217 protein-coding genes, 1 other RNA gene and 3 pseudogenes (1 of these 221 cut by a window edge) are annotated in these 228599 nt (G+C 61.4%); 76 read left to right on the top strand and 145 right to left on the bottom strand.

Annotation, left to right across the window (positions count from 1 at the left end):
- Positions 1-514: the 5' end (the start) of a 3-(methylthio)propionyl-CoA ligase gene (locus V7Z56_RS02145; protein ID WP_443023726.1), read on the bottom strand. It extends 1127 nt beyond the left edge of the window; only the first 514 of its 1641 coding nucleotides appear in the window; its start codon is at positions 512-514; its stop codon lies off the left edge, out of view.
- A 201-nt stretch (positions 515-715) separates the two neighbouring features.
- On the opposite strand from V7Z56_RS02145, the gene V7Z56_RS02140 reads away from it, so the two are divergent.
- Positions 716-2143, top strand: a complete 1428-nt coding sequence (locus tag V7Z56_RS02140; protein WP_334127696.1) for an NAD-dependent succinate-semialdehyde dehydrogenase — start codon at positions 716-718, stop codon at positions 2141-2143.
- Positions 2144-2189: 46 nt separating this feature from the next.
- On the opposite strand, the gene V7Z56_RS02135 is transcribed toward V7Z56_RS02140, so the two are convergent.
- Positions 2190-3122 (bottom strand): alpha/beta hydrolase, encoded by a 933-nt coding sequence (locus tag V7Z56_RS02135; protein WP_334127695.1) that lies wholly within the window; start codon positions 3120-3122, stop codon positions 2190-2192.
- A gap of 148 nt (positions 3123-3270) precedes the next feature.
- Here V7Z56_RS02135 and V7Z56_RS02130 point away from each other — a divergent pair, with 148 nt between their 5' ends.
- Positions 3271-4668, top strand: coding sequence for an aspartate aminotransferase family protein (locus tag V7Z56_RS02130; protein WP_334127694.1), 1398 nt, complete (start codon positions 3271-3273; stop codon positions 4666-4668).
- A gap of 30 nt (positions 4669-4698) precedes the next feature.
- Here the strand turns inward: V7Z56_RS02130 and V7Z56_RS02125 are convergent, their stop codons facing one another.
- A complete protein-coding gene (locus V7Z56_RS02125; protein ID WP_334127693.1) occupies positions 4699-5436 on the bottom strand; it encodes an SDR family NAD(P)-dependent oxidoreductase in 738 nt (245 codons plus the stop codon).
- 175 nt (positions 5437-5611) lie between these two features.
- Between V7Z56_RS02125 and V7Z56_RS02120 the strand changes: the two genes are divergently transcribed.
- Genes V7Z56_RS02120 through V7Z56_RS02095 form a run of 6 tightly spaced genes read left to right on the top strand, consistent with a single transcriptional unit; the run spans position 5612 to position 11698 of the window.
- The gene (locus V7Z56_RS02120) at positions 5612-6541 is read left to right on the top strand and encodes a histone deacetylase family protein (RefSeq protein ID WP_334127692.1); all 930 of its coding nucleotides are present in this window, start codon (positions 5612-5614) and stop codon (positions 6539-6541) included.
- Between the two features lie 31 nt (positions 6542-6572).
- Positions 6573-6830: an exodeoxyribonuclease VII small subunit gene (locus tag V7Z56_RS02115; RefSeq protein ID WP_334127691.1), complete on the top strand. Its 258-nt coding sequence runs from the start codon at positions 6573-6575 to the stop codon at positions 6828-6830.
- 30 nt (positions 6831-6860) lie between these two features.
- Positions 6861-7751: a polyprenyl synthetase family protein gene (locus V7Z56_RS02110; protein WP_334127690.1), complete on the top strand. Its 891-nt coding sequence runs from the start codon at positions 6861-6863 to the stop codon at positions 7749-7751.
- Positions 7752-7765: 14 nt separating this feature from the next.
- The gene (gene dxs, locus V7Z56_RS02105; RefSeq protein ID WP_334127689.1) at positions 7766-9694 is read left to right on the top strand and encodes a 1-deoxy-D-xylulose-5-phosphate synthase; all 1929 of its coding nucleotides are present in this window, start codon (positions 7766-7768) and stop codon (positions 9692-9694) included.
- A 5-nt stretch (positions 9695-9699) separates the two neighbouring features.
- Positions 9700-10449, top strand: coding sequence for a TlyA family RNA methyltransferase (locus V7Z56_RS02100; RefSeq protein ID WP_334127688.1), 750 nt, complete (start codon positions 9700-9702; stop codon positions 10447-10449).
- Positions 10436-11698 carry a class I SAM-dependent RNA methyltransferase gene (locus tag V7Z56_RS02095; protein WP_334127687.1) on the top strand — a complete coding sequence of 421 codons (1263 nt, stop codon included), beginning with the start codon at positions 10436-10438 and terminating at the stop codon, positions 11696-11698. Before V7Z56_RS02100 ends, V7Z56_RS02095 begins: the two co-directional genes overlap by 14 nt.
- On the opposite strand, the gene V7Z56_RS02090 is transcribed toward V7Z56_RS02095, so the two are convergent.
- Positions 11644-13014 carry a hypothetical protein gene (locus V7Z56_RS02090; RefSeq protein ID WP_334127686.1) on the bottom strand — a complete coding sequence of 457 codons (1371 nt, stop codon included), beginning with the start codon at positions 13012-13014 and terminating at the stop codon, positions 11644-11646. The two genes, V7Z56_RS02095 and V7Z56_RS02090, sit on opposite strands and share 55 nt — an antisense overlap.
- Before the next feature lie 188 nt (positions 13015-13202).
- On the opposite strand from V7Z56_RS02090, the gene V7Z56_RS02085 reads away from it, so the two are divergent.
- A complete protein-coding gene (locus V7Z56_RS02085) occupies positions 13203-13433 on the top strand; it encodes a sulfurtransferase TusA family protein (protein WP_334127685.1) in 231 nt (76 codons plus the stop codon).
- A gap of 7 nt (positions 13434-13440) precedes the next feature.
- Here the strand turns inward: V7Z56_RS02085 and V7Z56_RS02080 are convergent, their stop codons facing one another.
- From V7Z56_RS02080 to V7Z56_RS02070, 3 genes are all read right to left on the bottom strand, one after another.
- Positions 13441-14628 carry a mechanosensitive ion channel family protein gene (locus V7Z56_RS02080; RefSeq protein ID WP_334127684.1) on the bottom strand — a complete coding sequence of 396 codons (1188 nt, stop codon included), beginning with the start codon at positions 14626-14628 and terminating at the stop codon, positions 13441-13443.
- Positions 14629-14746: 118 nt separating this feature from the next.
- On the bottom strand, positions 14747-15787 hold the full coding sequence (locus V7Z56_RS02075) for a threonine aldolase family protein (RefSeq protein WP_334127683.1): 1041 nt from the start codon (positions 15785-15787) through the stop codon (positions 14747-14749).
- 31 nt (positions 15788-15818) lie between these two features.
- The gene (locus V7Z56_RS02070) at positions 15819-16238 is read right to left on the bottom strand and encodes a hypothetical protein (protein ID WP_334127682.1); all 420 of its coding nucleotides are present in this window, start codon (positions 16236-16238) and stop codon (positions 15819-15821) included.
- A 41-nt stretch (positions 16239-16279) separates the two neighbouring features.
- Between V7Z56_RS02070 and V7Z56_RS02065 the strand changes: the two genes are divergently transcribed.
- Positions 16280-17263, top strand: coding sequence for an RluA family pseudouridine synthase (locus tag V7Z56_RS02065; protein ID WP_334127681.1), 984 nt, complete (start codon positions 16280-16282; stop codon positions 17261-17263).
- Positions 17264-17364: 101 nt separating this feature from the next.
- On the top strand, positions 17365-18240 hold the full coding sequence (gene rpoH / locus V7Z56_RS02060) for an RNA polymerase sigma factor RpoH (RefSeq protein ID WP_334127680.1): 876 nt from the start codon (positions 17365-17367) through the stop codon (positions 18238-18240).
- Positions 18241-18310: 70 nt separating this feature from the next.
- Here the strand turns inward: rpoH and V7Z56_RS02055 are convergent, their stop codons facing one another.
- The 8 genes from V7Z56_RS02055 to V7Z56_RS02020 form a co-directional block, all read right to left on the bottom strand.
- Positions 18311-18670: a putative quinol monooxygenase gene (locus V7Z56_RS02055; RefSeq protein ID WP_334127679.1), complete on the bottom strand. Its 360-nt coding sequence runs from the start codon at positions 18668-18670 to the stop codon at positions 18311-18313.
- Positions 18671-18783: 113 nt separating this feature from the next.
- Positions 18784-19311 carry a hypothetical protein gene (locus tag V7Z56_RS02050; RefSeq protein WP_334127678.1) on the bottom strand — a complete coding sequence of 176 codons (528 nt, stop codon included), beginning with the start codon at positions 19309-19311 and terminating at the stop codon, positions 18784-18786.
- Positions 19312-19314: 3 nt separating this feature from the next.
- A complete protein-coding gene (locus V7Z56_RS02045) occupies positions 19315-21363 on the bottom strand; it encodes a hypothetical protein (RefSeq protein ID WP_334127677.1) in 2049 nt (682 codons plus the stop codon).
- A gap of 80 nt (positions 21364-21443) precedes the next feature.
- The gene (locus V7Z56_RS02040) at positions 21444-22598 is read right to left on the bottom strand and encodes a YbfB/YjiJ family MFS transporter (protein WP_334127676.1); all 1155 of its coding nucleotides are present in this window, start codon (positions 22596-22598) and stop codon (positions 21444-21446) included.
- 63 nt (positions 22599-22661) lie between these two features.
- The gene (locus tag V7Z56_RS02035; RefSeq protein ID WP_334127675.1) at positions 22662-23954 is read right to left on the bottom strand and encodes an adenylosuccinate synthase; all 1293 of its coding nucleotides are present in this window, start codon (positions 23952-23954) and stop codon (positions 22662-22664) included.
- Positions 23955-23983: 29 nt separating this feature from the next.
- Positions 23984-25123, bottom strand: a complete 1140-nt coding sequence (locus tag V7Z56_RS02030) for an ATP phosphoribosyltransferase regulatory subunit (protein WP_334127674.1) — start codon at positions 25121-25123, stop codon at positions 23984-23986.
- Between the two features lie 104 nt (positions 25124-25227).
- Positions 25228-26820, bottom strand: coding sequence for a phosphoglycerate dehydrogenase (gene serA, locus V7Z56_RS02025; protein ID WP_334127673.1), 1593 nt, complete (start codon positions 26818-26820; stop codon positions 25228-25230).
- A 21-nt stretch (positions 26821-26841) separates the two neighbouring features.
- On the bottom strand, positions 26842-28011 hold the full coding sequence (locus tag V7Z56_RS02020; RefSeq protein ID WP_334127672.1) for a phosphoserine transaminase: 1170 nt from the start codon (positions 28009-28011) through the stop codon (positions 26842-26844).
- 217 nt (positions 28012-28228) lie between these two features.
- On the opposite strand from V7Z56_RS02020, the pseudogene V7Z56_RS02015 reads away from it, so the two are divergent.
- The 4 genes and pseudogenes from V7Z56_RS02015 to V7Z56_RS02005 form a co-directional block, all read left to right on the top strand.
- Positions 28229-28528: pseudogene (locus V7Z56_RS02015) on the top strand (DUF1203 domain-containing protein); the annotation flags it as partial.
- A gap of 13 nt (positions 28529-28541) precedes the next feature.
- Positions 28542-28703: a DUF1203 domain-containing protein gene (locus V7Z56_RS15650; protein WP_443023725.1), complete on the top strand. Its 162-nt coding sequence runs from the start codon at positions 28542-28544 to the stop codon at positions 28701-28703.
- 106 nt (positions 28704-28809) lie between these two features.
- Positions 28810-29949: an aminotransferase class V-fold PLP-dependent enzyme gene (locus tag V7Z56_RS02010; RefSeq protein WP_334127670.1), complete on the top strand. Its 1140-nt coding sequence runs from the start codon at positions 28810-28812 to the stop codon at positions 29947-29949.
- Positions 29950-29953: 4 nt separating this feature from the next.
- Positions 29954-30937 carry an aldo/keto reductase gene (locus tag V7Z56_RS02005; protein ID WP_334127669.1) on the top strand — a complete coding sequence of 328 codons (984 nt, stop codon included), beginning with the start codon at positions 29954-29956 and terminating at the stop codon, positions 30935-30937.
- Here the strand turns inward: V7Z56_RS02005 and thiD are convergent.
- The 20 genes from thiD to V7Z56_RS01905 form a co-directional block, all read right to left on the bottom strand.
- The gene (gene thiD, locus V7Z56_RS02000) at positions 30934-31749 is read right to left on the bottom strand and encodes a bifunctional hydroxymethylpyrimidine kinase/phosphomethylpyrimidine kinase (RefSeq protein WP_334127668.1); all 816 of its coding nucleotides are present in this window, start codon (positions 31747-31749) and stop codon (positions 30934-30936) included. The two genes, V7Z56_RS02005 and thiD, sit on opposite strands and share 4 nt — an antisense overlap.
- Before the next feature lie 20 nt (positions 31750-31769).
- Complete coding sequence (gene glmM / locus V7Z56_RS01995; RefSeq protein WP_334127667.1) at positions 31770-33119, bottom strand: phosphoglucosamine mutase; 1350 nt, start codon at positions 33117-33119, stop codon at positions 31770-31772.
- A gap of 59 nt (positions 33120-33178) precedes the next feature.
- On the bottom strand, positions 33179-33991 hold the full coding sequence (gene folP / locus V7Z56_RS01990; protein ID WP_334127666.1) for a dihydropteroate synthase: 813 nt from the start codon (positions 33989-33991) through the stop codon (positions 33179-33181).
- An 82-nt stretch (positions 33992-34073) separates the two neighbouring features.
- Positions 34074-36002: an ATP-dependent zinc metalloprotease FtsH gene (gene ftsH / locus V7Z56_RS01985; RefSeq protein ID WP_334127665.1), complete on the bottom strand. Its 1929-nt coding sequence runs from the start codon at positions 36000-36002 to the stop codon at positions 34074-34076.
- A 128-nt stretch (positions 36003-36130) separates the two neighbouring features.
- Positions 36131-37483: a tRNA lysidine(34) synthetase TilS gene (gene tilS / locus V7Z56_RS01980; protein WP_334127664.1), complete on the bottom strand. Its 1353-nt coding sequence runs from the start codon at positions 37481-37483 to the stop codon at positions 36131-36133.
- Positions 37484-37493: 10 nt separating this feature from the next.
- Positions 37494-38543, bottom strand: a complete 1050-nt coding sequence (gene ybgF, locus V7Z56_RS01975; RefSeq protein ID WP_334127663.1) for a tol-pal system protein YbgF — start codon at positions 38541-38543, stop codon at positions 37494-37496.
- A 189-nt stretch (positions 38544-38732) separates the two neighbouring features.
- Positions 38733-39266, bottom strand: coding sequence for a peptidoglycan-associated lipoprotein Pal (gene pal, locus V7Z56_RS01970; RefSeq protein ID WP_334127662.1), 534 nt, complete (start codon positions 39264-39266; stop codon positions 38733-38735).
- A 136-nt stretch (positions 39267-39402) separates the two neighbouring features.
- Complete coding sequence (gene tolB, locus V7Z56_RS01965; RefSeq protein ID WP_334127661.1) at positions 39403-40761, bottom strand: Tol-Pal system beta propeller repeat protein TolB; 1359 nt, start codon at positions 40759-40761, stop codon at positions 39403-39405.
- Positions 40758-41747: a hypothetical protein gene (locus V7Z56_RS01960; RefSeq protein WP_334127660.1), complete on the bottom strand. Its 990-nt coding sequence runs from the start codon at positions 41745-41747 to the stop codon at positions 40758-40760. The genes tolB and V7Z56_RS01960 overlap by 4 nt, the downstream gene beginning before the upstream one ends.
- Positions 41748-41765: 18 nt before the next feature.
- Entirely contained in the window at positions 41766-42239 is a 474-nt protein-coding gene (tolR, locus tag V7Z56_RS01955) for a protein TolR (RefSeq protein WP_334127659.1), read from the bottom strand.
- 1 nt (position 42240) lies between these two features.
- A complete protein-coding gene (gene tolQ / locus V7Z56_RS01950) occupies positions 42241-42954 on the bottom strand; it encodes a protein TolQ (protein ID WP_334127658.1) in 714 nt (237 codons plus the stop codon).
- Entirely contained in the window at positions 42955-43449 is a 495-nt protein-coding gene (gene ybgC, locus V7Z56_RS01945; RefSeq protein WP_334127657.1) for a tol-pal system-associated acyl-CoA thioesterase, read from the bottom strand.
- The gene (ruvB, locus tag V7Z56_RS01940; RefSeq protein WP_334127656.1) at positions 43442-44488 is read right to left on the bottom strand and encodes a Holliday junction branch migration DNA helicase RuvB; all 1047 of its coding nucleotides are present in this window, start codon (positions 44486-44488) and stop codon (positions 43442-43444) included. Before ruvB ends, ybgC begins: the two co-directional genes overlap by 8 nt.
- Positions 44485-45111, bottom strand: a complete 627-nt coding sequence (gene ruvA / locus V7Z56_RS01935) for a Holliday junction branch migration protein RuvA (RefSeq protein ID WP_334127655.1) — start codon at positions 45109-45111, stop codon at positions 44485-44487. Before ruvA ends, ruvB begins: the two co-directional genes overlap by 4 nt.
- Entirely contained in the window at positions 45108-45623 is a 516-nt protein-coding gene (gene ruvC, locus V7Z56_RS01930; protein ID WP_334127654.1) for a crossover junction endodeoxyribonuclease RuvC, read from the bottom strand. The genes ruvA and ruvC overlap by 4 nt, the downstream gene beginning before the upstream one ends.
- Positions 45624-45651: 28 nt before the next feature.
- Positions 45652-46404, bottom strand: a complete 753-nt coding sequence (locus V7Z56_RS01925) for a YebC/PmpR family DNA-binding transcriptional regulator (RefSeq protein WP_334127653.1) — start codon at positions 46402-46404, stop codon at positions 45652-45654.
- A gap of 91 nt (positions 46405-46495) precedes the next feature.
- Positions 46496-47314, bottom strand: a complete 819-nt coding sequence (locus tag V7Z56_RS01920; RefSeq protein ID WP_334127652.1) for a TIGR00282 family metallophosphoesterase — start codon at positions 47312-47314, stop codon at positions 46496-46498.
- 169 nt (positions 47315-47483) lie between these two features.
- Positions 47484-47642: non-coding RNA, 6S RNA (gene ssrS / locus V7Z56_RS01915), on the bottom strand.
- Between the two features lie 9 nt (positions 47643-47651).
- Positions 47652-47966, bottom strand: coding sequence for a cell division protein ZapA (locus V7Z56_RS01910; protein ID WP_334127651.1), 315 nt, complete (start codon positions 47964-47966; stop codon positions 47652-47654).
- Between the two features lies 1 nt (position 47967).
- Complete coding sequence (locus V7Z56_RS01905; protein WP_334127650.1) at positions 47968-48231, bottom strand: hypothetical protein; 264 nt, start codon at positions 48229-48231, stop codon at positions 47968-47970.
- 412 nt (positions 48232-48643) lie between these two features.
- Between V7Z56_RS01905 and tkt the strand changes: the two genes are divergently transcribed.
- From tkt to V7Z56_RS01840, 13 genes and pseudogenes are all read left to right on the top strand, one after another.
- Positions 48644-50647, top strand: a complete 2004-nt coding sequence (gene tkt / locus V7Z56_RS01900) for a transketolase (protein ID WP_334127649.1) — start codon at positions 48644-48646, stop codon at positions 50645-50647.
- 65 nt (positions 50648-50712) lie between these two features.
- Entirely contained in the window at positions 50713-51720 is a 1008-nt protein-coding gene (gene gap, locus V7Z56_RS01895; protein ID WP_334127648.1) for a type I glyceraldehyde-3-phosphate dehydrogenase, read from the top strand.
- Between the two features lie 22 nt (positions 51721-51742).
- Positions 51743-52936 (top strand): phosphoglycerate kinase, encoded by a 1194-nt coding sequence (locus V7Z56_RS01890; RefSeq protein ID WP_334127647.1) that lies wholly within the window; start codon positions 51743-51745, stop codon positions 52934-52936.
- Positions 52937-52962: 26 nt separating this feature from the next.
- On the top strand, positions 52963-53973 hold the full coding sequence (locus tag V7Z56_RS01885) for a class I fructose-bisphosphate aldolase (RefSeq protein WP_334127646.1): 1011 nt from the start codon (positions 52963-52965) through the stop codon (positions 53971-53973).
- Between the two features lie 5 nt (positions 53974-53978).
- The gene (thiE, locus tag V7Z56_RS01880) at positions 53979-54641 is read left to right on the top strand and encodes a thiamine phosphate synthase (protein WP_334127645.1); all 663 of its coding nucleotides are present in this window, start codon (positions 53979-53981) and stop codon (positions 54639-54641) included.
- Positions 54642-54679: 38 nt separating this feature from the next.
- Positions 54680-55245 (top strand): annotated as a pseudogene (efp, locus tag V7Z56_RS01875) (elongation factor P).
- Positions 55246-55291: 46 nt separating this feature from the next.
- Positions 55292-56095: an inositol monophosphatase family protein gene (locus V7Z56_RS01870; RefSeq protein WP_334127644.1), complete on the top strand. Its 804-nt coding sequence runs from the start codon at positions 55292-55294 to the stop codon at positions 56093-56095.
- A 96-nt stretch (positions 56096-56191) separates the two neighbouring features.
- Positions 56192-57208, top strand: a complete 1017-nt coding sequence (locus V7Z56_RS01865; RefSeq protein ID WP_334127643.1) for an NADPH:quinone oxidoreductase family protein — start codon at positions 56192-56194, stop codon at positions 57206-57208.
- A gap of 223 nt (positions 57209-57431) precedes the next feature.
- Positions 57432-58376: an OmpA family protein gene (locus V7Z56_RS01860; protein ID WP_334127642.1), complete on the top strand. Its 945-nt coding sequence runs from the start codon at positions 57432-57434 to the stop codon at positions 58374-58376.
- Between the two features lie 2 nt (positions 58377-58378).
- Positions 58379-59581 (top strand): flagellar motor protein MotA, encoded by a 1203-nt coding sequence (locus V7Z56_RS01855; protein ID WP_443023733.1) that lies wholly within the window; start codon positions 58379-58381, stop codon positions 59579-59581.
- Between the two features lie 29 nt (positions 59582-59610).
- Positions 59611-60972, top strand: coding sequence for a peptidoglycan -binding protein (locus V7Z56_RS01850; protein ID WP_334127640.1), 1362 nt, complete (start codon positions 59611-59613; stop codon positions 60970-60972).
- A gap of 1 nt (position 60973) precedes the next feature.
- Positions 60974-61909, top strand: a complete 936-nt coding sequence (locus V7Z56_RS01845; protein ID WP_334127639.1) for a glycosyltransferase family 9 protein — start codon at positions 60974-60976, stop codon at positions 61907-61909.
- Positions 61906-62970: a glycosyltransferase gene (locus V7Z56_RS01840; RefSeq protein WP_334127638.1), complete on the top strand. Its 1065-nt coding sequence runs from the start codon at positions 61906-61908 to the stop codon at positions 62968-62970. The genes V7Z56_RS01845 and V7Z56_RS01840 overlap by 4 nt, the downstream gene beginning before the upstream one ends.
- Here V7Z56_RS01840 and V7Z56_RS01835 read toward each other — a convergent pair.
- Entirely contained in the window at positions 62962-64770 is a 1809-nt protein-coding gene (locus V7Z56_RS01835; protein ID WP_334127637.1) for an ABC transporter transmembrane domain-containing protein, read from the bottom strand. The two genes, V7Z56_RS01840 and V7Z56_RS01835, sit on opposite strands and share 9 nt — an antisense overlap.
- Before the next feature lie 167 nt (positions 64771-64937).
- Here V7Z56_RS01835 and rpmE point away from each other — a divergent pair, with 167 nt between their 5' ends.
- A complete protein-coding gene (gene rpmE / locus V7Z56_RS01830) occupies positions 64938-65159 on the top strand; it encodes a 50S ribosomal protein L31 (RefSeq protein ID WP_334127636.1) in 222 nt (73 codons plus the stop codon).
- A gap of 54 nt (positions 65160-65213) precedes the next feature.
- On the opposite strand, the gene V7Z56_RS01825 is transcribed toward rpmE, so the two are convergent.
- Positions 65214-65669 (bottom strand): DUF1465 family protein, encoded by a 456-nt coding sequence (locus tag V7Z56_RS01825; protein ID WP_334127635.1) that lies wholly within the window; start codon positions 65667-65669, stop codon positions 65214-65216.
- A gap of 217 nt (positions 65670-65886) precedes the next feature.
- Between V7Z56_RS01825 and V7Z56_RS01820 the strand changes: the two genes are divergently transcribed.
- A complete protein-coding gene (locus V7Z56_RS01820; RefSeq protein WP_334127634.1) occupies positions 65887-66339 on the top strand; it encodes an Hsp20 family protein in 453 nt (150 codons plus the stop codon).
- Positions 66340-66463: 124 nt separating this feature from the next.
- Positions 66464-67456 (top strand): succinylglutamate desuccinylase/aspartoacylase family protein, encoded by a 993-nt coding sequence (locus V7Z56_RS01815; RefSeq protein WP_334127633.1) that lies wholly within the window; start codon positions 66464-66466, stop codon positions 67454-67456.
- A 17-nt stretch (positions 67457-67473) separates the two neighbouring features.
- On the opposite strand, the gene V7Z56_RS01810 is transcribed toward V7Z56_RS01815, so the two are convergent.
- The 4 genes from V7Z56_RS01810 to rfbC are packed head-to-tail and all read right to left on the bottom strand — an operon-like array spanning position 67474 to position 70378.
- Complete coding sequence (locus tag V7Z56_RS01810; RefSeq protein ID WP_334127632.1) at positions 67474-67893, bottom strand: acyl-CoA thioesterase; 420 nt, start codon at positions 67891-67893, stop codon at positions 67474-67476.
- Positions 67894-67908: 15 nt separating this feature from the next.
- Positions 67909-68760: a dTDP-4-dehydrorhamnose reductase gene (gene rfbD, locus V7Z56_RS01805; RefSeq protein ID WP_334127930.1), complete on the bottom strand. Its 852-nt coding sequence runs from the start codon at positions 68758-68760 to the stop codon at positions 67909-67911.
- Positions 68760-69812, bottom strand: coding sequence for a dTDP-glucose 4,6-dehydratase (rfbB, locus tag V7Z56_RS01800; RefSeq protein ID WP_334127631.1), 1053 nt, complete (start codon positions 69810-69812; stop codon positions 68760-68762). Before rfbB ends, rfbD begins: the two co-directional genes overlap by 1 nt.
- The gene (rfbC, locus tag V7Z56_RS01795; protein ID WP_334127929.1) at positions 69809-70378 is read right to left on the bottom strand and encodes a dTDP-4-dehydrorhamnose 3,5-epimerase; all 570 of its coding nucleotides are present in this window, start codon (positions 70376-70378) and stop codon (positions 69809-69811) included. The genes rfbB and rfbC overlap by 4 nt, the downstream gene beginning before the upstream one ends.
- Before the next feature lie 339 nt (positions 70379-70717).
- On the opposite strand from rfbC, the gene V7Z56_RS01790 reads away from it, so the two are divergent.
- Positions 70718-71353: a glutathione S-transferase family protein gene (locus V7Z56_RS01790; RefSeq protein ID WP_334127630.1), complete on the top strand. Its 636-nt coding sequence runs from the start codon at positions 70718-70720 to the stop codon at positions 71351-71353.
- Here V7Z56_RS01790 and V7Z56_RS01785 read toward each other — a convergent pair.
- From V7Z56_RS01785 to V7Z56_RS01755, 7 genes are all read right to left on the bottom strand, one after another.
- Positions 71350-72021, bottom strand: a complete 672-nt coding sequence (locus V7Z56_RS01785) for a DUF4824 family protein (RefSeq protein ID WP_334127629.1) — start codon at positions 72019-72021, stop codon at positions 71350-71352. The genes V7Z56_RS01790 and V7Z56_RS01785 overlap by 4 nt on opposite strands.
- On the bottom strand, positions 72008-73066 hold the full coding sequence (locus V7Z56_RS01780) for a DUF2157 domain-containing protein (protein ID WP_334127628.1): 1059 nt from the start codon (positions 73064-73066) through the stop codon (positions 72008-72010). The genes V7Z56_RS01785 and V7Z56_RS01780 overlap by 14 nt, the downstream gene beginning before the upstream one ends.
- A gap of 98 nt (positions 73067-73164) precedes the next feature.
- Complete coding sequence (gene ettA / locus V7Z56_RS01775; protein ID WP_334127627.1) at positions 73165-74844, bottom strand: energy-dependent translational throttle protein EttA; 1680 nt, start codon at positions 74842-74844, stop codon at positions 73165-73167.
- A 187-nt stretch (positions 74845-75031) separates the two neighbouring features.
- Complete coding sequence (locus tag V7Z56_RS01770; RefSeq protein ID WP_334127626.1) at positions 75032-75442, bottom strand: type II toxin-antitoxin system death-on-curing family toxin; 411 nt, start codon at positions 75440-75442, stop codon at positions 75032-75034.
- On the bottom strand, positions 75439-75699 hold the full coding sequence (locus V7Z56_RS01765; protein ID WP_334127625.1) for an AbrB/MazE/SpoVT family DNA-binding domain-containing protein: 261 nt from the start codon (positions 75697-75699) through the stop codon (positions 75439-75441). Before V7Z56_RS01765 ends, V7Z56_RS01770 begins: the two co-directional genes overlap by 4 nt.
- Positions 75700-75769: 70 nt before the next feature.
- Positions 75770-76735, bottom strand: coding sequence for an AEC family transporter (locus V7Z56_RS01760; RefSeq protein ID WP_334127624.1), 966 nt, complete (start codon positions 76733-76735; stop codon positions 75770-75772).
- A gap of 41 nt (positions 76736-76776) precedes the next feature.
- Entirely contained in the window at positions 76777-80265 is a 3489-nt protein-coding gene (locus V7Z56_RS01755; protein ID WP_334127623.1) for an indolepyruvate ferredoxin oxidoreductase family protein, read from the bottom strand.
- Between the two features lie 276 nt (positions 80266-80541).
- On the opposite strand from V7Z56_RS01755, the gene V7Z56_RS01750 reads away from it, so the two are divergent.
- Positions 80542-80934 (top strand): YbaN family protein, encoded by a 393-nt coding sequence (locus V7Z56_RS01750; RefSeq protein ID WP_334127622.1) that lies wholly within the window; start codon positions 80542-80544, stop codon positions 80932-80934.
- Here V7Z56_RS01750 and V7Z56_RS01745 read toward each other — a convergent pair whose 3' ends face one another.
- Positions 80935-82320 carry an aminotransferase-like domain-containing protein gene (locus V7Z56_RS01745; RefSeq protein WP_334127621.1) on the bottom strand — a complete coding sequence of 462 codons (1386 nt, stop codon included), beginning with the start codon at positions 82318-82320 and terminating at the stop codon, positions 80935-80937.
- A 131-nt stretch (positions 82321-82451) separates the two neighbouring features.
- Here V7Z56_RS01745 and V7Z56_RS01740 point away from each other — a divergent pair, with 131 nt between their 5' ends.
- Positions 82452-83084, top strand: a complete 633-nt coding sequence (locus V7Z56_RS01740) for a LysE family translocator (protein ID WP_334127620.1) — start codon at positions 82452-82454, stop codon at positions 83082-83084.
- Position 83085: 1 nt separating this feature from the next.
- Here the strand turns inward: V7Z56_RS01740 and V7Z56_RS01735 are convergent, their stop codons facing one another.
- The 5 genes from V7Z56_RS01735 to V7Z56_RS01715 form a co-directional block, all read right to left on the bottom strand.
- Positions 83086-84900, bottom strand: a complete 1815-nt coding sequence (locus V7Z56_RS01735) for a sensor histidine kinase (protein WP_334127619.1) — start codon at positions 84898-84900, stop codon at positions 83086-83088.
- A 20-nt stretch (positions 84901-84920) separates the two neighbouring features.
- Positions 84921-85946, bottom strand: coding sequence for a TAXI family TRAP transporter solute-binding subunit (locus V7Z56_RS01730; protein WP_334127618.1), 1026 nt, complete (start codon positions 85944-85946; stop codon positions 84921-84923).
- A gap of 174 nt (positions 85947-86120) precedes the next feature.
- Positions 86121-86723: a DUF2238 domain-containing protein gene (locus V7Z56_RS01725; protein ID WP_334127617.1), complete on the bottom strand. Its 603-nt coding sequence runs from the start codon at positions 86721-86723 to the stop codon at positions 86121-86123.
- Between the two features lie 7 nt (positions 86724-86730).
- On the bottom strand, positions 86731-87225 hold the full coding sequence (locus V7Z56_RS01720) for a hypothetical protein (RefSeq protein WP_334127616.1): 495 nt from the start codon (positions 87223-87225) through the stop codon (positions 86731-86733).
- A gap of 10 nt (positions 87226-87235) precedes the next feature.
- Complete coding sequence (locus V7Z56_RS01715; RefSeq protein ID WP_334127615.1) at positions 87236-87646, bottom strand: VOC family protein; 411 nt, start codon at positions 87644-87646, stop codon at positions 87236-87238.
- Positions 87647-87751: 105 nt separating this feature from the next.
- On the opposite strand from V7Z56_RS01715, the gene V7Z56_RS01710 reads away from it, so the two are divergent.
- Positions 87752-88162 (top strand): lipocalin-like domain-containing protein, encoded by a 411-nt coding sequence (locus tag V7Z56_RS01710; RefSeq protein WP_334127614.1) that lies wholly within the window; start codon positions 87752-87754, stop codon positions 88160-88162.
- Between the two features lie 28 nt (positions 88163-88190).
- Here V7Z56_RS01710 and V7Z56_RS01705 read toward each other — a convergent pair whose 3' ends face one another.
- From V7Z56_RS01705 to V7Z56_RS01690, 4 genes are all read right to left on the bottom strand, one after another.
- A complete protein-coding gene (locus V7Z56_RS01705) occupies positions 88191-88982 on the bottom strand; it encodes an enoyl-CoA hydratase-related protein (protein WP_334127613.1) in 792 nt (263 codons plus the stop codon).
- Positions 88983-89062: 80 nt separating this feature from the next.
- Complete coding sequence (locus V7Z56_RS01700) at positions 89063-89680, bottom strand: RT0821/Lpp0805 family surface protein (protein ID WP_334127612.1); 618 nt, start codon at positions 89678-89680, stop codon at positions 89063-89065.
- Positions 89681-89772: 92 nt separating this feature from the next.
- Positions 89773-94125: a translocation/assembly module TamB domain-containing protein gene (locus tag V7Z56_RS01695; RefSeq protein WP_334127611.1), complete on the bottom strand. Its 4353-nt coding sequence runs from the start codon at positions 94123-94125 to the stop codon at positions 89773-89775.
- Positions 94125-95975: an autotransporter assembly complex protein TamA gene (locus V7Z56_RS01690; protein ID WP_334127610.1), complete on the bottom strand. Its 1851-nt coding sequence runs from the start codon at positions 95973-95975 to the stop codon at positions 94125-94127. Before V7Z56_RS01690 ends, V7Z56_RS01695 begins: the two co-directional genes overlap by 1 nt.
- Before the next feature lie 347 nt (positions 95976-96322).
- On the opposite strand from V7Z56_RS01690, the gene V7Z56_RS01685 reads away from it, so the two are divergent.
- Positions 96323-96688 (top strand): PilZ domain-containing protein, encoded by a 366-nt coding sequence (locus V7Z56_RS01685; RefSeq protein WP_334127609.1) that lies wholly within the window; start codon positions 96323-96325, stop codon positions 96686-96688.
- Between the two features lies 1 nt (position 96689).
- Here the strand turns inward: V7Z56_RS01685 and V7Z56_RS01680 are convergent, their stop codons facing one another.
- The 18 genes from V7Z56_RS01680 to V7Z56_RS01595 are packed head-to-tail and all read right to left on the bottom strand — an operon-like array spanning position 96690 to position 111794.
- Complete coding sequence (locus V7Z56_RS01680; protein WP_334127608.1) at positions 96690-97925, bottom strand: beta-ketoacyl-ACP synthase; 1236 nt, start codon at positions 97923-97925, stop codon at positions 96690-96692.
- Positions 97922-98647 carry a 3-oxoacyl-ACP reductase FabG gene (gene fabG, locus V7Z56_RS01675; RefSeq protein ID WP_334127607.1) on the bottom strand — a complete coding sequence of 242 codons (726 nt, stop codon included), beginning with the start codon at positions 98645-98647 and terminating at the stop codon, positions 97922-97924. The genes V7Z56_RS01680 and fabG overlap by 4 nt, the downstream gene beginning before the upstream one ends.
- 17 nt (positions 98648-98664) lie before the next feature.
- Positions 98665-99084 carry an ApeP family dehydratase gene (locus V7Z56_RS01670; protein ID WP_334127606.1) on the bottom strand — a complete coding sequence of 140 codons (420 nt, stop codon included), beginning with the start codon at positions 99082-99084 and terminating at the stop codon, positions 98665-98667.
- Between the two features lie 4 nt (positions 99085-99088).
- The gene (locus V7Z56_RS01665; RefSeq protein ID WP_334127605.1) at positions 99089-100264 is read right to left on the bottom strand and encodes a beta-ketoacyl-[acyl-carrier-protein] synthase family protein; all 1176 of its coding nucleotides are present in this window, start codon (positions 100262-100264) and stop codon (positions 99089-99091) included.
- Complete coding sequence (locus V7Z56_RS01660; RefSeq protein WP_334127604.1) at positions 100261-100776, bottom strand: DUF3261 domain-containing protein; 516 nt, start codon at positions 100774-100776, stop codon at positions 100261-100263. The genes V7Z56_RS01665 and V7Z56_RS01660 overlap by 4 nt, the downstream gene beginning before the upstream one ends.
- Positions 100767-101999, bottom strand: coding sequence for an NAD(P)/FAD-dependent oxidoreductase (locus V7Z56_RS01655; protein WP_334127603.1), 1233 nt, complete (start codon positions 101997-101999; stop codon positions 100767-100769). The genes V7Z56_RS01660 and V7Z56_RS01655 overlap by 10 nt, the downstream gene beginning before the upstream one ends.
- A 1-nt stretch (position 102000) precedes the next feature.
- Positions 102001-104331, bottom strand: coding sequence for an MMPL family transporter (locus V7Z56_RS01650; protein ID WP_334127602.1), 2331 nt, complete (start codon positions 104329-104331; stop codon positions 102001-102003).
- Positions 104328-104936 carry a LolA family protein gene (locus V7Z56_RS01645; protein ID WP_334127601.1) on the bottom strand — a complete coding sequence of 203 codons (609 nt, stop codon included), beginning with the start codon at positions 104934-104936 and terminating at the stop codon, positions 104328-104330. Before V7Z56_RS01645 ends, V7Z56_RS01650 begins: the two co-directional genes overlap by 4 nt.
- Positions 104933-105340, bottom strand: coding sequence for an acyl-CoA thioesterase (locus tag V7Z56_RS01640; protein WP_334127600.1), 408 nt, complete (start codon positions 105338-105340; stop codon positions 104933-104935). Before V7Z56_RS01640 ends, V7Z56_RS01645 begins: the two co-directional genes overlap by 4 nt.
- A complete protein-coding gene (locus tag V7Z56_RS01635) occupies positions 105337-107037 on the bottom strand; it encodes a glycosyltransferase family 2 protein (protein WP_334127599.1) in 1701 nt (566 codons plus the stop codon). The genes V7Z56_RS01640 and V7Z56_RS01635 overlap by 4 nt, the downstream gene beginning before the upstream one ends.
- On the bottom strand, positions 107034-107429 hold the full coding sequence (locus tag V7Z56_RS01630) for an ApeI family dehydratase (RefSeq protein ID WP_334127598.1): 396 nt from the start codon (positions 107427-107429) through the stop codon (positions 107034-107036). Before V7Z56_RS01630 ends, V7Z56_RS01635 begins: the two co-directional genes overlap by 4 nt.
- An 11-nt stretch (positions 107430-107440) precedes the next feature.
- Positions 107441-108808, bottom strand: a complete 1368-nt coding sequence (locus V7Z56_RS01625; RefSeq protein WP_334127597.1) for an AMP-binding protein — start codon at positions 108806-108808, stop codon at positions 107441-107443.
- Between the two features lies 1 nt (position 108809).
- Entirely contained in the window at positions 108810-109391 is a 582-nt protein-coding gene (locus tag V7Z56_RS01620) for a hypothetical protein (protein ID WP_334127596.1), read from the bottom strand.
- Positions 109372-109617 (bottom strand): acyl carrier protein, encoded by a 246-nt coding sequence (locus V7Z56_RS01615; protein ID WP_334127595.1) that lies wholly within the window; start codon positions 109615-109617, stop codon positions 109372-109374. The genes V7Z56_RS01620 and V7Z56_RS01615 overlap by 20 nt, the downstream gene beginning before the upstream one ends.
- Positions 109614-109883 carry a phosphopantetheine-binding protein gene (locus tag V7Z56_RS01610; RefSeq protein ID WP_334127594.1) on the bottom strand — a complete coding sequence of 90 codons (270 nt, stop codon included), beginning with the start codon at positions 109881-109883 and terminating at the stop codon, positions 109614-109616. Before V7Z56_RS01610 ends, V7Z56_RS01615 begins: the two co-directional genes overlap by 4 nt.
- A complete protein-coding gene (locus V7Z56_RS01605; protein ID WP_334127593.1) occupies positions 109876-110649 on the bottom strand; it encodes a lysophospholipid acyltransferase family protein in 774 nt (257 codons plus the stop codon). Before V7Z56_RS01605 ends, V7Z56_RS01610 begins: the two co-directional genes overlap by 8 nt.
- On the bottom strand, positions 110642-111382 hold the full coding sequence (locus V7Z56_RS01600) for a beta-ketoacyl synthase chain length factor (protein WP_334127592.1): 741 nt from the start codon (positions 111380-111382) through the stop codon (positions 110642-110644). Before V7Z56_RS01600 ends, V7Z56_RS01605 begins: the two co-directional genes overlap by 8 nt.
- Before the next feature lie 4 nt (positions 111383-111386).
- Positions 111387-111794 (bottom strand): hypothetical protein, encoded by a 408-nt coding sequence (locus V7Z56_RS01595; protein WP_334127591.1) that lies wholly within the window; start codon positions 111792-111794, stop codon positions 111387-111389.
- Positions 111795-112033: 239 nt separating this feature from the next.
- On the opposite strand from V7Z56_RS01595, the gene V7Z56_RS01590 reads away from it, so the two are divergent.
- From V7Z56_RS01590 to V7Z56_RS01540, 11 genes are all read left to right on the top strand, one after another.
- A complete protein-coding gene (locus V7Z56_RS01590) occupies positions 112034-113641 on the top strand; it encodes an AMP-binding protein (protein ID WP_334127590.1) in 1608 nt (535 codons plus the stop codon).
- A 3-nt stretch (positions 113642-113644) separates the two neighbouring features.
- A complete protein-coding gene (locus tag V7Z56_RS01585) occupies positions 113645-114640 on the top strand; it encodes a 2-dehydropantoate 2-reductase (RefSeq protein ID WP_334127589.1) in 996 nt (331 codons plus the stop codon).
- Between the two features lie 129 nt (positions 114641-114769).
- Positions 114770-115978: an acetyl-CoA C-acetyltransferase gene (locus V7Z56_RS01580; RefSeq protein ID WP_334127588.1), complete on the top strand. Its 1209-nt coding sequence runs from the start codon at positions 114770-114772 to the stop codon at positions 115976-115978.
- A gap of 11 nt (positions 115979-115989) precedes the next feature.
- Entirely contained in the window at positions 115990-118134 is a 2145-nt protein-coding gene (locus V7Z56_RS01575; RefSeq protein WP_334127587.1) for a 3-hydroxyacyl-CoA dehydrogenase NAD-binding domain-containing protein, read from the top strand.
- A 166-nt stretch (positions 118135-118300) separates the two neighbouring features.
- Complete coding sequence (locus V7Z56_RS01570) at positions 118301-118804, top strand: MarR family winged helix-turn-helix transcriptional regulator (RefSeq protein ID WP_334127586.1); 504 nt, start codon at positions 118301-118303, stop codon at positions 118802-118804.
- Between the two features lie 4 nt (positions 118805-118808).
- Entirely contained in the window at positions 118809-119987 is a 1179-nt protein-coding gene (locus V7Z56_RS01565) for an HlyD family secretion protein (protein WP_334127585.1), read from the top strand.
- Positions 119984-121537 (top strand): DHA2 family efflux MFS transporter permease subunit, encoded by a 1554-nt coding sequence (locus tag V7Z56_RS01560; RefSeq protein ID WP_334127584.1) that lies wholly within the window; start codon positions 119984-119986, stop codon positions 121535-121537. The genes V7Z56_RS01565 and V7Z56_RS01560 overlap by 4 nt, the downstream gene beginning before the upstream one ends.
- A gap of 98 nt (positions 121538-121635) precedes the next feature.
- Positions 121636-122787, top strand: a complete 1152-nt coding sequence (locus V7Z56_RS01555; protein ID WP_334127583.1) for an acyl-CoA dehydrogenase family protein — start codon at positions 121636-121638, stop codon at positions 122785-122787.
- Positions 122784-123839, top strand: coding sequence for an acyl-CoA dehydrogenase family protein (locus tag V7Z56_RS01550; protein ID WP_334127582.1), 1056 nt, complete (start codon positions 122784-122786; stop codon positions 123837-123839). The genes V7Z56_RS01555 and V7Z56_RS01550 overlap by 4 nt, the downstream gene beginning before the upstream one ends.
- Before the next feature lie 86 nt (positions 123840-123925).
- Positions 123926-125614, top strand: a complete 1689-nt coding sequence (locus V7Z56_RS01545; RefSeq protein ID WP_334127581.1) for an N-acyl-D-amino-acid deacylase family protein — start codon at positions 123926-123928, stop codon at positions 125612-125614.
- Positions 125615-125844: 230 nt separating this feature from the next.
- Positions 125845-126363: a class I SAM-dependent methyltransferase gene (locus V7Z56_RS01540; protein WP_334127580.1), complete on the top strand. Its 519-nt coding sequence runs from the start codon at positions 125845-125847 to the stop codon at positions 126361-126363.
- On the opposite strand, the gene V7Z56_RS01535 is transcribed toward V7Z56_RS01540, so the two are convergent.
- Both V7Z56_RS01535 and V7Z56_RS01530 read right to left on the bottom strand, forming a co-directional pair.
- On the bottom strand, positions 126360-127730 hold the full coding sequence (locus V7Z56_RS01535) for a TetR family transcriptional regulator (protein ID WP_334127579.1): 1371 nt from the start codon (positions 127728-127730) through the stop codon (positions 126360-126362). The two genes, V7Z56_RS01540 and V7Z56_RS01535, sit on opposite strands and share 4 nt — an antisense overlap.
- A gap of 218 nt (positions 127731-127948) precedes the next feature.
- The gene (locus V7Z56_RS01530; protein WP_334127578.1) at positions 127949-128650 is read right to left on the bottom strand and encodes a transglutaminase family protein; all 702 of its coding nucleotides are present in this window, start codon (positions 128648-128650) and stop codon (positions 127949-127951) included.
- A 204-nt stretch (positions 128651-128854) separates the two neighbouring features.
- Here V7Z56_RS01530 and V7Z56_RS01525 point away from each other — a divergent pair, with 204 nt between their 5' ends.
- Positions 128855-130519: a flavin-containing monooxygenase gene (locus V7Z56_RS01525; RefSeq protein ID WP_334127577.1), complete on the top strand. Its 1665-nt coding sequence runs from the start codon at positions 128855-128857 to the stop codon at positions 130517-130519.
- Positions 130520-130541: 22 nt separating this feature from the next.
- Here the strand turns inward: V7Z56_RS01525 and V7Z56_RS01520 are convergent, their stop codons facing one another.
- Positions 130542-131354, bottom strand: a complete 813-nt coding sequence (locus tag V7Z56_RS01520) for an enoyl-CoA hydratase/isomerase family protein (RefSeq protein WP_334127576.1) — start codon at positions 131352-131354, stop codon at positions 130542-130544.
- 197 nt (positions 131355-131551) lie between these two features.
- Between V7Z56_RS01520 and V7Z56_RS01515 the strand changes: the two genes are divergently transcribed.
- The 3 genes from V7Z56_RS01515 to V7Z56_RS01505 all read left to right on the top strand — a co-directional run bounded on the left by V7Z56_RS01515 (position 131552) and on the right by V7Z56_RS01505 (position 134906).
- On the top strand, positions 131552-132562 hold the full coding sequence (locus V7Z56_RS01515) for a lipid A deacylase LpxR family protein (protein ID WP_334127575.1): 1011 nt from the start codon (positions 131552-131554) through the stop codon (positions 132560-132562).
- A 113-nt stretch (positions 132563-132675) separates the two neighbouring features.
- The gene (locus tag V7Z56_RS01510; protein WP_334127574.1) at positions 132676-133752 is read left to right on the top strand and encodes a saccharopine dehydrogenase; all 1077 of its coding nucleotides are present in this window, start codon (positions 132676-132678) and stop codon (positions 133750-133752) included.
- A 341-nt stretch (positions 133753-134093) separates the two neighbouring features.
- A complete protein-coding gene (locus V7Z56_RS01505) occupies positions 134094-134906 on the top strand; it encodes a DODA-type extradiol aromatic ring-opening family dioxygenase (RefSeq protein WP_334127573.1) in 813 nt (270 codons plus the stop codon).
- A gap of 3 nt (positions 134907-134909) precedes the next feature.
- Here V7Z56_RS01505 and V7Z56_RS01500 read toward each other — a convergent pair whose 3' ends face one another.
- The 14 genes from V7Z56_RS01500 to V7Z56_RS01435 form a co-directional block, all read right to left on the bottom strand.
- On the bottom strand, positions 134910-135578 hold the full coding sequence (locus V7Z56_RS01500) for a transglutaminase-like domain-containing protein (RefSeq protein WP_334127572.1): 669 nt from the start codon (positions 135576-135578) through the stop codon (positions 134910-134912).
- A gap of 5 nt (positions 135579-135583) precedes the next feature.
- Positions 135584-136480, bottom strand: a complete 897-nt coding sequence (locus tag V7Z56_RS01495; RefSeq protein WP_334127571.1) for an alpha/beta fold hydrolase — start codon at positions 136478-136480, stop codon at positions 135584-135586.
- Positions 136481-136618: 138 nt separating this feature from the next.
- Positions 136619-137887 carry an NAD(P)/FAD-dependent oxidoreductase gene (locus tag V7Z56_RS01490; RefSeq protein WP_334127570.1) on the bottom strand — a complete coding sequence of 423 codons (1269 nt, stop codon included), beginning with the start codon at positions 137885-137887 and terminating at the stop codon, positions 136619-136621.
- Positions 137888-137999: 112 nt separating this feature from the next.
- Positions 138000-138764, bottom strand: a complete 765-nt coding sequence (locus V7Z56_RS01485) for a heme ABC transporter ATP-binding protein (RefSeq protein WP_334127569.1) — start codon at positions 138762-138764, stop codon at positions 138000-138002.
- Positions 138761-139804 (bottom strand): FecCD family ABC transporter permease, encoded by a 1044-nt coding sequence (locus tag V7Z56_RS01480; protein WP_334127568.1) that lies wholly within the window; start codon positions 139802-139804, stop codon positions 138761-138763. The genes V7Z56_RS01485 and V7Z56_RS01480 overlap by 4 nt, the downstream gene beginning before the upstream one ends.
- Positions 139801-140637, bottom strand: coding sequence for a heme/hemin ABC transporter substrate-binding protein (locus V7Z56_RS01475; protein WP_334127567.1), 837 nt, complete (start codon positions 140635-140637; stop codon positions 139801-139803). The genes V7Z56_RS01480 and V7Z56_RS01475 overlap by 4 nt, the downstream gene beginning before the upstream one ends.
- Positions 140634-141065, bottom strand: a complete 432-nt coding sequence (locus tag V7Z56_RS01470; RefSeq protein WP_334127566.1) for an ExbD/TolR family protein — start codon at positions 141063-141065, stop codon at positions 140634-140636. Before V7Z56_RS01470 ends, V7Z56_RS01475 begins: the two co-directional genes overlap by 4 nt.
- A complete protein-coding gene (locus V7Z56_RS01465; protein WP_334127565.1) occupies positions 141062-141670 on the bottom strand; it encodes a MotA/TolQ/ExbB proton channel family protein in 609 nt (202 codons plus the stop codon). Before V7Z56_RS01465 ends, V7Z56_RS01470 begins: the two co-directional genes overlap by 4 nt.
- Positions 141660-142751: a hemin-degrading factor gene (locus V7Z56_RS01460; protein WP_334127564.1), complete on the bottom strand. Its 1092-nt coding sequence runs from the start codon at positions 142749-142751 to the stop codon at positions 141660-141662. Before V7Z56_RS01460 ends, V7Z56_RS01465 begins: the two co-directional genes overlap by 11 nt.
- 30 nt (positions 142752-142781) lie before the next feature.
- Entirely contained in the window at positions 142782-143525 is a 744-nt protein-coding gene (locus V7Z56_RS01455) for an energy transducer TonB (protein WP_334127563.1), read from the bottom strand.
- A gap of 44 nt (positions 143526-143569) precedes the next feature.
- Positions 143570-145603 carry a TonB-dependent hemoglobin/transferrin/lactoferrin family receptor gene (locus V7Z56_RS01450; RefSeq protein WP_334127562.1) on the bottom strand — a complete coding sequence of 678 codons (2034 nt, stop codon included), beginning with the start codon at positions 145601-145603 and terminating at the stop codon, positions 143570-143572.
- An 83-nt stretch (positions 145604-145686) separates the two neighbouring features.
- A complete protein-coding gene (gene hemP / locus V7Z56_RS01445; protein ID WP_443023732.1) occupies positions 145687-145821 on the bottom strand; it encodes a hemin uptake protein HemP in 135 nt (44 codons plus the stop codon).
- Between the two features lie 177 nt (positions 145822-145998).
- A complete protein-coding gene (locus tag V7Z56_RS01440) occupies positions 145999-147438 on the bottom strand; it encodes a phosphotransferase family protein (RefSeq protein WP_334127561.1) in 1440 nt (479 codons plus the stop codon).
- 24 nt (positions 147439-147462) lie between these two features.
- Positions 147463-148746, bottom strand: coding sequence for an acyl-CoA dehydrogenase family protein (locus V7Z56_RS01435; RefSeq protein WP_334127560.1), 1284 nt, complete (start codon positions 148744-148746; stop codon positions 147463-147465).
- A gap of 306 nt (positions 148747-149052) precedes the next feature.
- On the opposite strand from V7Z56_RS01435, the gene V7Z56_RS01430 reads away from it, so the two are divergent.
- Both V7Z56_RS01430 and V7Z56_RS01425 read left to right on the top strand, forming a co-directional pair.
- Positions 149053-149829, top strand: a complete 777-nt coding sequence (locus V7Z56_RS01430) for an SDR family NAD(P)-dependent oxidoreductase (RefSeq protein WP_334127559.1) — start codon at positions 149053-149055, stop codon at positions 149827-149829.
- A gap of 21 nt (positions 149830-149850) precedes the next feature.
- A complete protein-coding gene (locus V7Z56_RS01425; RefSeq protein WP_334127558.1) occupies positions 149851-151101 on the top strand; it encodes an acetyl-CoA C-acetyltransferase in 1251 nt (416 codons plus the stop codon).
- A 139-nt stretch (positions 151102-151240) separates the two neighbouring features.
- On the opposite strand, the gene V7Z56_RS01420 is transcribed toward V7Z56_RS01425, so the two are convergent.
- The 7 genes from V7Z56_RS01420 to V7Z56_RS01390 form a co-directional block, all read right to left on the bottom strand.
- Positions 151241-152356, bottom strand: coding sequence for a nitronate monooxygenase (locus tag V7Z56_RS01420; protein WP_334127557.1), 1116 nt, complete (start codon positions 152354-152356; stop codon positions 151241-151243).
- A gap of 61 nt (positions 152357-152417) precedes the next feature.
- The gene (locus tag V7Z56_RS01415; RefSeq protein ID WP_334127556.1) at positions 152418-153701 is read right to left on the bottom strand and encodes a TRAP transporter large permease; all 1284 of its coding nucleotides are present in this window, start codon (positions 153699-153701) and stop codon (positions 152418-152420) included.
- Between the two features lie 12 nt (positions 153702-153713).
- Positions 153714-154241, bottom strand: coding sequence for a TRAP transporter small permease (locus tag V7Z56_RS01410; RefSeq protein WP_334127555.1), 528 nt, complete (start codon positions 154239-154241; stop codon positions 153714-153716).
- A 32-nt stretch (positions 154242-154273) separates the two neighbouring features.
- Positions 154274-155038, bottom strand: a complete 765-nt coding sequence (locus V7Z56_RS01405) for an enoyl-CoA hydratase/isomerase family protein (RefSeq protein WP_334127554.1) — start codon at positions 155036-155038, stop codon at positions 154274-154276.
- Between the two features lie 172 nt (positions 155039-155210).
- Positions 155211-156482: an acetyl-CoA hydrolase/transferase family protein gene (locus V7Z56_RS01400; RefSeq protein ID WP_334127553.1), complete on the bottom strand. Its 1272-nt coding sequence runs from the start codon at positions 156480-156482 to the stop codon at positions 155211-155213.
- Entirely contained in the window at positions 156482-157363 is an 882-nt protein-coding gene (locus tag V7Z56_RS01395; protein WP_334127552.1) for an HpcH/HpaI aldolase/citrate lyase family protein, read from the bottom strand. Before V7Z56_RS01395 ends, V7Z56_RS01400 begins: the two co-directional genes overlap by 1 nt.
- A gap of 333 nt (positions 157364-157696) precedes the next feature.
- Positions 157697-158536: an IclR family transcriptional regulator gene (locus tag V7Z56_RS01390; RefSeq protein ID WP_334127551.1), complete on the bottom strand. Its 840-nt coding sequence runs from the start codon at positions 158534-158536 to the stop codon at positions 157697-157699.
- 151 nt (positions 158537-158687) lie between these two features.
- Between V7Z56_RS01390 and V7Z56_RS01385 the strand changes: the two genes are divergently transcribed.
- Positions 158688-159722 (top strand): TRAP transporter substrate-binding protein, encoded by a 1035-nt coding sequence (locus tag V7Z56_RS01385; protein ID WP_334127550.1) that lies wholly within the window; start codon positions 158688-158690, stop codon positions 159720-159722.
- A 125-nt stretch (positions 159723-159847) separates the two neighbouring features.
- Here the strand turns inward: V7Z56_RS01385 and V7Z56_RS01380 are convergent, their stop codons facing one another.
- The 7 genes from V7Z56_RS01380 to V7Z56_RS01350 all read right to left on the bottom strand — a co-directional run bounded on the left by V7Z56_RS01380 (position 159848) and on the right by V7Z56_RS01350 (position 167009).
- The gene (locus V7Z56_RS01380; protein ID WP_334127549.1) at positions 159848-160099 is read right to left on the bottom strand and encodes a GlsB/YeaQ/YmgE family stress response membrane protein; all 252 of its coding nucleotides are present in this window, start codon (positions 160097-160099) and stop codon (positions 159848-159850) included.
- A 178-nt stretch (positions 160100-160277) separates the two neighbouring features.
- Positions 160278-161768 carry an AMP-binding protein gene (locus V7Z56_RS01375; protein ID WP_334127548.1) on the bottom strand — a complete coding sequence of 497 codons (1491 nt, stop codon included), beginning with the start codon at positions 161766-161768 and terminating at the stop codon, positions 160278-160280.
- Between the two features lie 33 nt (positions 161769-161801).
- A complete protein-coding gene (locus tag V7Z56_RS01370; RefSeq protein ID WP_334127547.1) occupies positions 161802-162974 on the bottom strand; it encodes an acyl-CoA dehydrogenase family protein in 1173 nt (390 codons plus the stop codon).
- A gap of 15 nt (positions 162975-162989) precedes the next feature.
- Positions 162990-164237, bottom strand: a complete 1248-nt coding sequence (locus tag V7Z56_RS01365; protein WP_334127546.1) for a dihydrolipoamide acetyltransferase family protein — start codon at positions 164235-164237, stop codon at positions 162990-162992.
- A 2-nt stretch (positions 164238-164239) separates the two neighbouring features.
- Positions 164240-165025 (bottom strand): enoyl-CoA hydratase/isomerase family protein, encoded by a 786-nt coding sequence (locus V7Z56_RS01360; RefSeq protein WP_334127545.1) that lies wholly within the window; start codon positions 165023-165025, stop codon positions 164240-164242.
- A gap of 17 nt (positions 165026-165042) precedes the next feature.
- Entirely contained in the window at positions 165043-166017 is a 975-nt protein-coding gene (locus tag V7Z56_RS01355; protein WP_334127544.1) for an alpha-ketoacid dehydrogenase subunit beta, read from the bottom strand.
- Between the two features lie 2 nt (positions 166018-166019).
- On the bottom strand, positions 166020-167009 hold the full coding sequence (locus tag V7Z56_RS01350) for a thiamine pyrophosphate-dependent dehydrogenase E1 component subunit alpha (RefSeq protein WP_334127543.1): 990 nt from the start codon (positions 167007-167009) through the stop codon (positions 166020-166022).
- Between the two features lie 378 nt (positions 167010-167387).
- Between V7Z56_RS01350 and V7Z56_RS01345 the strand changes: the two genes are divergently transcribed.
- Positions 167388-168170, top strand: a complete 783-nt coding sequence (locus V7Z56_RS01345; protein WP_334127542.1) for an IclR family transcriptional regulator — start codon at positions 167388-167390, stop codon at positions 168168-168170.
- A gap of 107 nt (positions 168171-168277) precedes the next feature.
- Here V7Z56_RS01345 and V7Z56_RS01340 read toward each other — a convergent pair whose 3' ends face one another.
- From V7Z56_RS01340 to V7Z56_RS01330, 3 genes are all read right to left on the bottom strand, one after another.
- Positions 168278-169417 (bottom strand): C4-dicarboxylate TRAP transporter substrate-binding protein, encoded by a 1140-nt coding sequence (locus V7Z56_RS01340; RefSeq protein ID WP_334127541.1) that lies wholly within the window; start codon positions 169415-169417, stop codon positions 168278-168280.
- A 136-nt stretch (positions 169418-169553) separates the two neighbouring features.
- Complete coding sequence (locus tag V7Z56_RS01335) at positions 169554-170861, bottom strand: TRAP transporter large permease (protein ID WP_334127540.1); 1308 nt, start codon at positions 170859-170861, stop codon at positions 169554-169556.
- A complete protein-coding gene (locus tag V7Z56_RS01330; protein WP_334127539.1) occupies positions 170854-171387 on the bottom strand; it encodes a TRAP transporter small permease in 534 nt (177 codons plus the stop codon). The genes V7Z56_RS01335 and V7Z56_RS01330 overlap by 8 nt, the downstream gene beginning before the upstream one ends.
- Positions 171388-171566: 179 nt before the next feature.
- On the opposite strand from V7Z56_RS01330, the gene V7Z56_RS01325 reads away from it, so the two are divergent.
- From V7Z56_RS01325 to V7Z56_RS01285, 9 genes are read left to right on the top strand one after another with little or no spacing between them, the layout of a single operon-like run.
- Complete coding sequence (locus tag V7Z56_RS01325; RefSeq protein ID WP_443023731.1) at positions 171567-172709, top strand: acyl-CoA dehydrogenase family protein; 1143 nt, start codon at positions 171567-171569, stop codon at positions 172707-172709.
- Between the two features lie 33 nt (positions 172710-172742).
- Positions 172743-173555: an enoyl-CoA hydratase/isomerase family protein gene (locus tag V7Z56_RS01320; RefSeq protein ID WP_334127537.1), complete on the top strand. Its 813-nt coding sequence runs from the start codon at positions 172743-172745 to the stop codon at positions 173553-173555.
- A 13-nt stretch (positions 173556-173568) separates the two neighbouring features.
- Complete coding sequence (locus V7Z56_RS01315; RefSeq protein ID WP_334127536.1) at positions 173569-174720, top strand: thiolase family protein; 1152 nt, start codon at positions 173569-173571, stop codon at positions 174718-174720.
- Position 174721: 1 nt separating this feature from the next.
- A complete protein-coding gene (locus tag V7Z56_RS01310; protein ID WP_334127535.1) occupies positions 174722-175126 on the top strand; it encodes a Zn-ribbon domain-containing OB-fold protein in 405 nt (134 codons plus the stop codon).
- 5 nt (positions 175127-175131) lie between these two features.
- Positions 175132-175518 carry a hypothetical protein gene (locus tag V7Z56_RS01305; protein ID WP_334127534.1) on the top strand — a complete coding sequence of 129 codons (387 nt, stop codon included), beginning with the start codon at positions 175132-175134 and terminating at the stop codon, positions 175516-175518.
- 2 nt (positions 175519-175520) lie between these two features.
- A complete protein-coding gene (locus V7Z56_RS01300; protein WP_334127533.1) occupies positions 175521-175883 on the top strand; it encodes a MaoC family dehydratase in 363 nt (120 codons plus the stop codon).
- 44 nt (positions 175884-175927) lie between these two features.
- Positions 175928-177085 (top strand): acyl-CoA dehydrogenase family protein, encoded by a 1158-nt coding sequence (locus tag V7Z56_RS01295; RefSeq protein WP_334127532.1) that lies wholly within the window; start codon positions 175928-175930, stop codon positions 177083-177085.
- Between the two features lie 19 nt (positions 177086-177104).
- Positions 177105-177410, top strand: a complete 306-nt coding sequence (locus V7Z56_RS01290; RefSeq protein ID WP_334127531.1) for a hypothetical protein — start codon at positions 177105-177107, stop codon at positions 177408-177410.
- Positions 177411-177431: 21 nt separating this feature from the next.
- On the top strand, positions 177432-178631 hold the full coding sequence (locus V7Z56_RS01285) for a CaiB/BaiF CoA transferase family protein (RefSeq protein ID WP_334127530.1): 1200 nt from the start codon (positions 177432-177434) through the stop codon (positions 178629-178631).
- Between the two features lie 77 nt (positions 178632-178708).
- Here V7Z56_RS01285 and V7Z56_RS01280 read toward each other — a convergent pair whose 3' ends face one another.
- The 3 genes from V7Z56_RS01280 to V7Z56_RS01270 form a co-directional block, all read right to left on the bottom strand.
- Positions 178709-180262, bottom strand: a complete 1554-nt coding sequence (locus tag V7Z56_RS01280) for an acyl-CoA synthetase (protein WP_334127529.1) — start codon at positions 180260-180262, stop codon at positions 178709-178711.
- A gap of 136 nt (positions 180263-180398) precedes the next feature.
- Complete coding sequence (locus V7Z56_RS01275; RefSeq protein ID WP_334127528.1) at positions 180399-181217, bottom strand: polysaccharide deacetylase family protein; 819 nt, start codon at positions 181215-181217, stop codon at positions 180399-180401.
- Positions 181218-181247: 30 nt separating this feature from the next.
- Positions 181248-182162, bottom strand: a complete 915-nt coding sequence (locus V7Z56_RS01270) for a fumarylacetoacetate hydrolase family protein (protein ID WP_334127527.1) — start codon at positions 182160-182162, stop codon at positions 181248-181250.
- Positions 182163-182360: 198 nt separating this feature from the next.
- Between V7Z56_RS01270 and V7Z56_RS01265 the strand changes: the two genes are divergently transcribed.
- The 11 genes from V7Z56_RS01265 to V7Z56_RS01215 all read left to right on the top strand — a co-directional run bounded on the left by V7Z56_RS01265 (position 182361) and on the right by V7Z56_RS01215 (position 193341).
- Positions 182361-183470 carry a C4-dicarboxylate TRAP transporter substrate-binding protein gene (locus tag V7Z56_RS01265; RefSeq protein ID WP_334127526.1) on the top strand — a complete coding sequence of 370 codons (1110 nt, stop codon included), beginning with the start codon at positions 182361-182363 and terminating at the stop codon, positions 183468-183470.
- Positions 183470-184030, top strand: a complete 561-nt coding sequence (locus tag V7Z56_RS01260) for a TRAP transporter small permease (RefSeq protein WP_334127525.1) — start codon at positions 183470-183472, stop codon at positions 184028-184030. Before V7Z56_RS01265 ends, V7Z56_RS01260 begins: the two co-directional genes overlap by 1 nt.
- Before the next feature lie 34 nt (positions 184031-184064).
- Complete coding sequence (locus tag V7Z56_RS01255; protein WP_334127524.1) at positions 184065-185408, top strand: TRAP transporter large permease; 1344 nt, start codon at positions 184065-184067, stop codon at positions 185406-185408.
- A 21-nt stretch (positions 185409-185429) separates the two neighbouring features.
- Complete coding sequence (locus V7Z56_RS01250; RefSeq protein WP_334127928.1) at positions 185430-186422, top strand: phosphotransferase family protein; 993 nt, start codon at positions 185430-185432, stop codon at positions 186420-186422.
- On the top strand, positions 186415-187734 hold the full coding sequence (eno, locus tag V7Z56_RS01245; protein WP_334127523.1) for a phosphopyruvate hydratase: 1320 nt from the start codon (positions 186415-186417) through the stop codon (positions 187732-187734). The genes V7Z56_RS01250 and eno overlap by 8 nt, the downstream gene beginning before the upstream one ends.
- Entirely contained in the window at positions 187731-188669 is a 939-nt protein-coding gene (locus V7Z56_RS01240) for a 2-hydroxyacid dehydrogenase (protein ID WP_334127522.1), read from the top strand. The genes eno and V7Z56_RS01240 overlap by 4 nt, the downstream gene beginning before the upstream one ends.
- Before the next feature lie 22 nt (positions 188670-188691).
- Positions 188692-189717: a LacI family DNA-binding transcriptional regulator gene (locus V7Z56_RS01235; protein ID WP_334127521.1), complete on the top strand. Its 1026-nt coding sequence runs from the start codon at positions 188692-188694 to the stop codon at positions 189715-189717.
- 175 nt (positions 189718-189892) lie between these two features.
- Positions 189893-190645: a sulfite exporter TauE/SafE family protein gene (locus V7Z56_RS01230; protein WP_334127520.1), complete on the top strand. Its 753-nt coding sequence runs from the start codon at positions 189893-189895 to the stop codon at positions 190643-190645.
- A 190-nt stretch (positions 190646-190835) separates the two neighbouring features.
- On the top strand, positions 190836-191339 hold the full coding sequence (locus tag V7Z56_RS01225; protein ID WP_334127519.1) for a hypothetical protein: 504 nt from the start codon (positions 190836-190838) through the stop codon (positions 191337-191339).
- Entirely contained in the window at positions 191336-191758 is a 423-nt protein-coding gene (locus V7Z56_RS01220) for a hypothetical protein (RefSeq protein ID WP_334127518.1), read from the top strand. Before V7Z56_RS01225 ends, V7Z56_RS01220 begins: the two co-directional genes overlap by 4 nt.
- 8 nt (positions 191759-191766) lie before the next feature.
- Positions 191767-193341, top strand: a complete 1575-nt coding sequence (locus V7Z56_RS01215) for a class I adenylate-forming enzyme family protein (protein ID WP_334127517.1) — start codon at positions 191767-191769, stop codon at positions 193339-193341.
- Here V7Z56_RS01215 and V7Z56_RS01210 read toward each other — a convergent pair.
- The 10 genes from V7Z56_RS01210 to V7Z56_RS01165 form a co-directional block, all read right to left on the bottom strand.
- Positions 193338-193982 carry a TetR/AcrR family transcriptional regulator gene (locus V7Z56_RS01210; protein WP_334127516.1) on the bottom strand — a complete coding sequence of 215 codons (645 nt, stop codon included), beginning with the start codon at positions 193980-193982 and terminating at the stop codon, positions 193338-193340. The genes V7Z56_RS01215 and V7Z56_RS01210 overlap by 4 nt on opposite strands.
- 100 nt (positions 193983-194082) lie before the next feature.
- On the bottom strand, positions 194083-196419 hold the full coding sequence (locus tag V7Z56_RS01205) for a transketolase (RefSeq protein WP_443023730.1): 2337 nt from the start codon (positions 196417-196419) through the stop codon (positions 194083-194085).
- Positions 196420-196562: 143 nt separating this feature from the next.
- Positions 196563-197858 (bottom strand): TRAP transporter large permease, encoded by a 1296-nt coding sequence (locus tag V7Z56_RS01200; RefSeq protein ID WP_334127514.1) that lies wholly within the window; start codon positions 197856-197858, stop codon positions 196563-196565.
- Positions 197858-198364, bottom strand: coding sequence for a TRAP transporter small permease (locus V7Z56_RS01195; protein ID WP_334127513.1), 507 nt, complete (start codon positions 198362-198364; stop codon positions 197858-197860). Before V7Z56_RS01195 ends, V7Z56_RS01200 begins: the two co-directional genes overlap by 1 nt.
- Positions 198365-198424: 60 nt before the next feature.
- Positions 198425-199450 (bottom strand): TRAP transporter substrate-binding protein, encoded by a 1026-nt coding sequence (locus tag V7Z56_RS01190; protein WP_334127512.1) that lies wholly within the window; start codon positions 199448-199450, stop codon positions 198425-198427.
- A 50-nt stretch (positions 199451-199500) separates the two neighbouring features.
- Complete coding sequence (locus tag V7Z56_RS01185; RefSeq protein ID WP_334127511.1) at positions 199501-200070, bottom strand: hypothetical protein; 570 nt, start codon at positions 200068-200070, stop codon at positions 199501-199503.
- Positions 200070-200570 carry an alanine racemase gene (locus V7Z56_RS01180; protein WP_334127510.1) on the bottom strand — a complete coding sequence of 167 codons (501 nt, stop codon included), beginning with the start codon at positions 200568-200570 and terminating at the stop codon, positions 200070-200072. The genes V7Z56_RS01185 and V7Z56_RS01180 overlap by 1 nt, the downstream gene beginning before the upstream one ends.
- Positions 200567-202330 carry a hydantoinase B/oxoprolinase family protein gene (locus V7Z56_RS01175; RefSeq protein WP_334127509.1) on the bottom strand — a complete coding sequence of 588 codons (1764 nt, stop codon included), beginning with the start codon at positions 202328-202330 and terminating at the stop codon, positions 200567-200569. The genes V7Z56_RS01180 and V7Z56_RS01175 overlap by 4 nt, the downstream gene beginning before the upstream one ends.
- Entirely contained in the window at positions 202327-204435 is a 2109-nt protein-coding gene (locus tag V7Z56_RS01170) for a hydantoinase/oxoprolinase family protein (RefSeq protein ID WP_334127508.1), read from the bottom strand. The genes V7Z56_RS01175 and V7Z56_RS01170 overlap by 4 nt, the downstream gene beginning before the upstream one ends.
- A gap of 24 nt (positions 204436-204459) precedes the next feature.
- Positions 204460-205473, bottom strand: a complete 1014-nt coding sequence (locus V7Z56_RS01165) for a LacI family DNA-binding transcriptional regulator (RefSeq protein ID WP_334127507.1) — start codon at positions 205471-205473, stop codon at positions 204460-204462.
- 435 nt (positions 205474-205908) lie between these two features.
- On the opposite strand from V7Z56_RS01165, the gene V7Z56_RS01160 reads away from it, so the two are divergent.
- Positions 205909-206586 (top strand): GntR family transcriptional regulator, encoded by a 678-nt coding sequence (locus V7Z56_RS01160; RefSeq protein WP_334127506.1) that lies wholly within the window; start codon positions 205909-205911, stop codon positions 206584-206586.
- Between the two features lie 29 nt (positions 206587-206615).
- On the opposite strand, the gene V7Z56_RS01155 is transcribed toward V7Z56_RS01160, so the two are convergent.
- From V7Z56_RS01155 to V7Z56_RS01050, 22 genes and pseudogenes are all read right to left on the bottom strand, one after another.
- On the bottom strand, positions 206616-207278 hold the full coding sequence (locus V7Z56_RS01155; RefSeq protein WP_334127505.1) for a hypothetical protein: 663 nt from the start codon (positions 207276-207278) through the stop codon (positions 206616-206618).
- An 11-nt stretch (positions 207279-207289) separates the two neighbouring features.
- Positions 207290-208243 (bottom strand): PDR/VanB family oxidoreductase, encoded by a 954-nt coding sequence (locus V7Z56_RS01150; protein WP_334127504.1) that lies wholly within the window; start codon positions 208241-208243, stop codon positions 207290-207292.
- Positions 208244-208258: 15 nt separating this feature from the next.
- A complete protein-coding gene (locus V7Z56_RS01145; protein WP_334127503.1) occupies positions 208259-209578 on the bottom strand; it encodes a TRAP transporter large permease in 1320 nt (439 codons plus the stop codon).
- A 2-nt stretch (positions 209579-209580) separates the two neighbouring features.
- Positions 209581-210105 carry a TRAP transporter small permease gene (locus V7Z56_RS01140; RefSeq protein WP_334127502.1) on the bottom strand — a complete coding sequence of 175 codons (525 nt, stop codon included), beginning with the start codon at positions 210103-210105 and terminating at the stop codon, positions 209581-209583.
- A gap of 159 nt (positions 210106-210264) precedes the next feature.
- Positions 210265-211329 (bottom strand): TRAP transporter substrate-binding protein DctP, encoded by a 1065-nt coding sequence (gene dctP, locus V7Z56_RS01135; protein ID WP_334127501.1) that lies wholly within the window; start codon positions 211327-211329, stop codon positions 210265-210267.
- Positions 211330-211461: 132 nt separating this feature from the next.
- Positions 211462-212550, bottom strand: coding sequence for an aromatic ring-hydroxylating dioxygenase subunit alpha (locus V7Z56_RS01130; RefSeq protein WP_334127500.1), 1089 nt, complete (start codon positions 212548-212550; stop codon positions 211462-211464).
- 37 nt (positions 212551-212587) lie between these two features.
- Positions 212588-213292 carry an enoyl-CoA hydratase/isomerase family protein gene (locus V7Z56_RS01125; RefSeq protein ID WP_334127499.1) on the bottom strand — a complete coding sequence of 235 codons (705 nt, stop codon included), beginning with the start codon at positions 213290-213292 and terminating at the stop codon, positions 212588-212590.
- 2 nt (positions 213293-213294) lie between these two features.
- A complete protein-coding gene (locus V7Z56_RS01120; RefSeq protein ID WP_334127498.1) occupies positions 213295-214509 on the bottom strand; it encodes a CaiB/BaiF CoA transferase family protein in 1215 nt (404 codons plus the stop codon).
- Between the two features lie 272 nt (positions 214510-214781).
- A complete protein-coding gene (locus V7Z56_RS01115; protein ID WP_334127497.1) occupies positions 214782-216137 on the bottom strand; it encodes an acetyl-CoA carboxylase biotin carboxylase subunit in 1356 nt (451 codons plus the stop codon).
- A 79-nt stretch (positions 216138-216216) separates the two neighbouring features.
- Positions 216217-216438: an acetyl-CoA carboxylase biotin carboxyl carrier protein subunit gene (locus tag V7Z56_RS01110; protein ID WP_334127496.1), complete on the bottom strand. Its 222-nt coding sequence runs from the start codon at positions 216436-216438 to the stop codon at positions 216217-216219.
- Between the two features lie 86 nt (positions 216439-216524).
- Positions 216525-217478 (bottom strand): hypothetical protein, encoded by a 954-nt coding sequence (locus V7Z56_RS01105; protein WP_334127495.1) that lies wholly within the window; start codon positions 217476-217478, stop codon positions 216525-216527.
- Positions 217475-218545 carry a vWA domain-containing protein gene (locus V7Z56_RS01100; protein ID WP_334127494.1) on the bottom strand — a complete coding sequence of 357 codons (1071 nt, stop codon included), beginning with the start codon at positions 218543-218545 and terminating at the stop codon, positions 217475-217477. The genes V7Z56_RS01105 and V7Z56_RS01100 overlap by 4 nt, the downstream gene beginning before the upstream one ends.
- 7 nt (positions 218546-218552) lie before the next feature.
- Positions 218553-219326 carry a MotA/TolQ/ExbB proton channel family protein gene (locus V7Z56_RS01095; RefSeq protein WP_334127493.1) on the bottom strand — a complete coding sequence of 258 codons (774 nt, stop codon included), beginning with the start codon at positions 219324-219326 and terminating at the stop codon, positions 218553-218555.
- A complete protein-coding gene (locus tag V7Z56_RS01090) occupies positions 219327-219467 on the bottom strand; it encodes a hypothetical protein (protein WP_334127492.1) in 141 nt (46 codons plus the stop codon).
- Positions 219464-221470 carry an SUMF1/EgtB/PvdO family nonheme iron enzyme gene (locus tag V7Z56_RS01085; protein WP_334127491.1) on the bottom strand — a complete coding sequence of 669 codons (2007 nt, stop codon included), beginning with the start codon at positions 221468-221470 and terminating at the stop codon, positions 219464-219466. The genes V7Z56_RS01090 and V7Z56_RS01085 overlap by 4 nt, the downstream gene beginning before the upstream one ends.
- Positions 221457-222953 carry a hypothetical protein gene (locus V7Z56_RS01080; RefSeq protein WP_334127490.1) on the bottom strand — a complete coding sequence of 499 codons (1497 nt, stop codon included), beginning with the start codon at positions 222951-222953 and terminating at the stop codon, positions 221457-221459. Before V7Z56_RS01080 ends, V7Z56_RS01085 begins: the two co-directional genes overlap by 14 nt.
- A 9-nt stretch (positions 222954-222962) precedes the next feature.
- Positions 222963-224183, bottom strand: coding sequence for a hypothetical protein (locus V7Z56_RS01075; RefSeq protein WP_334127489.1), 1221 nt, complete (start codon positions 224181-224183; stop codon positions 222963-222965).
- 28 nt (positions 224184-224211) lie between these two features.
- Positions 224212-224919: a hypothetical protein gene (locus V7Z56_RS01070; RefSeq protein ID WP_334127488.1), complete on the bottom strand. Its 708-nt coding sequence runs from the start codon at positions 224917-224919 to the stop codon at positions 224212-224214.
- A 472-nt stretch (positions 224920-225391) separates the two neighbouring features.
- Entirely contained in the window at positions 225392-226081 is a 690-nt protein-coding gene (locus V7Z56_RS01065; protein WP_334127487.1) for a nitroreductase, read from the bottom strand.
- A gap of 9 nt (positions 226082-226090) precedes the next feature.
- Positions 226091-227416 (bottom strand): TRAP transporter large permease, encoded by a 1326-nt coding sequence (locus V7Z56_RS01060; protein ID WP_334127486.1) that lies wholly within the window; start codon positions 227414-227416, stop codon positions 226091-226093.
- The gene (locus tag V7Z56_RS01055; RefSeq protein WP_334127485.1) at positions 227413-227916 is read right to left on the bottom strand and encodes a TRAP transporter small permease; all 504 of its coding nucleotides are present in this window, start codon (positions 227914-227916) and stop codon (positions 227413-227415) included. Before V7Z56_RS01055 ends, V7Z56_RS01060 begins: the two co-directional genes overlap by 4 nt.
- 56 nt (positions 227917-227972) lie before the next feature.
- Positions 227973-228599, bottom strand: a pseudogene (locus V7Z56_RS01050) (TRAP transporter substrate-binding protein DctP); the annotation flags it as partial.

Raw genomic sequence — 228599 nt, 5'->3', positions numbered from 1 at the left:
CGCCATTCTCCGCCTCGACCAGCGTCTCATAGCAGATGACATTCGGAAGCGACGTCTGCGGCATATGCGCCGGATCGGTCATGATAACAATGCCCTTGACCGCCTTCAGATGATCCTTCAGCGCTTCGAGCAGCGGCACGAACGTCAGATCGACGAAGATATATTTGTCCTCTGCGTGATTGATGATGTAGGCGATCTGCTCAGGGAAGAGTCGCGGGTTGATGGTGTGGCAGACCGCCCCCATGCCGGAGACACCGAAGTATATCTCCATATGCCGATAGCCGTTCCAGGCCAGCGTGCCGATCCGGTCGCCGAGCTTGACGCCGAGCCTTTCCAGCGCCTGCGCCAGCTTTTTTGCCCGCAGGTTGATGTTCCGATAATTCGTGCGGTGAATTGGCCCCTCGACACTCCGCGAAACGATTTCGACGTCCCCGTGATACATACCGGAATATTCGATAAGTGATGAAATCAGCAACGGCCGATCCTGAATTAGACCCAGCATATCAGTTCCCATGTTAGTTGAAGTATTAGACTTTCCTGCCAGCATAAAACTGCCGCCGCTTCAGGTAAAGTTTATTTGAGCGCTCGCGCGATATCGGCGCATCAGTGGCACGCGGGCCCGGAAGAATCTTTGACCCGTTTCAGGATTTCATTAGACTGGGCGGCAAAATTTCCGGGCAGACCGCCGCCCCTCGTGAAAGGCTTGAGAGAGACTATGTTTATAAACGGAAAATGGATCGCCGCCGCAAATGGCAAAAGCTTCGATGTCGAAAACCCCGCGACGGGGGACGTGATCCGGCAGGTGCCGGACGGCGGCGCGGCCGAGGCCGAGCAGGCGATTGAAGCGGCCGCCACCGCGTTCGAGAGCTGGTCGCAGACGACCGCCTACCAGCGCTCGGCCTATCTCTACAAGGCCTATCAGATCATGATCGAGCGCAAAGAGGATCTCGCCCGCATCATGACCGAGGAACAGGGCAAGCCGATCAAGGCGGCGCGCAATGAAGTGCAGTATGGCGCCGATTTCCTGCTCTGGTATTCGGAAGAGGCGAAGCGCATCAACGGTGAAATCCTCCCCTCCTCGCGCAGCGACCAGCGCTTCATGGTGCTGAAGCAGCCGGTCGGCGTGGTGGCCGCGGTCACGCCCTGGAACTATCCCATCTCCATGATCACGCGCAAAGTCGCGCCGGCGCTTGCCGCGGGCTGCACCGTGGTGTTGAAGCCCGCCGAAGCGACGCCGCTTTGTGCTATTGCGATGTTCGAAATTTTCGAGGCCGCGGGCATTCCGGCGGGCGTCGTCAATCTCGTGACCGCGCTTGACCCCAAACCCGTCGGGAAGGTCTTCACCAGCCATCCGTCGGTTGCCAAGCTCACCTTCACCGGCTCCACCAAAGTCGGCAAGATGCTGGCGGGGGAAGCGGGCGCCAATATGAAGCGCGTCTCGGCAGAGCTCGGCGGCCACGCGCCCTTCGTCGTCTTCGAGGATGTCGACCCCGCCCATGCCGCGAAAGGCGGCTCACTGGTTAAATTCCTGAACACCGGCCAGGCCTGCATCAGCCCGAACCGCTTCTTCGTGCAGGAAGGATCCTATGACGCGTTCGTCGAGACGTTCGCCGCCCGCGTTGCCGGAATGAAAGCGGGGAGCGGGTTCGAGGATGGCGTCTCGATCGGCCCGCTGGTTAACCAGGCCGCCGTCGACAAGGTTGCACGGCAGGTGGACGACGCCGTCTCAAAAGGCGCGCGGCTTGTCGCGGGCGGCTTTCCTCTGAAATCGAACAATCTCGACAAGGGCTATTTCTTTGCGCCGACCGTCCTTGCCGACGTGACGGAGGATATGCTGATCTACCGCGAGGAGACCTTCGGGCCGGTCGCACCGATCATCCGGTTTGAGGGTGAAGCGGAAGTCCTCCGCCGCGCCAATGACACCGAATATGGCCTTGCGGCCTATGTCTACACCCGCGACCTCTCCCGCGCCATGCGCATGTTCGAGGGCCTGCGCTTCGGTATCATCGGCATCAACGACATCAACCCGACCAGCGCCGCCGCCCCCTTCGGCGGGATGAAAGACAGCGGTCTTGGCCGCGAAGGCGCGAAGGAAGGCATCTTCGAATATCTCGAGACCAAGCTCGGCGGCTTTTCGATCTAGGGAAATCGAAGCGGGCGGCGGACGGCGAATGCGTCCCGCCGCCCCCTCACCCGATTACGCCGTTGATCCAGACGACGATGTCCGCCATCACCTCGTCGCGGTTGGTCTCGTTCAGCATTTCGTGCCGCCCGCCCGGATAGAATTTATGACTGACGCGGGTGAAGCCGTGCGCTGCATAGGCATCAAGCAGACGGCGAACGCCGCGCGCCGCCTCGCCGACCGGATCCTCGCTGCCGCTGAAAACATGGATCGGGAGATCCGACTTCATCGCGCGGAGCGCGGCCGGCGCGGCAATACGGAGCAGCGCGTCCATCACCCCCTCCCATGTGGCGAGCGAACAGTCGAACCCGCAAAGCGGATCGGCGATATATTTATCGACCTCTCCTTCATCGCGGGAGAGCCAGTCAAAATCCGTCCGGTTTGGCGCGAACGGCCGGTTGAAGCCTTTGAAAATGCCGCGAAGCTGCGGGTGATGCGCACGGGGGCCAAATTTCTTCACAGCGCGCCGCACGAAGGCGAGCCCCATCCGCGCCTTCAGCTTTTGCAGCCCCGCCTGCGGCCCGTTGCTGCCCGACAGTATAACGCCCTCTATGCTGTCGCCGTGGCGGGCGATATAGTCCTGCGCCATGAAGGAACCCATGGAGTGGCCGAAGAGAAAGATCGGCACGCCCGCATGCCGCGCCGCGATCTCCCGGTTGAGGCAATAAAGATCGCCGACGGCGGCGCGCCAGCCCGCCTCATCGCCAAGATGCCCGGCCGGCGTGCTGTCTGAGATATTCAGCCCGTGCCCGCGATGATCCGCGGCATAGACAATATAGCCAAAGGCGTTCAGCACCTCGGCGAAGCGCGCATATCGCCCGCCATGTTCGGCCATGCCGTGGGCGATCTGCACGGCCGCCTTTGGTCGCTCTACCTCGAGCCAGCGCCGGGCCTGCAACCGGGTGCCGCCCTCGCCTTCAAAACTGAACAGCTCGCTCATCCCGACGCTCCTCTCGCTGCTTCTTATTAGCCACAACCATTATAACCGGAACAAGAATATTAGGAGACGCGAAAGCTCTTTGACAGCCCGTCCGCATTGGGCCTACAACTAAAGTAAAGAAATCCACAGAGAACAAGAGGAATTTGCAATGTCCAGCCCGAGCCTACTACAGGGAAACTCCCTCGCCGCCCGTGATGTGCGGAGCATGATTCACCCCTACACCAACCTCTCGACCCACCTCACCGAGGGGCCGCTCATCATCCAGCGCGGTAAGGGCGTGCATGTCTATGACGAGGAGGGTCGCGAGTATATCGAGGGGCTGGCGGGCCTCTGGTGCGCCTCCTTCGGCTTCGGCGAGGAAGAGCTGATCAAGGCCGCGACCGAACAGATGCGCAAGCTCCCCTTCTATCACTCCTTCGCCAGCAAATCGACGGAACCCAGCATCCTGCTCGCCGAGAAGCTGCTGGAAGTTGCGCCGATGCCCTTCTCAAAAGTGTTTTTCGCGAACTCCGGCTCGGAAGCGAACGATACCGTCATCAAGCTCGTCTGGTACTATAACAACAGCCGCGGGCAGCCCGCGAAGAAGAAAATCATCTCCCGCCAGAAAGCCTATCACGGCGTCACCGTCGCGGCCGCGAGCCTGACCGGCCTGCCGCCGCTCCATAATGATTTCGACCTGCCGATCAAGAATATCCTCCACACCTCCTGCCCGCATTACTACCGCTACGGCAAGGACGGCGAGACGGAGGAGGAATTCGCCGCCCGCTGCGCCGCCGAGCTTGAGCAGTTGATCCTTGCCGAAGGCCCCGAGACCGTCGCTGCCTTTATCGCCGAGCCGATCATGGGCGCAGGCGGCGTCATCATCCCGCCCGCCACCTATTTCGGGAAGATGCAGGCGGTACTGAAAAAATACGACGTGCTGATGGTCGCCGATGAAGTGATCTGCGGCTTCGGCCGGACGGGCGAGATGTGGGGATCCGAGGCGCTCGGCATCCGCCCGGATATCGTCACCTGCGCAAAGGCGCTCTCGTCGGCTTATCTCCCGATCTCCGCCGTCATGATTACGGAGGAAATTTTCCAGGGTATGGTCAAGCAGAGCGAGAAGCACGGCGCCCTCGCCCACGGCTTCACCTATTCCGGCCATCCGGTCCCGGCCGCGGTCGGACTTCGCACCCTTCAGCTGATGGAGGAGCGCGATCTCCTCGCGCATGTGAGGAAAGTCTCAGTGCGCTTTAACGAGCGTTTCCAGGCGCTCGGCGATCATCCGCTGGTCGGCGAAGTGCGCTCCATGGGGCTGATCGGCGCGGTTGAACTGGTCGCCGATAAAAAGACGAAGCGCCCCTTCGATGCGTCCCGGAAAGCCGCGCCGAAGGCTTCCGCCGCGATGCAAGAGGCCGGCGTCATCAGCCGCGCGGTCGCCGGCGACAACCTCGCCCTCTGCCCGCCGCTGATTATTACGGAAGCGGAAATCGACACCATGTTCGATCGCTTCACGCAAGGACTTGATGTCGTCGCCGCGGCCGCGAAAGCCGAGAACTGGGACTGAGTTTAAGGGGAGTTGCGCGGCCGGCAGCGTTCAGACGTGCTGGCCGCCGTTGATATGCACTTCCGCCCCCGTCACATAGGATGAGGGCGCATCGCAGAGGAAATAGATGGTGGAGGCAACCTCCTCCGGCCGGCCGAGACGGCGGAGCGGGATATCCTTCACCAGCTCTTCTGTCCCCGGTGAGAGGATCGAGGTATCAATCTCACCCGGCGCGATCGCATTGACCCGGACGCCGTAGGGGCCGAAATCCGCCGCCATCTCCCGCGTCAGCGCGGCAAGTGCCGCTTTCGAGCTGCCGTAAGCCGAGCCCGCAAAACGATGCACCCGCCCGCCGGCAATCGAGGTCACATTGACGATCGCCCCCTTCGCCGCCACCAGTTCGTCAAACAACCCCTGCGCCAGCATCAGCGGCGCAAAGAGATTGACGTTATAAACATGCAGCCAGTCATCATATGACGAGTTGAGCGTGTTGAAGCGCGCACCCTCCGGCCCTTTGGGGGAAATGCCGGCATTATTCACCAGCGCATGCAGCAGGCCGCCGTCCAGCCGTTCGCGGATCTGATCGAGCGCGGCGGGCAGCGCCGTGATATCGGCAAGGTCTATCTGCAGATGATTCTTCTCTCCCCCCTCCCAGGGGCAGTATTCCGAGAAAGCCTGACGCGAGACTGTCAGCACCCGCCAGCCCGCGGCGCTGAAGCGCTTGACGGTGGCATGGCCAATTCCCCGGCTCGCCCCGGTAAGCAACAAGACTTTCTGCGTGTTCGTCATTCACCCATCCCTTTCGTGAAACCGAAGTCACGTTATGCACCGTATCATAGTCATCACCGCGCCGGGAGGGAAGCGATTGCATCGGCGCATGTAAAATCCTAGCGGTAAACTTGAAAAACGCGCTAGAATTCAGCACATATTGAAGTTCACTTTAACCAAACCCTGCCAGGTGCCCATGACAACACATCTTTTCAGCCATCGCGACTGTCTGTTCCATGACACCGGCCCGCACCATCCCGAGCGCGCGGATCGCCTGCGCGCCGTGCTGCACCAGCTCGATGCGGACAACTTTCCGGACCTCATCCGGCATGACGCGCCGCTCGGCACCGAGGATCAGATCGCCCTCGCCCATTCCGCCGCGCATATCCGTCATGTGACCGCCGCGATCCCGGCGTCGGGCACCGCGCATCTTGATCCCGACACGGTGATTTCGCCCGGCTCCCAGACGGCGGCGCTCCGCGCTGTCGGCGCAACCATCGCCGCAATCGATGTGGTGATGGCGGAAGACGGGGCCAATGCCTTCTGCGCCATTCGCCCGCCCGGGCACCATGCGGAAGCCGAGCGCGCCATGGGCTTTTGCCTTTACAATAATATCGCCATTGGCGCGCGTTACGTGCAGCAGAAATATGGCCTCAGCCGCGTCGCCATCATCGATTTCGACGTTCATCACGGCAACGGCACGCAGGAGATTTTTGAGAAGGATCCGGGCGTCTTTTACGCCTCCACCCATCAGGCGCCGCCCTTTTACCCCGGCACCGGGGAGGCCGGCGAGCGCGGCGTTGGCAATATCGTCAATGTGCCGCTTGCCGCCGGGGCGGGCGGGCGGGAGTTTCGCGAAGCCTATGACGCGGCCATCCTGCCGGCGCTCCATGCATTCCGCCCGGAGTTTCTCTTCATCTCCGCCGGATTCGATGCACATATCAAGGACCCGCTCGCCAATCTCATGCTGACCGGCGAGGACTACCGCTGGGTCTCCCGCCACCTGATGGCGGTGGCCGATCTGCATGCGAGGGGGCGCGTCGTGTCGCTGCTCGAAGGCGGCTATGATCTGGAGGGGCTGGCCGAAGGCGTCGATGCGCATGTGAAAGCGTTGCTCCGGGCCTGAGAGAAGGTTATAAGACGGCAAAGGAGAAATTATGTCTGATCCCATTAGCCAGAAGATACCCGACGACATCGCCGCGATGAGCTTTGAAACGGCGCTGCGCGAGCTTGAACAGATCGTTGAAAAGCTCGACTCAGGTCAGGTGGATCTTGACCAGTCGATCGATATCTATACGCGCGGCTCGCTTCTGAAAGCCCATTGTGAGGCGCGTCTTCGAAACGCCCAGGAACGGGTCGATAAAATCGTCGGGCGCGGCGACAATCTGTCGGTTGAACCGGCAAATGTTGAGTAAAGATGCCTCATACGGGGTTGCAACATTTTAATGGATGATGATTTCAACATTGCTCTTCGCCAGACCGCAGAGTTGATGGATCGGGAGCTTCGCGCCCTGCTGCCGCAAACCGAGGCACTCGAGAAGCCGTTGTTCGAGGCCATGCGCTACGCCGTGCTGTCGCCCGGCAAACGGATGCGGGCCTTTCTCGCGATCCAGTCGGCCGATCTCTTTGCCGTGCCGCGGCTGCATTCGGTGCGCGTCGCCGCCGCGCTCGAGATGGTGCACAGCTATTCGCTGATCCATGACGATCTGCCCTGCATGGACGATGATGATCTGCGCCGCGGCCTTCCCACAGTGCACAGAAAATTCGATGAGGCGACGGCGGTTCTCGCCGGCGACGCACTGCAGTCGCTCGCCTTTGAAACCATCGGCGACATGAAGACCCATCCCTCGGCCGAGATCCGGCTTCAGCTCGTCAACCGCCTCGCCCGGGCGATCGGCGCGCAAGGCATGGTCGGCGGCCAGATGATGGATATCCACGCCGAGACGACGCCGATCGATATCGCCACGATCACGCGGCTGCAACGGCTTAAAACCGGCGCGCTGATCAGCTTCGCCTGCGAGGCGGGCGGCATCCTCGGCCATGCCTCGCCGCCGCTGGCGCAGGCGCTCAAGGCCTATTCGCACGATCTTGGGCTGGCCTTTCAGATTGCGGACGACATATTGGATAAAGAGGGCAGCCCCGAGGAAATGGGCAAGGCGACAGGCAAGGATGCCGAAGCCGGCAAGGCGACCTTCGTCTCGCTCATGGGGCTGGAAGAGGCGCGGGCTCACGCCGCCATTCTGGTTGATCAGGCGATCGATCACCTGGAACCTTTCGGGCCGAAAGCCGATCTGTTACGACATGCGGCGCGTTTCAGCATTCATCGCCGCAACTGAGGACGGGTATTATTATGACGCAAAGACCGGACACTCCCCTGCTCGATACGATCAAGCTGCCGAAAGACCTGCGCGGGCTCAGTATCGCAGAGCTTACCCAGGTTGCGGATGAGTTGCGCCAGGAGGTGATCAGCGCGGTCTCGGTCACGGGCGGGCATCTCGGCGCCGGGCTTGGCGTCGTGGAGCTTACCGTCGCGCTGCATCATGTCTTCAACACGCCTGAGGATCGGCTGATCTGGGATGTCGGGCATCAGTGCTACCCGCACAAGATCCTGACCGGGCGGCGCGACCGGATCCGCACGCTCCGCCAGCCGGGCGGGCTTTCCGGCTTCACCAAGCGCTCCGAAAGCGAATATGACCCGTTCGGCGCGGCGCATTCCTCGACCTCGATTTCCGCCGGGCTCGGAATGGCGGTCGGGCGTGATCTGAAGGGGCGAAAGAACAACGTCATCTCGGTGATCGGCGACGGGGCGCTCAGCGCCGGCATGGCCTATGAAGCCATGAATAACGCGGGCGCCATGGATGCGCGCCAGATCGTCATTCTCAATGACAACGATATGTCCATCGCCCGGCCGGTCGGCGCGATGAACGCCTATCTCTCGCGCCTCCTCTCGGGCAAGCCCTATCGCAACCTGCGCGAAATGGCGAAACAGCTTGCCTCCCACCTCCCCGATCCGCTGGAGCGGACGGCGCGCCGCGCCGAAGGTTTCGCCCGCGGCATGGTGACCGGCGGCACGTTGTTTGAAGAACTCGGCTTCTATTATGTCGGGCCGATCGACGGGCATAATCTCGAACATCTGATCCCGGTGCTGAAAAACGCGCGCGATTCCCGGCAGGGACCGATCCTGATCCATTGCATCACGCAAAAGGGCAAGGGCTACCCGCCCGCGGAAGCCGCCGCCGACAAATATCACGGCGTCTCGAAATTCGACGTCATCACCGGCGCGCAGGCTAAAGCAACCCCGAATGCGCCAACCTACACCAAGGTGTTCGCCCAAAGCCTCATCCAGGAAGCGGAGCAGGACGAGAATATCGTCGCGATCACCGCCGCCATGCCGGACGGGACGGGTCTCGATCTGTTCGCGAAAGCCTTCCCCAAGCGCTGCTTCGATGTCGGTATCGCCGAGCAGCATGCGGTCACCTTTGGCGCAGGCCTCGCGACCGAGGGGCTGAAACCCTTCGTTGCGATCTATTCGACCTTCATGCAGCGCGCCTATGACCAGGTGGTGCATGACGTCGCGCTGCAGAACCTCCCCGTCCGCTTCGCGCTCGACCGGGCCGGGCTGGTCGGTGCGGACGGCGCGACGCATGCGGGCTCGTTCGATATCACCTATATGGCGACGCTGCCGAATATGATGGTCATGGCCCCCGCCGATGAGGCGGAGCTCCGGCATATGGTCGCGACCGCCGCGGCCTATGATGCGGGCCCTTGCGCCTTCCGCTATCCGCGCGGCGAAGGCGTCGGCGTCGATATGCCCGAGCGCGGCGAGGTGCTGGAGATCGGCAAGGGCCGCATGATCCGCGAAGGCGACCGCGTCGCCATCCTCTCCTTCGGCACACGGCTGCAGGAGGCGCTCCATGCCGCCGACGAGCTGGAATCGAAAGGCATTTCCACCTCCGTTGCCGATGCGCGTTTCTGCAAACCGCTCGATGAAGCCCTGATCCGCGATCTTGCCGCCCGCCACGAGGTGCTGATCACCGTTGAAGAGGGTGCGGTCGGCGGCTTTGGCAGCCACGTCGTGCAGTTTCTCGCCATGAACGGCCTCCTCGATGACGGGCTCAAAATCCGCCCGCTCTGCATGAAGGATATCTTCATCGACCAGTTGAAAATCGAGGATATGTATGAGATGGCCGGGCTCAACCGTCGGCAGATCATTGCGGCCGCCCTTGATGCGCTCGGCGCCGGCAAGGCAAGCTCGCGCGGTAATCTGAGCGCCCTCTGAAGCAAATGACGGCCTCTTCCGAACGGCTCGATCTCGCCCTTGTTGCGCGCGATCTGGTTAAAAGCCGGGCGCGGGCGCAAAGCCTGATCGCGGAGGGGCGCGTTTTTGTCGACGGCGAGATTGTGCGAAAGGCCAACCGCCGGGTGAGCGCGGCAATGGATATCACCGTCAACGCCCCCGAAATCGAATGGGTCGGCCGCGGTGCGCAAAAGCTCCTGAAAGCGCTCGATCATTTCAGGGTACCGGTTACGGGACGTATTGCCGCCGATATCGGCGCCTCGACGGGCGGCTTTTCCGAGGTTCTGCTCTCGCGCGGGGTCGCCCGGATTTACGCGGTGGATGTCGGCCATGGCCAGCTCGATGCGAAGGTCGCCGCAGATTCGCGCGTTATCAATCTCGAAAAAACCAACTGCCGCGATCTTGACGCGCGCCTGATCCCCGATCCGCTGAGTCTCATCGTTGCCGATCTCAGCTTTATCTCGCTCACCAAGGCGCTGCCGGCCGTCCTTGCCCTTGCCGCGCCCGGCGCGCATCTCCTCGCGCTCGTCAAACCGCAGTTCGAGGTCGGTAAAGGCAATGTCGGCAAAGGCGGGATCGTCCGCGATCAGGCGCTCGCCGAACAGGTTCCGCGCATAATCGAAGACTGGATCAATGCCGTTCCCGGCTGGGCGTCCATGGGCACGACGCCAAGCCCGATCCTCGGCAGCGACGGCAACCGGGAATTTCTGCTGGGGGCACGTTATGACGGAACTTGATCTCACAATCCTTGAGATCGGCTCCGGCGGCGACGGGATCGCGCAATCAGGCGGTCGGACGCATTATGTCCCCTTCACAGCGCCCAGCGAGCAGGTCCGCGCCCGCGTGGTGGAGGAGAAAAGCGGCGGCGTTTATACCGAACTTCTGGAAATCAAAGCGCCCGGCCCTGATCGCGTCAAAGCGCTCTGCCGGCATTTCACCCTCTGCGGCGGCTGCGCGATGCAGCACCTCACGCCTGCCTTCACCGCCGAGTGGAAGCGCCAGCGGATCATCGACTGTCTCCGCCGCGAAGGAATTCGGGATACCGAGGTGCTGGAAACACTCACCAGCCCGCCCCATAGCCGCCGGCGGGTCGAGTTTATCGCCTCCCGCCGCAAGAAAAGCGCCATGCTCGGCTTTCATCTTCGCCGCAGCCACCAGATATTCGATATCGGCGATTGTCCGGTCATCACCCCCTCCCTGCTCGCGCTCGTAAAGCCGCTTCGTGCGCTGATGAGCGAACTTCTCCCCCGCAAGAGCGATGCGCGCCTTCTGATCACGGAGACGGAACAGGGGCCGGACCTTCTCATAACGGCGGATATCGAGATGAATCTCGCCGCTCGCGAGAAGCTCGCGGGCTTTGCCGCGGAGCAGTCCCTCGCCCGCATCGCCTGGCGCGCCAGCATGAAAGATCTCCCCGAAGTGATCGCGGCGCGCCTTGCCGCCGAAGTCTCGCTCGGCGGCGTGCCCGTCCTGCTGCCGCCCGGCAGTTTCCTGCAGGCGACACAATTTGGCGAAGCCGCGCTTGGCGAGGTGGCCATTCCAGCGCTGCGGGACGCAAAGCGTATCGTCGATCTCTTTGCGGGGGCCGGCAGCTTCACCCTGCCGCTCGCCGTCCTTGCGCCGGTGCATGGGGTTGAGGGGGATGCGGCGCTCACGGGTGCGCTTCAGGCCGCCGCCAACCGGGCGCAGCGCCCCGTCAGCACCGAATGCCGCGACCTTTTCCAGCGGCCGCTGCTTGCGGCGGAGCTTGACCGCTATGACGGGCTGCTGTTCGATCCGCCCCGCGCCGGGGCAAAGGCGCAAAGCGAGGAGATCGCGAAATCAGAGGTGCCGACCGTCGTTGCGATTTCCTGTAATCCGGTGACTTTTGCGCGCGACGTGGCGATCTTGCAGGCCGGCGGCTATGCGCTTGGCTCCGTGCAGCCGGTCGATCAGTTTCTCTTCTCCCCGCATGTAGAGATGGCGGCGGTGCTGACGCGCCGCTGATCTTTGTTCCCGGGCAGCGAAAAGGGGCGCGCCGGCGCGCTCTGCGGCGAGCCAAAGATGGGGCCGCTGACATAATCAATCTGCATCCGGAACGCCGCGCGGGCAAGCTCGTCATTATCGAGCGCGCGCCAGATACATTTTAGCCCCTGTTCCCGCGCCCGGGTGAAAAGCGCGGCAATATCGGCAAGATCAAGGCTCTTGTGACCGGCGAGCGAAATGGCGAGAACCGGCAGGTCGGAGATGGCCGCAAAGTCGCGCCAGTGCAGATCCACCTCGAACACAAAGCCGCGCACGAGCGGGCGGAGCGAGGTGAAAATCTGCCGGTAGCGACTGTTGGGAACGCCGGTCGGAATATCGCGCACATTCAGGATCAGCCGTTGCGCGCTGTAATGCGGAAAAGCCGCGAGAAGGCGGGCATAGCGGCTTCGGAAATAGCTGTTGGCCAACGTCTCGAACTGGACGGAGAGAAACAGCGCAGGCTTTCGCGCCGGCCCGCCGAGCCTATTGACGGCCGTCGTCAGTTCCGTGAGCATGAGGCAATCAAGCTCGGCGCGGATACGGTGCGATCCGTCGCGCCAGAGATCCTCCGTCCCCGGCGCCTCGGTCACCTCCTCATCTGCCTCCCGGTCGATCACTTCGTAAAGGCCGACAAAGCTTTTCCGGTGGTTGATCAGCGGCCGGAAGCGCACGTCAAGCTCCGCCTCCCGCACTTCGAGATGCGCGCTCTCGCGCTGCTGCGCCTGACGGATCGCCTTCTGGAAGCAGCTCACCAGCTCCTCGAGGGAATGGATCGTCTCGAGGCCATCGAAATCCTCGACGGTAAGAATGGCAGCCTCGACCGAGATCAGCTCGCCGCCCGGCATTTCGCCAAACAGCTTGTTGACAAGATCATTGGCAATGACGCGGGCGCGCGCGATCGCATCGCGGCGGCTGGCATCGGCGAAGAGAAGCGCGAAATGACCGTCATCGAGGGGGACAAATATATCGTGCCGGCCAAGCTTGCGGCTGATATAGGCGGCGGCGATCTCCATAATATTGTCGCGGATGCAGCCCCACTGCGCACTGTAGCGCGCCTTGACCTCATCGAGACCGATAATCTGGATACTGCCGGTGACGAGGTTTTCGAGCGCCTCGCGATAGGTCTTGCCGAACGGGCGCAGAAAGGCGGTCGCCTCGCCGATCTCGTAATGCTCGACCTTGCGCGCCGCCGGATAGGGCTTCATATCGCCCATCCGCCGCCCCTGATTGTAGAAATCCGGGCTGACCGTCACGGCGTCTTCGGCCCCAATACCCGCCCGCTTTCTGTCCCGCGTCACCACCATCTCCACCCATCGCAAAGAAGATGCGATCCCTTCCGCCATGATCGCAGGCCGGAGTGTATAAATCGTTAATTTCAGACGGACGCAAGAGGAGGAAACAGCGGAAAATACGCAGTTGCGAAGAGGGAAAGGGGCGGCTATCTTGCCCGGACTTCCCGAAATGACGGCATCTGGAAAAAGGCGCAATGACGGACAAGCTGCATTTTCTCGACACTTCCGGCCTGCAATGTCCGCTGCCGGTCCTGCGCGCGAAAAAGACCATGGTCGCGCTTGGCAGGGGCGAGCGGCTGCATGTTGTCGCGACCGACCCCGCCTCCGTCATCGACTTCCGGCATTTCTGCCACGTCAGCGGCTATCGTCTCGAGAAGATGACCGAGGGCGACGGCACCTTCGAATATATCATCGAGAAGCCTTGAAGCGCGCTCAGCCGCGCTCCGTCACCGGCTCGGCGGCGCTACGGTCATTCCCCGAAGCCCGATCGCCCGCAGGCGGCATGAAGGGATCAGGCTCCGCCCCGCCGAAGCCGCGATAAACGGTGACCGAGGGAAGCGCAAACCCGGTCCCCGCCTCTTCCACGATCCGCTTGATTTCATAGGCGAGTTCCTGCTTGCTCTGCAGCCAGTCGCCCCAGACGATGCTGCGCGTGAAGCAGTAGACCATGATATCGATGCTGCTTTCGTTGAAGCTGTCGGTATAGACAAACAGCAGCGCCTCGCCGGGCTGCGCGAAATCCTCATGCCCGATCAGATAATTGCGGATGCCGTCGGTAATCTCCTGAAGCTGGCGGGTTGTCGTCGTGTAGCGAAGGCCGATTTTCCAGTAGATCCGGCGGAACGTCATTTCCGCGAAATTCGTCACCGCCCGGTCGGCGAAGGTGGCGTTTGGCACGATCGTCAGCGCCTTGTCGAAGCGGCGGATGGCGGTCGATCGAAAGCCGATCTTCTCGACGACCCCTTCGACGACCCCCTCAACCAGCACCCAGTCGCCAACCTTGAAGCGCTTTTCCGCGAGGATGAGGAAGCCACTGATCAGGTTCTTGAAAAGATCCTGCGCGCCGAGCGCGACGGCGACGCCGACGATGCCGAAGCCCGCAATAATCGGGCCGATCTGGATCCCCCAGAGCTGCAGGATCGTCGCAACGCCAAGACCAATGACAATCCCCTTCATCAGCTTGAGGAGGAAGCTGACCATCTCGGCAGAGAAAATTCTCTCCAGCTTGCCAAGCAAAAAGGCGAGCGGTGTGATGATACAGTAGAGCGCCCAGAAGATGTTGAAGACGATCAGCGAGCGGATGACGCGCCCGACAAAATCGGCGAAGTCGGGACTGTCGGAAAAATCGGGCAGCGACAGGGCAAAATAGACGCCGATCACAACCGGAATGAAGCGGATCGGATCCTTCATCGACATGATCAGTTCGTCATCGATCCGGCTGTTAGAGCGCGCCGAATAGGCGAGCGCGCGGTTGATGACGAAGCGGGTAAAAACGCCACGCACCAGCAGGGTGACGATAATAATGCCGAGGGCGATAATCAGGGAACTGAAGTCGAAGCCGCCGTAGCCTTCATGCCAGACTTCTTTAAAAACGTCCCATAAGTCTCTAACACTATTCAATTTATGCCTGCCTTCCGTCGCCTCTTGGATGGTTTGTAGAGGAAAAAATCTCCCCTTCAATACCGTCTGGCAGCCATAAAATCAAATGATGGGGCCAGAAATCCGGCCCCCCGCGCGCTCAGGCGATCACATTGACGAGAGCCTCGACCTCCGCTTCCGTTGTATTCCAGGAGGTGACGAGACGGATCACGCCGTCTCTGTCGTTGGCGCGGCGGTGATAGAGGATGTTCGAGGCCGCAAGGCGCGCAAGCACGGCTTCGGGCAGCTTCACGAAGATCATATTCGCTTCGACGGGGTAGAGAATTTCCGCCCCCGAAACCTGCGTGAGGCGCTCGGCAAGGCGCGCGGCCTGCCGATTGGCGCCCGCCGCAAGCTCGCGCCAGTAATCCCCGTCGAGCGAGGCATCAATCTGCGCGCCGAGATAGCGCATTTTTGAAAAGAGGTGCCCGCCGCGCTTGCGGCGGAACTCAAATTCCCGCGCCTTCTCCATGTTGAAGAAGACAACCGCCTCCGCCCCCATCGCGCCGTTCTTGGTCGCCCCGAACGAGAGCACATCGACGCCCGCCCGCCAGGTGAGGTCGGCCGGATGGCTGCCGAGAAACTCCAGCGCATTGCCAAAGCGCGCGCCGTCCATATGCAGGATAAGGCCGTGCCGCCGCGCAAGGCGGGCGATATCCTCGATTTCACCCGGCCGGTAGACGGTGCCGCATTCGCTCGCCTGCGTGATCGAGATGACGGACGGAACGACATGATGGACGGAGCCGCCATCCTGCAAAATCGCCTCTTCCAGCGCGTCGGGCGAGAGCTTTCCGTCCGGCCCGTCCAGCACGACGAGCTTCGCGCCGCCAGTGTAAAATTCCGGCGCACCGCATTCGTCATTTTCAATATGCGCGCTCCGGTGACAGAAAATGGCGCCATAAGGGGGCGTGAAGCTACTAATGCCGAGAACATTGGCCGCCGTCCCCGTCGCCACGGGAAAGACTTTCAGATCGCACTCAAAAAGCGCGCGAAACCTGTCCTCAAGACCCTGTGTGAGGGCGTCATTTCCGTAACTCAGCGCCGCGCCCTCGTTGGCGCGCTGCAGCGCGGCCATGATTTTCGGCGCAACCGGCGCCGCGTTATCGCTTATGAAGTTAATCGCCGCTTCGCTTCCCTGCATTTTTCCCCCTCGATCGTTCTGCCGGTTTCGCTCACTCACCCGTTCGGGTGACCGTCCTGTCGAGCGAGAAGCTGCCGAGCTGATGCCCATCCGCGAGCGAAAAGACAAGAATGCGCCGCGCTGCCCCCTCGGTCCCGAGCGTCAGGAACATCCGCGCCCCGTCGGAGGTCAGGCTGATGACATCCATATCCTCCGGAATCGCGACCGCGATATTGCCAAAATCCCGCAATCCGATCGCGGCAGCACCCGCGCCGGCAGTGGCCCCTTGCGGTGCGGGCTGCGGTATCTCGCTTGCAGCCGGCGGATTAACGCTTTTCGGCGCCGTCATCCGGTTATATAACGTAACGCCTATGATGCCGATGAAGAGGATAATCAGAAACCCGAGAATCCCGACGATCCATTTCAGCAGGGTAATATTCGGACCGGGTTCGACATCCGGATCATTTTTCATGACGGCACCTTGAGCATTTCAAACAAGACTGGTTTCTGTGTATGCCATTCAATGCGGGGTTACATCAAGTTGAAGTTTCAGAAGGCGATCACGGCGCGCGGCTCGATCGCGTGCTGGCCGACGCCCTCCCCGAGATTTCACGAAGCCGGATCAAGCCGCTGATCAAGGATGGTCAGGTAACGCTGAACGGCGCCGCCGTCACCGATCCTTCCCGCCGCGTCCAGCGCGGCGAGAGATATGCGATCACCCTCCCCCGCGTTGAGAGCGAGGCGCTCGCGGGCGAGGATATCCCGCTCGATATCCTCTATGAGGATGCGCATCTGATCGTTATCAACAAGCCGGCCGGCATGGTCGTGCATCCGGCCGCCGGCAACCGGTCAGGAACCCTCGTCAACGCGCTCCTCCATCACTGCGGCGGGACGCTTTCCGGCATCGACGGCGAGCGCCCCGGCATCGTTCACCGCATCGACAAGGATACGAGCGGCCTGCTTGTCGCCGCAAAGACCGACACCGCCCACACAGGGCTTGCCGCGCTGTTCGCCGCGCATACGATCGAGCGGCGCTACAAGGCGGTGGTGTGGGGCCGCCTCTATCCGACAAGCGGCGAGATTTCCGGCAGCATCGGGCGTGATCCGCGCAACCGCAAGCGCATGGCGATGGTCAGCGACGGCGGCAAGCTGGCGCTCACCCGCTACCGGCTCCTTGAGAATTTTTCCGATATCGCGGCGCTTGTCGAATGTGAGCTCAAAACCGGGCGAACGCACCAGATCCGCGTCCATATGACCCACCTCGGCCACCCGCTGGTCGGCGATCCGCTTTACAGCCGGAACAAGAAAAGCCGCCTGCGCACGTTGGACGAGGCGCGGCAAAATGCGATCCTCTCCTTCCCGCGCCAGGCGCTGCATGCCGAAACCCTTGGTTTTGTGCATCCCGTCACAGACAAACCCTTGAAATTTGAGGTAGATTTACCACGTGATCTCAGGGAGCTCATCGCGGCATTCAGAGGGGGAGCCCCCAACCATTAAAATGCCACGATCTTCCTGTAGATAAAGGATTTATCGGGTCTGTTGTTCGGGTGTCTTAAGGCAACGAAGAGCAGGCGCCATAGAAAGAGAGGGTCCTGAATATGAGCACTACATCCTTACCCGTCCTGACGCCGGAAGGCGGTCTGTCGCGCTATTTGCAGGAAATCCGCAAGTTCCCCATGCTGGAGGCGGACGAAGAATATATGCTCGCGAAAGCATGGAAAGATCACGGCGATACGGAAGCGGCGCACAAGATGGTGACCAGCCATCTCCGCCTCGTCGCCAAGATCGCCATGGGCTATCGCGGCTATGGCCTGCCGATCGCCGAGCTGATCTCCGAAGGCAACGTCGGCATGATGCAGGCCGTCAAACGGTTCGAACCCGATAAGGGCTTCCGCCTTTCGACCTACGCCATGTGGTGGATCCGGGCTGCCATTCAGGAATATATCCTGCGCACCTGGTCACTGGTAAAGATGGGGACGACGGCGGCGCAGAAGAAGCTGTTCTTTAATCTGCGCAAGATCAAGGGCCAGATCGAAGCCATTGACGACGGCGATATGTCGCCCGACCAGGTGAAGCTGATCTCGAAGAAGCTCGGCGTGACCGAGGACGACGTCATCAGCATGAACCGGCGAATGAGCGCCCCCGATCACAGCCTGAACGCGCCGATGCGCGCCGAAAGCGAAGGCGAGTGGATGGACTGGCTCGAAGATGATGCGCCGGATCAGGAAACCGTCTATGCGGAAAATCAGGAGCTGGATCGCCGCCGCAGCATGCTGCAAAAGGCGATGGGCGTTCTGAACGAGCGCGAGCGGCACATTCTTACCGAACGCCGCCTGCGCGATGAGCCGCAGACGCTCGAAGAGCTGAGCCAGCAGTATGACATCAGCCGCGAGCGGGTGCGCCAGATCGAAGTGCGCGCGTTCGAGAAGCTGCAACGCGCGATGAAATCAAAGATGGTTGAAGAAAGGGTCTGATCCTTCCGCTTCACCAATGAACAAGGCGCCTGAAACATCAGGCGCCTTTTTTCTGTCCTGCCGGTGAAGGTCAGCGCGAAAAACCGCCAATGGGCGGCATCCGGACCGCGCCGACCCGCGCGAGCGTGTTCATAACCGCATCGGAAGGATGACCATAGAGCCGCATCGCCTTCGGCGTCAGCACTTCAAGGAAGCGGCCGGCGAATTTCTTGCCGAAATTCCCCATATGGGCAAGCGCCGCCTCGGAGTTCTCAAACCGCTCGAGCACATGGCAAATTGTCCTGTCCTCGCTGACCGACCATTCATAGTTGAGTGTGCCGGGCTCATCCGCCTTGGTCGCCGCGATCATTTCATCTTTAAGCGCCGCGAATTTGTCATACGCGCCCGCTTTGATCTCAAGCTCATAGATCCAGTAGACATGACCTGTCATGCATTTATCCCTGTTGGTTATTGTTGTCCGAAGCAGGCACTATGGCGAATAGAAGCGGCGGGCGCCAGCCGTTATAGAAAGATCGAATGGCGTCCGCACATTCAGAATAGCCGCTAGCGATCGCTGCCCGCGACTTCGCGAATGTCGGCGATGAACTGCCCGCCCCACTCCTCCACCAGCTTGGCGCGGCGCTTCTGCAGGCGGGAAATGGCGGCTTTCGCCCGGAGCTCATAGATCGAGAAGACGACGATCGGCAGGGCCCATGAGAGGAACATGCCAATGCCGGCGCCGCCGAACATCGCAAGCCACATATAGACATCGCTGAGCAGGCGGAAGGCTTCGCTGAAAGTCTGTCCCCGCTCCCACAAGATGCCGACGACGGGAAGGATCCCCGCGATATTGAAGGCGAGCATGGTCGCGACGCTGCCAATGCGGCCGGTATTGAGGAGAATTGCGACGAGGCTCGGGATCAGCCCGGCAAACACGACCAGCATGGTCGGCGGAATGAAAACGATGCCAAGCCCGGTGAACACCATCGCCCAGAAAATTGCGATCCCCGTTCCCGGGGTTGCGCTCGCGGCCTTCGCCTTCGTCTTCGGTTTCGCCTTCAACGGCTTGCCTCTTATTTGCTGCGCTTTCATGACTTATCCCAGAAAATAGAGCGCCGAGAAGGCCGCGCTTGTGAGGAGAGCGGTCACGGACAGCACCGATGTGATCCACGCACCGTAGCGCTCGGCAAGCGCCCGGCGCATCTCCGTGCCGTTCATCAGGTAAATAACCATGCGATCCGCTTCGCTGACCGCGGCGATGGCGGCCTGATACTCGCGGCTGTCGAGCTGAAGCTGCCGCTCAAGGTCGGTGGTTTCCAAAATTGTCGTGAGATCACCGCTTTTGCGCGCCTCACGAAAGCGTTGCAGCACGAGATCCCGCCGCAGGCGCGAGCGGATCTTCAGGAACACCGGCTTCAGAAGCTCTTCCGCCCAGGCGGCAAAGCCCGGCAGCGGACCCGGGTGACTGAGCGCCTGCAAGGCGGCAAACAGCCGAAGCTGGATCAGCGTATGCTCGACACTGCCGACGGAATAGAGCGAGAGCAGCTTCATATATTTGTCAAGGCCGCGCGATTTCGTCGCAATAAAGGCAGCCGCATGACGATCGAACGGATTGCCGTGGCCGTTCGATGCCTGCAGCTTTTTCTCTGCTATTTCAATAAATTCCGCAATGTTCCTGACATGTGATCCAAGCACGAGCGTGCTGAGGCAGGGCGTGTCGGGGCAAAGCTCATAAAGGCAGCGCTCGAGCCCGTAGCCGAGATCGCCGCTGTTTTTCATAAAGTCCTGGCAGCCGGTGATGACGCCCTCGGGAAGCCAGTCGGTGCGCCGCGCCCGGTTCTCGCGAAACTCGGAGACCGCCATGCTGAGCAGCAGCCCGTTGCCGAACAGCTCGGCGATGGATTTCTTGAGCTCGATACTATCATCGCGATACGCGTCGAGCAGCAGCGGGCCGATGGCATTGCGGGCAAAGGACACATTGCGATACCAGAGCGGGGCTTTGGGATCAAGCAGGCGCGCGGCCTGCGCGGTGATGGTCGCCTCATCGCGCGTCCGGCTCCGCCCGACGCCGGCGCCCTCGCTGTAAAGCTCGGCAATCTCCTCCGCCCGCACTTCGTCGCGCAGGCTGTTTTTCACCCATTTCGCAAGCCGCCCCGTCTTCAGGAATGCCGTTGCCGCCTTTGGCTTGCGGATCATGTTCCGCGCAAGGACGCGGGGAGAATTATACTCCTTTTCCTCGAACAGGATCTTGTCGGTGGTGCGCGGATCACCGCCGCCCCGGCGCGGCGTCTCCTTGATCGTCTCGCGCCAGTTGGCGAGCGTTTCCGCCGTCCACCGCCGCGACGGATCGTCATGGAGCAGCCCGGCCAGCACATCATACATGCGCGGCGAGAGACGCATCTTCTCGACCAGCAGGGCGTAGCTGCCGCGCGCCAGCTTGCCGCGATAGAGCTCCTCATCGCTCATCCCCGCCCCCGGCAGCGCGCCGCCGAGAAGATGCACGAAAAGAATGCCGACCGCATAGAGATCATGGGCGGGAAGACCATCGCCGCGGCCTGCCGGATGCGCCATCATGCTTTCCAGCGGCTCGTAAACCGTCGGCTGCAGCATTCCTGGCGCCTGGCTGATCGCCTCGCCGAGAACGACATGCTGACGGTCGCTGTCGGTATAGAACAGGTTGCACGCGCGTATGGCGCGGTGGGTCACGCCCGCGCGGTGCAGATCGAGCAGCGAGCCGGCGATCGCGGGGAGGATTTTCTCCAGAATCACGCTTTCCGAAACGGGTCCCTGCCCGTCCTGATAAACGAGGCCGCCGCGCGGGCGCTCAAAAACAAGGGCAGCGCGAATATCGAGGGCGGAGAAGCGCACGATCCCCTCCGCCAAGAGGTCCAGCATGCCGCCGTGACGGCTGCCCCGGAGGGCCTCGGCGACAGACTTGCGATAGAAGCTGTAAGGGCCCGCAATGACGGCAAAAAGCTCACTCGTCGGGTCCTGGATATCGACCGTCTCGACGGCGAGGCTGCTGCCCTGCTGGAGGAAGTCGACAGGCCGCGACAGATCGACCCGGTAGCGGCCGTCAAGCAGCGCCCCGCGCGCTGCGGGCGCGGGCTCGGTTGGCATCTCCACTTCTTCTGCGAGACTCATCGTGGGCGACTCTGTCAGTTACCTCAAAATTAGGTCTAACAGTCGCAAAATGACGTTAAGATGTCGTTAAACTCTTCGGACTATCGCTCGGAACTTTGAAGCGGTGCGACGTTGACGCGCCCGGTCAGCAGCGCGGCAACAACAAGCCCCACCGCGGCGATCAGCGACGCCGCAACAAAATTCCCGAAATAGTCATAGGCATAGCCCGCAAAGACGGGGCCGATCGTCTGGCCAAGCCCGAAGGCCAGCGTCATAACGGCTAGGATCTGGCGCGCATTGTCCGGCAGGATTTCGCGCGAATGCACGAGGCCGACGGCCGACATACCCATAAAGGTGCCGCCGAGCAGCAGCGCACTCAAAAAGACGGCGCCCTCGCTCGCGGCAAAGACGCTGCCGGCGACGCCCACCGCAAGACAGAGGCTCGCGATGGCGTAGCTGTTATGATTGCCAAGCCGCCGCCCGACCCACGACCAAATGGGAACTGACGGGATCCCGGCAAGCCCGACGACCAGCCAGACCGGCGTCTGCATCCACTGCAGGCCGGGAATATGCCGCACGAGGGCGGAAATAAAGGTCGCGGTGATGATATAGCCGAAGCCGAGCAGGAAATAGGAGAGGATCAGCGCCTTCAGGCGCGGGCTGAAGATTAGCCGCGGCGGCGTGATCGCGGCATCCGCCGATTTCCCGTCACGCGGCACCAGCCAGAAAACCGGCAGCAGCAGCAGACCAGAGAGCGCTCCGCCCCAGATCCACATCTCCCGCCAGCCCGCGCCATAGGAGATGAGCGCCATGATGAGCAGCGAGGAGAGGGAAATGCCCACGCCCACCCCGGCGAAGTAAAGCGATGTCAGCGACGAGCGCCCCTCCGCCGCGAACCGGCTGAGGATCAGGGTGGTGCCAAAGATCATGACGATGGCGGAGGCAACCCCGCCGACAAAGCGGAGGACGAGAAAAACCGGCAAAGAGTCGGTCAGCCCCATCAGCCCCGTCGTCAGGGCGCAGATCATCAGCGCGGAGAGAAACCAGAAACGCAGCGAGCCCGGCAGCGATTGACGGATCGCAAGCAGGGCGCCGATCAGGTAGCCAAGAAAATTCGCCGACGCGATCAGCCCGGCGTCCGACTTGCCAAGGCCCAGCCCCTCCTCCATGAAGGGCAGGATCGGCGTGAAGACGAACCGGCTGATGCCAAGACCGATGGCAAGCGCGAGCAGTCCGCCAAAGGCGAGCTCGGTCATTCTGGGGGCGGACGGCTTTGTCATTTCGCCAAACTAGCACGCCCGCCCGAAAATGATAACTATCTAATCTTCAAAAGGGTCCCGCACGAGGATGGTATCGTCGCGCTCGGGGCTGGTTGAGAGAAGCGCGACAGGCGCCTCGATCAGCTCCTCCACATGGCGGATATATTTGACGGCCGCGGCCGGCAGATCGGCCCAGCTTCGCGCCCCATAGGTGCTCTCGCTCCAGCCTTCCATCGTCTCATAAATCGGTGTCACCGCCGCCTGATCGGCGGTGCCGGCAGGGAAATAGTCGAGCTTCTTGCCGTTGAGCTCATAGCCGACGCAGATTTTAAGCTCCTTCATGCCATCCAGTACGTCAAGCTTGGTGAGGGCGATCCCGGTGATCCCGCCGGTCTTGACGGCCTGGCGCACCATCACCGCATCGAACCAGCCGCAGCGACGCTTGCGCCCCGTGACGACGCCAAATTCCTTCCCGCGCGCGCCCAGCCCCTCGCCGATCTCATCGAAAAGCTCGGTCGGGAACGGCCCTTCGCCGACGCGCGTCGTATAGGCCTTGGTGATGCCGAGCACAAAGGTGATCGCGCCGGGGCCGATACCGCTGCCGACGGTCGCCTGACCTGCGAGGGTGTTGGAGGACGTAACATACGGATAGGTGCCGTGATCGTTATCCAGCATCGCCCCTTGCGCGCCTTCAAAAAGAATGCGGCGGCGGTCCTTCTTCGCCTCATCAAGGCGGCGCCAGACGATATCGGAAAACTCCAGCACATTCGGCGCGATTTCCATAAGCTGGGCGTGCAGCGCATCGCCGTCCACTTCCGCGGCGCCGAGGCCGCGACGAAGCGCGTTGTGATGATCGAGCAGCGTTTCGATCTTGCGCTTCAACTGGACCGGATCACGCAGATCGCAGACACGCACCGCGCGGCGGGCGATCTTGTCCTCATAGGCCGGGCCGATGCCGCGGCGCGTCGTGCCGATCTTGACGGCGGTGCTGGCATCCTCGCGCAGGCTATCGAGCTCGCTGTGCAGCGGCAGGATCAGCGTCGCATTCTCGGCAATCTTCAGCGTTTCATGATCGACGGTGACGCCCTGCCCGCGCACCGTTTCAATCTCCTTCAGCAGCGCCCACGGGTCGATAACGACCCCGTTGCCAATGATCGACATCTTGCCGCCGCGCACGATACCCGAGGGCAGCAGGCTGAGCTTGTAGACCTTGCCGTCGACGACGAGCGTATGGCCCGCGTTATGGCCGCCCTGAAAGCGCACGACCACATCGGCGCGCTCGGACAGCCAGTCAACAATCTTGCCCTTGCCCTCGTCACCCCACTGGGAACCAACCACCGCCACGTTAGCCATAATAATCTGTCCTTGAAAATAGTCGTGAATCAGGAAAGTTTCGTCACGCCTTCGGGCGTCAGATACTGTCCGCACTGGAGCCGCCGCGCTTCCGCGGCGATATCCGTCTCGGCCGCCAGACCGGCAACCGTTTTCCACCCCTCCTGCCGGAGCTTGAGCGCCGCCTTGCGATCGAAGCCAAACGGCACATAGAGCCGGTCTTCGCTTTTCTGCCGTGGCACGGCGCGCATGAGGCTGTCGAGAAAGAGGGTGAAGCCGGAGGCCGGCTCGCCGTCCACAAGCTGGTAGCGGCCGCCGCGTCCAAGCTCGCCGCGCACGCCGCGGGCAAATACCGTAAAGCTGAGCCCGGTCTGATATTCAAAACCGCGATATTCACCGGGATCAATGGTGAGCTGCAGATCGGGGGCTGCGGCTTTAAGCTCCGCCACCACGTCTTTCAGCGCCTCAACCTGCGCTGCGGCGGCGGCCGGCAGCGCGAGGCGATCGAGCGCGGCAAGCGCGCTCTCGGCCGGGCCGGCGGCTTTCAGCAGGCCGATCAGCAGATCGGCAAGCGGCGCATCATAGCCCTCAAGCGAGGCGGCATCCTTGTGATCGAGCGCTTCGCGCGCGTTTGCCGCAACGACAGGGTCGATGCCGAGGCCTTCGGCGAGCGAGGGCACCAGCGTCGGCAATGTCAGATCGATGGAATAGCGGGTGACGCCAAGCGCATCGAGCGCTTCCTTGGCAAGCAGGATCAGCTCGACATCAGCAGCCGTCGCTTTTGAGCCGATCAGCTCGACCCCGGCCTGCGCAAACTGCCGCTCGGGGCGGAGCTGCGTGCCGTGAACGCGCAACACCTGCCCCGAATAGGAAAGGCGCAGCGGGCGCGGATCGCGCTTCATGCGGGTGGTGGCGACGCGGGCGATCTGCAGCGTCATGTCGGTGCGGATGCCCATCATGCGATGCGAGACCGGATCCATCACGCGGAACATTTTGGAAGCAAGCGCGGCGCCCGCCCCTTCCAGCAGATGTTCCTCAAATTCGATGAGCGGAGGTTTGACCTGCTGATAGCCGTTGGCCGCGAAAACATCCATCAGGGTACGGTTGATGCGTGCCTCACGCGCCGCGGCGGGCGGCAGCATGTCGGCGAGACCGGCGGGCAACAGGCCTTTTTCAGAATAGTCGTTCATCACATGCGCCTATAAAGCATATTTCCCCCGCGACGCCAACTACAACAACGCAAAAGCGGCCGAATTTACCGGCCGCTTTCACGAAGACGCCGAAAGGCGCGATATTAACGGGCGACGCTCTGGAATTGAAGCGCTTTTACCTTCTCGACATTGGGCAGATTGCGGACCGCGTCGAGCGTTTCGGGCGCGAGTTCCGAATCTATCTCGATCAGGGCAATCGCCTCGCCGAGGGCGCGGTGACGGCCAAGATGGAAGGTCGCGATATTGACGCCCGCGTTGCCCAGCACCGAACCCAGCGCACCGATGAAGCCCGGCTTGTCCTTGTTGGTGACATAGAGCATATGCGGGCCAAGCTCGGCCTCCATGCTGATCCCCTTGATATTGACGATGCGCGGGCGGTTGTCGCCATAGAGCGTGCCAGCAATATCGCGGGTCTGGTTTTCGGTCGTGATGCTGAGACGGATGAGGGTCTGGTAATCCTCTTCGCGGTCATTGACGGCTTCGGTAACGTCAATCCCCCGCTCCTTCGCAACAACCGGCGCGTTGACCATGTTGATGCTGTCCATCAGCGGCGACAGCAGCCCCTGCAGGATGATCGATGTCAGCGGCTTGATGTTGAGGCTCGCGGCATGACCTTCATAATCGATGCGCACGCTCTTGATGCCGCTTTCGGTGACCTGCCCGGCGAAGCTGCCAAGCTGCGTTGCAAGCTGCATGTAGGGCTTCAGTTTCGGCGCTTCCTCGGCCGAGACGGAGGCCATGTTGAGGGCGTTGGTGACCGAGCCGATCAGCAGGTAGTCGGCCATCTGTTCGGCGACCTGGATCGCGACATTGACCTGCGCTTCATCGGTGGAGGCGCCAAGATGCGGCGTCGCCACCACATTCGGCAGACCAAAGAGAATATTCTCCTTCGCCGGCTCGACCGCGAAAACGTCGAGCGCCGCGCCTGCCACATGGCCGGACTCGAGCGCCGCTTTCAGGTCCGCCTCGACAACCAGCCCGCCGCGTGCACAGTTGATCAGTCGCACGCCCGGCTTCATCTTGGCGATATTCGCCGCGTTGATGATGTTGCGGGTGCTGTCGGTGATCGGCGTGTGCAGCGTGATGAAATCGGCGCGCGCGAACAGCTCGTCGAGATCCAGCTTTTCAACACCGAGTTCCAGCGCCCGCTCCGGCGAGAGGAACGGATCATAGGCGACGACCTTCATCTTGAGGCCGACGCCGCGGTCGGCGACGATGGAGCCGATGTTGCCGCAGCCGATGACGCCGAGCGTCTTGCCGTAAAGCTCGACGCCCATGAAAGCGGACTTTTCCCATTTGCCAGCGTGGGTGGAGGCGTTGGCCGCCGGGATGTGGCGGGCCAGCGCGAACATCATCGCGATGGCATGTTCGGCCGTCGTGATAGCGTTGCCGAACGGCGTGTTCATGACGCAGATACCGGCTGCGGTCGCGGCCGGGATATCCACATTGTCAACGCCGATGCCGGCGCGGCCGATCACCTTGAGATTGGTCGCGGCGGCGATGATTTCGGCCGTCGCCTTGGTCGCGGAGCGAACGGCAAGGCCGTCATACTGATGGATGCAGGCTTTCAGCTCGGCCGGCGTCATGCCGGTGATTTCGTCCACCTCAACACCGCGTTCGCGGAAGATTTCGGCGGCGCGCGGGCTCATCTCATCGGAGATAAGAACTTTAACCATGTCTTTGATCCTTCTTCAGGATTATTTCTGGAACGTATTTTTGAGTGTCGCGTATGCCCAGTCGAGCCAGGGCATCAGCGCTTCAAGATCGGCTGTCTCGACGGTCGCGCCGGCCCAGATCCGAAGACCTGCCGGAGCATCGCGGTAATGGCCGATGTCGAACGCGGCGCCCTCTTTCTCGAGCAGCGCGACGAGCTCTTTTGCGGCCTTCGGCTGATCTTCGGCTTTAAGCGACGTGAACCAGTCATCGGTGATTTTGAGACAGACGGACGTGGTCGAGCGAATGGCCGGATCATTTGCGAGATAGGCCGCCCAGTCGGACGCCGCCACCCAGTCGGAGATGACCTTGGCGTTTGCATTGGTGCGGGCGATCATCGCCTTGAGGCCGCCAATGCTTTCGGCCCAATCGAGGGCATCCAGAACATCTTCGACCGCCAGCATAGAGGGGGTGTTGATCGTCTCCCCCTTGAAGATCCCGTCAATCAGCTTGCCGCCCTTGGTCATGCGGAAAACTTTCGGGAGCGGCCAGGCCGGCGTATAGCTTTCGAGCCGCTCAACAGCGCGCGGGCTGAGGACGAGCATGCCATGCGCAGCTTCCCCGCCGAGCGCCTTCTGCCACGACCAGGTGACAACATCGAGCTTGTCCCACGGCAGATCCATGGCGAAGACGGCAGAGGTCGCATCGCAGATCGCAAGGCCTTCACGGTCCGCCGCGATCCAGTCCCCGTTCGGTACGCAAACGCCGGAGGTGGTGCCGTTCCAGGTGAAAACGACGTCATTCTTCCAGTTGACAGTGGCAAGGTCGGGGATATCGCCGTAGTCGGCGGTTTTCACCTCAGCGTCTTTCAGCTTTAGCTGCTTCACAACGTCGGTCGCCCAGCCGGAGCCGAAGCTTTCCCACGCGAGCATGGTGACGGGACGCGCACCCAGCAGCGACCAGAGCGCCATTTCAACGGCGCCGGTATCCGAGCCCGGCACGATGCCGATCCGGTAGTCGTCGGGAATGCCGAGGAGCGCGCGCTGCTTCTCAATTACGGCTTTCAGCTTGGCCTTGCCGCCGCCCGCGCGGTGGGACCGGCCAAGAAATGCATTTTCAAGGGTTTGGAGGGACCATCCGGGGCGCTTTGCGCAGGGGCCGGACGAGAAAAAGGGAGAATTAGGGCGTCTCTCCGGACGCGTAGCTACTGTCATGATATACTAAACCTTCCAGTCTAGAGCATCCCGGTGGGGGGATGTGGCCCGCCGTCCATAAACAGGATTTATATCCGATTGTCAACGGCATTTTTTGCATTGCAATATTATGTCGGACCCCTCCCCCGCAGGTGAAAAATTCACCCGCGGCATCCGGATATTGCGCCGGCAAAAGCCACCCTATTCTCCGCTTTTTGCGAAATGAAAAGGCCTTCCCATGTCTCAACTTGCCTATCTTCCCCTGCCCACAGACGCGATCCGTGCCCTGCAAAAGGGCGCCCCGGACGCGCATGGACTGCCCGCCGAGCAGGCGATTTCAGACGGATCGGGGCTGCCCTGTCGGCATTGCCTGCGCGAAATCGCCGCGGGGGAACGCTATCTGATTCTCTCCTACCGCCCCTTCCCGGCGGCGCAGCCCTATGCCGAACAGGGACCGATCTTTCTCCACGCGAAGGCATGCGAGGCGTATCCGTCAGTCCGCCGCCTTCCCGATATGGTGAGAAACTGGGAGGCGGTGTTGCTGCGCGGATATGACCGCCGCGATCGCATTGTCTATGGCACCGGCCAGACGGTGCCATCGGCGGGGGGTGAGCGCAACGGCGGCGGCGCTTCTCGCCCGGGGCGACGTCGCCTATCTCCATGCCCGCTCCGCAACCAATAACTGCTATCAGTTCCGCATCGAGCGGGTTTAACAGGCAAATCCGGGGGCGGATCGCCTGGCTGAAATAAAGGGCTGGCCAAAGCCGCCGTTGATCGGGAGAATACGGAGCATCTAATATAGTATCCGAGGACGTTCCGATGATTCCCTCCCAGCGTCACCTGTTCGATATCCCCCGCGAGATCGCCTATTTCAACTGCGCCTATATGGGGCCGTTCCTGAAGACGGCGCGTGCCGCCGGGCATCTCGGGATTGATCGCAAGGCCCTGCCCTGGACGGTGACGCCGGCGGATTTCTTCAGCGAATCGGAGCGGGCAAGGTCGCTTTTTGCGGAGCTGATCGGTGCGAATCCAGACGACGTCGCCCTTATTCCGAGCGCGTCCTACGGTCTTGCGACGGCAGCGCGCAACCTGCCGCTCCGGCGGGGCCAGAAGATCCTGCTGCTGGAAGACCAGTTCCCCTCCAACGTCTATTGCTGGAAGGCGCTCGCGGCGAAAAGCGGCGGGGAGATCGTCACGGTCCGGACGCCTGCCGATTATGACTGGACCGCCGCCATCCTTGCCGCCATCGATGCGGATATCGCTATCGCCGCCCTGCCCCACAATCACTGGACGGACGGCGCGCTCCTCGATCTGGCCTCGATCAGCGCGGCGCTTCGCGCCGTGGGCGCAAAGCTCGTGATTGATGCGACGCAATCGCTTGGCGCGCTGCCGCTCGATCTCGAGGCGGTGAAGCCGGATTTCCTCATCGCCGCCTCCTACAAATGGCTGCTCGGCCCCTACAGCACCGGTTTTCTCTATGTCGCGCCCGAACATCACGGCGGCGAGCCGCTCGAATACAACTGGCTTAACCGAAAGGATTCGGAGGATTTCGCAGGCCTTGTTGCCTATGAAGAGAATTATCAGCCGGCCGCCCGCCGCTTCGACATGGGGGAGCGGGCAAATTTCGCCCTGATGCCGGCCACGATCGCGGCGCTCGAGCAGCTTCTTGCGTGGGGCGTTCCGAATATCCAGCAGACGCTCGCCGCCCTGAACCGTGATATCGCGGCGCAGGCCGAAGCGCTCGGCCTCATTCCCCTGCCCGAAGAGAAACGCGCCGGCCATTTTCTCGGCCTTCGCCGCAAAGAGGGCCTGCCGCCCGGCCTTGCCGAAACATTGCGGCGCGAAAATATTCATATCTCGGTGCGCGGCTCCAGCATGCGCATCACGCCACATCTTTATAACGACAGCGCCGATATCGAGAAACTCATCTCGGCGCTCAAAAAACATCTGGGGGAGTAAAGGGATGAACCTGAAACGTTTTGGCAAGACCGGCCTGAAAGTGAGTGAGCTCTGCCTCGGCACCATGACCTATGGCGATCCCCGCTGGCGCGACTGGGTCCTGCCCGAGGAGGAAAGCCGCCCCTTCATCCGCCGTGCGCTTGAACATGGCATCAATTTTTTTGATACCGCCGACATGTATTCCGTGGGCGCCTCCGAAGTCATCCTCGGCCGCGCGCTCAAAGACTATGCGCGGCGCGAAGAGGTGGTGATCGCGACCAAGGTATTTAACCGCATGGGCGACAGCCCGCTCACCGGCGGGCTGTCACGCAAGCATATCCTGCATTCGATCGATGATTCGCTCCGCCGTCTCGGTACCGATTACGTCGATCTCTACCAGATCCACCGCTGGGACTATGAGACGCCGATCGAGGAGACGCTGGAGGCCCTGAATGACGTGGTGCGGGCGGGCAAGGCGCGCTATATCGGCGCTTCCTCCATGTTCGCATGGCAGTTCATGAAAGCCCTTGCCATTTCGGAGCGCAATGGCTGGGCGCGGTTCGTCTCCATGCAGAATGTCTATAATCTTGTCTATCGCGAGGAAGAGCGCGAGATGCTGCCGCTCTGCGAGGATCAGGGCATCGCCGTCATCCCCTGGTCGCCGCTCGCGCGTGGCTTTCTCGCGGGCACGATGAAGAAAGGCGAAGAAGGCGGCACGGTCCGCTCCCGCTCTGACGCCATGATCAGATCCATGCGCATCGGGCAGGAGGCCGATTATGCCGTGCTGAAGGTAGTGGAAGACATCGCCCGGGCGCGCGGCGTCTCGCCGGCGCAGGTCGCGCTTGCCTGGGTGCATCACAGCCCCGCCGTCACCTGCCCGATCATCGGCGCAAGCAAGATGTATCAGCTCGACGAGGCGATCGCCGCCCTCGATATCTCGCTTGAGATGGAAGAACTCGCCCGGCTGAAGGATGCCTACATCCCCCACGCCGTCGCCGGGCATCGCTAGGAGGCGCGAGGGTTGAAGGGCGCGACGGTGTGCGCGTGATCGAGCGGGCCGTGACCGGCGCCAAAGCCCGGCGCCTCGCGGATCGCGATCTCGACATAGCGGATGGCGCGGCCAACAGCGTCGGAGGCGGAGAGCCCTTGCGCGAGACCCGTCGCAATCGCCGAGGAGAGCGTGCAGCCGGTGCCGTGGGTATGGCGGCTGTGGATCCGCGGATGGGTGAACACCTCCACCCCTTGCGGCGAGATCAGCAGGTCGGTCACCTCCTCGCCCTCCGCATGTCCGCCTTTCATCAGCACGGCAACCGGCCCGTAATCGAGCAGGCGGCGGCCGGCCTTCTCCATATCCTGCCGCGTCGCGATGGTTAGCCCTGTGAGCTGCTCGGCCTCGGGAATATTGGGGGTAAGCAGATGCGTATGCGGCCCGATAAGGCGGTTTTTGATCGCCTCGCTCGCATCATTCGCAATCAAACTGGTGCCGCCTTTCGCGATCATTACCGGATCGAGCACGACCGGCGGCAGATCCTCTATCGCATCGAAATAACCGGCGACCGCGTCGACGACTTCGCGCCGGTGCAGCATCCCGATCTTGATGGCATCGGCGCCGATATCCGTCAGCACCATATCGATCTGCTTGACAATGAACTCCGGCGCCACCTCGGCGATGCCGTCGACGCCGAGCGTATTTTGCGCCGTCAGCGCCGTGATCGCGGTCATGGCGAAGCCACCGAGCGCCGTCACCGTCTTGATGTCGGCCTGGATCCCGGCGCCGCCGCCCGAATCCGACCCAGCAATGATCAATACGCGACCCTGCATACTTCTCTCCCGTTTCCCCCTCAGCCGACCGAGGCGGTTACCTCTTCAACGATTTGATCGACGATCTCACTGACGAGGGCGTCATTTATCCCCTCGCCCATGATGCGGATCAGCGGCTCGGTTCCCGATTTCCGGATCAGCAGCCGGCCTTCCGCGCCAAGGCGCTTTTCGCCCTCCGAGATCACCCGCTTCACCTTCTCCGACAGCAGCGGATCGGTGCTCTTGAAGCGGACGTTTTTCAGGATCTGCGGGAATGGATCGAAATTGTGGCAGACCTCGCTGACCGGCCTTCCCTTCTCGACAATCACCGAGAGGATCTGCAGCGCCGCGATCAGCCCATCGCCCGTGGTGCTGTAATCGGACAGGACAATATGCCCCGACTGCTCGCCGCCGACATTGAAGCCATATTCCCGCATATGCTCAACCACATAGCGATCGCCGACGGCGGTGCGGGCAAGGGTGAGGCCGTGGCCGGCGAGATATTTCTCAAGCCCCATGTTGGACATGACCGTCGACACAATGCCGCCGCCCTGCAGCTTCTCGCGCTCCTGCCAGGTGCGGGCGATCAGCGCCATCAGCTGGTCGCCGTCGATCAGCCGCCCCTTCTCATCGCAGATCAGCAACCGGTCCGCATCGCCATCGAGCGCGATGCCGAGATCGGCGCCCTCGGCCACCACCCGCGCACACATCGCCTCCGGAGAGGTGGAGCCGCAGCCGTCATTGATGTTGAAGCCGTTGGGCGCGACGCCCATGGCGATAACCTCCGCCTCCAGCTCCCAGAGCACCGTCGGCGCCACCTTGTAGGCCGCGCCGTGGGCGCAATCGACAACGATTTTAAGCCCCTTCAGAAGCTGGTTGCGCGGAAAGCTGCTTTTCGCAAATTCGATATAGCGCCCGCGCGCGTCATCAAGCCTTTGCGCGCGGCCGAGCAGCGCGGGCTCGGCGAGGCGGATATTGCTGTCATCGATAATATCGGCCTCGATGCTCTTCTCCACCTCGTCAGAGAGCTTGTAGCCATCGGGGCCGAAGAGCTTGATGCCATTGTCCTGAAAGGAGTTGTGCGAGGCCGAGATCATCACCCCGAGATCAGCGCGAAGCGAGCGGGTGAGCAGCGCAATTGCCGGCGTCGGCAGCGGTCCAACCAGAATCACATCCATGCCGACCGAGGTGAAACCGGCGGTCAGCGCAGGCTCCACCATATAGCCCGAGAGGCGCGTATCCTTGCCGATCACGACGCGGTGGCGGGAGTCGCCGCGGCCGGCGAATTTCCGCCCGGCGGATTTTCCGACTTTCAGGGCAATTTCAGCGGTCATCGGCTCCTGATTTGCGGTGCCGCGAATACCGTCTGTTCCAAAATACTTGCGTGTCATGATCCACTCGTCACTTGAGAGTTGAGGCCGAACTCTAACAGATAAATTTTAAAAGTTGGCTAAAAAGAGGCGGCTTCAATCGCCTGCCAGACATCGATCGCGGCGCGCGTCTCCCGCACGTCATGGACGCGGAGAATGTCCGCCCCCGCCGCCGCGCCGTAAAGCGCCGCGGCGACGGAGCCCGCGGTGCGGTTTGCGGCAATCGGCTCGTTCGTAATTGTGCCGATAAAGCGTTTGCGGGAGGCGCCAAGCAGAACGCGGCAGCCGAGACGGCGGATCTCCGCCAATCCCCGGAGCAGCGTGAGATTGTGATCCACCGTCTTGCCAAATCCGATCCCGGGATCGATGAGGATCAGATCGCGGCTGATTCCGGCGGCTTCGCAAACTTCGATCCGCGCCTCAAGATAGGCGATGACCTCTTTCAGCACATCGTCATAGACGGGATTGTCCTGCATGGTTTTCGGATCGCGGATGTGATGCATCAGGCAGACGGGAAGGCCGCTGCCGGCGACAAACGCAAGACTATCCGGATCATATTCGAGGGCGCTCACATCGTTGATAAACGTCGCGCCGGCCGCGACCGCCGCCGCCATCACCGCCGTCTTGCGCGTGTCGATCGAGAGGGTGACGCCGAGATCGCGGCAGCCTTCGATCACCGGAATGACGCGCGCGCATTCCTCGTCGATGCTGATCGGATCGGCGCCGGGGCGCGTGCTTTCCCCGCCGATATCGAGAATATCTGCGCCCTCCTCGACGAGGCGCCGGGCATGGGCGAGCGCCATTGCCGTATCAAAATGAACGCCGCCATCGGAAAAGCTGTCGGGGGTCACATTGACAATCCCCATCAGTTGCGGCCGCTGGAACTCCTGCACACGATCCTCCCTTTCAGACGTGCCGGGGAATGACAAAAGGCCCCGCTCGGCGGCGGGGCCTTTCATTTGCTGTCAGGGACCCTTACGCGCCCGGCTGCGGTTCCGGCTCGAAGCCGCCGGATCCCGTCGGCTTCTTGTGCCCGTCGGTTTCCGGAACGGCAGAGCTCGGCCCCTTGTCGACCGGCCGATCGACATCTTCAGGGCGATGGATCTCGCCGCCGTCCATCAGGATCCTGATTTCCTCACCGCTCAGGGTTTCATATTCCAAAAGCCCCTTGGCGATGCGATGCAGCTGATCGACATTCTCCGTCAGGATCTTGCGCGCGGTCGCCTCGGCTTCCTCAACGAAGCGGCGGATCTCATGATCGATAAGCTGCGCGGTCGAATCCGACATGTTCTTCTGCTGCGCCACGGAGTGGCCGAGGAACACCTCTTCCTGGTTCGCGCCATACATCAGCGGACCCAGCTTGTCGGAGAGACCCCATTCAGTCACCATCCGTCGCGCCATATCGGTCGCCATCTTGATATCGCCCGAGGCACCGGTCGTTACCGCGTCGTGACCGAAGATCATTTCCTCGGCGACACGGCCGCCCATGGCCACTGCAAGATGCGCAAGGCACTGGTCGCGGCGAAGCGAATAGCTGTCCTTTTCCGGCAGGCGCATCACCATACCAAGCGCCCGGCCGCGCGGAATGATCGTCGCCTTATGCACCGGATCGGACGCTTTCATATGCATGCCGACCAGCGCATGGCCGCCTTCATGGTAGGCGGTTAGTTTCTTTTCGTCTTCCGACATGACCATGGAACGGCGCTCTGCCCCCATCATCACCTTGTCTTTGGCCTCTTCGAACTCCTGCTGCGTCACGAGACGGCGGGATTTACGAGCGGCGAGCAGCGCCGCCTCGTTGACGAGGTTGGCGAGATCGGCGCCGGAAAAGCCGGGCGTGCCGCGAGCAATCGTGCGCGCATCGACGTCCTGCGCCAGCGGAACTTTGCGCATATGCACCTTCAGTATCTTCTCGCGGCCGATGATATCGGGGTTCGGCACGACAACCTGACGGTCGAAACGACCGGGGCGCAGCAGCGCCGGGTCGAGAACGTCCGGCCGGTTGGTCGCGGCAAGCAGGATCACGCCTTCGTTGGTCTCGAAACCGTCCATCTCGACCAACATCTGGTTGAGGGTCTGCTCGCGCTCGTCATTGCCGCCGCCGAGACCGGCGCCGCGATGACGACCGACCGCGTCGATTTCGTCGATGAAGATGATGCAGGGCGCATTTTTCTTACCCTGTTCGAACATATCGCGGACGCGGCTTGCGCCGACACCGACGAACATCTCGACGAAGTCGGAGCCGGAAATCGTGAAGAACGGCACGTTGGCTTCACCGGCGACCGAGCGGGCGAGCAGCGTCTTACCCGTGCCCGGAGGGCCAACGAGCAGCACGCCTTTCGGGATCTTGCCGCCAAGACGCTGATATTTCTGCGGATTTTTCAGGAAGTCGACGATTTCCTCAAGCTCTTCCTTGGCTTCCTCGATGCCGGCAACATCTTCAAAGGTCACGCGCCCGTGTTTTTCGGTCAGCAGTTTCGCCTTCGATTTGCCAAAGCCCATGGCCTTGCCGCCGCCGCCCTGCATCTGGCGCATGAAGAAAATCCAGACGCCGATCAGAAGCAGCATCGGGAACCAGGAGAGCAGCGTCGCCATCAGCATGCTGCCCTCTTCCTGCGGGGCGGCGTTGATGACCACGCCGTGGCTGCTCAGCTTGCCAACCAGCGCGCTGTCCTCAGGCGCATAGGTTGCGAAGGGGCGGCCGTCGTCGGTGATACCCTTGATGTTCGGCCCCTGAATGGTCACACTTTTGACCCGGCCGCTCTCAACCTCTTCAAGGAAGGTCGAATAGGGCACCTGCGAGGCGCTACTCCTCGGGGATGGATCATTGAAAATGTTGAAAAGCGCCACAACGAGCAATGCAATGATCACCCAAAGGACAATGTTTTTGCCGAAAAGATTCACGAATTATTTCCTCATATAGCAGGCTCGTGCGAGCCCGATCGCCCCATATTGGCAAGCCGGACTGGATAGAGTTACATATAATCTGTTAACATCAAGTTCCAATAGGCGAATTCCTCATTCGCCGTTTCTTAGCATGAATCGGACGGCGGTATCCAGTGAAATGCCCGGAAATGTAAGCGAAAGCGCGGCTTTTCCGACGCCGTCCGGCCACCCGCAGCATCCGGAACCGGCACCGCAACCAGCGCATCGCCCTGCCAGATCCCGGGCAGGTTGTTGCGCTCCCGCGCTGTCATGACCGCGCCCTGCGGCAGCAGGCCCTGCGCGCGCGCAAGCCGCCCGCCCGCGGCGCCGAGCGCGCGCAGCCGGAGATTACCGCCCCGATCCTTCGCGGGCTCAGAATCGCGGATGATAAAGCGCTGATCCCAGGTCCAGACGGTCTCCCCCTCCCGCATCTCCGTTTCGGGAAGGCCGCGCCGGCCCGCTTCGCGAAAGAACTGCCACCCGGCGCTACTTCGCCGCACCTCCGCACCGCCGAGCGTCGCGCATCTCGGCGCTTTTGGCGGATCTCCCGGCATCAGCCGCGCATAGATATCCTCGATCGCCTGCAGCCGGAGGGGCGCGCCGCCACCTACCGCACGCATCGAGGCCGCAAGAACGCGAAGCGCCACCTCTTGCGGCGCGGCGCGCAAAATATCATCATCAACAGAGAGGCTACCGAACGGGCTGATCCGCACCTCGGTGGTCAGGATACGCCGGGCATATTCGTCAAGACCGTCGTTCGCCCGCTGCAACCGGCGCAGCGCGAGCGCAAGGCAGTCCTGACTGCTGCCGGGCAGGCGCTCCAACTCGCGGCGCACTGCGCCGACGCGGGTCCGGGTATAGCGCGGATTTTCGTTGCTTGGATCCTCGATCCACGGCTGGCCGCGTGCGACCAGATACTGCCGCAGCGCATCCCGTGAGACGCCAAGAAGCGGACGGAGCAGCGTCAGCCCCTCCCACTCCCGCCGCCTCTCCATCGCCGCGAGGCCGTCAAGCCCGCTCCCCTTGGAGAGGCGCATGAGAAATGTCTCGAGCTGATCCTCAAGCTGATGCCCGAGCAGGAGATGCGAAATCCTTTTCTTCCGGCAGGCCTCCGCCATCAGCGCGTAGCGCGCCTCCCGCGCCGCCTGCTGTACGCCGCTTTGAGGGTGCGGGCCTCGCCAGACGAGAATATGCGTATCGATCCCGCGCGCCCGAAGCCAGCCCTGCAGATCCGCCGCCTCCGTCGCCGATTCCGGGCGCAGGCTATGATCAACGGTCAGGGCGATCAGTTCCGCACCCCGCTGCCGCGCCCAGTCGTCTGCGAGCAGCGTCAGCGCCAGACTGTCGGAGCCGCCCGAGACGGCGACGGCAAGACGCGCGGGCGGCGACGAAATGAGCGCCGCCATCTCCGCGCGGAAGATCGCCCGTAAGGTTTCAGGATCATCAGAAGAGGCGATCACGGCGCCCCGGTCAGCTGCAGCCGTATTTCTGCTTCTCCCGATCAGCCGTCTGGCGCAGCCGGGTCGGTATCTGGGGGAACTGCTTTTCCATCTGGGCGAAGGTCGCGCAGGCTTCCGCCTGCTGATCCATCCGGCCAAGGCTCATGGCGAGCTTCAGGAGATTGTCGGCCGCCTTCGAGCTGTCGGGATAATTCTGGTAGCCTTCAAAAAAGGCCGAGGCGGCATTGGGGAAATCGCCCCGCACATAGAAGGTCTCGCCAAGCCAGTACTGCGCATTTCCGGCAAGCTCGCTGTCCTTGTGGTTCTGGAGAAACTCCCGGAACGCAACCTCCGCTTCGGCGTAGCGATCTTCGCGGACCAGCGAGATGGCGTAGTTATACTGCTCCATCGCCGAGCCGCTCGGCAGTTGCCCGCCCGTCCCGGCCATGGCACCGCCGGCAGTCGCAGCGCCCGCGCTATCACCTGCGCCGCCTTCCGTCCGCTCCGCAAGCGTCCCGAGGTTGCGCCCCTCCGATGCCCCCTCGCCGCTGCCGCCAATGATCGTCGGGCCCGCGCCAGCGGCTGCCGCGCCGCCAGGCGTTCCAGCGCCCGCGCCGCCGCCTGATCCGGCAAGGCGGCTTTCAAGGTCGGTCAGCCGGAATTCGACATCCTGCACCAGCTTGTCGAGCCGCGATGACAAACGGTCGATCTTGTGGGCCGTTTCTTCCTGCGCGCCCGTCAGGCGGCGCTGCTCATCTTCAAGGACGCTGATGCGCTGCATCAGCAGATTGAGGCCATCAGGGCTGATGTTGCCGCTGCCGCCGGAGGTCGCGGGCGATGTCGGTGCCGGGCGCGAAACGGCGCCGCCGCTGCTGTTGTACATCTGCCGCTGCATGTCGGTGAGGTCTTTTTCAAGCCGGTTGATGCGATCGACCAGCGCGCGGACTTCGCTGCTCTGGGCCATCGCGAGCGTCGGGCTTCCCAGCAGCAGCAGCGCGCAAACGATCATACCGGAGAGAACCACTGCTCCGGACGGGAACCGGCCGCTTGCCTTTTCACCTCTCGAAACATTCCAGATCATCCGGGTCTGCCTTTCTCCGCTCTATCGGTACACCGCGACTGCCGTCAAATTTGCCCGCAATTTTGGCAATTTTATGAAGGCCGGCGGGTGCCTCCGGGGACCGCCTTGCCGGGCTAAAAAATAAAAAGCCCGCTGTCGCAACTAATCAGCTTAGCGCGGCAACGGGCCTCGGATGGTCAGGGTTTTCGATCAGTTGACGACCGAAACCGAACGCCGGTTCTGGCCCCAGGCAGCTTCATTATGCCCTAGTGCGACCGGGCGTTCCTTACCGTAGGAGATCGTCGACAGACGATCCGGGGAAACGCCGAGCGTGACCAGATAGTTCTTTACGGACGTGGCGCGGCGCTCGCCAAGGGCGAGGTTGTATTCGCGCGTGCCGCGCTCATCAGCATGACCTTCGATCTGAAGCGTAACAGCGGGGTTTGCATTCAGCCATGCGGCCTGACGCTGCAACGTCGTGCGGGCTTCGGCGGACAGATCATACTGATCGAACGCGAAGAAAACACGATCACCGACGTTCAGGACCAGATCTTCCTGGCTGCCCGGCTGAACGGTTGTCGTCGTGGTTGCTGTGGTTGTAGAAGAGGATCCCGATCCGCTGGTCTGGGTAGCTGCACCCCCACCCGAGCTGTCACCGGTTTCCGTAGGTGCCGTTTCACAAGCCGCTACAAGAAGCAGAGCTGCAAAAATGCTTAAGGTCTTAAGGCCTAGATTGAGCCGCATGTACTTACTCCCATCCTTTTGGAATCTCTGAACTTTGGTCTACACGTCACACAAGGATGCGCAATCACATCGATGAGAAACGAAAATTACTTTTTCCCCGACTGATATCGATCAGGCGAATTATAAAGGTTTAATCTCACCGGTTCAAGTTATACGGTGGCGACCACGCGGGATCCGATGCGTCTCCCGGTGTTAAAACCTCCCGCTCGTTATATCCTGTAAGATCGACAGACCACAAGCGGACTTTATCACTGCGGCCATCATTTCCTCCCGGAATCTGGCGGAAAAACATCAGTACGCGCCCGTTCGGCGCCCAGGTCGGCCCTTCGTTGTGAAAACCTTCCGTCAGAATGCGTTCCTGCGACCCGTCCGTGCGCATTACGCCGATGGAAAACTTGCCGCCGGTCAGCTTTGTAAAGGCAATCAGGTCACCGCGCGGCGACCAGACGGGCGTTCCGTAGCTGCCACTGCCGAAGCTGATGCGGCGCACATTCGAGCCATCCGCCTCCATCACATAGAGCTGCTGACGGCCGCCGCGATCGGATTCGAACGTGATTTGCGTCCCGTCGGGCGAGAAAGACGGCGCCGTATCAATCCCCGGATGATTGGTCAGACGTTTGATCTCCCGCGTCCGCAGGTCCATGACATAAATCTCGGAGTTGCCGTCCCGCGCCATGCTCATCACAACTTGGTTACCGGACGGCGAGAAACGCGGCGCAAAGGTCATTCCGGGGAAATCACCGAGAATCTCCTGCTGTCCCGTATCAAGATTATAGAGGTAAACCCGCGGCCGGCTGTTGAAATAGGAGAGATAGGTCAGCACCTGCTGGGTCGGCGAATAGCGCGGCGTCAGCACCAGCTCGTTGCCCGAGGTGAGGAACTGGTGGTTCTCCCCGTCCTGGTCCATGACGGCAAGGCGTTTGACGCGCCGGTCGGGCGGGCCGCTTTCCGAGACATAGACGACGCGGGTCGAGAAATAGCCCTGCTCGCCGGTCAGGCGCTTGTAGATCTCATCGGCGATCAGATGCGCGGTGAGGCGCCAGTTGGAGGGCGGCGTCGTATACTGGATGCCGGTCAGATGCTGCTCGGAGTAGACGTCCCAGAGGCGGAACTGGACATTGATCTGCCCGTCGCCGAGCGCGCGGACAAGTCCGGTGGAGAGTGCCTGCGCGGCAATTTTCCGCCAGTTGGCGAAAACCGGCGTCGTCTGAAGATCCTTTGGCTGTTGCAGATAGGCGCGCGGATCAATCGGCGCAAACAGGCCCGAGCGTTCCAGATCGGCGCGGATGACATCGGCCATCTGCTTGCCGATCTTGTCGGTCGCCTCGTTATCAGCAAAGAAATCGGTGACCGCAATCGGCATCGGCTCGATATTGCCCTTGGTGATATCGATAACCAGCTCGGCCCGCGCGATCGAGGCGGTGACCAGGCTTGCAAGCAGCGCAACCGCGAGCGCCACGCCAAAGCGACCTTTTTGCAATTTCATACTCCTCATTGACCGAACATCTCCTTGGGGTCGAAGTTCATTGTAATTTCACGCCAGCGTTCATATTTGTCCGCCGGCAGCTTGTAAGGGGCACAAAGAAGAACCGCGCGCTTCGCACTTTCCGCCGCAATCCGATGGAAATCGCTTTTGAACCGTCCCTGATTAACAATTTCCGGCTGTCCCATCAAGGATCCGTCCCGGTTGAGACGGACTTCGAGGGTGATCACCAGATCCTCCGCATTGACCGCGCCCGTCGGCACATTCCAGCATCTTTGCACCTGTTGTTTCAATGCATCCAGCTCGCTGATCGTCAGCGGCAGCGACGCGTCCGCCGCCTTGGTTGAAGAATTGGGGACCCTTTCACCGGAATCGGGCTTTTTTATGTCAGAATCGCTCGGCGTCTGAGGGGTCTGCTCCTGCTTTTTCTTATCGAGAAGCGCCTTCATCTGGTTGAGATCAAAGGCCGGCTCCTTCGGTTTCGGATCGGGCTTGGGGTCGGGTTTCGGCTCCGGCTTCGGCTCGGGCTTGGGCTCCGTTTTTGGCGCCGGCTCAGGCGTCGGCTTCACCACCGGCTTCGGCACCGGCTTTGCGGCCGGCTCGGGCTCGACCCGGGGCGCGGGCTCAGGCTCGGCCTTCGGCGCGGGCGCAGGCTCAGGCGCAGGCGTCGGCGCGGGTTCGGGCTTTGGCGCAGGTGCCGGGGCGGGTTCGGGCTTTGGGGCCGGAGCAGGCTCAGGCTTTGGCGCCGGTGCGGAGGGCGGCGTCGGGACCGGTTTCGGCGGCTCCGGCTTGACCTCCTGCTTGACGTCCGGCTCCACCTTCTTCGGCTCCGGCGCAGGCTTGGGGAGGTTGGTCACTTCCGCAATATCGACAATCTCGACATTGATGATGGCGGGCGGCTCAAATGTCTTCGGATCCGTGAACAACGGCAGCCCCGTATACATGATCACGAGGATCAGTATATGCAATACGGCCGATATCAGAGCTGGCACACGCATCGGTCGGACGACCCCTTGTTACTCTTGTTTACCCTGACGGCCGTCGCCTGCGGACGCACGCCCCGGTCCGGCGGAAATCATGGCGACGCGGTTGAAGCCGCCGCTGTGAATTTCGCCCATCACGGCCAGCACGCGGCCATAGTTTGCATTCGTATCGCCGCGCACAAAGATCCGCTGATCCTGCTTCGCGCCGGTCACCGCGCGGAGTTTCGGTACCAGATCCTCAAGCAGGATCTCGACATCCTCGAGATAGACCTGCCCTTGCGAATTGATGCTGATCACCAGCGGCTCGTCATTGCCCTGCACGGTCTCGGCTTTCGAAGTCGGCAGATCGAGCGGCACGCCGACGGTCAGCAGCGGCGCCGTCACCATAAAGACGATTAGCAGAACCAGCATCACGTCGACGAAGGGCGTCACGTTGATTTCCGACATCTGACGATGCCGGCTGCGCCGCCCCTTGCCGGAAAATGCCTTGTAATGATCGCCGTTCATATCAGTCGCTCAAATCAAGCTGGCGCGACAGGATGGCGGAAAATTCCCCGGCGAAGCCTTCAAGGCGGGTGATGATCCGCTGCAGATCGTTGGAGAATTTGTTGTAGGCGACAACCGCCGGAATGGCGGCGACGAGACCGAGCGCGGTCGCAAAGAGCGCTTCGGCGATACCGGGCGCAACCACGGCAAGGCTCGTATCCTTCGTTGCGGCGATCGACTGGAAGCTGTTCATGATGCCCCAGACCGTGCCGAACAGGCCGAGAAATGTCGCCGTCGCCCCGACGGTCGCGAGAAAGCCGAGATATTTCTCAAGCCGCTCCACTTCGCGGTCGATGGTGACGCGCATAACCTGATGGATACGCGCCTGCAGGCCCGTATGCTTGACCAGCCCCCGCTCGGTCGAGCGCGACCATTCCTTCATCGCCGCCGCGAACAGCATAGCGAGCGGATTGTCCGGCGCGGCGCCGACCCGGCGGTAGAGATCCTCAAGATTACCGCCCGACCAGAATTCATTCTCGAATTCATCCGCATCGGCACTGACACGCCGGAAGCGGATAATCTTGTCAATGATGATCGCCCAGCTCCAGAAGGATGCCAGCACCAGCACAATCATCACGATCTGCACAACAATATCGGCCTGCACGAACAGCCCGATCATAGATAAATCGTGCGCCTCGCCGCCCATCTGGGTGGCGATAATCTGATCATTTTCCATTCATTCTTCCCCGACTGCGGTCTTCGCGGGCAACCCCGTCTGCCCGAGCGTTGCATTAAACTTTTCATTTATGGCAGAAGAAAGACGCTGTGGGCGTCCTTCTGCATCCAGACAGGCGATGCGTACCTTTGTTGTCACGAGCCGTTCGCCGTCGCAATAGATATCCTGCTTCATGCGGAGCGAGGCGCCGCGCACATCGGTGATTTCGGTTACGACGTCGAGCTCATCCTCCATCCGCGCCGAGCGCAGATATTCGATCTCGCAGGCGCGGACGACGAAATGCGCGCCGCCCTCCTCCGTCAACATCCGCTGCTGGTTGATGCCGAGCCCGCGCAGCATGTCCGTGCGGGCCCGTTCCGTGAATTTAAGATAGTTGGCGTAATAGACAATGCCGCCCGCGTCGGTATCCTCCCAATAGACTGCGAGCGGGAAGATATGCCGCATTCCGCCGCCATTGACCCTCTCGAACCGGCCGAGCATGCGCGGCTCACCCATCGGGAGTCTCACCGGAAAGCAGGGAAAGCTGTTCGCCGAGCGCTTTGGGGAAAGTGAGCCCGAGATGCTCGAACGCCGCCCGGGTCAGCAGGCGGCCGCGCGGCGTGCGCTGCAGAAAGCCCTGTTGGATAAGATAGGGCTCGATAATATCCTCGATCGCATCGCGGGGCTCGGAAAGCGCCGCAGAAAGCGTCTCAACGCCGACCGGTCCGCCGCCGAAATCCTCGGCGATACGGCCAAGATAGCGCCGGTCCATGGCATCCAGCCCGCGCTTGTCCACCTCGAGGCGGTTGAGCGCGGCATCGGCGCGGATCGCATCAATCATCTCCGCCCCCGCCACCGCGGCGAAATCGCGCACCCGGCGAAGCAGCCGGCCGGCAACGCGCGGCGTGCCGCGGCTGCGTCTTGCAATCTCCATCGCGCCGTCATCGGAGAGATTGACGCCAAGCACCCGCGCGCCGCGGGCGACGATCAGCTTGAGCTCATCGGGCTCGTAGAAATTCATGCGAAGCGGAATGCCGAAGCGCTCGCGAAGCGGCGTCGTGATGAGGCCGGAGCGCGTCGTCGCGCCGATCAGTGTGAAGGGCGGCAGATCGATGCGCACCGAGCGCGCTGCCGGCCCCTCGCCGATAATCAGGTCGAGATGAAAATCCTCCATCGCCGGATAGAGAATTTCCTCGACCGCCGGGCTCAGGCGGTGGATCTCGTCAATAAAGAGAACGTCGTTCTTTTCAAGATTGGTGAGGAGTGCCGCAAGATCGCCGGCTTTCGTGATGACGGGGCCGGAGGTGGCGCGAAAATTTACGCCAAGCTCACGCGCGACGATCTGCGAGAGCGTCGTCTTGCCAAGCCCGGGGGGGCCGAAAAACATCACATGATCAAGCGCTTCGCCGCGCGATTTCGCGGCCTGGATGAAGATGCTTAAGTTTTCCCGGACCTGCTTCTGGCCGGTAAAATCGGCGAGCACCTGCGGGCGGAAATGCGCTTCCATCTCATCCTGCGCCGATGATGCGGCGCTGACCAGCCTCTCCTCGCTCATGCCGCAAGCTCCTTTAATCCGGCGGTGATCAGGGCTTCAACCGTCGCCTCCGCCCCGAGCGAGCGCGCCGCTGCGGCGACGGCGCCAAAGGCTTCCGCCCGGCCATAGCCGAGATTGACCAGCGCCGAGACCGCATCCCCCGCCGCCGTCTGAGCCGGCGCGGGCGCCGCCGTCGCGCCTCCGCCCGCCGCCGCCGCAAAGGCCACGGGGCCGAGGTTCATTTTCGCGACCTTGTCTTTCAGCTCCGCCGTGATGCGCCCCGCCACCTTCGGCCCGACGCCAGAGACGCGGGTCAGCGCCGTCTTGTCGCCCGCCGCCACGATCTGCGTCAGCTCATCGCCGCCGTAAAGGGAGAGAATGGCGATCGCGACCTTCGCGCCCACGCCCTGCACGGTCTGCAACAGCGTGAACCACGCCCGCTCCGCCGTTGCCTCGAAGCCATAGAGATGGATGCGATCCTCGCGCACATGGGTTTCGATATGCAACGAGACCGAACCGCCGACCGGCGGCATATTGCGAAGCGTGCGGACCGGACAGAAAACGAGATAGCCAACGCCGCCGACATCGAGAACCACCCAGTCCTCGCCCATGCTGTCGAGCTTGCCGGTGAGCCGTGCGATCATTGCGCCCGTCCCGCCATCATGGTGGCTTTCCTGAGATTGCGCCGGCTGCCGGCATAATGCGCATGGCAGATGGCGACGGCGAGCGCGTCCGCCGCATGTTCATTGGCAATGACGCAACCCGGCAGCAGCATGCCGACCATCATATGGATCTGCTCCTTGCCCGCATGCCCCGCGCCGACGACCGATTTCTTGATCTTGTTGGGAGCATATTCCTCGACGCTGAGGCCATGTAACGCCGGCACCAGGAGCGCGATGCCGCGCGCCTGCCCGAGCTTCAGGGTGGAGACAGGATTTTTATTGACAAACGTCTCCTCGACGGCCGCCTCATCGGGCTGCCAGTCGCGGATTACCGCCTCGATCCCCGTATAGAGATCGACCAGGCGGCGGGAGAGATCGCCGGACGCGTCCGAGGAAATCGCACCATTGGCCAGATGCCGAAGGCTGTTCCCTTCCGCTTCGATGACCCCCCAACCGGTGTGGCGCAGGCCCGGATCCAGCCCCAGTAAACGCATAATCTCCCAACAGTCCTTTCAGGCGACGTCAGCCGCCCAGTTTCTCCATGATCGCTTCGGGAATATCGAAATTCGCCGAGACTTTCTGGACATCATCATGGTCTTCCAGCGTGTCGACCAGCTTGAAAAGCGAATTCGCCAGATCCTCCGTCTCAACCGGCACCGTGTTCTGCGGTTTCCAGACGATGCCTGCTTCCTGCGGCGCGCCGAATTTCGCCTCAAGCGCCTCGCGCAGTTCGTTGAAATCCTCCATCGCGCAGGTGATTTCATGGAGCTGCGCATCGCTTTCCATATTGTCTGCGCCGGATTCCAGCGCCGCCTCGAAAAGCGCATCGGCGTCAACACCGGCGGCCGGATAGATCACCTGCCCGACCCGGTCGAACATAAAGGAGACCGAACCCGTCTCGCCGAGCGAGCCGCCGGCTTTCGCAAACGCCGCGCGCACATCGGCGGCGGTGCGGTTGCGGTTGTCGGTCAGCGTCTCGACAATGATGGCGACGCCGCCCGGGCCATAGCCCTCATAGCGCATCTCCTCATAATTCTCGGCGTTTGCCTCGCCGCTTGCGCGCTTGATCGCCCGCTCGATATTGTCGTTCGGCATATTATCGGTGCGCGCCGCAGCGATCGCGCTCCGAAGGCGGGGGTTCATGGCGGGGTCCGGCAGGCCGGTTTTCGCGGCAACAGTCAGCTCGCGGATATGTTTGGCAAAAATCTTGGCGCGTTTTTTGTCCTGCGCGCCCTTGCGATGCATGATGTTTTTAAATTGCGAATGTCCTGCCATCGGTGACTCTTGATCCCCTTATAAAGTTTGAATGCCCGTTTTTAACCGATCCGCCGCGCTCTCGCACCCCTTTTTTAAGGGGGCAAGGCAGTCACTCGGTGGCCGGCCAGATTTCCGCGAGACGGCTGCCGACGCGGAGTGGCGAAATATACGTCGCGAGGCCGGTTTTATCGTCCGTCTCGACATAGACGCCGCAGGCCGTCCCCGGCCCCGACGCGGCGGTAAGACGCCCGGCCGGAATTTTCCGGATAAAGCGGCGAAGCGGCTCCTCCTTGTCCATGCCGATCACCGAATTATAGTCGCCGCACATGCCTGCATCGGTCTGGTAGGCGGTGCCCTGCGGCAGGATCTGCGCATCCGCCGTCGGCACATGGGTATGGCTGCCGACCACCATCGAGACGCGGCCATCGCAGAACTGGCCCATCGCCATCTTCTCCGACGTCGCCTCGGCATGGACATCGACAAGGATAAAGTCGTATTTGCGCCCGAGCGGGTTTGCCGCGAGCTGCTGCTCCATCAGCGCGAACGGATCATCAAGCGGGTCCATAAAGAGCCGCCCCATCAGCTGGACGACGAGAATGGTCTTGCCGCGGTGCGTGCGGAAGGCGCCGATGCCGCGCCCCGGCGTATCCTTGGGATAATTGGCGGGGCGGAGGATGCGGCCATCGCGCTCAAGGACCGGCATGATCTCCTTCTGATCGAAGCTGTGATTGCCAAGCACGATGCAATCGATGCCGGCCGCGAAAAACTCCTCGGCGATTTTTTCGGTCATCCCGAAGCCACCCGCCGAGTTCTCGCCATTGACGACGACAAAATCGAGCGCGAGCCGGCTGCGTATTTCCGGCAGGCGTTCAATGACTATGTCACGACCTGGCCGTCCAACCACATCGCCGAGATAAAGAACTTTCACGTGATACCTATAAGTTTATGCACTCCGGCAGGGCGATCGCGATATGCCGCCTGCGCCGTCAGTTTATCGCCTCTCCCGGCAAAGGCAAGCGGCCGCGAGGCGACTTGCGATGCGGCCCGCAAAGGTCCGGCCGGGCCGGCGTCAAAAATCTCGAATAGGATTAAGGAAGAGCTGCACCAACATAGCCGTTGGCAGGTAGAAATCTCTGTGGCCTGACAAGTCAGGTGGGTGCCGATGTGTCCGGACCACGGTCCAATCAGGGAACGGCTCCCTAGATTTCTTTATTGGCCCCAGGATATCTGTTGCCTGACGCACAAGCCAGTGCAGCCCTGTTCATTTAAGCAGTTTCGAGCCGTTGTGCAATAGCTTCGAGTTTTTCGGCCCAATTCTGTTGCGCCGACGCCGCAGCCTCGCCCTGCTCGCTCTCCTCGCGGAGCTGTTCGATCGTCTCATAGGCCTGCGAGAGATCATCGGCGATCAGCAGGCAGGCCATCAACAGCAGCTGCCCCTCGCTCGCGTTGCGGACCGAGTTGTTGAGATCCTGCACCTTCTTGTCGACGAACTCGGCGAGATATTCAAGATGCGGCTCCTCGCCGTCGCCGCAGACAATCGGATAGGCGCGGCCGTTCACCCGGACTGTTACCGATCCCATATCATTGCTCCAGTATCAGGCTGAGTTGATCGATTGAGCGGTCGAGACGGCCTGACACCATCTCGGTCCGTTTCTTCAGGTCGTCATATTTGCGCTGCAGCGCCTCAAGCTCGGCGCGAAGGGCCGCATTTTCCGCCGCCAGATCGGAGCTGACGGCCGCCGCCTGGACATCGCGCCGTCCCTGCTGGCGTTCGCGGAGCAATTCGGCCGCCGCCTTCTCCAGCCGGGCGATTGCCGCGTCCATTCTCGATTCGCTGTTTTCCATGTTCCCCTTCCGCCGGTACGGCGTTCATTAAGGCCAGTTCCCGCAAATCCTCGAGACGAAACAATACGATTGTCGCCCGAGCTCCGTCAACCCAATTGCTTGCGTCACTTTTTAAGGATTTCCGGCGGCAATCCTGCACTAAGCGGTTGACGCGCAGATGTTTGGACGGCATGTTCGCCCCGAACCCGACAGGGCAGCCCTCCGGTTTCGCGTCCCACTGCGCGTTCCAATCTCACGAGGACCGAGATCCGGGCCGGAATGACCTGACGTTTTCGCGCTATATATTTTGCAACCGACCCGATTTTCGGGCACCCGAATCCGACTGCGCAAGGACGAGCGCCGGCCCTATCCTTTTGTCGCGCGGGCCGCTACAGTCATGTCGGACAAAACCGGTGGATGGAGAAGTTCAGGTATGAATACAAACGGGCCCAGGCCGTCATCGAACCCGACCCAGCATAACGACATGGCGAACGCGATCCGCGCGCTCTCCATGGATGCCGTACAGGCGGCCAATTCCGGCCATCCCGGCATGCCGATGGGAATGGCGGACGTCGCCACAGTCCTCTTCTCGAAATTCCTGAAGTTCGATCCGGCGAAGCCCAACTGGCCCGACCGCGACCGTTTCGTGCTCTCCGCCGGCCACGGGTCGATGCTGCTCTACTCGCTCCTCTATCTCACCGGCTACAAGGATATGACGCTGGAGGAGATCAGGAACTTCCGACAGCTCGGCGCCAAAACCGCGGGCCATCCCGAATATGGCCATGCAAGCGGCATCGAGACGACGACCGGCCCGCTCGGCCAGGGCCTCGCGATGGCTGTCGGCATGGCGCTCGCCGAACGGCTGCAGGCAGCGCGGTTCAAGGATATTACCGATCATTACACCTATGTCATCGCCGGGGACGGCTGCCTGATGGAAGGGATCAGCCAGGAAGCGATCTCCTTTGCCGGGCATCTGAAGCTGAACAAGCTGATCGTTCTCTGGGACGACAACTCGATCTCCATCGACGGCTCGACCGATCTCGCCGTCTCAGAAAGCCAGGAGCGGCGCTTTGAAGCAGCCGGCTGGGATTTCCGCGCCGTTGACGGCCATAACGCGGCCGAGATCGAAGCGGCCATCGCCGCCGCGCGCGAGACCGACAAGCCATCGCTGATCGCCTGCCGCACCACCATCGGCTTTGGCGCGCCCAACAAGCAGGGCACTTCGGGCGTTCACGGCTCGCCTCTCGGCGATGAGGAAATCGCCCTCGCCCGGAAAGAGCTCGGCTGGCCGCATGCGCCGTTCGAGATCCCGACGGCTATCCTCGACAAATGGCGCACCGTCGGCACCCGCGGCGCCCGCCACTCGGCCGCCTGGGAGGAAGCGCTCGCCGCCCTTCCGGCGGACCAGCAGGCCGCCTTCCAGGACGCCCTCAGTGACAGCCTGCCCTCCGCTCTCGATGACGCGATCATTGCCTACAAGCGCCGCATCTCCGAGGAGGCGCCGGCCTGGGCAACGCGCAAATCGAGCCAGGAAGCGCTCAAGGTCATCAACGAGCATGTGCCGACCACCATCGGCGGCTCGGCCGACCTCACCGGCTCCAACCTCACCCAGACACCGCAGATGACGCCGGTATCGGCCGACGACTTCTCCGGCCGCTACGTCTATTACGGCGTGCGCGAGTTCGGCATGGCGGCGTTTATGAACGGCATGGCGCTGCACCGCGGCTTTATCCCTTACGGCGGTACCTTCATGGTCTTTACCGACTATGCCCGCCCGGCGATCCGCCTCTCCGCGCTGATGGAGCAGCGGGTGATCTATGTCATGACCCATGATTCCATCGGTCTTGGCGAGGATGGCCCGACGCACCAGCCGGTTGAGCATCTTGCCGCGCTTCGCGCGATCCCGAACCTTCAGGTGTTCCGTCCGGCCGACGCCATCGAGACCATGGAATGCTGGCAGCTCGCGCTTGCCGCGACGAAAACGCCGTCGATCCTCTCGCTCAGCCGTCAGAATGCCGATCTGGTGCGCAAAGCCCATACCGCGGAAAATCTCTCGGCCCGCGGCGCCTATGAGCTGGCCCCCGCCAATCTCGAGGTGAAGGTCACGCTCTTTGCCTCCGGCACGGAGGTCGGCCTCGCCCTCGCCGCACAGAAAGCGCTCGAGAGTGACGGCATCGGCACCCGCGTTGTTTCTGTGCCCTCATGGGAGCTCTTTGAAAAACAGGACGATGCTTACAAATTGGAAACAATTCGTCCCGATACTGTGCGCGTCGCCGTCGAGGCCGGCTGTTCCATGGGATGGGAAAGATTTACGGGTGAAGCAGGCGCGTTCGTCGGCATCAACAGCTTTGGCGCATCGGCTCCGGCAGAGGCGCTTTACAAGCATTTCGGCATCACCGCCGAAGCGGTTGTCGCGGCGGCAAAAGCAAGGCTTTAATAGAGATTATTCATAAAGACAGACGCCGCAAGGGCGACGTCATCGGCAAGCAGGAGTAAAGAAAAATGACTGTTCGTGTTGCAATCAACGGATTTGGACGGATTGGACGGAATATCTTGCGGGCAATCTACGAGTCGGGTCGGATCGATGTCGAGGTTGTCGGCATCAATGACCTCGGGTCGGTCGAGGCGAACGCCCATCTCTTGAAATATGACAGCGTGCATGGCCGCTACCCCGGCACCGTGACGGTAAAGGGTGACAGCATCGATCTTGGCCGCGGCCCGATCAAGGTGACCGCCGTTCGCAACCCGGCCGAACTGCCGTGGGGCGAGCTCGGCGTCGATATCGCGTTCGAATGCACCGGTATCTTCACCAAGCGCGATGCGGCGGCAAAGCATCTGGAAGCCGGCGCGAAGAAGGTTCTCATCTCCGCCCCGGGCACCGACGTTGACCTCACCGTTGTTTACGGCGTCAACCACGACAAGCTGAAGAAGGAGCACACCGTTGTCTCCAACGCCTCCTGCACCACCAACTGCCTTGCGCCGGTAGCCCAGGTCCTGAACGAAAGCGTCGGTCTCGTGCATGGCTTCATGACGACGGTGCATGCCTATACAGGCGACCAGCCGGTTCTCGACACCCTGCACAGCGACCTGCGCCGGGCGCGCGCCGCCGCAATGTCGATCATCCCGACCTCGACCGGTGCGGCGAAGGCCGTTGGCCTCGTGCTTCCGGAACTTGCCGGCAAGCTCGACGGCACCTCGGTCCGTGTGCCGACGCCGAACGTTTCGATGGTTGATCTTACCTTCGTTGCCGCGCGCGCAACCTCGGTTGACGAGATCAACAACGCCATCCGGGAGGCCGCAAACGGCCGCCTGAAGGGTGTTCTCGAGGTCAACAGCGATCCGGTCGTCTCCATCGACTTCAACCACGCCCCTGCCTCCTCCACCTTCGATCTGACCCAGACGCAGGTGATTGACGGCACCTTCGTGCGTGTGCTGAGCTGGTACGATAACGAGTGGGGCTTCTCCAACCGGATGAGCGACACCGCAATCGCCATGGCGAACGCCAACTGACGCGAAAGAGCGGAGCGATAGAATGGCTGAGTTCAGAACACTTGATGATCTGGAGGCAAACGGCAGGACGGTGATCGCACGCGTCGATCTGAACGTGCCGGTGGAGGACGGGAACATCTCCGACTTCACCCGCATCGACCGCATCCTCCCGACCCTGAACGAGCTGTCGCAGAAGGGCGCGAAAGTCCTCCTGCTCAGCCATTTCGGGCGGCCGAAAGGGAAGGTCGTTCCCGACATGTCGCTCCGCCCCATTGCGGACGGGCTCGCCGCGCATCTGAAGCGGCCCGTCACCTTTATTGATGACTGCATTGGAGATAGCGTTACCAATGCGCTTGCCCGCGCCGAAGCGGGCGATATCCTGCTCGCCGAAAATGTCCGCTTCCATGCGGGCGAAGAGAAGAATGACGCGGCGTTTGCAAAAGCGCTCGCGGCGGCCGGCGATATCTATGTCAATGACGCCTTCTCCTGCTCGCACCGCGCCCATGCCTCGACCGAGGCGATCGCCCATATTCTCCCCGCCTATGCCGGGCGCAATATGGAGGCGGAGCTGACCGCACTCGCACAGGCGCTCGAAAAGCCCGCCCGCCCCGTGATGGCGATCGTCGGCGGCGCCAAGATCTCCAGCAAGCTCGATCTCCTCTTCAACCTGATCGAAAAGGTCGATGTGCTGCTGATCGGCGGCGGCATGGCCAACACTTTTCTCAACGCCCGCGGCGTCAATGTCGGGGCGTCGCTCTGCGAGCATGATCTCGCCGAGACCGCATCGCAGATCCTGGAAAAAGCCGAGAAAGTCGGCTGCGAGATCCTGCTCCCCGATCACGTCGTGCTGGCGAAAGAATTCAAGGCGGGCGCGGCCAATCGCGCGGCGCCGGTCGGTGAGGTCGCGGCCGATGAAATGATCCTCGATGTGGCGCCGCAATCGGTCGCCGCCATCACGTCGCGCCTTGCCGGCATCAAAACACTGATCTGGAACGGCCCTCTCGGCGCGTTCGAGATCGATCCGTTCGGCGATGGCACCTTTGCCGTTGCCCGGGAAGTCGAGCGGCTGACGAAAGCAGGATCGCTGATTTCCGTCGCCGGCGGCGGCGACACCGTTTCCGCCCTTGCCCGGGCCGGTGTGACGGACAGCCTTACTTATATCTCAACTGCGGGCGGCGCCTTTCTCGAATGGATGGAAGGGAAAACCCTTCCGGGCGTTGCCGCTCTGGCTCGCTGAACAGCCCTTTTTACAGGAGTTTTAAAATGGACGAACTGGAACTTGAAGATATTGCCCTCGCACTGGTCGCACCGAGCAAAGGCATCCTTGCCGCCGACGAAAGCACCGGTACGATCAAGAAGCGCTTCGACAGCATCAACACGGCAAGCACCGAGGAAAGCCGCCGCGACTATCGCGAGCTGCTGTTCTCTGCCAAGGGGATCGGCGACTATATCAGCGGCGTGATCCTCTATGATGAAACGCTGCGCCAGAATGCGAAGGACGGCCGCTCCCTCGTCTCGCTGATGAAGGACCAGGGCATCATTCCGGGCATCAAGGTCGATATGGGCACGAAGCCGCTCGCATTCGCTGAAGGCGAGCTGATCACCGAAGGCCTCGACGGCCTGCGCGATCGGCTGACTGAATATCACAAGCTCGGCGCCCGCTTTGCGAAATGGCGCGCCGTCATCTCCATCGGTGATGGCAAGCCGAGCGAATATTGCATCAACACCAACGCCCATGCGCTCGCCCGCTACGCCGCACTCTGCCAGGAAGCGGGTCTCGTGCCGATCGTCGAGCCGGAAGTTCTGATGGACGGCGATCATGACATTGACGAGTGCTATGCGGTCACCGAAACGACGCTGAAGGCGGTCTTTGACGAGCTTTACAAGCAGCGCGTCGTTCTCGAACAGATGCTGCTGAAACCCAACATGGTGATTTCCGGCAAGGACTGCCCCGAGCAGGCCGATGTCGAGGAAGTGGCGACCAAGACGATCTACTGCTTCCAGCAGACCGTTCCGGCCGCGGTTCCGGGCATTGTCTTCCTCTCCGGCGGACAGAGCGAGCGGCAGGCGACGGAGCATCTCAACGCCATGAACCAGATGGGCAACCATCCGTGGGAAATCAGCTATTCCTTCGGCCGCGCGCTGCAGGCCTCGGCCCTCCAGGCATGGCAGGGCAAGGCCGAGAACGCCGAAGCCGCACAGGCCGCGTTCCTGCACCGGGCCAAGCTCACCAGCGCCGCCCGTGACGGCGAATACAGCTCGGATATGGAATAATCTTGATGGGGACGTCACCGGACACCGGACGGGTGCGTCCCCGTCTCTATCTGATTTCGCCGGCGGTCATCGACGATCTCGATGCGTTCGAGTCCGCCTTTCGCGATGCCCTTGCCGGCGGCGATATCGCCTGCTTCCAGCTTCGGCTGAAAGGCCGCCCCGAGGCCGAGATTATCGCCGCCACGGAACGGCTGATGCCGATTGCGCTCGCGGCCAACGTTGCTTTCCTGCTGAATGACCATGTGCCGCTCGCCAGGAAACTCGGCGTCGACGGCGTGCATGTCGGTCAGGAGGACATGCCCTATAAGGAGGCGCGCGCCCTGCTTGGGCCCGATGCGATTATCGGCGTCACATGCAAAAACTCGCGCCATCTTGCCATGACGGCGGGGGAAGCGGGCGCCGACTATGTGGCCTTCGGCGCTTTTTACCCGTCCGGCACCAAGGCCGATACGACGCCCGCGGATCTTGATATCCTGACATGGTGGAGCGAGACGGCAACCGTCCCCTCGGTCGCCATTGGCGGGATCACGGCGGCGAACTGCGAACCGCTGCTGCGCGCCGGCGCGGACTTCCTCGCGGTCGGCGGCGGCGTCTGGACCGATGAAAAAGGCCCCGCCCACGCGGTCAAAGCCATGAATGATGTGATTGATAAGGTGATGGCAAGCTGATAGGTTGCCGCCAGATTTTTACTGAGAGCAAGACAACCATGAAAATTAACGGAAATGCGATCCGCCCCGGCAATGTGATTGAACATAAGGGCGGTCTGTGGGTGGCCGTAAAAATTCAGCACACCCAGCCCGGCAAGGGCGGCGCCTATTTGCAGGTCGAACTCAAGAACCTGCGCGACGGCACGAAACTCAACGAGCGCTTCCGCTCCTCCGAATCCGTGGAGCGCGTCCGCCTCGAACAGAAGCCGCACCAGTTCCTTTTTGAAGATGGCGAGATGCTGACCTTCATGGATACCGCAAGCTATGAGCAGGTCAATATCGCCAAGGATATGATCGGCGAGCGCGCCGCCTTCCTGAAAGACGGCATGGATATGTGGAGATCGAGTTCCATGAGGACAGCCCCCTCAACGTGATCCTGCCCGAGCAGGTGATCCTGGAAATTACCGAGACCGAGCCGACCGTGAAGGGGCAGACAGCCGCCTCCTCCTACAAGCCGGCGATCATGGAAAACGGCGTTCGCGTCATGGTGCCGCCTTTCTGCGGCGTCGGCGAGAAGATCGTGGTCAACACCGAAACTTACGAGTATATGAAGCGCGCCGACTGAGCGCGCCGCATATTCCCTTCTTCGACTACAGAACAGGGCCAGATCGATGGCGAGAAAATCTGCTGATATCAATGCAATGGAGCTGGCCGCGCGCAAGGCTGCCCGCAAAATGCTCCGCGACTTCAACGAGGTCGAGCATCTGCAGGTCTCCAAGAAAGGGCCGGCGGACTTCGTCACCCAGGCCGACCTGACCGCGGAAGCGACGCTGAAGGAGGAACTTGCCCGTCTCCGTCCCGATTTCGGTTTCATCACCGAGGAAGGCGGCGTCGTGAAGGCCAATGACGGCCTGCATTACTGGGTCATCGATCCGCTCGACGGGACGACGAACTTCCTGCACGGGCTGCCGCATTTCGCCATTTCCATCGCCATCAAGACGGGCAAGGAAATCACCGCCGGGATCATCCTCGATCCGGTCAAGGACGAGCTGTTCTGGGCGGAAAAGGGCGGCGGCGCCTATATGAACGACCGGCGCCTGCGCGTTTCGAGCCGCACCCGCATGGCGGAGAGCCTTTTTGCGACCGGCATTCCCTTCCTTGGCAAGGCCGATCACGACCGCTTCCTGAAAGAGCTGGAGCGGATCATGAGCCTCTCCTCGGGCGTCCGCCGCTTCGGGGCCGCCTCGCTCGATCTCGCCTATGTCGCGGCCGGACGCTATGACGGTTTCTGGGAGCGCAACCTGCAGGAATGGGATATTGCCGCCGGCATCATTATCGCGCGCGAGGCCGGGGCGCTTGTCTCGCAGCTCGACGGCGGCGAGAAGATGCTGGAAAAAGGCGACATCCTCGCCACCAACCCCGGCGTCAACAGCGCCATGCTGGATATCTTCCGCGAGCTCCGCGCCCGCCGCTAATTTCGCCGTCCTGACTTGTTATCGGCTCGCGCTTCATTATAGTAAGCGTGGTTTTTAAGCTGCCCTACAACAAGAACAAGTCAGGATCAACGTGACATGCGTGCAATCGTCGTTCGTAAATTCGGCCATCATCATGATGTGGCCCGTCTTGAGACCCTCCCAAAGCCAGAGCCCGCGCCCGGACATGTCGTTGTCCGCAACAAGGCCGCGGGGGTGAGCTTCGCCGCCTCGCTCAATATCGCCGGGAAATACCAGCGCAAGGCGCCCCTCCCCTACATCCCCGCGCCCGAATGCGCCGGTATTGTCGAAGCGGTTGGCGAGGGCGTGACGCGCGTTGCCGTCGGTGATCATGTGATGTGCAGCGTCGACAACGGCGGTGCGGCGGGCTTTTGCCATATCCCCGAGGTGTCCTGCTTTCGCATCCCGAAAGAAATGGATTTCGGCGTCGGGACGGCGATCATCACCTCCTATAACACATCTTACGGCGCGCTGACCCGCCGCGCAGAGCTGAAAGCCGGCGAGACGCTGCTTGTCCACGGCGCGGCCGGCGCGGTCGGCATGGCGGCGGTCGAGATCGGCAAGGCGCTCGGCGCAACGGTGATCGCGGTCGCCGGCGGCGAGAAGCACTGCGCCAGCGCGAAGAGGCACGGCGCCGATCATGTCATCGACCACCGGAAACAGAATTTCCGCGATGTCGTCATGGAGATCACGGGTGGCAAAGGCGTCAATGTCGTCTATGACAGCATCGGCGGCGACGTGACGATCCAGTCGATCCGCAGCCTCGCCTGGGAAGGGCGGCTTCTCACCATTGGCTATGCCTCGGGCACCATTCCGAATATCGCCGCCAATACGCTGCTTCTCAAGAACGCGTCGGCCATGGGCTTCAATCTCGGGCATTTCTTCGGCTGGTCGCCGGGCGGCAGCCGGGCCGAGCATATCGAGACGCTGGATGGTTTCACGGCGGGCGTCCTCGATCTCTACCGGCAGGGCAAGATCGACCCGGAAGTTGGCGCGCGCTTCCCGCTTGAGCGTTTCAACGACGCGCTCGATGCCGTCATCAACCGCGAGGTCGATGGCAAATGCGTTGTCGAGATGTCGGACGAGGACTACTGAGAGTTGCCGCGACGGCGGGCTTTCCCGCGCCGGATCGTGGCCGGATCCGGGAATGCCCGACGAGGCAACTAAAGGATTGTGACACGGGACGCGCTAAGTTATGGTGCTATGCGGCGGCGCTAGGCCCGCGATGTGACCAGTTTCATTGGCGAATCGGAACGCTTGCAGGCAGGCCTGACAGGTTCCGCTGTCGTTTGACAACAAGGAGAATGGGAAGGAGCCAATGACCAGTTTTTCGGCGACCGCAATTCCCGTTTCCCTGCTCACTTCCCTGCTCCTTGCCTGTTCCGTCAGCGGCGCGGCGGCGAAAGAATCGCGCCGCCTGCCCGTCGAGGTCAATCCGGGCGTCCTGAACGCCACGCCAGCGGCGCCGCGCCTCCCGACCCGCGTGATCGACGGCGAGACGGTGATCATCCTGATCCCGCCGGAACTGCAGCCGGCAAAACCCGCCGAAAAAATCGTCACCCCGCGCGCCAAGCCCCGCCTCAAACTGCCGCCTGCCAACGCAGAGGCGAGCCCGCCCCTCGCGCCGGAGACGGCAGCAGCAAAGATCCCGACGCCCCCGCCGCCCGAAGAGACGCCCGCCGCAGCGCCGGGCGAAGCCGCCGCCCCCGCGGCAGCGGAGACGCCTGAAACCGAGGCCCGCCCGGTCGAGACCGCAACCAACGCCGATCAGACGGAGACGATGACGGATGCCGCCGCAAGCGAGAGCGAAGCAGAAGCCGCGCCGCAAGGCACGGCAGAGGAGACGATCTCGCCCGTCACCGAAGCGGAAAAGATCGTCGAGAAAATCGTCGGCGGCGACAAGGCGGAAACAGTGGAGACCGCGGAGACCGCTGAGACACCCGCCGCCCCGGCCGATGAGCGGGTCACCCGCCTGCTGTTTGCCGAGGAGTCATCCAAGCTCTCCGCGGAGGCCGAGGCAACGCTCAAAGCGGTTGCCGCGCAGATGGCCGCAAGGCCGCGGAGCAGCGTTCAGCTTCTCGCCTATGGCAGCGGCGCCAGCGTCAGTGCGGCGCGCCGGCTGTCGCTGGATCGCGCCCTCACCGTCCGCGCCCGGCTGATGGAGCTTGGGCTCAGCGAGAAACAGATTGAAGTGCGGGCGCTTGGCGAGCCGCAGGATACAACCCCGTCGAACCGCGTCGACCTCCTATTGATTACACGGTGACCATGACACAATATACGAATGTCGAAACCCACAATCTGGCCGGAACGCCGAATATCAAGAAGCCGCGCCGTTACCTGATCCGGATGGTCATTTTTATCGGTATCGCGCTTGCCATCGCGGCCTTCCTCTATCCGCAGATCCAGACGGCGTTCCTCGCCAACCCGTGGCTCAACGGGCTGATCATTGTGGTGCTGCTGTTCGGCATTCTGTTCATTTTCCGCCAGGTCGTCATGCTCTATGGCGAGATCAACTGGACGCAGAGCCTGCGCCGGCTGGAATCGACCCGCCCGACCGTGCAGCCGCCCCGCCTGCTCGCCCCGCTGTTCACCATCTTCAACGACAGCCGCGGCCCCGTGCGGCTGAATGCGGTGACCATGAACAGCCTACTCGACAGCGTTGGCGCGCGCATGGAGGAAGGGCGCGACATCTCGCGCTACCTGATCAACGTACTGATTTTCCTCGGCCTCCTCGGCACCTTCTGGGGACTGCTGGAGACGGTTGATTCCGTCGGCGGCGCCATCGCGGCGCTGAATGTCGGCGGCGGCGAGGATTTCGCCCGTATTTTTGACGATCTGAAGGGCGGCCTTGAAAAGCCGCTGTCGGGCATGGCGATCGCCTTCTCCTCATCGCTCTTCGGGCTCTCCGGATCGCTCATCCTCGGCTTTCTCGACATGCAGGCCGGACAGGCGCAGAACCGCTTCTACGGTGATCTCGAGGACTGGCTGAGCTCCCTCACCCGCTTCACCAGCGCGGGCCCTGTCGCTGTTGCCGAGGGCGGCGAGCAAAGCGTGCCGATCTATGTCCAGGCGCTTCTCGAACAGACGGCCGAGAGCCTCAACAACCTGCAGCGCACACTCGCCCGCAACGAGGACAAGCGCGGTCAGGCGGAAAACTCCCTGATCAGTCTCAGCGAACGGCTGGCGGCGCTGACCGACCAGATGCGCGCCGAGCAGGATCTGCTGGTCAAGCTGGCGGAAGGCCAGACGGAACTCAGGCCGCTGTTCGAGCGGCTCGCGAAATCCGCCGAGAGCGCCGGCCTCGACCAGGCGAGCCGCAATCACCTGCGCAATCTTGATGTGCATATGGTGCGGATGCTGGAAGAAAGCGCCGATGGCCGGGACCAGATGGTTCAGGAGATCCGCAGCGATATCAAGCTCCTGACCCGCACCCTTGCGGCCATTGCGGAAGAAAGCCGTCGTGGCTGAGACGGGCTGCAGGATAAACGGGGTGGATAATGGCTCGTAGACGCCGCGGTAACCGCACGCCAAATGAGATCTGGCCGGGCTTCGTCGATGCGCTGACGACGCTCCTGCTCGTCATCATCTTCCTGCTGGTGGTCTTTGCCCTCGCGCAGTTTTTCCTCTCGCAGGCGCTTTCGGGCCGCGATGCGGCGCTCGAAAAACTCAATCAGCAGGTCAATGAGCTGGCCGACCTGCTGGCGCTTGAGCGCAAGACGACCGATGATCTGGAAGGGCAGATCGCGGCGCTCACCATCGACATGACGAAAATGCAGGAAGAACGGGACAGCGTCATCATCCAGCTTGATACCCTGACGAGCCGCGCCCTCTCGGCCGAGGAGGATCGCGACCGGCTGCAGCTGCTGCTGCGCGAAGCCGAGCAGAAGGCCGGCGAGACCGAGGAAAAGCTCGCCGTCAGTGAAGAGAGCCTGAAAGTCAATCTTGCCGAGCTCGAGCGGCTGAAACGCGATATCGCCGCGCTTGAGGAGACCCGCAAAACCCTTGAGGAGGAGGTCGGCACCCTCGCCCTCACCCTCGCCGAGCGGGATGTCGAGATCGGCAATCTCCGCGATCGCTCGAAAGAGCTGGAAGCGCGGCTTGCCGATGAGGCGGAGCGCACCAGCCTCGCCCAGAAGGATATCGAGGAGCGCGAAACCCGCCTTGCCGAATTGCAGACATTATATTTGCAAACCCAGGACAAGCTGACGGAGGAGGAGAAGATTTCCGCCGCCGCCGCCGCGCAAGTATCGCTGTTGAATGCACAGATCGCCGCGCTTCGCGCCGAACTTGCGACGCTGAACGAAATGCTCGAGGCAAGCGAGGCGCGCGATGCCGAGCAGAAGGTGCAGATCGCCGATCTCGGCCGGCGTCTCAATCAGGCCCTCGCCGCCAAGGTGCAGGAATTGCAGCAGTATCGCTCCGAATTTTTCGGCAAGCTCCGCGAGGTGCTGAAAGACCGCCCCGGCATCAGCGTCGTCGGCGATCGCTTCGTCTTCCAGTCGGAGGTGCTGTTCGATGCGGGCAGCGCCGAGCTTGGGCCGGACGGGCGCGCCGATATGGCGAAATTCGCCACGACGCTGCTTGAGATCGCGAAGGATATTCCAAGCGATATCGACTGGATCCTCCGCGTTGACGGCCATACCGACAAGCAGCCGATCAGCACGCTTCGCTTCCCCTCCAACTGGGAACTCTCGACCGCGCGCGCCGTCTCGGTTACAAAGTTCCTGATCAGCCAGGGCGTGCCGGCGAACCGGCTGGCCGCAACCGGCTTTGGTGAATTCCAGCCGATTGACCCGCGCGATGATGAAATCGGCTATCTTCGCAACCGGCGGATCGAACTGAAACTGACGGAGCGCTGACGTGGCGGGCAAGGGACGCAACATTCTGGTGATCAAGCATGGCGCGCTTGGCGATGTGATCCTCGCGGAGGGGCCGTTCCAGGCGATCCGCGCGCATCACCATGATGCGCGCATCGTGCTGCTGACGACCAAGCCGTTCGCCGCCTTTCTCGAAAAATCCGGCCTTTTTGACGAAATCTGGGTCGACGAGCGGCCGCGGCTCTGGCAGCTCTCAAAAATCCTTCCGCTGGTCCGCAAGTTGCGGCGCGGCAATTTCGCCCGCGTCTATGATTTGCAGACCTCGACCCGCAGCACCTCCTACTACCGCCTGTTCCCGCACCGGCGCAAGCCCGAGTGGTGCGGCATCGTGAAGGGCGCGACGCATCAGCATAAAAGCCCGCTCCGGACAAAAATCCACACGATCGAGCGGCATATCGATCAGCTCGGCGTCGCCGGGATCACCAACATCCCCGCGCCCGACTTCTCCTGGGCGATGACCGATATCTCGAAATACGCCCTGCCCGCCCGCTATGCGCTGCTGGTCCCGGGCGGATCGGCGCATCGGCCCGAGAAACGCTGGCCCGCGATCCGCTTTGCCGAGCTTGCCGAATATCTCACCGCGCAAGGGATCACGCCCGTCCTGATCGGCGGCAAGGCGGAGGCGGATGCGATTGAGACCATTCGCGAGGCCTGTCCCGAAGCCATCGATCTTTCCGCGCGCACCGAACTTGGCGATCTCGCCTCGCTCGGCGCCGGCGCGGAGCTTGCCGTCGGCAATGACACCGGCCCGCTGCATCTGATTGCCGCGGTCGGCTGCAAGACGGTGGTGCTTTTCTCACGCGCCTCCGATCCCGAGATGTCCCGCCCGCGCGGGCGCGATGTGCGGGTGCTGCGCGAAGCGTTCCTTGCCGACCTCCCACTTACCCGGGTCATTGGCGAGCTGGATCTCGCGTCATGAAGATTGAAGAGATCCAGCAGCGGACGGTCCTCTGGTGGGGGCGTTTCAATCCCGATTATTCCCGCAACCGCATCCTCCAGCATGCCTTTCGCGACCTTGGCTGGCGGGTTGTCGACTTTCACCCCCGCCTCAGCCGCACCGGACATCTGGAAGCCGCGCTGAAACGCATGAAGACGCCAGATCTCATCTGGCTGCCGGCCTTTCGCCAGCGCGACATGGCCGCCGCGGCAAACTTCGCGCGGGCAAGGCGCCGGCCGCTTATTTTCGATCCGATGATCTCGGCCTATGACAAGCAGGTGTTCGAGCAGCGAAAATTCGAAGAAGGAAGCGCCAAGGCAGAGGCGCTGCTGAAATGGGAGCGCGCGCTTTTTGCCCATGCCGATTACGTCATTGCCGATACGGCGGGCCATGCGGATTTTTATCGGACGACGCTGAACGTCCCGGCGGCGCGGCTTCGCGTTGTCGCCCTCGGCGCGGAAGGCGCGCTTTTCACCCCGGGTCCGCTTCGCCACAAGCCCGCGGATGCGCCGCTTGAGGCGCTTTTTTTCGGCAGCTTCATCAATCTGCAGGCGCCCGAGGTGATCGTCGAGGCGGCGAAGCTCTGCCCTGCCCCCGTCCGCTGGGTGCTGCTCGGCGCGGGGCCGCTTCGGGCGGCTTGCGAGGCGGCCGCGGCGGGCCATCCGAATATCGCCTTCGAAGATTATCTCCCTTACGAGATGCTGCCCGGGCGTATCCGGGCCGCCGATATCCTGCTCGGCATTTTCGGCGAGAGCGACAAGGCGGCTCGGGTCATTCCGAACAAGGTCTACCAGGCGCTCTCAGCCGGGCGGGTCGTTGTCACCCGGCAATCGGGGGCCTATCCTGAGCCGAAAACCGACGGGCTGATCGAAGTCGCCCCGAACGATCCGGCGGCCCTCAGCAATGCGGTTCAGCAACTTGCGGCGGCGCGCGCCTCGCTCCCGGCACGCGGCCAGGCGGCGCGCGATTATTACGATAAGAATTTCAGCATTTCGAGCATCCACGCCCAGCTCGCCGATGTGATCGGTGAATTCTCACGCTGAGCGGATGCGCTGCCCCGCATCAAACTGAAGCGTCGCAAGCTTCGCATAAAGCCCGCCTTCGTTCATCAGCTCCTGATGCGTTCCCTGATCGACGATACGCCCGTCCTCCAGCACGATGATCCGGTCCGCCGTCAGCACCGTCGCGAGGCGGTGCGCAATCACCAGCGTCGTGCGGTTCTCCATCAGATGCTCAAGCGCAAGCTGGACCTGCCGCTCGCTCTCCGCATCAAGCGCAGAGGTCGCCTCATCGAGCAGCAGTATCTCGGGATCGCGGAGGATCGCGCGGGCAATGGCGATGCGCTGCTTCTGTCCGCCCGAGAGCTTGATGCCCCGCTCGCCAAACTCGGTCGCGAAACCTTCGGGCAGGCGGTTGATGAATTCCGTCGCGACCGCGGCCTCGGCGGCGGCGATAACCTCCTCATCGCTCGCCTCGGGACGGCCATAGCGGATATTCTCCATGGCGCTGGTCGCGAAGATGACGGGCTCCTGCGGCACAAGGCCCATGAGCGCGCGAAGCCGCGTCGGATCGACGGTCCGGATATCGGTGCCGTCGATTGTAATCCGTCCGGCCTGCGGATCGTAGAAGCGCAGCAGCAGCTGGAGCACTGTTGTTTTCCCGGCGCCGCTCGGGCCGACAAGGGCAACCGTCTCGCCTTTCTTCACATCGAGCGAAAACTCCCGCAGCGCTGCGCTGTCGGGCCGCGAGGGATAGTGGAAGGTCACCCCCTCGAAGCTGAAGCCCGAGGTAATGCGCGGGCCGATGGGCTCTGGATTTTCGGCGATCGGCACCGTCGGCTTCTCATCCAGCAGCTCCAGCAGCCGCTCCGACGCGCCGGCGGCGCGCATCAGGTCGCCCCAGACTTCGCTCAGCGATCCCATGGTGCCGGCGACGATGATGGCGTAAAAGACGAAAGAGGCGAGCGTTCCCGCCGACATCTCCTCATTGACGACGGCGCGCGCGCCGCTCCACAGCACGAGATCGACCGCGCCGAACACGAACAGGATAACGATCGCCGTCAGCCACGCGCGCCATTTGATGCGCCGGATGGCGATCTGGAAATTCGTCTCCACATCCGCGCCGAACTGCCGGCGGTCATACTCCTCATGGGTGTAGGCCTGCGATGTCTGGATCGCGCGCAAGGTCTCGTCGGCGCGGGCGCTGACGGCGGCGATGCTGTCCTGGTTGGAGCGGCTGAGGCGGCGCACCATGCGGCCGAACCCGATGATCGGCACCATCACGAAGGGCACGATCAGCAGCACCATGCCGGTCAGAATCGGGCTCGTGTAGATGAGCAGCGCGAGGCCGCCGATAAACATCAGGATGTTGCGAAGGGCGACCGAGACGGACGAGCCGATCACCGTCTGGATCAGCGTCGTATCGGTAGTGAGGCGCGAGAGAACCTCACCCGTGCGGGTGACTTCAAAAAACGACGGGCTCAGCTTCAGCACATGATTGAAGACGGCCTTGCGGATGTCGGAGATGACCCGCTCGCCGATCCAGGAAACGAGAAAATACCGCCCGAAGGTCGCGACCGCGAGCAGCACGACAACGCCCATCAGCCCGAGGAAATAGCGGTCCAGGCTGACGCTGCCGGCGGAAAAGCCCTTGTCGATCATGATCCTGATCGCCTGCCCGATCATCAGCGTCGCGCCCGCGGCGATGATCAGCGCGATCAGCGCGCCGATCACCTGCGGCTTGTAGGGCAGGATGAAATGCCAGAGCCGCCACAATCCCTTGAGCGACCGCTTGCCGCCCGTTTTATCCGGAGAAGTCCGAAGATCTGCGTTTTCTTCAGTCACGAAGGAACCTTGAATTTACGTTAGTTAATCCGTCCCACGGGTGTAAACCCCGGGGCCAGGAATGCAAGAAAAAACACCGCCGAGCATATCTTTGCTTGCCATAACGGCAAAGCTTTAATATAAGGCCCGCTGAGTTAAACCTTGCGTCCCCTGAAGGGTGAGCCGAAATGAAAAAAGACATACATCCCGATTATCACAAAATCATCGTCGAAATGACAGACGGCACGACCTTTGAGACCCGTTCGACCTACGGCAAGGAAGGTGACGTTCTGAAACTGGATATCGACGTAAAGACCCATCCGGCATGGACCGGCGGTCAGCAGCTTGTGCGTGATGACGGGCAGGTCGCGAAGTTCAAGAAGCGCTTTGCGGGCTTTGGCCTGAAGTAATCTCTCGCGCGATCGCGGATGACAAAGGCGCTCATCTGGGCGCCTTTTTTCGTTTCAGCGCGCCGCCCCGCCGTGCCGCGCGGCATAGGCGGCGACGGCCTGTTCATCGAGCCGCAGAAGCCGCCGGTAGAGCGCCTCGCTCCGCTCAAGCAGCGACGCCAGCCCGTCCGGCAGCAGGCCCGGATCACAGAGCGGCGCATCGGTGAGGCAGGTTTCCAGATGCGCGAGCCGGCAGCCGTCTCGCGCGGCCTCCTCCTCGCTGATTTCGCCCGCCTGCAGCGCCCGCTGGAACATCAGCCACGCCATGCTTTCGGTCAGCCGGGTGGTGAGGCGGAGGCTTTCGGCCGCGTAAGCATAGCCGACCTCGGGCGGGAGCTGGCGCGCGGCGAGCCGCCCCGGCCCCGCCAGATAGGCGCGCGCCTCGCGCACGAGCGCGAGCGCCTCATCGTAGGAGCGGCTGAAAAAGACCGTGTTGCCGCCCCCACCCTGCCCGTCGCTCTTTTTTGTCACCCGCCTGCTCCTCTTAACCCCGCCCGCGCATACCGGCGTCCGCTTTGCCCGTTAATCTAGGGGGCAAAAGTTAAATTTTCCTCTTCCCGATCTCTTGAAACTCTGGAAAGGCGCCCACATATGAGACGTGTCAGGCGCCAATTAGGGCCTGAAATCAAGGGCTTGGCCAGAATGGCAGCCCGCAGGACATATATTGCTTCTAAGGAGGATATAGATAATGCGTACTTACGATTTTTCCCCCCTGCTCCGGTCCACCGTCGGATTTGACCGCATCGAGCAGCTTTTCCGAAGCCTTGAGCGCGCCTCCGGGGACGGCGGCTTTCCGCCCTATAACATCGTCAAGCAGGATGCCGACAATTATCGCATCACCATGGCGGTCGCCGGCTTTACGGAAGACCAGATTGAGGTTGTTGCAACCCGCAATTCGCTGAAAATCACCGGCAAATCGGCCGAACAGAAGGAGGATGTGGAATATCTGCATCGCGGCCTTGCGGCCCGCTCGTTCGTCCAGAATTTCGAGCTTGCCGAGACCATCAAGGTGGTTGGCGCGAGCATGGAGAACGGCCTCCTGCATATTGATCTCGTCCGGGAAATCCCCGAGGAGCTGAAACCTCGCACGATTGAGATCAGCACGGCCAAAGACAGGCTGATTGAAAATAAAGCTGCCTAAGGCGCTTTTTTAACCCCAACGATAGCCCGCCCACCGGCGGGCTATTTTTATTGCCTCTCGCCGCCCTTGGCCGGAGGAGAAAAATCATTCTATAATGGCGCATTACCGCAACAACAGGGCCCCCATGACCTCAACAATCACCAGCACGATTGACCTCGACCGCGACGGGCGTCAGACGGGCTATCTCCGCCTGCCCCACTCGGTCCACCGCTCCGCCTATGGCTATATCCCGATCCCGATCGCCAGCTTCAAAAACGGCGACGGGCCCCGCGTCCTGCTGATGGGCGGAACGCATGGCGATGAATATGAAGGGCAGGTCATTCTCTCCAACCTGATCCGCAGTCTCAAACCCGAGCAGGTGACGGGGCAGGTCATCCTCCTGCCGATGGCGAATTTTCCAGCCGCCGATGCGGGCCTTCGCACCTCACCGCTCGATGAGGGCAATCTCAACCGCGCCTTTCCGGGCGATGCGCGCGGCACCCCGACCGCGCAGATCGCCTATTATATCGAGCATGTGCTGCTGCCGCGCGTCGATTATCTCTTCGATCTGCATTCGGGCGGCAGTTCGCTTCTCTATGAGCCGACGCTGCTGATTTCCATCAATGACGAGGATCGCCATGCGACTATCAAGCGCGAACTCATCGGGAAATTCGGCCTTCCCTTCGTGCTACTGACCAACCGCGATGAATATGGCGGCTATTCATCGGCGGCGGCGCTCCGTCAGGGGATCTGCTCGGCGACGACCGAGCTTGCCGGCGGCGGATCGGTGACAAAGGGGCTGCCCGCCCGCGCCGGCGAGGGGCTTCTCAATGTCCTTCGCCATCTCGGCATCGTCTCGGGCGACGCGCGGCCTGTGGAGACTACGCCGCGCATCTTCTCGCATGAGAGCCACCTGTTCGCGAGCGAGCGGGGCCTCTTAGAGCCGCTCGCCGAGCCCGGCGAGGATGTGGTGAAAGGCCAGCCCGCCGCGCTGATCCACCAGCCGGAGACGCCCGGGCGGCCGCCGATCGAGCTTGCGTTTGACGTGGACGGCGTGATCCTCGCCAGACGGCAGGGCGCGCGCGTGGAGCGCGGCGACTGCCTCTATCATCTCGGCATTGATGAGATTTCGATGTAACGGGGCGGCGCGCGCCTTCAGGCGCCGGTAAAGAGCGCCCGCGTCTCGTCATCGAGCGGGGTGGATTTATGCGTTTTCTGGTTGGTGTTGACCCAGATCACCTCGCCGCTGCTGTAGCGCGTCTCTTCGCCCTTGGCGAAGATCTCGAGCCAGAAGGCGATGGAGGAGCGGCCGATCTTCTCGACGCGGCAACCGACCTCGATTTCCGCATCGAAGCGGATCGGCGCCTCGTAATTCACGACCGATTTGACAACGTGAAAGTCATTGCCCGTCCGCTCCAGATACTCCTGCGAGTCGAAGCCGAGGGAGCGAAAGAATTCGGTCAGTGCCGTATCGAAATAGGTCAGGTAATGTGCATTAAAAACGACGCCCTGTCCGTCGATTTCGGAATAACGCACGCGAAAGGGGAAGAAGAAATGAAAATCCTGGCGGGCCACGGGCTTATCCTTTTCTTATCGTTCGGCCAATAGCTTTGATAATGCCGCCTGCCAGTCGGGCTGGTCAATATCAAAAACCCGCTTGATCTTTCTGCAGTCAAGCACCGAATTTTTCGGCCGCACCGCCGGGACGGGATACGCCTCGCTCGGGATGGGAGTGAGCTTCGGCGCCTTGCGGCCCGCAAAAATCGCGCGCGCGAAGCCGAACCAGGTGACGGCGGGCGCGCCGGCGTAATGATAAATGCCGAAATCGCGAAAGCCGGGCGCAGCGACCCTTTCCGCCATCTGCAAAAGCGCCGCGGCGATATCAAGGGAGGGCGTCGGACCGCCCCGCTGGTCATCGACGATGCTCAGCTCGTCGCGGCTCTCCCCAAGGCGGAGCATGGTGTTGACGAAATTCTGCGCGCCGCCAAAGACCCAGGCGGTGCGCAGGATGATATATTTCTCCATCGCCGCCGCGATCCGCGCTTCACCCTCCGCCTTGCTCTGCCCGTAGACATTGAGCGGGGCGACGGCATCCGTCTCGACATACGCGCCCGCCTTGGCGCCGTCAAAGACGAAATCGGTGGAGATATGAAGGAGCGGGATATCCATCTCTTTTGCGGCGCGGGCGAGATTTTCAGGACCCAGAGCGTTGATCGCAAAGGCCGCCTCGACCTCCGTCTCCGCCCTGTCGACGGCCGTATAGGCCGCGGCGTTGATGACGACACCCGGGCGGATCTCGCGCAGCACGCGCGCAACCGCCGCCGCATCGGTGATATCGAGCGCGCGGCGATCAAGGGCGACAAGATCGAGGCGTGCCGCCGACGCCCGCTCAACGAGCGCGGTGCCGACCTGCCCGCCCGCCCCTGTCACCAGGATTTTCATCACTTATTCGATCCGAGCCCGAGACGCTGCTGCGAATAGTCCTTGGAGACCGCCTTGACCCAGTCGAGATTGCCGAGATACCAGTCGACGGTCTTTTCCAGCCCGACATCAAGCGTCAGCGACTGCTTCCAGCCAAGCTCCCGCTCGATCTTCGTGCAATCGACGGCATAGCGCGCATCATGGCCCGGCCGGTCGGCAACGAAACGGATCAGATCCTCATGCGGGCCCCTGTCCGGGAATTTGCGATCGAGAATACGGCAGATACCGCGCACGATGTCGATATTCTTGCGCTCGGCCCGCCCGCCGATCATATAGGTCTCCCCGACCCGCCCGTCCGCCACAACCTGTTGCAGCGCGGTGGCGTGATCCTCGACATAGAGCCAGTCGCGGACATTCTCGCCCTTGCCATAGACCGGCAGCTCGCGGCCGTTCAGCGCATTCAGGATAATCACCGGCAGCAGCTTTTCCGGGAACTGGTAGGGCCCGTAATTGTTGGAGCAGTTGGTGACCAGCACCGGCAGCCCGTAGGTGCGGTGCCAGGCGCGCGCGAGATGGTCCGAGCCCGCCTTGCTCGCCGAATAGGGCGAGTTGGGATCATAGGGGCTGGTCTCCGAGAAGAGGCCCTCGGCCCCGAGCTCGCCGTAAACCTCGTCCGTTGAGACATGCAGGAAGCGGAACGCCTGCTTCGCCGCGCCGTCAAGCTCGCGCCAGTACTGATTGGCGGCATCGAGCATGACGAAGGTGCCGACGAGGTTGGTCTCGATAAACGCCGCCGGCCCGTCGATCGAGCGATCGACATGGGATTCGGCCGCCAGATGATAGACGGCGCGCGGCTTGTGCTCGGCGAACAGCGCCTTGATGGCGGCGGCGTCGCAAATATCTGTTTTTGCGAAGCGATAGCGCGGGCTCGCGCTCACCGTCTCGAGATTTTCAAGCGCGCCCGCATAGGTCAGCTTGTCGATGACGAGAACATCTTCCCTGTCCTGGTTGATCAGATCCCGGGCCAGCGCCGAGCCGATAAAGCCCGCCCCTCCGGTGACGAAAACTGTCATTTCGTTTCCCTAAATTCAAAAAGTCGTGTCTGGTCCTTTAATAGCGGCAAAGTCTTATCTTTTTCTGAAAGGATTGCCTTTTCGGGCGACACCGGCCATTGAATATCGAGCGCCGGATCATTCCAGAAAATACCGCAGTCATTCTTCGGACTATACAGATCCGTCACCTTATAGAGAAGCTCCGTATCGGGAACAAGGGTGCAGTAGCCATGCGCAAATCCGGGCGGCAGCCAGAGCTGCGCCCAGTTGTCGGCCGAAAGCTCGATCGCGACATGTTTCCCGAAGGTCGGCGAGCCGACGCGGATATCCACCGCGACATCGAGAACGGCGCCCCGCGTCACCCGCACCAGCTTGCCCTGCGCCTTCGGCTCAAGCTGGTAATGCAGGCCGCGGACGACCCCCGCCTCGGCATTATAGGCGTGATTATCCTGCATGAATTCGACATCAATCCCGGCCTCGCGGAAGGTTTGCGCATTCCAGACTTCCGAAAAGAAGCCCCGTTCGTCGCCAAACTTGCGCGGGTGGAGAATTTTCACATCGGCAATTTCCGTGGTCTCAACCTGCATCGTCACTTATGTCCCCTACCACCCATACTACCCCGATTTGCTGAACAACATAGCCGAACTACCGGGCGATATAAAGTTAACGCCACCGGTGCCCCAAGTATTTTTGCCCCGCTCCCGCGCTGTTTATTTCCGCGGAATAGGGCTAAATACGCAAATTCCGGGCTCTTCGCAAGACCCGACATCAGATTGCTATATTTTTAGTAAAATTCCCCCTATGTCTCTTGGGATAGTCCCGGGACATTATGGTATTTTTTTGTCCGGCAACATAATTTAATCTGTATAACATGGAAATCGAACGCGCTTTCGGGCGCGCGCGAAGCGGCAGGGAAAGGGAAGAAAATGCTGAAACTCCATTACGCGCCCGGAACGGTCGCCATGGCGAGCCATATCGCGCTGGCCGAGGCCGGCGCAGACTACACCGCCGTCCCCGTTGATTTCGCAAACGCGGCCCAGACGAAAGCCGACTATCTCGCCATCAATCCGAAAGGCCGCGTGCCCGCCCTCGTCACCGAACGGGGGATCCTGACCGAAACGCCGGCGATCCTTCTTTATATCGCGCAGCGCTATCCCGAGAAGAAGCTCGCCCCGTTTGATGATATCTACCGCCTCGCCAAGATGCAGGAGTTCAACAACTATCTCTGCTCGACCGTGCATGTGAACCAGTCGCATTACCTGCGCGGGACCCGCTGGGCGAGCGAGGAAAGCTCGCTTGCCGACATGCGCCGCAAGGTGAAGCAGAATATGCGCGATTCCCTCGCCCTGATCGAGGCGGAGATGATCGAAGGGCCGTGGATCATGGGCGACAGCTACACGGTCGCCGACGGCTATTTCTTCGCGGTCCAGCGCTGGCTGACGTTCAGCAAGATCGACATTGCCGACTATCCGAAGCTCGAGCGCCTCGTCGCCCGCATGAAGGAGCGCCCGGCGGTCATCCGCGCGCTGGCGGAGGAAGTCCCGGCCGCCCCCGCCGCCTAAAGCGGCTCGATGCCGGCGATCCAGGGCTCAAAGCGCGCGCCGAAGCGGAGCGTGATGCGATATTCGGACGTGCAGGAGGCTTCCCCTTCCTCGCGACCGGCCGGGAAGCGGGCCGCGTGGATCGCCCTGAAGGCGGCGCGATACTCACTCGGGATGGCGATCTGCGGCCGGCCCGCGTAGCGGTGCTGCACCGTCCCCTCATCACTCCGATAGCTTGTCACATAGCCCCGCACAATGGCGGCGCCCGTGCTGCCCGCCTGCGGCGATTTCAGCCCGCCCGCCGCCGTTGCGCTGTCGCTGAAAAGAAGCCGGCTCTGCGGGATAAACGGCGTGTAGTCGGGGTTTTTCGCGCGTCTTTCCGCCTCGCCCGCAAGATACGCCTCCCACGCTGCGCCGCCCTCCTCGATCAGCAGATAAGCGGGCCGTGTCCGCCGGTGCCTCTTGTCGCCCGCCTCCCCCGTCGTTGTGATCGGCGGCGAGGTGACATAGAGCGAGAGGGAGCGGCCGTCTGAGCCAACACTATGGCCCCCGGCGCGCCCGAACGCGCAGTCATCAAAGGTGAGCTCGCCCGTCGGCGCGCCGCTCCGGTTCCAAAAGACGCCAGCCGCGATCCAGAGATTGGCCGCGATGACCAGCAGCAGCGGGAGATATGCCTTACGGAGCGTCATGGACCCGCCGTCCCGTCAGGCGCAGCTTGCGAAGCAGCAGGATCACGCCAACCGCCAGCAGGCCGAGGATGAGAAAGAAAATATAGGCCGGCCACTTGTCCCAGAACCAGTCGAAATACTTGATCCCGAGGAGGAGGATCAGAAAGCCGGCAGAAAGGTAAGCGCCGCCCTCCCAGCCCTGCCGGACGCTCCAGCCGAGCGCACCCGCCCCAAAGACGACCGCGGCGATGAGGTAGGTCCATCCCACCCCGTCACTGCTGAACGGCAGCAGGCTCTCGGGCCCGAGTGTCACAATGCCGAGAAGCTGGAGAAAAACGCCGAGCAGCCCCGTATAGAAGAAAATAAACCGGTTATCCTGAATATACTGAATTCGCAGCAGCGGCGCGAGCAGGATGAGAAGGAAGGGCGCGAGGTAAAGCTCCGTGATGATCTCATGCAGCCAGTAATAGCCGGCAAACTGGGTCAGCATCGCGCCCATGAAGACCGCGAGGCCGGTGAGCCCGATGCCGAGCGAAAGGCCGAGGCTATGCCGCGCCGCCATCAGGACAGCGAATGCGCCCCAGACAAAAAATGCGCCGGGGCTTGGAGTTAGGTTAAATATCTCACCCAGAAGGCAAAGATTGAGAATAAAGCAGGCGATGGTGACGAGCGCGGCAAGTTCGGTAAAATGCCGGGTTTGGAAGCGCGCCGCGATCCATTCGGTTGCCGCGACGCCGAGCAGCGGTGCAAGCACCGCAAGCGCAACCTGCAGCGCCGTCGAGAGATCGTCCCAATAATGATTGAAGAAGAGAAAAATGCCGAGCGAGAGCGCGGCCGCGCCCAGTGTCGAGACAATCCGCATCCCCCAGGAGAGCCGCGCCGCGCCCGCATCGAGATCGGCATCGAAGTCCTTGGAGAAGCCCGCCAGAAGCGCGCCGTGATAGGCGGCGACGCGCGCTGCCTCCCCCTCGGCAAGCTTGAGGACGCCGCCCTTTTCCAGCAGCGCCAGCTCCGCCCGGAAGGCGTGGATCTGCCGCGCCCGTCTCTCTGCCTCGCGCCTGTTCACCCTGTCGCTCCCCTCACCGGCTGATGTGACAGTCTAAAGCGCGGGGCTCCCCGCCTCAACCGGAAACTCGCAGGGGGCCCGTGCGGGCGATTTGAGCCTTACCGCTTGATCGGCTTGTATTTGATGCGGTGCGGCTCGGTTGCTTCCTTGCCAAGGCGCTTTCGCTTATCCTCTTCATAGGCCTCGAAGTTGCCCTCGAACCATTCGACATGGCTGTCGCCCTCATAGGCGAGGATATGCGTCGCGATGCGATCGAGGAACCAGCGGTCATGGCTGATCACGACGACGCAGCCGGCGAACTGCAGCAACGCCTCTTCCAGCGCACGCAGCGTATCGACGTCCAGATCGTTGGTCGGCTCGTCAAGCATCAGGAAATTGGCGCCCGATTTCAGCATCTTGGCAAGGTTGACGCGGTTGCGCTCCCCGCCCGAAAGCTGGCCGACCTTCTTCTGCTGGTCGGGGCCCTTGAAGTTGAAGCCCGAGACATAGGCGCGGCTGTTGATATCCCGCTTGCCGAGATAGATCACCTCATTGCCTTCGGAGATTTCCTCCCACACCGTCTTGTTCGGGTCGAGCGTGTCGCGGTCCTGATCGACATAGCCGAGCTTCACCGTCGGGCCGACGCGGAAACTGCCGCTGTCGGGCTGCTCGGATCCGGTGATCATCTTGAACAGCGTCGTCTTACCCGCGCCGTTCGGGCCGATGACGCCGACGATCGCGCCCGCCGGCAGCTTGAAGGACATATCCTCGATCAGCAGGCGATCGCCATAGCCCTTGCTGACATTCTCCGCCTCGACAACGAGATCACCGAGCCGCGGGCCGGCCGGGATGTAGATCTGCATATCGGCGGCCTGCTTCTCATTCTGCTGCGAGAGCAGTTCCTCATAGGCGCTGATACGGGCCTTCGATTTCGTCTGGCGGCCCTTCGCGCCCTGGCGGATCCACTCAAGCTCGCGATCCAGCGTGCGGCGGCGCGCATCCTCCGCCTTGCCTTCCTGCGCGAGGCGTTTTTCCTTCTGCTCCAGCCAGCTTGAATAGTTGCCTTCCCACGGGATGCCGTGGCCGCGATCGAGCTCCAAAATCCAGCCCGCGACGTTATCGAGGAAGTAGCGGTCATGGGTCACTGCAACGACGGTGCCGGGATAGTCATGCAGGAAGCGCTCGAGCCAGGCGACGCTTTCGGCGTCCAAATGGTTGGTCGGCTCGTCGAGCAGCAGCATGTCGGGCTGCGAGAGAAGGAGACGGCAGAGCGCGACGCGGCGGCGCTCACCGCCCGAGAGTTTCGTCACATCCGCATCGCCCGGCGGGCAGCGGAGCGCGTCCATGGCGATCTCCACCTCGCGGTCGAGATCCCAGAGATTCTGCGCATCGATCTGCTCCTGCAGCTCGCCCTGCTCGGCGATGAGCGCGTTCATCTCGTCATCCGTCAGTTCTTCGGCGAAGCGGGCCGAGACCTCGTTGAATTTATCGAGCAGCGCGCGCTTCTCGGCGACCCCGTCCATGACGTTGCCGAGCACGTCTTTCGCCGGATCGAGCTCCGGCTCCTGCGCGAGATAGCCGATCTTGACGCCATCCGCCGCCCAGGCCTCGCCCTGAAACTCGGTCTCGATCCCGGCCATAATTTTCAGCAGCGTCGATTTACCCGCGCCGTTCAGGCCCAGCACGCCGATCTTCGCGCCCGGGAAGAAGGAAAGCCGGATATCTTTCAGAACCTGCTTGCCGCCCGGATAGGTCTTCGAGAGACCATTCATCACATAAATATACTGATAAGACGCCATAGGGATAACCGCTCCTGCTCACAAGATTTTCGCTTGCGCCCCTTTTAGCGAACCCGCAGGATTTAAGCAAATGCTGTGATCGACGTTATGCGCGAATAACAAAGCCGCTACTGACACATACACATTGACTCGCTTGGCTGAAGCGCAAAACGAGTTTGGCGCTCCTGCAAAGCACCACTTTTCCAATTTAGAGATTTCTCAGTTTTTCGTTTAGGGAGGAGTTTTCCCGGAGCCAGGCGGAAAATTCGCCTTCCGTTAGATTTCCTGTGGTCGCGTTCATGATAACCGGGAACGCCTGCGAAAAATTCACATCAAGCTGGTAGTCATTCAGCATGAGGATAATGTCACAGGCGGCGAACCCGACGCGCTTGTTGCCATCGACAAACGGATGCCTGTTCCTGGTGATCGAGAAAAAGACAGCGGATGCGAGATCGAATATATCGGCATCCGGGTTGTATGAGATGATATTCATAGGCCGCGCGGCGGCGGCTTTCACGCCCTCGATATCCCTTATGCCGTCGCGTCCGCCATAATCCTCAATCTGGCTTTTATGAATGGCAAGGAGATCTTCTTCACTCAGAAGCTCCCACTGCCTCATTTCGCCAGTTCTTTATAGAGTTTGTTGTGGCGCATTTTGGAATATTCATGAAGGCGCTTGACGCGGTCATGTCTCTCGTCCGCCTTCTCGATCTTTATGCCATCCTCATCCGCCGTGATTTTCACCCGGTCGCCAAGGCGCAATCCCGCCTTTTCCAGAATACCCTTCGGGAGGGTCGTCCCCGTTGAATTGCCGATTTTGCGCAAACTGGATTCCGCAAACGTCGCGGCCGATGTCGCTGTCTGTTTTGTCGTCATCCTGATCTCACTCTGCTTTGCTGGCCTTTAATGTAGCTACAAATGTTATAACGGTCAAGTTTTTTGCCCCTCACCCCACAAATAAATCCGCAGGTAACAGCCCGGAGGTGATCGCAAAGAGCAGCGCCGTGACGGTGAAGACCGAGAGGGTGGTGCTGAGCAGGATGGTGGCGGAGGCGCGCTCCACCCAGACGCCATATTGCTGCGCGATGACAAAGACGTTGGTCGCCGTCGGCAGGCTCGCGAGCAGGACGGCGGTATAGACCCAGACGGGCTCGAAATCGCCGAAGAAGCTCAAAGTGAGATACATCAGAAGCGGATGGAAGATGAGCGTCACGGGCAGGATATAGCCAAGTTCCCGCGGCACGCGCTTCAGGGGGCGGAGCGCCAGCGTCACGCCCATGGCGAAAAGCGCGCAGGGCGCCGCGGCCTCGGCGAGGTAGTCGATCAGCCGACTGACGGGGAGCGGCGGCGTATAGTCGAAAATGGCGGCGGCGACGCCGATCAGCGTCGCGATGATAAAGGGATGCAGGAAAACCTTCTTCGCGATCGAGAGGACGAGGGTCCTGACACTCCCGCGGCTCTCGCTGGCGAGCGCCATCATGGTCGGCGCAACGATGAAATGGAGCGCGTTCTCGAAAGCAAAGATGAGCGCGAGCGGCACCGCGGCCGCCTCGCCGAAGGTGAGAAGCGCGATCCCCGGCCCCATGAAGCCGATATTGCCATAGGCACCCGCGAGGCCCTGAATCGTCGCCTCCGGCATGCTCGCCTTTGTCGCCAGCCGCGCGATTATATAGACGAGGATGAAAACGCCGAGCGTCGTCAGGATGTTGGTCGCGATAAAGCCCCAACTCGTCAGCTCCTCGACCGGCGTTTTCGAGAGCAGCTTGAAGAAGAGGCAGGGCAGCGAGATATAGATGATGAAGGTGCTGAGCCAGCCCATCGCCTCCGCCGGCTGGCGGGTGATGCGCGCCGTCACGAACCCCAGCAGGATCAGCCCGAACAGCGGAAAGACGAGGCCGGCAATCTCGACCATTACCCCCTACTCTTGTCAGACTGCCGGCGCAGGATCCTGCCCTACTCCGCCGCGAGGCTTTGAACATCGCCCGCGCGGAAGCGGCCGAGCAGGCTGTCGCGCTCCGTCGCGGCGGCTTTCATATGCCGCTCCTTCACATGGCCGTAGCCGCGGATATGCTCAGGGACGCTGGCGATCTCGACGGCGAGCGCGTGGTTGGCGGGGGTGAGGCTTGCCGCAAGCTCGCGCATCGTCTCCTCATACTCCTTTATCAATGCCCGCTCGGCCTGTCGCTCCTCCGTCCGCCCGAAGGGATCGAGCGCGGTGCCGCGCAGGAACCTGAACTTCGCCAAAAGACCGAACGCCGTCATCATCGCGGGGCCGAACTCGCGCTTTACGAGATGCCCGGTCTCGGGATTGCGCTTCGCCATGATCGGCGGGGCGAGATGGAATTTGAGCTTGTAGTCGCCCTCGAACTCGGCTTCCAGCTTGCGCTTGAAGCTGCCGTCCGTATAGAGCCGCGCGACCTCATATTCATCCTTATAGGCCATCAGCTTGAAGGCGTAGCGCATGACCGCATCGGTGAGCGCCGTCGCGCCCGGAACCGCCTTCTCCTCCGCCGCGCGCACTTCCTCGACCAGCTTCAGATAGCGCCTGGCGTAGCGCCCGTTCTGGTAATTTTTAAGGAACTCGCTTCGCAGCGTGAGCGGATCCTCGGGCGCGGCGCTTTGTGCCCTTTGCGAGGGCCGCGCAATTTTTTCGACCTCCGCGCGGTCGGCGGCGGCGCGCCGGCCCCAGGCGAAGCTCCGCTTGTTGGCGTCCACCGCAACGCCGTTCAGCTCGATCGCCGTCTCGATGGAGGCGAGCCGCAACGGGATCACGCCCCGCTGGAAGGCATACCCCAGCAGGAACAGGTTGGCGGCGATGGAATCACCCATCAGCGCCGTCGCGAGCGTCGTGCTGTCGATAAATTCCGCCTGCTCCCGCCCGAGATTCTGGCTCAGCAGGTCCGTCAGGCTGTCCCGGTCCATGGCGAGATCGGGGGCGAGCGTAAAGGCCGCGACCGGCACCACATAATCATTGATGATCGCCTTCGTGCGGCCAAGATCGTAGGTTTTCAGCGCATCGCGGCTCGCCGCCACGACAAGGTCGCAGCCGATGACGACGTCCGTCTGGCGGCTCGGGATGCGGGTCCCGGCGAGGTCAGTGGCGGCGGCGGCAAGCCGGACATGGCTCATCACCGCGCCATTCTTCTGGGCGAGGCCCGTCTGATCGAGGATCGAGGCGCCCTTCCCCTCCACATGCGCCGCCATGCCGAGCAGCGCGCCGACGGTGATCACGCCGGTGCCGCCGATGCCGGTGACGAGGATGTTGTAAAGCCCGTCAATGGCGGGAAGCGCAGGTTCCGGCAGGTTTGCGGCCGGGTTCATGATATCGATCACGCTCGACGTCACTTCTTTCTTCTCGGGCTTTCGAAGGCCGCCGCCCTCGACGGTCACGAAGCTCGGGCAGAAGCCCTTGACGCAGGAGAAATCCTTGTTGCAGCTCGACTGGTCGATGACGCGCTTGCGGCCGAACTCGGTCTCGAGCGGCTTTACCGAGACGCAGTTGGAGACGACGCCGCAATCGCCGCAGCCCTCGCAGACCAGCTCGTTGATAAAAACGCGCTTCGCCGGGTCCGGGAACGTCCCGCGCTTGCGGCGGCGGCGCTTCTCGGCGGCGCAGGTCTGGTCATAAATCAGCACCGTCACCCCCTCGATCTCGCGCAGCTCCCGCTGCACCTTGTCGAGATCGTCGCGGTGGAAGATCGAAACGCCGGGCGCCCATGGCGTATCGGCGGCATATTTCTCCGGCTCGTCGGTGACGACGACGACCTTCTTCACCCCTTCCGAATGGACCTGCTGGCTGATCAGCCAGGGCGACAGCGGCCCGTCGAACGGCTGGCCGCCGGTCATGGCGACGGCGTCGTTAAAGAGGATTTTATAGGTGATATTCACATTCGCCGCCGCCGCGGCGCGAATGGCGAGAAGGCCGGAGTGATAATAGGTGCCATCGCCGAGATTCTGGAAGATATGCGTCTCGTTGCTGAAGGGCGACTGGCCGATCCAGTTGGCCCCCTCCGCCCCCATATGGGTGAAGGTTTCAGTGCGCCGGTTGGGCATGTAGATCGCCATCGTATGACAGCCGATCCCGGCCATGGCGCGGCTGCCGTCCGGCACATTCGTCGAGCTATTGTGCGGGCAGCCCGAACAGAACCACGGCGAGCGCGTGATCGGCGCGGCGGGCATGGTGTTGCCGCTCTCCCGCGCTTCGGCAACGGCAATCCCCTCCTCGACGCGCGCCGGCAGGTCGCGGAGCTTGAGGCGGGAGGCAATCGCTTTCGCCACCATCGTCGGGGTCAGCTCCCCGTCGGAGGGGAGCAGCATCTCGCCCTCTTCATCCTCCTTGCCGACCAGCATCGGATGCGCTTCCATGCCATAGAGGATGCGGGCGATCTGGTCCTCGATCAGGCTGCGCTTCTCCTCGATGACGAAGATTTCATCAAGGCCCATGGCAAATTCGATCAGCCCCTCGGGTTCGAGCGGCCACGGGCAGGCGACCTTGTAGATGGAAAGGCCAATCTCCTCGATCTCCTCCTCATAGATGCCGAGATCGCCGAGCGCCTGCTCGACATCGAGCCAGGATTTCCCCGTTGTGACGATGCCGATCCGCCGCCGGGTGGAATCGGCGGTGATGCGGTCGAGCCGGTTGGCGCGCACGAACGCCTTCACCATCGGCAGCTTGTGGCGGACGAGCCGCGTCTCCTGCGCGATGGAGTTATCCGGCCAGCGGATATGCACGCCGTCCGCCGGCGGTTCGATATCCTCGGGGAGGACAATCTCGACCCGATCGGGGCTGACATCGACGGTCGCCGAACTTTCGACCGTATCGGTGAGGCACTTCATCCCCACCCAGACGCCGCTGTAGCGCGAGAGCGCAATCGCATAGAGGCCGTAATCGAGATATTCCTGCACGGTTGCGGGGTTGAGGACCGGCATCATCGCGGCGATCAGCGCATGCTCGCTCTGATGCGCGACGGTCGAGGATTTGGCCATATGATCGTCGCCCATCAGGACGAGAACGCCGCCATGCGCCGAAGTGCCGGCCATATTGCCATGCTTGAACGCATCGCCCGAGCGATCGACCCCCGGCCCCTTGCCGTACCAGATGCCGAAAACACCGTCGAAATCAGTCTTGCCGAACATCGGCAGCTGCTGCGTCCCCCAGACGCTGGTCGCCGCCAGATCCTCATTCACTCCCGGCTGGAAATGGATGTCATTGTTTTTAAGGAAGGGTTTTGCCTTCCAGAGTGTCTGGTCATAAAGCCCGAGCGGGGAGCCGCGATAGCCGGAAATAAAACCGCCGGTCTTGAGACCGGCCGCCGCGTCGCGCTGACGCTGCATGATCGGGATGCGGACGAGCGCCTGCGTACCCGTGAGGAACACCTGCCCGCGCTCCAGCTCATATTTGTCGTCAAGACTGATTTTGGCTTTCTCGACCGCCTCACTCATTGTTGCCTCCTTCACCGCGAAATGATTTTTCCGCCGGCTTAAGCTTTTCAGGCCCCTCTTCACACACCATATTGTCATGATTGATGACATTCAAGCAATCTAAATACGGCGCGCCTCGCGCCTCGTGGCGTGCAATCCGCACATGAAAGGGAAAGCCGGCATCTCGCGGGGCGCGCGATCACGAAGATATTTCCCCGCCGCGCGGCTTTTCCGATATAGTCGGAAAAAGATGCACCCGTCCGGGCGCCCTTTACCAGATTTCTCAACTTTGATCCGATGAAGAGCCAAACAAAGAAAATCCTTCTGCTGGTCATCGGCTGGTTTTTTGTCCTGCTCGGGATGATCGGCATTTTCCTGCCTGTGCTGCCGACGACGCCTTTTCTCCTCGTCGCGCTCTGGGCCTTTTCGCAAAGCTCGGAGCGGTTTCACGACTGGCTCTATACTCACCGCCTGTTCGGCCCGCCGCTGCAGGACTGGTCGAAGCACGGGGTCATTCCGCTGCATGCGAAGATTTTCGCCGTTGTGACGATGGCGACCAGCGCAACCCTCGTCATCCTCTTTACCGCGACGCCCTGGTGGGGCATCGCGCTGATGCTGGCCCTGATGCTGGCGGGGGCCGGCTTCGTCCTCACCCGCCCGAGCCGCCGCCCCGCCGCCGGCGAGGACTGATCACGTCACCATGATCGGTGAAATTTTCTGCGACAGAAGCGTCGCCAGCCGCTCGAGCGCGCGCACGACCTTGCCCTCCAGCGGCTCGGCCATCAGGCAGATGCGGACATGGCGGACCGGCACCGTCTTGCCCATGGCGAAGCTGTCACCGCCGATGACGATGATATTCTCGCGCCGCGCCGCAGCAACGAAGCCGTGCATATCCTGCCCGTCCGGCAGCCGCAGCCAGAGATGGGCGAGCGGCGAACCCTCCTCCGTCGGCGGCGAGGCGAGCCAGGGCCCGAGGATCTCGCGCGCCGAGCGCTCGCGCCGCGCCGCAATCTCGATCAGCAGCCGGCCCTGCGCCGCGACCTGCCCCGATTCGATCAGGAAATTCGTCATGTCGCGGATGATCGGCGAGGTCATCCAGTTGATCGTCGTCATTTTCGTCGCCAGCCGCGGCACCAGCTTTTCCGGCGCAATGATATAGCCGAAGCGAAGCGCCGGGCTCATCACCTTGGAAAAAGTGGTCAGATAGAGCGTTATCTCGGGCGCGAGATCGTAATAGGCGGGAATGCGGCGGCTGTGCAACGGCGCATAGGCGCTGTCCTCGACGATGAGGACGCCGTGGCGGCGGGCGATTTCGATGATCTCCTCGCGCCGGGCAAGCGGCTGCGTCGCGCCGGTCGGGTTGTGGTTCGTCGGCACCGTGACAAGCAACCGCACATTGCCGCGGCGGCAGGCCTCCTCGAATGCCGCCGGGATCAGCCCCTCATTATCCATCGGCAGCGGCGCAAGGCGAAGGTCGAGCTCATAGGCGGCGGCGCGGATGCCGGGATAGCCGACCGCCTCCGTCGCCACCGTCTCCCCCGCCCGTGCGAGCGTCGCCATGGCGAGATAAAGCCCCGACTGCGCGCCTTCTGTGAGGATGATGTTATCGGTATCGACATAGCCGACCAGCGAGGACAGCCAGCGCGCCGCACTGTCGCGATCCTGCGGCCGGCCGCGGCTGTCGGAATAGGAGAAATAGGTCTCCGGCTCATTGCGTGTCAGAAGCCGCTGCGCCGCATCGCGAAGGCGGTCTTCCGTCTCCACGTGATAGAAGCTGTTTTTGGACAGATCCGTGACGCCGCAGAGCGCGTCGTTCCAGCTATCCTCGGGGAAGAAGGCGCCGCGGCCGATCGCCATGTCATCGCCCGCGGTGCCGTAAACGAACGTCCCCTGCCCGATGCGCCCGTAGCAATAGCCGCGCCGTTCCAGCTCCGCATAGGCGCGGCTCGCGGTGCCAAGCGAGCAGTTGTACTGATAGGCGAGCGAGCGGTGGGTCGGCAGCTTTTCACCGGGCGCGATGCGGCCGGCGCGGATCTCGGCAATCAGTTCGGCGGCGATTTCCTCAAACTTCTTCACGGGCGGCCGGCTCCGGGGGCAATTATATTGTCACTGTGACAATATAGCGTTTGACTAGGACAATATTATAACAATATTCGTAAAATGTAAATTGTCATAATGAACACAGGCAAAGCGCGGGAGAGACGCCGATGGACGCCGGGAAGATTGCCCTGATTGCCCTCTTCAGCTTCTCCATGGTGGCCTCGCCGGGGCCGGTGAACATGCTGCTGATGGCATCGGGCGCGAGCTTCGGATTTCGCCGCTCCCTCCCTTTTCTCTTTGGCAGCGTGGCGGGGTTCCTGCTCGTCTGCCTGGCGACGGCGCTGGGGCTGGGCACGCTGTTTGCGACCTCCCCCGTGCTACGGCTGGTCTTCCTCGGCGCGTCGCTTTTCTATATTCTCTATCTTGCCTACCGCATTGCGACCTCGAACCCCGAGATCGTCGAAAAGGCGGAGCAGCCGGGATTTATGGCGGGCGTGATCCTGCATCCGCTTAACCCCAAGGCATGGGTGATGGTGATCGCCGCCTTTGCGCAGTTCATCGCGCCGGAGGGGGCCTATACGCCGCAGGTCGCGCTGATTATCGCGATTTTCATCCTCATCGGCCTGCCCTGCAATGCGGCCTGGTGCTTTGGCGGCAACCTGCTGCGCCGCCTCGTCACCTCGCCGCGGCTGATGCGGGCGATCAATGTGACGCTCGCGGTCCTGATGCTGGTCGCGGTCGGCCTCACGCTGAGACAGACGGATATCCTCACGCCGCTCGTGATCGCAACAGCCGGTTAGCTCAGACGACCTCGGCGAGGCGGAGCGTGCGCTCGGGCGGGAACATGACGGTGCAGACGGTGCCGACGCCGACCTCGCTCTCGAGCCGGAAGCTGCCGCCGTGGACATCCACCAGCATCTGGACAAGCGTAAGGCCGAGCCCCGTCCCCTCATTGTTGCGGGCGTAGTTGGTCTGCACCTGCCCGAAACGGTCGAGGACGCGCGGAATATCCCGCTCCGCAATGCCGATCCCGGTATCGCTGACCCGGATATTGAGGCCGTCATCGCTCCGCACGTCGACGGCGACGGTCACCGTGCCGCCGCTGTTGGTGAATTTGACGGCGTTCGAGAGCAGGTTGACGATAATCTGCTTCAGCCGCGTCTCGTCGCCGACGAACAGCGGCAGCTTGTCAGGAAGCTCGGTTTCAAGCTTCACCCCCGCCTCCAGCGCGCGCACCGACAGCATGCGGAAGCAGGACTGAATAATCGTCTCGAGATCGATCTTGCGCTCCGAGAGCTGCAGATGCCCCGCCTCGATCTTGGCAACGTCGAGGATATCATTGATCAGCCCGAGCAGGTGCCGCCCGGCGCCCTTGATGTCGGAGGCATATTCCTTGTAGTTCGGATGGCCGAGCGTGCCGAAGGCTTCGGACGTCAGCAGCTCCGAGAAGCCGATAATGGCGTTCAGCGGCGTGCGCAGCTCATGGCTCATATTGGCGAGAAATTCCGACTTCGCGCGATTCGCAAGCTCGGCCATTTCCTTCGCCTCGCGCAGATTGACCTCGGCCCGCACGCGGTCGTTCATATCGGTCAGCGTCCCCTCGAAATAGAGCAGCCGGCCGCGCGTGTCGAACACGCCATGCGCATTGATAGCGCCCCAGGTGCTCGACCCGTCCTTGCGCCGCCACTGGTAAATCTCGTCGATCAGATACTGCCGCTTGCTGAGCAGCATGTAATGCTTTTTCGCCACTTCCGGATCAAGATACACATCATCCTGCAACAGCTTGACATAGCGCTTCATTTCCTCGCTCGAATTATAGCCGAGGAAAGTCGCCATGGCGGGATTGGCATTAATCAGCGTGCCATCGCCCTTGGCCTGGAAAATCCCCTCCGTCGCATTTTCATAGATGCGGCGGTATTTCCATTCGCTCTGCTGCAGGGCGATCTCGAACGCGCGGCGGTTGTAGATATAATAGATCAGCACCGCCGCCAGCGCGGCAAGGCCAAGCAGAACCAGCAGCACGGCCTGACGGAAGACGGAGATTTTTTCGGCCTGCGCATGGAGAAGCGCGACCGCCGCGCCGTTTGCCTCGACCTGCAGCGCATCCGCCTTGACCAGCGCCGTGCGGGCCCGATCCAGCATGGCGACAATCACCATGTCATTGGTCGGGGCAAGGCCGCTGATGCCCTCCGTCATCCAGCCGCGGATATCATACAGCGCCGGACTGATCACGCCATAGATGGCGGCGGTGCCGATCAGGTTATCGAAACTGTATTCGATGCGTTTGATTTCCAGCATATCCGTGACATGGTCGAGCCGCTGGCGTACTTCCGCAAGATGCTTCTCGCGCTCCTCCCCGCGCGCAAGCTTGGCGACGGCGAGCCCCTGCGTCACCTCGTTGATATCGAACAGGATAGCCGACATCGCCTGCGAATCCTCGATCACCTTGAGCGGGATGGATTCTTCGATATCGGCAAGCGATACCTGGATATAACGCACCGTTCCGGTCACGAACAGCGTCAGGCCGAAAATGGCGAGGAGATAGCTGTTCTGCCGTCGGAGCAGGTGATGGGGGCGAAATCTCCGCGCAATTTGTGCTAGTTGAGTTAAAAACATCCGACTGAAATCAAATCCGGCTAAAATTTTTCAGGATTAATCACCAAGCCCGCTTCCTGATAATAGCGGAGCGCCCCGGGGTGCAAGGGCACACTCATCGAGGTAAAGGCGTTCGCGAGGGAAATTTTATCAATTTTCGGATGCAAACCCAACTTCTTAAGTGCGGGGAGATTTTCCCAGAAGGTCCGGGTGATTTCATAGACCTGCTCTTCCGGCTGCTGGCTGCTGACGACCCAGAGCGCGGCAACGCCGAGCGTGCGCACCGTATCAATGCCCGCATAGGTGCCGGCGGGGATCGTGCTCGGCGAGAAGAACGGGTTCTCCCACGTCAGGCGCGAGGCGGCGGGACCCGTGATCGGGACGAGGGTGACAAGCCCCGCGTCGCTGAGTTCCACGATTGCCTCGAGCGGGCTGCCGGTGATGATGAAGAAGGCATCGAGCTTGCCGTCGCGGATCTTCTCCACCGCATCGGCGGCCTTGATATACTGCGTCTGCATGTCGTCCTCGGTGAGGCCGAAAGCGTCGAGGATGATGCGCGCGCCGACCAGCGTGCCCGATCCCGGATCATCGAGCGAGACGCGCTTGCCGCGCAAATCCTCGACACGCGTGATGCGGGCGTCCTTGCGGGCGACGATATGCACATCCTCGCGGTAGAGGCTGGCGATGCCGCGCAGGGTCTCGTTGCGCGCCTGCCCCTCATAGACGCCGGTGGCGGTCGCCGCCCAGTAGGCGACGTCGGACTGGCTGAAGCCGCTTTCGATCTTGTGCTCCTGGATATCCTCGACGTTGGAGACCGAGCCGTTGGCGGTCTGGACGACGGCGAGCAGCCCCGGCACGCCGCAGGCGGGATCACACTCGGTGGCGCTGGTCGGGTTCGAGATGATCTTCGCAATGGCCTGCCCGACCGGGTAATAGGTCGCGCCCGTGCCGCCCGTGCCGATGCGGAAGAGGTTCATTACATGTTCGGCGGTCGCGGTCGAGCCGGCGGCAAATAGGAGCGATCCCGCCAGCACGCCAAGCAGTATCGACAGTTTATGAAAACGCATTCCCCAACCTCCTTCCCGATCCGAGCGCATCGCCGGCGCGGTTTAAGCGAATGGATAACAAGAGTTTGACAGGTTAGCAGCGGCGTCTTAATGAGCGGTAAATATTAACCAAGAAGTCACCATAATTTCGTGTCAGAAATCAGGCGTCACCGGGGCGCCGTTCGACGATCTCGGTTAAGGTCGGGCCCCGATCGCGGCAATCTGCCGGTCATGCAGGCGCGAGAGGAGGAGGAGCGCGAGGATGGCGCCAAGGAGCGCGAGCGCCATATCGGCCTGCGTATCCCAGACATCGCCCTGCGTTGCAAGAAACTCATCCGCGCCGCTCCCGCTGAGCAGCGCGACGGCCCATTCGATCAGCTCGTAAAAGGCGCTGAAGGCAAGGCAGACGGAGACGGTGAAGATATTGCGCCAGACGGCCGACGGCACGAGATGGCGGCGGATGATCACCTCGCGCGCGATGATCGCCGGGACGAAGCCTTGCGCGAAATGGCCGAGCCGGTCGTAATTGTTGCGCTCAAAACCGAACCACGGCTTGATATAATCAAAAAGCGGCACCTCGGCGTACGTATAATGCCCGCCCACCATCAGGATAATGCAGTGGATCAGGATAAGGGTGTAAAGGAGCGGCGTTAAAGGGAATTCCCGGTATGTTACAGCAAGGACGACAAGTCCGATCAGCGCCGGGGAGACTTCGAGGAACCAGATGCCGTAGCCCTTGGGATTGATCACGCTCCAGGCGAGAACGGCGAAATAAATAGTGAGCCAGAGCGCGCGCATGACGGCCCTACTCCCGCCCGGGCGATCGGAAAGCGCCTTCGCTCCAGACCTCGGCGCGGACGCATTTGCGCACATTGCTGCCGCCGCATTCCATGCCATGCACGGCGAGCAGCAGGACGCGGTAATTGTAAAGATCGACGATCTCCCAACCCTGCGTCAGGAAGCCATAGCCCTCCCCGTCGATCACCACGCTCAGCATGCAGCCGCCCGAGCCGCACCAGAAAGAGGCGGCGGTGGTGCAGTTGAAGCCGGCGCTATCGACGATCACATCGGGCTCTCCGTCGCCGCTGACATCGACATCATGGATCGCCCCCTCACCAACGGAGAAGATGCCACCCTCCACCGAGCGGCAGTTCTCGCGCGCCTCATCGATGATCTGTTTGAGCGCGGCGCTGTTGGCCTCACTCCGCGCGGCCTCCGCAAGCGGCGCTTGCGGCGCGCCGAGGAGCGCGGCGAGAAACGCCACGGCGAAAAGCGCGGCAAGAGATTTTGAGATCGCCATTCCCCCTCCCTCAACCCTGCCCGGACGGGCTTCTGAGTTCGATCACATTGCCCTCGGGATCCTTGAAATAGACAGAACGGCCGAAGCCGCCCGCGCCGTAGCGGACGCCAAACTCGCCCACCTCGATGCCGTGCGCCGCGAGATGGGCGCGGATGGCCGCCTCGTCAAACGGGCGGACGGCAAGACAGAAATGATCGAGATTGCGCCCCTCCTCGCCCGGCGCGCGGCCGCCGCGCCGGCCAAGCTCGCCGTCCACGGTGATAAGGTCGATCAGCGCGTCCCCGGCGCGCATCTGGTAGAGGCCGATCTCCTCCTGCGTGCGCTCAAGGGCGCAGCCGAGCACATCGCGGTAAAAGGCGATCATCCGCGGCGCATCTTGAACGCGGAGCACGATATGATCCACCCGGACGATCTGCAACATGGCCCTTCCTTCCCTTACCGCCTATTTTCCCGCTTTTGCCCGCTCATGCAAGATGTTACGAATAGGCATCGAGAGAAACATAAAAACAACAACAGGAGAGTGGCAATGGTTACGCGCGAGGATCTGATCGGAAGCTGGGAACTGGTCAGCTGGCGGGGCATCAAGAATGGCGAGCCGATCGGCTATCCGATGGGCGAGGATGCGCTCGGGCAGGTCATCTACACGCCCGAGGGGCGGATGAGCGGCTTTCTGATGCGCAACGATTTTCGCAATGCGCCGCATGGCGCGAACCCCGACCCCAACACCAGCCTCGCCTATGGCGGCACCTTCCGGCTGGAGGGGGACGAGGTCTATCACGACGTGATGTATTCGACCATTGCGCATTGGCTCGGCAACCCGTTGATCCGCAAAGTGGTGCCGAATGGCGCGGATATCATCCTCAAAACGCGGCCCGAGACGACCGGCTCCGGCAATGTCTATGAGCATCATCTGCACTGGCGGCGGGTGAAGAAGTAAGGCGCGCGAGGGGGCGCGGCGGGGCGCGTCAGCGCCCCTTCCACTCGGGCTTGCGTTTTTCCGCAAAGGCGCGCGGCCCCTCGATGCGATCATCGGACTGGAACCAGCGGCGATAGGCGGGATAATCCGCCTGGTTCTTTATCCCCGCCGCGAGCGAGGGCTCGTCCAGCCCCTGCATCACCGTCGCCTTGGAGGCGCGGAGTGAGAGCGGCGCACCGCGAAGGATCTCGGCGCACCAGCGGTCAACGGCTGCGGTAAGCGCATCGGTTGCGACGACTTCATTGACGAAGCCAAGCCGTTCGCCCTCGCGCGCGCTCACCGCGCGGCCCGTCAGGATAAGGCCCATCGCCTGCTTGAGGCCGATCTGGCGCGGCAGCCGGTGCAGCCCGCCGCCGAGCGCCACCGCCCCGACATGCGGCTCGGGCAGGGCGAAGCGGGCGGTCTCAGTCGCGATGATGAGATCGCAGGCGAGCGCAATCTCGAACCCGCCGCCCATGCAGACGCCGTTGACGGCGGCAATCAGCGGCTTGTCGAGATCAAACCGCTCGATAAGGCCGGCGTAGCCGTTCTTCGGATATTTGCGCTTGCCGCGGTCCGTCTCGGCCGCCATGGCCTTAAGATCGCTGCCCGCGCAGAAGGCGCGCTCCCCGCGCCCGGTGAGGACGGCGATATACTGATCCTCATCGGCAGCGAAGGCATCGAGCGCGGCTTGCAGTTCCTCATGCATCAACGGATTGATGGCGTTCATCACCTCCGGCCGCTCGAAGGTGATGCGCGTGACGTGATTGTCAGAACTGACGGAAATGTGCTGATAGCTCATAAGGCCCCCTCCTCCCGGCGTCTTTTTCTTCCCGCCATCATAACAACGGCGGGAAGCTTGCCCAGAGAAAAAGCGGCCGGTCAGCTTTTCAGCTTCCAGCTTCCATCGACCTGCCGGCAGGCGATGCCGTAGGTCCGCTGCTGGCGGCCGTTGATCTCGGCCATCGCGGTATATTCGCGGCAGTAATCGCCGCTCCGCTCGCGATAGGTCGATTGCGGCGTCACTTCATAGACGGCGCCGCTCCGCGAATTGGTCCAGATGATGTCCTGCCCGTCCTCGGCATGTTCCATGACCTGGCCGATGCAGTTCTGGTCGATCTCATCCATCGAGCGGCCGATGGCGCCGCCGATCAGATAGCCGATGATGGTGCCGCCGATGACGGCGACGACCTTGCCATCCCCCTTGCCGACCTGCGAGCCGGCGATGCCACCCGCCGCCGCGCCGAGAACGCTGCCCAGCATCTCGCGGTTGCAGCGGCCCATGTCGATGCCGAACGGCACCGGCGCGACGACATAGTCCGGGCCGTTATGCTTGTGTTTATGTTTATGCTTGTGCTTGTTGCGATAGCCATGCGCCGGCGCCCAGGGCGGCGGATCGGCGAAGACCGGCGCGATATCGGCGGCGAGAAAGGTGACGGCAAGGGTGGCGGCAAGACCCGCTTTAAGAAGCCTGATTGGCCGTTTTTGATCAATTGTCATTGTCTGATACTCTTTAAAAAATGGAACAGGTGGCTGATTTAAAAATTAAATTTGAATTATGTCCGAAACGGGGCACGCTTGGTCCCGCCTCCTCAATAATCCCACTTCCAGAAAATTCCGACGCTGCTGTCGGTCGATTGCCCCATCTCGCTTTCAACGGAGATGTTGGGGGTAAGCTCGATCTGCACCTTGGCGCGGGTGCCGGACTGGGCGCCCTGATCGACGCCGACATAGATCTTGTCGGTGACATATTTGCCAACGCTCACCTCGGCCTCGCCCGTCTGCTCGTTGGTCCGCGCGCTGACCACATCAACGCCGATGGTATCGCGGACAAAGCCCGTGATCCCACCGCCGCTGCCGAGCTTGCCCGAGAGCGTCGCGACGGTCTCGGCAAGCTGCACCGCCTCAATCGCCGAGAGCTTGCCCGATGATTTGCCGAACAGCACCTGCGAGAGAACCTCGTCCTGCGGCAGCCCGTCCGGCGAGGAGAAGCTGATCTTCGGGTTCGTCGCCGTGCCGGTGATCGAGACGATCGCCGTCACATTGGCGCCCTGATACTGCGCGGCGAGCGAGAGTTCGGGGTCAATGGTGTCGCCGCCGAGAAGGGCGATCTCCCCCTCCTGCAGCACGAACGCCTTGCCGGCGAAGGTGAACTGGCCGCGCACCGGCATCAGCTTGCCCTCGATGCGCGGTTTCGCCGCCGTTCCCGTGATAGTGAAGTCGCCGCGCCATTCGGAATCGAGGCCGCGGCCGCGGATAAAGACGCGGGCCGGCATATGCAGGCCGAGATCGAGCGCGATGGTGGAGGGCTTCTGCCGCTCCGGCTCCTCGCCGTTCACCGGCGCGCCGGGCTTGTTAATGGCGCGGTAATCGAGGCTGACGACGCTCGGCGCGACCGAGCCGCCGATATTGAGCTCGACTTCCTCCGTCGTGATATCGCCGGTCACATCGAGATCGAGCGCCTCGCCGCGAATGGCGATATCGCCGTCGCTGATGACCATGATCTCATCGCGGTTGATCACCTGCAGGCGGGCGAGCGCGACTTTCAGATCGACTACCGGGTTGCTCAGGCTTTCAAAATCGACGTTGCCCGAGGTTTTCAGCGTCCCGCCCTGCGTGTCCTTCGCAGAAAGGTCGATGGTGAGCTTCGTGTCATCGCGAAGATCGGCCGAGAGCGCCATGTCACGCAGGATCGTGCCCTGCTCGGTATCTTCGAAATAGCCCTCGCTGAGCCGCGCCTGACCGTTCAGGCGCGGCGCATTGATGCTGCCGCCGAGGGTGAAGTTCCCTTTCAACTGGCCGCGCATAATCTGCGTATCCAGTGCAAGCAGCGGCCATATCTTGTTGACATCGCTATCAATATTGAGGGTGCCCTCGATCGGCTTGTCGGGATCGATCAGGGCATTTGCCGGCGCCAGCGCAATCTCGAGCGGCAGCGCGCCGCGGAGAGTGATACTCGTTGCCTCAAGGCCTGTCACATCGGCGTTGAAGGCGAGCCGGCCGCCGTTGAGATCCGCCTCGACGCGGCTCGCAAAAGCCGGAAGCTCGCCGTAATCGGGCTCATCCAGCCGGACATCCGAGAAGGTGAGACGGAGCGCACCCGTCGCGGGCGTCCCCTTCGCCGCGGCAAGGCGCGCCGATCCATCGAGTGCGCCGTCGACGGCAAGGGCGGGGTTGACGAGTTCCAGAAGGTCGAGCGGCAGGCGGGTGATATCGAGGCTGAGATCGGCCTTCGCCGCCGTGAGGCTCGCCGCCCCGGCAAGCTGCCCCTCGCCGAGGGTGAGCGCAAAGCGCGGCAGGGTCACCGTCTCCCCCGCAAGGCGGAGCGCAAGCGGCTCGCTGAGATGGATGGGCCGGCCGTCGAAATCGCCGTCAAGCGCCGCGAGCAGGATATCCGTCGCCGCATCGGTCAGTTTTACGTCGCCCCTGCCGCTCAGGGCAAGATCGGGCGCCTCGCCGCGCGTCACCTCAAAGCGATAGCCGAGCGCGGTGAGATCGCCCTCGGCGGAAGCCGTCACCTCGCGGATCTTCTGCCCGCCCGCGATGATGCCGCCCGCGCGCGCCTCCGCCGCGATCGCGGGAGTACCAAAGGCATCCGTCAGCGCAAGCTCCGCCGCCACATCCCCGAGGCCGACGCTGCCGTTCGCGAGATTGACCGATTTGCCGCCAAGCGTCGCATTGATCGCCTGCGCGCCATTGCGGTTTTCAAGCCGGGCGGTGAAGTTCAGGATGCCCGACATCTCCTGCCCCGCAAGCGCCGCGAGGGATGCGAGATCGGGGATATTGCCGTTAAATGCGCCGGTCATCGGCGTCCCGTCGAAGGGAATGCGGAGATCGCCCGTCAGGCGGTTGTCACGCTCGGAAAGCGCGAGGTGGGTGAGATCGAGCCGCTGGTAATCGACAAGCGCGATATTTGTCCTGAGATCGGCGCGCCCCGCCCCGCGCGTCAGCCGCGCGCTCACATCACCGGCCGGGGAAGAGGCGAGCGCCTGCAGGCGGAAATCGGTGACGAGACGGCCAAGCGGCGTCCCGTTGACGCCAAGATCCGCGCCCGTGAGCGTACCCGCAACATCGGGATCGCCAAGCGCGCCCGAGAAATGCGCCGCAAGCCGCGCCTCCCCGCCAAGCTTTACGCCGGCGAGCGGGTCGAGAACGGCGAGCTTCGGCAGATGCGCATTGAGATCGGCGCTGAGGGTCTTAAACTCGAGCGGAATTGCCGCGCTCCCCGTCACCTCCCCGCTCGCGATCTTGAGAAGGATATCATGGAGCGAGAGCTGTTCATCCCGCATCGCAAAGGCGAGATCGAGCGTCGGCGCGCGTCCCGTCAGCGGTTGCAGCGCCGGATCTTGGAGATCGAAATTCTCAGCACGGGCGCGGAGCGTGCCGGTCATGTCTTTGGCGATATCGGGCCCGCTTGCATGCAGATCGGCGATGAGGCGCCCCTTGAGCGGGGCAAGCTGGCCGAGATCATCGAGGCTGAGCGAGAGATCCGCCGTTGTCGCAAGATTCGCGACATTCACCTCCCCCGTCCCGCTGAGACCGAGATGCGCCGCCACCAGCCGGAGCGAGGAGAGCGTCACCGTCTCGCTCTCAAGGCCGTAGACAAGATCGAAATCAAGATCGAGCGCCTCGCCGATCAGCGGGGCCGCCGCAGCGGGGGAATTTTCGATGCCCGAGAGCGCCGCCGATCCCCGCACAGGAATTTTTTCGAGCGCCGCAAGATCAAGATCGGCGGTGAAGGTGCCGCTGAGATCGCGCGCCGTCAGGCTGTCCTCAACCGCAAGGCCGCCAAAATCGACAAGGAGATTGGCAATCATCTGCCGGAAACTACCCTTGAGATCGAGATTGACCGCCCCCGTCTGAAGGCTGAGCGGCGCGATCAGCTCATTGACCGGGGCGGCGTCGCGAAGCTCTGTCTTGAGCTGCAAATCGAGCGTTTCCTTCGCAGGGTTGGCCGCCCCACTCGCCGTGACATGGAGCGCCGCATTCTCAAGATCGAGACGGGTGAGCGTGATGTCGGAACTCTGCGTATCATAATCGGCTGCCGCGGCAATACGTATGCGCGAGCTGTCAAGCAGCGGGATATCCTTTGCGAGCGCCGCATCGAGCGACGCGCCGCCATCGAGGGTGAGAGTGATCTTTTTATCGCCCGCCGTCGTAACGGCGAAATCGGCCGCAAAGAGATTGCCCGCGCGCGCGTCAAGCTGCCCCTTCCACGCCTTCAGCAGCCCGTCGCCTTTGATGCCAAGATGCAGGGGCGGATAGCCCGGCAAAGCCATCAGGCGCGAGATCAGCCCGCCCTCGGGCTCGGTGAGGTCGATATCGACGCGCAACGTCTCCTCTCGTGGGTGAAAATCGACCGTGCCGAGCAGGCGGCTTTTATCCTCCCGCTCCGTCAGGCGGATTTCGCTGTGGATCATCTCGTCAAGCTCGGCATTGAGGTTGAGCGAAAGATGCAGATCCGCGCTCTCGCCGATCACGGGCTCGGCAATATGAATATTTGCAATCTCGAATTTCGCGAGGCGGACGGCGACGGGGAGCTTCGGGATGCCGCCCGAGGGCGCGCGCGTCTCCTCGGAAGGCGGCAGCACCGGCGTCCGCGCAAGCGTCACCTGATCGGCCGTAATGGCATTGAGGGTGAGCCGGCCGAAGATGAGATCAAGCGGCGACCAGGAGGCGGCAATCCGCTCAATGCTGAGCCACTCCCCTTCGGGATCGCGAAGCCGGACCTCGGCGAGGGTGAAATCGCCGAGGATATTGCCCTCAAGCCGGCCCATCTCGACAGTGAGGCCAGCCGGATCGCTCGCCGCCGCTTCGATTTGCGCCGTCAGGAAGCCGCGCCCGCTGTCGGTTTGCAGGAACAGGACAACGCCCGCCAGCGCGAGGAAGATCAGCAGAAGAGGCGCGAGCACCGCCGCCAGAATGATTTTTGCCCGTCGCGACATCAGAAAGCCTGCCCGATGCTGATATAGAACTGATAGGCGTCATCGACATTCTTGCGCCGGTTCAGCGGTACCGCCACGTCGAAGCGGATCGGGCCGATGGCGGTGTAGTAGCGAAAGCCAAGCCCGGCGCCCCAGAGAAAATCGCCCGAGAAATCCGGCGCCATGCTTTCATAGACATTGCCGCCCTCGATAAAGGGGACGAGGCCGATGGTGTCGGTGATCCGGGTGCGCGCCTCGAAGCCGACTTCGAGGAGCGAGCGGCCGCCGAGCGGGTCGTGATCGGCATCGAGCGGCCCAACGCTCTGGAATTTATAGCCGCGCACCGATCCGCCGCCGCCCGAATAGAAGCGCTTGCTCGCCGGGATGGAGCTTGCGTCATCGCCGAACATCATGCCGAGCTTGCTGCGCGCCGCCAGCACGACGCGATCCTCGCCGATCACCGGGTAATAGACCGAACCGTCCATCTCAAGACGCACGAACGTCGGCGTATCCGGGTTGAGGCCGAAATAGGGCACCAGCGACGTGCTGAAGCGCCGCCCCGTCGTCGGGTCGAGCACATCGTTGGTTTTATTGTAGCGCGCCGTCAGCGGCACGCCCGCCAGCATGAAATCGGTGGTGACGCCGTCCTCCTTGATGCGGGAATATTCCAGCGAGCCGCCCGCGCCGATAACCCAGCGGTTGCGCCAGCGGCGATCGAGCCCGGCGAAGAAGGTCACCGCATTCTCGTCATAGGCGTCGGTCTCTTCCTGGCGGATATCGAATTTCGCGTTGAAATTCTGGTCGAGCTGGATGAAATTCGGCTTGACGAAGGTGACCGCGAGTTCGCGCTTGATCTGGGCGATGGTGAGATCGGTCCGCAGCTTCTCGCCATTGCCGAAGAAATTGCGATGCTCCCAGAAATATTGCGTGCCGACGCCCTCGCTCGTCGAATAGCTCGCGCCGAGACCGACGGAGCGGTGATCGCGCTCGGTAAAGACCAGCGTGATCGGGACGATTTTGCCCTCGATGAGCGGACCGCGCGGCTTGAGATGAACGCTGTCGAAAAGGCCACTGCGCAGATAGCGCCGGCGCAGATCATCAATCACGCGGGTATCGTAGAGAATACCGGGCTTCCACTCCGCGAGGCGGCGGATGTAGTCCTCTTTGACCTCATCGAGCCCCTCGATCGTCAGATCGCCGAAATAGAGCAGCGCGCCGGTGTCGATGGTGAGCGTGACTTCCATCGTGTCGGTCGCAAAATCAACGATGGCGTCCTGCTTTTCAATCGCCGCGTCCGGATAGCCGTGATGGGCGAGATTGGTGACGACATCGGTGGCTGCATTCACCACGGGCTCCGACCGCGCAGGCATGCCCATCTCGATTCCGAGGTCGGAAAGTGCGGGCTTTTCAGGAAGTTCCGCCGCGCCCTTGAAGTTTATATCGAACTTGGAGATGCGGAAAACCGGGCCCGGCTTGATCTCAAAGCGGATCTCTGCGGGATCGGCGCTGCTGTCGAGCTTGTAGGCCACTTCCGCCGCATAATAGCCTTCCGACTGCAGGACTTTCAGAAAGCCCGCGACATCCGCATCGGCGCGGCGGCGAAGCGCGGCGAGGCTCGGCGGCGGCCTGTCCTCAAGCTGGTGCAGGCGCGATGATTCATTCAGGAGATCGTCGATGGCGTCCGTCGGCGCGCCCTCGATCGTCACATCGTAGCGATACTGGGGCGCCGCCGCCTCGCCTGCCGCGTCGTCGGCGGGGGCGGCCGGCGCCGCCTGCGTTTCCGCCCCGCCTTGCGCGGCCGCAGGCAGTGCGCCGAGCGACAGGATGGCGATCAGCATGAGAAGGGCTGGCGGAAAATATCGAGACTGCAACGGTCAGTTCTCCGGAAGCGGCCCGGAAATGCCCCCGGACGTGCATCAGATTATCTGGTCAAAAGATCCTATATCCTGTGTTGAACGTCAATTAATACGCTGTTCCGTCGGAGTCCAGTATCGTTGCGGGAATTTGCCGTAAAAATCCCTGTATAGACGATATTTCTGCTTCAATGGCCGCACGTTAGTCCTGCCCGCCCCCTGCCGCCGCTGCGATGGAATTGCCGATATTTTTGCGAATATTTTCGGTTGTTTTTTATCGCGAATTAATTTCTTTTCGCTTATATATCGCTTCTCTATACTTGCAACCGGTTGACGTAACAGGGGTGGACGGGGCGATTAACGACTTGAACGATGGCGGAGCGGTGGGCGCGGAGAAGCGCCGCTATGCCCGCAAAACGGTAATGTGGAGCGGCACTTTGTCGCTTCTCTGGGGGGCGCGGCTCATTGACCGCCAGCAAGCCATTCCGGGCGTTGTCCGGGATCTCTCCGTCAGCGGCGCGCGCTTTCAGACGCGCCACGATTTTCATCCGACCGATGAGGTGGTGCTGTCGCTGCCAAGGTTCGGCTCCTTCAACTGCCATCTCGTCTGGAAGGAAGACCGTCTCGCGGGCCTCGATTTCGTTGATCCGCCGGAGTTTATCTATAATGCCATCGTCTCGGCCCTGCCCGGCATCTCGCTCGCGCCCAATCCCGGGCACCCGCAACCCTGAGCTAGAGCGCCGCTCCGTTTCGGAAGATCAGCGAGCTGTTGATGCCGCCGAAGGCGAAGTTGTTGCTCATCAGATGGGTGACCTCGATCTCCCGCCCCGTCCCCATCAGATAATCGAGATCGGCGCAGGCCGCATCCACATTATCAAGATTGACCGTCGGCGCAAACCAGCCCTCGCGCATCATCTCGATGCCGAGCCACGCCTCGATCGAGCCGCAGGCGCCGAGGCTGTGCCCGAAATAGCTTTTCAGCGAATGAAACGGGATAGTGGGCCCGAGAATCTGCCGCGTCGCATGGGATTCGGCGATATCGCCCTGCTCTGTCGCCGTGCCGTGGCCGCTGATGAAGTCGATATCGGAAGCGTTCAGCCCCGCGTTGTCGAGCGCCGACTGCATCGCAACCTCCATGGTCGCCTGCGTCGGGTTGGTGATATGCCGGCCGTCGGAATTGGTGGCGTAGCCGACAATCTCGGCAAGGATCGTCGCGCCGCGCGCCCGCGCGTGATCGAGGGACTCTAGCACCAGCGTCGCCGCCCCCTCGCCGATCACGAGCCCGTCGCGGTCGCGGTCGAACGGCCGCGGTGTGAGATGCGGCGTCGCGTTTTTCGTGCTCGTGGCATAGAGCGTATCGAATACCGCCGCCATGGTCGGGCAAAGCTCCTCCGCCCCGCCGGCGACCATCACATCCTGCATGCCGAACTTGATGGCCTCATAGGCATAGCCGATGCCCTGGCTGCCGGAGGTGCAGGCGCTCGATGTCGGGATGACGCGCCCGGAAAGCCCGTAGAAGACGCCGATATTGACCGCCGAGGTATGGCTCATCATCTTGACGTAGCTGGTCGCCGTGAGGTCCTTTGAATGTCCGTCGCGCATCAGGTCGGTGAAGGCGACAACGGGCCGCGTGCTGCCGAAGGAGGAGCCGTAGGCCACCCCGACCCGGCCGGATTTGAGGACCGGATCGTTCAGAAGCCCGGCCATGGTGAGGGCCTTTTCCGTCGCATAAACCGCCATCTTGGAGACCGGTCCCATGCTGCGGAGCGCTTTTCGCGGATAGCGGCTGTCGACATCAAAGCCTTCGACGGGCCCGGCGAGGCGGGTATTCAGCCCGTCATAGAAATCCCAGCTTTCCATGCAGCGGATGCCGGTCTTGCCTTCGCGCATCCTGGCGGAGATAGCGTCCCAGTCCTCGCCGAGCGAGGTGACGCCCCCCATGCCGGTGACAACAACGCGCTTCGTCATGCCATGCCTCCGTTCACCGAGATGACCTGCCGCGTGATATAGCCCGCATCTCCTGAGCAGAGGAAGGCGACGGTCGCGGCCACCTCATCGGCGCTGCCCAGCCGCCGCATCGGGATCATCGGCATGATCTCATCGAGCGGCAGCTCGTGCGTCATGGCCGTCTCGATCAGGCCGGGGGCGACGCAGTTGACGGTGATCCTGCGCTTCGCAAGCTCAAGCGCAAGCGCCTTCGCCGCGCCGATCAGCCCCGCTTTCGAGGCGCTGTAGTTGACCTGTCCGCGATTGCCCATCACGCCCGAGACCGAGGAGATGACGACAATTCGCCCGCCTTTTCGCGCCGAGACCATCGGCATGGTGAGCGGTTTCAGGACATTGTAAAAGCCATCAAGATTGGTGTGGATGACGCTGTCCCACTCCTCATCCTGCATCGCCGGAAAGGCAGTATCGCGGGTAATCCCGGCATTCAGCACGATGCCGTAGAAAGCGCCGTATTCCGCGGTTTCTTTTTCGAGGACATCCCGGCATTCATCGCGGTTTGCAATATCGAACTGCAGCAGCCGGGCGCTTCCCCCGGCCCCGATAATGAGGCGGACCGTATCGGCGCCCGCCTGCGGATTGCGCCCGCAATGGACGACAATTTCAAAACCGTCACGCGCAAGCCGGCGCGCAATGGCCCGGCCGATATCGCCGCTTGCTCCCGTGACCAGTACTCGTTTCTGCATTCCGCTCACCCCAAAGTTCAGGGTTGATATACATTAAGCCGCGCTTCAGCGACAAGTTTTTCATTGCGCTCGATCCGGCCGTCAAACACGGCGAGCGGCGCTTCGTTATAGACGAGGCGGACCGTCACCTTCAGCCGATCGCCCGGCGCGAAATAGGGGCTCTCCAGCACCATATTGCGGGTGCTGACGAGATAGCCGATCCTGACATCACCGCCACTGTTGCGCGCCATGATCCCACTGTAGGCGGCAATCGACTGCGCCATATATTCGATCCCGACGTAAGACGGCACCCTGCCCGCTTCCAGAAAGGGCGTCGTCTCCGCAATCTCGACCTCGGCCTCGACGGTCTCCGTGTCATAGGCGATCACCCGGTCGATCAGGATCATCGGCGGCGCATGATAGAGGATTTCGGTCACGTGGTAGGGACAGGGCTGCATCGCTTTACTCATTTGACAGGATGACGCTGATATTGCTGCCGCCGAAGGCGAAGGAGTTGCTCATCATGGCGCGCCTGTGCGCCGCCGTCTCGCCCTTTGCGACAAGATGAAGCGGCGGCAGGTCGGGGTCCGCAGCGCCGTCCGAGATATGCGGCGGCAATTCACCCCCCGCCGCCTCAAGGGCGAGATAGAGGAAGGCAAGCTCCATGCTGCCCGCCGCGCCAAGCGTATGGCCGACAAGCGGCTTGGTCGAGCTGCAGGGAACGCTCCCGAAAAGCTCATGGACGGCTTTCGCCTCCATGCTGTCGTTAAGCTCCGTCGCCGTGCCATGCAGGTTGAGATAGGCGATGTCGGCGGGCGCGAAGCCGCTTTCATCGAGGGCGCGGCGCATGGCGGTGAAGGCGCCCGCGCCGTCGGGATCGGGCGTGCTCATATGATAGGCGTCGGAACTCTCGCCGATCCCGGCAATGCGGGGGCCAACCGGCTCGCGGCTCATCAGAAAGACGGCCGCCCCCTCGCCGATATTGATGCCGCCGCGATTTTTGCTGAAGGGGTTGCAAAGCGTATCGGCGACGAGATCGAGCGAGGCGAAACCGTTCACGGTGAGGCGGCAGAGCGTATCGGCGCCGCCGATGATGGCGGCATCGACAAGCCCGCTCGCGATCAGCCGGCGCGCCGAGGCGAGGGTTTTCGCGCTTGATGTGCAGGCGGTCGAGATCGTCATGGCGAGGCCGGTCAGCTCGAAATAGGCGCGCAGGAAGAGCGAGGGCGAAGCGTTGTCCTGCCGGTCATAGTCAAAGCCCTCCGGGAAGCGGCCCGTCCGCACTTTCTCAGCGACGCCCGGCTCGTTATCGCTGATACCCGACGTGCTGGTGCCGAGAATGACGGCAACGCGACCGGGACCGAATTTTGCGATCGCGGCGCGGATCTCCGCCTCAATCTCAAGGACGGCGGCGAGCAGCATCCGGTTGTTGCGGCTATCGAAGCGGCGAAGCGCAGGCGGAATTTCGGGGAGCCCGCCCGGGACCGCGCCAACCATGACGCGCCGCCCCTCCAGCAATCCGCCCATAGCGCACATCCCGCGCTGATCGCCCGCAAAAAGGCCCGCCGCCACCGTCGCCCGGCCGCGGCCAAGGGCATTGATCAGGCCAAGAGCGTTGAGATGGTAGCCCGCCGTCATAACGCCAGTTCGTAGGAAATGATCGTCATTTCATAATTCCACTTTGGATCGCGGATCGTGACCTGCTCATTCCACGCATTTTCCCGCGTCGTCTGATAGGTGATAATAAGCGACGCGGTGCGATCGGCAACCCGCGCCTGCATCGGATCGTCGGCCGGCCAGTAGGTGGCGACGATCACTTTCAGGATATCGACAGCGTTCATCTCCGCCGATACCCACTCGGCGCGGCGTGCCGCCACCCCGCGCGCGTCCCAGGTGATATCAAAGACCCGCCGCCCGATGAGATCGAGCGCGGCGACCTGCATCCGCTCCGGCGTCAGGCTGAGGCGGACCTGCAAGGTGAAGTCCTGCGCGCCGTAGCTGCCGTTCAGCGCCTGCACGACCTCGCGCGGCTTGTTCTCCGGCAATCGCCAGGGCGCGAATTCGATCCCCGCCTCCGGTTCCGGTCCCGGCAGGCTCGCACAGGCCCCGAGCGTCAGGAGGATCAGAAGCGCGAGCGATCTTACGAGCATTGCATCGCGACCATATCGAGATACTTTCGCCCCTGCGTGACAAACGGATTTTTCTCATCCCATGCATAGCCCGCGAGGATGGAGACGATCATCCGCTTGATCGGATTGTCATCGCCGGGCGGGTTGAAAATAATCTCCTGCAGATCGCCGCGATACCACGCCTCGACAAAGACGCGGAAGCAATCCACGCCGCGCTTCAGCGGGCGGGAGAAATCCGCCTCCCAGTCGACCGTCTCGCCGGCCAGCTGGCGCATCAGCGGATCAACCAGCAGATCAGCCGATTTGAAGGCGACGGTGACGCCCGAGGAAAAGACCGGATCGAGAAACTCCCCGGCATTGCCAAGAAGGGCGAAGCGCGGCCCCGCAAGCTGCTTCACCTTGGTCGAATAGCCCGACAATTCGGCGACCGGGCGGACCTGCTCGGCCCCTTCCAGCAGGGCGCTGAGATCGCGCGTCTCGCGGATGATCGCCCAGAGCTTTTCATCGCGCGTGCCGGGATATTTCGCAAGTTCCGCAGGCGGCACGACGGTGCCGATCGAGGCGCGCCCGTCGGTGAAGGGAATGATCCAGTACCAGATATCCTTGCAGGTCGGATGCACAGTGATAAGGATTTTGTTACGATCGAAAGCGCGCCCCTCAAACCGGTCGTTGACATGGGTGAAGAGCGCATGACGCACCGGGAAATCCGACGGCGCATCGAGATCAAGGAGACGCGGCAGGGCGCGGCCGTAGCCGCTCGCGTCAACCACGAAGCGCGCGCGGATCTGAAACGGCCCGTCCGGGCGAGCGCCCGAGATCAGCACACCGTCCTCCTGGAGATCAACGCCCGTCACCTCCTGCTGGAAGCGAAGATCGGCGCCTTCATCGCGCGCCGCTTCGGCAAGCAGAAGATCAAATTTCTCCCGCTGCACCTGATAGGTCGTCGCCGGTCCCGCCGTGAAGCCTTGCGCGAAGCTGATGGTAGCGACGCGCTTGTCGTCGGCGAACGCGGCGCCGTCTTTATGCTGAAAGCCCGCCGCTTCAAGGCGAGGGCCAAGGCCCGCTTTTTCAAGAAACACCATCGACTGCGGCAGCAGGCTCTCGCCGATCACGAAGCGGGGAAACGTGCCGCGCTCCAGCATCACGACTTTCAGGCCCTGCTGCACCAGCAAGGTGGCGGCGAGCGAGCCGGCCGGCCCGGCGCCGATTACCACGACGTCAAATTCTTCAACTGTTCCGGGCATATCAGAGGGGCTCCGTCATCGGGCGTTTGGCATCCGCCGCAATGGGCGCAAGCAGGTAGGCCAGCGTGATCCCGACCAGAATGGTGATCCCGAAGGCATGAATGGCGAAGGTCTCGCTGAGCGCCAGCAGTCCGAAGGCGAGCAGCGTCGAAAGCGCAGCGAGGAAGTTCGCCAGCATCGAGCGGCGCTGCCGCGGCCTGGAAGCTTCGCGCATGAACAGCGCATAATCAAGGCCGATGGCGAAAATCAGCACGAGCGACATGGCGTTGAAGAAGGTGAAGGGCTCGCCCATCAGCGCGATCAGGCAGGGCGCGAGCGCGACGGCGCTCATCGAGGGCAGCATCACCTTCAGCGCCCCCGGCACCCCGTAGCGGAGCGACAGGAAGACAAGCACGACGCAATAGGCGATCGCGAGCATGATCAGCGCGCGGACGCGATAGGCGCCGAATGTCTTCGAAAGGCTGTCGGCGTGGCTGATGAGCGCGATATTCTCCGAACTGCCGGCAAGTTTCGTGAGCGCGGCGACGTCTTTCACATCGATCAGCATCACGGCATGCACGATGGTGCCCGGCGTCTTGTAGACGCGAAGCTGCGAGAGCAGCCCCGGCATATCGCTCTCGGCGAGCTTATCGAGCTCCAGCGGGTCGCCGGGCTGACGATAGGGCGTCTCTCCCGCCAATCCCAGCGCGGCCATATGCCGCTCGAGCCGCGGCATCAGTTCACTCTCGACCAGCGCGCGGTTTTCAAGCTGCCGCGCTTTCGAGGGAATGGATTGCGAGATCATGCGATAGCCGCCGATCGCCCCGTCCTTCTTCAGGGCCTCGAGCTTCGGCGCGAGCGCCTCCTCGGCGCGCAGCGTATCTTCGGAATTGATGCCGCGGACGAAGAAGCGGTAGGTCTGGTTGTTGATGCCGGCAAGATCGCGGATCGCTTCTTCTTCGGCCTTCAGATCGGCCGGCAGCGATTGCAGGCGATGCACGTCATCATCGACAGTGACGCGCGTCGCGCCAAAAAGGCCGGCAACGATGAGAATACCGAGGAAAGCGATCCGCCAGTTGCGAAAGCTCTTCCGCCACCAGAAGTTATAGGGGAACATGGCCGCCGACAGCAGGTTTTCCCCATGCCGGAACGACGGCGTCCGGTCGAGATGGGGGAAAACATACAGCACGCACAGATAGGCCATGACCAGCCCGCTCGCCGAAAAGACGGCGATCTGCTGCAGACCCGGGAACGGCGTGAGAGCAAGGGTGGTGAAGCCGAGAACGGAACTGACCAGCCCAAGCGTCAGACCGGAGCGGATCGCCCGGGCCCGAAGGCGCGCCGTCGGCACCCGGCTGTCCTGGTCGAATTTCTCACAGAAATAATGGAACGCATAGTCAACGGCAATGCCGATCAGTCCCATTCCAAACACCAGCGCCATCATCTGCAGGGAGCCGAAGATCAGCAGCGTCATGGCGAGGCCGTTGAGAATGCCGGACGCAATCGCCACCAGGCTGAGGACGAGCGGCTGCAGGCTGCGGAAGATCAGGAAATTCAGGATGACGATGCCGATCAGCGAGATGACGCCGATAAATCCGGCCTCCCCCTCGGCCTGCCGATAAGCATGTTCGCCGTAAAAAATCGCCCCCGTTTTCAGGAGTTTGAGCGCCCCATACCGGGTTTCGGCCCGCGCGACGGCATCGGTGAACTGTTTCAGCGCTCGGGTCTGGAAAGTTTTGTCGAACGGGTTGCCGGAAAGCTGGCCGCGCAGCAGCACATACCAGATGCCTTTCTCCTCCACGGTCAGCACATTGGCGCGGCTTTGCATCTTGGTGCTGTTTTCCATCCCCGCCGCCAGATAGTTCGGCAGCAGCAGATAGGGATCACGGCGGATGGTTTCGGCATCGACGACCGAGAGCGGTGAGACGATCTGAACCATCGCCCGGTCGATCAGCTTCTCCGCCTGCCCTGCCTGCAAGAGCTGACGGTCTGCCTTGGATATCAGGCCCGTGCGGTGCGGGAACAGCGTCTCGGCGAAGCCTCGAAAGGTCGACAGACTGGCATCATTGAAGATGGCTTTCAGAATGCCGGCGTCGATCAACGCCTTGCCAAGCATATCGGCCGCGGCGCGCGCCGATTCAAAATCCGCATGGCCGACGAGGACGATAAGCTGGTCCATGCCCTGCGTTCGCTCCACCGCCTCGGCGCGGGTCACCCACTCCGCATTTTCCGATTTCGGCAGCATCGCGATCAGGTTGGTATCGAGCGGAAGTCCGTCCTGAAACCGCCAGCCGATGACGCCGACCGCGAGGATCAGCAGGAAAATATAGATGCGAAAGCCTGACCGGTTCACGGTCTTGCGCCCGGAAGAACGCGGGCCGCAGCCTCGATCTCATCAACGGGCGCAATATGTTGCTCCGAAAAGGTGATCACGTCGCGATCTCCATTACTCTTGACGATCTCGACGGTTTCCAGAAACTCGCCGATCGAGAAGTTGAGATATGCGAACGGAAGATTAAGCCCGCTTGCCTTCGGGGTAAAGCGCAGCGAATATTTCCCGTCGGCGGACAGGAGTTTCAGGCCGGTCAGATCCTCGATCGGCTGCCAGTTGCCGCCGAGGCTGCTCTCCAGCGTATCGCGAAGCAGCTTGAAGCCGGGAAACTGCTTGAAGCTGAGGCGGGTGACCTCGACCCCGTCGACGGACTGGATGACGCCGTCATCATCGATCACCATGCGGCCGAAGAAGGGCAGCTCCGTCTGCCAGACAAGCGAGGCGCGCGGCAGCAGGAAAAAGGATCCTTCCGAGAGGATCGGCCGCTCGAAGCCTCGCAAGTGGCGTTCCTGCACAAAACGGCCCATCAGCCCCTCGCCGTCTTTAAGGCTGTAAGGCGTTGCGCCGGCGCCCGCAAGCGGAACGCTCACCAGAAGCATTACCAAGAGATAGAAAAGACGTGTCACAGCAGGTTTTCTACCTTTTCATAAAGAACGGGCGGAGATTGGAATAACATTTCTTCCGTCTGCTGATCAACTGCAACTTGGATAGTATAGCCGCGAGTTATTTTCTCGCCGGTTTCCGGATCGTCGATCTGGTAGTTGATTTTGAGCCTGTTTTCATATTCGGCAAGGATCGCGCGGACCCGGACTTCCTCGCCGAACCGGATCGAGCGGATATATTTGATGCGCATATCGACGATCGGCCAGGCATAGCCGCTCTCGCTCATCTGCTGGTAATTGTAATCCAGCCGGTCGAGCAGCGCGCAGCGCGCAAGCTCGAAATAGCGCGGATAATTGCCATGCCAGACAATCCCCATGGGATCGAGGTCGTAGAACTGGCATTTGACAATCACATCGGCCGCAATCATTGCCGCTTCGCCTCCAGCTCGGCAATAATCTCGTGATCTTCGGGCAGCGACCAGAAATCATAGAAATTATACCATTGCTCGGGATAGCGCAGGCAGCCCTGTTCGAGCTGTTCGACATAGATGCCCATTGGCGCGGCGAGGCCATCGTCCGCGGCGCGCCCGCGATGGATGCGATCGGCGATCTTTTCGAACATCACCCGGAACTTGCCGTCCTCCTTCACGCAGAGCAGCGAATAGACCGGCGCGCCGAGCAGCGAGGCGATCAGCCACGCGCCCTCCGAGAAGGGCGCCGGCGTGCCGAGGAAATTCATCATCCGGATGCGTTTCGATTTGTCGAGCGGGATGCGGTCGCCGGCGATGACGATCCAGTGCCCGTCGTCGATCTTTTTCTGCAGCTCAATCAGCGTCGCCGGGCCGATATCGTCAACCTCCTGGATATTGACGCGCGTTCCGGGGTTGGCGAGGTTGAGGATCTCGCTGAATTTGGCGGCGTTGCGGGTATGGACGAAGACGGTGATCTTGCTGATGCCGCGCGCCGCACCGACGGCCCTCAGCACATCGACATTGCCAAGATGCGAGGTGATGACGACGATCCCCTGCTCCGGCGGCGGCAGGCTGTCGAGACGGCGGATATCGTCCATATTCATGTCGCTGAGCTGGATATCGCCAAGCCATGCCGCCAGCCGGTCGAGCGCCATCCTGCCGAACGAGCGGTAATGCCGCCAGAGCTGCAACAGGCCGACATCGCCCGGCTCATCGGTCATGGCGTAGATGCGCCGCCAGTAGTCGCGGGACGCACGCCGGTGATCGCTGCCGGTGAGGAAAAAATAGAGCAGCACGGGCTGAGCAAGGATCCAGCAGATGCGGCGCCCGAGCACGCGGTAGGCGGTGAAGAGTATCTTCAGGCCGAGCGTCACCCCGCGCTCGTTGATCTGGCCCCAGTGGCGGACTTCCTGCCCCGGACGGCGGCGGCGCTCGAGCAGTTCGGGGAGCCGCCTCAGCATCCCGAAGACGAGCCGGGTGTGCATCTTGGTGATCAGCCAGTTGTCGGCGCCAAGGCGGAAATTGGAGATATTGTCGCGCGGATAGGTCACCAGCACCGGCAGCATCCGGACCCGCGTCCCCCGCCAGTGCAGCCGCACCATGATTTCGGTATCGAAATCCATATAATGACCGACCGGCTCGCTCTCCATCACTTCGAGCGTGCGGGCGAGCGGATAGACCCGGTAACCGCACATGCTGTCGGTGATTTCCGTCGACAGCGTTTCCAGCCAGACCCAGAGATGGGTGATCCAGCGGCCGAATTTTCGCGACAGCGGCACGGTGAAATCATAGACCGGCTCGCCGCTGACCAGCGAATTGGGATGGATCCGGGCGATTTCGATAATCGCAGGAAGGGCATTGAGGTCATGCTGGCCGTCGGCATCGATCTGCAGCACATGCGTGAAGCCGTCCGCCGCGGCGAGGCGAAATCCCTCCATCACCGCAACGCCCTTGCCGCCGTTCTCATCGCGCCGGTGAACGGTGACGCCGCCCTTCGGGTCATGCAGCCCGCTGATGGCCGATTTTGCCGGCTCGACGCTGCCGTCATCGATGATGAAGACGCGCAGGCCCCGCGCCGTCAGCGCGCCGACGACGGTGCCGATATGGCGATAGTGATTATAACTCGGGACAACAGCGGCGAGAGAGATACTCATTGTGCAGCCAGTTCCTGTGCAGCCAGTTCAAAGAAGCCCGAGGAGCAGGTCTCCTCTCCCATGTGATAGGAAAAGTGCAGCCGATGCGCCGCGCGCCGCCAGTCGAGGCGAAGCCGGACCTCGCTGCCGCCGACGATCAGCGCCGAGAATTTAAGCTGGCCGAGGCGGATGATATTGCCCTCCATGCCGAGATAGCGGCGCGCGAAGCGGACGGCCCAGTCAATCTGCGCGACGCCCGGCAGGACCGGCTTTCCGGGGAAATGACCCTGCAGCTGAAAGAGATCGGGGTCGACCGTGAAGGCGAGTTCAACGCGGTCGCCGTCCCGCTCTTCCACCTTCAGCGGGGGCTCCGTCGGGTGCGATGCATATATACTCTCTGACGCGTTCTGCATGGTGTCTCAGTCTAGGCTCCCTCGTCCGTCTCTGCAAACAGTTCATGGAGCGCCTGCTGCTGGCGCTTGCCCTGCGCGGTGAGCGGCAGCGCCGCCACGAAACGCCAGCGACGCGGCAGCGCGGCATTCTCAAGATGCGGCGCGAGCTCTTTTCTCAGCTCCCGCCCGAGGCGGAACGGGCCGATCTCGTCATGCCGCCGCCAGCCGGCGGGGCTGAGCTCGGCGACCGCCGCCAGTATATCGCGGCTCCCCGGCAGGATAAAGACCGCGGCCTCGCGCACCAGCCGAGAGGCGTTGAGATGCATCTCGATTTCCGCAAGCGACAGGCGTTTGCCTTCGATCTTGACGAACTGGCTGGCCCGGCCGGTGAGCAGGAAGCTGCCGTCGTCAAAGCGGGTGACGAGATCGTTCATCGCCTCCCACGCGCCGCCGGTGGTGTAGGCGCTCCGCACCTCCAGCACGCCGCCCGGCCCGCTCCGGGTCTCGGCGCCGGGCAGGGGGCGGAACGGCGTCGTTTCCGCCTCCTGCCGGCGAAAGGCGATGGCGCCGGTCTCGGTGCTGCCGAATATCTCGGTCGGCAGCGGGCCAAAGAGCCGCGCCGCATGCCGCGCCGCAGCAAAGGGCAGCGGCCCGCCGGCGGTGAAGATGATCGGCATCTGCGCCGCCTCGGGCAGCGGATCGAGCGGGGGGATGCGCGTCAGATGCGCCGGGCTTGTCACCAGCGAGGCACGGCGCGGCGCCGCCGCCAGCAGCTCCTCCCAGATCTCGAAAATACCGGCATAGAACGCCCGCCCCTCGCAAAGCGGCAGCAGGCATTTGAAATAAAGGCCGAAGATATGCTGATGGCTGACGGTGCCGAGGGTTGCCGTGCCGCTAAGGCGATCGCCGAAGCAGCGGTCGAGGATGATCAGCTCATCTTCGATCTGCTTCAGGCTTTTCGGCACCCGCTTCGGCTCGCCGGTCGAGCCGGAGGTGTAGAAGTCAAAGAGGCAACGCGCCGAATCAAGCGAATGGAAGGCAAACTCCTGCCCGCGCCGCCCGTCGATGACGATCTGCGCTGCCCCGCCGGCGCCGGGAATATCGGAGAGCAGCGAGCAGTCAGGCGCGACGAACTGCGCCAGCACGCCCGGCAGCGCATTCGGCGGCACGATGAGATGGCAGCCGACCTGAAAGGCCGCGAGCATGCCGCACACGAAGCCGTAGCCGCTCTCGCAGGCGAGAACGAGACGCCGCGCGCCCGCAGCTTTGATGCGCGCCGCAAGGTCCGCCGTTTCGGCGTGGAGGTCGGCAAAATGCTTGACCGTTCCGTCCGGGAGAATGGCAACGGCCTCCGCCCCCGGCCGCGGAGATATCAGGAAGTCTGAAAGCGGCACGAACATCTCAGCCCGCCTTCCGCCGCTTGACGAACTGGCGGAGCAGATATTCGCCGCCGAACATGCCGCCGATCAGGAGATAGGAGATCAGTCCGTTATAGAGCGTCCAGATCTCAAGGCTTGCATAGAGCGCCGTCCAGAGCGAGAGCGCGGCGTTCAGCAGGAAGAAGATCACCCAGGCCTCCGTCACATGGCGGGTGTAGCGGATGGCATGGGCGTCGAGCTCGCCTTCCATGGCGCGGGCGATCCGTTCGATCACCGGCGGAGGTTTGAGAAGCGAATAGCCAAAGAGCGCGGCGAAGGAGAGGCTGATCAGTACCGGATAGGCCTTCACGGCGAGCAGCTGATCGAGGAGGAAGAGAAGGACGACGGCGCCGAGGATGAAGAGATAAAGCCCGGTTTCGGGCCGCGCGCCGCCGCGGCGGCCGCGTTGCAGAAGGAGGCGAAGCAGCAGGAAGGCGACCAGCGCCGCGCCCACGACGAGCGGCGAGAAGCGCATCAGCCCGAAATAGACGACAAAGGGATAGGCCAGACTGATCAGGACAAGCAGAAGGTCCGGCAGCCGGGTCTTACGTCGCCAGAAGGGCATGAACGCGGTCCACCACGTCGCCCACGGAGCGCACCGTGCGAAATTCGTCGGGCGGGATCTTCTTGCCGGTCAGATCCTGCAGCTTGACCACCAGATCGACGGCATCGATGGAGTCAAGGTCGAGGTCCTCGTAAAGCTGTGCCTCAGGCGTAATCTGCTCCGGCGGGACCTCAAACATTTCCACCAGATATTCGCTGAGCTTGTCGTATATCTCGTCGCGGGTCATGCACCCATCTCTTTTCGTTCAGCGGCAATAAAGTTGGCAAGGTTGCGGATGGAGGAGAAATGCTCTTTCAGATCCTCGTTCTTCGCGCTGATCTTGATGCCGTAGGTCTTTTGAATGGCGACGCCGAGTTCCAGCGCGTCGATGGAATCGAGCCCGAGCCCTTCCACAAACAGCCGCTCTTCGCTATCGATCTCGTCCGGCGTGATATCTTCGAGATTGAGCGTGTCGATGACCAACCGCTTGATTTCCAGTTCAAAATCACTCATCGCAGAGTTTCCCAACATAATACTGCTCGAGCTCGCGCGTGAGCTTTCGCACTTTTATCGACCTCGGTTCATGCCCCAACTCAGCCGATATGTCCAGAAGTTCATCGAATGATATATCAAAACGCGACTGGCGGGGAGGAATTGCGTACCACGGGCTTCCTTTTGCGAGCGTCGGCGGGTCGCAAGTGATGGTGACGAGCTGGATGGGCGTGTTGAAATGCACCGCCATATTGGCAAATCCGCGCTGAAAACGGATCGGCTGGCCGGGGACGCTGCGCGTCCCTTCCGGGAAAATCAGGATATTCTGCCCCTCCCCCAGCGCCTTTTCGCATTGCGCAAGCAGCGTCATCGCATCGCCGTCGTTGCGGATATAGCCCGCCGCGCGGATCACCCCACCGAGATAGAAATTATCCCATAGCTGATGCTTGACGACGCATTGCACCTCGGGCATGCGCGAGATCAGGAACACCGTATCGAGCAGCGCCGGATGGTTGGCGATGATCAGCGCGCCTTTCAGGCCGTCCAGCTTCTCCTCCCCGGTAAAGCGGGAATCGATGATGCCGCCGATCCGCAGCATAAAGACGAAAAAGCGAAAGGCGTGGTAGATAACGCGGCGCACCCGGCGGATCCGCGTCGCCTCGTCGCGGGTCAACAGCGCGATCGGCGTAAAGACGAAGAGCGTGAGAAACACCCCGCCAAGACCAAAACTCGCGAAGGCGATCCCTGTCCCGATCAGGCGCCAGACATAATTGATACGCTCACGCATGGCGCCGGCACCACCACTCCCCTTGCGCGCCGCTCCAGTCCCAGCGCGCCTCGCCGCGAAGCAGGAAGCGCAGGAAACCGGCGAGCGGATCGCCGGGTCGCGCCTCTGTTTCGTGCCCCGCAAATCCGAGGCGGAAGGCGCTCTCGCCGGCCTCAAAGGGGGCGAGGAGCAGCGCGAGCGCCGCGGGCGGTGTCTCGGGATCACCGAAGGGGGCATAAAACTCCGGCAGCGGCTCGTCGGCATGGAGGAGCAGGACCGGCGCGGACGGATCCTCCTGAAGGCTCGTGACCGCTTCGAGGAGGCCGAAGCAGAAGCTCTCCGCACCGGCGGCGATGGCGGTGTGGCTTTCGCGGTTGCGGCTGATGATCGACAGCATGCCGGCGAGGGAATTGTGCACCGACATGCCGAAGGCGGTCGGCGAGAGCGGCTCGTCGCGCGCGAGGCTCTCAAGGAGGCCCAGCATCTGCGTCACGTTGCCGTTGCGCGAGCTGAAAATCACCCGCGGGCTGAAATCGGGGTTGATGTCCATCGCGACGCGGAGCGCCATCTTGCCGAGCCTCGGCAGCCGGCGCCGCAGTCCGGCCGGCAGATCGCGGACATCGGGCGCCCCGTCGGCCTTTGGAGTATCCGCCTCTCCCTCGGCCCAGGCCTCCCAGGCGGCGGGGCCGTCAAGCCCCGGCGCCCAGGCGGACCAGCTGCGTACCGTGAAGGAGAAGGTTACTTCACCTGTCATGGCATCAGGCGGCGAGCGACGCCTTGTTCAGTTCCTTGTTGATATCATTTTCGAGCGTCCGGACCCACTTGTTGTAGTTGCGGTGGATCTGGCCGTTGTCATAGAGCAGGTCCTGGCTGCTGACATATTCGATGGAATAGGTCGTCTTGGTATAGCGGATGTTGACGACGGCGACGTGGCTGCGGCTGCGCTGCGTTGCCTTCATCAGGCCCGGGCTCACCTCTTCAACCGCCCAGCCGCGGTTGACGGCGGCGGTCCGGATCGCCGTTCCGATACGGTCGAGCGAGCCGTCCTGCAGCTTCATCGGGATTGCCGCAGAATCGACGTTATAAACGGGCTGCACGCGCCCGAAACAGCCGCTGACGAACAGGGCCATGGTGACAACCATCGCCAGATAGAAAAATTTCTTCATGACATTATCTCCTTAAATCACGTGCCGGATCCGGTCTTGGGCCGGGCATCTCTCCGCGCGGAAACTTACCTTTCCTTTGGCGGCATGGCTAGCGGAAAGACGCGGAACGCCCTCTCCGCACCCGGGATTTTTTTTGCGGCGACCGGTCAGGCGCCTTCTGCGCATTCCTGTCATATCGAGGCTGGCATTTACCCCGGTTCCTTTTTATGATCTGCCAAAACAACAACCGGGAGAGCGGCATGTCATTGATCGGCAAAATCGAACAGTCACACAAAACGATGGTGGAACGGCGCGATATCCCGTGGCTGCTTCGCCAATGGGCGGAACGCTGCCCGGACAAGCCCTTCCTGATCTGGGAGCCGTTCGACCGGCCCTCCGTCAGCTACAGCTATGCCGAGTTCGCAGCCCATGTCGAGCGGCTGGCCGGGGCGCTTCATACGCGCGGTGTGATGAAGGGCGACAAGGTCATGGTTCATCTCGACAACAGCCCGGAATTCCTCTTCGCCTGGTTCGCCTGCGCGCGCCTTGGCGCGGTCGCGGTCTCGACCAACACCCGCTCCGTCGCCCGTGACATGATCTATTTCGCCGAGCATGCGGAGATCGTCGCGGCGATCACCCAGCCAGCGTTCGCGAAGCTTGTTTATGAATCGGCGCCGAAGATCAAATTCCTCGTCCTCACCGACAATGACGCGGGCGAGCCGGCAGAAATTCCGGCCGGCATCCCGCATGTGCCCTTCGCGGAGATGCTGAAGGAGACGGCTCCCTGCCCCGCCCGGCCCACCGAGCCCTTCGCCGATCTTGGCGTGCAGTTCACATCGGGGACCACCTCGCGGCCGAAAGCCGTACTCTGGACCCATGCCAACGCCATCTGGGGCGCGCAGATGAATGTCGCGCATATGCGGCTTCGGCATGAGGATATCTGCCAGTGCTTCCTGCCGCTCTTTCACACCAACGCGCAGAGCTACTCGATGCTGAGCTCGCTCTGGATCGGCGGCACCTTTGTGCTGCAGCCGAAATTCTCGGCCTCGCGCTTCTGGGATGTGGCGATCCGCAACCGCGTCACCTGGTCCTCGATCATCCGCTTCTGCGTCGCCGCCCTGCTGGCGCAGGGCAATGCGCCGAAAGAGCATCATATTCGCCTCTGGGGCGCCGGCATCCGCATTCCCGCCGCGGAGGAGGCTTTCAACATCCGCACCATCGGCTGGTGGGGCATGACGGAGACGATCACCCACGGCATCGTCAGCGACGTCGATCACCCGGGGCCGGGCGTCAATATCGGCCGTGTCTCGCCAGGGTTCGAGATCGATATCCGCGATCCCGAGACAGGCGCGCACGTCAAGCCCGGCGAGCGCGGGCTTCTCTATATCCGCGGCGTGCGGGGCGTCTCCCTCTTCAAGGAATATTTCCGCAATCCCGAGGCGAACGCCAACTCCTTCGATGCCGACGGCTGGTTCGAGACGGGCGATTTTGTCCGGATCGATGAGAATGGCGATCTCTTCTTTGGCGATCGCGAGAAGGACATGCTGAAAATCGGCGCGGAAAACGTCGCCGCCTCGGAGATTGAAACGGTCATCATGCAGACCGGCTGGATCCGGGAATGCGCGGTTGTCGGGCAGAAGCATTACATGCTCGATGAAGTGCCCGTCGCCTTCGTCCTGCCGAACGAGAGCGCGCCCGCCGATCTCGCCGCGCGGATTATCGAGGTGTGCCGGCGCGACCTTGCCGATTTCAAGGTGGTGCGCGATGTGATCATCGTCGAGGATTTCCCGCGCTCGACGCTTGAAAAAATCGCCAAGAATGAACTTCGTGACCGGCTGCCGCCGATCTTGGCCGAGAAGCGGGCCTGACGCATGACGAAAATCTGCATTTACGGGGCGGGCGCCATCGGCGGGATCGCGGGCGCCCTCCTCGCCCGCGAGACGGACGCGGAGGTTTCGCTGATCGCCCGCGGCGCGCATCTTGAAGCAATCCGCGAGAGGGGCCTGCACATCGAGGGGAAGGTCGGCAACTTTACGATGAAAGGCCTTCGCGCCACAGATAATCCGGCGGAGCTCGGCCCGCAGGACTATGTCATCATCGCGCTCAAAACCTACTCCGTCCCGGCTATCCTCGGTCAGTTGCCGCCGCTGCTGCACCCCCAAACGGTGATCGTCACGGCGCAGAACGGCATTCCGTGGTGGTATTTCCACGGCACGACGGGAGAGTTTCGCGACCACCCGATCCGCGCGACCGATCCGGACGGCCGCCTCTGGCAGGGCATCGGCCCCGAGCGCGTGCTGGGCGCGGTCATCTACCAGGCGGCGGCAATCCGTGAGCCCGGCGTCATCACGCATATGAACGGCCTTCGCTTTCTCCTCGGCGAGCCGTCGGGCGAGATCACGGCGCGCGCGGAGCGGCTTTCACAGCTGCTCATTCAGGCCGGGTTCGACGCGCCGGTGACGGCGGATATCCGTTCGGAAATCTGGGTCAAGCTCTGGGGCAATCTCAGCTTCAATCCGATCTCGGCGCTCACCGGGTCGACGCTCGACCGGATCACGCGGGAGCCGGAAATCCGCGCCCTCGCCCGCCAGATGATGGTCGAGGGACAGGCCGTCGCCGAAGCCTTCGGCATCAGCTTCAAAACGGATGTGGACACGCGGCTCGATGGCGCGGCGAATGTCGGGCCGCACCGCACCTCGATGCTGGTTGATCTTGACAATAACCGGCCGATGGAGATCGACACCCTGATGACCGCATTGCAGGAGCTTGCCCGCCTTCGCAGCATTCCCACGCCCGGTATCGATGTCGTCGCCGCGCTGCTCCGCCAGAAGGCGCGGATGCTGGGTCTCTATCCCGCCGACCGGTAGCGGATGCGCGCAACGGTTGCGCGTAATCTAATTGACGCTGGCCGGGCGGCGGGCATAGAGTGAGCGCGGGCGAACCATAACAAAAGAGACCGGTCCGCGAGTTGCGGATCACCCGGGAGGAGATTAAACGTGGTCGAAACAGCTTATATATATGACGCCATCCGCACGCCCCGCTCGAAGGGCAAGGCGGATGGAACTCTCAATGAAGTCAAGCCCGTCACGCTTGTTACAACGTTGCTGAACGAGATGCAGCGCCGCCATGATCTGGATACCGCGCGCGTCGATGATGTGATGCTCGGCTGCGTCTCGCCGCTCGGCGAACAGGGCGCGGTGCTGCCGAAAACCGCGCTGCAGGTGGCCGGCTGGGACGAGAGCGTGCCGGGCGCGCAGGTCAACCGCTTCTGCGCCTCAGGCCTTGATACCGTCAATACCGCGGCGGCGAAAATCGCGAGCGGCTGGGAAGATCTGATCGTCGCGGGCGGTTTCGAGAGCATGAGCCGGGTGCCCATGGGCAGCGACGGCGGCGCCATCGTCGAAGACCCCGAGACCACGCTCCGGGCCGGATTCGTGCCGCAAGGCATCGGCGCGGACCTGATCGCGACGCTCGGCGGCTGGGACCGCGATGCGGTCGATGAATTCGCCGTCCGCAGCCAGAAACTCGCTGCGAAAGCCCGCGACAGCGGCTGGTTCGACCGCTCCGTCGTGCCGGTCCGCGATGAAAACGGCCTCGTCATCACGGCGCGAGATGATTTCATCAAACCCGATACCGATATGCAGACGCTCGGCAGCCTGAAGCCGAGTTTCGCAGGCCCCGGCGCCATGGGCTATGACCATGTCGCCCTCGCCCGCTATCCGCATGTCGAGCGGATCAACCATGTCCACACGCCCGGCAATTCGTCCGGGATTGTCGACGGCGCGTCGCTGGTCCTGCTCGGCAGTGAACGGGCCGGCAAGGATCTCGGCCTCACCCCGCGCGGGCGGGTTGTCTCCATCGCCCTCACCTCGACGGAACCGACCATCATGCTGACCGGCCCCGGTCCTGCCTCAAAGAAGGCGCTGGCGAAAGCCGGCCTCACCATCGATGACATTGATCTTGTGGAAATCAACGAGGCTTTCGCCTCCGTCGCGCTCCGCCTGCAGCGCGATCTCGATGTTCCGGATGAGAAGCTGAATGTCGTCGGCGGCGCGATCGCCATGGGCCATCCGCTCGGCGCGACCGGCGGCTGCCTTGTCTCGATGATGCTTGACGAGCTGGAGCGGCGCAATCTGAAGCGCGCGCTCATTTGCATGTGTGTCGGCGGCGGCATGGGCATCGCCTCCATCATCGAACGCGTATAAGGAGAGGCGAAATGTCCGGATTTATTTATGAAAAAGATGCAGACGGCATTGTCACGGTCACGATGGACATGCCGGGCCAGTCCGCCAACACCATGAGCGATGCCTATGACGGCTATATGAGCGAGACGCTTCAGCGTCTTGAAGCGGAGGCGGGCCTCAAAGGCGTTGTTTTCGCTTCGGCGAAGAATACGTTTTTTGCCGGCGCCGATCTCAACTCCATCCTCGATACCGCCAACTCGCCCGAGGATTTCTTCAACTATATCGAACGCTCGAAAGGCTATTTCCGCCGCATCGAGAAGCTGCCGGTTCCGGTCGTCGCCGCCATCAACGGCGCGGCGCTCGGCGGCGGTTACGAGCTCTGCCTCGCCTGCAACCGGCGCATCGTTGTCGACAATCCGAAAGCCATCGTCGGCTTGCCGGAAGTGACGCTCGGTCTCCTGCCGGGCGCGGGCGGCGTCGTTCGGCTGACCGCCCTCCTCGGGCTTGAAAAAGCGCTGCCGCGCCTTTTGGAGGGGAAACCGGCGAAGCCCGCGGAAGCCCTGAAAGACGGCATGGTCGATGAGATTGTGGCGACGGAAGCCGACCTCATTCCCGCCGCAAAAGCCTGGATCAAAGCGAACCCCGACGCCGCGGTGCAGCCGTGGGACCGCAAAGGCTTCCGCTATCCCGGCGGCAATCTCGATGCGCCGAATGTCCGCATGGCGGCGATCATCACCCCCACCCTGCTCTATAAAAAGACGCGGGGGAGAATGCCGGCGCCCGAGAAGATCCTCGATATCGCGGTGAACTCCATGCGCATCGGCTTCGACAGCGCGCTCCGGCAGGAAAGCCGCGGCATCTGCACGCTGGTCCGGACGCCCGAGGCACGCGCCGCCATCAACACCTTCTTCTTTGGCCTCAACGGCATCAAGAACGGCAAGCTGCGCCCGGCCGGTGATCGCTGGCAGGCGACAAAAACCGCCGTCCTTGGCGCCGGCATGATGGGCGCAGGCATCGCCTGGGCCCACGCGGCGCGCGGCCTGCCCGTTGCGCTGAAAGATACCGACCTTGCAAGGGCCGAGAAAGGCAAGGCCTATTCCGAAACACTGGTCGCGAAGCGCACCAAGCGCGGCCAGATGGACGCGGCAAAGGGCGACGCCCTCCTTGGTCTCATCAAGCCGACGGAGAATGATGCCGATTTCGCCGGCGCCGATCTCATCATCGAGGCTGTGTTCGAGGATATCGAGCTTAAAGAGAAAGTCATTCCGGCCACCTTCAAGCAGCTTGCCGGGCACGGGATCTACGGCTCAAACACCTCGACGCTGCCGATCTCGCTGCTCGCCGAAAGCTGCCCGGATCCGACCCGCTTCATCGGCATTCACTTCTTCTCGCCGGTCGACAAGATGCAGCTTGTCGAGATCATCGTCGGCGAGAAGACAAGCGAAGAGACGGTGCGCAAGGCGTATGACTATGTGACGCAGATCGGCAAGACGCCGATCATCGTCAATGACAGCCGCGGCTTCTTCACCTCGCGCGTCTTCGGCACCTATGCCGATGAGGGCGTCAGCCTGCTGGTTGACGGCGTCGATCCGGTCGTGATCGAACGGGCCGCCTGGCTGGCCGGCATGCCGATCGGCCCGCTCGCGGTCTCCGACGAGGTCAGCCTCATCCTGCAGAAAAAGGTCCATGACACCCATCAGGTGCTCGATAAACGCCTCGGCGTCACCAACGGCTACCCGGCCGACATGACCGCCTCCATCGCCGTGACGCACCGGATGGTCGACGTGGGGCGCGGCGGCCGTCAGTATGGCGGCGGCTTCTATGACTATGCGGAGGATGGCAAGAGCCTCTGGTCCGGGCTCAAAGAGTTCGCCAAAGGCAACCGCGACATCCCGATGCAGGATATCGAGGACCGGCTGATTTACCGGCAGGTGATCGAGACGCTCCGCTGCTATGACGAAGGGGTGCTCCGAAGCGAGGTTGAAGCGAATGTCGGTTCCATCTTCGGCATCGGCTTTCCGGCCTATACCGGCGGGGCGCTGCAGTTCGTGCATGGCGTCGGGATTGATGCCTTCGCGAAACGGGCGAAGGAGCTTGCCGAGACATACGGAAGCCGCTTCGCGATCTCTTCAAGTGCCCTTGAGAAACTCCGCGCGGGCGCGAAAAAGGCCGCCTGAGCGGCAATAAACTTTGATGAAAAAAGCCGCTGCCGGGATGCCGGCGGCGGTTTTGTTTTCATGTGCGCCGGCCCTTTGCAAAAAAGTGGCGGAGAGGCCCGCCGGCCTCTTGAAATATAGTATACCTTGCTTATTATATGCCTCCCTTACTATGAGGAAGACATATATGCAAAATATGCCGAACCCGGAAGAAAGTATCGGTTTCCTGATCAGCGATGTCGCCCGCCTGATGCGCCGCAACTTCAATCGCCGGGTCCAGGATTTTGGCCTTTCGCAGGCGCAGTGGCAGGCCCACGCCTATCTCTACCGGCAGGAGGGTGTCAAACAGGTCACCCTCGCGGAGATGCTGGAAATCCAGCCGATCACCCTCGCCCGCCTCCTCGACCGGCTGGAGGACGCCGGTCTTGTCTCGCGCCGGCCCGATCCCACCGATCGCCGCGCGAGCCGCCTTTACCTGACCGAGAAAGCCAAACCCCTGCTCCAGCAGATGCAGGAGCATTCGGCAATCACCAAGGGGCAGGCGACGATGGATCTGTCCGAGGCGGAGCGCCTGCAGCTCGTGCGCATGCTGCAAACCGTAAAGCAGAGCCTGCTCTTTGCCGAAACCCGGCTCGACAGCGAACTCCCGCCCCTCACCAAATCCGCTGCCAAACAGAAAAAAAGAGCGTAAACCAATGGCAGACATCCCTCCTTCCGCCGAGAGCCAGATCGAAGAGACACCGCCGCCTGCGAGTGCGGCCCGGCGTCCGGCGCGGCGGCGGCTGATCCGTTTCTCCCTGCTGATCCTGGGGCCGCTTCTCGTTCTGCTGGTCAGCGGCTATTTCTATTTCACCGGCGGGCGATTCGTCGAGACGGACAACGCCTTTATAAAATCCGACAAGGTCTTGATCGCCGCCGAGGTGTCGGGGCTGATCTCCGAGGTTTCCGTCCGCGAGAACCAGCGCGTCGAGAAGGGGGATGAGCTCTTCCGCATCCAGGATCACAGCTATCGCATCGCGCTGATGGCGGCGGAGGCCGGCCTCGCCAACGCCCGCGACCGCATCGCCAGCCTCAAGGCGACGCACCGCCAGAAGCAGGAAGAACTCGCCCTCGCCCGCACCAATATTGCCTTCGCCCAGACCGAGTATGACCGCCAGGCCAAGCTGATTGCGAGCAGCGCGGTATCGCGGAGCAAACTCGATGCAACGCGTCACGAGCTTGATATTGCACGCCAGCAGCTTGACGTTATCGCCGAGGAGATTGCCGAGATCACGGCGCAGCTTGGCGGGGATCCGAACATCCCCATTGAGCAGCATGCCCTCTATCTCGCCGCCATGGCGGAGAAGGAAAAGGCGCTTCTCGATGTGGAACGCACGGTTGTGCGCGCGCCCTTCGCCGGGATCGCCAGCAACACGCCGCAGGTCGGCCAGCAGGTCATCGGCAACGGCGCATTTTCAAGCGCGGTGATGAGCCTGATTGCCGAGGATGACATCTGGATCGAGGCGAATTTCAAGGAAACCGACCTGACCCATGTCCGGCCCGGCCAGAAGGTGACGATCACCGTCGATACCTACCCGGACCATAGCTGGCACGGCACCGTCGAAAGCCTTGCGCAGGCAACGGGCGCGGAATTTTCCGTCATCCCGCCGCAGAATGCGACCGGCAACTGGGTCAAGGTGGTGCAGCGCATCCCGGTCCGTATCCGGCTGGATGCGCGTGACGACACGCTGCCGCTCCGCGCCGGGATGAGCAGCATTGTCGAGATCGATACCGGCTACAGCCGCCCGATGCCGAAACTGGTGCGCGCGGCGCTCAACTGGCTCGGTGCGGAAACGCCGATGTCCACGGCAGTCGCAGCGCCGGGCAGCAGATGAGCATCGCCGCGGCCGGCAGCGATATCGCGGGCAGGACAACGCCGTTCGAACGCGCGATGATTACGGCGTCGGTGATGCTGACAACGATCATGCAGGCGATCGACACGACGATCGCCAACGTCGCGCTGCCGCATATGCAGGGCACGATGTCGGCGACCCCCGACCAGATCTCCTGGGTGCTGACAAGCTATATCGTCGCGGCCGCGATCATGACCCCGCCGACCGGCATTCTCGCCGCCCGGCTTGGCCGGCGGCGGCTGTTCATTATCATGGTGATCGGCTTCACGCTTGCCTCGATGCTTTGCGGCGCGGCGACCTCGCTGACCGAGATCGTGCTGTTCCGCGTCATGCAGGGCATCTTCGGGGCCGGGCTGGTGCCGCTCTCGCAGGCCATCCTGCTCGACACCTACCCGACCGAAAAGCACGGCTCGGCAATGGCCATCTGGGGTATGGGCGTGATGGTGGGGCCGATCCTCGGGCCGACGATCGGCGGCTTCGTGACCGAATATTACAACTGGCGCTGGGTCTTCTATATCAACCTGCCGGTCGGTATTCTCGCCCTCGTCGGGATCATCACCTTTGTCCCCGAAACGGTGCGCAACCGCGCCCGCCAGTTCGATTATTTCGGCTTTGCGCTTCTCAGCCTCGCCATCGGGGCGCTGCAGCTTATGCTCGACCGCGGCGAATCGCAGGAGTGGTTTGCCTCAAACGAGATCATCATCTATGCGACGATCGCGGGCCTGTGCTTCTATACATTCTTGGTCCATATGTTCACGGCGCGGGCACCTTTTATCGAGCCCGGCCTGTTTCGCGACCGGAATTTTTCCGTCGGCCTTATCCTCATCTTCATCATCGGCATCATCCTGCTTGCAACCATGGCGCTGCTGCCGCCGCTTCTGCAGAACCTCGCGGGCTATCCGGCGCTGACGACCGGCTATGTCCTCGCCCCGCGCGGCATTGGCACGATGGTCGTGATGATCTTTATCGGCCGGGTGATCGGCCGCGTCGATACCCGGATCCTGATCCTGACCGGAACGCTGCTGACCGCCTATTCGCTGTACGAAATGTCGCGCTTCACGCTCGATGTCTCGGTCCATGAGGTGGTCTGGACAGGGGTTGTCCAGGGTGTCGGCCTCGGCTTTATCTATGTGCCGCTCACCACCCTCACCTTCTCGACGCTCGCCGCCCATTACCGCAATGACGGGACGGCGATGTTCAGCCTGATCCGCAATCTTGGCAGCAGTATCGGCATCGCTATGGTCTTTACCATCCTCAGCCGGCACACTCAGGCCAATCACGCCGCCATCGCCGATCAGATGACCCCATTTCGGGACGCGCTACAGGCCCCCTTTCTGCCCGGCAGCTGGAACTGGCATCTTCCTACAGGGCTTGCGGCGCTGAATGAGGAGGTGACGCGACAGGCGGCGATGATCGCCTTTTTGAACGACTTCACGCTGATGATGTGGTTGTCGCTCGCCTCAGTCCCGTTATTGCTACTCTTGAAAAGTGACGTTAAAACGAGGCCGGCAAATGCCGGTCCGGCAGAATAGCCATTGCCACGCCGAATGAATATGACCACAATACCGAATAAATAAAGACAAGAACATAGCCGCAAAATCAGGCTATCGACGAAGGGACGCTGTTTTTCATGTCGTATTTCAATTTTGATCCCTACAGCCTGCCGCCGGAGGCGGAAGCGCTCAGACTGGAGGTGCGCGCCTTCCTTGAGGAGGAGCTGGCGGATTATCCGGCGCAGCTTCGCGCCCGCTCCTGGGCCGGGCTTGATCCTGAATTTTCCCGCAAGATGGGCGCCAAGGGCTGGATCGGCCTCACCTGGCCGAAAAAATATGGCGGCGCCGAGCGCAGCTTTTTCGAGCGCTATGCCCTGCTGGAAGAGCTTCTCGCCTACGGCGCGCCGGTCGGCAGCCACTGGATCGCCGACCGCCAGAGCGGCCCGACGATCCTCCGCTTCGGTACCGACGAGCAGTGCCGCCGCGTTCTGCCCGGCATCATCCGCGGCGAATCCTATTGCTGCATCGGCATGAGCGAGCCCGACACCGGTTCCGACCTCGCCTCGATCCGCACGAAAGCCGACAAGGTGGACGGCGGCTATGTCATCAACGGCACCAAGATCTGGACCACGGCGGCGCATCATTGCGACTGGATGATCGCGCTCGTCCGCACCAGCCCGCCGTCGGAAAACCGCCACGCCGGGATGAGCCAGTTTCTCATCAACCTCCGCGCGCCCAAGGGCGTGACCATCAGCCCGATCCGCAACATCGCCGGCGAAGTTCACTTCAACATGGTGATATTCGAGGATTTCTTCGTACCTGAGACGGACCGCATCGGCGAGGAAGGCGATGGCTGGAAACAGGTCAATGCCGAGCTTGCCTTCGAGCGCTCGGGGCCGGAACGCTACATGTCCTCCATCCAGCTGCTGATCGAGATGATCCGTGAGGCGAAACTTGACCCGAGCCGCCGCGCGAAGCGCGAGATCGGTCGCCTGATCGCGCATCTCGCAACGCTGCGCCGCATGTCCATCTCGGTCGCTGGCAAGTTGGAAGCCCGCGCCAACCCGGCGCTTGAAGCCTCCGTCGTCAAGGATCTCGGCGCGGTCTTTGAGCAGGATCTGCCGGAGATTGCACATCGTTATGCAAGCGGGGAAGCGAGCGTGATTGCAGGCAATGATTTCGAGGAAGTGCGCGCCTATCTGACGCAGGCCGCCGTTTCCTTCTCACTCCGCGGCGGGACGCGGGAAATTCTGCGCGGCATTATTGCACGGGGGCTCGGCCTGCGATGAATGAACTGCAACAGATTATGGCCGATACGGTCGAGAAACTCTTCTCCGACCAGGCGACGAAATCGCTGAAAGAAGCGGCCGAAGCCGGCAGCTTCCCAAGTTCCCTCTGGGACGCGATCACCGAGAACGGGCTGCTGCATGTGCTTGTTCCCGAGAAAATGGGCGGTGTCGACGGGCAGTTTGCCGACGCCGAAGTGATTGTCCGCGCAACCGGCCGCCACGCCGTGCCGCTGCCGATTGTCGAGGCGATCCTCGCCAATCACCTGCTGGCGCGGGCCGGGATCCAGCCGCCGGAGGGAATTACCGTCATCGCGCCGGTGCGCGCCGATGAAACGCTGCGCCCGGACGGCGCGGGCGTCTCGGGCGCGGTAACCCGTGTCCCCTGGGGTCGCCATGCCGATCATGTCGTTGTCCTCACCGGGAGCGAGATCGCGCTCCTCAAGGCGGGTGACTACAGCGTGACGGAAAACCAGAATATCGCGACGGAGCCCCGCGATACGCTGACCTTTGACGCGGCGGTTCCCGTCGCCCGCGCGCCGCTTCCCGCCGGGATCACGGCGCAAAACGTCTTTGCGCTCGGCGCGATGATGCGGGCGTCGCAGATTTCCGGCGCCATCGACTGGGTGCTGGAGGCGACGGTGCAATATGCCAACGACCGCGTCCAGTTCGGCCGCCCGCTCGGCAAGCTGCAGGTGATCCAGCAGAATCTCGCGGTGATGGCCGGTCACGCCGCCGCCTCGGGCGCGGCGGTGCGGGGCGCCTTCCTCGCCGCCGATCTTGCAACGACGAGCGATCTTGACGGCACATTCGAGATTGCCGCCGCCAAAACGCGGGTCAGCGAGGCGGCCGGTATCATCTGCTCGCACGCCCATCAGATCCACGGCGCAATCGGCTTCACCTATGAGCATGACCTGCACTTCCGCACTCGCCGCCTGTGGTCGTGGCGCGACGAGTTTGGCTCCGACAGCTACTGGTCGGACTGGATCGGCGAGCAGGTGCTTGGAAAGGAGGCGGATGGTCTCTGGGCCTGGCTGACGACACGGCCAACCTGATGAGGTGAGATGATCCGGTAAGGGCGGCGACAGACCGTCAGATCAACCCGGCGCGATATAAGCCGGGAGAAGCAAGGAGGAACGATATGACACTTGACCTGAAAATCACCGGCGGAACCATCATCGACGGCACCGGCCGACCCGGCTACCGGGGCGATGTCGGGATCAGGGACGGGCGTATCGTCGCTCTTGGCGAGGTGACGGAAGCGGCAACGCGCGAGATTGACGCGCGCGGCCTCACCGTCTCTCCCGGCTTTGTCGATATCCATACGCATTATGATGCACAGGTGATCTGGGATCAGATGCTGTCGATCTCGCCCTGGCACGGCGTCACGACCGCCGTGATCGGCAACTGCGGCTTCGGGGTCGCGCCGACGCGCCCCGAACATCGCACCAACATCATGCGCACGCTTGAAAAGGTCGAAGGCATGGCGTTTGAGGCGCTTCAGAAGGGGCTCGGCGCGGACTGGCCGTTCGAGACTTTCGCCGATTATATGAAGGCGATCGAAGCGCGCGGCAGCGCGATCAATCTCGCTGTTCTCGCCGGCCACACGCCGATCCGCACCTATGTCATGGGCCCCGATGCGGTGGAGCGCGAAGCGACCGAGGCGGAGATGGAGCGCATGGCCGAGATCGTCGTCGAGGCGATGCAGGCCGGCGCGCTCGGCTTCTCCACCTCGCAGGCAACAACCCATCACGGCTATGGCGGCAAGCCGGTGCCGAGCCGCCTTGCCGATATGATCGAGATTGACCGGCTGGTCGGCGCGGCGCGCGAAGGCGGCGGGCGCATCGTTCAGGCGACGGTCGGCCCGACCCTCTTTCACGATCAGCTCGCCACCCTTTCAAAAAAGCATGACATGCCGATCAGCTGGACGGCGCTCCTCTCGGGCATGTCGGGTCCCGGCTCGCACCGCCGGCATCAGGAAGTCACCCGCAAACTCCGCGCCGAGGGCGTCAAGATCTATCCGCAGGTGGCCTGCCGCCCGATCAATTTCGATTTCGAATTCAACGAGCCCTTCCCCTTCGAGATGCGCCCGCTGTTCAAGCAGATCATGGAAGCGGACACGGAAGGGCGAAAAGCCATCTACCGCGACCCGGAGTTTCGCAAGGCCTTCCGCGAGGATACCGGCGCGGGCGCGAAAAATGCCGTCGCCGGCTGGATCGACCGTTGCGTTATCTCGATGGCGCCCGGCAATCCCGACTGGGAAGAGCAGCCGCTTCGCGAGATCGCGACGCGCGTCGGCAAGGATCCGATCGACTTCGCGCTTGATTTCTCGCTCGAGACCGACTTTGTCGCCCGCTTCCGCTTCCCCATCGTCAATTACGACGAGGAGGAGGTTGCCGAGCTTCTGGTCGATGACAATCTCGTCCTCGGCCTCTCCGACGCGGGCGCGCATGCGAGCCAGCTCTGCGATGCCTGCTATTCGACGCATCTGCTCGGCCACTGGGTGCGCACGCGCGGCACCCTCAGCCTTGAGCAGGCGATCCATATGCTGACGCAGAAACCGGCGCAGATTTTCGGCATCGACGGCCGCGGCGTGCTGGCCGAAGGGATGATGGCCGATGTCGTCATCTTCGATCCGGCAACGATTGCCGCGGGCCGACTGCAGCGGGTCTATGATCTCCCGGACGGGAGCGACCGTCTCGTCTCGCCGGCGAGCGGCATCAAGTCGGTGATCGTCAACGGCAGGCTGCTGATCGAAGATAATGAACCGCAGGACGCGGCGCTTGCCGCCCTGCCGGGGAAACTGCTGCGAAACGGTCTTGCCGCCTGATGTCAGCGCACTCGCAAAACCACAAAGGCTGCCGGGACCGGCAGTCTATTTTTGCGCCTCCCTCGTCCATATCAGCAAAAGTCGTTTTACATATCACAATAATTTGATCTACCCTGAACGGATCGGCGCCACAAATGAAGCGTCACATCCAACGTACTCAAGCTTTCCCTCACAAGGCTTACATAATGGATCAGTCATTCATATTTGCAGTTCTTCGAAATCCCCGCCGGATGGGTGCGCTGGCGCCGAGCGGCCGGCCCCTCGCCCACGCCATGGCGAATATTACGGAGCTGGCGGGCAAGCGGCTCCTGGAGCTCGGGCCCGGCACCGGGGTCATCACCGAGGCGCTGCTGGGCGCGGGCGCGGAGGCAGAGAAGCTCTTCCTCGTTGAGCGCGATCACCATCTGGCGGCCATGCTGATGCGGAAGTTTCCGGATCTCAATGTCCGTGTCGGCGATGCCGGGCATCTCACCCAGATCATCGATCCGGACGAGACCGCCGCCTTCGACATCGTCTATTCCAGCCTGCCGCTTCTCAATATGCGAAAAAAGGAAATCCACCGGATACTGGAGCAGATTCTGAGCCTTCTTGACCGGCAGGGGATGCTGATCCAGTACAGCTATTCCTCGCGCCCGCCGATTTCCGAATCGCTCTGCCGGGATCTCGGCATCACCGGCGTTCGCGCCGCCACCGTCATTCGCAATCTGCCGCCGGCGCGCGTCTGGAAATATACTCTCAACGCGGATTAAAAGGTGGGGAGGGCGCCGGCCTCTGCATATGCCGCGTGGTTCTGCGGCGTCTCGCGGCTGAGCCCGTCAAAGAACAGCGTCAGGATCATATCGACCAGATCATCGAGGCTATGGCTGTCGGCCGTCGTCTCACGGTCGGGCTTGAACCAGAGCGCCGTCCAGTTGAGGGCGCCAAGCAGGAGCTGACGGGTCGGCAGAATTTCGATCTCATCGCGAAATTCATGCGACGCGCCGACGAGGGAGAGACAGTCGCTCCAGACTGCGGCGAGCCGCTGGCGGACGGGCTGGTGGCGATCCTGCACATCCTGCGGGAGCTGCGAATAGATCCGCATATTCATCCCGACAAAATCGTTGCGGACGAAAAGATAGAGCATATGCGTGCGCACTGCGGCGGCGACGCACGCCACCGGGCAGGCGAATTTCTCTTTACTCTCAATGACGGAGGCAACGCCATCGGCAACTTCGTTGAGGCCGCGTGCCAGCACCTCGTCGATGATCTCCTCCTTCGAGGAGAAATGATAGTAGATGCTGCCGGCCTCCATGCCGGCAACTTCGGCGATATGCCGCAGCGTCACCCCTTCATAGCCCCGCTCGCGCAGCACGCGCGCCGCAGCGATCAGGATCCCGAGGCGGGATTTGCCGAATTTCGGCTGGCGCGCCACCAGCGCCTCGAGCGGCTCGACCGGGATCGAGAGCGCGGTCCGCCCGTGCCAGGAGAAGCCCGGCCGCAACATGCCATCGAGCAGAATGTCGGCAACCCGGTCGGCGAAACTGGTGATGGAATATTGCTCGGTGTCGAACCATTCGACGGTCCAGTTGAGCGCGCCGATAATGATCCGCTGCAAAAAGGCGGTATCAAGATCTGCCCGCAACTCACCATTCCGCATGGCATTTTCGAACGCCTCTTCCCAGATATTGCCATAGATCTCGAAGGTCTGTCGGTGGCGGGCCTGGTTCTCGGGCGGCAGCATCGAAAAATTGCGGATGCTGGCGGCGGTGAAATCCCCGGCATAGAGAAGATAGTAGAGATGCGCATGAACCATGGCGCGAAAGACACGCCGGAAATCGCCGCCCTCCGCCTCGCTCCGCGATCGCGCTGCGGACACGAAGTCGATGATCTGGCGGCAGCCCTTGTCGAGCACTTCATCGAGCAACTCCTCCTTGGAGGAGAAATAATAATAGATGCTCCCCGCCGCGATCCCCGCTCCCGCGGCGATATCCTTCAAAGAAGATGCCGTATAGCCGCGGCGGCGGAACCGGCGCGCCGCTTCCGCAAGGATAAGCTGGCGCGTCGCCGTCGCTCGAACGCGCCGGGCCGTGTTTTCCTCGCCGCGGCTTCGCGGCCGGATATTCTGACTGAACGTCACGCTTTGTTCCTCAACCCGTGGCCGATGATCTGACCTGTCGTTATTTCCGGCTGTTCTATGGAAATTATATCTCTAATCAACCGGTTTGCGAGCGTCCCACGGAAATGTGACCGTTTCCGGGCAGCCTTGCGAGAAAAGAAAAAGGCTATGATGCCGGATAATCGCATTCTGCTTGCATCAGGTGACGGCGACGGGAGGGAGATGCGGCAGCAGGCGCCTCACGTCGCGGAGGTGAATTTATCGCGCACGACTGTCATCTCGCCCCTGTCGAATCGCTCCGCCATTTTCGGATAGGCAACGCGGAAATCAGCCAGGAACTGCTCGATCGGGATATCGACGAAAATGCCGCGATCGTTGATATATTCCATATGCCGGCGGTCGTTGACGTCATATTCGTGGAACAGCGCATCGGAGTAGCCGTCGAAGACGAGCGGCTTCACGCCAAAGCGCTCGCAAAGCGCCATATTGAAGGCGGGGGTCACCTTGTAGCTTTCCTCGCCGATCCAGAGCTGAACATAGCCGTGGTAGATAAAGACATCACTACCCATCAGCTCGAGAAGTTTCTCGGTGTTGAGATGATTGCGCACATCGGCAAAGCCAAGCGCCGCGGGAATGCCGGCCGCCCGGAGCGCCGCCGCGAGCAGAATGGCTTTCGGCACGCAATAACCGCTCTCCTGTGTGGCGATATGGCTCGCCCGGTAATCCTCGGGGTCCAAGGACGCCCGGTAGGGATCGTAGCGCAACCCGTCCCGCACCGCCTCGAAAAGCCGGACCGCCTTCTCGCGATCGGAAGCATCCGGCGCAAGGCCACGGAGCGCCTCTTTCGCAAACTGCCGTACCTCCGGCGCGTCGCTGTCAACGAAGCGGCTGGGCTCAAGATATTTTCGAACGTCTGCCGGGATATGGTCTGCCGCGGTCATTTTTGTCATCCTTCTTCGGCGCGCTAGGCAATGATTTTTTCTCGCTTTTCTATGAGTTAATAGGCCCGCGCGCCGCTGTCAATGCGCTCGCTGCACGTAAAGCGCGCAAAGTTGCTTGTGAGGAGCGGGGAAATGTCCTTAATATGATACTCTGCTGATGCATAATGCGGACCGATACAAAAACAACCAAAGCAAGGGCGGGACATGACAAAGGCACAAACGGCGGACTATGAGGTAATCGTCATCGGCGCTGGCGTCGCCGGCATCTACCAGATCAAGCGGCTCATCGATGCGGGCGTATCGGCAACGCTGCTCGAGGGCAGCGCCGATCTTGGCGGCACCTGGTACAATAACCGCTACCCCGGATGCCGCTTCGATTCCGAGAGTTACACCTACGGCTATTCCTTCTCGCGGGAAATCCTCGAGGAATGGCACTGGAAGGAGCGCTTCTCCAGCCAGCCGGAGAATCTGCGCTATCTCAACTTCGTCGCCGACAAGTTCAATTTGCGCGATCACATGCAGTTCAACTGCAAGGTTGAAGCGGCGCATTTCGACGCGGATGCCAATCTCTGGCACTTGCGCGTGAGTGACGGGCGGCGGCTGTCCTGCCGCTTCGTTATCATGGCGCTCGGTCTCCTCTCGCAGCCGACGCTGCCGCTGCTTCCCGGCATCGATGATTTCAAGGGGCCATCCTTTCATACCTATTACTGGCCGCATGAGGGCATCGACCTCAAGGGCAAGCGCGTCGGCATTGTCGGGACCGGCGCGACGGCGATCCAGATTATCCCCGTCATCGCCAAGGAAGTTGAAACGCTGCATGTGTTCCAGCGCCGCCCGAACTGGAGCGCGCCGCTCAACAACAGCCCGATATCAGAGGCGGAAATGGCCGATATCCGGCGCCGCTATGACGAGATCTTCGATCTGTGCAGCCGCACGCCCGGCGGCTTTGTCCACCGTATCGACCAGCGCTCCTTCTATGACGTGCCGCGCGAGGAGCGCATCGCGCTCTGGGACCGGCTCTACGAGGAACCGGGCTTCGGCATCTGGCTCAGCAATTTCCGTGAGATTTTTATGGAGGAAGAGGCGAATGCGGAATTTTCGGAATATATCGCCGAGCGCATCCGCCGCCGCGTCAAGGATCCGGTGACCGCCGAGAAGCTGATCCCGAAGGATCATGGCTTTGGCGTGCAGCGCGTACCGCTCGAGAGCAATTATTTCGAGGCCTATAACCGCGACAATGTGTTCCTTGTCGATCTTCAGGAGACACCGCTGCAGCGCGTTACCGAAAGCGGACTTGAGACGACGGACGCGCCGTATCCGCTCGATGTCATCATCTATTCGACCGGCTTTGACGCCATGACCGGCGCTTTCGATCATATCGATATTCGCGGCGCGGGCGGCGTGCGCCTGAAGGATAAATGGGAGGATGGACCCGAGACCTTCCTTGGCATGATGGTGCATGGTTTTCCCAATCTCCTCATGCCGAACGGCCCGCAAAGCGGCTCGGCCTCAACCAATTATCCGCGCGGCATCGAAAGCGGGGTCGACTGGTGCATGCGGCTGCTGACCCACATCTGGCAGCATGGCTACGCCCGCGCCGAGCCGACACGCGAAGCCGAGGCGGCCTGGGTCAATGAGGTCGCGGAGATGTATAAAATCATGCTGATGCGAAAGGCAAAATCCTGGTTCACTGGATATAATTCGAACGTCAAGGGGCATGAGGCGGGCCGCATCCGCTACTTCGTCTACAACGGCGGAACACCGAAATATAACGCCCGCATCAAGGCGATTGCCGAGAGCGGCTTCGACGGCGTCCGTTTCGATCGGGCGGCGGTTGAAGAGACGGCCTCAGTAGCCTCAAGCCGATAGCAGCGGGTGGTCCGGCCGCGCGTTAGCCCTGTCCCGGCGCGGTAAGGATATCGCGTCGGCCCGCCGCCATCTCGCCCATTTCGCGAAGCCCGTCCGCGCTGACCATCAGGTCGCAAAAAAGGGTGCGCTCGCGGGCGAAGCCATCCTCTGACGATCTTTCCGGCAGGCCGCGCACCAGATCCTTGATATAGGCAATGGCGCGGGGGGAGCGGGCCGCGAGCCGCCGGGCGATTTCGAGCGCCTTCTCCATCACGTCGCCTGCGACCAGCGCGCTTGCAAGACCGAGCGCCGCCGCCTCGCGCGGGCGCAGCGTACTCCCGAGCAGCATCAGCTCCAATGCCTTCGCCTCGCCGATCAGCCGCGTCATCCGCTGCGTGCCACCCGCTCCCGGCAGGATGCCGAGATTGATTTCCGGCAGGCCAAGGTCATAGTCGCCGTCCTGAACTAGGCGGATATCGCAGGCAAGCGCCAGCTCGAACCCGCCGCCCATGGCCGTGCCGTTGATGGCCGCGATGAAGGGTTTCGGCATCGTCGCAATGCGGCGAAGGCAGGCATGGATGGGCGCTTCGGGAACCGGGCGGTCCGGATCGAACCTCAGCCCCCGCGCCGCGAGCGCCGCGCCCCGCGCGTGCAGAAGGCCGACGTCATAGTGGCGAATGAAAACATCCCGATCACCGCCCGTCAGGATAACCGCGCGGATCGTCTCCTCCCCCTCGATGTGATCGAGCGCCGCCGCGAGTTCACGCTCCGTCTCGTCATCCATATAGCCGTGCGGCGGATTGCTGAAACGGAGAACCGCGATATTTCCGTCCTGTGTCATGCGAAGCTGCGTCATGCCTCTCCCCTCCCTGTTGTTTTCGCTTGCCGCTGTCGCGCGACACCCGATATGCTTTTATTATGCCGCGGGAGGCGCAACGGACAAAATCAATATCGCGCCACACTGCCGCGCCCTGCATCATATTAATTGGCACGAACAGAAATTTGCTTCATTATGGACATGGTTACGTCATTTTCGTCGGGTAGAGCCGCAGCATGATTTGCAGTCGCTCAGCTATCGCCATCCTTCTTGCCGCCCTCGTCTTCAGTGCGCCCGTCCTCGCCGAGGAGACAGCGCCCGCAGAGGAAGAGGATACCGGCACCTTTACCTTCGTGCTTGAGAATGACCTCTTCTTCGGTTCGGACGATGACTATACGAACGGCGTCCTGCTCGCCTGGATGTCCGAACCCGATCATGCGCCGAAATGGGCGCTTCGGACCGCACGGCTGCTGCCGTTCTTCCCGCGCGAGGGGCGCGTCCGCTCAAGCTTTGCCATCGGGCAGAACATGTACACGCCGAGCGACATCCAGGATCCGAACCCGCCGCCGACCGAGCGCCCCTACGCCGGCTGGCTTTACGGCGCGGTCGGCATCGTCGTCGAGACGGGCGAGACGCAGCTCGACCAGTTCCAGTTGCAGCTGGGCGTGATTGGCCCTTCAGCGCTTGGCGAGCAGTCGCAGAGATTTGTTCACAAGGTCATCGATTCCCCGAAGCCGCAAGGCTGGGATCACCAGCTGAAAGACGAGCCCGGCCTCGTGCTCACCTATCAGCGGAGCTGGCGCGCGCTCGCGGCCAAACAGTTCGACGGCTTCGCCATTGATGTCACGCCGCATATCGGCGGCGCGCTCGGCAACGTCTACACTTACGCCAATGCGGGCGCGACGGTGCGCGCGGGCTGGAACCTGCCGAATGACTATGGCCCGCCGCGGATCCAGCCGGGGCTGCCGGGATCGGGCTTTTTCGTCCCCACGGATGATATCGGACTTTACGCGTTCGCAGGGCTCGATGCCCGGGCGGTCGCGCGCAATATTTTCCTCGACGGCAACACCTTCCGCGACAGCCACAGCGTCGACAAGGAGCCGATCGTCGGCGATGCGCAGATCGGTCTTGCGCTCACCATTCGCGACGCCCGCATCGCCTTCACCCATGTCTTCCGCTCGCGCGAATATAAAACGCAGAATGGCGAGGACGAGTTTGGCGCAATCAGCATCTCGGTCCCCTTCTAGGACGCGTCCCGCTTCGAAAACCCCACGCCTCTCCCTTCCCAACGCAGCCAAATACCGCTAGAAGAGACAAACGGCAGATCAACGGGAAAGAGACTTTCCGAGGGGGGGAAGGAATGACGCATCTCTGGGTACGGGCAGAGCAGCGCGGCCATGAGCAGCGCGTCGGCATTACGCCGGACGGAGTGAAGCAGCTTCTTGATAAAGGCATCCGGGTGACGGTGGAGAAATCCTCCTCCCGCGCCATTCCGATCGCAGGGTATGCGGCCACCGGCTGCGCCATCGCCGACGAGGGAAGCTGGGTCGATGCGCCGAAAGATGCCATCATCTTCGGCCTCAAGGAACTGCCAGCGAGCGATCGCCCCCTCATCCATCGCCATATCATGTTCGGCCATGCATATAAGGGACAGGCGGACGGGCGCGCCCTGCTGCAGCGCTTCAAGGCGGGCGGCGGCACGCTCTATGATCTTGAATATCTGACCGATGAGACGGGCCGGCGCGTCGCCGCCTTCGGCTACTGGGCGGGCTTTGCGGGCGCGGCTGTCGGCGTTATGGTCTGGTGCGCGCAGCAGACCGGAGATGAGCCGGGCCCCGCCTCCGTCGGCGTCTATTCGGGGCGCGATGCGCTGATTGAGGATCTCAGACGCCAACTCGCGGCTGCACGGAGCCGCGGCGGCGGCGAGATGCCGGATGCCATCGTTATCGGCGCGCTTGGCCGGGTCGGCACCGGCGCCTCCGACTGCCTGCAATCACTCGGCCTTCGCGTCACCCAATGGGACATGGCGGAGACGGCGCATGGCGGCCCGTTCCCGGAGATCCTTGCGCACAGCCTTTTCGTGAACTGCATTCTGGCGCGGGATGGCGTGCCCGTGTTCGTGCCGAAATCCGCGCTCACCATGCCCCGCCGCCTCTCGGTCATCGCCGATGTTTCCTGCGATCCGACGAGCCCCTTCAACCCCGTGCCGCTCTATGACCGCCCCACCTCCTTCGATGCGCCGGTGATCCGCGTGGCAAAGGGGCCGCCGCCGCTCGATATCATGGCCATCGACAATCTGCCCTCCATGCTGCCTGTTGAAAGCAGCGAGGATTACGCGGCCCAGCTGCTGCCCTCCCTGCTCGCCCTCGACAATCTCGAGAGCGGCGTCTGGGCTCGCGCGAAGGAGATTTTTCAACAACATATCGCCGCGCTCTGACTTCGGGCGTGCCTTCTGTTGGTCGAAGTTCTTTTATGTCAATCGTTTATAGAGAGATGTTAAACCGGAAAATAACTCCACTATGAAGAAATTAACCGGTTAATTGCCGTCGTTCTGGATTGCTCCATCTCGGCACACATGATAAATTTCTGCGGCTTGCCCGTCACCGTCATCGGCAGCAGATGACATTCCTTCCTCCCCGTATGCCTGTCCGACTGATACGATCAGGCGGCCTCCGCGCCATGATTATTCACTGTCGTTCATGGTCTTTTAACAGCATACTCCTACATAAGGAAACAAGCATTTGGCGACACCCCTGTAACGAGACCACGAGAAGATCCATGAAAAGAATGCCGACAGTCTATATGCCCCACGGCGGCGGTCCCTGCTTCTTTATGGAGTGGGACCCGCCGCATGAATGGGACCGCATGGCCGCCTATCTGCGCCGCCTGCCGATGGATATCGGCGCCTCGCCCTCCGCTATCGTCCTTGTCTCGGCGCATTGGGAGGAAGAAAAGGTAACGGTCCAGTCGACGCCAAATCCGGGCCTGCTATTCGATTATTACGGGTTTCCGCCGCATACTTACGAACTCAGCTACCCCGCGCCCGGCGCGCCGGAGCTTGCCGCGCGGATGCTGACGCTCCTGAAGGATAACGGGATCGTCGCCGGTGAGGACCGCCGGCGCGATTTCGATCACGGCGTTTTTGTTCCCCTGCTCCTCGCCATGCCGGCCGCAGATGTGCCGATCGCCCAGATATCGCTCCGCGCCGACCTCGACCCCGCCGCCCATATCGCGGTAGGCGCGGCGCTTGCGCCGCTTCGCGATGAAAACGTGCTCATCCTCGGCAGCGGCATGAGCTACCACAACATGCAGATGCTGATGAGTTCGCGCGCCCGCGGCGGCCGGCCGCTGCCGGAAATGGCGCCGTTTGACGAGTGGCTGCGCGAGACGGCGACGGATGCGGATCCAGAGCGGCGCAACCGCCGCCTGATCGACTGGGAACGCGCGCCCGGCGCCCGTTTCGCCCACCCACGAGAGGAGCATCTCATTCCGCTCCATGTCATCGCCGGCGCGGCGGGCGAGGATCGGGGCCGCGAGACCTATCGCGATATCGCTATGGGCGCACCCATCTCGGCCTACCAGTTCGGCTGATCGTCAGCCCCTGGCGTTTTCCGCGGCGACTTCCGCGGCAAAATCGCCGCTTGCGGAATTGCGCCGGTTCCGCCAGTGCGGATAATGGGTCATGTAGGTGTCAAGGATCTGCTCGACCGGCGGCTCGGCAAACTCGCCGCGGTAGTTGACATATTCCATGTGACGATTGCCCGCCTTGTCGAAGGGATGATAGATCGAATCCTCTTCGCCGTTGAATTCGAGGGGTTTCAGGCCAAATTTGTCACAAAGCTCGATATTGAAGGCGGGCGTCGCCTTGACCCATTTGCCGTTGAGATAAATATCCGTATAGCCGTGCCAGTAGAAAAGGTCGGTCTTCATGCGCTCGCGCATTTTCGCGGTTGACATGTGGTTGCGGACATCGGCAAAGCCGAGGCGCGCCGGAATGCCGGCGCTCCGGCAGACGGCGGCGAGCAGCACCGCCTTGGCGACGCAAAAGCCGCGCCCGACCCGAAGCGTGCTGCTGGCCTTCAGCCCTTCGGGATCGAGCGTCGCGGAATAGGGATCGTAGAGAACGCCGTCGCGAATGGCGAGATAGAGGCTGATCGCCCGCTCCTTCTCACTTGCCCCCTTGCCTTGATGGGCCAGCGCGAAGGCCGCAATGTCGGGATGATCGCTGTCGACAATGCTGCCGGGCTCAAGATATTCCTGCATCCGCCTTATCCTTCCGCCCGCTTTGCGTTCTGAGTGATGGCGGCCACCATCTCGGGCACTGCGGCGCTCGGGATATCATGGCCCATGCCGTCAATGACGAGGATTTCCGCCCCCGGGATGGAGTTCCTCACATCCTCGCCGCAGCCGAGTGGGACAAGCGGATCATGGCGGCCGTGGATAACCAGCGTCGGCGCGGTAATCTCATTCAGATGGGCAACGCGCTCGTCGCCCGATGCAAGGCTCGCGAGCAGCTGGCGGCTGTTGCCATCGGGATAGAAGGCGCGGTCATAAAGCGCCGCGGCCTTCTCGCGTAAAATCTTCTCATCGACCGGAAAGCCGGGGCTGCCGATAATCCGTGCCGTCTCGACCGCCTCCTCCATCGCGCCCTCGCGCGTGCCGGACGGGTTGCGCGGTTGGGTGAGCCATGCCGCAGCGGCCCCCTCCGGGCGCGGCAGGCCGCGGCGCGCTGATGTCGCCATGATCGAGACGAGAGATCTGACACATTCCGGCCGCCGCCAGGCCATCGTCTGGGCAATCGCGCCGCCGTTCGAGCTGCCGATCACATGCGCCGCCTCGAAGCCGAGGGCGCGCACCAGCTCTGCGGCATCATCGGCCATGTCGCTGAGCGTATAGGGCGCGGAAATTTTCTGCTTTGCCCGCGCCTGCGCGAACGCGGCGGGGATATCGGCGGGGCCCCAGTCGTCGAATTTCGTTGATTTCCCGACATCGCGATTGTCATAGAGAATGACATAAAAGCCGGCTTTCGCGAGCGCGTCGACAAAATCCTCATTCCAGGAGGCAAGCTGCACGCCGAGACCGCCAACAAGGATCAGCGGCTCGCCGCTCCTCTCGCCTCGTGTCTCATACTCGATGGTAATTCCGTTCGCGGTAATTGCAGGCATAGTCTTCTTTCCCGATGCAGATGCTTATTGTTGTTGTTTGACAGCGAGTACCGGTCTTCACCGGTCCCCTATCTGACAAGGAAAAGCCGCGGCGCGCAAGCCTCTTGTCACCGGCTCATGCCGCGCGCGGCGTTTGCCCTAGAAGCGATCGGCGCGATAGGGGGCAAGATCCGCCTCCGGAGCGGTTCCCATCACCAGCGCGGCGACCAGCTTCGCCGTCCCGACTGATTGGGTGAGCCCGAGGTGCCCGTGCCCGAAAGCATAGGTCACGCGGCTTGTTTTCGTCGCGGGCCCGATGACGGGAACGGAATCGGGGAGCGACGGGCGATATCCCATCCACGGCCGTCCGCCCTCGGTTTTCAGCGCCGGCAGGAAGGCTTTTGCCTTCTTCAGAAGCGCATCCGCACGCGCGTAGTTGGGCGGGAGATTGAGGCCGCCAAGCTCGACCGCACCGCCGACCCGGATGCCGGTCGCGAGCGGCGAGACGATAAAGCCGTGCTCCTCAAAGGAAAGCTGCCGCTTCAGATCGAACGCGCCAAGCGGTAGCGTCGTATTATAGCCCCGCTCCGTCTCCAGCGGGATATGATCGCCGAGCGTTCGCGCGAGGAAATGCGACCAGGCGCCGGTCGCGACCACCACCCGATCCGCCTCCCGGCGTGAGCCATCCTCGCGGACCAGAAAGACCTGCTCGCCCGTCGCTTCGATCGCTTTCACGGCCGCGATCTCGATCTCGCCGCCCTGCCGGGTGAAATAGTCGCCAAGCGCAACCGTATAGTCCTTCGGATCGGAGATGCCAAGCCAGGCCGGCGTCAGGATGGCGCGGGAGAAGCGCGGGTGGATCCCCGCTTGCGCCTCGGCAATGGCGTCGTTGCCCTCAAGCACCGTGTAGCTGACGCCCGTCTCCGCCCGGCGCTGCCAAATGGGCAGCACGGCCTTGAACGCCGCCGGATTCTCGTAAAGCTGCAGATTGCCGTGATGATGCAGCATATGCGCCGTCCCGGTCCGCTCCATGAAGCTTTCAAGATGCGCCTTTGATACCTGCATGAGCGCCGTCAGCGCCCGTGTCCCGGCGGCCACCTGATCGGCGTTGCTCGCGCGCCAGAAGCGATACATCCACGGCGTGATCTTGAGCGCGTAAGGCAGCGGGATGGCGAGCGGACCAAGCGGATCGAACAGCCATTTTGGCGCGCGGCGGATGATGCCGGGGGAGGCAAGCGGCGATGAATCGGAGAAGGCGAAGGCGCCGGCATTGCCCTGCGATGTCCCCGACGCCACCCCGGCGCGGTCCATGACGGTGACTTTTGCGCCGAGGGATTGCAATTCAATCGCCGCCGTGATGCCGATGATACCCGCGCCGACGACCACGATATCGCCGGTGTGCCGCCGGCCGCCCGTTTGTCCCGCCATCTCACCCGCCCTGATCGAAGATATAAGACGGCGGTTATCTTAATCCATCGGCGGCGCGCCGCAACAATTTCGTAACAATCGCGCCGTCCACCGCAAAAATAGATGGCAACCGTCAGTCGGCAATCGGCACCCCGAAGCGTTGCACGGCATATTTTTCGGGCAGATCGAAAACCTCGGCGATTTTCTGCGGCGTCAGAAGGTCGCGGCTCGGCTCCCCGCCCTGGATCCGGCCGGCCTTGATGAAATAGCAGTTGTCCGTGCAGTGATAGGCGAGACTGAGATCATGCATGACGATGACGACCGTCAGCCGTCGCTCCTCGCAGAGCTCGTGAATAAGGTCGAGAAGCTGGTGCTGATGCTTGAGGTCGAGCGCCGACGTCGGCTCGTCGAGCAGCAGGGTCGCGCCCTCCGTCTCCCATATCTGCGCCATCACCCGGGCGAACTGGATGCGTTGCTGCTCCCCCCCCGAGAGGGTCGGAAAGGAACGATCGCGCAGATGCCAGGCGTCGACCTTCTCAAGCGCCGCGTCGGCAATTTCATGATTGCGCGCAACGCTTTCAATCATCGAATAGGGATTGCGGCCCATCGAGACGATTTCATGGGCGGTGAAGGGAAAGCTGATGGGCGTTGCCTGGGAGAGGACGGCACGGCGGCGCGAGAGATCTTCCAGCGAATAGTCGGAAAGCTCCCGGCCATCGAGATAGACGGCGCCGTTCGTCGGCTTGACCGCGCCCGTCAGGCATTTCAGCAGCGTCGACTTGCCCGCCCCGTTCGGCCCGAGGATCGCGGTAATCGTGCCCGATCGGAATGCTGCATTGACCTTGCCGAGGATCTGTCTGCCGCCGAGAGTAACAGAGATATTTTCCGCTTCAATCACAAGCTAAACCTTCCCGAAAATTGCTTGATCAGCAGCCAGAGGAAGAACGGACCGCCGATCAGGCTGGTCAGGACGCCAACCGGCATCTCGGCCGGCGCAACCACGGTGCGCGCGAGCGTATCTGCAAGCAGCAGGAGAAGAGCGCCGAGCAGCGCCGATGCGGGGATCAACAGGCGATGATCGGGCCCGAGCGTCAGGCGGATCAGGTGCGGCACCACAAGGCCGACAAAGCCGATGATGCCGCTGACCGAGATGGCCGCCCCGACCGAGAGCGCCGTGCAGATGACGATGGTCCGCTTCAGCCGCTCCGCATCGACGCCGAGATAGCGGGCCTCATTCTCGCCAAGCAGCAGCACGTTCAGTTCGCGCGCGTTGCGGATCAGGATGATGCTGGCCGGGATGACGATGCTTGCGACAACAAGGACCGACGGCCAGAGCGCGCCGCCGAGGCTGCCCATCGTCCAGAAGGTCAGGCTGCGAAGCTGCTGATCATCGCTGAGAAAGGTGAGAACGCCAACCCCCGCCCCGGCCAGCGCATTGATGGCGATGCCGGTCAGCAGCATATAGGTGACGGAGAAGCCGCCGGTCAGCCGGGCAAGGCGGAAAATCAGGAAACAGGCGATCAGCGCGCCCGCGAATGCCGCAAAGCTGAGGCTGTAAAGGCCGAGAAAGCCTGAAACGGGCCCTGCGAGCACGATCACCACGGCGACCGCGAGGGCGGCGCTGCTCGAAATCCCGATCAGGCCGGGATCGGCGAGCGGATTGCGAAACAGCCCCTGCATCGCCGCGCCGGAGACGGCCAGCGAGACCCCGACGATGATCGCGAGCAGCACCCGCGGAAAGCGGATCGTCGAGAGGATCGCCTGATGCTGATCCGAGAGATCAAAACTCAAAATGCCGCCAAGCGGGATGGAAACGGCGCCGATTGACGCCGCGAGAACTGCCGCGGCAACCAGCAGAACGCCAAGCAGCAGCAATGCCGGCGCATTCACGCGCCGGCGCGGTATCGGGAGCGAGGCCGATTTTCCAAGCACCGTCATGGCGTGTTCAGCTGCTCCTGCAGGGTGAGTGCGGCATCAACCGCCCGCGGCCCGAAGCCGAGAAGCAGCAGCGCATCCATCGAGACGAGGCGGCCGTTCTGGCCCGCCGGCGTCAGGGCAAGGCCCGGCGCGGTGAGAAACGCCTCTCTCCCGCCCGCCTGTTCAATGCCCTGGTCGGTGACGAGAATGACGTCGGGCGCAAGGGCCGTCGCGCTTTCGGGCGAGAGCGGCTTGTAGCCTTTGTAGCCATCGACGACATTGACCGCACCGGCAAGGCGGATGATATCATCGGCCGAGGTATCCTGCCCCGCCACCATCGGCGCGCCGCCGCCATGCTGAAGGATAAAGAGCACCCGCTTCGGCGTCTCTTGCGCCGCGACCCGTGCTTTCAGCGTCTCCTCTTGCGCGTCGATGTCGGCAATCAGCGCGGCGCCGTCCCTCTCGCGATGAAGCGCGGCGGCGATCGTCTCGATCTGCGCGCGCACATCGTCAACGGAGCGGGCGGAGTTGACTTTCAGAAGTCGCGTCCCTGCCCGCTCAAGCTGCTCGATCACCAGGGGCGGCCCGGCTTCCTCGGCGAGGATAACGAGATCGGGATCGGTGGAAAGAACGCCTTCGGCACTCAACGCCCGCATATAGCCGACTTTCGGAACCTCTGCGGCCTCGGGCGGATAATAGCTCGTCGTGTCGCTCGCGACGACGAGATCGCCGGCGCCGAGGGCATAAACGATTTCCGTCAGCGCCCCGCCAACGGAGACGACGCGCGTCGGCGCCTCCGCCGCGTGGGCCGAAAAAGTGAAAAGCAGGAAAACAACGGATAAAATCCTGATCATGGTGTCGCTTCTTTATGCATAAGAATGTTAGCGGCTTCGACCCCTTGCGCTTGCAGATAGGTCAGTACTTTCAACAGCTCCTCGATCGAGACGCGGCGATCGCCCGCGACGATCACATCGTAATCGGGCTTCTCCTTGAGACTGCCCTCGAACCCCGCCTTGAAGTCGTCAAACCCGGTATATGTCCGACCGTCGATGGCGTAAGCCCCCTCGCGAATTTCGAGCATGATGTGCCGCGGTTTGTTGACGTCGGGCAACTGCTCCTCCACGGCGGTCGGCAGCTGCAGATCGAGCGATTGCAGAACCGTTCCCATGGTCAGCAGGAAGAAGACGAGCAGGATGAACATCACGTCGAGCATCGGCGTCATGTCGGGGGCCATATCGCCGAGCATCCCGCTGTCCTTCTCTTTCTGATCGAGCCGGATCATAGGCGACGCACCTCGGATGCGAGGCCGATGACGTTGCCCTTCACATCCTGCTTCGCGAGCTCAAGGGAGAGCGACACGCGGTTGAGCTCCTGGCAGAGAGTCTCGAGCCGGCGGTCGCTGACGGCGCTGAAAATATAGGCGAGAAACAGCGTCGGCAGCGCGATGATGAGCCCTGCGGCGGTGGTCAGCATCGCTTCCCAGAGGCCATCGGCGAGCAGCGCCGGCGAGACCGCGCCGGTATGCACCGAAATCACCTTGAAGGTTGCGATCATCCCGAGGATGGTGCCGAGCAGGCCGAGCATCGGGCTGATCATGCCGATCAGGCGCAGCAGCTTGATGCCGCTGTAGTAGGAACGGCGGAGCTCACTAAGGGCGACGCCGACGAACTCATCCCGCACCGGCTTCGGCTGGTTCTGATGCGCGCGAAGCTGCCCCGCAAGCGCTTCATACTGCTTCTTTGCAAGCGCGCCCGCGCGGACCGTGAACACCAGCCGCTCGAAAATGACAGCCAACGCCAGAACGGAACAGAAGGCGAGCGGCCATGCCACTGCGCCCATCTGTTCGAACCATTCGGGAAGCCATCCTGACAGTGCGTCAGGCGACATTCGTCATCTCCTTGAGCGGAAGCGCATCGACAATTTCGCGCCATGCCGGGTTTTCCGGAACGCCCGGCTTGCGCTTGCCGAAGAAGCTGACGATCAGTTCGTTATCGGCGTCGAACACCTCAACCGAGGTGACGATGCCATCAACCGTCGGCTTGCGGACGACGAAGCTGCGGGCAATCGCCTGCTCGTTGAGGTGCAGGTTGAACTCGGGATCGAGCACATTGTACCACTCACCCATCTCGACCAGCTTCTTGATCGGGCCGGTATGGATCTGGATGCAGCCCTGGTTGCCAACGAACACCATGATCTCGCAGTCGCGATCGCGGGCAAGCTCAAGCACCCGGCGGGAGGCGCTGTTCTCAAGCTCGAATGCGAAGTCATTACCGATGCCGCTCAGCGCCTGCACGCGGCCGACCTTGTATTTGCGGAGCATTATGAAGAAGTCGTGGACGTCCTTGAGGTTTTCCCAGGAGGAACGGAATCTTTCCCAGTTAATTTCTGCATCCGGGCGGTCCGCAGCTTTTGCTGCCGCTTTTTCAACTTCAAGTCCCGGGTTCTGTTCAGCATCGCGATACTTTGCAACCAGATCATCATAGGCGGCCTCATTCGAATGGTTGGTCAGGTAAATCTTGTGGATGGCGGTTCCGGCGGGATCGAAGAACTGCAGGCTCTTGCGCGTGCCTTTCTCGGTCGGCGTCTGCTCCGCGAAAGCATGCTTCCAATGGCCCATGAACAGCCGCAGATCGATGTCGGGATTGTTCAGGATGCCGGAGCGGACCGCCCCGTGGGAAAAGAAGCTCGCATTGTGGTAAACGCCCTTGCGCTCGTGCACGCAGGCATCATTCCGGGTCAGCGCGAGAACCTCACCGAGCGCTTCAAGATCTTTCAGGATGCCTTCGGGATCATTGGTAAGGCGGATCACATCGCTGCCGATGCGGGCGGCGAGAAGCTCCCCTTCCGACACGCCGATCCTGGCCGCCGCGTTGCGGGCGCGCATTCCTCCTTCCGCCTGGATTGCTTCATACCGCGCCCGGATTTCGGCGGGTGACAGGGCGGATTTCAAAACGGTGGATTCATTCATGGCTAACTTCCTGTTTCATTTGCTTAAGTGTTATTGGATGACAAAATTCACGGGAACGCGGACCCAACTCGCAACAGCGTTTCCGTCAACGTTTCTTGGTTCAAACTTCCATTTTTTGACGGCCGCGAGGGCGGCCATGTCCAGCAGCCGGTAGCCGGAAGACTTGGCAACCTTGAGATCCCGCGGATCGCCGTTCGGCAGCACTTCCGCATGCAGCGTGACGACCCCCTGCTGGCCGAGCTCAAGCGCCCGGCGCGGATAGACCGGCGGGGTCTGAAGGCGATAGGTCGCTTCATAGATGACGGTGGAATCGGCATCGCCCATAGCCTCGGCGACAACTGGCTCTGAGACCACGGGCGGCGTCTCCACCGTCGGTTGCGGTTCTGCAACCTCCACGTGGACCATTTCCGCGGCCGGCTCGGGGTCCGGCTTCGGCTTGGCCGCAGTCTGAGTTACGGGGCGAAGCGCCGGCTTTGGTACCGGCGCCGCCTCGACGGCGGGGGCCGGCATCGTCTCCGTCACCTTTTCGGCGCGGGGGGCGATGCTCTGCGGCGCGGTAGCCGTGGTTTCGACCGGCGCGACATAAGTCGGCGTTGCCGCCGCCGGCGCAATCTCGGCCTTGACAATCTCGGGCGCTTTTGGCGCCGGGCGCGCCATCGACATCAGATTGACCCTGATGACCGGTATCTCCAGCACCATGTCAACCTTTTGCTCAAGCTCGATGGCAGAAAGCAGGGCGACGTTCGCACAGACGGACAGGGCAAGATACGTCATCCATCTCTTCTTGCCCTGCTCTGGCGAATGTGCAAACGCCGCGCTTACCATTGATAGCCAACCCTCACATTGAAGCTGCGCCCTTCCTCGAAGAGACCGGCGTAGGCCATGGTGTATTCCTTGTCGAAGATGTTGGAGACACCGAGATCGACAGTCAGCGTGTCGATCGGCTTCACGGTCGGCATCCAGCGATAGTAGAGATCGAAGACGGAATAGCCGGCGGTCACGACGCCCGTGCCGTTCTTGTCATTCTCCTCGGCAAAGCGGCCGCGCACACCGAAAATGCTGTCAAGCGCTGCCGCGTTATAGGCGATGTCGGCAACCAGCGTCAGCGGAATGCTGTTGGAGAGATAAGTCCCGTTGGTCTTGTCCTCCGCCTCGACATAGGTGAGGCCGAGCTTCGCCGTTACCGGGTTGAGCTGATAAAGACCTTCAAGCTCGAAGCCGGTGAGGCGCGCTTCCGGCACGTTGACATTCATCGTCGTGCCCGCAAAGACATCGACATCCTGCGTGATGAAATCCTTGCCGTCGCTGATGAAATAGGCACCCTTCAGATAGGCGCGGTCATTCCTGCCGGTGACATTATCAAAATTGAGCCCGGCGCCGATCTCATAGGTCGTGACCGTTTCGGGCTTGAGGTCCGGGTTGGGGACAAAGAAGTTCGCCGGGAACATCGGCGGCACAGCCGGAAAATGCTGCCCGGAGGAATAAATCTCCGTCAGGTTCGGCGCGCGGAAAGCCTCGGCATAGCTGCCGTAAACCATGAAGTTTTCCGTCGGCATATAGCTGACTGAGAGCTTCGGCGAGACGCGGCTTTCATCCTGCGAGTTGCCGGCATCATCGCTGCTGCGATAGGCATCGAAGCGGGCTGCCGGGATAATCAGGAAGCGGCCGATATCTGTGCGCACATCCACCTCGTCCTGCACATAGAGGCCGTAGTTCGTCGCATCGGCGTTGGGAACGCCCGGGCGCGTGCCGCCGCCCGAAATCGTGCCGGTCTGCTTGTCGCGATAGATCTCGAAGCCGTAGGAGAAGGTGTGCTTCTGCGCCTCGCTGAGGTTGAGAACGGACTGGTTATCCGCATTGAAGCCGATGGTCTCGATCTCGCGCACCTGCACCCGGCCCGCGTTGGTGCCGGAGATATCTTCTTCGCGCACGTCGGTGTTGTTGTAATAGACATGAAGTTTTGGCTTCAGCCAGTCATTGGCCGGATCTTCAAACTCATACTTCAGGCTGAACTGATTGTCGGTGACCTCTTTCTGCACAATCGGGTTGGAAGTGGTGATCGCCCCGCTGCCGTTGTTCGGCTCCGACCCGTCATTGTGGAAGCCCTGATAGATGAACTTCAGGCTGTTATAGTCATTGATGTTGTAGCCGAGTTTGAAGAGGCCAGAGAGGAGCTCGTCATCGGTCTGGAGCGTGGACCCGCCCCCCTGGCGGATATCCCCCGAATCGCGATAGGACAGCATGGTGAGGGCATCGAGCACGCCCGTCCGGCCGAAGGCGGAGACGAGCGGCGCATACTCATCGTTGGCCGAGCGAAAGCCCATCGCGGTGTAGGCGCCGAAATTCTCGCCGGGCGCCAACATGTCCGCCGCATCTTTTGTGTCGAACGCCATAACGCCGCCGATAGCCCCGCCGCCATAGATGGAGGAGGAGGCACCGCGGACCACCTCGACGCGCTTCAAAAGCGCAGGATCCATATAGAAGCGCCCGTCATGCGCGGCTTCAAAATTCTGCCGCCGGCCGTCGATCAGGGTGATGATGGCGTCATTGTCAAAGCCGCGGATCGAGACCGTCTGGCCGTTGCGGCGCGGTCCGTTGGCAACTTCGACGCCCGGCGTATATTTCAGGAGATCACCGATATCGCCCGAGAGCGCAGTGCCCGGCGCATCCGCATCAACGCTCGATGTCGATGCGGGCACCTCGAAGGAGGATTGCGGCGTCCGCGTCGCATAAACGGTGATGGTATCGAGGGAGACAGTCGGTTGCCCGCTGGCGTCCTCGGCAACGGCGGGCGTCAGAAAGGTTGTTGAGAGAAGCAGACTCGTACAGGCGAGCGGCAGTATTCGGCGCATTTACACACTTTCTTTAACATGAGCGCTTTTACTTGCTGCCTGGCTCGCAGGAGGACCTGTTGGCTGGGTGGCGGGCTAATTGCTTATTTGGTGAGAATCAGTTTGTCGTTTCCGGTAAGCCTCAATTTGTAACACTCATTGTTGTGAACGATCGTGAGTTCCTTCCCCCGCGAGAACAGGTCGCTGCTCTGCAAGGTCTCATTTTCGAGTTTAATCATCCGCTCACCGCTTTGGCTTGCAGGTCGATTAACGAACATTCCAGAATCATTCCGCATGAGGATACACCAACAAATCGGCTACGCTAGTGATAGTGATTATCAATAGCGTAGCATGCTGTCAACCGCAATTGCGAATGATTATCACTATAAGGGGGATTCCGGTCCGATTATTCCGCCCTATCCGCTCCCGGACAGATCACTGCCATAGGCGAGCGCCTTTTGATACCCGGGATAGGATGGCTGGTCGATCGCGATGCGGCGGACCACGCTCTCGCGCAAATATTCGGCAAGACCCGGCGCATCGAGGGGCATTGTCCCGTCCCGAAGGCCCGCGGCAAGCTCCGCCTCGAGCGCGCTGAGCGATCCCTCGCGCCCGAGCAGACGGGCGAGCCGCGCCTGCATCTCCGCCCGGTACTCATTGCCGAGCGTCACTTCCCGGAGCACGATATCGAGCGCGTTGGCGCCGACGCGCGCAAGGAAGCGGTCCCGCCCCCCGGTCACGGACATCACGCTGTCGCGAAGGAAATCGCGCACGCTGGTGAGAATTTCATCGGATCTTGGAAGGTCGTGAAGGACCGGATCCGGCGCCGCCGGGTTAAACGAGACGGGCCCCGGGATCAGCAGGTTGACGCAATCGACCTGGCATTCCGAGGAGCGCCGGCCAATCACTGGATACTCCACCCCGACGGACGGCTCCCTGCGATAGCGCTCCCCCATCCGGAGGCAGCCGACCGCCCACCAGAAGGAGCCGAAGACTTCCCAGAAATGCACATGGCGGGGGTCAATTTTCCGGCCGCTCTCCGCCTCATAGCCGGCGAAGAGATCTTCCCTGAGCCCAAATCCGCCGACCGGGAACTCATGTTGCCCGAACCGCCAGGAGCCGGTGCAGATCCAGCCGAGATCGCGCATCGGATCGCCGATATGGGCGAGCTCCCAGTCGAGCACGGCACTCACTCCGTCGGTCTTTGAAACCATCAGGTTGCCGTTGCGAAAATCATTGTGGACAAGCCGCGGTTCGACTTCGGGCGGCAGGTTTTCGAGCAGCCACCGCGCGGTGAAATCAATCATCGGTGCGATGGCCTTGAGGCCTTTATACTGGTCCCATGTCTGGCGGATGGCGGCTTCCGGCGTCAGGCGGTGGAGGCGCGGAGCGAGGCCGGACGCGGTGACGTCAATCTGGTGTATCCGTGCCATAATCTGCCCGCACTGATAGGCGAGACGCGGACGGATCTTTGCGAAATCCTCGGCCCTGGCGATTTTTGCGCCGAGCGTCTCGCCCTCGATCCACTCCATGATAAAGCCCGTGCCGAGCCCGTCTTCGGTCTGAAGCACATAATCGACCTTTGGGCCCGGAACACCGGCGGCGCGCGCCACCTGAAAGAGGAGCGCCTCGCCCGCAAGCCCCGGGCCGCTCGCGGTTTCGCCGATTTCCGCAGGCGCGCGGCGGAACGCACGCAGCTCCCGCCCGGCCGCCGTCTCGATGACCAGCCGGTAAGTCTCCTGGCTCGCCCCGCCCGAAAGGCGCTCCGCGGCTTCAAGCCGCCTGAAATCCGGGACGCAGCGCGCAAGGACAGCCTCCAGCGCAGCTTCAAATGTCGTCGATGCGGCTTCGCTCACCTTCAACTCCTCCTTCAGCGCGGATCAGTCTTCGCTGACGCCCTTAGGGGCCTTCTGCGACATAAAGCCGAACATATAGCCGGCGACACGGCGCATCTGGATTTCCTCCGCCCCTTCGGTGATGCGGTAGCGGCGGTGATGACGATAGATATGCTCGAACGCCTTGTAGCGGGAATAGCCGAGGCCGCCGTGCACCTGCATCGCCTGATCGGCGGCCTGGCAGCAGAGCCGGTTCGCCCAGTAGTTACACATGGACACTTTGTCGGAGACGCTGAAGGCGCCATATTCGTCCATCATCCAGGCCGTCTTGTGGATCAGCGCGCGCAGCATCTCGATCTGCGTCTGCAATTCGACCAGCGGGAACTGGATTCCCTGATTGGTCGCGAGCGCCTTGCCGAAGGGCTTGCGGATTTTCGCGTAACTGACCGCTTCATTGACACAATACTGCGCCGCACCGAGGCTGGAGGCAGCCTGACGGATGCGGTTCTCGTTGAAGAAATGCTGCACCACCTGCAGGCCCCGCCCCTCTTCCCCGAGAATCGACGAATGTGGCACACGGACATTTTCAAGGACGACATGCGCGTGATCTGTCGGCATGTTGAAGGTCCAGAGATATTCCTTCACCGTGAAGCCGGGCGCGCCCGAAGGCACAAGGAAGCAGGTGATGCCGAAACCGTCCCCCGCCTTGCCGGACGTGCGGGCGAAGATCAGGTCATGGCTTGCCTTGTGGATGCCGGTGTTCCACGTCTTTTCGCCGTTGATGATCCACTCATCACCCTCGCGGACCGCCGTCGTCTCCATATGCGTCGCATCCGATCCGTGGTCGGGCTCGGAGATCCCGAAGGAAAAGCGCTTGCGCCCCTGCAGCAGGTCCTCAACCCACTCCGCCTTCTGCTGCTCCGATCCATAGGCCAGCATCAGGAGAACGCCGACATTGTTGCCGACGATGGAATGCTCGTTCTGCAGATCGTTATGCAGGCCGAGGCCCTTGGTCGCGAAATGCTCGCGGATCACCGCCATGCCAAGGTTCGTTCCGTTCTGCCCGCCATATTCCCTGGGCAGCGGATAGCGGAAGTGCCCCGCCTTGTCGGCGCGGCGCTTGGCCTCGGCGAGTAGGGCTTCCCAGTCTTCGGTCGGCAGGCCGCCGCGCTCCCAGTCGGTGCGGGCGTCCTCGCGGCGGTGATCGAAGAAGCGGATGTTGTCATCCTGCTCTTCCAGCGGACGAATTTCCCGTTCGATGAAATCATCCAGGACTTTCAGATAATTGACCAGGTCGTCCGGCAAGTTGAAATTCGTCGCGCCGCTCATGGGTCCTCCGATATGTTCTTGATATTATTGATTGCGCCACAGAGTAGCCGTTACGGCGCGGAAAACAATTATAAAATTGAGATCACGCCCGAACGCGGGCGCCCGCATTAGCCTTTGCCAAGCCGCACGCCAGACGTCATACTTATCCATCCGCTACTTTCCCCTCTTGTAACGAACGCCCGACTGACATAAGAAAATCGCGTCAAGGGGATAAAATGAACGGGTCCGGGGTGCTCTTAGAAAGCCCCGGCAGAATAAGCAAGAATGTCTCCACCAGACGGGATACGAAATCAAAAGGAACCGAAGATGAAATTCGAAGGATTGACTGCAATTATCACTGGCGGAGCGTCAGGACTTGGCGCCGCGACGGGCCGCAAGCTCGCCGAGAACGGCGTCAAGGTGGGTATCTTTGACCTCAATGAGGAAAAGGGCGAAGCGCTCGCCAGGGAACTCGGCGGGGCATTCGCCAAAGTCGATGTGACCTCGGAAGAGCAGGTCGATGCAGGCTTCGCGGCGATCCGAGCGAAGCTCGGTCAGGAACGTATCCTCGTCAACTGCGCCGGCACGGGCAAGGCAGGGAAAACGGTCTCCCGCGACCGCGAGACGGGGGCGATCACGCACTACTCACTCAAAGACTATGAAATGATCATCCAGATCAACCTCATTGGCACCTTCCGCTGCATCGCGAAGTCGGCGGCCGGCATGCTCACGCTCGATCCGATCGACGGCGAGCGCGGCGTTATCATCAACACCGCCTCCGTCGCCGCCGAAGACGGCCAGGTCGGACAGGCCGCCTATGCCTCCTCCAAGGGCGGTATCGTCGGCATGACCCTGCCGGTCGCGCGCGACCTCGCGCAGGAGCTGATCCGCGTCAACACCATCCTGCCCGGCATCTTCGATACCCCGCTCCTGCAGCGCGCACCCGAGAAAGTCAAAGCCGCCCTCGCCGCACAGGTTCCGAACCCGTCGCGCCTCGGCCGCCCGGAAGAATACGCCTCTCTCGCGCTCGAGCTGATCCGTAACGGCTATTTCAACGGCGAGGACATTCGTCTCGACGGCGCAATCCGCATGGCGCCCCGCTAACCGACAGAGAAGGAAAGAAACATGTCTGAAGCATACATTATCGATGCCTGCCGCACCCCGCGGGGCATCGGCAAGGTGGGCAAGGGATCGCTTGCCCATATTCATCCGCAGCAGCTCGGCGCTGCCGTTCTCAAAGCCCTCGCCGAGCGCAACAGCCTCGAGACCTCGGAAATTGACGATATCATCTGGGGCGTCTCGTCGCAGTTCGGCAAGCAGGGCTCCGACCTTGGCCGCATGTCGGCCTTGAGCGCCGGCTACGATGTCCGCGCCTCGGGCCTCACCATCGACCGCTTCTGCGGCTCGGGCATCAGCTCCGTCAGCCTTGCCGCGGCGCAGATCATGTCCGGCATGGAAGATCTGGTGATCGCCGGCGGCACCGAGATGATGAGCTTTACCGGCTCGCAGCCGAAAACGCCGGTCCCGACCCTCTTTGACCAGGGCAACCTGCCGCTTCGCGAACTGCACCCGCAGGCCCATCAGGGCGTTTGCGCCGATGCGGTGGCAACGCTTGAGGGGATTGATCGCAAAGCCCTTGATGAGCTTGCCGTGGAAAGCCAGAAGCGGGCCGATGTTGCGATCCGCGAAGGCCGTTTCGACCGCTCGCTCATTCCGGTCCACAATCTCGATGGCTCCCTCGCGCTTGCAAAGGATGAATTCCCCCGTCCCGAAACGACGCTGGAAACCCTCGCCGGCCTCAAAACCGTCTTCAACATGTTCGCCGACATCCCCGTCGACGAAGAGGGCCGCGAGACCTATGGCAGCCTGATCAAGCGGAAATATCCCGAGATCAAGGAATTCAACCACGTCCATCACGCCGGCAACTCGTCAGGCGTCGTTGACGGATCGGCAGCGGTTCTGCTCGCCTCCGCCGACTATGCGAAGAAACACGGCATGAAGCCGCGCGCCCGCGTCGTCGCCACGGCGAATATCGGTGATTGCCCGACGCTGATGCTGAATGCCCCGGTTCCGGCGGCAAAGAAGGTGCTCGCCCGCGCCGGCCTCACGGTCGATGATATCGATCTTTGGGAGATCAACGAGGCCTTCGCCGTGGTCACGGAGAAATTCATCCGCGATCTGAAGATCGACCGCGCCAAGGTCAACGTCAACGGCGGCGCAATGGCGCTCGGTCATCCGATCGGCGCGACCGGCTCCATCCTGATCGGCACGATCGTCGATGAGCTGGAGCGGACCGGCAAGCGCTACGGCCTTGTCACGATGTGCGCGGCGGGCGGCATGGCCCCGGCCATTATCGTCGAGAACCTGAACCGCTGATCGGTCAGCGAGCGACAAAAATCGGGCCCGGAGATTTCCGGGCCCTTTTTATTGCAATCAGAAACCCCTGCAATCCGCCATCGATGGGAGGGAGGGAGACGAACTGCAGGGGGCCGGCACAGAGGCCGAATAGCGTTCGTTACTCACCGAGCATGTTGTCGAGCCGCTCCTTCGATTCCAGAAGCTCGTTGATGAAATCATAGACGACTTCCTTGACGCTCGTTTCCTCATTCATCTGGCCGACGATCTGGCCGACCGGATAGGTCAGGAAATCTTTTGCGCGCACCCGCTCGACGCGGGAGCGGCCTTCCTGCCACCAGAGATAGTTCTGCAGCGGCGCCGGGAGGCAGTCCGGTGCATCAGGCGCGTTCCAGGCCTGCGAGAATTTGTTGTTCAGCGTCCGGCAGGGCTTGCCAGTGACGCTCCGCGTCAGGATGGCATCGCTTGCCTCGGCCTCGAACATCTTCTGCTTGATCTCCGGCGGCACTTCACTCTGCACCGTTTTCAGCCAGATCGAGCCGCACCAGACACCCTCGCAGCCGAGCGCGAGCGCCGCCGCAAGCTGGCGTCCCCGGCCGACCCCGCCGCCGCCGAGAACCGGCATCGGCGCCACCGCATCGACAATGCTCGGCCAGAGGACGAGCGAGGAAATCTCGCCGGTATGGCCCCCCGCCTCGGTTCCGACCGCGATGACGAAATCGCAGCCCGCTTCCTTATGCTTGATGGCGTGGCGCGGCTTGCCGGCGAGCGCGGCAACCTTGATCCCCTTGCTGTGCGCTTCCTCGATCAGCGAGGCGGGCGGCGTGCCAAGCGCGTTGACGATCAGCTTGATCGGATGCTTCATGGCGCGGTCGATCATATCGAGGCTCTCGCGCGGCGTGAAGTTCATCCCCTTGACGATATCGCGGCGGATCGTTTCGGCCTCATCCTCCGGCAGCGGCGGCACCCCCGCATCGTCGAGCATCTTGCGAACGAACTCGACATGCTCCTTCGGCAGAAGCTTTTCCGGCTCATATTTCAGATCGCCCGAATCCTTCACGTTACCCGACATCAGCACGTCGACGCCGTAGGGCTTGCCCTCGATGTGATCATCGATCCAGTTGAGCTCCTCCTCCAGCCGGTCGGGATCCATGCGCGCCATGCCGAGCACGCCCATGCCGCCGGCCTTTGAGACTTCAACGACCACGTCCCGGCAATGGGAAAAGGCGAAGATAGGTACATCAATACCGAACATTTCGCAGAGCTTGTTTTTCATGTCACATATCCTTTTTGTTTTTAATTTTTTCCGACGTTCTACAGGGTTTGCTCCACTGCCGTCATCGGACGGTCTCGGGCAGCCAGGTGACAATCGCCGGAAAGATACTGAGCAGGATAATCACCAGAATATGGGTGATTACATGCGGGAATACTCCGATGAAAATATCCTGCACCTTGACGTTCGAATAGGCCGCAACAACGAACACGTTGAGCCCGATCGGTGGCGTCACAAGGCCGATTTCCGCCGTGATGATAACGATGACGCCGAACCAGAACGGATCGTAGCCAAGGCTCATCATAATCGGCAGCGTGACCGGAACCGTTAGGAAGAGGATGGCGATCTGGTCCATGAAGCAGCCGAGAACCAGATAGAGAATGATCATCAGAGCGAGGATCACCCAGCGATCCACGTCAAGATCGCCAACCATGCTGACGAGGGCCTGCGTCACGCCAGTCAGGGTGAAATAGTAGCTGAAGATATGGGCGCAGATGATGATCAGCACGATCATACAGCTGGTCGCCGCCGCCTTGCGAAGCGCGGAATAGAAGGTCGCCAGCGTCAGCCGGCCCCGGAAGAACGCAATACAGAAGGCGCCAAACGCGCCGAGGCTTGCCGATTCCGTCGGGGTGGCGATGCCGAGATAGATACAGCCGGTCACCAGGGTGATCAAAATCACCATCGGGCCGATCACTTTCAGCGATCGAAACTTCTCCGACATCGTGTAGGCCCGCCCGGCGGGCGCGAAATGCGGATAGATCGTCACCAGCAGAATAGACGTCAGAATAATGACGCAGGTGACCAGCAATCCCGGTACGACACCCGCGATCAGCAGCTTTCCGATACTGATATCGGCGATCAGCCCGTACAGGATGAGCGCGATACTCGGCGGGATCAGCATGGCCAGCGGCCCGGAGATTGCCACCACGCCGGAGGCAAAGCGGGGGTTATACTTGCTCTCCAGCATCGCCGGGATGGTCGTCGCCGACAGCGTTGCGGCCGAGGCGGTGCTGGAGCCGGAAATGGCGCCGAAGCCCGCCCCCGCAAGTGCGGTCGCAATGGCGAGGCCCGCGGGCGTCCGCCCCATCCATGCCTTCGCGCTGTCGAACAGTTCGTTGGCGATGCGGCTGACGATAATAAACTCTGCCATCAGGATAAACATCGGGATCGTCAGCAGCTCATAAGACGCGGTGGTCGAAAGCGACACGGTCCGCAGGATCCCTTCCACCATCGGCAGCCCCCCGATCGTGTAGAGGCCAACCATTCCGGATATGCCGAGCGCGAACGCCACCGGCATGCCGAAGACGAGCATCGTCAACAATACAATCAAACCGATAAACACCATGGTCCGCCCTCCCTATTCCAGATGCTCAACGGCACGTTCTATCTGCACGCCAGTTATCAGTACTTTTATCCGCTCCAGAATAGTGACCACGATCCTGAGCGAGAGCAGGCCATAGCCAAGCGCGACAATCATATAGGGGATCCAGGTCGGCCAGTGGATCGCGCCTGCGATCACATGGCCCTTCACGTAGCTGTCGATGCCGTCTTCAACACCGAGGCGGAACATGAGGTAGAACAGAACGAGAGCGCTGACAAAGCCGATTACTTCCAGCGCCGCACGGACGCGGACGGAGCCGAGCTTGTCAAACAGGTCGATCTTCACATGACTGCCGCGACGGAAGGTATCGGAGACGGCCGCGAAGAACAGCAGCGTCGCAAGATACAGGGATATCAGGTCAAACGACCAGCTGAGCGGCGATGAGAATACATACCGCATGACCACATCCACAGTGATCAGCAGCATGATAATCGTCAGGCAGACGCCCGACAGCGAGATCACCGCCTTTTCAATCAAGGTGATGACCTTGTCCAGCAACTCCATCGATTTATCCCTCCCTAGTTATATTTTTTCCGTCATTTTCCCTGCCACTTGGGTGGCCGTTTTTCACGGAACGAGAGCGGCCCCTCCAGCGCGTCCTCGCTTTTATAAACTGATTCGAACAGATGATATCCCGCCCGGAGCGCGGCGGAGCGGCCCATCTCGGCCGAGAGATACACAAGCTCCTTCGCGGCCTTGACGGTGAGCGGCGCATTGGCGGCGATTTTCTTCGCCATGGTGATTGCCTCCGCCATCAGCTCGGCCTGGGGCACCACCTTGTTGACAAAGCCGATCTCCAGTGCGCGCTGCGCCGACAGCGTATCACCCGTCAGCAGCAGCTCCATCATCACCCGCTGCGGGATCATCGCGCCGAGCGGCGCGGCCCAGGGCATGCCCCGGCCGACCTTCGCCTCGGTGATGCCGAAGGTGGCGTTTTCCGACGCAATGCAAAGATCACACATCTGCGCGAACAGCCAGCCGCCCGCAAAGGCGAAGCCGTTGACGGCGGCGATGACCGGCTTTGTTACCGTGACGCTGTCGCCGAGGACGGGAATGAAATCGCGCGCCGGAACGCCGAGCATCTTATCCGCCGCCTCTTTCAGATCCATGCCCGCGCAGAAAGATTTGTCCCCTGCCCCGGTCAGAATGGCGACCTTCAGCTCCGGCGACTGCTCGAACCGCGCCCAGGCGGCCCGCATCCCTTCGCTCACCGCGTCATTGATCGCGTTGCGCCGGTCCGGGCGGTTGATGGTGATGATGGCGATATCGTCTTCGACCTCAAACAGAATGGCCTCTGCCATGACGGAACTCCCTTTATTATATTTTCACAGTCGCGATGACGGTGGCTGAGTTATTTCTTCTCCCACGCGAAATTATTATTCCGCTGTAATATTGCCGAGGTCAATCTATCCTGTCAGGCGCGCGGTCGTTTGTTTTCGCGCCATGAGGCCCGTCCCGGCGATTTTTGTTGCCTCACGAGGCCATCTTGACGATGTCATGCGCTTCGCGCTCCAGGCGCTCGCGGTGCTCGGGCGGCGCGATATCGATCATCGCCCGGACCCGCGCCCGGAGCGGCAGGCCGCGAAGATCGGCGGCGCCGAACTCGGTCACCACGACGCCGACGTCGCTTCGGGGCGTTGTGACAGGACCGGAGAGGCGGGAGACGATCTTGCTGACCTCCCCGCCCTTGGCGGCGCTGCGAAGCGCAATCAGCGAGCAGCCGCCCTTGGAGAGACCGGCGGCGCGGACGTAATCCACCTGCCCGCCAACGCTGCCGAAATAATTCGCCCCGATCCCTTCGGCATTCACCTGCCCGGTGATATCGACTTCGAGCGCCGAGTTGATCGAGATGAAGTTGGAGAGCTCGGCGAGAAGCCGGATGTCGTGGGTGACGGATGCCGGCGCCATACGCAATTCGGGATTCCTGTGGGCAAAATCATAGAGCCGCTTCGTACCGATGAGTGCGCCGGTCACCGTCACGCCGGCATCGATTTCCTTGAAGCCGTTGGTCAGCGCTCCGGATTCCGCAAGATCAACGACGCTGTCGCCGATCATCCCCGAGTGAATGCCAAGCCCGCGCCGCGATTTCAGCGTCGCCATCAGGGCTTCCGGAACGCCGCCGATACCGACCTGCAATGTCGCGCGGTCCGGGATAAACCCTTCCGCAAAGCCGGAGATTGTCCGGTCGACGTCCGTGACGGCGGCCGCCGGCACGGCGACAACCGGCCGGTCGGAATAGATGCAATAGTCGATATCCTTCGCCGTCAGCGGCTCCACGCAGAAACTTTGCGGCGTCTGGCTGTTGATCTCGGCGATGACGAGGCGCGCTTTCTTGACGGCAGTGTAGATGAAGTCGCTGGTGACGCCGAGGCTATATTCGCCGCGCTCGTTCGGCGGGCTGACCTGGACGAACACGACGTCGCAAGGAATGCGGCCCGCCTCGATATATCCCGCAACCTGCGAGACATGACACGGGATCACATCGCAAACGCCCGCTTTCGTGAGCGCCCCCGCCGCGCCAATGCCGCCCGTCGACATGAATTTGATCTTGTCCGCATGCTCGGGCGCGAAGGTTTTTGAAAAGCTCGCGCCAAAAAAAACGCGGACATCCTCAAGATTATGGCGCTGCGCGACCAGCGCTTCGGTCAGCGTCAGCGGCTCGGCGCAGGCATTGCCCCACGTAATCGTTTCCGATTTTTTTATCAGAGCGGAAAGGTCCAGCTCGGCAATATCCAGTTCCTTCATCAGTCTTCCTCCCTGCTCCGGATTACCTCGGCGATCGCCAGTGTCTGTTCGGCGCGCTTGAGGAGCGGCCCATCGATCATTTTACCCTTGAAGTCAATCGTCCCGATGCCCCTCGACATGGCGTCGCGATAGGCCGCGACAACCTCAGCCGCCTCGCGGGTTTCCTCCTCCGTCGGGGCGAAAATGCTGTTGCAGATGTCAATCTGGCGCGGGATGACGCAGATCTTGCCTTCATAGCCGAGATCGCGCCCCTTGCCAGCGTCGCGGCGGCACTGTTCGTCATCGCGCACCTCGACCACTGCCTGGTCGATCGGCACGATGCCGGCGATTTTCGCGGCCAGCACAACGCGCGAGCGGGCATAGAGGACCTCGTCCCCGCCCGCTGTCCGCCGCGCGCCAAGATCGGACGCATAGTCCTCTGCGCCAAAGAAGACCGCGCTCATCAGCTCGTTGGCCTTGCAAAGCTCGTTCACATTCAGGACGCCCAGCATGGATTCGATCCCGCCGAGGATCCGTATCTCCCGCTTCGCCGGATCCTTCCCCCGCGCCGCGCGGATTGCCGCAACGATCGGATCGCACTGATCGGGGGTTTCGAGTTTCGGGATGACGATGCCGTCAATATCGCAGGCAACGGCGGCCGCGATATCGTCAAGAAAGAATTCCGATCCCGGCTCATTGACCCGCACATAGACAAGCCCCTTTACCTTCGCGTCGCGCAGCATCGCCATATTGCCCGCGAGGGCGCCGCGCGCCGCAACCTTGTCGCCGGGCGGCGTGCCGTCCTCAAGGTCGATGACGTAGCAGTCAGCGGAAAATCGCGGAAACTTCGCCAGCAGATCCGGCCGGTTGGCGGGGGCGAAGAAAAGACTCCTAAACAACATGACCAAATCTCCCGGTGCGTAAGGCGTGACGGAAAGAGGCGGAACCGCCAAATCCGGCGCTTTCGGAACGGTCACAGGGGTTGAAAGGTCTTTTTAGTTGCGGCCCTGCGATTTTTGTTCCGATAACAGAATATTGTTCTTATTTAAGACCAAAATATCGGGGCGCTTTTCTACTGTCAAGCCGGAAATTGCCGGGCGATGGCATACGACCGGTGCGCGGTGCGTCAGGTCATCGCCGTCGCAATACGCGCGGTCCGGGTCATCTCTTTGAAAGAAAGAATGTCCCGCCTCCTCCACTGCGGCGCCCGGCACGACGCGGCGACCTTATGAGCCTTATGATTGCCTCGCCCGCGCGCCATCGGCCCTCTTGTTGTTTTTTGATCCGGGATAGGGGAGAAAATAGCCCATAAACTGCGATGCCCTCTCCCCGGCGGCGTGAGCCAGCTCGGCATAGTGATTGAGCTGGCTTTTCAGCCGGTCAAGCGGCGCAGCGAGGGTTATACTCCCGAGAATATACCCTTCCGCGCCGAAGACCGGCACACTGATGCCGCCCGCCTCTTTGACCGTATCGCCCATTGTAATGCTCACGCCGGATTTGCGGATATATTCCAGATCCTCGAGGATCGCACTGATCTCGTATCGGATGCCGGTCATCGGCGAGACGGGATCGACATTCTCCAGGTAATTATGGATGAAGCTGACGCTCTGGAAGGCGAGCAGGCTTTTTCCGAAAGACGAGCAGAAAAGCGGGCGCTGCGCCCCGATAACGGAGGAGAGATAGATCGACCCGTTGCCTTCAACGATGTCGATAAAGATGCCATGAGTACCGTCTTCGGCGAGGACGCCGGAGAGGACCGTCTCGCCGCTGTCGCGCGAGAGCGCCAGCAGAAAGGGCCGCACCGCCGACGGAAAGGACGACTGCGCCTTCATGCGCGCATTTATCATATTCCCAAGACGGAATGCTTTCGCGCCAAGGCTGTATGTCTTATTATGGACTTCGATATATCCTTCGGCCTCAAGCGAACGGAGGAGGCTCAGCAGGCTGGTTTTCGGCGTATCGACCAGCGCGCTCATCCTCGCCAAGGTCAGGCCGTCGGTATGGGAGGCAAGAAGTTCCAGCAACTGCATAACCCGGGCGGGAGAACGGGGTCCTTTTGGCGTATTTTTAGTCACAGACTCTCCTAAAATTCTTGAACCGTTCTCAATATCGTATATTATGCAGATAACGGAACAATCATAATCTAACAAAATACGTCGCGCCAGTATATAACACCGCAAAATTCCAATTCCAAATGGACCAAAGGCGCAACAGAAAGGGAGACAAATGAAAAAAATCATTTCCAAACTGGCACTTACGGCTGCCGTTGCGATGCTCGCCGGATTGTCGACGACGGCCTCGGCGCAGGAGCCAATCAAGCTGCGCCTGGCGCATTCCTTCCCGACGGCGCATTTTATCCAGGTTCAGGCCGTCGCCCCCTGGATGGCGCAGATAACAGAAGCCACCAACGGGCGCGTGACGTTCGAAGAATATCCGGCCGAACAGCTTGGCAAGGCAAAAGACATGCTGACGCTGACGCAGAACGGCGTGACCGATATCGGCTATGTCGGCCCGTCCTATGTCTCTGACAAAATGCCGCTCTCGGGTGTTGCACAGCTGCCGGGCAGCTTCCCGACCTCCTGCATCGGTACCAAAGCCTTCTGGGAAGTCGCCAATCAGGATCCGATCAAGAGCCGGGAATTCACCGCAAACAAGGTTCATCTGCTGTTCGCCTTCGTTCTCGAGCCCTACCAGATCTACACCGTCAACAAGAAAGTCCAGACCGCCTCTGACGCAGCCGGCCTCAAGCTTCGCAGCACCGGCGGCCCGATGGACCTGTTCGCCCGCAAGATCGGCGCTGTTCCGGTTCGCATGACGGCAACGGAAGTGCGTGAATCACTCTCGCGCGGCACGATGGACGGCCTGATCTTCCCGAATCAGAGCGTGATCTCCTATGACCTTGTCTCGCTGCTCAAATACGGGACCCGCGGCGGGAACTTCGGCAGCTTCATCGTCACCTTCGTGATCAACCAGAACGCCTGGGACAAGCTGCCGGACGACGTCAAGACTGTGATGACCGAGGCAAGTGAGAAGATGGTCACGACGATGTGCGAAAACATCGACAATGACGTCGAGAAAGCACTCGCGGAGATGGCCGGCGAAGGCGTCGAATATTACACGCTGACGGAGAGCGATCTTCTCACCTTCTCGCAGCATTCCGACGAGGTTGCCGATGAGTGGGCGAAAGACCTCGACAATCGCGGTCAGCCGGGCAGCGAAGTTCTCGCCCAGTTCCGCGCTGCGCTTGACAAGCAGAAATAATCCTCTGAGCGCGTCTTAGACGAGAAAACCCGCCGTCCCAAAACGGCGGGTTTTTCATGCGCTGAGAGAGGTATAAAAAACGGGAGGGGGTCGCCCTCCCGTTCCCGTTTTTTATCAATAGACGGCTAGCGCTTGATCGCCCGGACGATCCCGACGAGAATACAGGCGCCAATGATGCCGGCCACAAGATAGCCGAGCCAACCGCCAAAGGAGATCCCGAGCAAGCCAAAGAGGAAGCTCGCTATCGCCGCCCCAATGATCCCGAGAATGATATTGAAGAATATTCCGGTATCCGCTTTCATCAGGGTAGAGGCTATCCAGCCCGCCACTCCGCCGATAATAATCGCTGCAATCCAGCCAATTCCTGCGTCGCCCACGTTGAGTCCTCCTTCTCAATAAACATCAACAATATAACTTTTCACAAATATAATATTTTTGCAAATTGTGTCAGCATGAGGGCGCGCGTGCGCATCAGATAGCGTGTAATCGGTGAATAGAGGTTAAATCATACGAAAATGCCGGCCTTTCGGCCGGCTGCTTTTGCGTCTCTATTATTTAACTAATCTCGTCGCGAAGCACGCGTTTCAGGATTTTACCCGATGGATTACGCGGCAGGCTTTCCTGCAAAATCAGCCGCTTTGGAATTTTGAAGCCGGCGAGATGCTTGCGGCAATGCGCCTGGAATGCCGCCTCGTCAATGGTGACGCCCTTGGCGGGCACGATAATCGCGACCGGCACCTCTCCCCAGCGCTCATCGGGCATGCCGATGACGGCCGCTTCCATCACGCCCGGCATCTGATAGATCACCCGCTCGATCTCGGAGGAGGCGATATTCTCGCCGCCAGAGATGATCATATCTTTCTTGCGGTCGGTGAGGTAGAGAAAGCCGTCTTCGTCGAGATAGCCGACATCGCCCGTCCTGAACCAGTCGCCGATGCGGGTGTCCGCTGTCTTTTGCGGATCGTTCCAGTAGCCTTGCGTGATTTTCGGGCCGCGCAGGCAAATCTCCCCCTCCTCGCCCGGCGCGAGGAACTGGCCCCCATCATTGGCGATGGCGATGGAGACATGCGGTGTTGCCCGCCCGGTCGAGCCGATTTTCTCAATCTCCCAGCCCGCTTCCATAAAGGTATCGCCGCTCCCGGATTCGGTCAGGCCGTAGGCATCGATATAGCGCCCGTTGGTGAAATATTTCTGGAACTCGATAATGCGCCCCTCCGGCGTTTTCTCGCCGCCGCCGATGCACCATTCTAGGCTGCTGACATCATATCTGTCACGCTCCGGGTGGCTGAGGACGCCCGCCATCATAATGGGCGCGAGCCAGGCGCCGGTGAGTTTCTCCTGCTCGATCGCCGCAAGCACTTCGGCCGGATTGAACTCGCGGTGAATTTTCAGCATGCCGCCAAGCCAGAGCACCGCAACGCCCGGCAGGTCGAACGCGCCGACATGGTAGAGCGGCCCGGTCACCAGCAGGCGCGTCTGATGCGAGAGGCCGAGCACGATCACATGCTCCATGCTCTTCCAGTAGAAATTCTCATAGGTGTGCATGACGCCCTTCGGCCGATCGGTCGTGCCGGAGGTATACATCAGGCGGAAGAGATCGCCGGGTCGGACGAATTCCTGCACCGGAATGTCACCGCTCTCGCCGGTGAGCGCGCGCGGATCCTTCTGCATGGCATCATCGAGGAGAAATTTCGGGACATCCACAGCCAGCACCCCGGCAAACTCCGCATCGCCGAAGAGCAGCTTCGCCTTCGCATTGCCCGTGATATAGGCGACCTCATCGTTCGCGAGACGATAGTTGATGGGAAGAAAGACACCGCCGAGATAGCTCGTCGCAATGGCAATCTCGATGAAGGCCGGGCTGTTTTTCATAAAGACAGCCACGACATCGCCCTTGCCGATCCCCTGCCCCTTCAGAAACCGCGCGAGATGCTGGACGCGCTGCCAAAGCTCACCGTAGCTGATCCGCCGGTCCTGATAGACAATCGCTATTTTGTCGGGCCAGCGCGCCGCGTGATATTTCAGGAAACTGCCGAGATTGACCATTCTCTCTCCCTCCCTTTTATCGTCCGGCGCCGCCTAGTAGGAACGCGGCATCCCGAGATCATGCACGGCAATGAAGTTGAGGATCATCTCCTCCGAGACCGGCGCAAAGCGGAAGAGCCGCGCATCGCGCCAGAGCCGCTCAAGATGCGATTCGGTCGCATAGCCCATCCCGCCCATCGCCTGCATTGCGCGCTCCGTTGCATCGGCAACCGCCTGCGCCGCGATCAACTTCGCCGCGTTCGCTTCACTGCCGAACGGCTCACCCGCATCGAACTGCGCCGCCGCCTTGTAGTTCATCAGCCGGGCGCATTCGATTTCCGCTTTCGCCTGCGCGAGCGGGAACTGGATGCCCTGATAGGAGCCGACGGGCCGGTTGCCGAAGACTTTTCGTTCATTGGCATAATCGACCGCGACGCGAAGCGCGAGGCTGCCTGCGCCGACGAGCCCTGCGGTGGTGACAATCCGCTCGGTATTCAGCGTATCGAGCAGCTCTTTCCAGCCGCCATGCAGGGTGCCTACCAGCTCCTCGGGTTCAATCCGCACATCATCGAAAAAGACAGTGCAGGAGGAGAGCGTCTTTGTGCCGACCTTGTCAATCGGATGGTAGGTCAGCCCGTCCCGTTTCACGTCGATCATGAACATGGAAAGGCCGTCGGTGCGCTTCTGCACCTCCTCGACCTTTTTCGTGCGGGCGATGACCAGCATCTTCTCCGCCTGATCGACCGCCGTGATCCAGATTTTCTCGCCGTTCAGCCGCCAGCCATCGCCGTCTGCTTCGGCAAAAGTTTTCAGCTCCAGGCTGTTGCTGCCCGCGCGGGCTTCCGTCAGCGCCATGCAGAAATTGAGATCGCCCTTGATCAGCCGCGGCAGCAGCTCCTCTTTCATCTTGTCGGTGCCATGCTTTGAAATGGTGACGCCGCCAAAGATGGGGTTGATCATAAAGAGCTGGCCGAGCGTCGCGCCGCCGCCGCTTGCCGCGAGGTTTTCGACGATCAGCGCCATTTCCAGCATGCCCGATCCCGCGCCGCCATATTCTTCCGGCAGGGCGACCCCGCAAAGCCCCGCATCGCAGACCGCCTGCCAGAGCTCCTTCGGGAATTCCTTCTTGGCGTCCTTCTCGCGCCAGTAATCGAGACCGAATTCATCGCCGATCCGGTATGCTGTCTCGGCGATCATTCTTTGCTCTTCAGTCAGCCGGAAATCCATGTTTTTTCCCTTTTTCTAGTTGATCAGCAGCTGCAGCGGCTTTTCGAGATATGATTTGATACTGTTCAGGAAGGCGAGACCGCTGACGCCATCGAAGATCCGATGATCGCAGGAGAGGACGAGCCCCATCTCCCGGCAAAGAACCGGCTTGCCCTTCTTGTTCGGGCGAAAGACGTCGCGGATGCTGCCAACGCCGAGGATCGAGGACTGGCCCGGATTGATGATCGAGCTCATATAGGTGACATCGAACATGCCGGCGTTGGAGATGGTCGTCGCGCCGCCCGCAAGATCATCACCCGTCAGCCGTTCGCCCCGCGCCCGCGCCACCATTTCCCGCGCCACCTCGGCAAGGCTGCGGATATCCTTATCTCCGAGATCGCGAAGGACAGGCGCATAGAGTCCCTTATCGGTATTCACCGCCATCCCGATATCGATGCTGGCGAATTGCACGATCTGCCCGTCGCGCCAGACGGAGTTGGCCTTCGGATTGCTTTCAAGCGCGCGGGCAACGGCTGCGATGATGAGGTGATTGATGCTGATTTTGAGATCAAGCTCGCCCTCAAGCTGCTCTTTCAGCTCAATCAGCCGCCCGACATTCGCTTCCGTCGCAAGATAGAAATGCGGCGTGTCGCGCTTTGCTTCCGTAAGGCGGCGGGCAACGGTGGCTTCATAAGCGGTTGCCGCGCGCGTGAGCGACGCGGCCGTCGCGGCCGTAGCCGCGGCAGCCGTAGCTGCGGCAACGGATGCGCGCGCGGGCTCGGCCGAGAGCGCCCGCTTCACATCCTCCGCCTTGACCCGCCCGCGCGGGCCGGAACCGCTGACCGCGGCAAGATCAAGGGAATTCTGCCGGGCAAGGCGCCGGGCGAGCGGCGTTGCGATAATACGCGCGCCGGCGCCAGTCTCGCCGGTGTGCGGCGCGGCGGGCGGATTTGTTGCGAGCGGCGGGGCGGTCTCTTCACGGCCGGGCTCGGCCGGGGCAGCGGCCCTATCCTCTGCTGTCGCTGCGCCCGCTCCTCCGCCGCCGATATCCCAGCGGGCGATCGGCGTGCCGACGGGGACCGTCTCACCGGCGGGCGTCAGAATGTCAAACAGCACGCCGTCCGCCGGGGCTTCAATCTCGTTGGCGATCTTTTCCGTCTCGACCACCAGAAGGATATCGCCCTTGCGGAACGTCTCGCCGGGGGTGATGAGCCATTCGGAGATGTTCCCCTCCGTCATGGTCAGCCCGAGTTTCGGCATCAGTAACGCGCTGCCTTGTGCCATGCTTACTTCCCTTTGAACTGAGCGGGCCTTTTTTCGAGGAACGCCGAGCAGCCTTCGTGAGCGTCTGCGGAATCAAGAACAAGCCCGATCAAGCTCTGCTCATAGGGCAGCGCCGCCGAGAGCGGCATATCGCCGCCATGCAGCAGGCCGCGTTTCAGCAGCTTGAGGACCAGCGGCGACTTGTGGGCGATCTTGTCGGCCAGCTCCTTGACCGTGCTTGCAAGCTCGTCGGCGGGCACAACCTTGTTTGCAAGGCCGTAAGAGACTGCCTCTTCGGCGCTGATGTGATCGCCGGTAAACATGATTTCTTTCGCCCGGCAGAGCGGGATCTGACGGATCAGCCGCTGCGTCCCGCCGGCGCCCGGGAAAAGCCCGAGGGTGATTTCGGGAAGGCCAAGCCGCGCCTTTTCGGACAGGATGCGGATATCGATGGCGAGGATCAGCTCCGTCCCGCCGCCAAGCGCCCAGCCGTTGACGGCGGCGATGGTCGGCTTGTCGCAAGATTCGATGCGGCGGAAAACCCGGTGAACGACCTCGGCAAATTCTTCATAATGGGCAAGGCCCTGGCGCGAGTTGAGATCGCCGATATCGCCGCCCGCGACGAACGCGCGATCACCGGCGCCGGTGAAGACGATCACCCGCACCTCATCATCGCGCTCAAGCTGGTCGAGCGCCTTTTCCATCTCCAGCAATGTCGGGACATCGAGCGCGTTCAGCGTTTTGGGGCGGTTGATTGTCAGCGTCGCGACGGGTCCGTCCCTGTCGATCAGAATTGCTTTTTCGGCCATTGTTTTATCTCCGGTTATTAGGCAAGAACCTTTTCCACAGCCGCGATAACATCATCGGCGTCAGGTAGATAGCGACTTTCAAGGGATTTCGCGAAGGGGACCGGCATGAAGGGCGCACCGACACGAAGGATCGGCGCATCGAGCTCATCAAAGCCGACATCGGCCATGCGCGCCGCGATTTCCGCCCCGACACCGAACGGCGTCACCGCCTCATGCAGAATGACGAGGCGATGAGTGCGCGACAGGGAGGCGAGCACCGTTGCCTCATCCCAGGGCTGCAGCGAGCGAAGGTCGATGACCTCAAGCGAGATGTTCCGCGCGGCGAGCGCATCGGCGGCGCGGAGCGCCGTGTGAACCGCCGCCCCGTAGGTGACGAGGGTGACATCCGTCCCCTCACGCGCGATATGCGCCTCCCCAAGGCGGACGGGAGCGCCCGCAGGATCGAGATCGCCCTTCATCGAATACATCGCCTTGTTCTCAACGAAAATGACGGGGTCGGGATCGTTGATCGCGGCTTTCAGCAGATGATAGGCATCGGACGGATTGCTCGGCACGACGACTTTAAGGCCGGGGATATGGGAGAACCACGCCTCCAGACACTGCGAATGCTGCGGCCCTGCATTGACGCCGCCGCCGTGCGGAGTGCGCAGCACCATCGGGACCGATCCCTGCCCGCCAAACATGAACCGCGCCTTCGCCGCCTGGTTGACCAGCCCGTCCATGGCGAGGGTGACGAAATCCATGAACATGATCTCGACAACGGGCTTGAGGCCGCTCATCGCGGCGCCAACGGCGGCGCTCACGATCGTCGCTTCCGAGATTGGCGTATCGCGCACGCGGTTTGCCCCATGTGCATCGAGCAGGCCGCGCGTCACGCCAAACGGCCCGCCCGCCTGCGCCAGATCCTCCCCGAAGACGACAACGGACGGATCGCTACCCAGCGCTTCGTCGAGCGCCATGTTGATGGCTTTGGCAAATCTTACTTCGGCCATTGTCAGGATGCCTCCTCGGCGGTGTAAACATCGGCTTTCGCCCGCTCGAAATCGGGCGCTGTCCCGGCCCGGCCGGTCTCGACCGCGCGCGCAATTCGCTCGCCTATCCGCGCGCGGATTTCCTGCAGGTCGCCTTTGCCGATCCGCTTCGCCGCGAGCATGTCCTCAAACGCCGCAATCGGATCATGCTCGGTCACGCTCGCCATTTCATCTTGCGAGCGGTATTTCTGCGGATCCCCCTCGAAATGCCCGCGCACGCGGTGCGTGATGCATTCGAGAAGCTGCGGCCCCTTGCCGCTTCGCGCCGCTTCGGCAAGCTCGGACGCCGCTTCATAGACATCAAGGACGTTATTCCCGTTCACCCGTTTTGCAGGGATCGAGAAAGACGCGGCAAGATCGAGAACCTTGGCGACAAACTGCTGGCTTGCCGGCGAGAATTCAGACCATCCGTTATTTTCGCAGACGAAGAGAAGCGGCAGCTTCCAGAGCGCCGCGAGGTTGAAACTCTCATGAAGCACGCCCTCGGCGAGCGCGCCATCACCGAAGAAAGCGACCGCAATCGCGCCGTTGCCCTGCACCTGATGCGCAAGCGCACTGCCAACGCTGAGCGGGATGCCCGCGCCGACAATACCATTCGCCCCCAGCATCCCCACCGACATATCGGCGACATGCATGGAGCCGCCGCGACCGCCGCAGATCCCCTCCTCCTTGCCCATAACTTCGAGAAAGAACGACTCAAGATCAACGCCCTTGGAGAGCGCGTGCCCATGCCCGCGGTGATTGGAGGCAAGCGTATCTTTCGCCTCAAGCGCAGAGGTGACGCCGACAGAGACCGCCTCCTGCCCGACGCTCAAATGAATGAAGCCCGGAACCTCCCCGTCGGCAAACAGCGCGGCAAGCCTGTTCTCGGCTTCCCGGACCAGAAGCATTCGCTCGTAAAATCCCAGTAACTGCGATTTGGCCGCGGCATTGTCCGCTTTTTTTGAGTTCATTATGCCATCCTGAATGAAGGGGGACTGCAATAATTGCCTTGCATATATTTCTATATGAGAATACTCTTCTGTCAAGAGAATATGAACAGGCAAGGCAGCAATCCGGAAGGGGCCCGAAAAGTCAGGTCACCCGCGTCACCTTGGAAGGATACAAAAGTATCTTCTGAAGGTTAAGCGGAAAGCATCGAGGGAGCAACAGAACAGGCGGCATTTCATCTAACATGAAACATTTCACGGAATGCAGCCATAAATGTTTGACCGCTCGAAGGTTATGTTATAATTCGCCGCTCATCCGAATGACTGCGCCAGACCTGCTCAGTATCTCGACAAGTGCGCCCTCTGCCCGAATTGTTATGTATGGATATACAGCGAACGCATATGGATAATGACACAGCTCCCCACCCCAAACTCGTCGGCGCACTGGTAAGCGGTATCAGCATCCTGCGGTATCTTGCCGCGAACAATATGCCGCTCGGCGTGACACAGGTCGCCCGCGACCTCAACATCAACCCGAGCACCTGCTTCAATCTGCTGCGGACGCTCGTGCATGAGGGCCTCGTCGTCTTCAATGCGGACACAAAAACCTATCAGGTCGGCCTCGGCCTTGTCGAAATCGCGCACTCCGCGCTCAACAGCGCGAGCCTTGTGCGCATGATCCAGCCGCTGCTCGATGATATCTCAAAAGAAAATCAGGTGACGCTGACGCTGTGGCATAAAATCCCCGGCGAGCGCGTCATGCTGATCGCCAACGCAAGCTCCGGCTCCGTTATCAGCATCCATATGAGTATCGGCCAGCGCCTGCCCTACTTCGTCGGCGCGCTCGGGCGCTGCTTCGCCGCCTTTTCAGGGATGACGAAGCAGCAACTCAAGGCCGCCTATGGCCGGATACGGATCGAAAACCCGGCGTCGTTCGAAGACTGGTATAACAGTCTCGACGAGGTGAGGAAGAGCAAATACGCCATCGATGAAGGAAACTTCTCGCGCGGCTTTACGACGATTTCCTCACCGATATTCGGCGCCGATGGCCTTCCCGTCATGACCGTGAGCGCGATCGCCGTGACCGCGCAGCTCGACCCCGAGAAGCTCGAGAAAATCATCGCCGCGGTCACCCGCGCCACCTCGACCGTCACCGCCGCCATACAGGGCGCCTCGGCCCGCTGAGGCCCCGCCCCCCCCCTCCTCTGGCGGGGGAACCCGCCCTGATACCCCCGACGCATAAAAAAAGAGCCGAGAAAATCTCGGCTCTTTCGTATCGTCTCTGGAAGATATTATTGACCGAAGGTCGCAACATCAACTTTCGACATCACCTCATCCCACAGCATCTGCGCCATGGCGTCCTTGTCACCGCGGACCGGCTCGAACTTCGCTTCCCACTTGTTGATCAGCTCGACATATTTGTCCATGAGCGGCTCAGGGTCTGCGATGTTATACTTGGTCTTCGCCATTTCGATGACGGTCGCGCGGTCGTTCTTGAGGAACTCGGTGACCGAGTTGACCAGGCCTTCAGACGGCTTGATGAGCTTGACGCCCTTTTCAGCCGCGACAGCTTCGACTTCCTCATCGAGAACCATGTAGCCGAGAGCGGCTTCGATCAGGCCGATCGCCGCATTCTTCATCAGGATAGTGCGGTGCTCGTTGGAGAGCGACGCCCAATGCTTGGCGCTGAAGGAGAAGATGCCCCAGGACGGATAGGTGCCGAGGTTCAGCATGACAACGTCTTTACCCACATCCCAGATGCTGTGGCTTTTCAGAGCGCCGGTCGGCTGAATGGCGATTTCCACCTGGCCGCGGGACATCTGCTCATACATTTCGCTGGACGGAGCGGAAACCGGGACAGCCCCAACAGAGGTTGCCCATCGTGACCACAGAGCGCCCGCGGTGCGGATCTTCTTGCCCTTCAGCGATTCAACGTTGCTCACGTCTTCCTTTGCCAGCAACTGGTAGGCCGAGGTGCTGGTGGAGCCGAGGATGACAAGGCCATTGCGCTTGTAGTCATCCAGGCAGCCCTGGCAGTGCATGAAGTTGAATTCCGTAACCGCGGCGGCGACAGCCGGCGCATATTTTCCATAGATCGCCATATCGGCAATCAGGCTGGCGTACGGGAACTCGGCCGGATAGTAACCGAAAACGATCTGACCGATATCGGCCACACCGTCGGCGAGCCCGCTCACCATATTCTTGCCGCCCAGCAGCGCGCCGCCGGCATACATCTTATAGGTCAGCTCGCCGTTGGTTTCCTTCGTGACCCGCTCAATGAACGGGACCGCGCCATATTCGACCACCGGGTTCTTCGGTGACACGAAGGACGCGAAACGGCCCTCCGCGGCAACCGAAACACTGGCGAACGCGGCGGACGCGGCAAGCGCTACCCCGGCGACCAGTGAAATTTTTGAAAGTGCAGTTTTCATTTTGTTTATCCTCTCCTTTTTAAAAAGGGCATGAAGTTCAAGCCTCCTGCTTATGCCCGCTCTTACTGGTCGTTCTTCTTCGTTAATTTGACAGTAAACTTACCAGGTAAACACAGCTTTCGGATCCATGATGCCATCATTTCATGAAACCGGGTAGCCACAAGCTGATCGCCGGGAACACCATCATCAGCGTCGTCGTAATAATGTCGGCGACAAGGAACCATGCGATTCCCTTGAAGATGGTCATGGTCGATATCCTGTCGCCGACAATCCCCTTGATCACAAAGACGTTGAGACCGACGGGCGGCGTAATCAGGCCGATTTCCAGGAACTTGCACATCAGGATACCAAACCAGATCAGGCTGATATCCGCCGCTTCAACCACGGGCAGGAAAATTGGCAGCGTCAGCAGCATAATTCCGATTGGATCAAGGAACATCCCGAGGATCAGATAGACCACGGCCATGCCCACCAGGATCATGAACGGGTCCGAAACCGTCTCGAGAACCGTGATCGAAAGAAAATCCGGAACCCCGGTCAATGCAAGAAAGCGGGTCAGGATTGCGGCACCGATGGCGATCACAAAGATCGATGCCGTGCTGATCAGCGTCTCAAGGGTACTGTCCTTGATCAGCCTGATGCTGAGCTTGCCGCGGAGCGTTGCAACAAAGAATGCCATAAGCGCGCCGACCGCACCGGCCTCTGTCGGCGTAAAAATACCGAGGAAGAGGCCGCCGACAACGGCGACAATAATGAGCAGCAACGGCCAGGTTTCACTCAGCGACACGAAACGCTCGGCCCAGGTCGGACGCTCGACAAAGCTCGGCGCAAGCTCCGGGTTGATTTTGACGCGAATGATGACCATCGCCGCGAACATGACGGCCGTCAGAATGCCCGGGATGACACCGGCGACAAACAGTTTGCCGATCGGCACTTCGGCGAAAACGCCGTAGATCAGCAGGATGATGCTCGGCGGAATCATCGAGCCAATAGTACCGGCCGCCGCCACAACGCCGGCCGAAAGGCCCTTGTCGTAGTTATAGCGAAGCATCTCCGGCACCGCGATACGGCCCATGGCCGCCGCACAGGCGATACTCGATCCCGTGACAGCCGAAAAGCCGGCCGCACCGCCAATGGATGCAATCGCAAGGCCGCCCGGCAGCGCCGAGAGCCAGAGCCGCGCGGTGCGGAAAAGACCGTCCGTCAGCTGCGCATGATAGGCTACATATCCCATCAGCAGAAACATTGGGACCGAACTCAATGTCCAGTGAGCCGCAAAATCGTAAGGGATTGCAGTAATAATCCCCCACATCGCGCCCGGCCCCATAAGAACGAAAATTCCAAGCGCGCCCACCAGCCCCAATGCCACACCAACCGGGACATAGAGCAGCATGAGCAAAACCATAATGGCCAGCCCGGCAAAACCAATCTGAATATCACTCATCGACCATTTCCCCCGAGGCTGCGAGCTCTTCTTCTGATTTCAGGTACTCTTTATCGGCGATCAGTTGCCACAATTTGTAGAACAGATAAATTGTGAGAAGCCCGCAGCCGAGCGGCAGGAAAAACCGCCCCGGCCAAACCGTTACCTGCGAATCGCCCATCACATATTCGCCGATCCGGTATTTATCGAGCGCGTCCCCCCAGGTCCGCCACGTAATGCCTGCGAAATAGACGATGGACACGATCGTTGTGAAAATCACCATGACCCGGCGTGTCGGATAATTCATATGCTGGATCAGCAACTCAACCCGGATCTGACTGTTCTGACGCTCCACTCCCGCCAGCGGAAGGAAGACAATCGCCACCATCAGGTAGGATGCTACGACATCGGTCGTCCAAAGAAACGGATAGTTGAACAGATATTTACTGAGGACGTCGACACCGATCTGCAGCATCATGAAGAGCATTGCAAGACCGGCCAGCCAATTGAATCCCGTGGTGAGACGATCTAGATATCGTTTTATCATCTACCCTCCCGATAGAGTTTATTATAGTTTATCAGACACAGATTCGTCGTGCCATTTTCCCCGGAAAAATTCTCTTTACAGAATATCGTTTTTTATAAAGAATGCAATATGTTTTTGGATTGCACCAATCCGAACAACTTTTGACATCTTTATCAATAACGCCGGTAGCACAGGGAGCCATCTTCATGGACTTCACCTTCACAGAGGAACAACAACAAATTCGTGAAACGATCAAGCGTTTTTGCGAGACAGAAATAAAACCTCTCGTTTTTGAAGCCGAAGAAACGGAGACATTTCCAAAGGAAATGTTCAAAAAATGGGGTGATCTCGGAATACTCGGGACGCGATATCCGGTTGAAAGTGGCGGCACCGGAATGGATAAAATCAGCGATTGTATTATCCGCGAAGAGCTGAGCTATGTCAGCCAGGCCTTCGCCTCCAGCATGTCCGCCCATTCCCACCTCGGCATCTGGCCGATCTGGAAAATCGGCACCGAAGATCAGAAGGAGCGCTTTTTCAAACCTGCCATCGCGGGCGACAAAATCGCCGCGTTCGGCCTTAGTGAACCGGACGTCGGCTCAAATATCCGCGCGTTGAAAACCCGCGCCGAGAAGGTCGATGGCGGCTGGAAGCTGAACGGCTCCAAAATGTATATCACCAATGCGCCAATCGCCGACTTCATCCTGGTCGCGGCGCGCACCGCCCCCGAACAGAAGCCCTCTTCGATCAGTCTATTTATAGTTGAAATGCCAAACAAGGGGTTTGAAATCCACAAGCTCAAGAAGGAAGGCATCCGCAGCTCGGAGACCGGCCTCATTTTTATTAACGATGCGTTCGTCCCCGATGACTGTCTGCTCGGCGGAGAGACCGGAACCTACCCGGTTATCCTCGAATCATTGACCGAGAATCGCGTTGGGGTTGCGGCAAACTCCCTCGGCATTGCGCGCGCCGCGCTGGATGCCTCCGTCTCCTATGCCCGCGATCGGAAGATCGGCGAGCGGAAAGTTGGCGACTTCCAGGCGATTGCCCACAAGCTCGCCGACATGGCCGCGGAAATCGAAGCGGCGAAATGGATCGTCTATCACGCCGCCTGGTGCGTCGATCAGGAAACGCTGACCAACCCGATTGCCTCTAAGGCCAAGCTGATCTCGTCCGAAGTCGCCCTCAAGGTCTCGGAGCAGGCGATCCGCATTCACGGCGGCGCCGGCATCATGCGCGAATATCCGGTCGGCCGCTTCCACCGCGATGCGTTCGTCTATGTCATCGGCGAGGGAACCAGCGAAATCCAGCGCAACATCATCGCCCGCAGCCTCGATCTATAACAATGCCTTAAGGCAGACAGGGAGCCAGATACAATGAGTGAAATAAGAAAACTGGAAACATTGAGCTACCAGATCATCGACCGGGTCGGCCTGATCACCCTCGACCGCCCGGATGCCCGCAATGCGCTGAACCTGCAGATGCGGGCGGATCTGACGGAGATTATCCTCGAAATCCGCCATGACAAGGATCTTGCGGCGCTCGTCCTGACGGGGGCAAATGGCGCGTTCTGCGCCGGCGGCGACCTCAAGTCGCTGAGCGAGAACCGCCGTCCCATTACCGAGAACCGCACCCGCGTTCAGGATCTGCATCTGTGGTTCCGCGAACTGGTCGATCTCGAGCTCCCGGTCATTGCCGCCGTCGATGGCCCGGCCTTTGGCGCGGGCTTCAACCTCGCCCTTGCCGCCGATTTCATCTTTGCCTCGCCGCGCGCCCGCTTCTGCGCGGTGTTCGGACGGATCGGCCTCGTTCCCGACCTTGGCGGTTTCTACACCCTGCCCCGTCTTGTCGGCATGGCGGCGGCAAAAGACATCATCTTCACCGCGCGCACGGTTGAGCCGGAAGAGGCGAAATCCCTTGGCATGATCCGCGATATCATTGCGGGCGACAAGCTGCTTGAGCATGCGCTGACTTTCGCCGGCCAGTTCCGCAATGCCTCGCGCGATGCAATCGGCATGTCGAAGACGATCCTCAACAAAGCCTTTGAACTCGATCAGCGGGCGCTCTCGGAGATGGAAAACTATGCGCAGGCGATGTGCATGGAATCCGAGTATCACCGCGACGCCGTCGCCCGCTTCCTCGGCAAGAAGCCGCTTCGCTTCAACTGGGACAATGAAAAAATAAAGTAAAGGTCTCGACAATATGAAAAAAGCAATGATTACGGGCGTCTACGACACCGATGTCGGCGCCCTTCCCGGCAGCAGCTGTATGGGCCTGCATGCCGAAGCGGCGCTTGGCGCCCTTGCCGATGCGGGCCTCACCAAGGCCGACATTGACGGTGTCCTCTGCGCCTATTCCTTCACCGAACCGCATCTGATGCTGAGCTCGGTGTTCTGCGAATACATGAATATCCAGCCCAAGTTCAACGCCGCCATCGAGGTTGGCGGCGCCACCGCCTGCGTCATGGTCATGCAGGCCGCCGCGCTGGTCGAGGCCGGGATCTGCAAGCATGTGCTCGTCGTCACCGGCGACAACCGCATGACCGGCATGCCGAAGGGCGGCGCCGTCGCGACGCTCGCGAAAGTGGGCCATGGCCAGTTCGAGCACCCCTACGGCATGTCCGTTCCCGCCGCCTATGCGCTGGTCGCCCAGAACTACATGCATGAATATGGCGTGACGTCGGAGCATCTCGCGTCCATCTCCGTCACCGCCCGCGAATACGCCAGCATGAACAGCAAGGCGCATATGAAGAAGCCGATCACCATCGATGACGTGCTGAACAGCCGCATCATCGCCTCGCCGCTGCATGTGCTCGACTGCTGCCTCATCTCCGACGGCGGCGCGGCCATCGTGGTGAGCGCGGCCGATGCCGCGAAAGATCGCCCGAAGAAGGCGATCGAGATCATGGGCACAGGCCAGGGCCATACGCATGAGCATATCATGGCAGCCCCCTCGCTCGTCGATTTCGGCTGCAAGAGCGCGGCGAAAATGGCGTTCGAGCGCGCCGGCATCACGGCGAAGGATGTCGATGTCGCGGAGATCTATGACAGCTTCACCATCACGCTGCTGGTCGAGCTTGAATCGATCGGCTTTTTCGAGCGCGGCGAAGCCGGCCCGGCCTGCCTCGCGGGCGCGCTGAAGCTCGGCGGCAAGCTGCCCTGCAACACCCACGGCGGCCTCATGAGCTACGCCCATTCGGGCGCCGCCGGTGGCATGTTCCATGTGGTCGAGGCCGTGCGCCAGCTGCGGCGCGAAGCGGAAAACCGGCAGGTTGAAGACTGCGAGGTCGCCTTTGTGCATGGCGACGGCGGCATTCTCTCCGCCCACTGCTCCATCGTTCTCGGGAGGAATTGATATGACAATGAAACCGGTTCCGGTCGCAAACCCCGACACCGCGCCCTTCTGGGAAGCCTGCAATGAGGAAAGATTCCTTATCCAGGAATGCAACGCCTGCGGCAAGACGCAGTTCTACCCCCGCGCGCTCTGCAAGCATTGCAACAGCCACGATCTTAAATGGCGCGAGGCGAGCGGCCGCGGCAAGGTCAAGACCTTCACCGTCGTCAACCATGCGCCAAGCCCGGCCTTCAAGGAGGATCTGCCCTATGTGCTCGCCCTCATCGATCTTGAAGAAGGCGTGCGCGCGATGATGAATGTCATCGGCTGCGCGCCCGAAGACGTGCGCTTCGGCATGGAGATCGAGCTTGTCTATGAACAGCGGGGCGATCAGAAAATCCCGCAGGCGAAGGCGGTTGGAAAGTAAGCCCCATGTACACATTCGATGCCTTACAGCCGGACCAGACCATCGGCGAGAATGTCCAGCCCTTCAACGAAGAGACCGCAGCCGACTTCCTCGATCTCTTCCCGGGTGACAGGGAGCTGCTGCCTGATCTGCCGCCGAGCCTGATCTCGGCCATCACCATGCGCGCTTTTCTTGCGACCGTGCAGCCGCGCCCGAAGGGCAATATCCACGGCACGCAGGAATTTACCGTGCACCGGCTCCCCAAACTCGGCGATGATATCATCACGACGACGATCTGCCGGGCGAAAGAGACGCGGAAAAACAATAACTGGGTCCATTTTGAAACCCGCTCGAAGGACCAGAACGGCAATCTGCTGTTCACCGGCCTGATGGGCATCATCTGGGGAGGATGAGGATGCAGAAACTTGTGGAAGCCAGCCTCAAGGTCGACCCTGAGGCGATCCAGAAATACGCAAAGATCACCGACGACTTCAACCCGATCCATGTCGATCCGGAGTTTGCGAAAAAGACCCCGTTCGGCGATGTGATCGCGCATGGCACGATGTCGCTCTCGCTGATCTGGCAGTCGGCGACGCGTACGCTCGGGAAAGAGGCCGTCGCGGGCGCAAAGATGAATGTGCGCTTCTCCAAGCCGGTTCGCAACGGGGATATCGTGACGGCGGGCGGCGAACAGTCGGCCGACAACCCGAACCGCTATGACGTCTATGTCAAAACCCAGAATGACGATGTGGTGATCCAGGGCTGGCTGGAGATATAACCCCCGCCCTCGACACCCATCCGTCCAATATAAAGGCAATAAAAATGATCTGGACCCATGAGCATGATGAAATCCGTCGCGTCACCCGGCGGATTGTCGATGAACATATCAACCCGCATATCGACCAGTGGGAGGAAGAAGGCATTTTCCCCGCCCATCAGGTGATGAAGCGGCTCGGCGATGCGGGCCTGCTCGGCATCGGCAAGCCGGTGGAATATGGCGGATCGGCGCTCGACTTTTCCTTTGAGGTCGCCTTCGCTGAAGAGCTTGGCAATCTCCGCACCATGGGCATATGCTCCGCCATCGGCGTCCAGACCAATATGTGCACCCCGGCGCTCACCAACTACGGCTCGGAAGAGTTGAAGCGCGAATATCTCGCCCCCACCATCGCAGGCGATCTCGTCGGCTGCATTGGGGTGAGCGAGGCCGGCGCAGGCTCAGACGTTGCCAATCTGAAGACGACCGCCCGCAAAGACGGCGATGATTATGTGATCAACGGCTCGAAAATGTGGATCACCAATGGTGTGCAGGGTGACTGGATCTGCCTGCTTTGCAATACCTCGACCGAGAACGGTCCGCATCGCAACAAGTCGCTGATCATCGTGCCCCTGAAGGCGAAGGGCGTCTCGGTTGGCAAGAAGCTCGACAAAGTGGGCTACAAATCCTCCGACACCGCCCTTCTCTTCTTCGATGACGTGCGGGTGCCACAGCGCAACCTGATCGGCGAGGAAGGCAAGGGCTTCATCTATCAGATGGAGCAGTTCCAGGAGGAGCGGCTGTTCGTCGTCGCCCGCTCCATCCGCTTTCTGGAGCTCGCGATCGAGGAGACGGTCGAGTACCTCTCGCAGCGCGTCGCCTTTGGCAAGCCGCTGCTCGACAATCAGGTCATCCACTTCAAGATCGCCGAGTTCCAGGCGAAGATCGAATCTGTCCGCGCCCTGCTCTATCAGGCGACCGAGAAGTATGTCGCAGGCGAGAATGTCACCAAGCTCGCCAGCATGGCGAAATATCTCATCGGCCGGCTGTCGATGGAAATCCCTGTCGAGCTGACGCAGTTCTGGGGCGGCCAGGGCTTCATGAACGACAATTTCATCACCCGCATCTATCGCGAGGCGCGCCAGACGGCCGTCGGCGGCGGCGCCAACGAGGTGATGCTGCAGGTCATCTGCAAGGAGATGGGGATCCTGCCGGGCAAACGCTGAGGGGTCGGATTGCCGCACGATGAATTTTCATCCCGCCGTCCTCGATAAAGTTGAAAGTCCCGTTTTGATCCGCTACACAGTTAGCATGGGACGACGCCGCGAAATATCCGGCAAGGTGAGCGACCGCTGCGCCTTGCACCGGTTGGCAGGACGGCGTCGCCCGGGCGTTAAGAACGAAAGAGCGATAGTTAAAAACAAGGATAAAAATGCAACGCTCGTAATCAATGCCGCTCCGGAATCCACTCGGCTTCTTGGCGGAAAATTTTCAGACGGCGGACGAATTGACAACTTCAGCGCCGCCGCGACGGCAATGATCTCTAAGTAACCTAATGAACAGGAAATAAAAATGGCAGGCACGTTAGACGGCATTCGCGTGGTGGAATTGACGACGGTCATTATGGGTCCATGGGCAACCCAGATCCTTGGCGATATGGGCGCCGATATCATCAAGGTGGAAACGCCGCAGGGCGATACGACGCGGCAGTCCGGCCCGAAACGCAATCCCAACATGGGCTCGCTTTTTCTCGCGACTAACCGCAACAAGCGCAGCATCGTTCTCGACCTGACGAAGCCGGAGGGGAAAGAAGCGCTGTTTCGGGTGATCGAAACGGCCGACGTGTTCGTCCATAACCTGCGGCCGAAAGTTTGCAGCAAGCTCGGCCTTGGCTATGAGAATTTCAAGGACCGCTTCCCGAACCTCATTTACTGCGCCGCCTATGGCTTTCGCGCCGAGGGACCGCTCGCCGACAAGCCGGCCTATGACGATATTATCCAGGCCGCGTCGGGCGTTACCGATCTCATGACCATCGCCTCGGACCAGCCGCGCTACGTGCCGACGATCATGGCTGACAAGACCTCCTCCTATAACCTCGTGATGGCGGTTCTTGCCGCCCTCGTCAACCGCGAGCGCGGCGGCAAGGGACAGGCGATTGAAGTTCCGATGTTTGAAGCGCTCGTCGATTTCGTCATGGTCGAGCATCTCTACGGCGCCGCGTTTGAACCGCCGATCGCCCAGATGGGTTATGAGCGGTTGCTCAATACCATGCGCAAGCCCTACAAAACGACCGACGGCTATCTTGCCGTGCTGCCCTATACCGATCGCAACTGGTTTGATCTCTTCGATATCGCTGGCCGGCCAGAGCTGAAGGAAGATCCGATTTTCAAGACCTTTGCGGCCCGGATCACCCATTCGGAAGAGGTCTATGGCACCCTTGCCGACATCATCGCGACCCGCTCCTGCGCCGAGTGGCAGGAGATCCTCGATGAGAAGAATATCCCCGTCCAGACCGTTATGTCGAAGGAAATGCTGCTCAATGACGAGCAGCTCAACGCCTCCGGCTTCTGGAAACTGGTGGAACATCCGACGGAGGGAACGCTTCGCATGATGGATCCGCCGATCCGCTTCTCCGAAACGCCATCCTCGATCCGCAAGGTGCCCCCGCATCTCGGTCAGGAAAGCGTCGACATCCTCCGCGAAGCCGGCTTCAGCCAGGCGGAAATCGACAGCCTGCTGGAGAATAAGATCACGCTTCAGGCGAAAAAGTAACGCGCCTCATTGACGAGACGCCGTGAAATGAAAAGCCCGGCATATGCCGGGCTTTTTTGTCTTATTTCGCGAGCCGCTCAGATCGTCCGCCCCGCCCCCTCCCAATAGGGCGCGCGGAGATGTTTCTTGAAGATCTTGCCGCTGTCCTCGCGCGGCAGGTCGTGGCGGATTTCGATCTGCCGCGGGATTTTATACCCCGCCAGCTTCTCCGCCATCTGCTGACGCAGCGCCGCAATATCCAGCTCCATCCCGTCCAACGGCTCGACAAACGCAATCAGGCTTTCACCGAATTCGGGATGCGGAATGCCGAAGACAGCGCAATCCTTGACGCCCGGAAGCTGGATCAGCACTGACTCGATTTCGGCGGGATAGATATTGACGCCGCCCGAGATGACCATGTCGTTCTTGCGATCAGAGATATAAAGATAGCCATCCTCATCAAGATAGCCCATGTCGCCGCAGGTGATCAGCTCGTCGCGGCCGATCTCGTCCCGTTTCTCCGGCGCGTTGTGATAGGTGAAATCGGGATTATCCAGCATCCGCATATAGATATGGCCAATCTCGCCGGCCGGCAGCACATTGCCCGCATCATCATAGATGCGAAGGATCGTATTGCCGAAGGCCTTCCCGACCGAGCCGGGCTTGCGCAGCGATTCCGGGCTGGTGATAAAGGTCACCGCCCCCGACTCCGTCCCGCCGTAATATTCGCAGATGATCGGGCCCAGCCAGTCGATCATCGCCTTCTTGACGTCGACAGGACAGGGTGATCCGGCGTGCACCACATGGCGAAGCGACGAGACGTCATACCGCGCGCGCACCTCTTCGGGAAGGCGGAGCAGCCGGATGAACATTGTCGGCACCATGAAGGTCGTATCGATCCGGTGCGCCTCCACAACCTGCAGGAAACGCTCCGGATCGAAATAGGGCTCAATGACGAAAAGCTCGGCAATCTGCCCGGCGCGCACCGCAAAGGCGTTCGGCGCCGAGTGATACATCGGCCCCGCCAGCATGGCGCGAAGCCCGGGCGTCAGTCCGTAAAGCTCCGAGCGCATACGGGCGACCGCTGCGACCTGTTCTGGCGTCGGCACATCGCGGCGGACGCCTTTCGGCCGTCCCGTCGTGCCGGAGGTGTAGATCATGCTTTGCGGCGGCGGGCTTGGCGGACCGGCATACGGCGTTTGCGCGTCAACCCAGACCGCATAGTCAAGGGTCGCCGGCTCCAGTGCACGCCGCCGCGCCATCGTCACCTCGCGCGCCACGATATCTTCCGCGGTATCAACCTCGATCACCGTGATCCCGGTCGGCAGATCGGCGTCCAGCCCCATCAGAAGGTCACTATGGGCGACCAGCACTTTCGCGCCGCAATCTTCAAGGATGTAGAGCACTTCATCGGTGCGGAAATGCCAGTTGATCGGCACGGCATACGCGCCGAGCAGCATCGCCCCGTAGGTGACTTCAAGAAAGGGCGTATCGTTGCGAAGCAGGATCGCGACCGAATCTCCGGCTTTGATGCCGAGCGCGGCAAGCCCGCCCGCGAGGCGCTTCACGCGCTCCTCCAAATCGGGAAAGGAGGTGAAACGATCGTTGATGACAATACCTTGTGACAACGCCAAGGGCTGCGAAGCGGTCATGATAAAACTCCTGCTATTCTTATTCTTGCTTTTTGCATCGCGCGGAGGGACCGGGTGGAGGTCAAAATGCACAAACCCGGCGCCGCGCCCCGCAGGATACGACGCCGGGTCGCAGAAAGCGATCCGAAAGTGACGCTCAGCTATGCCCGTTTTCAGATAGCCAGCCGACAAGTTCGCTGCAGGTCGGCGCCCAGATGTCCGCATCCTCGCGCACAGTTTTCACGAATTGCGCAAATATCTCAACGGCTCTCTCGCTCTGGACCAGCATGGAGGGGTGGAAAATAAGCGTTGCGTGGCCGCCTTCGCGTTTGACTTTCCGGATCAGCTCGTCAACAACACCGCCCCACTCGTCATAGGAGATCGGCTCTTCGGGGTCGCCGAACATCTGACGGAGCGCGCCCAGCCCGGGATGCAGCATATAGGCATCGACATGCTGCCACGCGAACGGGAGAGAGGTGAAGCCTGCGTCCTTCGTATCATCGCCGATATCGCCAAGCGGCGAGGCGAAGTTGAGGCCGACCGCGAGGCACTCCTTGCGAAGCTCCGCCGCATCGACTTTCCCGCCGGGCGGGCGGAAGCCCCTGACGTCAACGCCGAGGCTTCGGAAGGCGGCGACGGAGCGCTTGAGCGCATCCTCGCGCCGCGCCGCGTCCGTCGTGCCCCAGTTTTCATGCCGCCAGCCATGCACGCCGATCTCATGGCCGGCCGCCTGAACGCTCCGGATCACATCCGGGTACATCTCGCAGTTCAGCCCCTCGACGAAATAGGTGATTTTCGATCCGTCGAGGATGCGGAGAAGATCGGGCAGAATTTCGAGCGAGGAATGCTTCCCGCTCGGCCCCATGACGGGGGGCTGGCCGCGCTCCAGCTCCGACGCCTCCCCCATGTTGTCAAAGGTGATACTGATGGCGGCGCGCTTGCCGTCCGGGCCCCAGCCCTTTGCCTGTGTCAACATCTCGCCCTCAATCGTTTGCCTGCCGTTTGGTTAGTAGAGTTCGATCCTGAGACGGCCAAGATGCTCGATTTCCGCCTCGATCCTGTCGCCGCGGCTCGCGTAGGTGCCGGTCTCGATCCCGGTGCCGGCAGGCGTTCCGGTCAGGAACAGATCTCCCGGCTCCATCGTCACATTCTCGGTTAGCGCCTGCAACAGCTCATAGACCGACCAGATCATGTTCTTCGTGTTGGAATCCTGTTCAACCTTGTCATTCCGCCAGAGTTTCATATCGAGATCTTGCGGATCGGGGATGAATTTCGCCGGCACGAAATAGGGACCAGAAGGGCAGCTCGTGTCGAACGCCTTGCCCATGAAAAGATCGGATTTCGCGAAATGCTTGGGGTTGCGCTGGAAATCGCGCGCCGACATATCGAGCGTCAGCATATAGCCGGCAATCTCGTTCAAATCGCGGCTGACCGGCGTTCCGACATCGATGCGCTTGCCCATGACGACGCCGAGCTCGATCTCCCAGTCATACATCGTGCAGTTGGTGGGAATGCGGGCTGTCCGCCCCCCACCGACGAGCGCCGATTTCGGCGGCTTCATGAACATTGCGGGGATATTCTCTTCCTTGCTGAAGCTGGTGCGGCCGACGGCATGGATATGATCAATATAGTTAGTGCCTGCGCAGACGACTTTTCCGGGATACATCAGCGGCGGCAGGAACTTGTCATCGGCAACAGCAAATCCCTCGCCATGTTTGCCGGCGGCGATGGCATCGGCGACCTTCGCAAGTGCCGACTCGCTCGCCTGCCAGTCCGGGAAGAGGCTCATAAGCCCGTCTGGAAGTCTAATTTCCGGCGCGACCTTCGCCAATTCCCAGTGTTTCCCCCCCACCGCAATTGCCGGCGTGGCCCCGGCGTCCGTCTGGATCGTGCAAAGCCCATACCGCGTTGGTGACGTCATAACGATACTCCCGATTTTATTCTGTTATTGTAATGCTTTCGTTTGCATTTTTATGCAATCCACCCCCTTTCCTGTCAAGAAGTTAATCGGGTATTTGGTCAAAATGCGCGTGATATTGCGAATTGACAGCGATTTTTGAGTTATGCTATCAATTGCATAAAAATAACATAAGCTATCTAACAAGGGAGGAATTTACGTATGAAAATCAAAGCATTCTGGAAACCGTTACGACGCTCGACACGCCTCATCGCGGGCATAGTCGCCGCCGTGACAGCCGTTGTGGCAGCGCCTCTTAGCGCAAACGCTGACCCCATCTCGATCCGCTACGCGCATTTCGGCGCCAACCGCGGCGGCATGGGCGACAATATCATGTGGTTTAAGGAACAGATCGAAAGCCGCTCGGGCGGCGACATCATCTTCGACATTCACTGGGGCGGCTCGCTTGGCGCACCCGCCGATATCCCGCGCATCGTCGGCGCCGGCCTCGCCGACATGGGATCGATCGTTTCCTCCTACACCCCCGGCGTTCTCGATCTTTACGAGGTTGGTAACCTGCTGATCGGCCCGTCGAACCTCTGGGTCGCGCAGCAGGCGATCTATGAACTCGCCACCACCAACGAGGATGTGAAGAAGCAGTTCGCGCGCAACAACATCGAATATATCGCCAACTTCAATGCCGGGAACGTCCAGCTCATCTGCAAGGCGCCAATCAATTCCCTCGACGAGCTGAAAAACCTCAAGATCCGGACGGGCGGCCCCTACACCGAAGTCTTGAAGAACATGGGCGCGACGACCATCGCCATGCCGCAGACCGAAGTCTATCAGGCATTGCAGACCGGCCTTGTCGATTGCAACCAGATCTATCACCTCGCCATCAAGGGCTACCGGCAGTATGAAATCGCCAAGCATGTGATCGAGATCGACTTCGGGCTGGTCATGGCCTACGGCATCATCATGAACAAGGATTTCTGGGATGAGCTCAGCGACGAGCGCAAAAAGGTGATCCGCGAGGTCGCCAACGACCTGAACGCCCATATCGTTGAAGATCATCTCATCCGCGTTGTTGAAGCCAAAGCCGAGCTTTCCGCCCCCGGCGGCGAATTTGGCGTCATCTACTCGCCTCCGCCGCCCGGCATGCTAGACGAGGTCAAGAAATATGGTGCGATCCTCGCCGAGGAGTGGATTGCCAACGTCTCCAAAAAGGGCCTCCCCGCCCGCGAAGTTGCGGATCACTATCAGCAACTGATCGATAAGTATCAGGCCGATTTCAACAAGAACGGCTATCCGTGGGATAAAGGCAAAAGCTGATGGTTCGCCTCAAGCTTGACGACGGTTCGACGGGAGTTTCTCTCGTCGAACGCGTCATCGGCAGCATCGAGACGGTGTTTCTCAAAATCTCGATGCTGACGACCGTCCTCCTGCTCGCCCTGATTTGCCTTTCCGTCGCGGGCAGAACGTTTTTTCATCTTCCTATCCCTGACGATGTGGTGCTCGCGGAAAACCTGATGCCCATCATAATCGCCCTTCCCTTCGCCTATGCGACGGCAAGGCGCGCGCATATCGAGGTTGAGGTCTTCACCGCCTGGCTGCCGAAGAAATATTTTCAGGCGCTCAGCGCGCTCGCGCATCTAATCGCCCTAGTCATTTTCTCCACCATTCTCTGGTGTGTCTGGCTCGGCGTCGTCAAGGACTGGAACAGCGGTCAGTATTACGAAGGCGAGCTGTATCTTCCGGTGTGGCCGGCGAAACTTGTTTTCGTGATTGCGGTTGCCCTGTTCTGCATCCGGCTGCTGCTGAACCTGCTGGAAGATCTGAACCTGAAAAAGCGCATCGTCTATCCAGACGCCGCCCAAGACCTGCTTTCGTAACCGCGAAACCCGTCCCAGAAAGGTAACTGTAACAATGGACCCGACTACCCTTGCGATTGCTGTGCTCGCGGGCCTGCTGATCCTCCTGTTTTTGCGTGTGCCGATTGCATTTGCGCTTTGCGCCGTTTCCATCATCGGCATGTTTATCATCTTCGCCTGGCCGCCGGGCGGGGCTTTCAACCCGGCGCGCGCGATGCGGCCCGTGCAGGCGTTTCTTGGCACCGACCCCTTCTCCTTTATCAAGACCTACACCTTCACCATGGTGCCGCTCTTTATCGTGCTTGGCCATGTCGCGCATAAGGCAAGGTTCACGACAGATCTCTTCTATACCATCCGTATTCTGCTGCCGCGCCTGCCGGGCGGTCTCGCGATTGCCTCGGTCGTCGGCTGCGCCGGCTTCTCGTCGATCACCGGCTCCAGCATGGCCTGCGCCTCGGCGATGGGCCGCATCGCGGTTCCCGAAATGCTGCGCTTCGGTTACAGCAAATCGCTCGCCACGGCATCGGTTGCGGCCGGCGGCACGCTTGGCTCACTGATCCCGCCCTCCCTCGTGCTGGTGCTCTACGGTGTCTTCACCGAGCAGTCGATCGGCAAGCTGTTCGTCGCCGGCATTCTTCCCGGCCTGATCAGTGTCGTCGGCTATGTCATCATTGTTCTGGTCTGGGTGAAAGCACGGCCCGAGGCGGCACCGGAGAACCATATCACGGCAACAGGCCGCGAACAGCTTCAGGCGCTGCTCCGCATCTGGCCGATCACGCTGATCGCCATCATCGTCATCGGCGGCGTCTACACCGGCATTCTGACCGCGACGGAATCGGCGGCAGTCGCGGCGGGCGTCACGATCGTCATCGGCTTCCTGCTGAAGCGGCTGACGTGGGAGGGCTTCTGGGACGCAGTTCGTGAAACGACCTTCCAGTGCGCGATCATCTTCGTCCTTGCCATCGGCGCAAAGCTAATGGTCTCTTTCGTCGGCATCACCGGGATTGCCAGTGATCTGGTCGCCTGGACAAACGCACAGAACTTCTCGCCCGCGCTGGTGCTGTTCATGATCTGCGCCATGTATCTGATCCTCGGCACGTTCCTTGACGCCATCGGCATTCTGCTGCTGACGCTGCCGCTGGCGGTTCCGATCATTGAAACCCTCGGCTATGACCTGATCTGGTTCGGGATCATCATCGTCAAGCTGATTGAGGTCGGCCTAATGACGCCGCCCGTCGGGATCAACGTGTTTGTTATCAAATCGGTCGTCGGTGACGCGGTGCCGCTCAACCAGATCTTTAAGGGCTGTATATTGTTCATCATGTCCGATCTGGTAGTACTCTATCTGCTGATCGCTTTCCCGATCATCTCATTGCTGCTGCCCGGCACGATGTTCTGAGAGGAGTAACCTGTGACACCGATGCTTGACCAGGAGACGGGCGAGTTTCTCAAACGGAGCGGACTGGCGGAGAATATCTCCGCCATCCGCGCCGAGCGGCTGACCGGCGGCATTTCTTCGGACATCTGGAGAATTGACGCAGGCGCGCGCCGTTTTGTGCTCAAGCGGGCGCTTGCGGAGCTTCGCGTCTCGCAGCATTGGGAGGCGCCACTCTCTCGCAACGCCAATGAAGTGAACTGGATCCGCGAAGTTCGCGAAATCCGCCCCGAGGCCGTTCCGGATATTCTCTATTCCGAGCCCGCATCCGCCCTCTTCGCCATGGAATTTCTCGACTATCCGACATGGAAAACACAGCTTATGGACGGCGATGTCGATATCGCCTTCGCGGCCAAGGTGGGCGCAAGCCTCGGCGCCATCCATCAGGCAACCGCGCACTCGCCCCGCCTCGCCGATAAATTCAGGGTACCCGAAACATTCGATGCCCTGCGGATCGAGCCTTACCTGAAAGCAACCGCGCGCGTGCATGGCGCGGTTGCAGAGCGCCTTCTCTGCCTTGCCGAAGCGACGCTTGGCGCGGAAACCGTGCTTGTCCACGGCGACGTGAGCCCGAAGAATATCCTGATGGGCCGCGAGGGCCCTGTCTTTCTCGATGCGGAATGCGCCTGGTACGGGGAGCCGGCCTTTGATCTTGCCTTCTGCCTCAATCACCTGCTTCTCAAATGCGTGCATATGCCGGGCGCGCGGGACGTCCTGCTCCGCGCCTTTGACGCCTTGAAAGACGCCTATTTCAATGAAGTCGGATGGGAGTCTCGGGACGCGCTCGAGGCGCGTGTTGCGCGCCTGCTGCCGGCTTTGTTTCTCGCACGCGTTGATGGAAAATCACCGGTTGAGTACATTACCAATGAAATTGATAAAGAAAAAATCAGAATGACGGCCCTGCCCTTTGTCGAGTCGCCTCCGACCCGACTGGCGGAACTGCGTGATGTGTGGGCAAGGAACCTAGCAAATGACTGACACAACAATCAAATCTGTTTTTGGACGGCGGGTGTGGGATTCGCGCGGGCGACCGACGGTCGAGGTGGACGTGCGCCTTGGCTGCGGCGCGACGGGCCGGGCCATCGCGCCCGCCGGCGCGTCGATGGGAAGCGGCGAAGCGGTTGATTTGCGCGACGGCGGCAAGGCCTTTGGCGGCCTTGATGTGCGCCGCGCCGTGGCCGCCGTGAATGAGGAGATCAGCGCCTGCCTGATCGGCCTTGACGCCGATCACCAGGAAGAGGTCGACGGTGCGATGGTGCGGCTCGACGGCACGCCCGATCGCGCCCGGCTTGGCGGCAACGCCATCGTTGCCACCTCCATGGCGGTATTGCAGGCGCGCGCGGCGGCCGAGAAACTGCCGCTTTGGCTCTATCTCTCGGGCGGGCGGGATATTCGCATGCCGCTCCCCGAGATCCAGATTTTCGGCGGCGGCGCGCATGCGGCGCGGCGCGTCGATATCCAGGATTTCATGATCATGTGTCCGGGCGCGACATCCTTCTCCGAGGCGCTCGACTGGACGGCCGAGGTCTATCTCGCCGCCGGCGCGCTAATGAAGGAGCGCGGCAGCCTGCGGGGGGTCGCCGATGAAGGCGGCTATTGGCCGGCATTCGGATCGAACGAGGAGATTCTCGATACGCTTGTTCTTGCGATCGAGCGCGCCGGCTTCAAGCCCGGCGAAGACGTTGCCATCTCGCTTGACGTGGCGGCCTCGGAATTTGGCCGGAACGGCCTTTACACCCTCGCCCTCGGCGGCAAGAAATATGAAACCGACGAGTGGATTTCCATCCTAGGCGGCTGGCTTGAGACCTACCCGATCCTTTCCATCGAAGATCCGTTGAGCGAGGATGATCCGAAAGGCTTTCAGACCTTCACGCGGCTTTATGGCGCGACCTGCCAGATTATTGGCGATGACTATCTCGTGACCAACGCCGCGCGTGTCACCCGGGCGGCGGCCGACAAGGCGCTCACCGCCGTGCTTATCAAGCCGAACCAGGCCGGGACGATTACAGAGACCCGCAAGGCGCTCGAAGCGGCCAAGGCGGCAGGGCTCGGCACGATCGTTTCCGCCCGCTCCGGCGAGACGGAAGATGTCATTATCTCGCATCTTTCCACCGGCTGGGATGCGGGCCAATTCAAGGTGGGCTCTTTCGCTCGCTCCGAACGCATGGCAAAATGGAACGAATGCCTGAGAATTGAAGAGGCCCTCGGATCGCGTGCGCGGTTTGCCGGACGCGAGGGGCTGGTCTTCGCCTCAGCAATTCCAGAGCGGGCCCGAGGAGAGAGACGTTGAAGGCTTTATTGCAGTTTTCCGCCAGCGACAGGCTGAAAAAGCGACTTGCGACGATAGAAGATATCGAGATCACGGTGATCGACGAGCAGGATGAAGCCGGTTTCATCCGCGAGATCCCGGACACTGACGTGCTTTTGCATTGCCTGAAGCCGGTAAGTGCCGACATGATTGCGCAAGGGCCGCAATTGAAGCTGATCCAGAAGATTGGCATCGGGGTCAATACGATCGATCTTGACGCCGCAAAAAAGGCCGGCGTGATCGTCGCCAACATGCCGGGCACTAACACGGCCGCCGTCGCCGAACACACCCTCGCCCTGATGCTGGCGACGCTCCGCCGCATGACCACATTCGACAGTGCGACGCGCATCGGCGAGGGCTGGCAGCTGTCGCCCAACGACGCGGAAGCGATCGGCGAGATCAGCGGCAGCACGGTCGGGCTCGTCGGCTATGGGGCGGTCGGGATGCGGCTCGCGGCGCCGCTCACCGCTCTCGGCGCGAAACTGCAGTACTGGAGCCGCACACCCAAGCCGGATGCGATCGCCGAAGCCGTCTCCTTCGAGGAGCTTCTCGCAACCAGCGACATTCTCTCGCTCCATATCCCCGCGACGCCCGAGACGCGCCATATCCTGAATGCGGCGGCCTTTGGCCGGATGAAACCGGGCGCCATTCTTGTCAATACCGCGCGCGGGGAACTTGTCGATGAAGCCGCGCTTGCCGCGTCCCTCGCCTCCGGCCGGCTGGCGGGCGCCGGGCTCGATGTTTTTGCCGCCGAGCCGCTGCGTGATGCCGGGCGGCTCAAGGAATTTCCGAATGTCGTGATGACGCCGCATATTGCGTGGTTGACGCCGCAAACAATTGACCGCAGCCTTGCGGTGATCGAGGAGAACTGCCGACGCATCCGGACGGGCGAGCCGGTGCTCAACAGGGTTGTCTGATGCTGCAAAAGCCGGAAGGGATATGACAAAATCATTCAGGATGGTCACCGCGCGCGACGTTGCCGAGATCGCCGGCGTTTCGGTCTCGACGGTCGGGCGCGCCCTCTCGGGCGATCCGCGGATCAGCGCGAAAACGATTACCCGTGTCAAGGAGGCGGCAAGCCAGCTCGGCTATGTCGGCAACCTGCCCGCCCGGCAGATGCGGGGGGCAAAAAGTAATCTCGTCGGGCTGATGCTCCCCGATATCCGCAACTATTTCTATGCCACGATTGCCGAGGCGCTCTCGGACTGCTGCAGCGCGAACGGATACCAGCTCGCGCTCTCCATCGCCAATGATCCTGAAACCGAAGCGCGTCACGTGACCGAGCTGATCAGCGCGCGGGCGGCCGGCATCGTCATTGTCCCGACCGCGCAGCCCAAGCGCGAGACGCGTGATCTCATCAATAATTTTCCGCACGTCCAGCTGCTCCGCCGGATCGAGAGCTACAACTCCGCTTGGTTTGGCATCAATGACGAGGAATGCCTCTGCGAAGGCACGCGGCACCTGCTCTCGCTCGGGCATCGCCGCATCGCCTATATTGGCGGCTCGCTTGAGCTCTCGACCGGAACGGCGCGGCGGGCGGGATTTCGCCGGGCCTTTCAGGAAATGGGCGTTGACCGCAGCGAGGCGATCGAGATTTTCGGCCCTCCCTCGATCACCCAATACGGCGCCAACGCGGTCAAGGAACTCCTGAACCGCCCCAACCCGCCGACGGCGCTGATCACCGGGACAATCCGCGTCACCCAGGCCATTCTGGAGACGCTGCACGAGATGCAGATCTCCGTCCCCGGCGACCTCTCGCTCGTCGGCTTTGGCGATGCGCCGGAGTTCAAATGGTGGGGCCCGGGCCTCACCACCCTCTGGATGCCGATCGAGGATCTGGCCACGACCTGTGGACTTTGGTTCCTGCATCATATAGATTCCGGAAAGCTCACCAATCAGCAGCACTCCTCGATCGCGACCGCGACCCTGACCGTTCGCGGCAGCACCGCCGCGCCGCGCCCCTAGCAGGCGCCGATCCGCCGCCGACCTGCTGTGTGAGTACCTCGGACACCCGCCATCCGTTCGCGGGAGATGAAAAGAAACAATGACACGCGGGGTTGAAAGGGCTAAACCAGAGGTATCCCGAAACCCCATATCGCCGCCGGTCGCCCGCCTTTTCGGGGATCCCGCAAGTAAACAAATGCCTTTTTTCGACATAGTGCTTATTATGCTCGCCGCCTTTGGCGCCGGAGTTCTGAATACGATCGCGGGCGGGGGAACCTTCCTCACCTTTCCCGCCCTTGTCTTTACAGGGATTCCGCCTGTCGTCGCCAACGCGACGAGCGCGGTTGCCGTCTTTCCGGGCTATCTCGGCGGCACCTTCGGCTTCCGAAAAGAGATCGGCCGCTTTCCGCGGCGAACCCTGCTGCTCTATACCGCCATCACGCTGGCCGGAGGCGCTGTCGGCTCGCTCTTGCTGCTCATCTCCTCCAACGAGGCGTTTTCGCTGATCGTGCCCTTTCTGCTCCTCGGCGCGACGCTCATCTTCCTCTATGGCAAGGAGCTCAGCCAATTCGCCGCCCGTTACGCCGGGTCGGGCCGGGCGCTGCCTGTCATCACCCTCTTTGTTTCCTGCATCTATGGCGGCTATTTCAACGGCGGGCTCGGCATTGTCCTGCTCGCGGTGTTTGCGCTTTGGGGGATGACCGACCTGCATCAGATGAACGGCCTGAAAAACGGGCTGTCATTTATTCTCTCGACCATTTCCGTCGCGATTTTCGCGGTCGGCGGCCTTGTGCTCTGGTATCAGGCGATCCTGATGATGATTGCCGCACTTATCGGCGGCTATGCGGGCGCACCCATTGCCCGCGCCCTGCCGCGCCCGGTGATCCGCGCCATTATCGCCCTGATCGGTTTCACTATGAGCGCGATTTTCTTCTGGCAAGCTTTCTGACTCAAGCGCCGCGCCTCTAACGGTGCAGCGCGGCAAATGTCTCACGGCCGCATGGATCGCTTGCGGCGATATCAGCCCTATGTTATTTAGTGGTTGGTTAATAAGTAAAATAAGAAACGGGATAGCGAAACCTGCCCCCGGCCCAACCCATAGCCGCAAGCGCCACCGTCCAGCGAGATATCAGAAACATATGAATGAAGATGTCACATTCGAGACCCTTCCGGTTCCCTACTCCCTCGGGACGGTAAGGTTCCGCCCGACGATCGAATCCATCAAGAAGCTCGGCTACGGGGTCGACGACGAGACGGGCTGGTTGCTCGGCGACCCGAAAGCGCCGCTCGCCCATCCGGTCGTTCTCTCCACCTATATCTGGTGGCCGCAGGGCTTTTATATTCAGGAGGAAGGGGCGGTGGGTCATTTCAAAATGTTCATGGATCAGTTTCCGAACCTCTTCGAATATCCATATCTGCATGCGAAGACCCACGCCCGCTTCATAAGCCCTTTCAAGGCCGGCGAGGAGATCGTCGCAAAGGTCGGGATATGCGAAAAATATATCCGCCGGGCGCGCGAATTTGTGGTGATCGAGGCGCTCTTTTCAACGCGGGAAGGCGCGCAGATCGCTGAATACCGGCACACTATCATGGTTCGAAGCCATGCCCCGATCCGGGGCATCGCAAGCGGAGAGACGAAATGACAAGCCGAGCAGAGCAAAGTGAGGGCGAGATCTACAGCGGGATGAAGCTGCCGACCCGTGCGATCCAGATGTCGATCACCAAGGCGCGGCTCTTCTCGCTGCCGAACGAGAGTTTTCACACCCATGACCATCTCGCGCAGAAAATCGGCCTCAAGGTTGCCGCGCCGCAGGGGCTGATGGCCTACGGCTATCTCTCGCAGATCGCCACCGAGTTTTTCGGCCCCGACTGGGTGCAGGGCGGCGAGCTGAACGTCAGCTTTACCAATCTCCTCAGCCGCGATGATGTGCTCAGCGTCAGCGGGATCGTCGCCAGGATCGCACCGGAGAATGGACGCCAGCGCGTCGAGCTTGATATCTGGGTTGAAAACGAGCGTGGCGACAAGGTCGCGGTCGGACAGGCGATCGGTTTCAAAGGGTGACACGCACGATGGGAAATACCGCGCTCGAGACACCACTTCCGCCCTTTATCGCCATCCCCGACAGCATCCGCCGGGCGGCGCAACGCACGCCGGAGAAGGCGGCGGTCATTTTCAATCATCAGGTCACGCGCTGGCGCGATTTTGACCGCGATGTCGACCGGACGGCGCACTACCTCGCCGCCCTCGGCATCCGAAAAGGCGACAAGGTCGCGATCCTCGGCCTGAACTCGCCTCTCTATCTGACTGCCTTTATGGGGATTTTGCGAGCCGGCGCCGTCGCGGTCCCGCTCTCCACCATGACCGCAACCGATGCGCTTGAACGCATGATCGTCGATGCCGATACGAAGGCGATTTTCCTCGCGGAAGGTTTTTACGCGAACATCGCGGCAATCGAGCCGCGCCTCGACGGGCTTCTGGAGGGCGGTAAAATCGCGCTCGACTTCCGGGCACCCGGCTGGATCCCTTACCGTGCGGCGCTCAATGCGGCTCCGTCCGATCCATTTTTGATGGAGATCGCGGCGGACGATGAGTTCAACATCATCTACAGCTCCGGCACGACGGGCCTCCCCAAGGGCATCATTCACGTTCACTCGATGCGCTCGGCGCTGCCTGTGCGCTTCGCAGCATTCGATTTCAACGACACGACAGTTTCCATCGTCTCGACCCCCATCTATGGCAACTTCACGCTCGCCGGCATGCTCCCGGCTCTCGCTCATGGCGGAACCGTTATCCTGATGGAGAAGTTCAGGGAAGCGGAATATCTCGCCCTTTGCGAGCACTATCGCGTCACCCACGCCATGCTGGTCCCAGTGCAGTATCAGCGGCTGCTCGCCCTCAAGGAATTCGGTGCCACGGATCTCTCGGCGTTTCGCACCAAATTCACCGCCGGATCGCCGATGGATGCGGGCCTCAAGAAAGAAATCCTCGATCGCTGGCCGGGCCGGCTGGTTGAGCTTTACGGCCTGACCGAAGGCGGGCCCGGCACCGTGCTGGATGCCAGTGCCCATCCCGACAAGCTCCATACCGTCGGCAAAGCCGGTCTCTCCGTCGATCTTCGCATTCTCGATGCCGATAACAACAGCCTCAAGGCGGGGGAAGTCGGCGAGGTTGTCGGCAGGTCGCCGCTGATGATGATGAAGGGCTATCACAAGCAACCCGACAAAACCGAGGAGCTGGTCTGGAAAGATGAAAATGGCGATGTCTTCTACCGCTCGGGCGACTATGGCAAGCTCGATGAGGATGGCTTCCTGATCCTCCTCGATCGCAAGAAGGATATGATCATCTCGGGCGGATTCAACATCTATGCCGCCGATATCGAAGCGGTTCTCTATCAGCATCCTGCCGTGCAGGAGGTGGCGGTTATTGGCATTCCGAGCAAATGGGGCGAAAGCCCGCTCGCGATTGTCGTCAAAGTTCCGGGCGCAGAGATTGACGAAGAAGCGCTGCAGACGTGGGCCAACGAACGGCTCAGCAAAACGGCGCGGCTTCACGCGATGGAGTTCCGGAAGGAACTGCCGCGCAGCACGCTCGGCAAAATCATGAAGCGCGAGCTCCGCGCGCCCTACTGGGCCAAGAAGAGCTAGCGCGTCGCCTCGGGAATTACCCGGAAGGTCTTGAAGATTGTCTCGAAAAGGAATTCTTTCGCGGCTTCCAGATCGGCTGTCCGGCCATCGATCAACGCCTGTATCGCCATGCCGCGCATGGCGCCGAGGATAAACATCGCCAGCTGTTCGACATCGCAGCCGGGGTCAAGCTCGCCCATCTCCACCGCTTCGCGAAGATGGCGGGTAAACCCCGCCTTATACTCGTTGCTGAGCGCGATAATCCGCGACCGAAGCTCGACGGCGGTGCCAAGCGATTCCATGTAAAGCTGGAAAAGCGCGATCGTCGCAACCGAGGTATCGCGCGCGCCGTCAAGATGCGCGCCGATCCGCGCTTTCACCGCGGCAAGGCCGCGCTTGTCCTTTACGGCCTTTTTGAGCATGGTCTCAAGCAGCCATTTTTCCGAAAAATCAACAACCGCTTCCAGCATGGCGAGCTTGCTGCCATAACGCGCGGCCGGAAGGCCGCTGCTGTAGCCCGCGGCAAGACCGACCTCGGCCATACTGATTCCCGTCGAGCCTTTCTCAGCGATCAGCTTGAGCGCGGCGAGCATCATCCTGCGGTCCGATTCCGCCCGCCTTTCCGCCTGCGAGCGACGCGTTTCAGACTTTACGGCTTTCATGAGCATCGACTTCCGGTTGCGTGACGATTGGCGGACACGTAACTAGCACCGCCAGACGCCGCCCGCAAGCCGCTTGCCCGCCTGATCGGGAGAGCATGCCTCAGGTCGCAACGAGTTTCGGTGCCGCAAACCGCCGCCCGCTCGTCAGATTGACGGCGATTTCGGTGATGCTTTCCGCATCGATCCCATAGTGGCGATAAAGATCGGCAACGGTACCGGTCTGGCCGAAATGCTCGACGCCAAGGCTGACCGTCGGATGCCCTGCAACGCCGCCAAGCCAGGAGAGGGTCGCCGGGAAGCCGTCGATCACCGTGATAATATGGCAGTGCCGGGGCAGCAGCGCGAGCATGCGCTCGATCTGGCTCAGGGCGCCCGCCTGCCCGCGCGCCCGGGCGCGCTGCGCCGCCTGCCAGCCGGCGTTGAGGCGGTCGGCCGAGGTGATCGAGAGCACTCCGATATCGCGGCGCATGCCGCCCAGCATCCCGGCCGCCTTGATGGCTTCCGTCGCCACCGTCCCCTGATAGGCGATGATGAGTTCGGCGTTCGGGCCGGGCTCCTTCAGCCAGGTCGCGCCGTTGATCACCTCCTCGGCGAAGTTCGGATTGATTTTTCGCGCCGGCTGTTCGATCTGGCGTGTCGACAAGCGCAAATAGACTGAGCCGCCCGTCTCATCGCGGAGCCATGTCTTCTCGGACGGATCCCCTTCCCCGTCGCGCTGCATATAGTCAAAGGCCCAGTTCATGATGATGGCCAGCTCGTCCGTAAAGGCCGGCTCGAAGCTCGCAAGGCCGTCCTGCGACATACCGATCAGGGGCGTCGCGATCGACTGATGCGCCCCGCCTTCCGGCGCGAGCGAGACACCGGACGGTGTCGCCACCAGCAGGAAGCGCGCATCCTGATAGCAGGCGTAGTTGAGGGCATCGAGACCGCGCGAGATGAAGGGATCGTAAAGCGTCCCGACAGGCAGCAGCCGCTCGCCGAACAGCGAATGCGAGAGCCCGGCCGCGGCCAGCATCAGGAAGAGATTCATCTCCGCGATGCCAAGCTCGATATGCTGCCCGTCGGGCATGAACTGCCATTTCTGCGCGCTCGGGATGCGCTCGTCACGGAAGATATCCGGCACTTCGCGCGGGGCGAAGAGATGACGCCGGTTGACCCACGGCCCGAGGTTGGTGGAAACCGTCACATCGGGCGATGTCGTCACGATGCGATCGGCGAAATCCGTCTTCGACTTGGCGATATCATCGAGGATTTTGCCAAACGCCGCTTGCGTCGAATTGACCGTCCCCTGAGGCGAGGGGTTCGTGATCACGCCCTCCGGGATGCTGATTCGCGGCGCCGAATAGCGGCGGCGGCCTTTGGCAAAGAACGGCACCTTGCGAAGAAAATCGCGGAGCTCGGTCTCGCTCGAGGCAAGCCCCTCAAAGGGCTCCCACTCATATCCGTCGCGGACCTTCATCCGTCTGCGGAAGTCCTCCATCTGCGCCTCGGTCATCAGGCCGGCGTGATTGTCCTTATGTCCGGCGAGCGGCGTGCCCCAGCCTTTGATGGTATAGGCGATGAAGGCGACGGGGCGGTCGTGCCGGATGCTGTTGAAAGTATCGATCAGGGTCGGCAGGCAGTGCCCGCCAAGATTGGCCATCAGCTCCGCCAGCTCGTCATCGGAGCGCCGCTCAAGCAGCGCCGTCACCGGTCCCTGATCGCCGATCTCGTCCATCAGCCGCTTGCGCCATGCCGCGCCGCCCTGATAGCAGAGCGCCGAGTAAAGCTGGTTCGGGCAGGCGTCGATCCAGCGGCGCAGGGTTTCGCCGCCCGGCTCCTCGAACGCGGCGCGCTGCAAGGCGCCGTATTTCAGCGTGATGACGTCCCAGCCGAATGCCTTGAAAACCGTCTCGATCCGGTCGTAAAGCCCCTCGCGGACAACGCCGTCAAGGCTCTGCCGGTTATAGTCGATCACCCACCAGGTGTTGCGAAGATCATGCTTCCAGCCTTCCTGCAAGCACTCATAGACATTGCCCTCGTCCAGCTCCGCATCGCCGACAAGCGCAATCATCCGCCCCTCGAGCCGGTCCGCCGCCCATTTCCGGGTGCGGATATAGTCCTGTATGATGGAGGAGAAAGCGGTGATGGCGACGCCAAGGCCGACGGACCCCGTCGAGAAATCCACGTCATCGACATCCTTGGTACGGCTGGGATAAGACTGCGCGCCGCCGTACCCCCGGAAATTCTCCAGCTTCTCTCGGGTCTGATTGCCCATCAGATATTGGATGGCATGAAAGACGGGCGAGGCATGCGGTTTTGCGGCAATCCTGTCCTCGGGCCGGAGGACGCTGAAATAAAGCGCCGTCAGGATCGAGACCATCGACGCCGACGATGCCTGATGTCCGCCTACCTTGACACCGTCCACCTTGTCGCGCCGGTTAGCCTGATCAATCATCCAGCAAGCCAGCCACAGGATCTTGCGTTCCAGATCGCGGAGGATCTCAGCCTTGCGCCTTCGATTGTCTGTCACCGGAAAACCCCTTGTTGAACAGTTATTGCAATTAAATTCCATTATATCAGCATCACCGCAACCCGGTCTTATCCGCCGATCATCAGACCCGGCAGCCAGAGCGCGATCTGCGGGAAGATCGTAATCACCAGCAGCGTGAACAGCATCAGGCCGAAGAAGGGCATGACGCCGTAGACGACTTCGCCGAGCGTGCTTTTCGCAATACCCTGGATCACGAACAGGTTGAGCCCCATCGGCGGGGTGATCATACCGCATTCGCAGAGGATCACGAGAGCGACGCCGAACCAGATCGGATCAATGCCGAGCCCGAGTATCAGCGGCATCACCGTCGGAACCGTGAGCACCATCATCGAGATGCCATCCAGAAACGCCCCGAGAACCAGATATAGCGCCAGCAGCATCAGCAGCACCTGATAGACGTCAAGCTCGGCATCGAGAACGAAGCGCGCGATCTGTTGCGGCGATCCCATGACACCGAGGAAATTGCCGAGCACCATCGCGCCGACATAGATAATCAGCACCTTGCTGCTGATCGACACCGTATTCCCCATGGCGTTTACCAGCATGGACCATGTCAGCTTGCGCAACCCCGCCGCAATCAGGAGTGCGCCCGCCGTGCCCACAGCCGCCGCCTCCGTCGGCGTGAAAATGCCAAAGAATATACCGCCAAGCACCACGAAGGCGAGAAACCACACGGGCCACAGCTCAACAAGGCCGATGAGGATGCCGCGCAACGTCAGCTGATATTCCACCGGCGCAAGGTCACGCTGGCGCATGACGCGGATCGCCACATAGATCATAAACAGCCCGACCATCAGGATGCCGGGAAAAACCCCGCTGATGAACAGCTGACCGATGGAGACGTTCGCAATCATCCCGTAGACAATCATATTAATGCTGGGCGGGATCAGAATGCCAAGCGTCCCGCCGGCGGCGAGAGAGCCGAGCGAAAGCCGCTGGTCATAGCCGCGTTTCTTGAGCTCGGGCAACGCGACAGATCCGATGGTTGCCGCGGTGGCCGGGCTCGAGCCGCTGATGGCGGAGAACATGGTGCAACTTAAGAGGTTGGCGTGCAGAAGGCCCCCCGGCGCCCAGGAGAGCAGCCGGCTTGTGCCGCGAAATATCGTTCCCGATGCCCCGCAGCCGACGAGTATCTCGCCAAGAAAGATAAACAGCGGGACAGCTGTCAGTGTGAAGGAATTGGTGCTGTCAAAAAAGACGTTACTGGCAATCGCCATATTGTCGCGAAAGACATAGAGCCCGATGAGCCCCGAGACCATCAGCGCAAGCCCGACGAACATTCCACTCAACATCAGCGCGAGTGTCAGCACAAGGATGATTGCGGTCGCGTAAAGCGGCTCCATTACAAGCCTCCCGCCGACATGCTCTGATCCCCCGGAAGATCGGTGATAAGCCGGGCAATCAGTCGCAGGGACAGCGCCGCAAAGCCGATCGGGATGAAGGCTTCGGGGATCCAGAGGGGCATGTTGCTGCCGGTGATCGAGATCGTTCCGATCTGATAGTCGATCAGCGGGGCTTTTGCGCTCAGCCAGGCGACAAACGCAAAGCCAAGCGCCGCAATGATCAGAAGAATTCTCTCAACCCCTTTGCGCAGACCTTCCGGCAGCAGGTTGAGAAGAATTTCAATCCGGATATGACGGCCCGCCCTGTCGGCTTCGGCAAGCCCCAGAAAAATAAGACCGACGAGCGCGTAGCCTGAAAATTCGGTGGCCGTCGCAACCGAACCGGAGAAAAAGCTACGTCCAGCGACGTCCATCACGATGATAGCTGTCATAAACAGCACGGCTGCGTATCCGAACCATGCTGAAAGTTTTGTCACCGCCGCCGCGATGCCTCTGATGAAACGCATGTAAGCTCCTTTCGCCACCAGCCGGACCGCCGCGGCTCGGGCGGCGGTCCGATGCGGGGTTTACTCCAGTCCCATTGCCTGTTTCACGGCGTCGAGAGCCTGCTTGTTGGCGGGTGAGCGTGCAGCCCATTCTTCCCAGATCGGCGCGGCGGCCTTCTGCATGGCCTCACGCTGGTCTGCCGGGATCTGATATTCCTTCACGCCGACTTTCGCCATGATGTCGACAGCCTTGCCGTCCTCATCCACGACCGAGCGCTTGGCGCGGTCGGTGAGAGCCCAGCCCTCCAGCATGATGGCGCGCTTGTAGGCGTTCGGGAGCTTGTCGTAGGCGTTGATATTGACCACCAGATACTGGCTGGCCGGCGCCCCGCCGAAGCGATAGAGATACTTGCCGACTTCCTGGAGCGATCGGTCAACCATGGCCGGCGTTCCGGTGTTGGCAGCGGCCACCACGCCGCGCTGCATCGCCGTGTAGACTTCGGAACCGGCAATGTTGATCGGCGTGCCGTTCAGGGCTTCAACGAGCTTGGAATCGAGCTCGCGCCAGGTGCGGATCTTGAGCCCGTTAAGGTTCGACCAGTCCGGGATCTCGACGCTGCTGATCATCTCCTGCGTGGTGAAAGAGAACCAGGCGACCGGGATCGCGTTCAGCTTCTCAAATGCATCGATGGTCTGGCTCCGCGTTGCCTGTTCGATGAGCGTGAGCTGCTCGAGCGAGCCATCCTGCAGCATCGGCAGGTTGAAGACGCCGAGGTGCGAGACCTGCGCCGTCAGGAAGCCGGGATCAAAGGACGCCATCTGGATCTGCTCGCTTTGCAACGCCCGAACATAGGCATCGCGCTTGAAGCCAAGCTCCCCTTCCAGCGCCACACGGATGTTGAAATTGCCGCCGGTGCGCGCCGCAACGCCATCGGCAAATTTCTGCAGGTCCTGCACGGTATGATGACCCTGGGTCGATTCCGTGGAAACCAGCACCCAGTCAAGTTTGGGGTTATCCTCGGCTCTCGCCTCTCCATGACCAAAGGTCAAAGCCGCTGCGCACAGGGCAAGGCTTAAGGCGCCGGTCAAAAGACTTCTTCTCCTCATAATTCTCTCCTCTCTGTCGTCTTGGTGGATCACACATAAGCTACTCGCCTTTACTCCGCCCTTATGATTGGCCATACGGCCTCGATGTTATTTTTACGGACGGCGTAAATCTTGTCATTCAGGAACACGGTCGAATCGGCATATCCCACAATGAACTGCAGCCGCTCCCCGACCGCCGGAAGGGAAAAAGGCTGCGACAGTTCAATGGTGGTATGTTCGGCAGACAGCTTGACCGCCGCGATATGCGGCATATAGGCCGGCATCGGCAGGCGCGGATAGGCGGCCATGGTTTTCCAGCCGGCGTCAACGATAATTCGCTTGGGGTTCGGGCGGCTGGTGACCGTTGTCCAGACCGTCAGGGCATAGTCATTCGGCACGGCGAATTCGGTCCGGTAACGAAGATCAGAGAAAATGCCGCCGCCGGCCTGAATTTCTGTCACGCCCGGACATTTCGCCGTCAGCCAGTAGGTTCCCGTCCCGCCGCAGCTCACGATCGGGGCCGGGATGCCGCGCGCCTCCATCCGGCGGGCGCTCTCGACAAGCGCCGCAACCGCACTCTCGACCGCCGCCTGCTTTGCCGCCGCATCCTTGATGGCGGTGGTATGTCCTTCCCACGCCATCACGCCCTTGAGATCAAGCCCCGGCAGATCGCGGAGCGCTGCGGCGAAATCCGCAAGCCCTCGCCCGGCGGGATGCCGGCGCGCTTAAGCCCGACATCCACCTCAATCAGAACGGGGAGCCGGAGATTTGCGGCCAGCGCCGCCTCGCAGAGCGCGCGGGCGTTCACGAGGCTATCAACCGCCGCCATAACCGAGGCGTCCTTGTTGAGCGCGACAAGGCGGCGGATGGCGGCCGGGTCCACCACCTGATTGGCGATCAGAATGTCGCGAATGCCGGCGCGAACCATAATCTCCGCCTCGCCGACTTTCGCGCAGGTGACCCCCTCCGCCCCCGCCGCCTGAAGCCTCGTCGCAATCGGCGGCGATTTGATCGACTTGATATGCGGCCGCCAGCGGATGCCGTTGCCGATGATCGCATCGCGCATCCTCGCAATGTTCTCATCGAGAAGATCGATGTCCACGGCAAGGAACGGCGTTGCAATCTGATCGAGCCCGGTCATTCGGCAGCCGCCTCCCGCGTTGACGCGCCCGCATGGCGGAGCGATTGGCGGAGGCGCTCTGTCGCCGCCTCATCAACCACCCAGGCGTCGCTATCGATCACCACGCCATAGGCTTCGCGCGCGGTCTCGAGCGAGACCTTGTCATCGAGCACATTCTCCAGCACATCGGCGGGCGGGCGGTCGAGCGGGTTGCCCCAGCCGCCGCCGCCTGCAAGGAAAGCCGAGTAGGTCTGGCCACGTTTCAGCGTGCGCATGAATTTGCCCGGCAGCCGCTCCTCATCGTCCTTCCCGAAATTGATGTAGTTGCGGGCGAAGGCGCCGGGATGACCGCCCTGCAAGCCGTAGGGCTGGAACTTCTGGCGATCGCTGCGGACCTGCAGCACCGCTTCATCCACCCCAACGAGGCAGTATTCGCGGATCAGGCCAAGGCCCCCGCGATAGCGGCCGGGCCCACCGGAATCATCGCGAAAGCCGTAGCGTTCGATGCGGACCGGCTGCTCGCCTTCGATAATCTCGACCGGGGAGTTAGAGTAGTTGACGGCAAGCGAGGCGAGCCCGTCATTGGCATCCTTGTTGGGTCGCCCGCCCCAGGTGCCGAAGAGGAATTCCAGCAGCACGAACGGGTCGCTCTTGTCGCGATAGCCGGCGATAATGACGCCGAAATCGCCCTGCACGCCGCAGGCGAAGACCTTATGCGGCAGCATTTTTGAAAGCGCGCCCCAAATCGCCTCGGAGACACGCATCGAGGTCAGGCCGCGCGCGGCGACCGCCCCGGGCGGCACCGGATGCACCATCGAGCCCGGCTCGGTGATGATGTTAATCACGCGCATGAAGCCGCTGTTGGTCGGCAGATCCGAACTCAGCACCGAGCGCACCGCCGCATAGACGCAGGATTCCGTCATGGCGATTGGCAGGTTGATCGAGCTTGGCACCTGCGCGCAGGTTCCCGTGAAATCCACCGTGAGATCGCTCCCCTTCTTGGTCAGCTTGACATAGAAACGGAGCGGATCGTCTGTGAAGCCGTCGTCATCGAGGAAATCCTCAAACTCCCACTCGCCATCGGGCAGCGCTTTCAGCTCCTCGCGCGTCATATGCTCCGCCTGATCGAGGAGCGCGTTGATATCATCGGCGAAGCTGTCGGCGCCGTGCCGGTGCGCAAGTTCCAAAAGCCCCTTTTCACCGCGCCGGCAAGCGGCGATCGTCGCCATCACATCCCCCTCGACCTTGTCGGGCAGGCGCACGTTGAGCCGCAGTATTTCCATGAAGGACTGGTCAATCTTGTCATTCACGGCGATGCGGATCGGCGGGATACGGATCCCCTCCTGATAAATTTCCGTGCTGTCGCAGGCATTGCCGCCCGCAACGCGCCCGCCGATATCCGTCTGATGGCCGATGGCGGCAGCGAAGCCGATCAGCTCATCTTTCAGAAACACCGGCTTGAAAATATAGATATCCGGCAAATGCGTTCCGCCGCCGGTATAAGGATCGTTGGTGGCAAAAACGTCGCCCGGGCGAATTGTATCGCCAAATTTGTCGAGAACCGCGCGGATTGTCGGCGGGAACGAGCCCATATGGACGGGCAGGCAAAGACCCTGCGCCACGAGTTGCCCGTCGCGGGCGATAAGGCCGGTCGAAAAGTCCATGGCTTCCTTGATGACGTAGGAGCGCGCCGTGCGGACGACAGTAACCGCCATTTCATCGGCAATGGCGTCCAGGCCATTGCGCAGCAGCGCCAGGCGGACGGGATCTCGGGTAGTCATACGGCCTCCTCATTCAGGGTTATCAGAATGCAGTTCGCAGCATTTCTTACGACCGCGTCCGGCGGGACGACGGTTGTTGTGTCATATTCCTCGATCACGAGCGGGCCCGGAATGTCGGTCTCCGACAGTTCCTCCCGCCGGATCACGCGCGATGTGCGCCAGCCTTGCGGGCCGAAATAGATCTGCCGCTCCCTGCTGCCGCCGGACGGTGCCCCCCTGACATTGATGCGCGAGGAGAGGTTGACCCGCTGCTTGTCGATCCCGCGCGCGAGCAGGCGAATGGCGACGAGCTGCACCGGCTCAATGTGGCTGCGGTAACCATAGCTGTTCTCATGCTCCTGCTGGAAGCCTTCAACAGCCTCGCTCATGCCCTCGGCGGTAAGCGCATCGGCATTGATCGGAATGGAAATCTCATCGCTCTGTCCGGCGTAGCGCAGATCAAGCGCGAAGTTGAGCTCCACATTCGCCGCCGTGAAGCCGGCGTGGGAGAGCAGTTCTTCACCCTCGGCCGAGAGTTCCGCCGCCAGCGCTTTCAAGTGGGCAAGATCGACCTCCTTCATGTCCACCCAGTAGGTGCGGACAAGGCGATGCTCGACATCGGTCAGCAGCAGCCCGAGGGCGCTGAAAACCCCGGACGCCGGCGGCACAACAACGCGGCGGATGCCGGCCTGCCGGGCCAGCGTCGCGGCATGAACCGGGCCGCTGCCGCCAAAGGCGATCAATGTGAAATCGGACGGCGAGCGTCCCTGCTCCGTCGAGACGGCGCGAATGGCGCGCACCATCGTCGCATCGGCAACCTCATGGATCCCGTAAGCCGCATCCTCGACGGACATTTTGAGCGGTGCCGCGACATGGGCGCGGATCGCCTCCTCCGCCTTCGCAGCATGGATTTTCATCTCGCCGTCGAGCAGATGCTCGCGGTTCAGAAACCCGAGCACGACATTGGCATCGGTGACGGCCGGGCGGTCGCCGCCAAGGCCGTAGCAGGCGGGCCCCGGAACCGAGCCTGCGCTTCGCGGCCCGACATGCAGCGCGCCGGCGCTATCGCACCAGGCGAGACTGCCGCCGCCCGCGCCGATCTCGGCAAGATCGACCGTCGGCACCCGGACCTTGTAGCCCCCGCCGCTGAGGAGGCGCGATCCGACATTGATGCCGGCGCCAACTTCCATCTCCGCGGCAAGGCGCGGGATGCCGCCTTCGATCAGGCAGGCTTTTGCCGTTGTCCCGCCCATGTCAAAGGCGATAATATTCTCGATCCCGAGCTGGCGCCCGACACGCGCCGCCGCAATCGCTCCCGATGCCGGACCGGATTCGATACAATAGGCCGGCAATTCCCGCGCCGAGCTTGCCGGGATAATGCCGCCCGAGGACTGCATCACCATCACGGGCGCGCGCACCGCCTTTTCGGCGAGCGCCTTTTCGAGTGCGCCAAGGTAATCGCTCACCACCGGGCGGATAAAGGCATTCACGACCGTCGTGCTGGTCCGCTCAAACTCGCGGATTTCCGGCAGAACCAGATATGAGGCGGAAGTTGAGATATCCGGTGCAATATTCTGAATTATCTCGACAATACGCTTCTCATGTACCGGATTTACATAGGAATGCAGCAAACAGACGGCAATCGATTCAACCCCCGCCGCCTGAAGATTTCTCACCACCTCGGCGACATTTTCCTCATCGAGCGGGGTGATGATATTTCCTTTGAAGTCAAGACGCTCGGCTACCTCCATGCGGAGGCGGCGTGGCACCAGCGGGACCGGTTTGTCCCAGTCCATGTCATAAAGCTGCGGCATCCGCAGACGGCCGATCTCCAGCACGTCGCGAAACCCCTTCGTCGTGATCAGGCCGACCTTCGCCCCCTCACCGGTCAACAGCGCATTCGTCGCCACGGTGAAGGCGTGGATGAAGCGATTGACATCGCGCGGCTCCAGGCAGGACGCCGCGTTCATCTGCATCAGCCCGTCGATGATCGCCCGGCTGTAATTATCCGGCGTCGACAGGATCTTGAAGGTCGAAAAGGATCCGTTTTCATCGGCAACCGTAATATCGGTAAAGGTGCCGCCCACATCGACCCCGACACCCTGCTTCATCTTATTCAATGACATTATTGCTATTCTCTAAATTGCATTTCATGAACAGGAATTCCTGACAATCAGTTCCGGCACCAGCAACTCCTGCCGCTGCGACAGCCTGTCAGGCTGATTGATACGATCGAACACCATGCTGGTAATCAGCTTGCTCATCCGGTTTACGGGCATTTTCACGGTCGTGAGCGGCACCTGGCTGTAAGCGGCCTGCGGAAGATTATCGCAGCCGACAACAGCAATATCCTCGGGCACCCTGACCCCCCTCTCCAGCAGGCGGTTGATCAGACCGAAGGCGAGCCGATCGGTCACGCAAAAGACGGCGCGTGGCATGCGCTCGGCCACCCTGTCGGCGGCGGCCCGGCCGCTCTCGAAGGAGGTATCCGGGGCCCCAACGATCTGCTCGGGCGAGACCATATGGCCGGCTTTTGAAAAATGGTCGGCGAAACCGACAACGCGTTTGCGCGCCGGGATATTCTCCGCATCCTCCGTCTCGACGATCATCACATCGGACCCGATCCGATCAAGCAGGAACTGCGCCGCAATCGCGCCGGCCTCGACATTGTCGACGGCGACGGAATCTCCCCCTGCCCACGGCCGGGCGAAGGCGATCACGGGCGTCCCGGTCCGATCCGCCTCCTCGAGATGCTCGGTTTTCGAGGAGGACGGATGCACGACAATCGCCGAGACCAAAAGCTGGCGGAAGCGGTCCACGACTTCGCGCTCAAGCGCTACCTGCCGCAGGGATTCGGTCATGATGACGAGATACCCCTCCTCGCGCGCCTTTTCCTCGAGCGCGCTCAGGATCGGGCTGAAATAGGCATAGTCGAGTTCGTGAATTATGACGCCGATGGTCTTGCTGCGGCGCGAGGAGAGCCAGCTTGCAAGCAGGTTCGGCGTATAGCCGAGCCGCGCGGCCGATTCCAGGACGCGATCCCGCGTTTCCTCGGCGACAAGCATCGGATCGCTGAGCGCCCGCGAGACGGTTACCACCGAAACTCCCGCATCGCGGGCCACATCGGCCTGCGTCACCGCCGCGCTCAGTTTCTTGCGAGCCAAAACCGTCTGCCTCCTCCAAATGATAACGTTATCATTTTAACGCTAATAAAGCTTCATTTTCGCGTCAATATGAAAACGTTTTCATGTAAGAAAAAATGCAACTAGTAAATAGCGGAAATAAATCGCGCGCAGATCTTAAGTTTCCATGGCATACTGCCGCCGCGCCGCTCCCGTCAGGCCGGATGGGCGGCTGATTTTGCGCCGCCTGAATTGGATGAAAATTCACGCTATAATCGCAGAGCTTTTTTTCAGGACTTTTCATCGCGGCGCGCGCGAGGCGGTTTCCCGGCGCCCGTGCTTTACATAAATATCGTTTGACGATACCCTTCAATTCAACATGAGTTCAGAGTGTATTTCATTTCGATCCGTTGACAGCGCCCGCGTCAGGGCCGATCAGCGACGAAGCAGACGATTTATATTTTTGAGATGGCCAATATGAAAATCAAGTCCGGCGCCGTCCGTTCCGACACCTACGAACGCCTTAAAGAGGCAATCATTATAGGGGAATATGCCCCGGGAGAGCTTATCCAGATTTCCGAATGCGCGCGCGATCTCGGCGTCAGCCGGACGCCGGTTCGCGAAGCGCTCAGCATTCTGGAGCGGGATTTCCTCGTCGATCTTCTCGATGGCCGCGGCGCGATCATCCGCCCGATCAACAGCGATGAGGTCCGCAACATCAACCAGCTTCGCGAGATCATTGACGGACTGGCGGCGCGGCTCTCGGCCAAACGCATGCCGAAATCCCTTATTCTCGATTTCCGGGCAGAGTTTGAACCGATGCTGGACGCGCCGGAAATGGCGGAGACGGAAATCCACAGCCAGCTCAGTCACAACCTGCACAAGGCCATTTCCGACAATTGCGGCAACTGGGTTGTGCAGGCGCAGTGGCAGCATCTCAACATCGCTTTTTCACGGATCAAGCGAAAAGGCTGGCAGATCTGGCGCGATTCTGACGAGAAGCGGGAAATTTCCCTGCGCCGTCTCAATGAACATCTCGAAATTCTCGAGGCGCTCGAAAACCGAGATTCCGAACGGGCGGAGATTGCCGCACGAACCCACATCGTCCGGGCGACGGAAGATGCGCTGAAATATATGTCCGGCCCCTATCAATGATACGCGGCTGATCGCGCGTCAAAATGCGCTCAGGCCTTCTCCCCGACAGCGGCAAGGGAGGCGACAAGCCGGACAACGCTCTGATCTCCCTTTGCGGCGCCGCGGACCGCGCCCCGCATAATCCGGATGGACGATTTACCCCGCTTCTTCGCATGCTCTCGGATCAGGTCCAGCAGCTCCTCCCCCCGCTCCTCGGCAAGGCCGTAGCCGATCGCTTCCTCCCGCCCGAAAGAATGACGCCTTAGCAGCAGATCAAGCGCGGCAAAGCCGCCGGCAAGTTCTGCGAGACGCGGCGGAATGCACGAATCCGCCGTCTCCAGCCCATCAAATGAGAGGCTGCCCCCGGCGGAGAGGCTCCGCCAGTCGCAGGCAAGGACGATCCCCGCGGCATCCCCCTCTACCGCTCCCGTCACCTCTGCAACCGAAAAATAGGGCGCTTCAAGCAGGATATTGTAAACCCTCGCGAGGGCGGAGCGGTCAGCGCAAGGCCCGAGGTGATCGCCGCGCGAGACGTCTTCGAAGTGGAGTTGAAGCACTTTGACTGGCGTTTCATATTCTGCGACGAGGATTGCTGCAAGATGGTGAAGGGCGCTTTCACCGGCGGTAAAAAAGTCGGCCGAAAGGACGATACGCGCTGTCACATCGTAGATCACCTCGGCTGCAATTCCCTCGTCATTCTGTTCGCGCCGCATAAGCCCTTCTTTCAAAGATCAAGTTCAAGTATGGGAGAGCGACTGCCAGAGCAGCATATCATGATCACCTCGCCCGATTTTTTCTCCGTCTCGGTCAGGAAGTAATCCTTATGGTCGGGCTCACCGGCAATCACGCGCGTCAGGCACTCCCCGCAAAGACCGGATTCGCAGGAATAGTCAGGATCGAGCCCCGCCTCGCGAAGCGCCTGCAGGATCGTCTGACCTTCCCGCACCTCAACCTCCACATTGCTTTTGACCGCTCGCACCGTGAAACCGCCGGACGCCGCAACTTCTTCGCCCTGAAAGCGCTCGGTATGGAGCCGCGCAGGGTCAAGACCGGACGTGGCTGCCTCAAACGCCGCAATCATGTCGAGCGGACCGCAGCAGTAGATCTCCGCCTCGTCCGGGGCCGCGGCAATGATTGCCGCAATGTCGCAAGATTCGCGCGGCGTTTCGTCGCTGAAAGACAGATGGACCTTTCCCGCAAACTCAGGCGCCGACAGTTCGGCAAGAAAGGCCGCCCGCGCGCGGGAGCGTGCCCGGTAATGCAGCTCCCAGCTTCTCCCGAGCGCCTCCAGGCAGCGGATCATCGCCCGTATCGGCGTGATACCGATCCCGCCGGCAATCAAGACCGAATGGGTCGCCGTCTCACTCAGGGGAAAGGCGTTGGCAGGAAGGCTCGCTTCAACCCGCTCACCGACGCGCAGGCGGTCATGGATCCAAGCGGAGCCGCCCCGCCCTGCCGCCTCCCGCTGCACGGCGATTTCATAGCGGCCCTGCATCGCCGGATCGTTGATGAGGGAATAGGAACGGCTCAAGCCCTCGCCAAAATGCAGGTTGATATGCGCGCCCGGAGTGAAGGCGGCAAGCGCGCCGCTAGGGACCGCGCGAAGCTCGATCCGCAGGATATCAACCGCCTCATAGGTGATCGAATAGACGAAAAGCTGCTGTCTGGTTTGGGACATAGTCACTTCTGCGGATCAGTTCATCATTTGCGAGGGAAGCCACGTCGAGATCGCCGGAAAGGCGATAATCAGGCTGAGCGTGAAAAGCTCGATGATGACGAAGGGGATGACGCCTGCAATGATTGTTTTCGACGGAATGCGTCGCTCCGACGCGCTCATGACGGCGAAGAGGTTAAGGCCGACCGGCGGCGTGATGGCGGCGATCTCGATCAGCTTGACGACGAGAATGCCGAACCAGATTTCATCGACGCCGACGCTTTGCGCGATCGGAAAGAGGAACGGGATCGTCACCAGCAGGATCGACAGCGTATCGAGAAACATGCCGAGAATCAGGTAAAGGATGGAGAGCACGATCAGGAACTGCAGCTGCGTGAGCTGCCATTCCGAGACGAGCGCCGTCACCTCGTGAATGAAGCCGCCGAAGGTGAGAAAGCGCGAAAAAAGGAGCCCGCCAATAACGATGAAAAAGAGCGTCGCCGTGGAGCCCGCCGAGGAACGGACCACATGCCAGAGCTTCTCCAGATTGATCTTGCGGCGCATCACGGCGATCAGCAGCGCGCCGGCCGCGCCGACTGCCCCGGCCGATGAGGGGAACATCAGCCCCGTATAGATCCCGCCAAGTACGATGACCATCAGAAGCACCGCCGGGCCGATGCTGACCAGCGCCTCGAAATTAGAGATCCGCGCCGCCGTCTCGGAGAGGCCGTGCCGGGGCACGAGCGATGGCCGGACGCGGACAAGAACACCGATGCCGAAAATATACATCACCGCGGTCAGAATGCCGGGCAGGATGCCGGCAATAAGCAGCGCGCCGATGGAGGCTTCGGTCAAGAGGCCGATAATCACCAGGCTGATGGAGGGCGGGATCAGCGCGGCGAAGGTGCCTGCCGCGGCAATGCAGCCCGCGCTGATGCCAAGGTCATAGCCGAATTTCCGCATCTCCGGCAGCGCGATGCGGGTGAAAACGCTGGCATTCACGATGGTCGATCCGGAGATCGCCGCGAAAATGGCCGAGGCGACGACGGTCGCCATCAGCAGCCCGCCCCGCACGCGGCCAAGCAGGCGGTTCGCGAAGGCATAGAGTTCCGTCGTGATTTCCGCCGCCGAGGCGAGCGCCCCCATCAGCAGGAACATCGGAATGATGGCGAAGGAATAGTTGCTGAGAATGGTATAGGGGAGCATCTTGACGGTGGTTTCAAGAAAGCTGAACCCGCCGACATACCACATACCGGCCATCCCGACGACCATCAGCGCATAGGCAACCGGTATGCCAAGCGCGCCGATAAATAGGATGGCAAGCGTCCCGCCGAACCCGAGGAAAAGCGCTTCGGACATCATCAGTCTCCCGTTTCTTCCGCGTGCTGACCGCCATCGCTTTCGATCCAGTGCGGTCGGCCGAGAAGGGCAAGGACGAACTGTCGAAACACCTCGACGGCCGCAAGGGTGAAGCCGACCGCGAAGAGGATTTTCCACGGATAGATCGGGAAGCTGTAAAGCGTAATTGCGACCTCCCGCTCCGCGACACTTGCGAGCGCCAGAAGCCAGCCGCCATATGCGAGAAAGCCTGTGCAGAAGGTTGCGAGAAGGAGGGAGATAATCTCCGTCACCCGGCGAGTTTTCGGACCAAATCTTTCGGAGAGAATATCGACCTGGACATGGCTTCGCACGTAATGGGCATACACAATCGCCATGACGACGCACACGGCAAGCGAAATCTCGACTATTTCATTGGCCCCGGTGAAGGGTTTACCGACTACCAGATACGCGATCACGTCGGCGGTGCTGATGGCCATCATGAGAAGCATGGATATTCCGGAAACAAGGATCGCCGCCCACAGCAGACTGCCGTATTTTTTTCTCATCTCTACGTCCAGGGTTAATTACTATTCTCAGGGGGACGGGCCTCTCGATCCGGTGCCTAGTGCGGCCTGGGGAAAAAAGGTGACCGGCCGACAAACGGACAACGGGAGGACTCCATTTGTCGGCGGCCCCTCGCCTTTCGGCATCTGCAACCGGGGCGTTCAGTTCAGTTCTTTGGCGCGCGTGCGGATATAGTCGGCAATCCGGCCAGCAACCTCATATTTATCAGTGCCTTTCTGCTGCTCGACCCAGATATCGAGGAAGTCCGGTATTTTTTCTTCCAGCTTGCGCTGTTCTTCTTCCGGAAACTCGACGAGTTCGACACCAAGCGCGTTCATTGTCTCGATCGCCTTGATTTCTTCCTTCTCACCGACTTCATAGCTCCGCGCCTCGGCTTCTCCCGCAAGTTCGGCTACGAGATTGCGGAGATTCTCGGGCCATTTGTTGAAGTAAAGATCGTAATTGATGATGATCGGCCAGGTCGCCCCGGCGCCGAAACTCGCCTTGCTGACATATTTCGCCTGCTCATACATTTTCTGGCTGACGATGGCCGAATAGTTGTAGAAAACACAATCGATCCGGCCACGTTGCAGCCCTTCGTAAATCTCGGCCGGCAGCACGGTCACACCGACGGCATCCACGGCTTCCCAGACTTTCGGATGATACGCGCTGAACTGGCGGATTTTCTTGTTTTTGAGATCATCGACCGTTGCAACCGGCTCGGTGCAGGCGACGCGGAAATTCGGCACCGCATTGAAGTAGAGCGGCCAGATACCCAGTGCTTTCCATTCCTCCTGCACTTCGGGGAATTTCTCAAACACCTCGCGCGTCAGGATGGAGGCCTGTTCGGAGCTGGCAAAGGTCAGGGTGCCGAGCAGCGAATTGGGCATCGTGTTCAGCGGAATGGCGCTCGGATAATAACCTTGCGCGTCTGCCCCCATCGGAACGGCGCCGCTGCCAACGGCATCAAACACCTGCTTCGGACCGACGAGGGAGCCATTCCAGAAAATCTGCGACGTTACCTGTCCGTTGGTGCGCTTTTCAAGCTCGCTGAAGAACCATTTATCGACCTGCTCGGACCAGATATATGTCTCCGGCAGCGCATGCGCGACCTTCAGGTTCGTTTTCGGATAATCCTCCGCCGCCGCGCAAGAGACGGTAACCGCAAACGCGATGGCGGTCGCGCCGGCAATGCGTCCAAGATATGATATCAAATTGCTTCCCATTGTTGTCTCCCTGCCTCAGTTTCATTTTGTATATTTCTGTCACGCTCGCGGCTGCCCGGCCGTTCCGGGATCAACCTCCGCCTCCCCGCGATAGGCTTGCGCCCGCCCGAGACGAACAGGCGCCGCCTTTGCTTACACCGCGTGTTCGTGCATCTCCTTGCGATACATCGCATCGAGAATTTTGCGGCCCGCCGCGAGCGGCAGATCCGATTTCAGCAAAACCTCCCGATAATCGCCGTCGGGGAGTTCGCACATTTCCTGCTGCTTCTCGATTGCCCAGATATCTTCCTCGAACACAACGCGCAGCAGCTCCTTCGCCCGATCGACTGCCCGCACCTTCGGATCACGCCCGCTCATCTGCCCTTTCGGCATGTTCACGACGTAGGTGTATTTGTGCGAGCGCCGGTCGATCGGCGTCAGAAAGTGGTAGTTTTTCAGGGTCTTCGGGTCTTTGTTTTCAGTCCGCCCGCCGGCGGGCCAGAGGGTTCGTCCGGCAATAATGATGCCGGGTCCGACCATCGTCTGAATACTGTGGCTGTCGGCCATTTTATGCGTCAGGAGATCGGCGAAATCATCGGACTGCGGATAATTGTCCACCTGCCGGGTAACCGTGACGCTGTCACAGCCGCAGGTCTCCCCCGTGGTCATATCGAACTTGATATCGCTGTCTGCGCTCTGGCCGATGGTATTGCCGTGCAGGGGATAGAAATGCGTGATATCCAGCGCGTTCTCGATCATCAGGATCGAGTTGCCCTTGATATAGAGCTCACCGGTAATATGCTCCCAGTCGGGCGAGACGATCTCAGGCGTCGCGGGCGGGCGGATATTGCCGATCTTCTCGGCATCCCCCGGCCATACCCAGACGACGCCGTCCTGCTCGATCACCTTGTAGGGCAGCAGCCGCGCCCTTTTGGGGATTGGCGCATCGGGCGCGGAAGGGATTTTAACACACTGGCCTTCGGAATTGAAGGCAAGGCCGTGATAGGGGCATTCGACAATGCCACCTTCGAGAAAACGGCCTGCCGATATCGGCATGCGCTTGTGGCAACAGCGATCATCGAACGCGACCACCTCGCCTTCCGCGGTTCTCCAGAATACCAGCACCTTTTCGCAAATGACCTCGCGGCGCAGGACTTCGGTTTCAAATTCCTCGGAAAAGCCGGCCTTGTACCAGGCATTCCGGATCATGATATCTACTACTTTCAGGTCGTCAGTACTCATTGCAATGCCTCCTTTGCCGGCTTTTATGATGGGCCGCCTAGACGATGGCGGCTCCCTGCCCCTCCGGATAACGCGAATATCCGAAGGATCGGCCGTTCCCCTGCTCAATGGATTGTTTGATGTGCCTGATGGTCGCCTTCGGCAGATCGGCGATCGCCGCCGCGAGTTGATCGATGAAAGGCGGGAGCTCCTCCCCCTCCATCCGATGCGTGACGAGACCGCGCCGATGCGCCGTGTCCGCGTCGATCCGCTCCGACTGAAGGATCATCTTCATCGCGTGATCGGGACCGATCCGCGCGGCGAGACGGCTGTTGCCAAGCGAAACGCCGAGCAGATTGAAGCCCGGAAAGCCAAACACGGCGTCTTTGGCGGCGATACGGTAATCACAGGCGACCACAAGATCTGCGCCCGCGCCGACCGCCGCCCCTTCGACATGGGCGAGCGTCACGAAGGGCGCCGCGGCGACCGTCTGCAGCATCGCCTCGATCTCCACGCCAAGCGTTGCATGATCCACCCGCGTCGCGCTCGCCATCATCGAGCGATCGAACCCCGAACAGAAATGCCGGCCGCGCCCGCGAATGACAAGCAGCTTCGTTGCGTCATTATAGGATGTGATGAGTTCGCGCATCAGCGCCGCGACCAGTTCCCGGTTGATCGCATTGGCGATATCGGGCCGATTGAGGTAGATCGTCTTTACCCCGTCTTCCCGCCATTCAGTCTCAACTATATCTTCGCTCATCATCGCTACGCTCTGCCTCTACCCGTCCAGTCCGCGAGAACCTCCGCGGTATGGGCGCCAGACTGCGCCGGGTCATGGAAAATACGGAATTCATAGTCACTGAGGGCCACCGGATTGCCCACCGTCGGCACCTCGGCGCCGTCGGGCAGCTTCATTTTATGGACGAGATTTGTCGCCTGCACATGGTCGGAGGAAAGCGCTTCGGCATAGTCATTGATCGGCGCGGCGGGCACCTGGGCGGCATCGAATTTTTCCAGCCAAACCGAGGCGGAGCTTTTGGAGAGTATCTCTGACAATACCTCCTCCAGCTCCACCTGGTTCTCGGCTCTGGCGCCTGCCGTCTTGAACCTCGGATCAGTGGCCAGTTCCGGGGCCTCCAGTACATCGCAAACACGATGCCAGAGGCGATCGCTCCCCGCAGCGAGAATAAACCATTTGCCGTCGGCGCCGAGATAGGCCTGGTAGGGCGCCGCCTTTGGATGGCGCGACCCGAGCCGTTTCGGCAGCACGCCGCTGCCCCAGTATTCGCTGGTCTGCAAATTGGCGAGCGACAGCATGCAGGAATACATGGAGACGTCGACGCGGCCCGGCTTACCCGTCCTCTCGGCCCGGCGAAGCGCGGTGACGCAGGACAGCGCCGCATAGACGCCGGTGCCGTAATCGGCGAGCGCAACGCCGCATTTCACGGGCGGGCCGTTCTCCTCTCCCGTCACGCTCATGACGCCGCTCACGGCCTGAATGGCGACATCGAACGCGCCGCGATCGCGCGCGGGGCTGGTCTGGCCATAGCCGGTGACGGAGCAATAAACGATCGTCGGGTTCAGCTTGACGACGTCGTCATAGCCGAGGCCAAGGCTTTCGAGGACGCCGGGCCTGAAATTCTCGAGCACGATATCGGCCTCGCGGCAGAGCGCCCTCGCCTGCTCAAGTCCTTTTGGGTCTTTGAGGTCGATACCGACACAGCGTTTGTTACGATTGAGGATCGCGAAATTCATGCTGAGGCCGAGATTTGTCTCGCTCGCCCCGACCAGCGGCGGCCAGTGCCGCATCGGCTCCCCTTCAGGGGGTTCCACCTTGACCACATCCGCGCCCCAGTCGGCAAGCAGCATCGTCGCGAAAGGGCCAGCGGCAAAATGTCCGAATTCGAGAACCCGCACCCCTGCAAGCGGCGAGCTTTCCTCTGTTTTGTTCCGGAGCGCGTCTTCTTTTTGGTACATCATGCGGTCTCACTTCCGGTCAACGGGAACCCTGATTCCTCCACCTGAATTCAGAGTAAATTCAATATAGATTGGAGTCAAGACGATTCATGAACCGCTAATGTAGAGGATGCTTGAAGCGGGGCAGAGGGAGATCGCGCCGTGCCTTTTTGGGTTTCGCAAGCCGGTGACGCGCGCCAGCTAACCCCGGAAAACGTCCGATATTCGGCATTTATCCGACCATCCGACGGGGCGCGGATATTGTTTATTCCATAGAATTAATCATTAAGTGCCGGCTAGCTTTTCCGATTTTCAACGTAAGCCGTCGTGAAATTCACCGCGGCGAAATCGGGATCGTCCAGCACCTCGAGGAGGAAGCCGATGTTGTTGCCGGGGCCAATTATTTCCGTCGCCTCGAGGGCTGCCCGCATCCGTTTGATGGCCGCGCTCCGGTCCGCACCGTAGGCGATGAATTTCGCAATCATCGGATCGTAAAAGGGGGTTATCCTGTCCCCCTCGGTGACACCTGTGTCAATGCGGAGGTCAATGTCGGCGTCGGGAAGCTGCAGCCTCTCCAGCACGCCGGGCGATGGCATGAATTTCTTCTCCGGTCGCTCCGCATAGATCCGGCATTCGATGGCATGACCGCCGAGCCGGATGCCCTGCTGGGGGACGCCCGTCAGATCACCCGTCGCAGCCTCAATCTGCCAGCGGATAAGATCGGTGCCGGTCACGCGTTCGGTGACTGCATGCTCGACCTGGATGCGGGTGTTCATTTCCAGAAAATAGAATGTGTTGCGGTCGCAGTCATAAATGAACTCGACCGTGCCCGCACCCCGATAGGACTGATGGCGAACCAGCGTAAGCGCGGCGCGGCGCATCGCCTCGCGGATCTCATCCGGCAGGCTCGGCGCCGGCGCTTCTTCGATGATTTTCTGAAAGCGCCGCTGGATACTGCAATCGCGATCAAAGAGATGAACCCCCTCGCCGTTGCCGAAGCCGAACACCTGAATTTCCACATGCCGCGCGTTCGCGATATAGCGCTCAAGAAAGACGGCCGCGTCGCCGAACATCCGCTCGGCGAGCTTCTGCGTTGTCTCGATCTGACTGTCGAGCTCCGCCTCGCTTCCGACAATGCGCATACCGATGCCGCCGCCGCCCGCCGCCGCTTTGACGAGCAGCGGATAGCCGATGTCACGATCAATGGCGGGTCTGTCGAGGCCCTCACCTGGCGCTATCCGCCCGCTTCCGGGGGTCACCGGCACCTTGAGCCGGCGTGCGAGATCGCGCGCCCGCTCCTTGTCGCCCATAGTCTCGATAGTCTCCGGCGCAGGCCCGATCCAGATATATCCCGCCGCCTCCACGGCGCGGGCAAAGCCCGCATTCTCGGCGAGCAGGCCATAGCCCGGATGTACGGCGTTCGCGCCGCTCCTTTTCATGACGTCGAGAATGGTGTCGATCTTGAGATAACTCTGGCTGACCGGTGGCGGCCCGATCTCGAATGCCTCATCGGCGAGGCGGACATGCAGCGCGTCCCGGTCCGCTTCCGAATAGACGGCAACGGTCCGAATTCCCATCGCGCGGCAGGTGCGTATGATACGGCAGGCGATCTCGCCGCGGTTGGCGATCAGCAGCTTTTCAACAGAAGCCATCTTCTTCTTCATTCTCAACTGGGTGTGGCGGGAGACCCGTGCCCCAATTAGACACGGAAACGGCCGGACGTGCGGCCCGTCAGCTTTCGATGGTGCACAAAAGCTGGTCTTCTTCGATGGCATCTTCGGGGCTGACCAGAATGCTGCCGATCGTTCCTGCGGTCGGCGCTTCGACGGGGATTTCCATCTTCATGGATTCGAGGATCATGATGACGTCCCCGCTCTCCACCCTGTCGCCCACCTTCATTTCCACTTTCCAGACGGAACCGATCACCTCGGAAGTAACATTTGTCGTTGTCATTATTCGTTTCTCCAGATTTGTACTCAACGCAGCGGTAGCGTATCCGCGCGCGGCGCAGAGCGCAATCATACTTTAAGGCGCGCTCCCTACTGGCGGGGCATGGCGAGGAAGGTGCCGTTGCTGCGACGTGTCATTTCGCGCATCAGGGTGCCGAAGCGGTCCGTCGTTCCGCGTGCAACAAAACCAATCGCATGAATGCGCGCGATGGGACGGCCGGTGACACGGTTGGTGTTATACATCACCAGCCGGTCGAGCACGGCGTCATAGTCGCGGCCGGTATAGTCATCGCCGAGCACATAGATGGAGAGGCTGACACCGGGCTTGGCGTAGGTCTGCAAGGCGACCTCCAGCCCTTCGACTGGGCTGCTGTTGGAACTGGTCCGCCAGGAGGAGAACGCATTGAACATGCCGCTCCGCCGCGCCGGCGTGTCGGGGATCCACTGCCCCTTGTAGGAGGGAATAAGATGCACCCCGTTGTCGTTCAGAACCTGAAATCCTTTCACCCGCGGATGAATGGTGAGGATATTGTTCATTACCCGCATGACGCTGCCCCAGATCGCCTGCATACTGCCCGAGGTGTCGACAATGAAAACGATGTAATCGCTGTCGACGGGGATGCCGCCAACCTCGTCATCGCGCTTTTCGGGAACGGTGTTGGGGCGGATCGACGCCCGGTTCAGCGATTCTTCGACCAGCACCAGTCCTTCCAGATCGTCGCGCGCCTTGGCCTCGGCCTGCGCGGCCGAGGATTTCTCCTCTTCGAGCTGTTCGATGGTGTTCTGCATATCGCCGATCAGCGCGCGGCTTCCCGCCTTTTGCCCCTCAACCGTCGCGACCCGCTCATCGAGATCGCTGATGAGGCGCTCCGCCCGGGTGATCTGCCCCATGATCTCGCGCGCCTCATCAATACCGCCGGAAAACTCCCCCTCGCCCGGCTTCGAGATCAGAATCAGCAGCACCACGGCGCCGAAGCCGCAGGAAACGAGATCGAGGAAGGAGAGGCTGAAAATCTCCAATGTGCGATTGCGCCGTCGTCTCATGGCCAGCTCGCCGCCGGGCTGATCAGCAGCCCGTTTGTTGCATAGGTCCAGTTCCAGAACGCCGGCGCGGCCTTCGGATCCCCTTCCAGCGGCAGCAGGATCACATTGACCGGGCGGCCCTGATGCACGCCGTGCTTCCGGATTGTGTGCTGAAAAAGCTGCAGGCGGCAGTCGCCGGAAATCGTCGTGCCCTGCCCGAAGAGGGAGCTGCATTTGGCAAAGGGGTTGAGCGATGCGAAATTCGACGTGCCCGCCGTCGGCAGGCCGTCGGTGACGACATAATAGTTGGTCGGCGCTAACGAGTGTCCATTGACCGTCTCAAGGACGGCTTCAAGGTTCGTGGCGCCGGTCGGGACAATGCTTTCGATCTGCTGGAAGACGCTTTGTATCGCCGCTCCGTCCGATCCCGCGAACCAGTCGCCGGGTCCGATCGCGAAGGCCTTTTCGTTAAATCCGATAAAGCGCGCCTTGGAGGATTTCGGAATACGGTTCGCGAGCCACTTCACAATCCGGATGGTCCGCTGCCATTTCGGACCGCGCTTTTTATCCGCATCCCCGCCGACCTTCCGGCTGATGATATCAACCAGCGTCTCGTCAGTCATCGAGGCGCTGGCATCAATCAGAAAGGCGATCCGCGCGCCTTCGACCGTCAGCCCGAGAAGATAAGTCTCCTCCCCGCCCTGATCGCTCTCTACGGGATCATCCTTCTGAAGCGGCGGCTTCTTGACGATCTCTTCCGTGACGGTCTTTATCTCAGCAATCTTCTCTTCCGTCCGGCTTTTGAACTCATTGATAGATTCGGTCAGATTCTCACTCTGCCCGGCGAGCGCGGCGAGCCGCTGCTTCAGCTGCTCCAGCTCCTGCTCTGTCCGCTCGAGCGTGATCTCGCGCTCCTCCAGCTTATGATGACGGATGTCGAGCTCCTGCTTCAGGCTGTCAATATTGACCGGACTTTCTGCCGGCTGTGTCTTCACGAGGATCAGGATCAGAATAGCCGCGCCGAGCCCACAGGACATCACGTCCAGGAACGACAGGCTGACGCCTTCTGTGTCGCGGCGGTTTCTCAAGGCGCACCTATTTGCTGATGCGGTTCAGCAGAAATTTCTCGCAATATTCCTGCGTCTTGATGAGCTCGCCGTCCTGCAGGCGCTGCAGCGCATGCAGCAGCAGCATCAGCGGGATCGAGAGAGAGAGCGCAACAAGGGTGGAGTTGAACGCGACGCCGAGGCTGTCTGTCATTTCCGTAATATTGCCCTGCAGCGCTTGGTCGGCCTTGGTCAGCGCGGCGCCGATGCCGCGCACGGTGCCGATAAAACCGAACGACGGGATCGCCCAGATGACATAACGGATCATCGTGTTGCCCGCATCCTGACGCAGCGCAAGCCCGTCGATGCTGAGCGAGATGGCCTCCGACGTGCTGTGCACATCATCGGTCATCAGATAGCGCCGGATGCTGGCAAGCAGCGTCTGCACCACGGGCGTTGCGATAATTTTCTCGGGCAGTTGTTCGATCTCCTGCATGGTTTTGCGAAGAGTGAGTTTTTCATCCTCCTCCGCATTTGCGTCCAGCATTGTGCCGAGGAAGTCGATCTCATATAGATGATTGTCGTTCAGAATGCCCCAGAGCTTTGCACCGAGGAGAAAAAGGCTCCACAGCGCGAGGGTGACACAGACCTGCTGCTCCCAGTCTTTCATGATGACGGCAAAAACCTGCGGCGCGGCGCCGCCGGTGGCGCGCGCTTCTGCTATCACCCGCTCGGCCTCCGGCAGGATGAAAATCGCATAAAGGATCCAGACCACCACCGCCGAGAGAAGCAGCGCGAGCGTCGAAATGATAAAATTGCGCATCTAGATATCCACCGGAAAGGCAACAGGTGTGTTGAGCGAAATATTACCGCTCGTCTGTGCATAGGCATATTGCAGCAGCGCCGCACCGCCGAGGATTGCGAGCAGCGTGATGATCAGCCGCCTGGACTTGAACCGTTTCATTTTGCCTCCCCATAAAGATAGCGGGCAACACGGAAGCCGATCATATCGCTTCCCGCGCTGCCGGAGCCGCGATAGGCGGGGCGGATCTCGGACAATGTGCCCGAAGCAAAGCTCGCCCCCTTGTAGAGATGGTTGTCCCCTGTCTGCTCGCCGAGCGGATCGCGCAGGACCTGCCCTGCCGGGGGCGGGATCAGGCTGTAATAATCATGCACCCATTCGGAGACATTGCCAAAGAGATCGTAAAGGCCGATTTTATCGCGGGCGAAGCTCGCGACCGGCGCGACGTCGGCATAGCCATCCAAATAGCCCGGCACGTAGAAGCGCGCCTTTCCCTTGGCGGATTCGTCGGCAATATTACCGGTTCCCTTCGGGATGACCGTCTCATCGCCCCACGGGAAAATTGTCTGGCGGCTGCGGTTCGCCTTACGGGCAAGCCACTCCCATTCCGCCTCGCTCAGCAGGCGGTAGCCCGTCGACTGCGCATCAAAGCCGCGATATCCGCGGGCATCAAACCGGTAGAAAGGCGCCAGCCCCTCCTTCTCGCTCAGCCAGTTGCAAAAGCGCGCCGCCTCGTCCCATGAAACATTGGTGACGGGGTAGCTGTCGCCCTTCTGCCGCTTGTTCTGAAACTGGCTAAACTCTGCTTCCGTCACCTCGCGCGCGGAGACATAGAAATGCCGCGACATCTCGACCTTGCGCTCGAACTCATTTGCCCGCTGGCCCTTTTCACTGCGCGGTGCGCCCATGGTGAATCCGGTCGGCTCGAAGAGCCGCATTTCCATACCAAGGCTGTTGCTATAGACCGGCTTTGCCGCCGAAAGCATCGCGGCCTGTTCGGTTTGCAGCAGGATATCGAGACGGCGCACAGTGTCACCCTCGACCGTGAGCGTTTGTTTGACGCTGCGATAGCCCGCGCGGGAGACGACAAATTCATGCGCCATCGCTGGCAGCCGGACCTTGAGCGGCGTCTCACCGGCCGGTTTCCCGTCAATCATGACCGTCGCGGGCGGGGCCGAGGTGATATGCACCTCGCCGATTTTGAGCGCGAGATTGAAGCTGACTGCGCGCTCCTCCCCCGGCTTCAAGGTGACTTCCTGTTCCTGAAAACCATATCCGTCTTTTGCGTAGCGAAGATGATATGTCTGCCCGGCGGCGAGTTGCTGCTTTTTGCCGGCGCTGATCGATTTACCGTTAAGCGTGAGCCGCCCGCCGGCGGGCGAGGCGTCGATGCGGAGAAAAGCGGGGTTTGTCTGCAGCCGATAATTGCGTGTTACCTCGCTCTCGCGGTAGCTCACCTCGATCACATCCTCGATGGGCGCATACCCCTCCTTCTCGATCAATACCTCGTATCGCCCACCCGCGACCTCGATCTCAGTGGGAAGGTCGCTGATGGGTGCGCCGTTGAAGAGAACGGCCGCATCCTTCGGCGTGACATCGAGGCGAATGAGGCCCTTGACCCGCTCAAACGTCAGCTCATCCGCGAGCTTCTCGCCGCGCACCAGATCATAGCGCTTCTCAAGCGGCGTATACCAAGGATGCTCGGCGCGGATCACGTAGCTTCCGGCCTCAAGTTCCGCGGCGAGGGAGGGCGCGGAAGAAACCGGCATACCGTCAATAAACCAGTTAAATACCTCTTTAATATTCGTCGCGGTGATATTGAGCTCGGCCGGCAGCGGACGGAGCGTGAGACGCACTTCCGATCCCTCCTCAGCGGGTTCGATCACCCGCTCAAGAGGCTCAAAGCCGGGCGCCCGCGCCTCGATCTTCGGATAGCGCGTGAGCGAGAAGAGGGCGCCCTGAAAATAGATGGCAAGTCCGCGCGTTGCCGAGACATCGGCCGCCTCTGCCGCCTCGGGGGGAAGAATCTGCACGGGTGTTGCCCGGGTCATCAGGACACCGCCCGCGACAACCAGCAGAAAGCCGCAACAGAAAATGACAAAGCCGAGCATGAAAAGCCGCTGACGCCGCGCGGCTTTTTCAATCTGTCGCCTAAATTCGCTCATCGCTTATGACCGTGACCTCGACCTGATTGTCCTCAGGCGAAATGGTGACCGGCACGGCTTTCGTCCGATATCCCTCTCTCCGCCCCTCAAAAACATATTGCCCCGGTTTCAGCCGGATCCGGTAACGATCCACCTGCCCGACCTGCCCGACGCTCCGGACACTGACTGTTGTCAGTTTATCGGAAACGACCCAGACTTCAATTTCCCTGTTCTGGCGCGCAATCGCGGCCTGCAACGCGTCGATATTCCGCGCAAGCGACGCACTCATCGCGCGGAAGAGATCCGCATCGCCAACCGCGCGCTCCGCTTCCGCGCGGACGTTCGCGGCTGACAGGCGTTCCGGGCTTTGCAAAAGACGCGTCACCTCCGCGTCATGGCGGAGGATCTGCTCAACCATCGAGATTGTCTCAAGAACTTCCGCATTATCGGGATAGAGCGCTGCCGCATCCTGATAGAAGCCCATCGCTGCCGGCCAGTTATCCTCTCGGATCGCCGTATCGCCGTTTTTTACAAGCTGGCGGAAATTGATTTTACGCGTGAGATCCTGCAGGGCAGCGGAAAGATTTTTCGTCTCCTCCCGCGCCGGGAAAAGCGCCGCAGCCTGTTTATAGACCGCGTTCGCCGCCCCGACATTTTCCCGCTTAATCGCCTCGATGCCGCTGGCGATAAGGCCGGCGTAGCGCCGCTCGGCCAGTTCGCGTTCGATCTCCGAGACCCGCTCCCGATAGCTTACCCTTTGGTCATCGAGACGGACAATCTCGCGGGAAAACGCAAGCTCTTCCTCAAGGTCATTTTCAACCTTTGCGACACGCGCTTTCTCAATGAGATCAAGAATTTCGGGCAAGTGTGTGATCTTCTGCAGCAGGTCATTTGCCGCCCCGTCACCAGGCTTCAGGCCGAGTGCGCGGTTCACCTCAAGCAGCGCGCCGTTATAGTCGTCCGCCTCATAGGCTGCCGCTGCGCGCATCATTGCCTCAAGATACGCCGCTTCATACGCCTCAACCGCCGCGGACGCTGCGCTCAAAAGCTCATTCGCCCCCTCAAACGCGCGGTCCGTCGCGCCGTTTGCAAGGTTCGTGATGACGCTGTCTTTGGCGCGGGCAAATTCATCCTGCACGGCCACGTTCCATGCCGCAAACCCTGGGGCGGTGATCGTTGGTTCAAACTGCTGCTCATACCGGCCGATCGCCTGCACGACCTCATCGCGGCTCCGGGCGGGCTCGCTCGCGGGCGGGCGTTCGGTCGCGGGTGGAAGGCGGACGACGGGCGGCTCCGGCGTCTCGGCCACATCTTTTGTGAGCGGGCTCGTATCGTTTCGCGCGCCCGCCTGTTCAGCAGGGGGCGAGCCGAACGTCGGAAGTCCCTGCTGGGCCACGAAAATGGCGGCCACACCAGCGAGAATGAGGATGATCACCGCTCCCAGCAGGATCATCAATTGCCGGCGAAATCGTCGGCTCGCCTCTTCCAGCTTCTGTTCCAGCATGGTGACCGATTACAATTGTCTCTGCGGCGTTTTTTCCTGATCATATATTTCTTTCAGGAAATGCCGCCATTCGGAAAACTGTTTCTCCGCGCTCCCGGTCAGCTCCTTTGTCTGGCCCTCAAATTCGACAACCTGCGGGGCAAGCTCGCTGTCGAGCGACTTGCCAAGCTCTTCCAGCGTCTCGGCGTGAAACTTCGTCTCGTTGCTGGTCTTGAAGCTTTCCGAAAAGAGCATGATCGAGCCGATACCCGCCGCGCCCGCGCCAACCATCGCACCGGTGGAGCGCGCATAGTTGCCGCTGTTGTGGCTCGCCGCGGCAAGACCCACACCGAGAATTGCGAGCAGCACACCGCCTACCACCTGCGCCGTCTGCCGGGACTTCGCTTCGCTATAGGCGATTTCCGCTTCCTGCGCCTGCTTCAGCCACACCGCGTAGCTTGGCGACATCTGCGCATTGAAGCTTTCATAATGCTGCTGCAGATTATCGATATAAAGCTGGTCTCGGACGCGGATGGCGCGGATACGCTCGACCATCGGATCATTCTCAGCCGGCAGGCTGACCAGCTCAATCCGCCCGTTGCTCGATTTCATATGTTCGGCGAATGCCTCCTCCGAGAAGTTAGCGCCGAAGCGCATCTCGGTGACGGATTTCAGCAGCGCAAGTTCGGTTGCATCGGCGGATTTCAGCTTTGCCACAAGATCCGCCGCCGCCTCTTCAAAGACGGGATCATAGGGGTCTTTATCCTTGTTGCGAATCGACTGGTGGAAATTCTCCGGCACTTCATGATCATAGTCTTCGTCATACCACTTCACGCCGGAGATATCGAAGACCTCAACCTCGATCTCGACATCGAGGCCGTTCGATTCAATGATCTTGCCCATCACATAGAGATCGCCCGTCGCTTCCGTGCCGGGCGCGACGCGGACGGCGCCGAACTGCCCCGTCGCCTCCAGCTTCTCTTTCAGCTTCAGCGCAAAGCGGACCGCCTCGGCGCGGCGGAGCTCGGGCCAGATTCTCTCTTCCTTCTGCTCTTCATAGCTCGCAGGGATGCCCGGATCGAAGACCGGAATAATGACGTCAAGCTTCGGTTTCGCCGCGACGGGATCGACTTTCGCCGCCGCCATCATCTCGCTCGAAACCTTCGGCCCGACGCGCGTCGACATGCCGGGCGTGACGCAGCTCGTCAGAAGGAAGCAGAAGCTCACCAGCAAACCGAGCATTTTTCGCATTATCTCAATTCCTTTCGTCACCCCCGCCCTATTTCTGGGGTATCCCTTTCAGCTTGCGATATTCGTTCCAGAGCCGCGCACTCTTTTCAGGGTCCGGCTCGTTCATCGCCGCCTCGCGCACCTTTTGCTGGAGCACGCTGTCGTTATCCGAAGGCGGAATGTCTTCCGGCGCCCGGCCGCTCCCGCCCGCCGTTACCGCAGGCGACTGGCTTTGCCCGGTCATGCTCCCCGACGGACCACTCTCCTGCTGGCTGACGTGCGGGCTATCGCCGGAGAGCTGGCCGCTGGGGGCCGAGCTTCCCCCGGCCGCATTGCTGGCGGATGCGCTGCTTTTCTCCGTCCCCTCAATGCCGGAAGCGGCAGCCGATGAGACAGCGCCCTGCCCGCTTGCGCCGCCGCCCGCGCCTCCGCCATCCGCGCCGGCCGAACCGCCACCACTCCCGCCTCCGCCTGAACTGCCACCGCCCGATGCGGTGCTCGCCGCGGTCGACTGCTGCAGGCAGTCATCATATTTATTGAGAGATTTATGCAATGCGCGGTCCATCCGCGCGAGAATTTCCCGCTGGGTCAGACCTTCGGTTTTCCTGTAATCGACGCCATACTCCTTGCAATCTTCTGCGGAAGAGCCGCTGACCGCCGTCTGCGCCGCCGCCGGATTGATGCCGGCGAGCAGGGCGACAACGCTGAGGGAAGCGATGGCCGAACAAAAATCTCGCATGGCACGTGTAACTTTCATCCTTCTGATCCGGAATATGGGTAAAACCCTAACACATGGCAATTTTTAGGAAAAGGCTCTTCCCCGGCCGCCGGACCGGCGAAAACATAACCCGCAACGGATGACACAAAGAGATCGTCTTAACCTGAAACGGCGGTGTGCGAAAAGTCCGTCGCAATTTTTACGGCCGGCTGTCAAATAAAATGCGCGCCTGCAACCCGGTTACAGCCGCCGCGCGAATAGGATCGCAGCTACCGTATCTGCATTATCCGAAGCCACGGCCCGAAGGAAACGCGCCCTCGCCCGGCGCGGCGAGATTGCGATAGTGTGAAAGCGCAAGGCGACCATCTCTCCCTTCCCGACGCGCCTGCCTCATCGCGAATGGGTTTCAGATTAGCGGCCTTTATGTAAATATATTATCTTAAAAAAGAGCGTTTGACAAAAAAAGAGAGAGACCCTTTCGGGCCTCCCCGGAGGCAAAAATCGGAAACTGCTAGTCAAGGAAGGTGCAGTAGTCCGACAAAGCCAGCTTTTCCGTGAAAAGCCGGTTTTCGGGGGCGCTTGGATCGGCGTAGCCGATTGAGAGGCCGCACACCAGCAACTCCTCCTCCCCCATCGGGAGGATTTCACGTATCACCTTGTGATACCATGTAAAGATTGCCTGACCGCAGGTATCCAGCCCCTCGCCGCGCGCGCCGACGAAGATATTTTGCAGGAACATGCCGATATCCATGAAGGTGCCGGTCGCAAGACGCCGATCAAAGCTGACAAAGATCCCGACCGGCGCGCCGAAGAAGCGGAAATTTTCTTCCATCTGGCGATCCCGCCCCGCCTTGTCGGAGCGCTCGATGCCAAGCAGGCTGTAAAGCGTGTGCCCGACGCGCCGCCGCCGCTCCAGATAGGGCTCGAACCACTCCGTCGGGTAATAGTCATACTCCGGCTGATGCGCCTCCTCGGGCTCGGTTGCAATCGCCTTCAGGATCCCGTCGGTGATCCGCTGCTTCGTCGCATCGCGCACAACATAGACTTTCCACGGCTGGATGTTATGCCCGCTCGGCGCATAGCCTGCGCCCGTCAGGATCCGGACCAGCGCATCCTGCGGTACCTCGGTTGGCAGGAAGCGGCGAATTGAGCGCCGGCTCGTAATGGCGGCATGAACAGACGGCATGTTTTCTACGGTCATTTCGATCCCTTATTTAAACGCAAGAGGAAGCCAGGTCGCGACCAGTGGCCAGAAAATAACGAGGGCGAGAACGAAGAGCTCGATCCCGAGGAACGGGATAACGGCACGGTATATCATCCCCAGCCGGATCCATTTCGGGACAACGCCCTGCATAACAAAAAGCAGCAACCCAAATGGCGGCGTCAGCAGGCTGATCTCCAGCGAGACCAGCATGATAATGAGGAGCGCCAGGAGATCTACATTGCTGGCCGCGGCAAGCGGCAAAAAGAAGGGAAGCGTCAGCAGCATCATGCTCACCTGATCCATGAACGCGCCGAGGAACAACAGCACCGCCACGATCAGGAACAGGGCGCCGAGGGTGCTGAGCTCCCACGATCCGATGATGCGCAAAAACCCTCCCGTCGCGCCGGAAATCTGCAGGATCTGGCTGAAGGTTGCCGAGCCCGCAATGACAAAGAGGATCATCGTCGTCACCTTCGCCGTCTCGCGAAGCGCCTTCATCAGCGTCTTGAAATCGAGCTGGCGATAGCAAAGACAGGCGATTACTGCGGCAATACAGCCAAGCGCCGCCGATTCCTCGGGGGTTGCAATCTTGAAGATAATGCTGCCGACGACAACACCGAAGATCAGCAGCAGCGGCACCACATCCGTGAAAAATCCGCGCCACGCGCGTCTCCGGTCGACCTCAGGCTCATCATCGGCACCGACCGGGGCAAGCGATGGATTGAGCCAGCAGCGGACAATGATATAGAGTGCGAAGAGCGCCGCCATCAGAAAGCCGGGCACGACACCGGCGAGCAGCAGATCCTTGATAGAGCCTTCGGCAAGGCTTGCGAGCAGGACGGCGAGCGCCGAAGGCGGTATCAGCATGGCGATTCCGCCCACGGCCATGATCGAGCCCATGGCGAGCGTCGGGCTGTAGCCCCTCTCCAGCTGCTCGGGCAGCATCACTTTGCCCATGATCGCCGTGTTGGCGATGGTCGAGCCGGTGAGCGCGGAAAAGACCGTGCCGGACGTCACCGAGACGATGGCGAGGCGCCCGGGAAGCCGCCGGATCAGCGGATCAATCGCCCGGATGGCGCGGTAGGCGACACCGGTCTGGAACATAATCTCGCCCATCAGGATAAACAGGGCCACGGGGACGAAACTGAATTTGGTGATGGAGAGGACGAACTCCATCGGCATGCTGGAGAGGCCAATCTCGCCGCGGAGAAAAAAGAAAACGCCGACGATGTTGACGGCGAAAAAGGCGAAGGCAACCCAGGCGCCGGTGAGCATCAGCAGAACCACCCCGCCGATCAGAAGCAGCAAGGCGCTGTACCATTCCATGATCATGATGAGACTTCCTCCGTAGCATCAGAGCCGCCGCGCCAGATACGGAGCAGGAATTCCACGGCGCAAAGGAGAAAGGAGGCCACAAAGATCACCAGCAGATGCCACTCCATGACCACGAGGACCTGCCGCTGTGCGGAGCCGAACTCATACGCATCGATGAGATTGCGCAGGCCATAATAGACAAGGATCAGGCAAATACCGGCACCCAGAATGTCGAGCAGGATCTCCAGATATTGCGAATTTTTCCTGCCGATAATAGAGAGGAGGATATCGACGCGGATATGCGCCCCGAGCCGCAGAACCCAGGGCGCCCCCATGAACACTGCGACATAAAGCGCGTATTCGATAATTTCCTGCATGCCCTTGATCAGAGGCAGGCCGAGCTTTCGCAAGATAAGGTCAAGAACTATCAGGATCGCGAAAAGTCCGATCACCACGCCCGAGATATTCGAGATCACCCTGTAAAGCCGACCAAGGCCATTGTCCAAATGCTTGATCATTACAAATCTTTCCGGATCGACCGGGCGGGAATGTTCCCGCCCGGCTGTCCGTTTGCTTATTCGTTGGTGAAGAGCGGGCGCAGCGCGGCGGCCTGCTCGGCGTTGATCGCAGCGATACCGGCCCAGCCCGCATCACGTGCGCCGGCAAGCCAGACTTTCGCATCCTCGCCGGTAAATTCGATGACTTCGAATTTGAAATCTTCCACCTGCTGCTTGCGCGCGGCAACGACGTCGGCGGCATCCTGCTGACCGGACTTCGCCTCATGCTCAAGGGCGACTTTCTGGAGGAGATTGCGGGCATCTTCGGACAGGCCATCCCACATCTTCGCATTGACGAGAATCTGGAAATCAACCTCATAGAAGCCGGGATCGACACGGTATTTCGTCACCGTTTCCCATCCCGGCCGCGTGCCGGTGATCGGCCAGCCATAGCCGACGATCGTCCCGTTTTCCATCAGCGGGAAAACGTCCGTGGAATCGGTCTGCTGGGTTGTCGCGCCCATATGCTGGAAGAAATTCGTATAGGTCGGCGCGACGCGCAGATGCAGGCCTTTCAGATCCGGCTTGTCGATCGCCTTGCCGGGCGCGAGGTAGAGATGGAACGGCACCCCGTAGTGGAGACGCGCGATCGGCAGCAGATTGACTTCCCGGTGCAGCTTGCTGATGTACTCCCAGCCGCCGTT

The sequence above is a fragment of the Sneathiella sp. genome (genome assembly GCF_036844445.1).
In the GTDB taxonomy this organism is placed as follows: Bacteria; Pseudomonadota; Alphaproteobacteria; order Sneathiellales; family Sneathiellaceae; genus Sneathiella.
Note: the sequence above shows the minus strand (reverse complement) of the source record. Positions and strands in the feature narration are given on the sequence as shown.

Bases quoted from the DNA above. Each gene is read 5' to 3' on its own strand.
- V7Z56_RS01070 (WP_334127488.1), bottom strand. From the start codon at position 224,919: ATGAAAGTTACACGTGCCATGCGAGATTTTTGTTCGGCCATCGCTTCC.
- V7Z56_RS01725 (WP_334127617.1), bottom strand. From the start codon at position 86,723: ATGCGCGCGCTCTGGCTCACTATTTATTTCGCCGTTCTCGCCTGGAGC.
- V7Z56_RS01625 (WP_334127597.1), bottom strand. From the start codon at position 108,808: ATGTTCGTGCCGCTTTCAGACTTCCTGATATCTCCGCGGCCGGGGGCG.
- V7Z56_RS01660 (WP_334127604.1), bottom strand. From the start codon at position 100,776: ATGCTCGTAAGATCGCTCGCGCTTCTGATCCTCCTGACGCTCGGGGCC.
- V7Z56_RS01275 (WP_334127528.1), bottom strand. From the start codon at position 181,217: ATGTTGACACAGGCAAAGGGCTGGGGCCCGGACGGCAAGCGCGCCGCC.
- V7Z56_RS01735 (WP_334127619.1), bottom strand. From the start codon at position 84,900: ATGTTTTTAACTCAACTAGCACAAATTGCGCGGAGATTTCGCCCCCAT.
- V7Z56_RS02020 (WP_334127672.1), bottom strand. From the start codon at position 28,011: ATGACAGTAGCTACGCGTCCGGAGAGACGCCCTAATTCTCCCTTTTTC.
- V7Z56_RS01540 (WP_334127580.1), top strand. From the start codon at position 125,845: ATGGGTGCGCTGGCGCCGAGCGGCCGGCCCCTCGCCCACGCCATGGCG.
- V7Z56_RS01755 (WP_334127623.1), bottom strand. From the start codon at position 80,265: ATGAGTGAGGCGGTCGAGAAAGCCAAAATCAGTCTTGACGACAAATAT.
- V7Z56_RS02115 (WP_334127691.1), top strand. From the start codon at position 6,573: ATGTCTGATCCCATTAGCCAGAAGATACCCGACGACATCGCCGCGATG.
- eno (WP_334127523.1), top strand. From the start codon at position 186,415: ATGACTGACACAACAATCAAATCTGTTTTTGGACGGCGGGTGTGGGAT.
- V7Z56_RS01210 (WP_334127516.1), bottom strand. From the start codon at position 193,982: ATGAAAGCCGTAAAGTCTGAAACGCGTCGCTCGCAGGCGGAAAGGCGG.
- V7Z56_RS01120 (WP_334127498.1), bottom strand. From the start codon at position 214,509: ATGATGTACCAAAAAGAAGACGCGCTCCGGAACAAAACAGAGGAAAGC.
- ybgC (WP_334127657.1), bottom strand. From the start codon at position 43,449: ATGGGTGAGCCGCGCATGCTCGGCCGGTTCGAGAGGGTCAATGGCGGC.
- V7Z56_RS02100 (WP_334127688.1), top strand. From the start codon at position 9,700: ATGACGGCCTCTTCCGAACGGCTCGATCTCGCCCTTGTTGCGCGCGAT.
- V7Z56_RS01630 (WP_334127598.1), bottom strand. From the start codon at position 107,429: ATGCAGAACGCGTCAGAGAGTATATATGCATCGCACCCGACGGAGCCC.
- hemP (WP_443023732.1), bottom strand. From the start codon at position 145,821: ATGATTAAACTCGAAAATGAGACCTTGCAGAGCAGCGACCTGTTCTCG.
- V7Z56_RS01305 (WP_334127534.1), top strand. From the start codon at position 175,132: ATGTACACATTCGATGCCTTACAGCCGGACCAGACCATCGGCGAGAAT.
- V7Z56_RS01865 (WP_334127643.1), top strand. From the start codon at position 56,192: ATGCGTGCAATCGTCGTTCGTAAATTCGGCCATCATCATGATGTGGCC.
- V7Z56_RS02125 (WP_334127693.1), bottom strand. From the start codon at position 5,436: ATGACGAACACGCAGAAAGTCTTGTTGCTTACCGGGGCGAGCCGGGGA.
- V7Z56_RS01295 (WP_334127532.1), top strand. From the start codon at position 175,928: ATGATCTGGACCCATGAGCATGATGAAATCCGTCGCGTCACCCGGCGG.
- V7Z56_RS01200 (WP_334127514.1), bottom strand. From the start codon at position 197,858: ATGGAGCCGCTTTACGCGACCGCAATCATCCTTGTGCTGACACTCGCG.
- V7Z56_RS01435 (WP_334127560.1), bottom strand. From the start codon at position 148,746: ATGAGCGGCGCGACGAATTTCAACTTGCCGGACGACCTGGTCAATTAT.
- ettA (WP_334127627.1), bottom strand. From the start codon at position 74,844: ATGGCGTCTTATCAGTATATTTATGTGATGAATGGTCTCTCGAAGACC.
- V7Z56_RS01555 (WP_334127583.1), top strand. From the start codon at position 121,636: ATGTCGTATTTCAATTTTGATCCCTACAGCCTGCCGCCGGAGGCGGAA.
- V7Z56_RS01740 (WP_334127620.1), top strand. From the start codon at position 82,452: ATGGACGCCGGGAAGATTGCCCTGATTGCCCTCTTCAGCTTCTCCATG.
- V7Z56_RS01355 (WP_334127544.1), bottom strand. From the start codon at position 166,017: ATGGCCGAAGTAAGATTTGCCAAAGCCATCAACATGGCGCTCGACGAA.
- V7Z56_RS01180 (WP_334127510.1), bottom strand. From the start codon at position 200,570: ATGACCGGGCTCGATCAGATTGCAACGCCGTTCCTTGCCGTGGACATC.
- V7Z56_RS01235 (WP_334127521.1), top strand. From the start codon at position 188,692: ATGACAAAATCATTCAGGATGGTCACCGCGCGCGACGTTGCCGAGATC.
- V7Z56_RS01315 (WP_334127536.1), top strand. From the start codon at position 173,569: ATGAAAAAAGCAATGATTACGGGCGTCTACGACACCGATGTCGGCGCC.
- tkt (WP_334127649.1), top strand. From the start codon at position 48,644: ATGAATACAAACGGGCCCAGGCCGTCATCGAACCCGACCCAGCATAAC.
- V7Z56_RS01160 (WP_334127506.1), top strand. From the start codon at position 205,909: ATGAAAATCAAGTCCGGCGCCGTCCGTTCCGACACCTACGAACGCCTT.
- tolB (WP_334127661.1), bottom strand. From the start codon at position 40,761: ATGAGGAGTATGAAATTGCAAAAAGGTCGCTTTGGCGTGGCGCTCGCG.
- V7Z56_RS01430 (WP_334127559.1), top strand. From the start codon at position 149,053: ATGAAATTCGAAGGATTGACTGCAATTATCACTGGCGGAGCGTCAGGA.
- serA (WP_334127673.1), bottom strand. From the start codon at position 26,820: ATGGTTAAAGTTCTTATCTCCGATGAGATGAGCCCGCGCGCCGCCGAA.
- V7Z56_RS01670 (WP_334127606.1), bottom strand. From the start codon at position 99,084: ATGCAGCCCTGTCCCTACCACGTGACCGAAATCCTCTATCATGCGCCG.
- V7Z56_RS01475 (WP_334127567.1), bottom strand. From the start codon at position 140,637: ATGATCAGGATTTTATCCGTTGTTTTCCTGCTTTTCACTTTTTCGGCC.
- V7Z56_RS01425 (WP_334127558.1), top strand. From the start codon at position 149,851: ATGTCTGAAGCATACATTATCGATGCCTGCCGCACCCCGCGGGGCATC.
- V7Z56_RS01925 (WP_334127653.1), bottom strand. From the start codon at position 46,404: ATGGCAGGACATTCGCAATTTAAAAACATCATGCATCGCAAGGGCGCG.
- V7Z56_RS01680 (WP_334127608.1), bottom strand. From the start codon at position 97,925: ATGACGAAGCGCGTTGTTGTCACCGGCATGGGGGGCGTCACCTCGCTC.
- V7Z56_RS01560 (WP_334127584.1), top strand. From the start codon at position 119,984: ATGAGCATCGCCGCGGCCGGCAGCGATATCGCGGGCAGGACAACGCCG.
- V7Z56_RS01710 (WP_334127614.1), top strand. From the start codon at position 87,752: ATGGTTACGCGCGAGGATCTGATCGGAAGCTGGGAACTGGTCAGCTGG.
- tolQ (WP_334127658.1), bottom strand. From the start codon at position 42,954: ATGGAAAATGATCAGATTATCGCCACCCAGATGGGCGGCGAGGCGCAC.
- V7Z56_RS02055 (WP_334127679.1), bottom strand. From the start codon at position 18,670: ATGACAGGTCATGTCTACTGGATCTATGAGCTTGAGATCAAAGCGGGC.
- V7Z56_RS01195 (WP_334127513.1), bottom strand. From the start codon at position 198,364: ATGCGTTTCATCAGAGGCATCGCGGCGGCGGTGACAAAACTTTCAGCA.
- V7Z56_RS01495 (WP_334127571.1), bottom strand. From the start codon at position 136,480: ATGCCTGCAATTACCGCGAACGGAATTACCATCGAGTATGAGACACGA.
- V7Z56_RS01770 (WP_334127626.1), bottom strand. From the start codon at position 75,442: ATGAGGCAGTGGGAGCTTCTGAGTGAAGAAGATCTCCTTGCCATTCAT.
- V7Z56_RS01175 (WP_334127509.1), bottom strand. From the start codon at position 202,330: ATGACTACCCGAGATCCCGTCCGCCTGGCGCTGCTGCGCAATGGCCTG.
- V7Z56_RS01715 (WP_334127615.1), bottom strand. From the start codon at position 87,646: ATGTTGCAGATCGTCCGGGTGGATCATATCGTGCTCCGCGTTCAAGAT.
- V7Z56_RS01750 (WP_334127622.1), top strand. From the start codon at position 80,542: ATGAAGAGCCAAACAAAGAAAATCCTTCTGCTGGTCATCGGCTGGTTT.
- V7Z56_RS01545 (WP_334127581.1), top strand. From the start codon at position 123,926: ATGACACTTGACCTGAAAATCACCGGCGGAACCATCATCGACGGCACC.
- V7Z56_RS02035 (WP_334127675.1), bottom strand. From the start codon at position 23,954: ATGGCTAACGTGGCGGTGGTTGGTTCCCAGTGGGGTGACGAGGGCAAG.
- V7Z56_RS01205 (WP_443023730.1), bottom strand. From the start codon at position 196,419: ATGATTGATCAGGCTAACCGGCGCGACAAGGTGGACGGTGTCAAGGTA.
- V7Z56_RS01785 (WP_334127629.1), bottom strand. From the start codon at position 72,021: ATGACGCTCCGTAAGGCATATCTCCCGCTGCTGCTGGTCATCGCGGCC.
- V7Z56_RS01330 (WP_334127539.1), bottom strand. From the start codon at position 171,387: ATGATAAAACGATATCTAGATCGTCTCACCACGGGATTCAATTGGCTG.
- gap (WP_334127648.1), top strand. From the start codon at position 50,713: ATGACTGTTCGTGTTGCAATCAACGGATTTGGACGGATTGGACGGAAT.
- V7Z56_RS01575 (WP_334127587.1), top strand. From the start codon at position 115,990: ATGTCCGGATTTATTTATGAAAAAGATGCAGACGGCATTGTCACGGTC.
- V7Z56_RS01155 (WP_334127505.1), bottom strand. From the start codon at position 207,278: ATGCGGCGCGAACAGAATGACGAGGGAATTGCAGCCGAGGTGATCTAC.
- V7Z56_RS01290 (WP_334127531.1), top strand. From the start codon at position 177,105: ATGAATTTTCATCCCGCCGTCCTCGATAAAGTTGAAAGTCCCGTTTTG.
- V7Z56_RS01415 (WP_334127556.1), bottom strand. From the start codon at position 153,701: ATGGTGTTTATCGGTTTGATTGTATTGTTGACGATGCTCGTCTTCGGC.
- rfbC (WP_334127929.1), bottom strand. From the start codon at position 70,378: ATGCAGGTTGAGACCACGGAAATTGCCGATGTGAAAATTCTCCACCCG.
- V7Z56_RS01585 (WP_334127589.1), top strand. From the start codon at position 113,645: ATGACGAAAATCTGCATTTACGGGGCGGGCGCCATCGGCGGGATCGCG.
- V7Z56_RS02075 (WP_334127683.1), bottom strand. From the start codon at position 15,787: ATGCAGGGAAGCGAAGCGGCGATTAACTTCATAAGCGATAACGCGGCG.
- V7Z56_RS01695 (WP_334127611.1), bottom strand. From the start codon at position 94,125: ATGTCGCGACGGGCAAAAATCATTCTGGCGGCGGTGCTCGCGCCTCTT.
- V7Z56_RS01620 (WP_334127596.1), bottom strand. From the start codon at position 109,391: ATGCCCTTCTGGCGACGTAAGACCCGGCTGCCGGACCTTCTGCTTGTC.
- V7Z56_RS01510 (WP_334127574.1), top strand. From the start codon at position 132,676: ATGACGCATCTCTGGGTACGGGCAGAGCAGCGCGGCCATGAGCAGCGC.
- V7Z56_RS01215 (WP_334127517.1), top strand. From the start codon at position 191,767: ATGGGAAATACCGCGCTCGAGACACCACTTCCGCCCTTTATCGCCATC.
- thiE (WP_334127645.1), top strand. From the start codon at position 53,979: ATGGGGACGTCACCGGACACCGGACGGGTGCGTCCCCGTCTCTATCTG.
- V7Z56_RS02040 (WP_334127676.1), bottom strand. From the start codon at position 22,598: ATGACCGAGCTCGCCTTTGGCGGACTGCTCGCGCTTGCCATCGGTCTT.
- V7Z56_RS01395 (WP_334127552.1), bottom strand. From the start codon at position 157,363: ATGTTGTTTAGGAGTCTTTTCTTCGCCCCCGCCAACCGGCCGGATCTG.
- V7Z56_RS01080 (WP_334127490.1), bottom strand. From the start codon at position 222,953: ATGCTGGAACAGAAGCTGGAAGAGGCGAGCCGACGATTTCGCCGGCAA.
- V7Z56_RS01790 (WP_334127630.1), top strand. From the start codon at position 70,718: ATGCTGAAACTCCATTACGCGCCCGGAACGGTCGCCATGGCGAGCCAT.
- V7Z56_RS01890 (WP_334127647.1), top strand. From the start codon at position 51,743: ATGGCTGAGTTCAGAACACTTGATGATCTGGAGGCAAACGGCAGGACG.
- V7Z56_RS01170 (WP_334127508.1), bottom strand. From the start codon at position 204,435: ATGTCATTGAATAAGATGAAGCAGGGTGTCGGGGTCGATGTGGGCGGC.
- V7Z56_RS01910 (WP_334127651.1), bottom strand. From the start codon at position 47,966: ATGGGATCGGTAACAGTCCGGGTGAACGGCCGCGCCTATCCGATTGTC.
- V7Z56_RS01615 (WP_334127595.1), bottom strand. From the start codon at position 109,617: ATGACCCGCGACGAGATATACGACAAGCTCAGCGAATATCTGGTGGAA.
- V7Z56_RS01665 (WP_334127605.1), bottom strand. From the start codon at position 100,264: ATGACGGCGGGCTACCATCTCAACGCTCTTGGCCTGATCAATGCCCTT.
- V7Z56_RS01365 (WP_334127546.1), bottom strand. From the start codon at position 164,237: ATGGCACAAGGCAGCGCGTTACTGATGCCGAAACTCGGGCTGACCATG.
- V7Z56_RS01590 (WP_334127590.1), top strand. From the start codon at position 112,034: ATGTCATTGATCGGCAAAATCGAACAGTCACACAAAACGATGGTGGAA.
- V7Z56_RS01260 (WP_334127525.1), top strand. From the start codon at position 183,470: ATGGTTCGCCTCAAGCTTGACGACGGTTCGACGGGAGTTTCTCTCGTC.
- V7Z56_RS01885 (WP_334127646.1), top strand. From the start codon at position 52,963: ATGGACGAACTGGAACTTGAAGATATTGCCCTCGCACTGGTCGCACCG.
- V7Z56_RS01075 (WP_334127489.1), bottom strand. From the start codon at position 224,183: ATGCGAAAAATGCTCGGTTTGCTGGTGAGCTTCTGCTTCCTTCTGACG.
- V7Z56_RS01720 (WP_334127616.1), bottom strand. From the start codon at position 87,225: ATGGCGATCTCAAAATCTCTTGCCGCGCTTTTCGCCGTGGCGTTTCTC.
- V7Z56_RS01600 (WP_334127592.1), bottom strand. From the start codon at position 111,382: ATGACAGGTGAAGTAACCTTCTCCTTCACGGTACGCAGCTGGTCCGCC.
- V7Z56_RS01450 (WP_334127562.1), bottom strand. From the start codon at position 145,603: ATGCGCCGAATACTGCCGCTCGCCTGTACGAGTCTGCTTCTCTCAACA.
- V7Z56_RS01190 (WP_334127512.1), bottom strand. From the start codon at position 199,450: ATGAGGAGAAGAAGTCTTTTGACCGGCGCCTTAAGCCTTGCCCTGTGC.
- V7Z56_RS01285 (WP_334127530.1), top strand. From the start codon at position 177,432: ATGGCAGGCACGTTAGACGGCATTCGCGTGGTGGAATTGACGACGGTC.
- V7Z56_RS01460 (WP_334127564.1), bottom strand. From the start codon at position 142,751: ATGAATGAATCCACCGTTTTGAAATCCGCCCTGTCACCCGCCGAAATC.
- V7Z56_RS01730 (WP_334127618.1), bottom strand. From the start codon at position 85,946: ATGCGTTTTCATAAACTGTCGATACTGCTTGGCGTGCTGGCGGGATCG.
- V7Z56_RS01400 (WP_334127553.1), bottom strand. From the start codon at position 156,482: ATGAAGGAACTGGATATTGCCGAGCTGGACCTTTCCGCTCTGATAAAA.
- V7Z56_RS01860 (WP_334127642.1), top strand. From the start codon at position 57,432: ATGACCAGTTTTTCGGCGACCGCAATTCCCGTTTCCCTGCTCACTTCC.
- V7Z56_RS01765 (WP_334127625.1), bottom strand. From the start codon at position 75,699: ATGACGACAAAACAGACAGCGACATCGGCCGCGACGTTTGCGGAATCC.
- V7Z56_RS02045 (WP_334127677.1), bottom strand. From the start codon at position 21,363: ATGAGTCTCGCAGAAGAAGTGGAGATGCCAACCGAGCCCGCGCCCGCA.
- V7Z56_RS01820 (WP_334127634.1), top strand. From the start codon at position 65,887: ATGCGTACTTACGATTTTTCCCCCCTGCTCCGGTCCACCGTCGGATTT.
- V7Z56_RS01570 (WP_334127586.1), top strand. From the start codon at position 118,301: ATGCAAAATATGCCGAACCCGGAAGAAAGTATCGGTTTCCTGATCAGC.
- V7Z56_RS01270 (WP_334127527.1), bottom strand. From the start codon at position 182,162: ATGACGTCACCAACGCGGTATGGGCTTTGCACGATCCAGACGGACGCC.
- V7Z56_RS01255 (WP_334127524.1), top strand. From the start codon at position 184,065: ATGGACCCGACTACCCTTGCGATTGCTGTGCTCGCGGGCCTGCTGATC.
- V7Z56_RS01640 (WP_334127600.1), bottom strand. From the start codon at position 105,340: ATGATTGCGGCCGATGTGATTGTCAAATGCCAGTTCTACGACCTCGAT.
- V7Z56_RS01130 (WP_334127500.1), bottom strand. From the start codon at position 212,550: ATGAGTACTGACGACCTGAAAGTAGTAGATATCATGATCCGGAATGCC.
- dxs (WP_334127689.1), top strand. From the start codon at position 7,766: ATGACGCAAAGACCGGACACTCCCCTGCTCGATACGATCAAGCTGCCG.
- V7Z56_RS01300 (WP_334127533.1), top strand. From the start codon at position 175,521: ATGCAGAAACTTGTGGAAGCCAGCCTCAAGGTCGACCCTGAGGCGATC.
- V7Z56_RS01360 (WP_334127545.1), bottom strand. From the start codon at position 165,025: ATGGCCGAAAAAGCAATTCTGATCGACAGGGACGGACCCGTCGCGACG.
- V7Z56_RS01610 (WP_334127594.1), bottom strand. From the start codon at position 109,883: ATGAGTGATTTTGAACTGGAAATCAAGCGGTTGGTCATCGACACGCTC.
- V7Z56_RS02130 (WP_334127694.1), top strand. From the start codon at position 3,271: ATGTCCAGCCCGAGCCTACTACAGGGAAACTCCCTCGCCGCCCGTGAT.
- V7Z56_RS01225 (WP_334127519.1), top strand. From the start codon at position 190,836: ATGAATGAAGATGTCACATTCGAGACCCTTCCGGTTCCCTACTCCCTC.
- V7Z56_RS02005 (WP_334127669.1), top strand. From the start codon at position 29,954: ATGAACCTGAAACGTTTTGGCAAGACCGGCCTGAAAGTGAGTGAGCTC.
- pal (WP_334127662.1), bottom strand. From the start codon at position 39,266: ATGCGGCTCAATCTAGGCCTTAAGACCTTAAGCATTTTTGCAGCTCTG.
- V7Z56_RS01870 (WP_334127644.1), top strand. From the start codon at position 55,292: ATGGCGAGAAAATCTGCTGATATCAATGCAATGGAGCTGGCCGCGCGC.
- V7Z56_RS01705 (WP_334127613.1), bottom strand. From the start codon at position 88,982: ATGAGCTATCAGCACATTTCCGTCAGTTCTGACAATCACGTCACGCGC.
- V7Z56_RS01250 (WP_334127928.1), top strand. From the start codon at position 185,430: ATGCTTGACCAGGAGACGGGCGAGTTTCTCAAACGGAGCGGACTGGCG.
- V7Z56_RS02140 (WP_334127696.1), top strand. From the start codon at position 716: ATGTTTATAAACGGAAAATGGATCGCCGCCGCAAATGGCAAAAGCTTC.
- V7Z56_RS01840 (WP_334127638.1), top strand. From the start codon at position 61,906: ATGAAGATTGAAGAGATCCAGCAGCGGACGGTCCTCTGGTGGGGGCGT.
- V7Z56_RS02065 (WP_334127681.1), top strand. From the start codon at position 16,280: ATGCCATTCAATGCGGGGTTACATCAAGTTGAAGTTTCAGAAGGCGAT.
- V7Z56_RS01490 (WP_334127570.1), bottom strand. From the start codon at position 137,887: ATGGCGGGACAAACGGGCGGCCGGCGGCACACCGGCGATATCGTGGTC.
- V7Z56_RS01065 (WP_334127487.1), bottom strand. From the start codon at position 226,081: ATGACCGTAGAAAACATGCCGTCTGTTCATGCCGCCATTACGAGCCGG.
- ruvC (WP_334127654.1), bottom strand. From the start codon at position 45,623: ATGCGTTTACTGGGGCTGGATCCGGGCCTGCGCCACACCGGTTGGGGG.
- V7Z56_RS01465 (WP_334127565.1), bottom strand. From the start codon at position 141,670: ATGTCGCCTGACGCACTGTCAGGATGGCTTCCCGAATGGTTCGAACAG.
- V7Z56_RS01085 (WP_334127491.1), bottom strand. From the start codon at position 221,470: ATGAGCGAATTTAGGCGACAGATTGAAAAAGCCGCGCGGCGTCAGCGG.
- V7Z56_RS02135 (WP_334127695.1), bottom strand. From the start codon at position 3,122: ATGAGCGAGCTGTTCAGTTTTGAAGGCGAGGGCGGCACCCGGTTGCAG.
- rpmE (WP_334127636.1), top strand. From the start codon at position 64,938: ATGAAAAAAGACATACATCCCGATTATCACAAAATCATCGTCGAAATG.
- V7Z56_RS01345 (WP_334127542.1), top strand. From the start codon at position 167,388: ATGGATAATGACACAGCTCCCCACCCCAAACTCGTCGGCGCACTGGTA.
- V7Z56_RS01635 (WP_334127599.1), bottom strand. From the start codon at position 107,037: ATGAGTATCTCTCTCGCCGCTGTTGTCCCGAGTTATAATCACTATCGC.
- V7Z56_RS01960 (WP_334127660.1), bottom strand. From the start codon at position 41,747: ATGCGTGTGCCAGCTCTGATATCGGCCGTATTGCATATACTGATCCTC.
- V7Z56_RS01760 (WP_334127624.1), bottom strand. From the start codon at position 76,735: ATGGTCGAGATTGCCGGCCTCGTCTTTCCGCTGTTCGGGCTGATCCTG.
- V7Z56_RS01095 (WP_334127493.1), bottom strand. From the start codon at position 219,326: ATGCGCAATTTTATCATTTCGACGCTCGCGCTGCTTCTCTCGGCGGTG.
- V7Z56_RS01455 (WP_334127563.1), bottom strand. From the start codon at position 143,525: ATGACGTATCTTGCCCTGTCCGTCTGTGCGAACGTCGCCCTGCTTTCT.
- V7Z56_RS01145 (WP_334127503.1), bottom strand. From the start codon at position 209,578: ATGTCCGAAGCGCTTTTCCTCGGGTTCGGCGGGACGCTTGCCATCCTA.
- V7Z56_RS01525 (WP_334127577.1), top strand. From the start codon at position 128,855: ATGACAAAGGCACAAACGGCGGACTATGAGGTAATCGTCATCGGCGCT.
- V7Z56_RS01055 (WP_334127485.1), bottom strand. From the start codon at position 227,916: ATGATCAAGCATTTGGACAATGGCCTTGGTCGGCTTTACAGGGTGATC.
- V7Z56_RS01150 (WP_334127504.1), bottom strand. From the start codon at position 208,243: ATGTCCCAAACCAGACAGCAGCTTTTCGTCTATTCGATCACCTATGAG.
- V7Z56_RS01320 (WP_334127537.1), top strand. From the start codon at position 172,743: ATGAGTGAAATAAGAAAACTGGAAACATTGAGCTACCAGATCATCGAC.
- V7Z56_RS01340 (WP_334127541.1), bottom strand. From the start codon at position 169,417: ATGAAAACTGCACTTTCAAAAATTTCACTGGTCGCCGGGGTAGCGCTT.
- V7Z56_RS01405 (WP_334127554.1), bottom strand. From the start codon at position 155,038: ATGGCAGAGGCCATTCTGTTTGAGGTCGAAGACGATATCGCCATCATC.
- V7Z56_RS01500 (WP_334127572.1), bottom strand. From the start codon at position 135,578: ATGCAGGAATATCTTGAGCCCGGCAGCATTGTCGACAGCGATCATCCC.
- V7Z56_RS01550 (WP_334127582.1), top strand. From the start codon at position 122,784: ATGAATGAACTGCAACAGATTATGGCCGATACGGTCGAGAAACTCTTC.
- rfbD (WP_334127930.1), bottom strand. From the start codon at position 68,760: ATGAAAATCCTGGTGACAGGGGCGGGCGGGCAGGTCGGCACCGCGCTC.
- V7Z56_RS01470 (WP_334127566.1), bottom strand. From the start codon at position 141,065: ATGATCCGGCTCGATCAGAAAGAGAAGGACAGCGGGATGCTCGGCGAT.
- V7Z56_RS01905 (WP_334127650.1), bottom strand. From the start codon at position 48,231: ATGGAAAACAGCGAATCGAGAATGGACGCGGCAATCGCCCGGCTGGAG.
- V7Z56_RS01185 (WP_334127511.1), bottom strand. From the start codon at position 200,070: ATGGCGTGGGAAGGACATACCACCGCCATCAAGGATGCGGCGGCAAAG.
- V7Z56_RS01110 (WP_334127496.1), bottom strand. From the start codon at position 216,438: ATGACAACGACAAATGTTACTTCCGAGGTGATCGGTTCCGTCTGGAAA.
- V7Z56_RS15650 (WP_443023725.1), top strand. From the start codon at position 28,542: ATGACCGCCGCGATCGCATTGTCTATGGCACCGGCCAGACGGTGCCAT.
- tolR (WP_334127659.1), bottom strand. From the start codon at position 42,239: ATGAACGGCGATCATTACAAGGCATTTTCCGGCAAGGGGCGGCGCAGC.
- V7Z56_RS01385 (WP_334127550.1), top strand. From the start codon at position 158,688: ATGAAAAAAATCATTTCCAAACTGGCACTTACGGCTGCCGTTGCGATG.
- V7Z56_RS01375 (WP_334127548.1), bottom strand. From the start codon at position 161,768: ATGGTCAATCTCGGCAGTTTCCTGAAATATCACGCGGCGCGCTGGCCC.
- V7Z56_RS01855 (WP_443023733.1), top strand. From the start codon at position 58,379: ATGACACAATATACGAATGTCGAAACCCACAATCTGGCCGGAACGCCG.
- V7Z56_RS01370 (WP_334127547.1), bottom strand. From the start codon at position 162,974: ATGGATTTCCGGCTGACTGAAGAGCAAAGAATGATCGCCGAGACAGCA.
- V7Z56_RS01700 (WP_334127612.1), bottom strand. From the start codon at position 89,680: ATGACAATTGATCAAAAACGGCCAATCAGGCTTCTTAAAGCGGGTCTT.
- rpoH (WP_334127680.1), top strand. From the start codon at position 17,365: ATGAGCACTACATCCTTACCCGTCCTGACGCCGGAAGGCGGTCTGTCG.
- V7Z56_RS01605 (WP_334127593.1), bottom strand. From the start codon at position 110,649: ATGCGTGAGCGTATCAATTATGTCTGGCGCCTGATCGGGACAGGGATC.
- V7Z56_RS01350 (WP_334127543.1), bottom strand. From the start codon at position 167,009: ATGAACTCAAAAAAAGCGGACAATGCCGCGGCCAAATCGCAGTTACTG.
- dctP (WP_334127501.1), bottom strand. From the start codon at position 211,329: ATGGGAAGCAATTTGATATCATATCTTGGACGCATTGCCGGCGCGACC.
- V7Z56_RS01335 (WP_334127540.1), bottom strand. From the start codon at position 170,861: ATGAGTGATATTCAGATTGGTTTTGCCGGGCTGGCCATTATGGTTTTG.
- V7Z56_RS01230 (WP_334127520.1), top strand. From the start codon at position 189,893: ATGCCTTTTTTCGACATAGTGCTTATTATGCTCGCCGCCTTTGGCGCC.
- V7Z56_RS01090 (WP_334127492.1), bottom strand. From the start codon at position 219,467: ATGAAACGGTTCAAGTCCAGGCGGCTGATCATCACGCTGCTCGCAATC.
- ruvB (WP_334127656.1), bottom strand. From the start codon at position 44,488: ATGAGCGAGGAGAGGCTGGTCAGCGCCGCATCATCGGCGCAGGATGAG.
- V7Z56_RS01565 (WP_334127585.1), top strand. From the start codon at position 118,809: ATGGCAGACATCCCTCCTTCCGCCGAGAGCCAGATCGAAGAGACACCG.
- V7Z56_RS02070 (WP_334127682.1), bottom strand. From the start codon at position 16,238: ATGAAAAATGATCCGGATGTCGAACCCGGTCCGAATATTACCCTGCTG.
- V7Z56_RS02095 (WP_334127687.1), top strand. From the start codon at position 10,436: ATGACGGAACTTGATCTCACAATCCTTGAGATCGGCTCCGGCGGCGAC.
- V7Z56_RS01105 (WP_334127495.1), bottom strand. From the start codon at position 217,478: ATGAGACGACGGCGCAATCGCACATTGGAGATTTTCAGCCTCTCCTTC.
- V7Z56_RS01505 (WP_334127573.1), top strand. From the start codon at position 134,094: ATGAAAAGAATGCCGACAGTCTATATGCCCCACGGCGGCGGTCCCTGC.
- V7Z56_RS01595 (WP_334127591.1), bottom strand. From the start codon at position 111,794: ATGAAGAAATTTTTCTATCTGGCGATGGTTGTCACCATGGCCCTGTTC.
- V7Z56_RS01515 (WP_334127575.1), top strand. From the start codon at position 131,552: ATGATTTGCAGTCGCTCAGCTATCGCCATCCTTCTTGCCGCCCTCGTC.
- V7Z56_RS02120 (WP_334127692.1), top strand. From the start codon at position 5,612: ATGACAACACATCTTTTCAGCCATCGCGACTGTCTGTTCCATGACACC.
- V7Z56_RS01125 (WP_334127499.1), bottom strand. From the start codon at position 213,292: ATGATGAGCGAAGATATAGTTGAGACTGAATGGCGGGAAGACGGGGTA.
- V7Z56_RS01655 (WP_334127603.1), bottom strand. From the start codon at position 101,999: ATGCCCGGAACAGTTGAAGAATTTGACGTCGTGGTAATCGGCGCCGGG.
- V7Z56_RS01410 (WP_334127555.1), bottom strand. From the start codon at position 154,241: ATGGAGTTGCTGGACAAGGTCATCACCTTGATTGAAAAGGCGGTGATC.
- ybgF (WP_334127663.1), bottom strand. From the start codon at position 38,543: ATGATCTGGAATGTTTCGAGAGGTGAAAAGGCAAGCGGCCGGTTCCCG.
- V7Z56_RS01850 (WP_334127640.1), top strand. From the start codon at position 59,611: ATGGCTCGTAGACGCCGCGGTAACCGCACGCCAAATGAGATCTGGCCG.
- V7Z56_RS01480 (WP_334127568.1), bottom strand. From the start codon at position 139,804: ATGACGGTGCTTGGAAAATCGGCCTCGCTCCCGATACCGCGCCGGCGC.
- V7Z56_RS02010 (WP_334127670.1), top strand. From the start codon at position 28,810: ATGATTCCCTCCCAGCGTCACCTGTTCGATATCCCCCGCGAGATCGCC.
- V7Z56_RS01140 (WP_334127502.1), bottom strand. From the start codon at position 210,105: ATGAGAAAAAAATACGGCAGTCTGCTGTGGGCGGCGATCCTTGTTTCC.
- V7Z56_RS01520 (WP_334127576.1), bottom strand. From the start codon at position 131,354: ATGACGCAGCTTCGCATGACACAGGACGGAAATATCGCGGTTCTCCGT.
- V7Z56_RS02085 (WP_334127685.1), top strand. From the start codon at position 13,203: ATGACGGACAAGCTGCATTTTCTCGACACTTCCGGCCTGCAATGTCCG.
- glmM (WP_334127667.1), bottom strand. From the start codon at position 33,119: ATGACACGCAAGTATTTTGGAACAGACGGTATTCGCGGCACCGCAAAT.
- V7Z56_RS01265 (WP_334127526.1), top strand. From the start codon at position 182,361: ATGAAAATCAAAGCATTCTGGAAACCGTTACGACGCTCGACACGCCTC.
- V7Z56_RS02110 (WP_334127690.1), top strand. From the start codon at position 6,861: ATGGATGATGATTTCAACATTGCTCTTCGCCAGACCGCAGAGTTGATG.
- fabG (WP_334127607.1), bottom strand. From the start codon at position 98,647: ATGCAGAAACGAGTACTGGTCACGGGAGCAAGCGGCGATATCGGCCGG.
- V7Z56_RS01815 (WP_334127633.1), top strand. From the start codon at position 66,464: ATGACCTCAACAATCACCAGCACGATTGACCTCGACCGCGACGGGCGT.
- V7Z56_RS01220 (WP_334127518.1), top strand. From the start codon at position 191,336: ATGACAAGCCGAGCAGAGCAAAGTGAGGGCGAGATCTACAGCGGGATG.
- V7Z56_RS02050 (WP_334127678.1), bottom strand. From the start codon at position 19,311: ATGAAAGCGCAGCAAATAAGAGGCAAGCCGTTGAAGGCGAAACCGAAG.
- rfbB (WP_334127631.1), bottom strand. From the start codon at position 69,812: ATGACAGTTTTCGTCACCGGAGGGGCGGGCTTTATCGGCTCGGCGCTG.
- V7Z56_RS01280 (WP_334127529.1), bottom strand. From the start codon at position 180,262: ATGACCGCTTCGCAGCCCTTGGCGTTGTCACAAGGTATTGTCATCAAC.
- thiD (WP_334127668.1), bottom strand. From the start codon at position 31,749: ATGCAGGGTCGCGTATTGATCATTGCTGGGTCGGATTCGGGCGGCGGC.
- V7Z56_RS02030 (WP_334127674.1), bottom strand. From the start codon at position 25,123: ATGAACGACTATTCTGAAAAAGGCCTGTTGCCCGCCGGTCTCGCCGAC.
- V7Z56_RS01310 (WP_334127535.1), top strand. From the start codon at position 174,722: ATGACAATGAAACCGGTTCCGGTCGCAAACCCCGACACCGCGCCCTTC.
- V7Z56_RS01420 (WP_334127557.1), bottom strand. From the start codon at position 152,356: ATGAAAAACAAGCTCTGCGAAATGTTCGGTATTGATGTACCTATCTTC.
- V7Z56_RS01115 (WP_334127497.1), bottom strand. From the start codon at position 216,137: ATGGCTTCTGTTGAAAAGCTGCTGATCGCCAACCGCGGCGAGATCGCC.
- ruvA (WP_334127655.1), bottom strand. From the start codon at position 45,111: ATGATCGCACGGCTCACCGGCAAGCTCGACAGCATGGGCGAGGACTGG.
- V7Z56_RS01060 (WP_334127486.1), bottom strand. From the start codon at position 227,416: ATGATCATGGAATGGTACAGCGCCTTGCTGCTTCTGATCGGCGGGGTG.
- V7Z56_RS01530 (WP_334127578.1), bottom strand. From the start codon at position 128,650: ATGACCGCGGCAGACCATATCCCGGCAGACGTTCGAAAATATCTTGAG.